A 230,686-nucleotide genomic window follows, 5' to 3' on the forward strand; every position below is an offset into this window, starting at 1 on the left:
GTTTTGAGCTACATCTAATACTCAAGTAAGCATGATGTTGTAGTTACTCTTCTGCCAGCCCAAAACAGACAACCCGCATCCCCCGGCAGGTTAAGGAAGAATTATAATAAGGTGCTAAAATAATGCTAAAAACGCAGGGAATATTGAGCTGAGTTCCATATCTTGTTGTTTAGCAGTAAAACCAAATATTCGATGTTATGAATTTGAACAAACTAATGAAATTATCAGTTGATCTCATTTGTACTGTTGATGACAGAGATCGGTTTGTAGAGGTAAGCGCGGCATCTTATACTATCCTGGGCTATCTGCCTTCTGAAATGTGCGGGAGACCTTATCAGGATTTTGTGTACCCCGAGGATCTTGGGATGGCTAAACAAGCCGTAACTACACTGATCAGCATGCGTCCCGAGACACAAATTCAGGTACGCTATATGCACAAGAATGGCGGTGTAGTACCATTACTGTGGTGTGTACAGTGGGATAAGGAGGATCAGCTGATGTACTGCATAGCAAGATCGGGAAACATTACAGAACAGACAGAATCAATGAGATCTTCTCTGGAGGAATCCAACCGGCGCTATCAGTACGTAACAAAAGCTACTTCAGATGCGATATGGGACTGGAACCTCGTTGAAGGAACTTTCTACTGGGGGGAAGGTTTTGAAACAATATTTGGATACAACCGCAAAGAGCTTTCTGGTAATATCTCATCCTGGACAAACCACATAGATCCCGAAGATCATGAATACATTATACGGTCTAAAATGGATATCTGCCTTGGTACACAGACCAACTGGAAGGAAGAATACCGCTACAGAAAAGCTGATGGAAGTACAGCTGATGTTGTGGACAGGGGTTTTGTAATACGGGATGAAGCAGGTATGGCAGTTAGAATGGTGGGCGCCATGCATGATATTACAGAGCGCAAAAAAAATTTATACGAGATGCAGCAGGTAACTTCAAACTTATTTGCACAAAACCGGGAACTACATGAGTTTGGATATATTGTTTCCCATAACCTTCGCGCTCCTGTGGCGAATATCAAAGGTATTGCTGTGTTGATGAAAACGGAGCTGAGCACTTCTGAAGAGCCTGGCCCTTATCTGACCAACCTCCTTGCTTCAATCTCCAAACTTGATGAAGTGATCATCGATTTAAGCAAAATCTTGAGTTCCAAGAACAGAGTAGTTGATCTAAAACATGAACCGGTTGACCTGCGGGAAGTTATCTATAACATCGAAACTGATCTTGCTGACAACATTGCACACAGTAAAGCCCAAATCAGCATCACAGGCGAATCTCTGATTATCAGTTCATATAAAGCATATCTCAACAGTATTTTTTTTAATCTCATTTCCAACTCGATCAGGTATAAACTTGAAACCCCGCCATTAATAGATATCCACGTGGTACAAAACGCAAAAGAGGTAACAATCACTTATAGCGACAATAGTAGTGGAATTGACCTGACAAAATATAAGGACGATATTTTTAAACCCTATAAAGCATTCCATTCAACGATCAGAGGTAAAGGCCTGGGCCTTTTTCTTGTTAAAAGCTATGTGGAAGCATTGAGCGGAAGTATAGATGTTAAAAGTGAGCCTGATCTGGGAATTGTGTATACGATATATTTGCCTAATCCGGAAGCACAGGTTGTAAGCAATCCTAACCGCTAGCGGGTTCTCCTCTGCGGCCATCAGCTATCCTCGATTTTTGTTCAGCATACACCAAAAGCGCAATATAATCACAGCCGGGTATTTCATTCCCGTTAGGCGTGGTAAAGGCGCTGACAAAACTCTTAAACTGCATAATGGCTGTGTGTTCTTGGAGCATTTCAAGATTTCCTCCATTGTCGCTACATTCAGTTCACAATCTATGCTTCGAGAGCAGAATGTAATCGTTGGCGGTCAGGTACTGCTCGTAATATGGGAATTCATTATGACAGTCCACTATTTGTGCCGGATATGGTTCTTTTAGCCAGGTACCTTGAATCCCTCTAACCTGTGAATCAAATGAACTTTGATTAGAAAGTGCTCTTGGCAAGTCACACATGCTTAATGGAGTTCCAATAGACTTAGGGATGAATGCACAGATTTTAATTTTCATAACTGTTCTGAAATTGAGATCCTATTTGGTTGAATACAATTCTTCTTCGTGTTCTGCGATATATTTTTCCCTGTAAGCCCTATCCATAAACTTAGATTTTATATCTCTTGTCAAGAAAAATATCAGGTTGCCTTTTTGATTATGTCCGCTTGACATCAAACCAACCTGATAATACTGATTTTTTTTTGTGATCCGGACGGTATCTCCAATTGAAGAAAGGTAGATCACTTCCAATTCTGTTCGACGTTTGGTTTTATCGTTATAGCTGTAAAACTTTTCATCCATCGGGTCTAAACTTCTGGAAGGCACTTTTGTCTTTAATATACCAGATTTCGGGATAGTATACACTTCATAATCATCCTCCATTACCTTTTCAGCACCATTTTCTTCATCCCAGGCGATGATAACGATGCCTTCATAATTTTCCGGGAACAGGAATTTCAAATTTACCTTATGCCAGTAGGTGCAACCACAAGAAATCAAGGTGAATATCAAAAGTAATTTGTATTTCCTAAAGTTTGTGGTCTTCAATTGCATATAACAAGTAAATTAGTTAACGATAATTAACTACAAATATCATGCTATTTAAGCTATTTTTTATAGCAAAAAGAAATAATGCCTTTTCTTATAAAATTTTGAGAGTAACATTCTTCAAATTGTTTAACGTAGCATAAGAGTAATCAGCTTTGGCTATGGATTTCATCATAACTGTTCAGCCACCCCACTCTCCATTATAAATAACCACAAAATGGTATTACAATCGAAAGTGAAGGTGGCGACCAGTAAACACACCAATGTGAGAGCATTGATTACACAAAGATCTTTTTTCAGAATATGAGGTTAAAAAGGATATCCAAAATGGTGCTGATGAACTTCTATAGAATCATCTGTCGCTACAGAATAAATTACCCAGCCAAGAACAATGATGATAATTATTACAAACGCCCTGAAGAGTTTAGAAGTTTTCATGAATGCTTAATTACATAAGTGCTGTCACTCTGTTTAAAATTACAAGCTGACATGGCACAGATATGAACACGTATTACAGCCGTTGGCTGTGTCATAGGTCTGTTTAGCCGCAAATACTGCTCCTACACAGGAGTAAAATTCACCAAGGTAAGTCCTGTTCTCTGCATTAGGTAGATGTACACAATCCTTGTGGTGAACTTCGTAATCGCGGTTAGCCTGGGGTTTCTTGTTCACATAGTATTTCTCCATTGTCATACATACTGCTTATTGAAAGGACAAAAGTATCATTGAGAAAATTACATTTTTACGGTTAACCGTAATAGAACTAAATAATCCTGTTGTCTTTGCAATAAGCAACAAGCTGCTCATTACTGGATATATTTAAAGAGGTTTTAATAGCATTGAGCCGCTTTTCTACACTGCTCAAGCCTGAAGGTTTGAGATTTTTTTCCTGCAGATATAAAGGGATATTCTTTTGAGGCGTACCATTGCAGAGCAATGTGATGATCTCAATATCATAGGCCTTGAAATCATAGGAGTTCTCGGATTCTCTTGTGTGCATCAGGTCAGCCGACCGGTATTTCTTATTATTTGATAAAGCATCTATGGCGCGTTTGAGATCCTCTCCATCGTAACGTGCTTTACGTACATACGCATCAATGTCCAGGTCGTTAAACAGGCCATCCACTACGCCTATATTATTTTCAAGTGAGAAAACAAGGATCTTTATGCCAGGTTGCACGGCCCTCACTGCTTTGATCAGCTCCCTGCCCCCGGCGATCTGCTGAACGTTTTTGTCTTCCTCAAAAGAAAGGTCTGTAATGAGTAAATCAAAAGGCTGTTCTTTTTGCACTGAAGCCTGAAATATGTTAAAAGCATCATCACAATAAAATCTGAATTCTCTCTGTGGTATACCAAGATCATCTAAGGTTTTACGAACAGAAATATTAGCGTGTTCGTGGTCTTCTGCTATGAGTACTTTTGTGAACATTGTGATCTATCTTTTAAGCAATGGGGAATGAAATAGTAATATCGAGTCCTTTTTCTAATATACTCTCAAAAGTAATCGTACCATGAATACCATTAATACGGTTTTCCGTATTTTTCAAACCATTGTTACGGCCAGCATCAGCCATCCCGATCCCATTATCAGTGTACAGAACAGTAATGCAGTAATCATCCCGCAGAAATTTAATGACAACCATCTGAGCTTGACTGTGCCTTTTCATATTGGTCATCAGCTCCTGCATTACTATGAAAAGTTCGTCCTTTGCCGTGTCATTGATACCGATCCACACTTCTTCGTCATTGCCCACGATGAGGACTTCTGTGGATGCCGACGAATAGGATTGTAGCATCCCGGAAAGTTGCGCCGCATAATTGCCTTCACTTGTTGGCTCCTTGTTTTCGTAAGAAATGTCCCTTGAGGTATTGTACAGTGCCTCAAGCTTATCCAATAAAAGATCTCTTTTGAGATTGGGGATATTTTCTACTTCAGACATCAGATGGTATACTTTGTTGGCTACCCTGTCGTGAATCTTCTTTACATACTTCAGCTCTGTGTTTTTCACCTCCAGCTCCTTTTCCTGCCTCAGGAGCCTGTTTCGTTTTCTAAACCAGAGATATACAGATAATAAGCTTAAAACTAAAGCAACAACAATGAAGTACCCGATTAAAATTCTATTTTTCTTCTCGGCATTTTCTGCCTGGGATTTCTGGAAATCAGCCTTGTGCTTTTCCGTTTCAAAGCGAATAAGGGCAAACTGGTTTTTGGCTTTCCAGCGTGCTACTTGCAAGCTATCGTCGAGTATACGATATCGCTCAAAGTAGCTTTTGGTTTCGCTCGCTGGGCTGAGTGTAACTAATTCTTGTAAGGCGCTCAACTGGTCATCCGGACTATTGAGTATTTTTGCAACTTGCAAATGCTTCCGTGCAAACATCATAGCAGAGTCAGGGTCTTTCTTTGCGAAATATTGTGCAAGATGCGAGTAGCTGGAATTTTGCCCGAAAAGATCATTATCTGCTATTCTGATCTTTAAAGCTTTAAGGTAATCAGGTCTGGCATCATAGGAGAAATTCTGAAGCCATTTTGTATAGGAAATATTGGTTAATACCCTTGCATACTCTCTATTATTATTGCGGGTAGTCTTTAAGATCGAGCTGTATAGCACTATAGCCTCTTTGTAAGACTTCATTGCGTTTAAGACATTTGCTTTATTGTTTTGATTAATCAAAATAGTTGAAGAATCCCTCGAGAATTCAATTGCCAGCTCATAGAATTTAATAGCTCTTTTATAATCCAGTAAATTTTGAGTAGCCCTGCCCAGGTTATTATAATTAGAACATATGTAAATGAATTGATCAGCATCCTTTTGATCAAAATAACGGAGGGCATTGAGAGACATTTCCTGAGAGCCAAAATTGTCTCCTCTATCAGTTGCAATGATTGCCATATTCAGCAAGCATTTTGCGGTGCCGAGGTTATCATGATGCTGCAGAAAAATGTCTTTGGCTTTATTAAAATAAAAGAAGGCACTATCAGGCATACCATTATCACGATGTTGAAATGCCATTTCGTATGCGACATTATCTCCATTTTTATTCTTGACTGTCCGGTGTTTACAAGACATCAATAACAGGATGATACACAAGAACAGATTGAGAGATTTCAAAAGCTAATTTTTCACCAAATTAAAGAATAATTTGACGTCTCTGTCAATTATTTGGTGCGTACAGTAATAATAAACACTTATTAATAGAAAATAGCTAGTCGGCAAATACAATTATATAAGCTGACTAGCTATTAAGCTCCTTTATACGATGTTATTCATCGGGATTCTTGTGATTAAAATAGTTGACCTATTGTGCTTATAGAAACTATCTTGGGGGTATAACCGGTCCTGTGTCTCCTCCTGTAATAGGCGGAGCATCGTCCTGTGTAGTTACTGTACCGTTTGATGGTGAACCAAATGCCAATAAAGCAGCGATCATTAAATGAAAAAAATACATATTCAAAAATTTTAGAATTGAAATACTGTGTAGTTCCCCGCGACCATTCGCGGGGGCTGCTACGATTGTAAATCAGAAGGCCTTCTGAAATTTTTGGGAAGTAATTGAGAGTTGGGCGCGGGAGCTGATAACTGCTTCCCAAACCGGTTACGAACTACCGCGCCTTTCTCTCTTATGAAATCTGTTTTGTACATTTAAACTCTGATAGCGAATCAAAGCCTGCGCTGATTTCTAATGCAAACATATGGACAGGTAAATGATTATCTATCAATGGATTCCGAAGATTCCGATCATTCCGTTGGAATTCCGAAGATTCCTTAAGTATTCCGGAAATTCCGTTTATTAATAGCTCTCGATGGATTACAAAAGGTTTGATGATTACAAGAATGCCGTGATTCAGGCTTACGAAAAGAAAAGTACCGAAGGCACTTTGCCTCAGAATTTAGTTCATCACACAGATGCAAATCTGAAAAAAGAATGTGTGGAGGAGTTTCTCAGCAGGTATTTGGAAAAGGACAGTGAGACCTTCAAGAACTTCTTTGGCCGGGCGGGCAATAGAGCTGAATACTTCAAAAAAGTGAATGACTCAAAAGCGTCTTTGTTTAGGCCAATTAATACTTTTCTTAGAAATCAAAGAAAAAGCGGTACGAACAATAGAAATATAGAGATGCTCGCGTGGCTGATAAACTTTGAACCGCGCCCTTTTATGCCAGGGGATCCTTATGATCTGACGGAACCAGGAAACCAGCCTGAAAGGGAACAGGCCCCAGACTTCCCGGGAGATAAGACAGTGACTGAAGAAACTCCAATCCAAAATTTTATGTCAGAGGGTATCACGGAAAGTTCCAGGATCACCCGGTTAAAAAACCAATTCTTAAAACTTTACAAACCTGTACGGACCAGGCCCAGATCTTTTCTGGCAGGACTGGTGATTTCGGCTTCCATAGTGATCTTGTATTTTGTGACTAAACCATACAGCATGTACTGGAATGGCAATGAATATAAAACGGTCGCATTTTATCAGAATGTTGAGGGCGCTTTCATTGTTCCACTGGATACATTCCAGCTGGCACACCAGAAAAAGATAAGTAATTGGTCACAGATCACCCGCAACAGTATTGGAATAGTTCATTATTCTAAAATTGATAATCAATTGCAGTTTTATACTACGGGAGGTACAAATCCGGAAGACACATCACGAAGGTTGCTGCCATTGACAGAGTATATGTATGAGAAATATATAGTTAATAAAGCCGGGAGGAATCGACCTTAATTTGAAGTATGATATAATTTGAAGAAAGAGTATCTTTATTGATAAATTATACTCATCAATTGATGAAACATCTCATCGTAATCTTATCAGTTTTCATCTCCACATCGTATGGATTCAGTACAGCTCCTGTAAACAGGATTTCCTCCGATATTGTATTGATTTGCCAGAGTAAAAATGCGAAAGTTTATCATAGCCACGAATGTGGTGGCTTGGCCAACTGCACGCATCAGGTAATTAAAATTAGTAAATCGGAAGCGATTAAGATGGGCCGGAGAGCATGCAGGAAGTGCTACCGGTAAGTTAGGATTTCTGGGCTTCTCAGCCTTTTGCCATTTATCAATCCATACCAGCCCTCATTGAAGTTTATATATTTATCCCTATAGCAACATCATTACCAAAAATCTTACATTTGGCTATCCCCCGGGAAAGAATTTACCAAATGATAATGATTAGAAACTATATACTGCTTGCAGCTTTTATCGGTATCACCGGCACAGAGGGCTTTAGCCAGACATACAAAGACCAGAGAGCACCGGTAACGGCAAGGGTTAAAGACCTGATGGCCCGGATGACAATGGAAGAAAAAGTTGGGCAGATGAACATGTCTTCACTCGAAGGATCTCTGAAAAGCAAAGTAGGTTTTGGTGTTGTGGAAAGCCCTTTCATCATTGCAGGGGATATCGCCGCACAATCTGCTGAAGCCAAAAAACATGCTTTTGAAAACACCCGTCTGGGCATCCCTCCTATTCAGATTGGCGAAGGCCTGCATGGCGTTCTGGCAGCGGGATCAACGATTTTTCCGCAGACAATTGGTCAGGGATCTACCTGGAACCCGCAGCTGATTTACGAGATGGGTTGTGTGATTGCAGCAGAAGCAACAGCTATGGGCATAGACCAGGCCTTGTCGCCCCTGTTTGACCTGATCCGCGATCCGCGCTACGGCAGGGTTGAAGAATGCTTTGCCGAAGATCCTTATCTCGTAGGTAAACTGGGCTATGCATTTGTTACCGGGCTGCAGGGAATGCCGGAGCAATCCAAACTTGGCATTGGTACCAACAAAATTATGGCAACAGCAAAACATTTTGCGGGCTACAGTTACAGCCTTGGCGGTGTGAATCTGGCGCCTACCCCGATCGGGGAAAGGGAATTACGAACAATGTTCCTCGCGCCGTTTGAAGAGATCGTCCGGAAAGGAAATATATATTCGCTGATGCCATCTTACAATGAAATTGACGGGATACCTGCACATAGCAGTACCTTCCTGCTCGATCAGGTGTTGCGCAGGGAATGGAAATTTAAGGGATACGTAATCTCAGACTACGGCGGGCTAGGCCAGCTGTATAATTTCCACCAGGTGGCAAAAGGCCCGCATGAAGCAGCGGTGCTGGGATTACAGGCGGGAGTTGACGTGGAGGCATCGCGGCCAGACGTTTACAAAGACCTTGCAAAGATGGTGCATGAGGGGACGATCAATGTGAAACAAATAGATTCTGCGGTATCAAGGATCCTGACAGCCAAATTTAAAGCCGGCCTATTTGAAAAGAAGCTTCCTGATTCTGCAGGTATCAAAACTAAGCTCCATACTGCCAGCAGCGTGGCCCTGTCCCGAAGCATTGCAGAAGAATCTATAGTGCTGCTAAAAAATCAGGACCATTTGCTGCCCCTTGATGCTAAAAAGATTAAATCGATTGCAGTGATCGGCCCCAATGCCAACAAAGTGCAATACGGAGATTACAGCTACACCCGTGACAACCGTTCGGGAACAACGGTTTTGCAGGGTATCAGGCAGTCTGTTGGTTCCGGTATAATGGTGAATTATGCACAGGGATGCGAGCTCTCGGGTCACGACCGCTCCGGCATTGCGAAAGCGGTAGCGGAAGCGCAAAAAAGTGATGTTGCTGTAGTAGTATTAGGCACAACGAGTGTCGTATTTCAGGGCATAGGCTGGAACGGCAAAGCAGGAAAAGATGAGCCAACGGATCCTTTTACCTGTGGTGAAGGATATGATGTGACTGATATTGATCCGCAGGGCGTACAGCGGGAACTGCTGCAGGCGATCTATAAAACAGGAAAGCCAGTGATCCTGGTGCTGATCCAGGGAAGGCCATGGAGCATTGCCTGGGAAAAGGAAAACATTCCTGCGATCATTGAAGGCTGGTACCCCGGAGAAAAAGGTGGAGATGCCCTGGCGGACGTGATCTTTGGAAAGGTGAACCCTTCGGGACGGTTGAACATGAGTATCCCGCAATCATCGGGGCACATCCCTGTTTTTTACAACTATGTGAACTCCTCTAAAGGGAATAACAGGGAGCCGGGGACGCCCGACAAACCGGGCCGCGATTATGTATACTCGTCCACCGCCCCCCTTTTTCCATTTGGCTATGGATTAACGTATACCGATTTTGCTTACTCTGACCTGATGTTATCCGCAAAACGTTTTGGAAAAGGGGGGCAGCTTGAAGTATCCTGCAAAATAAAGAATACAGGGAATATGAAAGGGAAAGAAGTGGTGCAGCTGTACCTTGGCGGAAAAGTAAACTCTGTAAGTACGCCCGTAAAATCGCTCCGTGATTTTAATAAGGTTGAACTGGCAGCAGGAGAAGAGAAAACCCTGAAATTCAGGCTCACTGAAGAAGACATCCGGATCTGGAACAGGCAGATGAAACGTGTAACAGAACCGGGAAGTTTTAAAGTGATGATTGGCAAATCTGCTGACGATATTATACTGACGGAGACGGTAGAGTATGACTAAAACATGATCACAGTCTTACCGATAGCTTTACCGCTTTCCAACAACTGGTGTGCTTCCTTTAAGTTAGCCACACTAAAGCCCTGCAATGTATTGTTCAGCGTGCTTTTTAAGCTCTGCTGATCAAATAATTCAGCCGCACTATTCAAAATATTAGATTGCGAAACCATATCTTCTGTCTGGAAGGAAGACCGCGTAAACATCAGTTCCCAGTGGAAGCTTACGCTTTTAGATTTCAGCTGAACCAGGTTTACGGGTTGTTTGGGATCACTGATGGAACCAATTTTGCCCTGGGGTTTGATGAGCTCTGCAAATGCGTCCCAATAAAAGTTGAGGTTAACACAATCCATAATAAAGTCCACATACTGGAATCCCGCATTGCGCACTTCATTGATCAGATCTTTATGATTTACTACATGGTCTGCGCCCTGTGATCTGCACCAGTCGGCAGTTTCTGGACGTGATGCTGTACTGATTACAACTAAGCCTGCCACATTTTTTGCCAGCTGTGTGGCAATGGAGCCAACACCGCCTGCCCCGCCAATGATCAGGATAGATTTGCCCTTATCCTTACCGGTTATTGCAAAACGTTCAAATAGCATTTCCCAGGCCGTCAGCGTTGTCAGAGGCATGGCTGCAGCTGCTTCATACGATAATGAAGATGGTTTTTTACCAACTATTCTTTCATCTACGAGCTGATATTCAGCATTGCAGCCGCTTCTTTTAAGGTCGCCGGCGTAGTAAACTTCGTCGCCGATTTTGAAAGCAGATACTTCTTCCCCCACCGCTTCCACTGTTCCGGCGGCATCCCAGCCAATGATTTTGGGCTGATCGAGTGTTACATCTTTTGCACTGCCTTGCCTGATTTTATAATCTACGGGGTTCACACTTATGGCCTTTACTTTAACTAATATATCCCTTCCCGAAGGCTGGGGAACATCGGTTTCAAATGATACAAAGCTATCCTGTTCCGTGATGTTCAATGACTGTTTAAATCCTATTGCTTTCATATATGTTATCAATCGTTAATCCGCACTGAATTCCATTTTTATGGTAATCGATCCGGTCTTGTATTTATTGGAAGTGTTAAATGCACCGCCATAACTGTAGTCTTCATTGCTGTTTTTACCTGTGATCTGAAAAATACCCATTGTAGCCTTTTTCAGTTCACCTAATGAGCTGCCTGCATTCTTTGCAATCGTTTCGGCGCGCGAACGTGCATCGGCACTTGCCTTGCCCAGCAGTTCCATTTTTACCTGGCTCAGTTTTGTGTTGTAAAACATTGGTGCAGAAGAGTTGAATTCGATCCCGCTTTGTATGAGCTCAGCAGCTTCACGGGAGATTTTATCAACTTTCTCTACTTCATTGGATTCTATTTTCACCGATTGTGTTAAATTGTAACCTGTGAATTGCTGAGACAGGTACTGTCCGTTTGCATTTGTTTGCTGACTGAACTCTTTATTGATCACTACCGACGAAAACACCATATTACCGGCGTTAAGTCCTTTTTTAAGCAGGTAACTGCGGATCGCGTTTTCATCGGCTTTCAATGTGCTGTAAGCTTCTTTGAGATCGAAGGATTTACGGGAGTATGAGCCATTCCATACAATCAGGTCGCTATTAAAATCTTTCTCTGCAAGCCCGGTAACTACAATTGTTTCCATTGTTTTAGAACGGTACTTATAGGCGTTGCCAATCAGGGCAAAAGCGATAATTGCAGAAAGGCCAATGATAACAGCGGTAATAATTGTTGATCTCATATAAACAAGTTTACTTTCCAAGATACAAACTTTTGAGTTATTCAAATAAAAACTTTTAATAACTAAAATTCAAATCCTTCATTACCCCGGATTATCGGCGAACTGAAATATTGCTATTATATTATAATTTGCCAGTATGATTTGATAACTTCACTAGGGAAAAAATATTTGGTTATAAATTATATTGTGCTTCCTGTTGTAAGAATAATTCAGCTGTCAGTATTGCTCTTCTTTTTGCAGCTTACTGCACTCTGCCAACCGGCACGCCGTGACAGTATCATCAGGGCGGCCCGGAATGATGCAAAAAAATTCCGGCTGGATGATGCCGTATGGAAAAAATACAGGCGTGCGTTACCGGCTACTTCCAACTATTTTAACCCGGTGGGACAAAATCAGAAAAACCAAACACTTTTGAATGATTCTCTTTATGTGAAGACATACCGGAAAGCAGCATATAAACACAATAGAGGCCGTCGCACACCTTTGCATTATGTAATAGTTGGAACCGGCATACTCGCTGCTGCGGCTGTAGCTGGAGCAATAGTTTTACTCATTGCTCTCGGACCGAATATGAATTAGCCCGCCTGGGCTGGTAGTTTCTTAGTTCAGTAGATATGTGGTTACGGCATGATCTTTTTTAGTAGTAATCTTCATCACTTATCAGGTGAAAGAGGTATTTAAAAATCTTAATAAAGGGAGCATATTTCAATTAAATAACCTACTCAGAGTTCAAAAAATAGCCATAATCCTGATAGCATACACAATTGGAAATTTTCTCTATTCGTACATCATCAACGAATTCTTATACTCTCATTATCATATAAGGTCGCTTGAGCTGAAATACCAGCTGAATATGGTTACATTTACATGTGGTATCGTGCTCCTGCTGACGGCCCAAACTTTTAAAGTGGGTATTTTGTTGGAGGAGGAGAATAAATTGACAATATAATATGCCTATAGTAATTAATCTTAACATCATTATGGTGAAACGTGGCATGTCCCTCAATAGCTTATCACAAAATACCGGAATAACATTGTCCAATCTATCGATTCTAAAACAGGGAAAAGGTAAAGCGATCAGGTTCAGCACACTTGAAGCAATCTGTAAAGCACTTGACTGTCAGCCTGCTGATATCATGGAATACAGTCCCGAAGAGTTTATCCCTCAACCTTAAAAACTATTTACAATTCTGTTTAATCTGGCCTTCAAATTCGTGTACATTATATGAGAACTTTTCTTTCGGTTATTTTTTTAGCTGCCTTTTCCCTTTTTTCTTTTGCACAACAACCTTATGCACCTGCTGCAGCTTTGCCTGCTAAAAACCTCGCAATGTTCGGCAGGGGGTTATATCCCGGCAATGATACTACATATCATTTGCTGAAACGCAGCGGCTTTAATACAATCCTGTTATCCAGCTTTTATATCCATGCTGACGGCGATCTGTACTCCGGTGATTCGCATCAGCCTATCATACATCAGGGCAAATGGGTTGGAGATGCCGGTTATGTAAAAAGAGTAAAAGACCTGAAGACAAAATCTTCGATCAGCCGTATCGAGATCCTGCTGGAAGGCCGCTGGTATGGTCAGCCACCAAACACTTTCGATTTTATCCGCGACTGGTATGACCCTGCAAAGGCAGTACCTGGTATCGTAACCGGTACCGGCAAAGAGAGCACTTTGTACAATATCATAAAAGTATTGAAAGAGGTGCTGGGCGCCGATGCCATTTGCATCGACGATGAGTCTGTATACCACAGTCCTTCGATCATTGCGATGGGCAAAATTGCGGCGGATCTGAATATGCACATGACGCTGTGCCCCTTTAAAAGAAATAATTACTGGACTGAAATCCTTGAGGCCTCAGATAATAACCTAGTGGATGCGCTGTATTTGCAATGTTATGATGGTGGCGTACGCAACGAGATCAAAGACTGGGTACAGGGGCTAAAACCAGCACAACCGATCTATCCGATATTTATGGTGCGTGGATCTTTCAGTACCTGTGATACCCATAAAGGAAGTAAATCTGTAGCCGAAATCAGCAAACAACTGCGGGGCTTTAAGAAAGACTATCCCGGCATGAGCGGCGCAGCGATCTGGCAGATGGAAGACCTTAACAGCTTCGTTAAACTTGGATGCGCCATTAAGCAGCCCTCATCAGGAACTGCTAAAAGCGTAGCTGAATTTTTGAGCCAGCTGAAGAAAGCGCTGAAAAAAGAATTATAAGCCAGGCAACGCTTATTACTGACGTTTGCCCCTGGATGATTTAATCTCCTCATTGATCTGATTAAGCAGGGAGTGCCTGCCCTGCGCATCGCCTCCCAGTTGCCAGATCATTATGCCGCCGGTTTCCTTCAGCGCCAGTTTAGTTTTGGCCCTGATCGTTTTAATTCCGTTGTAATACATTGTTCCTCCGTCAGCCATCAGTGTTTCGTCTTTTGACTCACTTCCGGGATATTTGTCAACGATTTCTTTGAACGTCATATCAGGGACCCCGGATGGACCAAAACCATATCCATAGAAGGGCACGCCTATATTAATCTTTTGTTTGGGAAGGCCGCGCTCCCCCTTCCAGTACTTTATTTGTTGAACCGCCATCGAATAAGGGGAATGTTGTCCCGGATCATCGGGTTTCCATGGTGCTTTGAGGTCGTAGGCCATCAGGTTAACAAAATCGTAAGCCTTTAGAGAGGTTTCTGTAATTTTATCCCGGGTGGTGTAAGAAAGCGCAGTGCTGATGAGCTTAGCTTTCTGATGAAGTTGTTCTGCCAGCAGGATTACAAAAGGCTCATAATTGGTATTGATGTCATCATTTTCAATATCTACATCGACACCGTCCAGCTGATATTTTTCAACGAAGGCTATGAAGTTCTGTACCACCATTACCCGGTGCGCAGCATCCAGCAGCGTATCCAGGGAAACATGTCTGCTGCCACCACCACATGCCAACATTACTTTGACCCCGTGCTGATGCGCAAGTTGCACCACGGTATCCAGTTGTGGCTGGGCAGTAAACGTACCGTCTGTCTCAGGATTGATAAAAGCGATATTGAGATGTGTAATCTGACCGAGGTTGATTTGCCTGGTGTTTTTGACCATGTCATTGCCCGTTCTTAAATAGCCCACTACCCTGAACTGGGAGTTGCCTGTAAAGGGGACAACGCTGAGCAGCGCAAATACTGACAGGAATGAAAGTTTTGACAGGGAGATGTTTTTCATAAGTATTTTGATTTCCTGGCTACTAAAATATCATTAGATATTTGAAAATCATAATCTTATATGCAGTACCTGATCTGGATATATTGTAATACCAAACAGTAAAAAATCAATGACATATTATTCGATAACAAAACGATGAAAAATTAGAAAATAAAGTAGCTGTTATTACAGGAGCCTCGAGCGGAATGGCTCTGGAAACAGCAAATTATTTGTTGCTGAAGGTGCTTATGTATTTAAAAACGGGGCGTCGTCAATCCGAACTGGACAAAAGCCGTGGAAGAAATTGGATACAATGTTACTAGAGTGCAGGCAGATTCAGGAAAACTGGAAGATACAGCTGTATTTGATGTTGTATCACAGGAAGTATAGATCAGATCACAACTACAATTCCACTTGGTCGTTTTGGTAAACCAGAAAAAATGGCTAAAGCAGCTTTATTCCTGGCATCTGATGATTCTTCTTATGTAGCAGGTTGACATGTTCATCGATGGTGGTGCATCCCAATATTAAGCTGCAAGTTGTTTTATCAATTCAGAAATGATGGGACGATGAGTAATCAAAGTTACTGTTGGGATAGGTAGCGGTGGTTTTATATGAAAAGAGAGTTGCATGAAAATGCAACTCTCTTTTCATATAACTTGAGTTAATTGGCTCTCTTCCGCTCCTCTTCACTCGCGGTAGTCCGTTTACGAGCCGCAGCTACGCTGCTGCCCAGTTTATAGGAAAAGCTTACGGTAAATGTGCGCGTATCATTCTTTTGATAAATACCATTGTTCTGCCCGTTATTATTGATCAGAATACGGTAAGGATTACCATTGAGAATATCACTGGCGCTAAATCTTAGTGTTGCCTGTTTGTTCAGTAAGGGTTTACTGACACCCGTGCTCAGATCGTAAGTTCTGTTAACCTTGAGTGTTCCCTGCTGTACCGCACTGGTGTACCAGGCGCCCAGCTCTGCTTTCCATCCGCTGTTTTTATCGATGGTAAAAGCATGATCAGTTCTCAGATAACAATAGTATTGCTTGTAGTTATAGGTATTCCCCGGCTGATCTGAACTTTGTGTCCTTCGATAACCCTGTGCAATGTTATTGATTTCCCACCAGGAGGCCGGATGATGCACAGAAGAAAGTTCAATGCCTGCATCTTTGATGCTGCCTATATTCTGCTGGGTATCAAAAAATGTTTTATTGATATTATCCTGAACGGTTACATTGCTGGCCAGATCATTTATCTGGGTATATACTGCTGCAAAAGTATAATTCTGGTGCAGGGTATAGGTTAAACGCAGGTCATTGATAATTGAAGGTTTTAAGAAGGGATTACCGCTTTGATAGTTATATGGGCTTGAATAACTTTTTGCGGGATTGAGCTGCCTGTAGTCAGGACGCTCTACCCTTTTTGAATAGGCAAACCCAAATTCGTTGTTTTCTGAAGCTTTATAGCTTACAAATACTGTAGGAAACACACGTAAATACTTGTTTGTATTGATGGAATCAAGAGAAGCTGAAATCCCTTTGGTTGTGGTGTACTCGGCACGTAATCCCCCCTTGTAGGTCCATTCATTGATTGAACCTGAGATACTCGTATAACCAGCCGCAGTATTTTCTGTGTAGTGAAACCTGTCGCTTCGTAAGAGATCCAGAACGGGAGTGCCAGCCGCTGTGTTATAAAAATCGAATAAGTTTTCACTCACTGTGCTGCTGTACTTTGCACCGGATTCCATTGACCATGTTTTGCCTAAACGGTATTCATAATCTACTTTGCCTGACCAGATATTGATCTTCTGTGTTGATGGATAGGAAACCTGATAGAGCGCAGAAGATATACTTCCATCCGGCAGGTAGGTCAGGTTGTTCAGGTTTTGGGTATTGTTTTTTGTAAAGGGGGCATAATCCACATCTATGTTCAGGCTTTTTCCATTGGTGTCCAATTTTACCTTATAATTCAGGTTGAAACTATACTGGCTGCCATCGCCTTTACTGTTAGCTGTGGTGCGCAGCACTGAATCAGGGCTTGAAGCGTAGTTATTATAAATATTGGTCCTGCCATTGCTATAACCGCTGGTTGCCGAGTTATTGCCGGTAACGAGAACACCAATCACCTGATTGTCTGTAAGGTTATAGTCTGCCCCTGCTGTATAATTGCTCACTTTGCTTTTGCTGACACTGGCCCTGCTACCATCCCAATAGGCATATGAACCAGGGCTTTGGAAAATGGTATAAGTATCCAGGTGACGTTTAATATCCCTGTCGCTATAGCCGTAACTCCCAAAAACGTTGAGCTTATTCTTGCGGTAGTTAAAAGTCCCGTTTCCGGTATACCTGTTCAATTCTCCCCGCGTATAGCCACCACTTAAACTGGCATTAAATCCGTCTGCCTTACTTTTTTTTGATACGATATTGATAACCGCACCACCCTGAGCTTCATATTTGGAAGATGGGTTTGGCATCACTTCTATTTTAGAAATATTGTCGGAGGGGATACTTTGCAGGTATGCCGAGAGGTCATCACCCGACAAGCGAACAGGTTTTCCATCCATATACACTGTGGCGCCTTTATTGTTCGTTTTGATCACCCCGTCGTTTGAAGTTTGTACACCCGGAGCCTTGGTTAAAGCTTCCCAGGCCGAACCTCCGCTGGCCATAATGCTGTTCTCTACATTGAATACAATGCGGTCTATCTTGCGTTCGATCGTGGGTTTCTTAAAGGTAATCGCCACCTCCTTCAACTCTTTGCTATCGCTGAGCAGTATTAGCTTTAAGCTATCTTTTGGTAAATTGAAACTACGCAGCAAGGGTTTGTAGCCAATAAGGGATACCGAAAGCTGATAAGTGGATTGATTTAAATTGCTGAATGTGAATTTGCCCATATCGGCCAGCTGGCTGTTCACTACCTGTCCATTTTGTGACAGTGTTACGGTAGCTGCATCCAGCGGCTTACCTTTTTCGTCATTGACAATTCCGTTTAACTTTTGTTGTGCTGATAGCTGGAATGGAAGTAGCAGTATTAAAAAATAAAATAGCGTTTTCATCTGGTTATTTATTTGATGTCGATTGTTAAATAAATCATAACACAAACCTCCACTTTTGCTTCCTTAACGGGAGTTAAGTTGAGTTAAATAGAGTTAAATCGTATCTTGACAGGATTGTAGCAGAGAAAATTATGAGGAACTTCACACTATGAAATGGTTCAAAGCAAAATATACCTATGTACTGATCATACTCTCGCTGCTGTTGAGCACCGGTCTGCAGGTAGTGTGGCTGCAGCAACTATTTTTTGCACAGCAAAAGCAATTGAAACAGGATATAGAGCACCTGGTAAGCATGACCGCCCAAACGAACATCTATAACAGCATTAACTCCTTTAAAACTCCGGGCAACCGCAGGCAAATTAAGCAGCTCTTTTTATCTCCTCAGTGGGAACAGCTACGCTACGCTTTTGAAAATATGAAGATTGCCGGGATCAGCGCAAGCTACAGTATTACCATTGAAGATGACAGTACCGTTGTGGGCATGAAATTGAGTTTGCAAAATACTCCGGTAAGGAGAAAAATACGAAGGCCAATTAACACCAATACGGGGCTCACTGAAGCACAGCTGGTTGCAAATGACAGCCTGTCGAGAATTGATATGAAAAATAAAGTAGCAGCTGGCCTCAGAGCGATGGGCTATTCCTCAGAAATATATTACAACATTTATGCTTATACCGACTCCATAAAGGTTTTTGAAACCAATAAGCCTAAGAATTTCAAACCCAAATATACAACCAGTAAATACCAGTATAATATACAGAGCCTCTACCGGTACCAGCTGACCATGCCGGAAATCAATGACGTGGTATGGTACCGCATGCGCTATTACCTGGCTTCTTCGATCTTAATGGTACTGCTTACCTGCACTGCATTTTATTTTATATTAAGACTGCTGCGAAACCAGCAATTATATGCTGATGCAAAGGCAGACTTTACCAGTAACATGACCCATGAATTTAAAACGCCGATAGCAACGGTGTCGGTAGCGCTGGAATCTATCAAAAAATATAACCTGATCAACAATCCTGAGACTTTGCTGAACTACCTCGATATTAGTCAGCATGAACTCCGCAGACTAGACCTGATGGTAGAAAAGGTGTTGAATATCAGCAATGGGGACGAAGTACAGCAACCGCTTAAACTGGAACTGTACGACCTGCAATCGGGGCTGCAGCAAGTTATTGCATCCATGCAGCTGCAATTGTTAAACAGCCATGCCAGCATCAGGTTTAACACTTCAGATGAACCATGTTTTGTATATGGCGACCCGGTACATTTAACGAATGTATTTTATAACCTGATAGACAATGCAATTAAGTACTCAGGTACAAACCTGATACTGGAAATTAACTGCAAAGAAGATGCCGGTCATATAACGCTGAATTTTAAAGATAACGGGCCGGGCATTGATAAGATATATCAAAAAAACATCTTTGAAAGATTTTACAGGATCCCGGTGAAGGGAAGCACACACGACATCAAAGGATCAGGACTGGGCCTGCACTATGTGAAACAGACCATAGAAAAACACGACGGGACAATCAGGATTAAAAGTGAGCCCGGCCATGGAACCAACTTTATCATTACTTTACCCGCAGCATCATGAGTTTAAAAGTATTATATGTAGAAGACGAGCCCTTTTTGTCGCACATTGTGAGCGACGGCCTGAAGAGCAGTGGTTATACGGTACAGGTTGTTGCAGACGGGAACCTGGTGATGGATGCGTACCGTTCTTTTATACCGGATATCTGCATCCTGGACATCATGCTGCCCTCCAAAGATGGCTACACCCTGGCGAAGGAACTCAAAGAAGTTCAGGCAGACCTGCCCATCATCTTTTTAAGTGCAAAAGTGCTCACCGAAGATGTGGTGAAGGGCTTTAAATCCGGTGGTAACGATTACCTAAAAAAGCCCTTTAGCATGGAAGAACTGCTGGTACGAATGGAAGCGCTGCTGCACCGTTTTGGCAGGGAAACTATCAGTTCTGCAACGGAAAGCAGTAAAATCTACGACTTCGGGAATTGTCAGCTTGATACCGTCCAGCAGATTTTAACCACCTCCACCGGTGACCATTCCCTTTCCTTTAAAGAATCGGCCCTGCTGGAGATGATGATCCTTCGAAAAAACGACGTACTTGAACGGCAGGAAGCGCTGATCAAGATCTGGGGAGATGACAACTACTACAATACCAGAAGCATGGATGTGTTTATGACGCATTTGAGAAAACTGCTGAAAGACGAACCGGGTATTCAGATCATGAATCTGAGAAGTATAGGTTATAAGCTCATCTGTTGAACCAGTATTATGTGCCCAACAGCTTTTCGGTTTTATGCAGCTTCCGTTCATGAGCAGTAATCCCCTAAAGTTAATGTAATACAACGGCAAACCCTGGTCAAAAGGGTTTGCCATTCTTATTGAATAATAATCAGTTATTTCGCTGTGAGTAATCCGGGATACAGCACTCCATCTGCACCGTTCAGCTGTAGGTTCAGCAGTTTGGCAATCAGCGGGGCAATATCTTCCTGACCGATCAACGGTAAAACAACACCTTTTTTGATGCCTCTGCCAAAGGTTACAAACCCGGTTTGGATCTCTTTAAAATCGGTAGGCAGATAGCCATGGGTACCACCCTTTGCAGCAGTTAACAGCGCTCCTTTTGCTGTTGCACCAAAGCTGATGCCCTGGTAAGCGGCCAGTGCCAACGCAGCATTTGGATCGCCCTGTGCAGCAGCAATCTGTTGTTTATCTAAAACATGGTACAGTTTTTTTACCCCTTGCGGCAGCTGATCCAGCGCTTTGGTTATCTTTTGAAGCGTTTCGCTGTCACTGGGCTCTCGCAGGTGCAAAAAGGCCGACCCGCCGCTGGCCTGAAAATAGGCTTTCCAGCTGGCTTTGTCGGCATCTTTGTAAAGGCCCAGATCAGATAACAACACGTTAGGGTTAAATTGTGTATGGATATCTACAAAGCCGTGGTCACCCGTAATAATAAAAGTTGTGCTGTCCTTAAGGCCGGCCTTGTCCACCGCATCAAAAAGGGTTTTCAGGGCTACATCCACACCTGTGACTGCCCAGCGTACTTTGAATCCCTCGCGGCCTTCCTCATGCTGGTTATGGTCGGTAAGCCCGATATGTATCGCTAAAAATCCTGGTTTGTACTTTTGCAGGATATAGGCAGCCATCCTTGTTTTGTTCTGGTCGTTCGTATTGTCGTCCAGTGCAGCGCCATATTCGCCAAGTTTACCAATGGCATTGTCCTGCACTTCCTGGAACAGCGACTTGGGATTGGATTCCTGATATAGCGCTTTGATCTCATCTTTCTTCTCTTCCTTGTTTTTTGGCAGGATCACATATTCCGGCAGGTTATAATCAATGGGCGCGCCCACCGTTACAGGCCAGCTTACACCTGCGGTACTGAGCCCGGCATCCTTTGCCGCTGTCCACAAAGTTGGGACTTTGATATCCTTATAGTACCAGAACCATTTGCCCGTGATACCGAGAGGCTCTACCGGGACATTGTAATAAATACCATGTTTGGCCGGTAATACACCGCTGATGATGGTGGTATGCGAAGGATAGGTAACTGTAGGAAAGCTGCCCCGGACACCCTCTGCATAGGCCCCGGATTTCATCGCCTCGCGCAGATTTACCATTCCCCATGACGGGTCGAGATAAAACTCAGGGCGCAAGCCGTCTATACTGATCAATACCACATGTTTTTTCTGAGCATGTGCATTTGCTGTGAAGAGCAGGCATAAGCAGATGCCTGTAAATAATTTTCTCATGTAATTGATATTAAGCTTATTGATTAGCTGACTGTGCATTGTCAAACAAGGGAACTGTAAACTGGCTGTCTGCATCGGTTTCCTTTAGTTTGGCATAGGGCGAAAATGTCTGTACACTGAGCTGGTTCTTTTTAACGGAAAATTTATACAGGCGCATTAATCCGTTGCCGCCATTAGGCCTGCTCTGGTAGTCGTTCAGAAAGGTTTGAACGGTGTGACCGTTATAAACGTCGCTTCGGTAGCCTTCGCCATTTGCACCCACGTGGCCGCAAAGCATCATAAAGAGGTTTGCATTTGCTTTCAGCGCTTCATAAATCGCTTTGCCTTCGGCATTGAACGGAGCCTGCGGCGTATTGCTTCCCTTTACAGGATTATAAAAGAGAATGGAATGACTGATTACGATCGCTTTGCGCAGGGCATTCTCTTTCAATATCCGGTTTGCCCAGGTGAAAACATTGGCCTGATCTTCATTATGTGCATCAAACTCAAGGAACAATGTGATAAAATCGATACCGCCCGCAGTGAATTTGTCATAGTGACTGTCATTATTTTCGCCATAATGCCCGCCATAATATGGCCTACCCTCAAAGTGTTTTACACCGAAATATTTGTTAAATCCGATAGTAGTTCCTGTAACCGGATATTGCGAAGGAAACTGGTCGTGATTACCTACGGTAAGACCATATGGAATGCTTACCGGCGATTCAAGTCCGTAGAGGGCAGTTTTTGCAAGGTACCATTCCGCAGCCTGCGTTACGGGGTTATCACCGTGTTCTGTGATATCGCCCATATGGGCTACATAGGCAATATTTTCTTTAACCTGGTTTTTCCTGATCCATTCGATTTGTGCTTTGAACATATCGAAGGTACCGCCCAGCTGGGCCTGGGCAAGGTAATATTGCGTGTCAGGTATAACCGCGATAGAAAATTCTCCCTCTTTAACTACCGCCGGCCGGCCTGTTGCGGGGGTATCAATAACGAGACAGGGCATGTTCAGGTTGTGGGATGCAGCACCAGAATTGAGCGCCCCCAAACATAAGCTGCAGCTCAATGCAGCTGACCATAGTTTTGTTGTATTTTTCATAATGATTATAGTGGGTTTTGGATCATACCGCCGGGGTTAAGCTCTACCTCGTATTGCGGTATCGGGAATAACAATTTGTTTTGGGTAAGCATGTAAGCATCCGATGAAAGATAATTTACCTGCGTTTTTAACTTTGCGCCAAAAGCATTCACGGTTTCTATCGCTTTGCCGCTGCGTACCAGATCATTCCAGCGGTGGTTTTCAAAGGCCAGTTCAACCCGTCGTTCATGGGCAATGATATCCCTGAGCGCGACTGCACTGTTAGCGGGAGCAGGTGCCAAACCTGCCCTGCTGCGCACGGTATTCAATGCGGTAAGGGGCGATTTTCCCTGTTCATTCTGTACTTCGGCCAGTAGCAGCAGGGCATCTGCATAGCGGTAGATCGGGAAATTATCTCCGGAACCGGTGGTGACGATCAGCGGTGCGTGTACATACTTTTTGATGTAGGGCACCCCGGTTTTTCCTGCCGCAGGGGTATAATTGAGAATGCTTTTATTGGCAGAATAGACAAACAGGTCACTGGCATTATAGGCGCCTTCTACAATACCGATCGAGGCATCAAGACGCTTGTCGTTTGGTTCATAGCTGCTGATCAGGTCGGCACTCGGGGTATTCCAGCCGCCAGTAGAGCTGTTATTAATGTTTATGCCCAGAACGATAGAAGTATTGGAGCTGCGGGGCAGGAAATGAAAGGTTAAAGGATTGGGTGTAGTTCCCAGTTCATTGCCCGGCAGGTATTGCACTTCAAATATCGACTCCTTACTGTTTTTATTGGTCGGGGAAAAGGCATCGGCATAATTGGCGTTCAATGCATAACCCATTGCAGGTAGAGTATTCAGTAATACTTCGGCTTCTGCCCATTTCTTCTGGGTAGCGTACACTTCTGCCAGCAGCATTGTTGCAGCACCTTTTGTGCCCGCTCCGGACTGCGGGAATTTGGCCGGTGCGCTGAGTTTGCTGATCGCATCTTTTGCGTCGGCAATGATCTGCGTATACACTTCATCGGTGCCAGACCGGTTTTTGAAAGCATCACCGGTAGTCTTCACTTCCTTCAGAAATAAGGGCAGTCCGCCATACAATCTAACCAGTTTAAAATAATACCAGGCCCTCAGGAATTTCGCTTCTCCGTCTATCGGTGCTTTTACCACATCGCTGAGATCAGCAGCAGCCAGGCGTTCTATCACAATGTTTGTACGGGATATTCCCGTGTAACAATGCTGCCAGACTGCATTTGCATAATCATTGGTGGGCGTGTTGGTAAAGTCTGAGATCTGCTCCCTGTACAGGTAGGCCGTACCGCGGTTACTGGGGTAAGGTTGGTAAATGGTATTGTCAGAATGCATTTCCGAAGTGAAATAATCATTCAGCAGTACATCCCTCAGGGGCGCATATGCTGCCACTACAGCCTGTTTAAACTGATCTTCTGTTTTAAAAAAGGTTTCACCTGTATAAGAATCCTCGGGCTTCAGATCAATGAAATCCTTTTTGCATGATGACGCTGTCACAATCAGCACCAGCAGTATACTATATATTTTGTTCATGTTGAGCTTGTTCATATCCACTATTTAAAAGTTGCTGAAAGTCCGAAAGAGAATGTTCTTGGAACAGGATAGGCATTCTCATCTACGCCGATACCCAGTGTTGGGTCCTGTCCGGCAAAGTTGATCTCCGGGTTCAGTCCGGAATATCCGGTAATCACGAACGCCTGCTGTACAGATCCGAAAACCCTGAGGCTTTTAACCAGTGGGTTCTTAAGGTTGATCCTGTATCCCAGAGACACATTCTTGAGCGTGAGGTACGAGCCGTTTTCTATCCATTGCGAGTTCACCTGCCTGCCCATGGCAGTGGTACCGGTTTTGGTACGCGGGTAGATTCCCGAGCCGGGGTTCTCCGGCGATCTCCACCTGTCTGCCGCTGCTGCCAGCATCAGCCTTGATCCGTCGAGGTTGGTTTGATAGGCCCATTTGGCAGCGTTAAGTATTTCTCCGCCTACCGAGTAGGACATGTGGATGTTCAGATCCCAGTTGCCATAGGTAAAATTGTTGGTCAGTCCCCCGGTAAAGGTTGGTGTAGGATCGCCGATAAACGTACGGTCGTTCCCATCATCGATCACACCATCGCCATTGATATCTTTCACCTTGATGGTCCCTACGTCTGATGCAGTTCCATATTTTGCGGAGCTGGCCAGGTCGGCCGCATCCTTGTATAATCCCTGGAACACAAAGCCGTAGAACTCACCCAGGTGGTGCCCTTCCTGCTGACGGAAATAATCAGAGCTGACAGTATTGTTCCTGCGGATATAGCCGGGATCAACCAGTTCCTTGATGATATTGCGGTCGAAAGAGATATTAAAGTTGGTTGTCCATCCCAGTTTACCGGTAAGGTTGGTACTGTTAACGGAGAACTCATGTCCCCATAGTTCAATAACGCCTACATTATCCACGATACTGAGAAAACCCGAAGCCCTTGGTACAGGACGCTGCATGATCAGTCCGTCAGATACCTTCCGGTAATAGTCATAGGTGAAGTTCAAACGGTTCTTTAACAAGGATAAATCAAGGCCGATATCAAACTGTTTATTGCGTTCCCAGCGCAGGTTGGCATTTTCCAGTCTGTTGATGCTTTGTCCGGATATGGAAGTACCGTTGCCGGCATAATAATACTTACCGAGAGTGGCCTGAGCCTCGTAATTACCGAAAAAGTTATTTCCGGTAATCCCGTAACTTGCTCTGATCTTGAAGAGATCCACAGACTTTATGTTTTTCATAAAGCTTTCATCGCTGACTACCCATCCGGCAGAAACCGATGGGAATGTTCCGTATTTCTGGTTATCACCAAAACGGGATGAACCATCGCGGCGGACGGCCCCCTGCAACAGGTACCTGCCTTTGAAATTGTAGTTTACACGTGCAATGCTGGATAACAAAGAGTATGCAGAATAGGTGCTGTTTCCGGCCGAAAGGCTGGTGGCGGCAGAGAGGTAAGGTATATTGTCATCAGGGAAACCCAGACCGGTTAAGGTGGTGTTATATCCGCTGTATTTCTGCACGGAATATCCGCCCAGTACTTCGATGTTGTGATCTGTTGCAATGGTCTTGCTGTAAACCAGGTTGGCTTCGCCGGTATAGGAACCGTTATCGAAGGTAGCGGCGGTGCCAGTTGCCTGGCCTACTGTTGAAGTAACCACGCCCGACTGGTAATACTTTCTGCTCTCGTTGCCTTTATCGACAGCGAAATTCGTTTTTAAGCTCAAACCTTTTACAAATTCATAGTTCAGGTAGGCGTTACCCAGGATACGTGTGGTTTTATAATCGTCCTGCGTGAGGTTGAACTGGGCAAGGGGATTGATATAGGCCACCATACCGGCAGAGTACGTATCGCGGTTATATGATCCGTCAGGATTGTAAGGGCTTTTGAGCGGGCTGGCTTCAAAGATGCGTTCAAACAGACCACCTACGCCATCAGTCGTCAGGCGGTTGTTGTGATCCAGACGGTAACTCGGAGCGATGTTAAAACCAATTTTCAGACGGTTATTCAGCAGGCTGAGGTCCTGGTTGATCCTGAGGGTATATAACTTTGTCCCTGTGTTGATCAGCACGCCCTCCTGTTCCTGGTAACCAACGATTACTGTAGAACTTGAATTTTCTCGGGCAGACTGTACGGTAAGATCATAATTTTGGAATGGTGCTGCGCGGGTGAGCAAATCATACCAGTTGGTGCCTTCTCCGTATTGTTCAGGATTGAGGTATTCTGCGGGCGTTGCCGTTGTGTAGCCCGGCTCATACTTCCGCGCGTCCTCAAATTTCTCTTTCATATACTGTGCAAATCCCCTGGCATCCATCATTTTTGGAACGCGCTCCTGCGGGATCTTCTGCACACCATAACCGGCATTGAACACAATTTTGGAATCTCCGGGTTTTGCATGTTTGGTGGTGATGAGGATCACACCATTAGCTGCCCTGGAACCATAAAGCGCCGTTGCCGAAGCATCTTTTAAAACACTGTAGCTTTCAATTTCATTGGGATTGATATTATTGATACTTCCGGTAACAGGTATCCCATCCACAATGATCAGGGGCTGGTTGCTGGCATAAAATGAGGCTGCCCCCCGGATCCTGAACTCTACACCGCGACCGGGCTGCCCGCTGCTTTGTGCAATCTGCACACCGGCAACTTTACCCTGCAGCTGCTGCGCAAATTGTCCCACAGGCATATCTTCAAGTTGCTTTGCGTCCAGTTGAACGATGGAACCTGTAACCTCTTTGGCTCTCTGCTTGCCATAGCTGACATTGATTTCCTGCAGTGTGGAACCGCTCTGCAGCGTGATGTTGGAAACTGTGCTACGGTTGCCGATGATCTGGACGCTTACATTTACCGGTGCATACCCCACAAAGGATACCATCAGTGTCTGGCTTCCCTCCGGAAGGGAAATCCTGTAAGCACCATTGGCATCTGCCGATACGCCAATGCTGGTACCCTTAACACGTACAATCGCACCGGGCAAGGGTTCACCGGTTTCATCGGTAACGCGGCCGTTTACTGTTCCGTTGGCCTGTTTGAAAAGGATGATATTACTTCCCTGTTCCTTAAAGCCAATACCCTGATCAGGCATCAGTGCCGAGAGGATGGCCTCCAGGGTCTGCCCCTCATAAGTACCGGGGCCCACATATTTATCGGCCAGCCTGAGATAAGCTTCATCAAAGGCAAAAGTGACGGCGGCTTTATCCTCCAGTTTTTTGACAACCGATGAAAGCGTTTCATGTTTAAAAGAGATCGTAACACGGGTACGCATACCCTGTGCATTTAAATCAGTTGCCCGAACAGATAACAGACAGGTGATTAATATTGAGAAAAAAAGAAATGTGACGCGCATGATTTGCCTCCATAACTGTGTATAAAAATTCATATTTTTGAATGGCTTTGTAAGTGTTAAATTTTGCTAAGCTTTGCAAACTCTGTGTCGAAACTATGTTTGCTACAATTTAACCGGTTACCGTTGCTGCGGGAACCGGTTTCTTTTAATATAGAATAACCAGCTTGCCCTCCTTTCTGTATTTTGTGTTTCTGATGGTACTGATCACTTTTAATGTGTCGTCAACAGGTATTCCGCGTTTGATGCGCAGCGTAAATCGGTAACCGCTTACTGCCGGACTTGCTGCTTTGAGGTCGATACCGTAAATATTTTTCATGACTACCACCAGCTCATTAAAACTGGCCTGGCGGAGGTAAGTATCACCATCTGTCCAGCTGTGGCTCTCGCTGATATTGATGGTAGCCTGTACGTAGGTTTTGGCACTGTCATCAAACATGAGCTGGCGACCGGGTGTCAGCAGTGCGAGTTGTTTGTGATTGTCACTTACCGTAACCTTGCCTGTGGCTACAGCAACGCTGGTATGTTTGAGTGTTTTGTAAGCGCTGACATTAAAGGAAGTGCCGAGTACCTGTACAGTCAGTGCGGAAGTGTTGACGATAAAAGGCTTTTTTTCGTTGTGCTTTACTTCAAAAAAAGCTTCGCCCTCATCGAGGAAAACCTTACGGACATCTCCGTTAAATGAAGATGGGACGCGTACGCTGGTCAAGGCGTTGATCCACATGACCGAGCTGTCCTGCAATGTGATTTGTTTAACCTGACCGGCCTTTGTTTGTACGGTCTGGTAGTGATCTGCGGCATGATGCTGCTGAAGCCGGTGGAAAACAAATGCAACAGCCGACAGGAGCACCAGGCTTGCGGCGATCTGGTAAGATTTTAAGCGGTAAAATTTTGTTTTGGTACGGGTAACCGCTCTTATTTTCTGGCTGATCGCAGATTTTATCCCTGCTTTTTCCTTTTCATTTAGCGTTAGGCCTTCATCAGCCTGGTATGATTTATACCAGGCTTCGATGACCGCGCTTTCAGTTTCATTAGTGGTACCTTTTAAATACCGCTCCAGCTTTTTTCTAAATTTTGTAATATCCATTTTGGGGCTTCTCTACAGTATGTCGCAGAAAAGGTCTCCGGGTACTTTGATTTAGAATAAACTTTATGTTAAGTTTTGATGAAGAGGGCAGAGATAATGGCCAGGTAGGTGACCTGTTTTTCGGGATGTTTATCCACAATGGCGATGCGGAGGCGCCGCAATACTTCTGAAATATAATTTTTTACAGTTTGTTCGGCAACGCCGAGTTCTGTGGCGATTTCCTTAACGCCCATATCTTCGCTGCGCAGCTGATATACTTTTTGCAGCATGCCGGGCATTTTGCTCAATGCCTCTTCAAGTGTTTTCTCCAGCTCAAAATAACCTTCATTCTCATTGATGGAGGATTCCAGTAAGTTGACGCGCTGCAGGGCGTCATCGAGCCGTACCTCATTTACATTCCTGGACCTGAAGTGGCTGATGACACTGAACCTGACCGCTGTGAGCAGGTAATTTTCAAGCGTCAGCCTGATCTCCATGCTGTGCCTGCGCTCCCACAATTTGATAAAAAGCTCCTGAACAATGTCCTGGGCCACATGGTCGTCGGCCACACGGGCAAAGGCCACTTTGTACAAACGCTCCCAATATCGGTCAAACAATAAATCGAAAGATGAATGGTCATCTTTTTTTATTCTGAGCAATAATTCGTTATCTGACAGTTGGTGCATAAGCATGGTTGCTACAAAAGTAAGCTTGCTATGTTAATTTAGTTTTAACAATACATCATGCAGTGTCGCGATATTATTCCTGACCTGTCCCCCCTGCCTGTGCCCCCGCATCAGCATATACCGCTCTGGAGTAATCAGTGTATCCTTTTTCGCCCCCGGCGTAGTAGGTGTCCCTGTCGCTTTCAGACAGCGGCAGGTGATGTTCAAACCGCTCTGCGAGATCTGGATTGGCAATAAATGCTGCGCCGAACGATACGAGGTCTGCCGTGCCTTCTTTTAGAATGGCATTGCCGCTTTCCTGCGTAAAACCGAGGTTAGCCATCAGCCTGCCGCTGTAATTCCTGCGGAAATGACTGAAGTAATTATCCTGAAGTGCCTCTACCGCTGTACCGGTTAAATCTTCTGCAGGCCCGGCAATATGAAGAAAAGCCAGATTGTAACCACTTAGTTTTTTGAGGATGTACTGAAATGTCGGTATCGTTTCTTCATCTGGTGTCATGATGCCTACACTGCTGAGGGCTACCGGCATAAATTTGATGGCTACACGGCTGCTGTCCCATACCTCTGTGATGGCATCCAGTATGTCAAATACAATGCGGGCACGCTTTTCTATACTGCCGCCGTATTCGTCTGTGCGCTGATTGGTAGCCGCACTCAGGAATTGCGGGATGAGCATACCGGCTATTGCATGTACCTCAACACCGTCAAATCCCGCATCTTTGGCATTCTGAGCAGCCTGCCTGTAATCCTCTATGGTTCTTTTGATATCAGCAATGCTTAGCTCACGCGGGGTTAATGAATCTTTAAATCCTTCCGGTGTAAATGACCTGGTTTGCGGATTGATGGCTGATGGCCCCACAGGCAGTTCGCCGTTAAAGAAATCCGGATGTGAGGCAGAGCCGATATGCCCTAACTGGGAGAAGATCAACCCCGCCTTGTCGTGAACGGCTTTTGTAACCAGCTTCCATCCTTCCACCTGTTCTTTGGTATAGATACCGGGAACATTGGTAAAACCGATAGACTGCGCGTTCATCCAGGTGCCTTCGCTCAATATTAGTCCTGCTGATGCGCGCTGCGCATAGTATTCTGCCATTAAGGGGGTAGGCACCAGTCCTGCATTGGTGGCGCGCCCGCGGGTAAGTGACGCCATCACCACGCGGTTTTTTAATTTCAGATCGCCAATCTGGTATTCCTCTAACAGGGGTTGTGCTGTATTTTTCATTGCTTTTTTTTAGCAAAACTCCGGCATCTGCAGCAGCGGCACAATAAGGGATAAACTAATGGCATAGGGATAAATTTATCCCTACGTTGAAATACAGTACAATGCGTATCTTTGATCAGGGAGAACCTGTTATGTACGAAAAGAAAATTCCACTCACAATAGATTGCGGCCTGCACCTCACCAAAGAGGTGCTGAACGGCAAATGGAAACCGGCCTTGCTCAATGCGATTTCGATGGATATCAAGCGCCCAAGCGAAATCTCCAGGCTGCTGCCGGAAGCAACCCGCAGGGTGCTCAACGTGCAGTTGAAGGAACTGGAAGAACATGGTATGGTGGAAAAAAAAATTTATCCGCAGCTGCCGCCGAAAGTGGAGTATTCACTGACCGAAATCGGCTGGTCGCTGATGCCCCTTATAGATGCGATGAACCGCTGGGGCGATGCCAACCGCACCTTTTTAGAAACTGTTATTGCACAGGACCCAAAGAACGGCAAAATTTCAAAATCTCCCTGCCCGGCTTACCGGCGCATGCGTGCAATATAGTTGTGATACTTCTCTGTTAAATTCACAGGATTCATTTTAAGGTGTTCCCTGCAGCCATGTATGAACCGTTAACACTGCGTCTGCAGATGCCTGCGGCGTCGCATTAAGATCATCTGAACGGGATGTCATGAAATGCCGTAGCTTCAGCTCCTTTATTAATTTCTATTAAAAAAGGTACAATAGTGATGCAACTTCATCTCATTAACAAATGGCTGATTTACTTATGGCGACTGCATGATTATTTAATGTAATCATAACCTCAGCCGCTAAACTTTCTATCGCAAGCAGTGTTCTATACCTGCCCCTAAATTCAGAAATATGTCGTTTAAACACATTACTTTTATCATCAACCCAGGTGCAGCGAAACAAGAACCTGTATTATCCCTGATCAACCAGGCGATGAACGCCTTTGGCGGGGAATGGGATATTATGATTACCAAAAAGAACCGCGGGCCTGGAGTGATTGCAGCTGAACTTATCGGGAATACCGATCTGGTGGTTGTTTATGGCGGGGACGGATGTGTTACAGAGGTTGCTGCTGTGCTGAAAGGCAGCGCGCTTCCTATGGCGATTTTACCGGGTGGTACGGCAAATGTGATGGCAAAAGAATTAGGGATTCCACAGGATACTGCACAGGCACTGGAAATCCTGAAAAACGAGAGCTATCAGATCATCTCTGTAGATATGGGCATGATGAACGACGAGCCTTTTTTGCTGAGGGTGAATATTGGCATTATGGCCGATATGGTGATCACGGCTGACAGGAAACTGAAAGACAGTATAGGCCAGCTTGCCTATGGCTTCACTGCTTTAAAAACCGTCAGTGCTGCTGAGCCCGTTACCTACCGCCTGGAAATTGATGGCGAAGAAATAGTTGAACAGGGCGTATCGCTTACAATTACCAACTCGGGGCATATTGGAATCGGAGAGTTTTCCCTGCAACCGGGAATCAGCATCAGCGATGGCTTTCTGGATGTGATTTTAATGAAAGACAGCAATTTCATTTCGATACTTAAAATAGCAGGGAATACTTTGCTGCAAAGTACTACTGATGCACTGCTACACTGGAAATGCAAAACGGCTGTGGTCAATATGGACAGTCCGGTAAACTTTATTTGTGATGACAGAGAAGTGCAGGCCGGGCAAATCAAAATAAACGTTGTACCTGCTGCCATTCAGCTTCTTGTTCCAATGATACACTAATTATGATGTCGAAAATTAAAAGTTTGTATATGGTGGTTGTGATATTCGGCCAGAAAATATACGACAATATTTACAGGGCGTTCAAGGGAATGCCGACCTTAAAAAGAAGCCAGATTACTGCAGATTTGTTTTTGGGCAGCCAGTATTCACTGATAGGGCTGCGCAAGATGAAAGCTTTAGGCATCACTGCAATCATTAACATGCGCGAACATTCTATCTACAGCGAGGCCCAGTATGAAGGGTTCAGTTACCTGCATTTGCCTACAGTTGATAATACACCGCCGACACTGGAAATATTGATTAAGGGAGCAGAATTTGCTGATCAGGAGATCAAATCAGGTGGAAAAGTTTATATCCATTGCCGCCAGGGACTTGGCAGGGGGCCTACCATGACTATTGCATATCTCCTGAAAACCGGGCTTACTTATGAGGATGCCTTTGCCCTGGTGCGCAAGGTACGTACCTTCATCAACCCCCGCCCCTCTCAAATCGGCAGGCTAAATGAACTGGAGCAATATTATAAAACACTTAGTGAGGCTCAGATAAAGTGATACTAGTGTTTTAAGGATCATTTTCATCTAACTCATTACCTTTCTGCCGCAATACTCATCTTTGCCGGAATTTTAAGTGTCCTGACAGAAAATACGGTATGAATTAAAATGTAAAAACCCCTTACAAATCTAACTCTGCAAGGGGTTTATACTTAAGTTTTGACCTGAGAAAACTACCTGTCGATCGAACCCATTACTTTTTGTCCGAAAGCATTAAGTGCATCTTTTTCAACAGCTCCGTCACTGACCATCTGGTGTACTTCGAGCGCACCGCAAATATTGGTGATCATTTCGCCTGCAACGTCAATTTCGTGATCGCTAACGCCTCTGAATTCAGTGAAAGCTTCCAAAACCTCTAAAGTTGCCTCCAATTGGGCTGGGGTAGTATTTTGGAATAATTGTCTGATAACCGGAATCTTCATCTACTTTATTTTGTTAAAAAGTTCAATTAAACTTTCCGCTTTGTTGCTTTGTACCTGATCAACCAGGGCACCACCTTCAAAAGCTGCGAAGGTTGGTAAATTATCAACGTTTGCAAATTTGCGTGAGTTTGGAAGTTTCTCGGCGTCAACAATCAGGAAAGCCACATCTTCATTTTCAGCAGCAAGCTTTTTAAACTTCGGCTTCATAATTCTGCAGTTACCGCACCATGATGCAGCATACTGAACCATAACTTTAGGGTTATCGGTTAAATATTGTTGAAGATTATCTTCTGTTAATTCTAAAAACATAATGTTTTATTTAATTAGTTGGCAGCTAAATATTCAGCAACACCAGTTCTGTTAGCATTCATTGCTTCTTTTCCTTCTTCCCAGTTTGCAGGACAAACTTCGCCATGTTTTTGAACGTGGGTATAAGCATCAATTAAGCGCAGATATTCTTTAACATTTCTGCCTAATGGCATATCGTTAACACTTTCGTGGAAAACCTTACCGGTTTCATCAATTAAATAGGTAGCCCTGAAAGAAACATTAGAACCAGAGAATGATTCATTTCCTTCTTCATCGTAGTTAACTTCCTGATCCAAGATATCCAGAATTCCAGATAACTGTCTGTGCGTATCAGCTAAGATCGGGTAAGTAACTCCTTCAATACCACCGTTATCTTTCGGTGTATTCAACCATGCGAAGTGAACTTCGTTGGTATCGCAGGATGCACCAATAACCATTGTATTTCTTTCTTCAAACTCCGGTAAGGCAGCCTGGAAAGCGTGCAATTCTGTTGGGCAAACGAAAGTAAAATCTTTTGGATACCAGAACAATAAAACCTTACTGTTTTTATTTACAGCCTCTTCAAATACATTGATTTTCAAGTCATCACCCATGTCTGACATTGCATCAATACTAACACTCGGGAATTTTTTACCTACTATTGCCATGTTGTTTTGTCTTTAATATTATGCCGCGAAGATACGGTGAAATCATTTCTCACGCAACCCTGATTCAGTATTGGAACATTGTATTTATTGATGAGGATATAGTCAAAAACTATAAGTCGGCACAATAAAATTGTTTCGCTCTCTGCAGTATTTCAAAAGGGTTAATGGTGGATGGCGGTTCAGAAGTTTATGGGTCTGGACAATCAGATGACGTTCACGATATATATGATCATATTTGCAGCGGAAGTACTTAGAGAGAAGATATGTTCGGCTAAATTGATCTTACCTGCACCGCTTCATCAATTTCCAGACCGGTGTCTATGGCCTTTTCCAATACGTCGAGTAAATTCACCCCCTCACTTGTGATAAAATAATCTGACAAATTTAATATGTCTTCACTGATCTGATCTCCCCAGGGCGGCCGGGCAGTAAGATCTTCGAAATTCCACACGATATCACCAGGTTTTAGTGCTTGCAGACCTTTTTTAATCAAGTATAGTTCTGACTTCGCGTTCAGGCCGTCTCTACTCTCCAGTACTCCGTGATACAAATGGTTCATGATGAGCGGATATTGACTGCCCCAACTTGAATTCTCTAACTTTATATAAATCGTAGAAAAAAAAGAGTTCAGAAAATCACCAGTTCCAACCTTATAAAAAACCGGATCTACATAGAAACCTACAGCCATAAAAATTACTGTTTATATATTCGTTATTCAACTTCTGCAGGAAACTCAGTCAGATTTATTCCATCAGGATCGATATCATTTTCTATAATACTTAAAAAATGATTTTCTTTCGGTTTTAGAATGTAAAAAAGCACAGTTTCAAACGGGGAAAGCTCAAGGTCGGGAGATTCTGTATAACCTGATAAGACAGGTTTACCGTAGTACATTGAATTACCTTCCATATCCAGGCTACATTTCCAGCTGCCACCAAAATTTTTTCTTACTACCTCTCCGAAATAAGCAGCTGCATCATTAACATCGTCGCTATCTTTATCCACATTATTTTTGCTTAAGTATGCCTCCAGGTCAGTCAGACTTTTCAATGAATAATTCAGGTTAAACCCCTGCTTAGATGCCTTATCTACCAGATGTTCTATATATTCATCCAGGTTGAAGATAAAGTTTTCGAACTTTTCTTCCAGTTCTTTTTCCGTAAGCCCTTTTGTTCCTCTAATTTTCATCTTATCGATCTGTTTGATATTCCTATCATTTTAGAGTAGTAAAGACTGTTCAGGCATTATTTTTCGGTTGGATATTCGTCCAGATTAAAAGTATCAGGCTCGATATCTGATAAAATCGCCTTAAGCAGTAATCCCTTTTTGTATTCACGGGTATAATTTTTCAAGATATTGACAGGAGAAAAAAGAGCTCCGTGGCTCGAATAGCCAATCACAACAGGTTTTTTAAAATACAACGAATCAGGATCTTCTATATCAAGAGTCCATTTACCGTTGAAATTTTTTACTACGACTTCACCAAGATAACGGGCACAGGTAATGAATAAATCATGGTCAAAATTTATTTTTTCGCTTTCTACGAACTCCTCAAAAACTTCCAGACTATCCAGAGAATAATCAAGGGGGTATCCTTGTTTTTCTGCATACTCCAACAAGGGTTCCAGTCGGTCGTCCATTTCAAAAAGCCATAATTCAAATTTTTCCAGCTCTTCTTCTTTATTAAACTTCATAGCATTCTGTATGTAAAAATGAATTGTGACACACCATCTATCTTAACCCGGCACCTCTCTAGATCGGCAGTCATAATAGCTGCAGTGCCACGGGTAAAAAAAATAAACAAGAACAGTGCTCCTAATCTTAATATAAAAGGTTGCGGCCCGAACGACGTTTTCACAGGGCATGCAGAAGTTTTAAGATATGTCGTTAAATTGATTTGATCTGCACTGCCTCAACAATTTCCAGACTGGTATCAATGGCCTTTTCTAAAACGTCCAGTAAATTTTCCCCGTCACTTGTTATAAAATAATGTGCCAAATCTTTGATGTCATCACTGATCTCATCTCCCCAGGGCGGGCGGCTAGTGAGGTCTTCGAAATCCCAAATGATATCAGCCGGAGATAATGCCTCCAGGTTTTTTTTAATGCTGGAAAGTTCTGCCTTGGCATTTAGCGCTTCTTCACTTTCCAGTAGTCCGCTATATAAATGGTTCATGATGAGCGGATATTTGCTACCCCAACTGGAATTCTCCAACCTTATGAAGATTGTAGAAAAAAAAGAATTTAGAAAATCTCCAGTCCCAACTTTATAAAAGACTGGATCTACAAAAAAGCCTACCGCCATAATAATAATCTTAAGAGTCAAATTTAATAAACTAATTGGACATAAATATAATCTCCAAATCCTTTGCCTCAATTTGGATATTATTTTTCAAGTCTTTCAATACTTTTGGGGAAACACTTTGTCCCCGTACATCAATGATAGCACTCTGTCTCGTGCCAGCAGGCAAGTTGTTGACCCGATCCTCATATTGGCGAACAAGTTCTTTTTTCAGTCTACTTTGCCCGGCAATACTTTCAACATTATAATTTTTAACTTCAATGCTGTGCCCATCAGTGTATAGGTCTGGTCGGGTGCTACCCTTCGTACCATATGGCACCTCCTTTTCGCCTTTAAAGCTTTTTTGTGAACTGTAGCCCGGATAATCTTTACCTGCATCTATTTCTGATTGTCTCCAGGTTGGTCTTTTGGGGACAGCTTTTTTTGCTTCTTTAGAAACAACCTCTCCAAGTGTTCTTGTCTCAGCCGCCTTATCTGCAACATTTGCTCCTTCTGCTGCCTTCTGCGTGACGTTCGCAGCTTCTGCTGTTTTTCCGGCTACGTTGGCTCCTTCAGCAACTTTCGAAGCAACATTTGCACCTTCGCCAACTTTCGCCGCTACGTTGGCAGCTTCGGCACCACTCACTACGGCTTTGGCTTCCCCTACTCCCGTTACCATTAATCCGCCCTCAAAAACACCGCGCCCGGTATATTTGCCCCAGTCGCGCGCACTCTGCTGACTGGCCCAGTCCCTGGCCGCACTGACTTGATCGCCAACATTGCTTAGCGTAGTACTTACAGCATTCTGTACATTTCCAGGAGTAGTAACCCAATTATAGGCTTTTGCTTCCGCTTCTCCAACTGAGGCAGCGGCATTTTTCAGATTATCGGTATTGCTTACCCAGGACACGGCGCTTGAAGCCACATTCTTTGTCGCGACAGCAGCGGATTTCACTCTCCCGGCAGTTTCTACGGGATGTGTAATGGCATGCACACCGGCATCAACTGCCTGGTCCCGCATTTTTTTGATGAAAAGGAGCCCTTCTCCAATACCTTTGACCCCCCCATATACCCCTTCCACCATACCCAGACTAAAGTTCCGGGCTGTTGCATCAGGCAATAAATTATTTGCTTTTTCCTGTTGGTCAAATTTGTGTTTAAACCAGTCGTCAATCCTGGCGCCGAGACCTTGTGCTTTTTTTCCTGCTTCCTCGCCAACATTATGCCTGATGGCCATCAAAGCCGAAGGCACATTGAAGTAGATACTGATTTGTCCGCCGATGGCGCATCCAAGTTTTGAATCCTCAAGCAATTTGCGATAGGGCCCGATGGTTACCCCCTGCTGGGCGCCAGACCATCTGGTAGGAACGGGTTTGCAGGCCGACCTGGTTATGGAACAAATTCCCAGCGAGGGAATATTCAGATTAGTAACTTTATCTCCTTCTGTGGCAGATTTATCCCCATAAATACTTACATTTTTATGATTGGTAACTTTTAACCTGCCAAATCCTAAGCCTTTATTGCAGACCAGGCATGCGCCATCGGGAACATATTTCTTTGCCATACGATTAGTTGTTGAGGAGTTTAAGCGTACATAAATTCCGGAACATCAAACTGCCTTCAATCGCATATTGTGTCAGCTGTGCAGATTCCTTGATCCAATGAAAACGGTCAAAGGAATAATCTTCCATATGAAATCCCTGTACTTCTGTCTTCAGGTTATAAATATCCGTAAGGCCCCGAAGCAAAGCTGATATGTTGTCTTTGTCCAGCGCATCCTGATCTATCTGACCGCTTATTTTCAGCTGGCATTCTTCAGTGAACGGATCGTACTGCTGGAGTTTGATCTGCGTATTAAAGGGTAAGGAAGCGGTTCCGATCGCATTTGGCACCACACGGGAACCCTTCAGAGTGAAGTCATGCTGCCGGTCAAATTTCTGATGGTACAGCCCTGGCAATACAGCATGATAAAGATAAGAACTTTGCAAAACTTTTTCCAGTTCTCCGGGAGCATAAAGCAAAGCCACACTGGCATTGATCACCGTTTTACTTTCCTCATCGCCGGCGTACTTTTCGGCAACTGCCGGCCGCAGCTCCTGCCATAAATCCTTGACCTCTGCTATATTTAATACCTGACGCATGGTACCTGAAAGATCAGTTTCTATCTGAAGATTTTTCCGCAACGGAGCCATATCTTTATCCCAGCGGTCGAGTCCATCGGTTTTAAGCTGCCACTGTTTCAACATTCCGATTTCAAACACATGCCCTGTTTCTGTTTTACTGACCAGCGTAAGGGAAATATCAGTTTCAATCTCGTTATGATATTGGAAATCTTCCAGCGTATAACTGATTTCCTGGCTGATGCGGTATTGCCGCGTGTTGTGCAAATCTTCCCTGATCGTGATCAGGTAGTCCTTTTCTGTCAGCATAGCACTATCCTTTATTGATTTCTACCTTACCACCGTTTATTGACGTTGTTGTTTTTGCGCTGAGGTTCAGGTTTTTCTGCCCGTCAATCACCAGATCATTTTCTGTCGCGGTTACGTTTACAGCTTTGGCTTTTTCATCAAGGAGATCTTTGGCTTCTATGGTGATGGTTTCCGCTTTGATATCAATCGTTTTTGTAGCGGCCGCCTGCTGTTCCGGCGTAGCGCCCTCTTCTGGAGCAAGGTTGCCCATCGTAATTTTGGGCGACTGGATATCGATGCTCTCGCTCATGTTTACGCTCAATGTTTTTCCTGTGATGGAAATACTGCCGTCCTTATTCAGGATAATGGTGCTTTGACCGGTATGGATCACAATCTTTTGATTTGCCTGAGCAGTGATATGACCTTCCCCGTTCCTGATGTTAAAAAAATTACCGGCACTGGTGCCCAGCGACAGCGCATGCTCCAGGTCGTCAAAGCTAAGTGCACTTCCCTTGCGGGAAGTTAAACCTTTGGTATTACTGTTGGTAAAACTTTTACTCTCCCCATTCTTACCATGGTATACGCTGCCCAGTACTACCGGCCGTGCTATATTTCCTTCTTCAAATGCGATCATGACCTGATCACCTACTTCCGGAATCACATGAAATCCCCTGTTTGCCCCTGTATCTCCGCTTCCGGCGTTAGGGCTCATCACACGCAGCCACTCGGTTGGATCGTTGGTCTGGCATTCCCATTTGAGTTTTACCTTGATCCTGCCCTGCCCTTCGGGGTCGTTGTTATCCAGCACATCGGCAAGCTGGAGATCAGGGCTGGGACGTTCATAATTTTTGACAGCTATACGCTCTGTAGTGGAAACTACACCTTCAAATGTATTATAATAATGGCCCCTTTCATCAATGGTGTGGGTAACTGAAGTGATCAGGAATTTACCGAGGCTCTCCGTGGCAAAGGACAACTCCTTTTTTAAGCTCATGGTTACATCAACAATAGTTCCCAGGCCCACTTCGGGATTGTCTCCATTGGCATGGATCTTCAGCAATCCGCTGATATTTGCTTTCTCTTCGTTAACCACCATGTTCTGGATGTCGCTGCTGTTATCTACCCGGATCAATGAAGGCTGATTAAAGGTTTTACTGTACATGGTGTTGGATGCATTGATTGCATGTACCAGATCAGGTCTTCCATCAGCGGCACCTGTACTTTCACTCTGCAGCATTTCATCCTGCCTGGGATTATAAGCAAAGCGTTTATTCTTAATAGGAGCAACTTGCATTGCATACTGGAGGCTCTGCACATCCCGTCCGTAAAACAATTCTACCTCTTTCTGCTGATCTGGTTTACCAAACCGAAGATTTTCGCCATCATAGAAAAACCATTCGTGATACTCTGCACTTAAGCGGTTAAGGAAGTCGAAATCACTTTCCCGGTACTGGATCACGTAATCAATGACATTCTTGCGCGAGGCGTTGCTAACTATCCTAAGATCATTTACAGGTGTATCTTTGGTTGCCAGGTTAACGATCTCATCGAGGCTTTTACCAAGGTAAGAACCCAGATCCGGCCCCCTGTCTATTAATATTGATGGACTGTGTCCACTAACGATCAGGATACCGTGATAGCCATTCGTTTGTGTGAGTTCCACTTTGGTAACTACACCGGCAAAATTCTGAAACTGCCTGCCGGCATAGCCGAAAGACGCTGTGAATATTTTTCCTGCAAAGTCACGGCTATCATCTAAAGTGATTAACCCTGGCGCGCCCAGCTGATCATGATTGAACCTGAGTTCAAAATAATGATGTGCATTAAACTGCTGCTGTAAGGTGAACGAAGAGAAGTGCTCAATCTGCTTATCACCGATACTTATTTCTTTTAAGAGGTTGATTTCCATAGGTATCTGATGATACCATAAATGATACCACTGGTTATCAAAAAGAAAGAATACCGTAAAATTTGCTAATTGGAATGGTGAACAATTTATTTCAAATAAAAATATTTGTTAATTTTCTATAAAAAGATGTTGTTTTCAAGCAGTAGCCCTTGTCGTGAACTATTACCTGAAACTACATGTTGATGCCCGGCAGGGAAAATAACTTGCATCTCAAAAATAGACGGCACAACTTATATTTGTACAGTTTTACACCCATCTGTCCTAAAAAAGATGCTCTTTAATGTGAGTCAAACCATTCATTATCAGTCTGATTAATATGATATCTGCCTGAATTAAATGAATAGGATACCAAATTATTTTTTCCCAGAAATAATTTGTGTTCAGCACTTCAGATTTTCTTGCGTATTCTGCTGAGATGTTCAGGTGAAAGTCCCAGATACGAAGCGATATAATATTGTGGCACATGTTGCACCACTTGCGGATAAGCAGATGCAAAATTATGGTACTGTTCTTCAAGGCTTGTAGCAATGATCTTCTTACGCTTGGCTTCCATATCACAAAACACCTGCTCAATGATCAGTCTGCCAAATCGCTCCCAAATCTTATATTTGTCGTACAGTGCATTCAATCCATTCTTTTTGAAGATCAGCAACTCGACGTCTGTCAATGCCTCCAGGTACTGAGTAGATTTTACGCCCCTGATGAAACTTTGAAAGTCGACAACAAACTGATTTTCCGTCACAAAATCAAGGGTGGATTCTTTCCCTTTTTCGAAAGCATATTCACGGATCACCCCTGAATTTAGAAAACCGATAAAGTTACAGACCTGGCCTGCCTCCAGTAGCATATCTTTCTTTCTGAGCTTTTTCTCCTGGAGTATATCTGTGAAAGCTTTCCATTCTTCTTCATCAGGCTGAATGAATTGCCTGATGAAGAGTTCTATTTTCTCGAGTGATTTAGGGTCGGCCATGGCAATGATCAATTATTCTAATATACGCGTAGAATTTTGATAAAGCTAAAGCGTTTTTAATCCGGGCGCAACAACAGTGGTTCTGATCGTGCCAAGGTAGCTAACCGAAGTTTCGACATGATCCCCTGGCTTGAGGAACCCTGGATTTTTAAACTGCTTTTTATAGTATTGCTGTACAATGTATGGGTGCATTTTAGCAGTAAAAAAGCCACCTGTAAAAATCCATTTTGTGACCATTCTGAAAATGTAACTTTTAGAGGGGGCTTTGAACACGACACCTGCGGGGGTTCCGGTAAGGATGATACTGTTTGCAGGGATACAGTTGCCTTCAAACAATTTAACCATCTTACCCTGATAATAGCTGTCATTTTTCCCTTTTACCGACAGTGACCGTTCAACGATCTTTTCTATGTCCCAGACCATATCTTTTGCGTCACCATCCTGACGGATAGTCCCGTTGACGCTCAGCCGGAGATGCAGTTCTTTAACAAATACACGCCAGTCTTTTGGAATCACAAGGTAAGGCCCGGTTGGCAAAAATCCCATCTTACTTTTGGAATCAGGAAAGCCTTTACCCCCTGTAATATTCTGGCTGTCCATTTTACGCATCAGGGTAGCACGGTCGGTAAAGTCGTTCACAACCAAAAACCCGATCATCATTTCGTTGAAATCCGCCGCTGAACAGACAGCAGAAGGAAATACGATACCGAGCTCCACCTCATGGTCCAAAAACCAGCCTTTAGTATAATTGAGCTGATGTATTGCCGCATCAGTTTCTACGTATTTCGGAAACATAAATGGTTTGACCTGACCGGTTTCCTTACCATGATCAGCATAGTTGATACCGATGGCCAGGTGTTCCCTGCCTGCAACGCTGGGCAGCAAATCAGAATACCTGATCGTCGTCCGTTTTGTGCTGCCGCCGATCAGCTTTACGATATTTTCATAGGTCAGACCTTTTATCACGTCAAATGAGTTGATATCATACCGGCCAAGTTCCTCGCTGATATCTACGCCTGTTAACATTTGCCCGTCATCCTGCTGTACGGCAAAGGTATGAACCTGTTCGTTTTTACTAAACCTGCTTAACGTGATGGCCTCTGCGGTAGACTTAACAAATGGAATTCCTTTTCTGCAACCTACTGCCTCTGCCACGGTATCCATTAGTAAAACTGCTGTTTCCTGCTGATCAGTCATCTTCCATTCAGGAACAAAACTGGCTGTAGCCGGAAACATATTTGATAAACTGAGCAAACCCCCAAGGGCAAACCCTGTAAGTAATCTGAGCATATTGATTTGATTAAATTATGAATTATTTCTTCCCCGGAACAATCCGGTAGCTTAACCCTATTTTAAAAGAAAGTCCCTTTAATACCTCAGGGTTGATCGGCTCATTGCGGTCGCCGAACTCTGCAAAATCAATAAAGCCTTTTGCTTTATCGGTTTTGTTATAGATTTCCATATTTCTGATCAGCGTGTAGGCCGCAGTGGCTCTTACAGCCCATTTGGGAAAAATATAACGTTCTGCAAAAAGGCCGGGATTAACCGTATTGTACTCGAAGTACCTGTCCAGATTGTTCAGCCGATAGGTTGAGTTCTGAACAGAAAGGTTGAAACCTGTATTGGTTTTATCATTTATCGCATAACTGGCGGTCAGGTTGTGCGGCACATCGCCGAAGATCTGCCACTTATTGTTCAGTTTCCAGTCCATACCTACCAGAAGCACGTATTGAGGACCATAAAACTGCCTTCTGTAGCCCAGTATGGCTCTCCAGGTAAGGTTTTCATTTGCTTTCCAGCTTCCCCTCAGGATAGCGCCGAACTTGATGTCCGAGCTTTTAACGTTTTTGTAATCACTATTTATTATGGGCGTGAGTAAGGCTGTGAGGTTGAAAGTTGGACTCATCATGGTGCTGTAGCCTATCGTAGGTGAAATACTGTAGACTCTTTTGACTTCAAAAGCCGGATGGGTTCCGGAAAAGTTGAATGCTTCGAGGTTTCCGCCTACGAGCAGGTATCGGGATTTATTGGGATTCAGGAAAATGGGAACCGAAGTTCCGATCTTCAGGTTGTTTCCGGTAAACTTCTGGTCGCCCCCAGGTGTCTCAACCTTCATGGGCATATGATCATAAGTGATACTAAAGCCTTCAACATAACCTTGCCCAAAGCTAATCGCAGGTGTAAGGGCCAGCAAAAGGTATATTGCAATAATAGTACAGGGGAGCCGGGAGGGCATAAGGGATACTGATCCGTGTTGTTTAAATTTCTGATAACTTTTCATAATTGCGTTTTAAAATGTCTTTCTGAATGAGACAAATTTATTTACGCCCGTCCCGGGACTCATTGATGTTTATCAATATCTGATGAGGGGACCTGAAAAAAATCGAACCTGTTTAAGAATGAAGTATTTGCTGCTGAATCTCTGCCTGATCAATTACTGACCAAACCTGGGCAATTTTACCGTCCCTAAACCTGTAAAAGACATTTTCATGAAATTCGATTTGTTGCCCGTTGATCTGCAGGCCCCTGAATTCTGCCTGAGGGCGGCAGTTAAAGTAAAGCCTGGAAGCTACGGTTAATGAATCTGCGACTAAAAGTTCCACCACAAAACTGAGGTCAGGGATGTCTGCATAATTGCCTTCAAGCATCCGGCGGTAACCTTGTAATCCAACTGCAGATCCGTTGTAAACGACGTCTTCGCAAACAAAATCTGCGAGTTGATCCAGGTCACCTGAGTTGAGGCATTTAATGTATTTGTGATACTTCTCTGATAAATTCATATGTACATTTTAATCTTTGCCCTCCAGCCAGGAATGAACGGTAAGTACGGCATCAGCAAATGCCTGCGGTGCCTCTTGTGGCAAATTATGTCCTGAGCGCAAAGTCCGGTGTTCGTGCTTTGCTGAAAATAAAAATGCATGCTCAGCTGTGCCGCCTGGTTTTAGCGGATCTGCAGAACCATCAAGGGTTACAGCAGGCACAGCGATCTTTGGCTTTTGAGCTAAAATATCCTCGAACCGTTGCAGGGATGGATCTCCGGATTCACAACCGAGCATATGACGGTAGCTATGAATGACCACATCAACAAAATCAGGGTTTTCGAAAGCTGCAGCAGATCTTTCATAGGTTGATTCATCGAATTCCCAGCCGGGCGACCATTCGTTCCACAGGATCCGGCACAACTCGTTGCGGCTCTGGCTTAGGCATTCCCGCCCGCGCTCAGCCTGGAACAGATGTTGGTACCAGCAGATGCGCTCAAGTGAGGGCGGGAATGCATGTGTCTGCTCTTCGATGTCAATGATATCATAGCTGGCATAAGAGACCAGCCCTGCAATCTGTTCCGGCCATAGTGCCGCTGCTACACAAGAGGCATTTGCGCCCCAGTCAAAGCCTCCGAGAATTGGACTGTCCAGTTTCAAAGCGTCCAGAAACTGTATAATGTCTAAACCCCGTGCTGCCTGCTGTCCGCTGCGCATCACTTTGTCCGACGAAAAACGTGTGGGTCCAAAGCCCCGCGTATAAGGGGTGATAACTTTTGCGCCGGACTGCAACAGAATAGCTGCCACATCATCGAAGGCATGGATATCGTAAGGAAATCCATGGGAGAGCACAACAGGCCATCCGCTTGCAGGGCCGCGTTCGATGTACCCTATCCGAAGCATATCAGTGTTAACATACTTAACCTGATGTTGAGCATTGAGTTCCTGATTTGTTGAATGCATAAGTTATAATAATCTGATCTGCTATAAACATTTACCGGCTTTTTTAGTTTTCTGTTCGTGATTGAACTCTGGCATAAAAAATATTGAGCCTAAGCTCAAACAATAATTATAGTTATTTATTAAGATGATATGCCACAACATACAGATATCTCTGCAAGCATTTTATTAACTGCTACCCAGCGTGGCCCCGAAAAAAGCACCTGCCCATCCGAAATTGCCCGGAAGCTATTTCCCGGCGACTGGCGCGGTCATATGACAGAGGTAGTGGATGCTGCAATTGATCTTCATCATCAGGGCAAGGTGATGATCACACAAAAGGGCGCAGCTGTTGACGTCAACCACATTAAAGGACCCATCCGTATTAAGATCATCTGAATAATTTGCCTGTCCGGGGTGTTCATGCTATTTATGCTCTTCCACTTTCTGAGGGGTCTTGATGCCAAGATCTGCCATAGCACGTTTGTACCCTTCCTCAAATCCTTTTGTCATTAACTGGCAATCGGCATCGCTATGATTAAGCCGCATTACATTGAAGTAGTAGGAGCTGATCTCGTACACATTTACCGCAGTAACTTTTCTTAAAATCAAATGCCATTTGCCTAATTTCATATCTATTATCTGTCTTTACGTTTTTGAGAACACTATTTACCAGTAGCTTTAAACGTAAAGGTTGATCTTTAATTTTAATTTGCATGTCAAGATACAGTTACAATCCATACTACGACGCACAATTATTACTATAGTCATATATAATAACAATAGGGCTGCCAGGGGGCATCTTATTAGCAGGTCCTGATGCAGGATTGAATAGGCGCTATAAAAGCTGCCAAGGTTTTCGCTAATAATTGTGACAGGTTATATGATTAACTGATTATATTGACCCGGAATAAATGTCCCGGAAACAATTCTGCCTGCAACCATCGGGATGGAATGTAATGACCAAAGCAATCGAGACCATGATAAAGAACCTGCTTGACACGATAACAAACGTAATTGCCTTAAGCCCCGGAGAGAGGGACATAGTGACCTCATTATTTAAAGAAAAAAGCTATAAAAAGGGAGATTTCTTTTTAGTCGAAGGACAAATTTGTAAACAGGTTGGATTTGTTTCCAGGGGGCTATTGCGATACTATATCAATCATGATGGGGAAGATAAAACCTACGCTTTTACGCAGGAAAACAATTTTGTCTGCAACTATGAAAGTTTTATACCCCGGACACCTTCAACAAAAAATATCCAGGCATTGGAGGACTGTGAAGTTTTGCAAATCTCATATGACGACCTTCAGCTATTCTATCAATCGATCAGGCAGGCCGAAAGATTTGGCAGGATTGTGATTGAACAGGTTTTTATAGAGACACTACAAGACTTAAGTTCTTTCTATACCGACACACCTGAACTTCGCTATGAGAAAATACTAAAAAGACATCCCGATTTACTGCAAAGAATGTCTCAGTACCATATTGCGTCCTATGTAGGTGTGAAGCCGCAATCCCTTAGCCGTATCCGCAAAAGAATTTTTACTGAAAAATAATTTATGCACACAGGTGCATGAACGCCGGGCTGAAAGTATGGAATTTTGAGTCATTATTTAAAGAGAAAATATTATGACACAAAAAATTGCTATTACAATCGCCTTCCTGACAGGGTTGGGAATGATATTCATCGGGGCCAGGTTCCTGCTGTCGCCTGAAATTGCAGAAGCCGGTTACGGCATTCACTTCAATGAGCACGGAGATTATTCCTTTCATTACATTAAAGGCATACGGGATGTGTTTACAGGTTTACTGATTTGCATACTCATTATAACCAGGCAAAGAAAAGCATTAGGTACCCTGCTGGCCGTGGGAACGATCATCCCTGTTGTTGATATGATTATTGTCCTGAGCAAGGATTATAATGGTATCACACAAGCTATTCCTCATATCTCAGCGATTATCGTTTGTGCAGTATCCGGAACAATTTTATTAATGCGCAAAACTTCAGTTTAAATTTCCAACGGAAAGACACTCTGGCATGATCATACCTCAGATATACGGCAAGGCCAGGATTGAATTCATTTCAACTTTAATGAACCAAAGTGCCGCAGCTTTGTACTGTTTGAAACTAATCATACTACTATGAAAGATCCAAAAGAAGAAGAGGTGAACAAACAAGCCGGTAACGCCGAGGATGCAAACCCACAGGAAAAAGCCAATCAGGACCCAAACTATGATGAGCACAAGCAGGTAGATGAGGAAGGTACTGAACTTGATCCCGGGGACATTAAATAAGAATAACTATGCAAAAGATATTAATGGTCCTTACCTCGCACAGCGAGATGGAAAATACCGATGGCAAGACGGGAGTCTGGCTGGGAGAATTTACTGATCCCTACTACGAATTTATTGACGCCGGTTATGCTGTAACGCTTACAAGCCCAAAAGGCGGCAGGCCACCAGTTGACCCGATGAGCGAACTTACCGAAAACATCACCGGCTCTAACCGCAGGTTTCAGGACGACCAGGCCGCAAAAACTGCGTTCTCCCAAACTACTGTATTAAACCAGATCAATGCTGCAGAATATGATGCGGTATTTTATCCCGGCGGACACGGCCCGATATGGGATCTGGCAAAAGATAACAACAGCGGGATCCTGATCCATGATTTTCTGGATTCAGGAAAGCCTGTAGCACTGGTATGCCATAGTCCCGCCGCTTTGATCAGCGCTGAGCTCCAAAGACCAGGATTTTTACAGGGGAAGGTAGTTTCGGCCTTTAGCAACACTGAAGAAACAATGGTTGGCCGTAGCGGCAATGTGCCATATCTATTGCAAAGCAAACTGGAAGAGCTCGGTGCAGAGGTTAAAACTGCCCTTGTTCCTTTCCTTTCTCACGTAGAAACTGACGGTCTGCTGATTACAGGACAAAATCCACTGTCGGCAGGACCGGCAGCAAAAGCATTGATTGAATTGCTGCAGCAAAGGCCGGAAGAAACATTACCCAAAGGCGAAGATGAAAATTCTTCATCCGCACAATTTGCTGAATAATAGGAATACAAGGAGAGAACAGTATATTACTTTCTCTCCTCTTCTATCTCCGACCGCAATCTTTGGTTAACGTCTATCCTGGCCTGCTCAAAAACAAAAATTGTTGTTCCACATTCCCTGGCCATAGGATTTTTCACGGAATCAGCCACTGCTGAACGCCTGAAAAATCCACCTGTTTCCTTTAGTTCATTCTGGCTGCTGCTGTATTCTTTAACCCGGATCACATTGTTAGTCTTCCTTCGCAGATTAAACCAGTTGATATAGTCGGCATTAAATGATACTGCCTTAATGCTTTTGTCTTTCACATAGTAATTGATTGCCCCGGCCTGCCCGTAATTGTCGCAAAGGACGATCGTTTGTGATCCCTTAGGCATCAAATGATAAGCTCTTTCTGCTTTTCGAGCCAGTTCCTTCCAGCCCAGCATATCCGCAAAGTCCTGCGGCAGCTGATGGTTCCGCCCGTCTTCCCATCTTAATAAACCCAGTGACCGGTACTTGTTCTTGTTTTTGATGATTATTTCCGGATCTTCAATGGAATAATAGACATGGAACAATAGCGCATACAATACCAAGGGAAGCGCCAGCGGCAGGGGTTTCAAATATTCAAAATATCTCCTGTTTAGGATATTGCCGAGATAAACCGAACCAAAGGCAATATAGACCGGATACAGTCCTATCGCATAATAACCTTTGGCACGTAAAAAGATAAATATGGCGGGCGTAAATATGAAGGTCCAGAAGAAAAACCTGTACTTCCTGAATGGTGGGTAAATCAGTAAGCCATATAATGCCGCGATGATGGCAGGCAATGACCCTGCGAAATAGAATATCTGCTCCTTTATAAAGTCCCATCGGTTTACATGAATCAACTGGGTAGCGATCAGTTCTCTCATGTGCTGAAAAACTGGAAAATGGTGATTGTATTGCCAGTATAAATTGGGGGAAATCAGGGCCAGAGTGAGCAGTACTGAAAGGTAAAAGTTTCGTTCGCTGAATATCCTGCGCTGATTTGTGACGGCCAGGGCTGGCAGCAGGCCGAGAAGCAGAAATACGATATTATATTTATTTAGAAAACCAATGGCAAATACAACTGATGCAAGAAACAGCCATGTTGCATCTTCCCTGTTGAAATACCGGATGATGCAAAAACACATCGCTGCCCAGCATAAGACATCCAGTGAATTGGGCTGGTACAGAAAGTTAAGCCTGAGCAAAACCGACAATAGTAAACAGGTTGCCCCTAAAATGAGCGCATAAAGATTTCCCTTGAGTTCTTCTATAGTTTTCCAGACAACAAGGATAGTTAGGGCGCCAAAAAGCGCAGGAAAGAATTTCACCCAGAATATGGAACTACCCAGCAACTGGATAAGGTAAGAGATCCAGGAAGTAACAGGCGGCACCGACAAATATCCCCATGCGGGATGGTTTGCCTGATCGAGATGTAAAAATTCATCACGGTGCAAATCGTAGCTGGGGTTGACCAGAAAGTACTGCAGGAGAAATTTGACCAGGATAAAGCCTGTTAAGATCGTTGTTCTTTTCGTCATCTGTTTAGCTGGATAATATAAGACCAGCATTTAGATGGCATCATCAGTCAATAGTTACAGATCATTTGTGGATAGCAGGGCTTAGGTTTTTAGTTCTGTTGGCTCAATGCCTGGTTTGGCATAAGCCAAACGGCCGACAAGCTTTGGAAGAAAATAGGTATCAAGTCCTGTTACCGTCATTGTTTCTGCTGTAACATGATCAACGGTACCATCTTCTGAAATCATAGAATCATCCGTTAATATTTGAACAATTTCTCCGATGATAATGGTAGTTCCATTGATAGCTACATCAATCACCTCCCGCAGTTGCAGACCAATACGAATGGTGGATTGTCCTACAAAGGGTGCTTTGAAACCCTCAGTGTATAATGGCTCCAGTCCGCAGGTTTCAAATTCTGAGACACCCGAAGGATAGCTGGCGCTGGTCTGGTGTGCCTGCATATACCATTGAGGCAGTACATTATTCAAAGTGTATTGACCGGTAGATTTGATATTGGTAAGCGTGTCGTTGTGCGCTCTCTCAGGACGGATTACCATACCCAACAATGGCGGGTTGGCACCAAGATGGAAAGCAGAACTAATTATACACAAATTGGTGTTGCCTCCCGGACTGACAGTGCCCAAAAGATTCAAGGCTTTATATCCTACCAGGCTATTAATTAGCCTGATCCTGTATTGTTTTTCCAGCTCATTGATCTGATCGTTCTGAATGCTTTTCATATTAACTTTATTTATGTTGACCAGCCTACAGCTATTTTCCATTCCTCAGTTTCCTTTTTCCTGGATTTCAAATCTGAAGGTGCAGATTGATTTTCTAGTTTCGCCTGTTGTCTGATGATCGCTGTTTGTTCTTCCAGCGTATTTAGTCCGATTGATTTCCTTCTTTCATTTACCCTGTATGCATTGTCAAATTCATTTGGGCTGAGCTCACCATTCTTATCCCAATCAAACTGTGTTCCATACAACTGAGGCCGGTTCTCAAACACCGCTATTCTATCAGCCAGGCAGGCAAGGTTTGTTGCATCTGCCTCCTGCCTTTCTACCGCATCTTCCATGAGCCGGGCACACTTTTTCATAAAAGCTGGCTGGCCAATTGAATGCTGGATCACTAACCAGGCTGCTTCACTGCCTTCCTTGCCAACCTTGCCAATTGTTGGATACCCAATGGAATCAATGATCTGATCCAACACCCCGGCATTGTGGTTATGGAGGGCCTCCATGTCCGGATGATATCCCTTACCAAGTTTGCTACTCAGGATCAATTTATCCCTCAGGGCAAGGTCAGCATCTTTTACCGCGATTATCGTTTCTGCGATAGCGGTAAAGTCTTTACTGTTCATATTACTGTCCCCAGTTTACCTGAATATCATTTTCTGCTGCATAAGTCTTTCCTTTTTGCATCAGTGCATCGTAACTTTTTTCGAAACGGGCGCGGTACTTCAGATCAATTTCATTTACAAGCGCGTCTTTTGCACCCTGGTTTCCCTGGGCATCGCAGAGCTTTGCATAGGCCATATATTCGTTTTTGAAAACAGGGATAACCATTTCGTACAGCGCGATTGAAAGATCTTTGATCTCTTTCTGCTCATCTCCTGACGCATCAAGCTTCTTTATTTTCTCCAGCGACTGTTCAATATACAGGATCTTGTTTTTAATTGTGTTTGCAGCTTCATCTCCCTTTTTTTTACTGGATGGGATATCGGGAAATTCTTTTGTTTCATCATTGATATGACGGGCCAGATCAGGGCTGGCGAAATCATTGAAAGCGTTGGTATTAAGGACGGTGATATCGAAAAATTCAGCTGGCGGCGCAGAACATGATGTTAAAAAGAGTACGCTCAGGATTAAGATGCAGATGGAAGTTTTGTCAAAGATGATTTTGCTCATGATTGGATAAAGAGTTTATAAAATTCCACAGAAATATCAAAAATTAGGCCGGGGACGGTTATTATTGACACAATTCTAAAACTTTGGGGCAATAAACTCCCACTCATGGATCTGCGCCTGACGGTGTTCCTTTTGTACTATCCCATCAAACTTGTTTAGCAGCTCCGGGTATCCGGCAGCTACATCTTTCTTTTCTGAAGGATCGTTCAGCAGGTTATAGAGTTCCCATTTTGCAGCCGTATCCGTTTTCATATTGGATTTTACACCCTTCCAGTTGCCATATCTGATGGCTACCTGCCCGCCTTTTTCCGGAAACTCAAAGTAGATATACTCATGTTGTTTCTGCCCGGCTTTTCCGGTTAAGGTTGGCAGGAGTGATAAACCATCATTTGCAGGTGCCTTTACCCCTGCGAGATCTGCAAATGTAGACATCATATCAAACTGCACCGAAACGAGATCGCTGACCTTGCCGGCAGGGACTTTCCCCGGCCAGCGCACAATAAAGGGTTCCCTGATCCCGCCTTCATACAAGTCCTGCTTTTTTCCACGCAAACCCGCAACACTGTTAAAGAACTGCGTATCGGCACCACCGGTATCAAAGGTTGCCCCATTATCGCTCGAGAACATGACAATGGTATTTTCATCGAGCCCAAGCTCCTTCAGCAATTTAAATATCTTCCCGATCTGCTGATCCATGTAGGTAATCATCCCGGCATAGGTGGCACGGGGATACCTGGATGCTGCATATCCCTTTTCACCGAGATAAGGTTTGTCGCCAAACTGATCTTTATAGGGTTTGACTACCGCTTCCGGTGCCTGCAATGACAGGTGCGGAATGGTAAAAGGAAGATACAGAAAAAAAGGCTTGTCCCTGTTTTGCTGTATAAAGTTCAGCGCTTTGGCCGACAGCCGGTCTATGGAATAGTCCTTACCGATGTAATAGCCGAAAGGATCAGGATCCTTTGGATCTGGCTTGCGGTGTACAAAGATACCTGCATTTCCAAGCGTATCCCATTTACCATTTTCCCAGAGGTGTGTAGGAAAATGATTATGGGCCTGCTTCTGGTCCAGATAGCCGTAGAAATAATCAAATCCCTGGGCGTTTGGGTTTCCAGTATTGGAGCTCATGCCCAGTCCCCACTTGCCAATCGCAGCAGTGGTATAGCCTGCATTTTTTAATAGGTGACCGATGGTAAATGTACCTTCAGGAAGCGGCATCTGACCTCCTTCGGTCGCGTCAGTAAAACCACCGAACTCATAGTTGCCGCGGATATAGGAATGCCCGCCGTGGCGGCCGGTAAGCAGCATGCAGCGCGCGGGCGCACAAACAGGTGTGCTGGTATAGTGCTGGGTGAAGCAGATCCCCTCTTTTGCCATCTGGTCGAGATAAGGCGTTTTGATTTTTTTCTGTCCGTACGAACCAAGTTCTCCATAGCCGAGATCATCTGCATAGATATAAATTATATTGGGGCGGGCCTGTGCATTGCTGCGGAAGCTTGAAAGGGTCAGCAGCAAGCCGAAGATCAAAGCAATCAGGGGTTTGTATTGAAAAAAAATAGCGGTTGATTTCATGATATCCGTTTCCAGTTATGATTTTTAATTTTCGGCTTTACCGGGAAATTTATCAAACAGTGTTTTGAGTTCTTTACGGAGTTCAGGATGCTCCTCAATTACATTGGTGCGCTCGCTTGGGTCAAGTGCGAGGTTGAAAAGCTCTACCTTATCGCCTTGCGTATCTTTTACAATACCCGTATTGGTATTGGCAGCTGTGATTTCGCGGTACTTCCAGTTGCCCTTGCGCACTGCTTCGCAGACGCCATTGTTATAATAGTAGATTTCGCGGTGCCGAGGCTTAGGATCTTTGCCCAGGAGCAGTGACGAAACAGACTGCCCGTCGAGCGTTCTCCCCTTTGGCAGCGGCGTGTTTGTCCATTCCGCCAGCGTAGGCAAAACATCGAGGTTGCTGACCATACCGGTTAATACAGCGCCGCCCGCAGGGGTATGGTTTTTCCAGTATACAATGAAGGGCACCCTGGTTCCGCCTTCATAGGACAGCCCTTTGCTTCCCCTGAAAACTCCGGCCGTACCGGCATCCCAGGGGCGGGTAACTCCGTCGCCTTCCATCCTTGCGGGATGTTCTATCCATGGACCATTATCACTTGAAAAGATAAAAATGGTATTATCTGCGAGTCCCTGTTTTTCCACTTCTTTCCAGAGTTCGGCCAGGCTGGCATCCAACTGTTCTACCACATCACCAAGATGTCCGCCCTCGGATTTGCCTTTGTATTTTTTTGAAGAAGCCAGCGCAACTGGCAGGTGAGGCATGTTATGCGCAAGGTAAAGGAAGAAAGGGCTTCCCTTTTTCTGCGTTTTGATATATTTGACAGCTTCATTGGTGTACAGATCTACCAGGGAAGAATCTGCCGGTTTGATTACTTCGGGCGTACGGTTGCGGAAGATCTTAATGGTGGTATCAGTTACCACATATGGCGCACGGTAATCATGGCTGTACAACAATCCGTAATACGATTCGAAGCCCTGTGCCAGAGGATGCTGGTAGGCAAAATGATCCCCAAGGTGCCATTTGCCGATCATCGCCGTGTGGTATCCCGCGTCCTTCAGCATTTCTGCGATGGTCACTTCCTGATCAGGCAAACCTAAATCAGAGCCTGGGGAAAGGGGCCTTGGCACGTTCATCCGTGAAGCGTACCTGCCTGTTAACAATGAGGCACGGGATGGACTGCAGGTGGGGCTTGAAACCACATAATTGGTCTCCTTTACTCCTTTTGCTGCCATCTGGTCCAGAAAAGGAGTTTTGATAACAGGATTGCCGTAGCAGCTGATGTCTGAGTATCCCATATCATCGGTAAGCACAAAGATGATATTAGGCCGCTGGCCGGAAGGTTTTTGCTGAGCCTGCGCCGGATATGCGAATGCCAAATAGGCTGCGAGCGGAAGCATATTCCGCAGTACAGTCCTGATTGTATGCTGAGTTTTTATAGTCATCACCAGTTGGGGTTTTGTTTGAGGTTACTGTTCTGATCGGTCTCTTTCTGAGGGACGGGCCACAGGTAATCACGTGATTTATTAAATACGCGGTTGAATGAAACTACCTGCACTGTTACCAGTTTATTGCTGGCATCAGGATAAGTGATACCATATACTGGCCCTGTCATCACAGTTTCTGCAGTCTTCCAGCGCCTGATGTCAAACAGGTGCAGGCCTTCAAACGCAAGTTCTACGGTACGCTCATGCCTTACAATCTGCCTGAGCTGATCCTGGCTCAGCCCCGCAGGTATGGACGGAAGCTTAACATCGGCTCTGCTGTTCCTGACCGTATTGATGGCGGTGTAGACTTCTGCATCCAGCTGGTTCAGTTCAATTTTGGCTTCGGCTTTGGTTAACAGTACTTCGGCGTAGCGCAGCAGGATAATATTGATCCCGCTGTTTGCCGGATTGGCATAATCTTCTGTATTGATATATTTTTTGATATTATATCCTGTGGTAGAGGCAATATAGGTGCTGCCGACGGCATCGGCACTGCCGCTGGTTGGTGCAGGTTTAAAAACGGTACCGCTTGGCAGCACATCGCCGTCTACAAATACCGAGAAACGCAGCCGGGGGTCGCGGTTATCATAAGGATGATAAGGATCAAAGCCGCTGGCAGCATCGCTGATTGATTTCCCCGCAGCAGTCTCATAGGCATCAACCAAAGGTTTGGCAGGCACATAATAACTCTGGGAGTTCTTCTGGCTGTAGGGTGCGAGCAGCGCAAAAATGCCGTTGCGGTAGGTATCCTTCAGGAATTCCTTGTTGAGGATTACCTCTGGGTTGTTTTCTGCTACATACTTGAACAGGTTCTGATAGGACGTGTAGAGCGTATAACCCGTTACCTTACTGGCCGCATCAACAGCAAGCTGATAACGCCCGGCCCACAGATCGGCCCTTGACTTTAATGCCCAGGCGGCCCCTGAGGTGATACGTCCTTTATCGGCAGCGCCGTAGGTAGCCGGAAGCAATGCACTGGCATCGCTTAGTTCCTTATCCACAAAATCCCATATTTCTCCTACAGGGGTACGTGTGATCAGTTTCGCTTCTGCTATCGACAGGGTTTTGGTGACCAGTGGCACATCACCGAAAAATCCGGCAAGCTTGATGTACTGATAGGCGCGCAGGACTTTAGCCTCTCCTTTGAAACGATTGATCAGCGCAGTATTTGCGGTATTTACTTTATCTATATTCTCGAGGAAGTAATTGGCAGCCCTGATCCCTTTGTAGGCTCCGGACCATTCATTATAGATTTTCGCATTGGAGATATCGTAAGAGCCCAGTTCTATGAATGCCTGTGTATCAAAATTCTGATTGGTATGCGCAATGTCGGTGAGTGCATCCCATGTGAAAACATTGACAGAATCCAGGTCTGTATACAACGCATTGGTGGCGAGAAGCGCATCGTTTTCGGTATTCCAGAAGATATTTTCTGATACCCGGTCGCTGGGCTGTGGATCCAGCAGTCCCTTACGGCATGCGGAAAAGCCGGTTAAGATCAGCAGTCCCAGTAAAGATATATTGTATATAAGTTTCATTATTCAATTGTTAAGATTAAAACTGGACATTGATACCGGCTGTATACAGCGAGGTCTGCGGATAATAGGTAGCCCTGCCGGATTCTACTTCGGGATCGAGCTTCCATTCGTTCAGTTTTGAGAATGTAAGCACATTGGTTGCTGACACGTATACGCGGATACGGCTGAAGCGGAGTTTAGAAATCAGCTCCTTAGGCAAGGTATATCCCAGCTGAACGTTTTTAAGCCTCAGGTATGATCCGTCGATCACCAGCCTGTCTGAAGTAGCCACATTTCTTAAGTCGAACTTAAGCGGACGTGCAAAGCGTGCCCCTGTATTCGTAGGCGTCCAATAGTTGTTGGTATAGATGGCCGAGGTAAAACCTTCCTGGTTTCCCATCTCTGCAAGTGCACCTGCCAGTCGCGTATCCACATTTGCGGCACCCTGGAACAGGAAGTTCAGATCAAAGCCCTTGTATGAAAAATCACTGCTAAGCCCGAAGGTATACTTGGGGAAAGGATTGCCGATCACCGTCATATCGTTTGCATCGATCTTACCATCATTGTTGCGGTCTACATATTTCACATCGCCCGGTTTGGAGTTGGCAGCATAGGTAGGGTAACTATCCACTTCGGCCTGGGTCTGGAAAAGGCCGGCGGTCTGATAACCCCAAAGCGTATTTACCGGCAGTCCGGCTTTAATAATATACCGCGGATCGATATCCGAACCGGTGATATATGGGCCGGTGCCTTTCAGGTCGAGCACTTTGTTGTTATTAATAGACAGGTTACCGCTGATATTATATTTGAAATCTGAGTCGCCGCCACGGTAGCCCACATTGAACTCGAAGCCCTTATTCTCTACTGATCCTGCATTCTGCGGAGGTGCGGCAAGGCCTACTGTAGCAGGGATACCCAGGTTGAGCAGGATATCATTGGTGACCTTGCGGTAGTAGTCGGCCGTAAAGCTCAGGCGGTTCTTCAGGAAAGCCGCATCCAGCCCTATGTCAAGCTGTGTGGTAGATTCCCATCCCAGATCTGTATTGGCGAGGGTAGACTGGCGGTATCCCGGCACGGCAGCGCCGCCAAAGGTATAGGTGGTTAGTGCCAGCGCGGAGTAATAGCTGTACAGATCAACCGACTGGTTTCCTGTTTTACCCCATGAGCCCCTTATTTTAAGTTCATTGACGGTGTTGCTGAGGCTTTTCCAGAAATCTTCCTGCGAAACGCGCCATCCTGCGGAGAATGAGGGGAAGAAACCATAGCGTTTATCGCCGGTAAATTTGGAAGAACCATCATATCGTCCGTTAGCTTCGAGCAGGTATTTGTTGTCGTAGCTGTAATTTACCCTTCCGAAGAATGAGCGCAGCCCGAATTTGGCATCGTAGCCCGAGTTGCTTTTTGTGCCGTCATTGGCGCCCTGACCGATAGAAGTAACATCGTTATTGTAAAAACGTTCACGATAGGCAGTGAGGTAATTCTGGGTATTCGAAATTTCGGAATGTCCGATCAGTCCGCGGAAGGAGCTTTTACCTGCGGTTTTATCATAGGTGATCAGGTTGTTCCAGGTGTACTCCCTGAGATTATTTCTTACTTCTGTTAAGCTGTTGTTGGCTACCGTTTTATTGATATTGGTGATTTTATCGGTATTGGAGTAAGCGTTGGTAAAGATCTTCTGCTGAATGTTCTGTATCCTGGCGCCATATTGCGTGGATATCTTTAATCCAGGAAGGATTTCCAGTTCTGCTTTGAGATTGGCCACCAGGTTATCATCAAACTTGGTCGATATGCCACCGATTTCGGCAAACATCAGTGGGTTATTGCCCTGTGTACTTAAGCCGTAGGTGCCGTCGGCATATTTAGGCACTGCCCAGAGCGATCCGTGAAACAGGTTATTGAAGGGGTCAACTGTAGGATTGGTAGCGTGGTTTGCCCGGTAGTTGAGGTCGCCCGTAAACTTCAGTATCCCGGAAGCCGTGTAATCAGTGTTTAGCTTCACTTCCTTCAGTTCGTCCTTGAAGTTTGGTGCGATACCATCCTGATTGAGATAGCGGGCACTTAAACGGGTTTTCACTTTCTCATCGCCACCGGCAATAGAAAGGCTGTGGTTTTGCATAGGTGCTGATTTCAATACCCTATCAAACCATACATTGGGCAGCGGGTACTTTTCGCGGTCTGTGGCACTGATCCAGGTTTGGACAGACTCTTCTGTAAACCTGGCAGGCAAAGCGGCGCCCGCATTGGTATATGCGGCCTGCTGCATACGCATGTAGGCTTCCAGGCCCATCATCTCTGGTTTGTTAATAGCATTCTGTGTGGCGTAATAATAGTTGTAATTGATAGTCAGCCTGTTTTCCTTTGCGCGTTTGGTGGTAATCAGGATGACTCCATTGGTAGCTCTTGAACCATAAATGGCAGTTGAAGCAGCATCTTTCAGCACCGATACATTATCGATATCATCAGGATTGATGTCTGCAAGTTTCTGCTCGATCCCGTCGACAATCACCAATGCATCGTTTTTGTCAAGGTTGTATCCGCCGGTAGAGCTGCTGTTGATATTAAAGGTTGTAATCCCGCGCACGCGGATGGTTGCGCTGGACTGGCCGGGAGCTCCTCCCCTGTCCAGTACAGTGACGCCGGGCGCAAGGCCCTGCAGCGATTGCTGTACATTTGACACTGGCCGCTGTACCAGCGTATTGCCGCTGATTGTGCTTATGGCACTGGTAAGACTGGTTTTCTTTTGGGTTCCGTAACCAACAACCACTACGTCATTGAGCTGGTTGGAGCTTTCATTGAGGCTGATCGTAACCGGGCTTTCATTGACTATCACCGTGGCTTTCTGATAACCAATAAAGCTTACGGTTACTGTATAAGGAAATTTTTGTCCGGTAACGAAGTTGAACTTGCCATTTTTATCTGTAGAAACCTGATGGGTGGTACCTTCGATATGGACAACTGCGCCGATGAGGGTTTCTTTGGTTTTTGCGTCGATGACGGTTCCTGAGAGTGAGGAATTAACCAGGGGCGATGTTTGCTGTGCAGCTGCAAAAAAGGGCAGGCTGAGCAGGAGGATGATGAGAGGAAAGATATGCTGTCGCGCTTTCTTTGGTGCAGCATGTCCATACGGCCCGGATACCCGGCCGGCATTGTAAAATTGGTTCATATTTTTTTGTTTTAATTCGTGAGCTGGAACAGATGCCAACGCCAATTGTGATCTGTTTGCCCGGGGGATAAATATATCAATTAATGATATATACTACAAATTTAGTAGTATTAAAACTATTAAATTAGCTATTCCTGCCTGTTTACCTGAGGAATTGCGTGAAAAAGCAAAGAGGCCGCTGATGATTGAAGTCAATCACCAGGCAGCCTCTTATCAGATTAAGACCTTTACAATCTAACCTGCACACCTGTTATTTTGCAAGTCCGCTGCGCTCAGCGTTAAACTTACTGTTGATCAGCGAGATCATGTCCTGCAAATGCTGTTTATTGATCTGGTTCAGACCTGGTTTTGCCAGTGCTGATTTAAACAGCGCCTCCTGTTTCCTCAGTTCTGTCCTGATCAGGCCATTCAGGTCTGTAACGGTGAACCGGTAAGTAGTAGGAGGAACAATCATTGACATATCCATATTATAAAATCCCTGCATCAGCAATCTCCAGACATATAACTTTTGCATATTCCTGCGGTACACATCAACATTTTGTCCGCTGAATACTTCTTTGAAAATACCTTTATCGAGGTCGGCAAAAAGGTCGTTCACAGTGTAAACACCCGGCTTTCCGCTCATTTCGCTGGTCAGCAGGCTGCTTAGATGGGCCCTAGTGATTACCGCATAAATACTTTTTTCCTGCAGTGCATTCAGTTCTCCGGCAAAGTTTACGTTCAATTTAGAAGTAATGCTGGAGTTATTTAACCATAGCGGAGTAGCATACACATTCGCGTTCAGCCACTTAACAGCATCCCTTTGTTTCCATGCGGGAGTTGGTTCTGCGACCAATCCGCCCTCGCCATTTACTTTTGGCGTGTGGTATTCGCCGCCGATATTTTTCGTTACATGGCCGATATACAATTCAAACTGGTCCCAGATCCCTTCATAGGCACCGAACAATTTTGCCTGATCGTCACCGGGAACGCTCACCCAGTTTTCGATCTGCGGCATAATGCGCTTCAGGTTTTTGACACCATAGCTGCTGGCCAGCATCGCATTGTCGCCCAGGTCTTCGTTCTGCGACCGTGGGTCATTCTGCTCGCCCTCCCATCCAAAAAACAAACGGTGATTTGCTTTAAGAGAGTCGCTTACCACATTCACCAGCGCTTTATGCTCTTCTTCGGCAGAGCTGAATTCCGGATGCCATGTATAAGCCCATTTCACTGCCCATTTATCATAATCACCGATTCTTGGGAAAAGCCCTTTTTCACTGATATGGTCTTCTGGCTGTGCTACGTAATTGAACCTTGCATAATCCATGATCGATGGCGTATGCCCATGTGCTTCAACCCAGTCTTTATCCCTCAGCTTTTCTACCGGAACTGTTGAGCTTGAGCCGAAATTATGTAACAACCCTAGGGTATGCCCTACCTCGTGCGAAGAAACAAAACGGATCAGGTTGCCCATCAGCTCATCATCAAACTCTGCTTTTCTTGCTCTTGGGTCAACCGCGCTGGCTTGTGTCCTGTACCATTTTTGCAGGAGCGACATCACGTTGTGGTACCAGAAAATGTGGCTCTCGATAATTTCGCCGCTGCGGGGATCGGATATGCTTGGCCCCATCGCATTTGCTACGGATGAGGGGCGGTAAATGATTGCCGAATGGTTGGCATCATCAATGCTCCAGGTGCTATCCTGCGCCTGAGTAGGTGCTTCTTTAGCTACAACAGCATTTTTAAAGCCTGCCGCCTCGAACGCTTTCTGCCAGTCGTTTACGCCGGCCATCAGATACGGGACCCACTTCTTTGGGGTTACGGGATCGATATAAAAAACGATCTGTTTTGCCGGCTCAACCAGCTCGCCGCGTTTGTATTTCTCTACATCTTCCGGCTTTGGTTCCAGTTTCCATCTTTTGATATAGGTGGTAGTTTTTACGCCCTGCGGATCTGCATCAAAGTCTTTGAAGGAAGTAGAAAAGTACCCTACTCTCTGATCCTCCAGCCTGGGCCGCATTGGTACCTCATCCAATAAGACCATCGAGGAGTTTAAGCTTACCGTGTAGCTGGAACCTGTAGGGTTTAATCCCGCAGCGTAAGTTTTAACCGCGCCAATCTCTATGTTTTTAGAGAAGGTATGGATGTAATCAATATAGCTTTTGTCATTCTGCTGTGCGCCCATACCTGCTTTGTCTTTGAAAACCTTTTTCTGAAAGTACAGGATATCATTATCGGCATTCAGGAAATCCGTCACATCTACCACTGATGCAGAAGAATCTTTTGGCATAGCGATTACCGGAAATGAAGCAACAATAGCGCTGATATTGTTCTTTTGCAGACTCGCGAACATTGTTGTAGTGCTGTCTTTGGCAAATTCTGCAAAGGAGATCCTCCTCAGGAAAAGCTTTTTGTGCGGGCCTTTTTCAAAGCGGTAAACCGTTTCACCGATCTGGTCTCCGGCGTAACCGTAGTTACCGTTCCTCATATCGGCAGAGGCTTTGGACACACGGTTCACGATCAAAATATCCCTGTTTAAGATCTTGTTTGGCACTTCGAAATAGTACTTCTCATCTTTCTGGTGGACCGTAAAAAAGCCCACTTTGGATTTTGTGCCTTTGGAAATCACTTCTGTATAAGGCTTTAGGCCTGAGGCTTTTTTCAGGCTGTCGGCTGTTTTCTTTGCCGGATCCACTGCAGCTACTTTTGCAGGTGCAGGCTTTTCCTGCCGGAATACGGCACAGCCTGATATCACTGCCGAGATACTGATGGCAGTGGATAGTAAAATTGATTTTTGATTGAACATTTTGATTTATCTTGGATTTTGTATGATTTCTGGATTAAGCGCAATGTATTTATCGCCAATGGCATAGGTATACCTGTTACTGTTTGGCTCTAATGTGTAAGTCGCGCCTTTGAAAGTGCGTGTAATGGTGCCGATGAATCCCTCGTCCTGTCTCAGCCTGCGCTGATCGAACCATCTGAAGCCACGGGCAACCAGCTCACGCTTGCGTTCATCGATCACCAGATGAAGCGCTTCGTTTGCCGTTGCAGCGGTCAGGTTTACATAAACGAAAGCATTGTTATAACGTTTTTTGCGGAAGTCATTCAGCGTAAGGAGCGTGCCTGAAATATTGCCCGCACGGGCCTGGCATTCTGCTTTGATCAGGATTATTTCCGGAACACTGGGTCCGATATAACCTCCGTCGTTAGTGAGTTTGGATTTGTTATACCCCCTGCTTACTGTAAAGGTTGTACCCGCCAGGCTTGCTCCGGGAGCGGTTAGCAATGTATACCTGATGTCGGCAGTTTTGTTGTACATGTTCTCAGCATCTGTGCTCAGCGGGAAAGCCCCCGGGTATGAGCCCGTCCTTTTGATCAGCAGCTCTTCGGAATTGTTTACCTGGGTAGGAAATGGCGTTGTCCCGCTTTTATAAACATTGAGGTCAAGCACCGTATTCCTGATGGACAGGGCCAGATCGGCATATTTCTCTGCCTGTACAAAATCCCTTTTATGCAGGTATACGCGGGCCAGTATCGCATAAGCAGATACTTTTGATGGATTTGAGGGGTAATCCGGCACATCGTTAAGTGCAGGGATCGCAGCGTTTAGATCCGCGATCACCTGATCGTATACTGCAGAGACACTGGCCCTGGTAAGGTCGGTCAGGAACTTTGGATGCAGTACCAGCGGCACTCCGGGATCAGTGGCCGCAGTTGCAGCGGTGTATTGCCTGCCGTACATACTGACCAGTGAGAAGTATTCAAAAGCACGGTGCACCAGCGCATAAGCCATGCCTGTTTGTTTTTCCTGTTCTGGACCTGTGCTTGCACCGATTCCATCCACTACAGTATTCAGGGTCCAGATCTTCTGATAGGCTTTCTGCCAGTCTGTATCTTCTTCGATCGCACCGAAGTTCCTGTCGGCCCAGATATAGGCATTGCCTGCAGGCAGCGTCAGGCCAGTTTGCCACCTTGTTTCGTCACTCCCGGCATCGTCACCGGAAAATACCGGCAGGGAATATCCCGGCTCTATCCCGGTTGTGTAGTACAATAGCTGTGTATAATCTGTGGCCGTGGTCAGTGTTTTTGCCTGTTCAGGTGGGATCTCAACATATTTTCTGCAGGCAGAAAAGCTCAGCAGCCCCAGGGCAAATAGGATATATATTCTTTTTTTCATTGTTGTTAAAGCGATAGGTTTAAATTAAAAACATAGCTGCGGGTTGGCGGGAGGTTCACATATGTGCCCGTCATCTGATAATCAGGGTCTACCCCTTCTTTGTTGGCCACCCACAGCAGCCCGAGATTACTGACCGTGAAGCCCAGGTTGATCCCCTTGATATAGGGCATTTTCCTGAGCAGCAGCTGCGGGACTTTGTAATTGAGCGATACCTGCTGGAAGCGGATGTTCCCTGCATCCCTGACATTGATATCGCTATATCTGTACCTGCTGATACTGTTAAAGTTATTACCGCTGAGGCCTGGAACACTGGTTGTATTTTCATCCCCGGGGTTTCTCCAGCGGTTTACCAAAGCTTCACTGGTTGCCAGTAAACCTGAGGAGCTGTTGCCCGTAGGATAGTTGGATTCGTTAATATTCTGGATCAGGAATTTGTGGCCCAGATTATAGGTGATACGGGCGAGCAGCTCAAAGTTTTTATAGCTTACCGTATTGATATAACCACCGAAATACGGAGCCGTAGTTCTTCCTTTATACACTCTGTCTTCTGCTTTGATGACGGTGTTGCTGGTAGACTTCACTATGGTTCCGTCTGCAGTGTAGATTTGCGACTGACCGGTATTGTCCAGTCCCGCCCACCTGTATGCGAACAGATTGTCAAGCGGATAACCTGTTGTTACTGTAGCAAGTCCCACGGTTGCAGCAGTGGGCGGGAAACGGCTGTCTGTTACCTTGTTGGTATTATAGGAGAAGTTTAAAGTGCTGCCCCAGTTCCAGTTCCTGCTCCTGATGATATCGCCCGAGAGCCCCAGGTCTGTACCATGGCCGGAGAGGTTTCCTGCATTCATTTGAAGGGTGGTAAACCCATAGGTAGAATTGAGCGGCAGGTTCATCAGGATATCATAGGTTTTTTTACTGTACATATCCAGGCTGAAGCGTACCCTGTTTTGCAGGAACCCGGCATCAAGGCCAGCGTTGTACATTTTTGTGGTTTCCCAGCCAATGTTCTGGTTGGCAGGCGCACTGGTGGTTGCGTAGGGAAGCTGCGTGTAAGTATCTACGGCTCCTGTACTGATCAGCGTATAATTGTTGGAGGTTAGAGGGGGATTTCCGCCGGTACCTACTGTACCGCGCAGGCTTAGTGTACTGATCCAGTTTTCTTTTTCAAGAATACGTTCTTTTTTGGCATCCCATCTTAAACCGGCAGACCATAGTGGCTTTGCACGGTCTCTCCGGTCCAGTCCGATGATATTGATATCATCAAAACGCACACTTCCGCTGATATAATAACGCTCTTTATAATTGTACCCTGCATTGCTGTAATAGGATAGGTACCTTGTGCGGTTTTTAAAAACCGTCCCCGGTGTGGAGAGCCTGCTGGTAGATCCCAGCAAGGTATTGTAGTTTACGTTGGTACTTACGGCTACAGAGCTGGAACGCTCTTCATCATATCCATACAAGGTTTGTTCAGATGCCTGGTATTTGGCCTGTCTGATCTCGGTTCCGCCAATCATATTAAAATGGTGGTCTGTGGCCAAATCCTTTTTTACGTCAAACTGGGCACGCAGACTGTAATCATCAGAAGTTCCCCTGCTGGTTTTATATACCCCGCCCTTTGGCACTGCATTGACACGGAGAAAATTCAGGTTGGTGAGGTTGGCTGCGCTGGTTGAATTATTGATCAGCTCGCGGGTATCCAGACTGTTCAGATTCTGGTTATTTACCTGGTCGGCAATAGTCTTCTGGATTTGTCCGGATACAGATACGTTAAGCCATGAAGTAACTACACCTGTTAAGCTGGCATTTACACGAATCGCATTTTTAGTATTGATGGTGGTGTTATAGTTGAGTTCGTCTATAGGATTATACGTCCATGGCAGCAGGTTTTTCGTCCTGGTAAGACTGTCGGACACACTTTTTGTGAAAGTAACTCCCCGGTAAATCCTGTTTCCCTGTGCATCAACCAGGTTATCATATGGTGCCAAGCCCAGCCGGCCTACACCCAATGCCTGCACTGCAGCGGTATTGATTTTTGCCGATGAATAATTATAGGCCAGGCCCGTGTTGAGGTTTATGCGTTTATTAAGAAAGCTGTTGGTGAAGTTTGAATTGACATTATAACTTTCGCCTGAATTGCTTTTGTAAATCGGCTGGTCTTTGGTGTAGTTGCCGGAAAGATAGTAGGAGCTGTTATCTGTTCCGCCGGAGAACGCAAGATTGTATTGCCTGGTGATGGAATTCTGCAGCAGGTAATCCCTGATCTGGTCCTGGTTAGACCTGTTTCTCAGGACATTTAAAGCCGAGTCGCGCTGTGCGGCATATGCCGGATTACGTTTTGCCTTAAACATCCATTCCTCTGCCTCAGAAACCGGTGCGCTTCTGAATCCATTTGTTGGAGAAGCGATCAGCTGGGCAACCGGATCAGTGATAAATCCCTTGTTTACGAGTTCCTGCTCCAGATCAATGTACTGTGAGCTGTTCATGGAGGTAAGCTTGCTGAAATCTGCTGGTGCTGCGGTACTGAGCGTCATGCCATAATTAATGGTATTGGCTCCGCGTTTTCCGCGTTTGGTGGTGATCACGATCACTCCATTGGCCGCCCGGGCACCCCAGATGGCAGATGCTGCCGCATCCTTAAGGAAGGTGATACTTTCGATGTCCTCCGGGTTAAACTGGCTTAAAATTGCATTTCCGGCATTCGGAGCCACAGTAGGGCTTCCGGGATTTCCATTGATGCCAGCCACTGTCACGGTAGTTAAGTTCTGATTGATTGCTGGAAAACCATCGATGACCACCAAAGGCTGGTAGCTGTTATTGTAGGAGTTGATGCCCCTCATCGTGATCTTATTATTTCTGAGATCTACCTGAACGCCGGGAACTGTTCCGTCAATCGCATCCAGGATATTAATTTTTGGACGGCGCGCAATGTCCTTTGCGCTGAGCACGCCAAATGATCCGGTAGCGGTTTCCTTTTTAAGTGTCTGATAACCGGTAGAAACAACAACTTCATTTAGATTTTGCAGCGCCATGACCATTCTTACAGTCATGTTATTACTGGCCTTTACCTCCTGGGTAACATAGCCTACAAAGGAAAAAACGAGTACTGCGTCATCAGGAAGGCTGTTGAAACGGAATGTTCCGTGATCGTTGGCCAGGACAGTCCTTGCAGATCCTTTAAGGGTTACTGATACTTTTGGGATCTCCATCCCGGTTTCGGCATCAAGGATTTTTCCGTCGATATTGACAGATGCGAACAGGCCGGCAACTTTTTCAAAAAAAGCCTTTTCCGTTTTTTTGATCACGATGGTCTGGTTAACGAGCGTATAGCTGAGCGAGTTTGGCGACAGCACCTTGTCCAGCACTTTGTTCAAAGGCTGGTGATCAAATACAGCATCAACTTTTAAGGCATCGTTTACTTTGCCTTCCTGCCAGAGCACATTGTACCCTGTCTGTTTCCTGATCTCGGTAAACAAGCGCTTTAGTGTGACGTTCTTTTGGTTCAGTGTTACATTCTGCGCAAAGCTGTTCGCGTGTACCTGCAACAAAAATGTAGTCATGATGAGTATCGTTATTTTCATTGCACGAACTATAGAGTTATTTATCCAGGCGGAGCACCCGGATCGGATTAGATCCTGAAATTTCATTACATTTGTAGTTTAGTGATTGATTGTCTTGTTTGATACGTTACAGTAATGCACTAAAATTTTAGCCGGGAATGTTCGTAGCATTCTCGGTTTTTTTGTTCAGTACATTTTTGGGGAAGTAGCTGTTAATCCATAACCGTGATCCTCCTTCCCTCAACTTTAAAATGAACGGACCCTGTTGATTCCAGTACTTCGAGTAACTGGGAAATATTTTTAAAGCGCGACACAGCTCCGTTGAATGAAGCTTTCCTGAGTTCATCATTGGCAAAAACTACGTCTACATCATACCAGCGTTCTACTTCTTTCATGATGACATCAAGATTTTGGTTATTGAACATGAACAGCCCGTTTTTCCATGCCATAGTTTCTTCGATATCGCCCGTGCTTACATTTATACCTGATGCACCGGCGATCCCCTGCTGGCCCGGAGACAGGTAGGAAACCTGCGCTTTGAGGTTGGAAGCAGCCGCAGCTAAGATTAACCGCACAGCGCCTTCGAGCAATGTGGTCTTGCTTGTGCTTTCATAGGCATTTACATTGAAATGGGTACCGAGCACCTCAACACGCAATTTGGGTGTGGAAACATAAAAAGGGAGTTTTCCGCCTGTGCGGAGGCTTTTCTTAGCCACTTCAAAATAGGCCTCCCCGCTAAGCTGAACGCTGCGTTCATTATTACTGAACCGCAAAGGAAACTTCAGTGTGGAAGCTGCATTGAGCCAGACCTTGCTGCCGTCCGGAAGGACTACCTGATACTGTCCCCCTTTTGGCGTGACTATCGTATTTTCAAGCGGGGTCCCTGCTTTGCCTGTGCTTTCTTTAACAGTATAGCGGATCTGTCCGTCTGCGGTTTTGGAAACGGCTATTCCCGACTCGCTGAGCAGTTGTCCGTTTGCAGCAGCGCCAAGATTGATTTTTTTGCCATTGGACAGGATGAGCATCGCTTTGTTTCCACCGGGCAGGATGTCATTGGCGGCAAATCGGGAGGCTGCATCCTGGTGCTGCCGGATAAAATAGAAATACAGACCTGCAGACAGGATAAATACTGCAACTGCCGCCGCCATAAAGCGATAGAAAGGGCGAAGCTGAATTAGCCTTGATTTTTTCCTGAACTGTCCCGAGCCTATAAGTTTCTGGTAAAATGCTTCCTCTTCCTGTGGTGTGTAGAAGGATTCCGGTTTTGCATCTGCCCAGATGGTATCCATAGACTTTAAAAATGAAGTATCATTATCAGATGCCTTCAGTTCTCCAATCAATTCAACATACTCCGGATGGGTAATTGAACCGTCATAGTATTTTCTTAATAAACTTTCTATCCGAGCTGAATTAACCATATCATTACATACCCTTTATACAGGGTTTATAATAGCATTACACACGAGAGGGAGTTTAGGACTAGTGCTGAGGAAAATATTTTCTATCTTTTGATAAAATATGATGAAAGCAGCAAAAAACAACTCATATCAGACATATTAAAATGCAATCTCAGCGTTTTCAATGCCGCGATCAGGTGATTCTTAACCGTATTTCTGGAGATATTTAATTTTGCTGCAATTTCATCGTAGTTTAGCCCCTCATATCTGCTCATTTTAAAGACCAGCTGTTGTTGCCTTGGCAAAATATTGAGTGCGGTATCAGTAAACTTTTGTAAGTCGGTAAGCAGAATGGCTTCTTCCGTACTATTGCTTACGGTTTCCATATCGCGCCAGAGCTGGTCGATCATTCTCTGCGATGTGGCCACCTGTCGCAGCGCATTAAGAGTTAGCCTTCTGGTGATCGTGTACAAATAGGGTGTGATGGGGAGATCTTCATTTAGCCTGCTTCTGTTGACCCAAACATTTAACAGTGCATCGTGCACTACCTCCTCGGCCTGTTCTTTGCTTTTTAACATGCGGTAGCTGAATGCAAAAAGCCTTCTGAAATTAGTATCAAATACAATTCTGAATGCAGCGTCCTCTCCTGCTTTTAAGGCTTGAATAACTTCTTTATCATTTTGCACGTATCAGGGATCTAAATCAAAAATGCTTTTTATACACGAATAGCCCTCAATGATTGAGAACAAGCCGTAGATTCAAGGTTATTGGTTTTCCTGGTAGAAATTGAAGCTAACAAGTGTTGAAACCTATTAACCTTGTCCCAAAAATAGTATAAATCGCTGAACATTAAACCAAAAAATGACCTGAGCCCTGTAAATTTTCATTTATATCTCATGACGACAGCAAAAAGATAAACTGGAACAGAGATTGTGCCGGCAAATAACAATGATTGGACTTACCGCAACTTTTATAAACAGCTTATGAAACTGAGCAATAAAGAAATATTAGAAAAAGCAAATGCAGCTGTCACTGCAGGCGATAATGAAGGTTTTTTATCATTTTGCACGGACGATACCATATGGACGTTTGTGGGCGATGAAACCCTGAGGGGAAAGGAAGCAGTGCGGCAATATATGGACAAGGCCTATATTGAGCCGCCAAAGTTCATGGTAGAAAACCTGATTGCCGAGGGCGACTTTGTTGCCGCAACCGGCAAGATCAGTATGAAGAATGAAGAGGGTGAACCGGTTGACTATTCTTACTGTGATCTCTGGCGGTTTAAAGATGGAAAAATGGCGGAGCTAAAGGCTTTTGTGATTGAAACACAAGGTTTCTAAAAATAATTTACATCCGGCACAATAAGCCGGGGATTTTAACGCTTATGTATATGAGAGCGTTAATTTAGATGAAGCGGAAATGGTCGTCATGATCGTTTCCGCTTTTCTTTTGTCCCCCCAAAATGCTTTTGTCAGGCTATCATGAGAATGTTAATAGTAACTTAATATAAGAATTACTTATAAATTGGTAATTTTGTAATACTGTTAACTATCATATCAACCTATTCATTCGTCCAGCCAATTTGCATACACAAATCAGCCGCAGCGAATACCAGCACCAGAACACATGACAATCAGCAATATTTTTCTTTCCTGCGGGTTCGCAGCCATACTATCAATTTCGGCCTGCTCGAAAAAGACAGCAATCAATACTGAAACTCCGGTTACTGCAGAGACACCTGCAGCATATTCAATTACAGAAGGTTTTGAATCGGGGACCAAAGGTGGATATGCCATCGACAGCCTGCAGCTTACCACAGGTAAATGGACGCTAAGCGATGCACTGATTGGTAATCTTGCTGCCGATGTGAAGAACGGTGCAAAATCAATCCGCCTGCGCACAGGATATATTGGCATGAACTTCGATATTTCTGGTCTTTCTACGCTTTATATCAAGCATGCTAAATATGGTACGGATGCCAACTCTGTATGGCAGCTGCTGATCTCTACCGATGGTGGAAAAACGTATACTCAGCTGGGAACCGACATTAATGAAACCAATACTACCCTAGTAACAGATTCATTTAAGGTTACTGCAACAGCAAAGGTCCGTTTCCAGATCAAAAAAGTGGGAACTACAAGGATAAATATCGATGACATTACTTTTAAGGGAACTGGTGATCCGGGAATTATTGTAGGCGAACCCGATACGAGCCCGGCCGATACTACAAATACCAACACTCCAACTGCAGGCCGCGGTACTCCGGTTGCCGGAACTGACGCGCCGCCTGCTGCGGGCGACAATTCAAACCTGCTGCTGGGCAATCCCTCAAATGCACTGGCCTCTGTCACCGTTGCAGAAAACTACCTGATCGATATGCACTATTACACAGAAAGCTATAGCATGACCAAGGGACGTCCCAACTGGGTAAGCTGGCATCTTGATGCAACAAACTTTACCGGAGCGGTAAAGCGTAAAGATGACTTTGCTTCTTACTCTGATCTTCCTACCGGCTGGTACCAGGCGCAGAGCAACAGCTACTCGGGCTCGGGATTCGACCGCGGGCACAACTGCCCCAGCGGAGACCGCACCAGTTCATCCGATGCCAACTCAGCTACCTTCCTGATGACCAACATGATCCCGCAGGCACCAAACAACAACCAGAAAACCTGGGAATCCTTTGAAAGCTATATCCGTACGCAGGTGCTGAGCGGCAACGAAGCTTATATCATCATGGGCAGTTACGGCACTGGAGGTATAGGATCTGCCAGTACCTCTGTTGTTACTTCTCTCAATAATGGAAAAATCAATGTCCCTGCCAATGTCTGGAAGGTTGTTGTAATTATGCCCGCTGGTGATAGCGATATCAGCCGCGTGAGCGCATCAACACGTGTAATCGCTATCAATACACCAAACGTGAACTCAGTGAATGCCGACTGGAAGCAGTACCTCGTAACGGTAAGGGACATTGAAGCGCAAACAGGTTATAATCTTTTGTCCAGCTTACCACAATCGGTGCAGGATGCAGTAGAAAAGGTAAAAAGTACAGTGCAATAGGATTGCTGCTGATAAAGAAAGGAAAATTATATCAGCGTATTTCAGGATTGTTAAAATGGCTTAATATTTGATTAACGAAACAATGTTAACATTTGTTATCCATATATAGTCACAAACCGAAATATGATTAACGCTATTCTCCTCTCTGTTACGCCTGCCGGTTATATATTCTTTACAGTTGTTGCGCTTTTGGTCCTGTCAGTCAGATGGTGGTTCCGTAGCAAAAAAAGGGCAAAGAAAAGTATTTCCATATTTCTGTACCTCTTTATCGGTACCGGCGGATTAATGTTGCTGGGGATGATGGCAGGGATGGCCTATTTTGTTTATCAGCGTATGTTTACGCATGAAAAGGACGATGCGCCGATATGGGCGGTACTAATGTGTATCTTTTTCCTTGCAGTTTTGCTGCTGGTTATCCTGGGAAACTTGTTTAAGGGCAGACAAGCGCATAAAGACGGAAAAACAGATTTCGATAATCTGGACGAGGCCTTGTTAACGCCTGAAGCAGTACTGAGCCTGAGCCTGCGCGGCATGGGCTTGTCTGCGGTTCCGAATGACGTATTGAAACTGGTTAATCTGAACCAGCTGGACCTGAGCAACAATCAACTGAGCACTATACCGCTGCAAATTGCAGATCTGAAACAACTGGCATCGGTTAAGTTATCCAATAACCCTGTTACCGACCAGGAAAGGGCGAGGTTACGGAGGACTTTACCGCCTGAGCTGGAACTGATTTTTAAACCATCATAATACTTACGCCAGACCTATGAAGGAAATCCTTTATTTTTTCAGCAGCCAGGAGGTGAGTATTCCCCTGCTTGTTTTTATGATGATGTTCAGCGAAGGAACTGCACTCTTTCATACCCTCATTTTTGATGGGCTTTACGGCATCACGGTAAGGCCAAAATATTTATTTTTTGTCATCAATCCAATGATTGTGCTGCTGGCCTGGTTTGTCAGGCCCGGTGCTTCGCTCCTGGCTTTGACGCTGTTATTTGCATCTGTTTTTTTGCTGGGTATGACAGGTATGATTTTTTCGGGCTTTCTCAAAGGTAAAAAGGACAGGGCCGAAAGAAAGGAATTTGAAGCCAAATACCAGACTCCTGAAAAAGAGAAGATCAGGAACATCTTTTTCCTGGTTGGTATCTGTGCACTGATTGGCCTGGGTTTCTGGCTGAATTCACAAGGCAGGTTGTCACTGATGCTGCTGATTGTGCCCTCACTGATTGTGCTGGATGCAATTTTCCTGCCCGCTGCAAAAACTAAATTTTACAAATTACAGGCGGTCCTGCCCACTTCAAAGATGAATGCTGTAGCGATGGGGCTGGTGGAAGTAACGGGCGACCTGATACAAATCGAGCCTGTGATCTCGCCGCACTTTAATACGCCTTGTATTGGTTACGCGATCCGTATCGAGGAACGTTCAAAGGATAAAGACGGCAAAATCACCTGGAGCCGCATACACTCTTCTTCAAAAACAGGCACTTTTAGGATAAAGGATGAGACGGGCAAGGTAACAGTGAATGGTGAAGGCCTGGAATATTACATAGACCGTGTTGACAAAGAAATTGAAAGTGGCGATAAACGTTACTTTGAAACCTATCTACAGGAAGACGATTACCTGCTGCTGATCGGTAAAGCGAGCAGCCTTAACGGAGAGACCCTGATAGAAAAAGATGTGCACCAGGGAGTTTTTGGTGCTGCTTTTCCGCACGAAGTAGCCATTAAAAACAAGTTTGCACCGCTGCTGAAATCATTTTTAGCTACCTTATTTTTTATCACCCTGATCATTATTTATATACTTATCGCTTAAACGTTATGACCGGACAAACCATCGCCCTCATTGTGGGCATTCTTTTGATAATTATCGCATTGGGATTTATCATAGGCATCTATAACAAACTGGTGATGCTGAAAAACAACATTGAAAAAGCCTTCAAAAATATTGATGTGATCCTGATGCAGCGCGCAGAGGAGATCCCGGAGCTGGTGAAGATCACTTCGAAATATGTAGCACATGAGACGATGATGCTTACCAGGCTTACAGAGCTGAGAACTGCAGTTCTTAATTCCGGGACGATAGACGAAAAGATCGCTGCCTCGGGCCAGCTGGGCAGGGCGACAAAGGAATTATTTGCCGTATCAGAAAATTACCCTGCCCTGTTATCCAACAATAACTTTTTGGAACTGCAGAAAAGGGTGTCGGTGATGGAGGATAAAATTGCCGATCGCAGGGAGTATTACAATGATAGTGTGAACCTGTATAATATCGGGATCGAAGAGTTTCCGAATGTCATACTGGCCGGTCTGCTGGGCTACAAACAACGCAATCTGTTTACCGTTTTACCTGAAGAAAAGGAATATCATGGCGTTCAGCTTTAATCAGTTTTTTGGCTGCGAGCAGCAGATCAATGCGCACAAGGACCTGGTAGTGATGTACGGCTTCGCCGCGATCTTTTTAGGGCTGATCGCCCTGGCTTTTCTGAGCTTTATTCTTGGCAGGCTGAACCTGACGGTGATCATTGACCATTTCATTGGCCCAATGGTATGTTCGCTGATCTTGTGCCTGGGGATAGCGATTCTGCCTACCATTATACTCTACGTGGTGGCAAGCGATGTCAGCGGGGTAAAACTGCTGTACTGCTGGATCACGATCTTTGCAGGGGTTACCTTCTTTTGTTTCAGCAATAATGCGATGATCAGAAAATTTACCAAAATCAGCAAAAGATAAGCCTGCGCGCTTCTCGAATACATTAAAAGCAACTGAGCCAGCTTAACAAGCATGTTATTCGGCCGCTACAAACCGGAATCTTCAATAAAGATGCCCAGCTGTTTCGCCAGTAAATTGAGTATCGGATTGCTCCCCTTCCAGTCGATATAAAAGGAATCATTGAGGATCGGATAGATATAACCCAATTCCTGGCCCTGCCATATCACCAGGTATTCTTCTTCTTCCTGGATGGGGGCAATGATGATAATGTCTTCCTGACTATCGGGCATTGAATAATGGTAAACTTGCATACGCATGGCCTTTCTTTATGCTGCTGTCAGCATGTAGTCTTTAAATGTTGCTCCGTGGATCAGGAAGCAAAAAGTAAACTCATATTCTCTTATTCCAAACTGAATGAGAAACTGGGCCAGATAGGGTTCCAGTACAGAAAGGAACATCTGGCAATAGTTACCGGGCTCAGTTACGATATGCTTAAAGCGGTAAGCATCGCTCAGCAGGTTTAAGTTGACGGTTATATCACTGTTTACATCAACACTGAAGAATGGCTGACCAGGTAACGATCCACCGATAGACTGACTGTTCTGAACCCACTGATTCAGGTGGATATTGAGCTGTTTGTTGAATTCCTTTTGCATAACATCAGCAAAAATATACTAATATATTTAGTATTTAAAATAAATGATGATATTTATTTTAGTTATACATCAGGTTGGGGAACAAGGCCCGGGCCGGGCTGCAATGCCTGGATAATGCAACAGGTTATTGGAATAAGCAATACTTACTGGATCACAAAGTTGATTTTATCCACCCCGGTATTTCCGGTCTTTGCATCATATGCGTAAACCACCAGCTCGTAATTGCCTTTAGCTTCAGTTTTTAATGTGCCTTCAAAAATATTGGCAGCAGCTGTGATATGAAGTGGCAGCTCATTGATCCGGACACCTTCTTTTTTGACTATTGCTTTTACTTCGATACCGTTTGCATCCCAGACACCCCCTTTGGTAATGGTACAGCCGCACATCATGGTGAGGCTCACCTTAAATCTGAGGTTGCCTTTCAACTCTTCGAGTTTGATAAACTCATGTGTAGTGGGCGACAAAACATCCAGGATGAATCCCGGAAATTCAAGCAGGACGCCTTCTCCGAGAATGTCTTTGCCGGGGATCAGCCAAACCTGGGTCGTAGATTTAACCGCGGCATTTCTCCTGGTAAAAGGAGCTACAGCTTCGATATCCACAAAGGTAGGTTCTGAAATTGCGATGGAAGCCTCAAACCTGGCTGTGGCAGTATCAATAACAGGCAGGCCCCTTCTTACCTGCCCTTTCATCATCAGGTCGGTATTCCCGGATGTGCCGGCAGTTAATCCTTTCGCCAGGATCTCGCCGGTAAGGTTGTTTCTTACAGTAACATAAGCGCCTCCAATACCGGTACCTATAAATTTAGCATCTTTTGCCTGCGCCCTGACGATCAGCCGGGTGTTTTGAGCCTGGCTGTAAATAAAACAAATTAATGGAAGGATGGTAAGGGCAAGTTTCTTTAACATAATGATGCTGATTGAGAGTATATCTTTTGATACGCGCTCTAAGGCTGTATCGTCACGTAAGATAGCTTTTCCCGATTTAGCATCAAAGGAACAAATGATGTAAGCAGGCATACATTAAATAATGCCTGCTGTACAGGGTATCAATAAACTTTGTATCTCTCCATTAACATGCAACCAGTGTGGCACCCGCCCCGCAGGTACAGCTGGGTGTACAGGTTACACATTCGCTGCAGAAATTTGTTCCGGTTATACAGCATTTAAAAGGCCCTATGTTACCTCCGCTTGGGGTACCGGGAGGGCCAACTGATCCCCCTCCTTTAATTTTCCGCAGTTCTTTCCTGTTAAGAATAGTCCCTAGAGTAATCTCAAACGCTTCCATAAAACAACATTAAAATAAACAATCTGTCAATTTATGCACGACAGACTATGCATGATATTGAAATACCATAACATAAAACTATAAAATATTTATAGCGGATTTGATGACAACTTACCCATAAATACAGATCAGGACATAGCAGAATGAGTTCAGGGCTCAGCAGAAAAGGTAAGAATAATGCCCCTGTGGGCATCGCCGGTACCCGGGTTTTGCCAATGGCTCAGGAACGCAGGCCTGCAAAATTTCAAAATGCCCATTGCGGGATCTGCAATGTAATAAATATCATTTTTCACTTTGAAAAGAACAACAAAATGCTGCAGGTCCCAGTGCAAAATGGCAGGCAGCACCGCCGCCTCAAGCTGTGCGATGCCAAGTTCCATTCCGGCAGACCTGAGCCCCAGTTTTTCGGCAGCATTCATCAGGTCTAACATGGATGAACCTCTGCGGCTGATCCTCGACATATGTTTCATGCCTTCCGGATCAAAGCTGATACCATAGAAGGATGCGATCATCCTGAGGCATGTTGGCCCGCAATCCATCGGATAAGACTGCCGAAAAAAAGGAAAGGATTTCAATTTGAACAAATTAACTGATCAGATATTTAAGGTCTTCTACCTGGTATGGCTCCGGCAGCACGTGCCCGTTCACCAGTATGGCCGGAGTATGACCGATGTCTGCATCTGCACACCATTGCTGCTGTTTGCGAAAGGCAGCTTTGATCTGCTCCGTAATCAGTGCAGGATATTTCTTCTGCCAGCGTTCATATACTTTTGGCTGCCCGCCATACCAGTCGTTCAAAGCCTGGGCAACCAGTTTTTTATCTTTTAATAATCCCAGTGCGATCATATGTTCTGCTACTCTTACCTGGGCCTGATCGCCGCTGGCCAGCAGGATGATCCTGAGCTGGAGGTCATCCCTCTCCCGCAGCCACTGGTCAAAAAAATGGTGTACTTCTGTACAAGGCCCACAGAAAGGATTGCTCACCAGGGTAATCACAATATCTGCATGGGGATTGCCCAATACAATAGGCTTGATCTGGCTGTCTGCCTCATAGTGCTTCTGGTTCATTAGTCCGAGCGCAAACAGCTCGCCATTGTACTTAAACTGTTTTAATTGCCAGCCCATGGCTTTCAGTGCGGCGTTTTCTGCCAGAAGGGGCTTGACCAGCCCCCATGTAACGACAGGAATAAGATAGCAAAGAACCAAAAGCAGGATGCCCGGGTATCCAAAGATCTCAAAACTGAACCTGCCGGGAATGAAACTGAAGGCTACATACTCCAGGATCAGTAATCCCTGTATGGCACAGCAGAGTATGCACCATTTTCTTAACTTATACTGGTAAACCAGAGAGTAAACCGTATAAGGCAGGGCAAAAACGTTGGCCCAGAAAAGCAAAGGGGCAAGGAAAGGGAAAATAAGAACTGCAAGGAAGGAGCCGGAGAAATAAAATAAACCTGCCTCGGCCCAGCTAAACCATTTGGTGAGCTGTGCTGCCCTGGACTGGAGTATGGCGTTGCAATCGCTTTTCCCGGCCGGTCCGCAGATTTTCCTGACCCAGGGATGATGGCCGTTAAGCCGGTGCGCAGCAAGCAGTATACTGATTGCCGAACCTGTAAACTTGATCAGGCATAAAGCCAGGATGGCCCAGTTAAAGGGATGCAGGCCGAAGAGCAGGACAATCACGCTGCCAAGAACTGTTAAGAAAGCGGGAACCGCAATTTTATGCAGCAGGGACTGAATATAGTGTTCTAAATAATGGGCTTCCCCGCTGCCTGCATTTGCTTTGGCATATAAAATCAGTCCCTCCCATGTGGCAAAAAATTCTTCCCTGCTGACGAGCCTGTTTTTGATCTTCTCATCGGATATCCTCAGCTGCCCCTTACTGATGTCCTGCACCAGGAAAAAAGCACCTCCATTTTTAGAGGTATGGGTAATGAATGGAAAAGGAAGATCCAGATCGTTGTAATCTTCCTTTTCAATCCGGTACACATGGTTATCTACATTGAAGATCTTCAGGCAGTCGCAGATCGTGAGCAAGCCGGGATACTCCGGGTGGGACTCCATATTTTTAGAGAGCGTGCTCAGGTTTACTTTCACTTTTATTTCGCGAAGCAGTTGATAGGTGACAGACAGAATATTGCTTTTTTTTGTATTGAGAAGATTCATTTTTTTGATTTAAGAATTACCATAAATAATGTCCTGCACGGGGCAAATGGCGGGATCTCCAATGAATTTACAAATTATTAAAACTGGTTGAGGTGACAGATTACCCAATCATCAGCCCTCCCGGTTTTGGGACGGATGACTTCGTATAAGCTGCCTATAGTAAGTAAATTGATCACCTGGTATAAACCTCAAATCATCGTAAATGAAGAAGAAAGTTGATGAGCTAAAGCACCTGATACAGGACCTGGACGGCAGCGCAAGCATTGTTTTGCCTGTGGGCACAGCAGAAAGGACCTTTGAACTATCCTTTGATCAGGATTTACTCGCAGGTTTATCAGGATGGCTTGGCGCATTCACGGTAAGGGCAATGCTCAGCCGGCTGAAAATTGATGAGCATCAGATATTTAAATGGAGACCAGAAAACAAATATATTCAATACCTGATCTTCAGTCACTATGCGCCCGGCTGCGTACCCAAAACAATAGGGCTTAACAGATTATTAAAACGTGGCGACTGGGTATCCCGGATCAGGAGCCTGATCGGATCTGGTTTTTTTATCAAGGCTACACTGGGCTTTGGCTCTGGAAGGGCCAGGAATTTTGACAGGACTTCGGAAATAGAGCAGATCCTGGACGAGCACAATTTTGAAAAATGGATGATTCAGAAAAAGCTGAAACTGAAGAAGGAGTTCAGGATCCACACCTTTGGCAGCGATGTGCTTTATGGCATGACTTTCAGGATCAGCGGAGCGGCAGAGCCTCCGGATTACGATGCCCCCCAGCAATTTACCCGCCAGGTCCTTGAAAAGCTGCCTCCTTCTTTGCGTGAAAGCACTTTGATCGGCTGGGACATCGGCCTTACCAGCAAGGGAAAATACTATGTGATCGAAGCTAACTTTACCGGCTTCCATCCCGAATATCACCCGGGCTTTCAAACCAGCGGGTATTTCGAAGAAGCATTTTGCGGCCCCATCATCTGTGCCTGGCTCAACGCTTATTTCAGGTATAAGTATGGCGTATCGATCAGGGGCGTAAACGATGATCTGATTGCAAAAGCGCCTTTTATGGAAGAACTGGATTACTATCTGAGCCTGTTTACCACTGAACATATCCGGACAATGCAGCAGGCCAGAGGAAGGCTTGCCGCGGTTTACATCTACCTTGGCGAAAAAACTGATTTTCTGATAATTAAGCTGACAAGTTATTTGCAGATAGGAAATTTTGCAGTTAAATATTATTTGATATCACCTGAACAATTACAGGCGGAGGCTAAGGCAATGTTTAAGGGAGCGCAGATCATACACCTTGTCGAAAATTCACTTTTTACAGCGGACCAATATCAGGAGGTACAGGAACTGGAGGAAGAAAGCAGGCGGCAGCGCTGCCTTGACCGGGCAGTTATGCTGATCAGAGAAGAACCATACCTAACGCTCTGATGATTAAGGCCTGGCGGTCCCAAAAAATAAAAAATTTGATGATCTGTACATGAGAGCAATTGATGATTACACCCATTATCATTTTATCGTTTGGAAGAAGAACGGACAGGTAATGCGCTATGAAATGATGTATTTGAGTTTTGAGTTTCTTGCACAGGATTTTGATTATATGCTGTGCCTGAAATTTGACCCTCCGCTGGATGTATTTTATCCCGACATGAAAGACCTGAGGAAGTCGCTCGAAGCTATTTACGATTTTAACCCGGATACATTCGTGATGCTGACACAGCGAAAGAAACCACCAGTACACCAGGTAAGCATGGATGAATATATCTACTCTTTCAGCTGTAGTTTTCATCATTTCAGAAAGATGATCAGCAGACAGTCCAGGAAAGCGCTGCTGGAAGGAAATCTCTTGTTTGAACTGCTGGACGATATTGGTGATTCTGGTATCAGCAGTGTTCTGGTACGTCAGCTGCCCATAGGTTTGGTTGAAGCCGCTGTACCAACTCATAGTGATGTTGTGATCCCCCACCGGGGCGCCAAGTCTTATTTACGTACGCTGTTACAATTTCTAAAGCCAATTGATAATATCAATGTATATGTAGGGGCCGATCAGCATATCGCGCGGGAGCTATCCGCGCTGCGCAGCGCATATCCACATTTTTCATACTATGTATTTAGCCCCAACCCTGTAGGGCCTTATGTAGTACGCAACTGGCTCGCAGATCTGGGGGCTGCAGACCTGATCTTTTTCCAGGATTCTGATGATATTCCCTGCGGGGACAGATTTCAACGGCTCTCTGCCTACATGAGGAGCCACCGTATCCCGCTTTGCGGCTCGCACGAAATCAAAATGGACTATTTTAACAGGACCGTACAGGCGGTAAGGTATCCGAAAGATGTGATTGCGGCGCTGAAACAGGGTCCTGCACATGCCCTGCTGCATCCTTCATCGGCAGTTGCCAGAGGTGTTTTTTATGCCTGCAACAAACTATCTGAAGACAGGATTTTTGCCAATGACACCAAGTTTCTGTATTACTGTTACTTTAAACTGGAAACAATAGAAAATATCGACGAGTTTCTATATATCAGAAGGTCGCACCCCGGTTCACTCACAACATCTGCAGGTACCAGCATAGGCTCTGCCATTAGAACAGAGTTGATCAACCGCTGGGTAACTGACTTTACACTCATAAAGCGCGGCCTGCTGAAACCCGAAAATTCCTGTTTAAATTATGCCGGCCCCAGGCGGAAATTTAAAGTAAAGAAAATAACGCGGTAAAGCCGGCTTTAAAAATCTTATCTTACAACATATGGGAGACAGTGCAAGTATGATGCTGCAGTTAATGGCAGATCAGTCAGATGTGGTAAACTTTGTTTTTGATTTATCTAAAGGCCAGTTCCAGTATGTAAATGCCGCTTTTGAAATGATTACTGACAGAAAAAATACCGAACTGCTGAAAGATCCCAAAGCATTTTTTAAGATCATTCATAAAGAAGACCTGAAGGAATTAAAGGATAAACTGAAATTCCTGCCGAAAAAAAAAACAAAAAGCATATTGAATTTCAGAATCATCCGTCCTGATAAATCAGAAAGATGGATTGTTGTTAAAGTATTTCCACTGATCAAAGGGAATAAGGTACAGCAGATCGCAGGTACTGCCGAGGACGATACGAAGCGGAAAACGGGTATGCTGAGCATGGAGAAAATTACGGCCTGGAAAGATGCTACGCTGGAGGTGATGACACATGACTTACGCGGGCCTATCGGGATTGTGCAAATGCTGGCCACAGTGATTTCGAAAAAAATGCCTGCAAATACGGAAATACAGGAACTGACTACGATGATAAAGGAGATTTCCAGGCGGAACCTGGACCTGATCCAGGCGCTGCTGAGCAGGGAAATGCTTGACACCGCTAAAATAGCGATCAGCAAAGAACGCTCAGATGTGGTGCATGAGATACGCCAGGCGATGGACATTTACATCAAATCACAGAAAAATCTGGAAAAACACATCAGTTACACTCATTCCCATGATCAGATACATGCAGAGATAGACAGCCTGAAATTTATGCAGATTATCAATAACCTGGTTTCCAATGCGCTGAAATTTACGCCTCAAAACGGAAAAATCCTCGTCGACCTTAAAAAACAGGATAAAACATTTTTGATTACGGTAACTGATGATGGAATCGGGATACCTAAAAAGCTCCATCCTGTTCTTTTTAAAAAACATACTAAAGCCGGAAGGCAGGGACTTGATGGCGAAAAATCTGTTGGGCTTGGTATGTGGATCGTAAAATCCCTGACCGAAGGGCACGGCGGTAAAGTCTGGTTTGAAAGCAAAGTCAAAAAAGGAACGGTGTTCTATGTAGAAATTCCCCTTGAAAACCGGGAGACCTGAGCTGACAAATTCCTCTCCGGTTAAAGCAGCCGGAGAGGAATAAATAATTTAAAAGTGTACCGGCTAGGCTACCAGGGTAGCTTCGATGGTTTTTTCTATGGCACGGGCGATTGCGTCTTTGTACGCCAGGAAGTTATTCTGACGGTCTTCAATCGCATCCTCTTCTTTCACCGCCTTTTTACCATCTTTTACCTGCTGCAGTTCGTTCTGATACAGATCACTGAATATTTCCGGCTCCTTATTTTTAAGTATCCTTACTGTATGTGAGAATTTCTCATGGCTGTCATGAAGAACAGCTAAGCTTTTCTCATTGTAAATATTAATACCAACAAGCCTTGTTAATAGCTTTTCAAGCTTTCCTCTTTCTTTTGCGTAACCCATAATTGAGGCAAATATACCAGTTCTTTGTAAGAATCTTACTAGGTTTTGTCTGAAGAATTTACCTTGAGCAGCGAGCGCTGATAGGTTTTGGCCAGAATGCCAACGATCAGTTTTTTAGGCAAAAACTTCATAAAAACATTTCCTACCCTGTTTAATGCACCGGGAACATAGTTAAATTTCCTGTATTTTAAAGCATATATCCCCTCTTTTGCAGCCTGGCTTACCGGCATCAGCCAGCCCTGGAGATCGTTGAATTTTTCTGTGGCTGTCATTTCTGTAACCACACCTCCGGGGGCAAAGATGCTGAGTGAAAGCGCGCGGCTTTTAATTTCATGTGCCAGTGCATTGGCAAAGCCAATTAAAAATGATTTTGTCCCTGAGTATGCCGCCTGGTAGGGAACGGGAAAGATGCCGGCCATACTGGAAACGATCATGATCCCCCCTGTGGCGCCTGACTGTTCAAAGTGTTTGACAAGTTCTCCTGTTAAGCGCACCACGCTAATCACATTGGTTTGTACCATGCGCTGAAACTGATCCTGCGAAAGCTCGGCATGAGGCCCGAAATGTGTGATGCCCGCATTGAGAATTGCGGCATAAAGCTCCTGTCCTGCCAGGCTCTCTGCAATTAGCCGCTCCACATCCTCTGGCAGGGAAAGGTCGGCCACAACAACTTTAACCTGAACATTGGCGTCACGCTCCAGATCAGTTTTAAGCTGATTAAGCTTATCTCCGCGCCTGGCGGCGATGATCAGGTTTGCGTGGTGATAGCGGGCCAACTGCGAGGCCATTTCGTAGCCCAGGCCGGAAGAAGCCCCGGTTATCAAAACCCATTTGTTATTAAAATCGAGTGCTCTCACAGAATCAAGGCTAAATTAATTTTAAATGTTATTTTCCTATCCCTTTTTTAACACGATGTGCTTCACATTTTTTCTGTCGTAGGTATAGGTAATATGTACCAGGCCATCGCTGGTCTGAATGATTGCGGGATAACTGTATTCTTCTTTGGTGCCGTTTTCAAGGATCACAACGTCTTCCCATTTTTTTCCATCTTTAGAAGTGGCCACTCTTAGTTTGCTCCTGCCATTGAACCAGTCTTTACCAGGAACATCAGGGTTATAAACAATCAGCTGTGTGCCATCTTTTAGGGTCACAGCATCAGTTCCGGAGTTGGGGTTTAAAAGCGATGTTTTGCTGAACATGCCCCAGGTATTGCCGCCATTGGATGACCATGCCTGCATTACACTCCCCTGTTTACTGCGGCACAGCACCTGAAGTTTGTTTTTACCATAAAAAAGGATGCTGGGCTGGATGACATCAAATTTCGACTCCGGATCAACAGGAACCAGTGTCCAGGTTTTACCTTCATCGGCCGACTTCTCGATATGGGCAGTCCAGCGGTTTTCATTCACCTCTACGCTTGAAGGTGACAGGATCGTTCCGTCAGCCAGCTGTACAGGTTTGTTCTTGATCGGCCCAAGGATACCGTCGGGCAATCTTTTTGAGGACGACCAGCTTTGACCGTTATCATCAGATGTCTTGACCATCCCCCACCATTCTCTTGGATTTGGGCCGACTTTATAAAAAAGAAAAAGCTTTCCATTCCGGGTTTTAAACAGTACCGGATTCCATGCCGGAAAACGTAAGGTATCACTCACGATACCGTTTGCTACATCCTGGGGCTCTGAAATTCCATGCTGATCAATTGATGAAAGCCAGATATCTACGTCTTTCTTACCTTCGGCAGATCCGCCAAAACATGCCAGAAGAATTTTTCCGGGAGAAACTTCAACCATGGTAGAAGCATGACATTGCTTAAATGGGGCCTGACTGAACACAAGTTCCTCCTTTAATTTGACCCAGGTTGACTGGGCATGAGCTACGGAGAAAAGGCTGAGCGCATAAACAATGGCAAGGGAAAAAAACTTATTCATAAAATATCATTTCAGGATCAGGCGCTAAAAATACAAGATAACTTTGATTTGGAGAGGCAGTTGAGCTTTTATTTAGCGCTGTACCATTGAAATCCGTATCCTTTTAACTGAATTTTCTGGTCCTTGCTGATCTGTATTTCCTTACTTCCTCCAATTAATTGTTTAAACGCAGTGCCATCTGCATCGCTTAGGCTGAGCGAAAATTGCTGCGGAGCCTTACTAAAATTATGTACGGCAATCAATTGCCTGCCTTTTAGGAGGTACTGTATCGCCATGATATTGGAATTTCCGGCATCCAGGATTTTCCATTTTCCGCCGCCAATTTCAGGATGTAATTTTCTTAAAGCTGCCAGCTCTTTGATAAAGGTCAGCAAAGAATTTTTATCAGCTGATTCATCTGCTACATTCACTTTACGGTAAGTGTAATTCCCATAACTGATGACAGGCCGTACAGTTATTCTGTTGGTACTGAAGCCGCTGTTGGGAGAATGGTCCCACTGCATTGGCGTCCTTACAGACAGCCTTTCCTGCAAAGTAAGATCGTCACCCATACCGATCTCTTCTCCATATCTGATCACAGGGGCCCCCGGGAAGGAAAACAGCAGACTGTAGCTCATCCTGATGAGGACAGGGTCTGCGAGCATGGGAGCCAGCCTCCGCCGTATTCCTCTGTCATATATCTGCATGTTACTTTCGGGCCCGAATTTTTCAAAGACAAGCGACCGCTGGCTCTTTGATAAACGGGCAAGATCCACCTCATCATGGTTTCTTAAAAAAAAGGCCCATTGCGCTGTGGCAGGTTTTTGCCTGAACTCCTCGAGCGCTTTTTTCAAGGATTCTGGATCCTCTTTGGCAAGACTGTAAAACAAATACTGGTTCACATAGAAGTTAAACATCATTTGAATACGGCTGCCATCCTGGCCAAAAAAATCCTTATTTTCTTCTGCCGTCACGTTGGCCTCGCCTAAAAGAACAGCATCAGGCTTTACCGCCTGTACAGTTTTGCGCAGACTGGTTAATATATTGAACAGATGCTTGGGGTTTGCACTTCCTGTTTTTGGTAAATCAATAATAAAAGGTACTGCATCCAGCCTGAACCCATCCACTCCTTTTTTCAGCCAGAACCGGAGCACGTCAGCTGCCATATCGCGTACCTGTTGGTTCTCATAATTTAAATCAGGTTCAAAATCATAAAAGCGGTGGAAATAATACTTCCTGGTTGCTTCATCATACGTCCATGTCTCGGTTTGTACACCCGGGAAGACCATGCCTTTGTTTGCATCGCCAGGCTTTTTATCTGACCACACGTACCAGGAATGATATTTTGATGCCGTATCTGCCCTGGCTATTTTAAACCATTCGTGGGCACTCGACGTATGATTGAGCACCAGATCCATGATCACCCTGATGCCCTTCTTTTTGGCGGCAGCCATAAAGTCCTGAAAATCTTTATCAGTGCCCAGTTTCTTATCTATACCATAGTAATCTGTCTCATCATAGCCATCATCCCCGTTGGGTGTTGGCTGGAAGGGTGCCAGCCAGATCACGTCTACACCAAGTGTATCCAGGTAGCCAAGCTTTTGAGTCAGGCCATTGAAATCTCCCGTACCATCGCCGTTACTGTCCTTGAAAGTTTCGACATCAAGATTATAGATAAAGGCATTGGTATACCATTCTGGCACAGCATCAGGAGATGCGGCCTGGTCTTTTGACTGCTTACAGCCGCAGATGAATAAAATAAAAATAACTGCGATGTATCCTTTAAGCTTGAGCCCCATATTGATGTCTTTTTAAGGTTTATTCCCCTAACAGTCGCATCTCAAAAAAGTTCAGTTTGTTTACATATTTTCAAAGAGGTACCCGCTCAATGCCAGCCCCTTGGCCACACTTGTAAAGTTATCTCCCGAGTTTACAGTTACATCAGGAAATTTTGTGCTGAATAAGTTTTGAACCGCAGCAACCAGTGAGGTTCCTCCGGTAAGGAAAAGACTGTCGATATCGCCTTCCCCGATATTGTTTTTGAGCATAAACTCATCCAGGTATGCGCTGATCTTACTGATGTCTTTTTGAATAATCGCTTCATACTGTGTGATAGAAATATCCTCATCAATCTCGATTTCCATGTTTGAATACATAAACCGTGAGCTCTTCAGCGCAGAGAGATCGATCTTGGTTTTCTCTATCGCCTGAAATACCGAGTAGCCCAGGTTATGATCAATCAGCGTAAGCAAATTCTTAAACTTCTTATCTTTTTTGGAGTAATGATAGTAATCCTCCATATCACGCTTGATCCGCAGACTGTTAAAAAAATTCATCTGGTCCCAGGTACAGATATTTGCAAAAAGAGAAACCGGAACCGTAAGCACCTTACCTGGCGTAGCCTCATATAAGGTATTCTTACCGAAATAAGGTGTTCCCCTGTCCCACATAAAAGCAGAATCAAAGCTGTCGCCCCCGATATAGATCCCTCCGCTGGCGATCATATCATTTTTCCTATCCTTTTCTCCTGATTTTGCAGGGTCCAGTACCAGGTACGTAAAATCTGTTGTTCCACCACCAAGGTCGGCCACCAGGACTTTTTCTTTTTTACTGATTGTTCTTTCATACGCGAAAGCTGCACCTATAGGCTCAAACTGAAACCGTACCTCGGTAAATCCTGCAATTTCAGCCGCTTTGCTCAACCTTGTCTGCGCCAGTGTATCTTTAGCAGTACTATCATCGTCAAAGAATACCGGTCTTCCGATAATTGCCTTGGAACAATCCTGACCCGTAATTTTATCTGCTTTCGACTTCAGGTCCTTTAAGATCAGGGCCACAAGATCAGAAGCATTATACCTTTTATTATGGATCCTCGTTTCAATGAAGCTGCTTCGCGACAGGATCTGTTTGATAGATTTGATGAACCGGCCCTTCATACCGTCCTTCAGATAGGAAGCAACTGCACTTTCACCGATCACGTAATTCAGGGATTCTGAGGAACTTTGTTCCTGCGGGAAATAGATCAGTGACGGAACGGTGATGGTGGTAATGATCTCTTTTTTATCCTCGTCGTAAATGGATAATGCAGAGTTGGTGGTACCAAAGTCAATTCCATAAAGAAAGTTATTCATTTAAAAAAGGATATTAATTAATACATTCACACACCGGGTATTTCCCGGGGCGCGAATGTATTAAAAAAAATATACAATTAAGGTGTAACTGTACTTGCGGTGCCATCTTTTGTGTCGCTGTCTGTATCTTTTTCAGAACTCCCGGTATATCCATCATCTTTCAGCGAATCATATCCCTGCGTACCCGTATTATCAAGTCCGTCCCGCGGTCCTTTTGGCTGAAAAGGGTCATTATCAACTTTAACCGGTTTTTTTATCTTTAGGTCATTCTTTTCCTGTTCTTCCATGATCTTCTTTTTCTCAATAACAACACACAGTTGCACTGGTTTTAAATAAAGCTTTACTTTACGTAAACGGTCTTGATGTTGACAAACTCATGGTTACCAAACATACCAAGTTCACGGCCATATCCCGACTGGCCTATTCCGCCAAACGGTAGTGCCGGATCAGATTTCACGCCCTCGTTTACAAAACATGAGCCGGCATGAAGCCGGTTCCTGGCAATATCTTCTGCAAGTGAAAGATCCTTTGAGAATACCGCAGCCCCGAGACCGAAACCAGTATCATTTGCGATTCTGATGGCATCGTTAGTATCTTCTGCACTGATAATTGCAGCTACGGGTCCAAAAATCTCTTCATCATACGCCAGCATGCCCTTTTTCACGCCGCTTAAAATAGTAGGCTGATAAAAAGCATGCTCACCATCAGCAAAGGGGATTTTCCCGCCAAGGATACAGGTTGCGCCCTGCCCGATGCACTTCAATACCTGCTGATGCAGCTCATCCCTGAGATCGGCTCTCGCCATCGGTCCCAGATCAGTATCATTTTTGAGCGGATCACCGGTCTGTTTGTGCTCTATGTGATATTTGAACAATCTGGTAAATTCTTCTTCGACCTCTTTAACTACAATAAAGCGCTTGGCGGCGATGCAGCTTTGCCCGTTGTTGATTAACCTTGCTTCTGCACAAACTTTCGCCGCGGCAGGCACATCCGCATCGGCAAGAATGAGATACGGATCACTTCCTCCGAGCTCAAGCACGGTTTTCTTTAAAGCCTTTCCTGCCTGACCCGCTATTGTCTTTCCGGCATTGGTGCTGCCCGTAAGCGTAACGGCCTTAACCAGCGGATTTTCAATTACTGCCGCAATGGCTTTGCTGTTACAGATCAATACTTTGAATACATCCTGTTGAAAACCGGCATCCCTGATGATATCTTCTATGGCCAATGCGCATCCGGTTACTCCTGAAGAATGCTTTAAGATCCCCGCGTTACCTGCCATCAAAGCTGGTGCGAGGAACCTGAACACCTGCCATAAAGGAAAATTCCATGGCATAATGGCCAATACTATTCCTATTGGCCTGAAACTTACGTAACTTTTGGATGCGGCTGTTTCAATGAACTGATCAGCAAGAAAGCCAGCGCCGTTTTCAGCATAATATTTACAAACAGCAGCGCATTTCAAAACTTCGGCAATACCCTGCTTTAATGGTTTGCCCATTTCCAGCGCCATCAGATTTGCCAGCTGGTCTTTTCTTTCCTCAAGCAAATCTGCAGCTTTCAACAACAAAGCGGCCCTTGCAGTGTCATCGGTTTCACGGTAGACCATCCATGCCTGTTGAACACTTTCTATTTTCTCAGCAATCGCTTCATCGGTATCTTCCTTATACTCTTTTATCAGTTCTCCATTAAATGGATTGATCGATTGAATGCTCATCATCTTATTTTTTCAGTACTAACCCCTATTGCCTACTCTCTTTATGCGTAACAAGTGTAGCAGAGATTTGTGTGGCAAAAACAGATTGAAATGCAAGATGGGGCTGAAGATAGTTTGAACATCAATTATTCAGTTTGTTCAATCGCGTTGTTAATCAAACATTTAATATAAAACGGATATTGTCTTGTAATTATTAACCTGTAAATACCTAAGCTATGAATACGATAGATTTAAATGCCCTGGCTAACAAGATTGCGCTCATTTGTCCTGTACTGGTAGAATCTGTTTCTGAACAGACCATCACATTAAAAGGCAGGATCATGCCCTACAGGTTATACATGAAGTTCAGGGATAATGTCCCTATCCTGCAGATAGACCTGTATAACCACGATCTGAAAACGGAAATAGAAAATGAGGTAAATCATATACTTAGCGTATTTTACCTGTATATGATCGAGAATGTTCATGTGAACTATCTGAATCTGACGTACTGATCAGTGCACATTGGTGGATTAAGAAAAGATGGAGGGCGATATGATTGATAAATTGAGCATCAGGGAGACCTATATTTAAATGCTCCCGCAGAAGAAAGGCGAACAGGCTAATGATATTACAGCCTGTTCGCCTTTCTTCTGCCGCATGCCTGATTTTTTGATCTCAGCGCAGAAATGCGGATAATGATCAGAGACACTAGTTCATCTGTAATTTCTTTTGGATATCATTTACATATCCTTTGAACTTTTTATCTGTGCCCATCAGGTCATCTACCGTCTGGCAGGCATAGATCACTGTAGAGTGATCGCGGCCTCCATGATATGCACCTATGCTCTTCAGCGAGGATTTGGTCATGCTTTTAGAAAGGTACATGGAGATTTGTCTTGCCTGCACTACTTCACGTTTACGTGTAGGAGAGTTCACCAGGTTGACAGGCACTTCAAAATATTCGCAAACCAGCTTCTGGATAAAATCCATTGAGACTTCCTTAGAGGTATTCTTGATAAAATTTTTCAGCATCGACTTCGCCAGCGGAAGATCGATATCTTTTTTGTTCAGCGTAGACTGGGCAAGCAGGGAAACCATGGCTCCTTCAAGTTCACGCACATTGTTATCAATATTATGGGCTACATATTCTACCACTTCTGAGGGAAGGTCAATACCATCGGCATACATTTTCTTTTTAAGGATTGCGATCCTGGTTTCCAGGTCAGGGATCTGAAGATCTGCAGATAAGCCCCATTTAAAACGGCTCAGCAATCTTTCTTCCAGGCCCGATAAATCTTTCGGTGCCTTATCAGAGGTGATGATGATCTGTTTGCCCGACTGGTGCAGGTGGTTAAAAATATGGAAGAAGATATCCTGTGTTTTTTCTTTTCCTGCAAAATTGTGGACATCATCCATGATGATCACATCCATTGCCTGGTAAAAGTTCACGAAATCATTGATGGTATTGTTTTTCAGTGACTCTACAAACTGCTGGCAGAACTTTTCGCAGGATACGAAGATCACCAGTTTCTCGGGATGGGTACGCTTGATTTCGTTGCCGATTGCCTGGGCCAAATGCGTTTTGCCCAATCCAACTGCTCCATAAATCATCAGCGGGTTGAAGGATGTAGCTCCCGGTTTTGCAGCCACAGCAAAACCTGCAGAGCGCGCCAGACGGTTACAGTCGCCTTCAACATAGTTCTCTAATGTATAATTAGAGTTCAGCTGAGGATCAACATTCATTCTCTTTGCGCCGGGAATAACAAAAGGGTTCCTGATGTCTTTGCCTGCAGCTGCCGATGGTACAGCGGGCGATTGCGGATTTGGTGCCGCAGCGTTGCCGGCCGAAGGCATTTTCGTAGTATATGGCGAGCCGCTGTTTGATGATTTGTCCACAACAATGTTATATTCCAGACGTCCGTCCTCTCCCAGCTGCTGTTTTACGGTTTTGCGCAGTAGGCCTACATAGTGCTCTTCCAGCCATTCGTAGAAAAACAAACTTGGTACCTGAACAGTTAAAACATTCCCTTCCAACTTTAAGGCCGAGATCGGTTCAAACCAGGTTCTGTAGCTCTGATTCGGGATGTTCGCTTTAATAGTTTGGAGTGAGTTATTCCACACTGTGGTACAAGTATTCTGCATAGTTATATTGATGATATTCGTCTAAAAAAAGTTGATGTCCCTTTTGGGGATTGCGAAGATCAAGAAAATAGTAAACAAAAAAACAGAAACTTATACTTAGGGTTAACCAGCTAAAAAGCAATCATATATAGAATTATTTTTGATTTTAATGTGGATAAGTATGGGTTATCAACACATGTTGTTAACTATTGCCGGGGCCTCTTGTCAATAACGTGGATGGGTGTTAAATAACTAAAAACAACTCACTGAACACTATGGTACTTGGCTAAATTTTACGGTCAGAAAAACCGGGAAGTTAAGCCGGATCTTTTGGGGAAAACCTAAAAACCGGCCTCGGGTTTTGCCCGGGTTGTTCACAATTTCTTACCTTTATCGCATAGCTCCAGACATTATATTATGATCAGATTAAATACGGATACCCCGACAAACGTTTTAGACGATGTGAAAGAAGGCAGCATGGTTACAGACACCTTTAGCAAGACAGGCCTGGTAGAAAGTATTGAAACTACTGATGACGGATATTATAAGATATATACCTTCCACCTGGTTACCGGCAGGACAATTATTGTCAAAAAGTAAATCTGCAGGACATTTTTTTGAAACAGAATTAAGGCTGTGATGTTTATTTTGAAAAAACGACATTATGGAAGATCAAAATTCAGATAAACTGCACAATCAGGAAGATGTAAATCCAACATCACAGCTGGACAAACTGGCAAAAGATAACGATGCGGCCGATCTGCCGGAAACAAACGGTACCGGCAGTAACCGTCCTGTTCCTACTTCGGGCTCCGTAATTGTAGAGAAAGAGGATGACGAAGATCAGGACAGCAATGACATAGAACAGTTGGGGCATTCGTAATTTTAACTTACCTTTGCGCCATAAAATAAAACCATGATTTATTTCTTCTCCAACGAGCGCAATACTGTTTTTGCTGTACAAATAGAACGAACCCTCACCTCGTCTGATATTTCAAAATTAAGCTGGCTTTTTGGCGGTGCCCAATTGAAAAAAGAAACTGTGATTACAGACTTTTTTACGGGCCCCCGTGCTGCAATGATTACTCCCTGGAGTACCAATGCAGTGGAGATCACTCAGAATATGGATATTCATGGCATTGTTAGAATTGAAGAGTTTACGAGGGTAAGCGCAGATTTCAAGGATTTTGATCCAATGCTGTTCCAAAAATATACGGAACTGAACGAGGATCTGTACACGATCAGTATTCAGCCTGAACACATCATGGAAGTTGCCGATATTGCGGCATACAATCAGCAGGAAGGCCTTTCGCTGAGCGAGGTAGAAGTAGATTATTTAAATAACCTTTCAGAAAAACTGGGCAGAAAGCTAACAGATTCGGAAGTATTTGGATTCTCACAGGTAAACTCAGAACACTGCCGTCACAAGATCTTTAACGGAACTTTTGTGATTGATGGCGAAGAGCAGCCGGTATCATTATTTAAGATGATCCGTAAAACCTCCGAGGCCAACCCTAACGGGATTATTTCTGCATATAAGGATAACGTAGCTTTTGTAAAAGGCCCAAGGGTACAGCAGTTTGCACCAAAACGGGCTGATGTACCAGAATATTATGAGATAAAAGACTTTGATTCTGTGATCTCGCTGAAAGCAGAAACACATAATTTCCCAACAACGGTAGAGCCTTTTAATGGCGCTGCAACAGGTTCGGGAGGTGAGATCAGGGACAGGCTGGCTGGCGGTCAGGGTTCATTGCCCCTGGCGGGAACGGCGGTTTACATGACTTCCTTTTCACGACTGGAAGAAAACCGTCCATGGGAAAAAGGAATGGCCGAAAGGAACTGGTTGTACCAGACACCGATGGATATCCTGATCAAAGCTTCTAACGGGGCATCAGATTTTGGAAATAAATTTGGGCAACCGCTGATCACAGGCTCCCTGCTCACTTTTGAACACGAAGAAGCTGCCAGGAAACTGGGCTTTGATAAGGTGATCATGCAGGCCGGTGGTATCGGTTATGGAAAAGCGGACCAGGCGAAAAAAGAAAAACCGGCAGTAAACGATAAAATCGTTGTACTCGGCGGAGAAAACTATAGAATAGGGATGGGCGGTGCTGCAGTTTCTTCTGCAGATACCGGAGCAATGGGCTCCGGCATTGAACTGAACGCGATCCAGCGCTCCAATCCTGAAATGCAGAAACGTGTTGCCAATGCAGTGCGCGGAATGGTTGAAAGCGATCACAATACAATCGTGTCTATTCATGACCATGGTGCGGGCGGCCACCTGAACTGTTTATCAGAACTTGTGGAAGAAACAGGCGGCAAGATCGACCTGGATAAACTTCCGGTAGGTGACCCTACCCTGTCTGCCAAAGAGATCATCGGAAACGAATCTCAGGAGCGTATGGGACTGGTGATCGGACAGGAGCATCTGGAAACACTGCAAAAGATTGCCGACCGTGAGCGCGCACCAATGTATACTGTAGGTGAGGTGACGGGAGATCATCGTTTTACGTTTGAATCTGCTACCACAGGGGCTAAACCTATGGACCTTAAAATGGATGACATGTTTGGCAGCTCGCCAAAGGTAATCATGCAGGATAAAACAATAGAAAGAAAATATACGCCGGTTACTTATGACGCGGCAAAAATTGATACTTATCTGGAGCAGTTGCTGCAGCTGGAAGCAGTAGGCAGTAAAGACTGGTTAACGAACAAAGTTGACCGTTGTGTGGGCGGACGTGTAGCCAAACAGCAATGTGCCGGGCCGCTTCAGCTGCCACTAAACAACTGTGGTGTGATGGCACTGGATTTCCAGGGAAAAGATGGTATTGCCACTTCTATCGGCCATGCCCCTCTTTCAGCATTGATAGACCCTGCCGCAGGCAGCCGCAATGCGATCGCAGAATCCTTATCCAACCTGGTGTGGGCACCGTTAAAAGACGGACTGGAAAGTGTATCGCTATCTGCCAACTGGATGTGGGCCTGCAAAAACGAAGGTGAAGATGCTCGTTTATATGCTGCCGTTAAGGCCTGCTCTGAATTTGCGATCAGCCTGGGCATCAATATCCCTACAGGTAAGGATTCACTGTCAATGAAGCAGAAATACAAAAACGAAGAGGTAATTTCTCCGGGAACTGTGATCATTTCTGCTGCCGGCCATTGTGACGACATTACTGGCGTGATAGAACCAGTACTAAAAAAATCAGGCGGTTCCATTTATTATATCAACTTATCAGGTGATACTTATAAATTGGGAGGATCATCGTTTGCACAGATCCTGAACAAAATCGGAGATGAAACCCCAGATGTAATTGATGCTGCTCAATTCAAAAACACTTTTAATACGTTACAGGAACTGATTAAAGGCAATAAAATACACGCGGGACATGATATCGGCAGCGGAGGCTTAATCACTACCCTGCTTGAGCTGTGTTTTGCCGACCGTAACCTGGGTGCTTCCATAGACCTTAGCGCATTGGGAGATCAGGACAGTATCAGCAAGCTGTTTGCAGAGAATATCGGTATCGTTTTTCAGGCAGATGAATCAGCAGAAGCGTTATTAGCTGCCAATCAGGTTGAGTACCATAAGCTGGGAACTGTTACCTCTGCAGCTAGGCTGGAAATCAAAGATCTTTCAGGAAGCATGAGCTTTGACATTGATCATCTGCGTGATGTATGGTCTAAAACTTCATACCTGCTGGATGAGAAACAAAGCGGAGCTGTCAAAGCGAAGGAACGTTACGACAATTATAAAAACCATGTATTAAACTATACATTCCCATTATCTTTTGACGGAAAGAAACCGGTGATAAATCCTTCAAAACCAAGGCCTAAAGCAGCTGTTATCCGCGAAAAAGGAAGTAACTCTGAAAGGGAACTGGCGAATGCGATGTACCTTGCGGGTTTTGACGTGAAGGATGTTCACATGACAGATCTGATTTCGGGCAGGGAAACGCTGGAAGATATCCAGTTTATCGGTGCTGTTGGCGGTTTCTCCAACTCAGATGTGCTGGGTTCTGCCAAAGGCTGGGCAGGTGCTTTCCTTTACAATGAGAAAGCCAGGCTGGCACTTGAGAATTTCTTTAAACGCGAAGACACCTTATCTGTAGGTATCTGTAACGGATGCCAGTTATTTGTAGAACTTGGGCTGATCAACAAAGATCACGAAGAGAAACCTAAGATGCTGCACAATGACAGCCATAAACATGAAAGTGGCTTCACCTCCGTATCTATTCAGGAGAACAATTCAGTAATGCTTTCAGGCCTTGCAGGAACTACATTGGGTGTTTGGATCTCACATGGTGAAGGAAAGTTCCAGTTACCATATGCCGAAGATCAGTATCAGATTGTAGCCAAGTATGGTTACGAAAGTTACCCGGCTAACCCGAATGGTTCTGATTATAACACTGCAATGATGTGCGACAATACCGGAAGGCACCTGGTGATCATGCCGCATATCGAACGCTCAATATTTCAGTGGAACTGGGCAAATTATCCGGAAGGACGAAATGACGAAGTAACACCCTGGATCGCGGCATTTGTAAATGCCAGAAAATGGCTGGAAGCTTAAAATCCTGTCAATTTTAAATCAATTCATCAGCACTGCTGTTATTCATAAAAATCGAAATAATTATGAAAGCAGTTACAATCCATAACTACGGCAGCGCTGATGAATTGATCTATGAAGATGCTGAAAACCCCACAATTCAGCCTGATGATGTGCTGATCAAAGTCTATTCAGCCAGTATCAATCCTGTAGACTGGAAAGTCAGAAGCGGAAATTATCCCGGTGCCGATCAAAGAAAATTTCCTGTAATTTTGGGATGGGATCTGTCAGGCGTAATTGAACAGCTTGGAGATGAGGTGACAGGTTTTGCCATAGGTGATGAAGTTTATGCAAGACCAAATACCAAAAGACAAGGCACATATGCAGAATATGTGGCTGTCAATTTTAAGGAGATTAGCCCGAAACCAAAATCAATAGATCATATCCATTCAGCAGCAGTCCCACTTGCGGGAATGACGGCATGGCAGGGCCTGTTTACCCACGGTAAGCTGCAGGCGGGTCAGAAGGTATTGATTCATGCTGCAGCAGGCGGTGTAGGAACCTACGCCGTACAGCTGGCAAAATGGAAAGGTGCCTATGTGATTGGAACAGCATCAGAGAGTAACATAGATTTTCTGAAGGATCTTGGTGCCGATGAAATCATCGATTACAAGAATGAAGATTTTACTGAAAGACTGGGGAATATAGATCTTGTACTTGATCTCATTGGAGGAGACGTGCAGCTGCAGTCACTCGAAGTATTAAAGCCCGGAGGAATATTTATCAGTACACTGGCTATTAAAGATGAAGCAGCAATTGCAGCCAAAGGATTGACAGGAGGCAGGTTTATGACCCAGTCTGTTCCCGAAGACCTGGCCAGTTTAGCCGCGCTGATTGATGAAGGCAAGCTCAAACCTGTCATTTATGACATCATGGATCTGAAGGATACTGCCGAAGCGCAACGCAAAGTTGAAGAAGGACATGTAAGGGGAAAGATCGTGATAAAAGTAGTTGATGAGATTTAAAATTTTGTGTACACTGCAAGCTGAACAACATTATTTACTGTATTGTTGTTCAGCCCCTTTACAGCCTGGTTCAGATAGCCTGCTTCAATGTCAAGCTTCTTGCTGAAGCGGTATCCTGCTGCTGCATATGCCCTATTCTGATCAAAAAATTTATGATTCAGTTCATCCTTGTGCTGGATATTGAAGAAAAGTTCATTCTGTAAAGCTACAAAAGCACCTTTCTCAAAACTCTGCACACCTTTTTCCAGGGGGATGATAAACCTGGCGAAATACCTGAAACGCTGTGCAAACAATTCTTCCTTACCCGCCCTTTCTATAAAACGATGTTCCAACCTGAAACGGTGTGCGGCAATCACTGTACGGGCTGCTTTATGTTTATACACGTACTGCTCCCAGATCCTGTGTTCGGATAGCACACGATCAAGCGGGCCATCAGTATGGGTGTAGGTCTGGTTCAGCAAATATCCTAAGGTCAGTTCGTTTTTTCCATTGGCATAGTAAGTTATCCCGGGCCTGAACAGAAAGTTCCTTACGTTGTCCCATTTATCCGCAGAACGCAGCTGCATGTCCAAATATGTGCCCCATTTTTTACTGATCTTCGTGTTGTTCAGCAGGAATAACCAACCAGTACTTTGGTGCTGGGTTTGGGCCAGCAGCCTGCCCCCCGTAAGGAATACGACGACAAAAAAGAAAACAGATAAACGCATGGGGTAATAATACTACATTTAGGGCATAAGCCAAAATGAAAATGCCATTCTTTGGGAATGGCATTTATGGAAATTAATTCATAAAAGGTTTTAGCATTTGGCCATAGCTACGTCTGAAGGTTCAAAATATTGCGGCAGCAAATCATCCAGTATGGCATTTGTAGCCGGGGTTTCTTCATCTGCCTTTAGCACTACAGGATTACCTGCGGATATTGCAGCGATGACCGGGTTGAGCAATAAGATTAAAGAACTTCCGGTTCCTTCGCTCAGGAATAATTCACAGGGTTCGGCATAAGTGTCGCCTTTCAGGCTTGGAGGCGCCACCCATTCCCTGAGCTGCGACCTGGTAAATTCTATAATGGCAATCGGGGCACCTATTTCACACATCGGTTCTGACGTAGGCACTTTAAAATCTTTTCTTATTGCATCACAGAAAGCGTTCTTGTTCTCTATTAACATACGTTCAAGATGGTCAAGCTGCATAATACGCCAATGATAGGATTTCCTGATACTTGTTTTAAGGTTAACTTTCTGTCTGCCAAAAAAATCAAGGAATTGAAGCATAGTTTTATTTTTTTTAAGTGATTCAAAAATCCCTCAGCCGGGGAGTGAAAACATTGATTCCAGTCTGTATTTTTTTAGATTACAATTTTGATTTAACTAATTTACTTTTTCATTAAGTTATATTTTTGTCTGGTTCAAATCTCCGTAATTGTAACAGCAAAAGCAATAACATTTGGTAATAAATTCTATCTATAGATTTTTCATACATTATATCTACGGCAGATAGTTACTTCTGATCCTGCTTAACGACTGCGGTGTAATACCCAGATAAGATGCGATATACTGATTGGAAAACATTTGCAGCAAATGCGGCTCCTCTTCGATCAGCTTATGATATCTTTCGGTGGCAGACATAGTGAGTAACGTAAATGCACGGTCATACGCTACAATAAAAGATTTATCGCTTACCTTTCTCATTGCGCGCTCAAAAATCAGGGAATGCTGCAAAGCATAGTCAAGATCAGATTTACTAATCTGAATCGCTTTGATGCTGGTAAGTGTTTCACTGGTGAGCGAGGCTGGCTTGCCATTCAGAAAACTCTTATAATCTACAATGAGGAGGTTTTTGACATTGCTTACCGGCTGATTAAAATGAAATATCCAGGTGGTAGTTTTGCCGGAGAAATTAGTATAGAACGATCTGGCTTCACCTGAAATCAGAAAGTATGCGTAGCGGCATACAGTTCCGGCCGAGGAAATAATATGGCCTTTTGGAAAATAAACCTCTTTTGCCCGTTCCCGGATAATTGTAATGCACTGAGCATCAAGATTAACTATTGATCTTAAATAATCGGAAAATGAATACTGCATAGATTGAGCCACACTATTATTGTGTAACAATAACGTTAACATTAATCATATTGGTATAAATTGTTAACATTAAAAATACGCTCATCCTCCAACCTGAGCGGAAATGCGAAAAATACGTTCGTTAGGATTGAAAAGGGAGGAAAAAGAGGCAACACCTGTTTGAGGGTCAGCCTAACTGACCCTCAATACTAGCGATCTCAATCAAAAAATGATTTACAAATTGATGCCACGTTTTTAACAGGGCCAGACATCATAAAAAATATTGAGTATACTGGTAATGCTGATTATTTCTTATCAGGCATTAAGTTACGGATAATTTTATCCGTTAAAAAGGGGCATATGCGCCATTATTTTTGCATCACCATCACCCCGTTCATGACAAAAGTACTTCCTCCGTCAGCTACGATATTATATACCTTTTGTGTGCCCCCAGCACGTTCATCTTTTTTCCAGACGGTATACACATCATATGTACCGCTAAGCTCGTTAAGGCACAAAACTTCCTGGCCTTCTTTTATTTCGCCCATTTTACGGTTCCCGCCCCTGGTCATCATCGGATGATTAGGCGTTGCCTGCAACAGTTTTACGCTCAGCTGGATTTCAGTTCCAGAGGATGTCTCTTTAAGATCGGACATCACCAGCATTAAGGTGGTAAGGGCGTAGTTTTTGGCTTCATGCGCAGTCAGTTCCTTTACATTAACTATGGATGCAGCTTTAGTTTGCGGATCAACGGTGATCACCTGATCGCCCGCCTTTACATCCTTCAGCATTTTCTTTAATCCATTGGCCATAGCCACCTGCTCATCCCCTGGAAAACAAATGTCACTACCATAGGTAGCCTCTTCTTCTGATGGTGCTTTACCATTGTTCAGAACCTTGTACTGCTGAAAACTGAGTTCTCTGGACAGGATATAGGAAAGTTTGAGCACAAAGTTTTTTTCTTCCTTATTGATATTGTCTATGTCCTGAAAGTATTTGTCCCACACCTTGCCCTCAGCAGTATAATCCGGCACCAGGGCTTTGTATACCTTACCTTTTTCAGTGGTATAGAAAACCATCAGGCCGATCTCCTGCATCCCCTCTTTGGCAAGCAGCCTGTACAGGTCGACACGTTTTTTCAGTCCGTCATCCCCGGTAATAAAAAAGGGTTTACGGGCCTGATAGCGATCCAGGATGTACATATTATCGAACTTTATATAGGTTTCCTTATCAAGATCCGAAACATTATAGTTTTTAGCTATATCATATTCAGCTAATGTCAGCGGACGGGGATTCACCGGTTTTTGCTGCGCATTCGACTGATGAAAAGCTACAGCCAGCAATAGAAAAAATATTATTTTTTTATACATATAACGTAATGGTGGATGTTAAGATATTTGTTTAAAAGCATCAGCGAAAATCTGCATTTCGTCCATTCGTCCAATGCTTACACGGCACCAGTCTTTATCATTAAATTTCCAGAAACGTACACCTACCCCCCTGTTGGACATCTCTGTTGCAAAACGTGATCCTTCCATTTTAATCGGGAACATCACAAAGTTGGCAGACGAAGGGATATAATCATATCCTTCCTTTGTCAATACCGAATACAGGAATTCTTTTGAAGCGAGTGTTTTCTTTAAAGCATCTTTGAGGAAGTCCTTTTCCTGATAGCCCGCAATGGCGGCAGCCAGCGTTGGGGCAGAAATGCTCATGTTACCTACCGAATACTTCATCAGATCTTTAACGGCAGCTGGCTGAGCGATTACGTATCCGCAGCGGAGGCCGGCAAAACCATATAACTTGGAGAAGGTACGCGCAACAATAATGTTATGGCCTGCCTTTACCAGACTGATCATGCTTGAAGCCTGTGGGTCTGGCAGATAATCGATGTAGGCTTCATCCACAAACACAGGAACTTTTTTGCTTACACGCTCACAAAAAGCTTTGAGTTTTGCGGTATCCAGGATGGTGCCTGTAGGATTATTGGGATTGCAGATATACACCAGTCCGGTGTTGCTGGTGATCTTTGCTTCCATGGCATCAAGGTCAAGCTTAAAATCTGTTGTTAAAGGCACTTTAATCCATTTGGCTCCCAGTACTTCTGCATCTGATGGCAAACTGCTGTAAGATGGGTCGGCAGTAATAATCTCTGCACCGTTCTTTCCATAGAACATGGCAGAAGCCAGTAATAATGGTGATGAGCCGGCATCCATCAGGATGTTTTCTTCTTTAACTCCTTCATAAGCGGAGATCTTGCCGGTTAGTTCTTTCATGTGCATAAAAGGATACTGATAGCTGGAATCCAGGGCTTCCTGGATCGCCTTCTTTACTGCTGCTGAAGGGCCAAAAGGATTCTCGTTGGCCAACAACCTGGCTTTCATCACTGGCGGCGATTGCAAAACGGCAGCCTGGTCCGCAAGCCTGTCGTTCAGTACCGTTTGCTGCAACCTTTTAGGCATTGCAGCCAGTGCAGTAATTGCGCCTGAGAAAAAGGCCGTGCCTCCGGCCAGTAGTGCTGTAGATTTGATCCAGCTGCGGCGGTTAATTGAATTTGCCATGATTTGAGAGTTTAATGTAAATTATCCTTTTGTTGATTGTGTTGGGTATGCTATTCGTGCTTCAGTTACGCGGCTGTGTATATTGGCGACAACACTTCTTGCGGATTCAAATGCACCGGCCATCCAGGCATTCAGATAGGTAAGGTGTTCGCCGGCAAAATATACATTGCCATCTGGTTTTAACAGAGCGGGGTATGCATTACTGCGGGTGTCGCTCGTATACACAGCCCAGCCGCCCATATTGTATTTTGTTTTGTGCCAGCTTACGGAAAATGATCGCTCAAACTCCTTGTCGTACTGCGGATGGATCAGCCTACCCTTTTGCAAAGCCAGCTTTTCGCGGTCGGCATAACTCAGTTCGCCCAGCTGCTGCGCTTTTTCATTAAAATTGTAGTATCCGATCAGTATACCCTTTTTATCCAGGTAATCATATGATGGATAGAATATTTGTGTGAGTTCATTATTGGTGTGTGTGATGCCGCCATAAATATGTTCGTCCTCTTCCCAGAAACGGCGTTTAAACTGCAGGCCGATCTTACCGGTTTGATTGTAGCTGATATAATCGATGGCGCGGCTCACGTCAGAGGAGAAATTGGTACTGATGTTACTTAATACAGGCAGTGGAATTGTACATACACAAAGGTCGGCCTGCAGCTCATGAATCCCTGCAGCATCCTTATAAGTTACCTTTACCCCATCTGTTACATTATGAATGGAGGTAACTTCGGCGCCCATTCTGATCATCGGAGCGATCTTTTTTTCAAGTGCCCTGGCGATGCTGTCCATCCCTCCCACAGCCTGGAACATGGTCATCTGCAGTTCATAGGTATATTCTGCAACATTATAAAAATCAGGGTCCATCAAACCGGAGCGCAGTATGTCTGCAAGTGTATAGGGATCTGCAATTCTGCCCGGTTTATTACCCGCGCCCGGAGACTCGATGTATCCCCTGCGTGCCGATGCCTTATAAAGCTTATCGGCATCCAGCCCTCCTTCAGCCATCAGGTATTCGATGATCTTTTGTCCGTCCTCCTTTGTTAAAGGATTGTCCAGATTGCCATGATCCATACTTTTAGCAAGCATTTCCATCATATAACCTCGCACATCATTATGGATCTCGCGGTTGCGGACCTTCTTATTGGATAAAGGCCCCTTTCCTTCGGCAAAGAAGTAAGCACTTTCGTTTACATTGTTATACACCTGGATAGGAACTCCAAGTTCTTTACAGTAATGCAGGGTAAGTTCATGGTTATGCGGGATGCGTGAAGGCCCGGCATTAAAGTATAAACCCTCATCAAATTTTGCTGTTACCTGCGGCTGATCTTTTTCGGTATGTGTAGTATTGTTTCTGACACTCCAGCATCTTCCCCCTGTTCTGTCCCTGGCTTCGAGCACTGTACATTGATAACCTAATCTATTTAATTCATAAGCGGCAGTCATTCCGGCCAGACCGGCACCTAAAATGATTACTTTTTTCCCATTCGCGTTCTTTTCCAGTTCAAAAGCATAGGCAGGTACGGGTTTCATTAAGCCTAAAGCCATCATTGCAGGGTATGCACTGCCTGCCAACAGGGTGCTTTTACTGAGAAAGTCGCGTCTGGTTATAGATTTCAAAATATTTGAGAGTTTATTTTATAAATTTAGATAAAAATAAGTTTACAGCCTCAATTATTTGAAAATAAGGTATTATTTTACAGCTTAAATTAGATCATTAATAATAATTCATATGAATAAACATTTATAAATCACATTTAAACATAGAAACGACACAGAAAACCCAAAATATCTAAACATACCGAGTTTTACTCTTAACAAAACAATAATAAAATATATTTTAATACAATTGGAATCAGTATATTGAGGATACAATATTTATTTATACATGGAAGCATTTCTTTTGACTTAAAATCATCAATTGCTTATCTTGGCTGTGTACAGACTGGCTGTACATTGATAAAAAGTATTGTGACTAATCCAAAAAATATGAGCGATCAAAACTTGTGTACACATCTAACCTCAATTACTAACGTACAAATCGGCGACGAGGGAGTCTGCGAAGAATGTATCAAAACAGGCGGGCTATGGGTTCATCTGCGCACCTGCCAAACCTGCGGAATAACCCTATGCTGTGATCAGTCGCCACAAACGCACATGACTAAACATTTCAGGCACACAAACCATCCCGTTGTGGCCTCTGCAGAAAAGGGCGAAAGATGGCTATACTGCTACCCGGATGAGGAAATGGTGGAGTATTGATCAAATCCATTGACGCTGTACAACGAAGCGTCTTTGATAATTAACCTGACCCAGATGATATGAGAGATGTGCCGCCAGATGAACAAGAACGTATTCTATCGTTTGATCTGGATGAATGGATAAGATTTCTCTGGGATAGATGGCATCCATAGCTTCATTGGGAATTTTTGATAATGAGAGCGACACTATTCCGATGAGTTCCTCCAGCTGATCAATAAATTCATCACGTGTAAAGAGCCTGGCAGCAAATTCTGCGTCCCTGTCCCTGACATATCCGATATTCCCGAATGGATTGCCGATGTAGGTTTTCAGGTTTCCGATCAGGTGCTGGACCAGGTTCCCTGCAGCATTAGTGGTGCCGGGCAAAACTTCCCAGATCGCTTCTTCATCCGGATAACTTTTCAGTTCATCTATCAGCCTGTTGAGATCACGGGTATATAAAATGATATAATAATTGATGTTCATTTGAATATATCTATTTGCTTCAGCATACAAACATTATTTACTTCAATTGGTTTTAAGATACAATGAAAGGTGTTAAAAAACAGGATCTTCCTACTAAAATATGCCCGGTATGCACACGTCCTTTTACCTGGCGAAAAAAATGGGATAAGAACTGGGACGACGTAAAATATTGCAGCGATAAATGCAGAAGGACAAAAGTTTAATTTGAACTGCTCCCACCGGCAGCACTAATATCATTTAATACTTCTGTTTCTCAGTAAAACGTTTAATTTTATTCATTGTTACGCTTTGGCGAACATCTAAAGAAATTTAAAATTATGAAATATAAGTCCTTTATTTCTATAGCAGCAACATTGATACTGCTGCTCGCTGCAACTACTTTTTCTATCAAAGTATATGCACAAAAACCGCCCGCAAAACAGTTTTATGAACTCGTGATTTACCACATCAAAGATAAATCACAGGAACAGCGGGTTGATCAGTATTTATCGGATGCTTTTGTACCCGCAGTTCACCGTTTCGGGATCAAAACTGTAGGTGTTTTTAAGCTTGCGGGCATTGATACTGCTGCTGATAAAAAGATCTACGTATTGCTTACCTATAAATCACTGACAGACTTTCATCAGCTTAGCAACAAATTAACTACCGACAAAGAGCTGGCACTTAAGGGCAAAGACTATGTGGATGCAGGCTTTGACCAGATGCCTTATCTCAGGAAGGAATCCATTCTTATGGAATCATTTTCAGGAATGCCAATGCTGAGAACGCCAAAGTTTAGTAACGCTAAACCGGAACGTGTGTACGAACTGCGCAGCTATGAAAGTGCCACAGAAAAATTATACCGGAACAAGCTGAGCATGTTCAATGATGGCAACGAGATGGCGATCTTTGACCGGATCGGGAGCCAGGCCGTATTTTATGGGGAAGTACTGGCTGGAAGCCATATGCCAAACCTGATGTATATGACCACCTATGCCGATATGAAATCCAGGGATGAGCACTGGAAAGCCTTTGGCAGTGATCCCGACTGGAAAAAATTATCTGCAATGCCAGAATACCAGCACAATGTTTCCAAATCGGCTATCGAATTTCTTGTGCCAACGGAATATTCAGATTTTTAAGCAGTTCGGTAATCAGATTTGCTCCCTGTTTTCCAGCAGCTGAGCATTGTCAGTTCTCAGCCGCAAAAAAAACAATGAATGCAAGATCATAATGCCCGGCCAAAGCTCTTTCTGAAAGCTTTAGCCGGGCATTATTTTACAGCAGCTTCGGCGCTATGTTCCCTTTACCGAAACGGAAGCCGATGGAAACTTCATGAGAACCATTGCTTATTCTACCGATATTGCTGTTGCCAATTCCTGTCTGGTAGCTGTAACCTATCTTAATGTTATTATTAAGGGTTACAGATAAAATACCGGCAATCTCATCAGTAGTCCTGTAGTTTACGCCAAAGCCAAACCTGTCTTGCAGATACACTGTTACAGAAAAATCTGCCTGCGTATCAAAAGCCCTGCTGTAGGAAACCATTGTTGCAGGTTTGAGTTTTACGTCCTCATTCAGGGTAAAGAGATAAGCTCCACTAAAATAATAGGTATTGCTGTAATTACGTTTGTCATCTTCCGAGGCACTGCCCAGGCTGCGGATGCTTAGGCGTGGAATTGAAGCTCCGACATAGTATTTCTCAGGGCTGTATAACATCAGGCCCAAACCAACCGTCCCTACAGTTTCGCGAATATCATCCTTAAAGCTCGGGTCATTGCCATCCACTTCTGAGTACGTAGCCTTGTAATTCCTGAAACCCGCATTGAAGGAAGCGGCAAAAAAATTGCTTTCAGAAAGCTGTACTGCCTTGGCAAAAAAAGCAGAAACTTCTGTCAGCTTTTCAATATTGAATTTATCGTAGGTGACCGACAAACCTGCAGCACCATTGATACGTTCGATAGGTAAACTACCGTTTAGCTGGAAAGTGTACGGAGATCCTTCAATGCCTGTCCATTGTTTCCTGCTGTTCAGGTTTACAGAACCGGCCTTATCCAGCAATGAATAGGTGGAATTAAAAGGAACCTGGTTATCTGAGTATTGTGTAAAAGAAGTAGCCTGCTGTGCGCGGCATACCGTTATGATCATCATCAAAGTTCCGGTAAGCAGTGCCAATTTAAATAGTTTCATTTGAATATATTTTTTGATAAAGCCGGGGGCTATCCCCCGGCTAATTAGCATTTAGTATTTTAGGATAAAATATCCTGTTTTGCGTTTCACCTTGCTGTCTACATTGTATTCTACCAGGGCGAAATAAGTTCCCTGTGGCAGCAGTGTCCCGGATTTGGATTTCCCTGTAAATACGTTCTGATCATTATCATAACCTTCCACATCAAATACTTTGATACCGGTACGGTTAATGATCGTTACCTTGTTCAGCGGATAATCCTTGATACCATCAATGGTTAGGAATTCATTTATACCGTCGCCATTGATGGATAATGCAGGATGAACTTTAATCCCTTCGCCATCGGCATCGGTAATCAAGACATTTTCTACAACAATTTTAGCAGCTGCATATTGGTTATTACCAGCCTGACTGGCAGAAACCTGGACGACACCAATCCGTAATGCTTTGACCTCCCCGTTATTTAAAGAAAGATGTGAAGGATCAGAAACTGTAAATGTTATAGGTAAGCCAGAGCTCGCAGTTGCTTTCAGCATATACGTGCCATTGGTTTTTAATGCAGGCACACGCTCAAAAGTGATCACCTGATTTACCTTATTCACTACCAGCAGCTGACTTGCGGAAGGTTTACTTGAATAGCTGACGTTATCAGGTGCAGTTGCCGTTATTGTTACATTACCGGCACCAACGATATGAATTTTATTATCTGCAATAGTTGCAATTGTTACGTCGGAACTGGTAAAAACGGGAGTTTCTCCGCTGCTCAACACTGCTTCAGGAACAAAATCTGCGTCTCCAACTGATTTCACCGGAAGTGCAGCCATTGTGAGCGTCCTGGTGGTAGAGGTAATATTTAATACCCCGCTTACATAATTAAAGGTATAGTTCTCATCCGCTGCGCCTGAGAGTGTAATCGGATAGGTTCCAGCCGGAGAGTTTGTCACAGCTGCAGTGGTAGCCAATGGAGGGATCTGAATAACAGATTCATTTTCAGCATTTACAAAACCAGCATATCTAAACGTAAATGCAGGGTTGTCCAGGCCGAAAGCCCTCGACTTATTTTCGGCAGTAACCGTAAGCGTAGCCTTATTTACCGTTAATACCCCTTCCTCATATACAATCGCATAATTTTGTGCAGAAGCCGCACTGCCATTAATGGAATAGGTGCCTGCAGGAGATAAAGGCGTAGCTGCGGTAGTGAGAATAGCAGGTGCAGAAACTGCAGTAGCGACTGTTTCACCGTTTACAAATCCCTCATAAGAGGCCGTCAACGGAGGGTTAGCTTGTCCGTATGATTTAGCCTTGCTGTCTGCCCTTACGATCAGTGTCCTTTTAGCAACAACCAGAGGTTTGCTGACAGTAACTGCAACAAAATCGTTCGTTGGAGGGAAAGCGGCACTGATATTAGCTGTACCCGCAGCGATGATTTTGACCCTGCCATTTTCGATGACAGCAACATTTAAATTATCCGAAGTAAAGACCGGCAATAAGCCTGTTTCTGACGTAGCAGCAGGGGTAAATGGCGCATCACCATAAGAAACGGCAGGCAGATCATTATAAACAATAACCTGTATACCTTTCACAAACAACTGCCCATCAGTATAATTAATCGCATAGTTTGGCGATGCCGCACCGGTTACCGTAATCGGATATGTTCCCTTTGGCGAGGTTTGAACAGCTGTGGTGCTGCCAATTGGTGCTGAAGTCAGTCCGGCTGCCAGGTCTCCGTTTACAAAGCCCGTATAGGTAAAAGTAAATACCGGGTTTGGCTGTCCCTGTGCGCGCTCCAGATCATTGGCCTTGATGTTCAAGGGAGCAGGTGTAACTGAAAGCGTTCCTCCGGTGTACGATACCGTATAGTTTGCTGTACCTGCCAAGCCAGTAACACTAATCGGGTAAGTATCTACCGGCGAGGCTGCCGTAGCTGTAGTAGCTACTACTGTCTGCAGACTTAACGAAGCAGGATCATCCTGTGCTGCAAGTCCCCCATAACTCAATGTTAAAGCCGGATTGGCCTGCCCGTATAACTTTGACTGATCCACAGCTTTAACCATTAAAGCGGCCGGAGTTATAGTCAATACACCCGGAAGATAATTAAAGTTATAATTTTTTGCGGTTGCGCCTGAAGCATTGATCGCATATTTTGCTACCGGCGAAGATGCTGTTGCGGTAGTGGTGACCGTGGGTTTGTTGGTAAAAACAAAGTCTGTCTCAGCATTTACCAGTCCGCCATAACTTACTGTAAATTCAGGGTTAAGCTGTGCATACACTTTGGTTTTAGCATCAGGAGTTACCGTAACCATTTTTTTATCTACTGTAAGTGTTGCCGTTGCCGTTTCACCGGGGCCAAAATTAGCGGTGATGGTGGTAGAACCTGCGCCAAGGATATGGATCACGCCAGCACTCTGAACCGCCACCGCCGGATCAGTTACCTTATAGGTTGGCGTAATTCCTGATATACTTCTGGCACCGGGAGAGAAATCCGCGTCACCATAAATTTTGTGCATATCAGCGAAAGCGGTAGTACCTTCAGTCAGCTTACCGCTGATATAGGTAATTGCATAATTAGCAGAGCTTAATCCGGAAGGAACAATCATGAAATTTGAGCCATCTGCCTGTTTGGCAAAGACAAGATTGCCCGTCAGGCTGCCCGGCCCCTCGTTGTTTACAAATCCTTCGTAACGCGCCGTAAATACAGGGTCCGGCTCAGCTGTCAGCTTGGCTTTATCATCTGCAATCACATTTAATGCTGCTTTGGCAACACTGATATGCTGCACGGCACTTCCTGCGGCATAATTAGCATCTTCAGCCTGAGATGCTGTAATATCAGCTTCTCCTGCCCCTTTAATCGTCACTGCCCATTCCCCTATTTCATTTTTCTCTACCGCAGCCACATTGGCATTACTGGTGGTAAAGGTTATTGCATTGGGCGAATTACTGCTGATCTGGAAAGGCAGTGGCTGAGCCCCATAAGTTGCGGATGCAGGAAAGTTGGCAAAAGTAATGATCTGATCAATTTTGGCAATGATAGTCAGGCTTCCTTTAACAGGATTAAAGCTGTACTTTTCTGAGGTCATCCCAAAAACATCGACAGCAATATCTACTACCCCCGGACGGGTAGTTTCATCAGCCATGATCGTTAATACCGGAGTACCGGTAACTGAACTCGCATCGTCATTATTTTTGAAGGGCCCAAAAACATAGGTAGCAACCGGGTTTGCGGCGCCCTGTGTTTTACTTTTATTTTCGGCAATGACATCCAGTACTGCCTTTGCAATGGTTAGCGTGGCAGTAACTTCCGGTGCAGGAGAATAGACAGCACCACCGGCCTGATTGGCTCTGATGACCACTGTGCCTGCTTTTTTGAAGATCACCTGGTTGCCAGTGCTGATTTCGGCAATTGCCGGATTATCTGAGGTATAAATAACAGGATTACCGCTTGCGCCTCCTGTGGCTGATAAGACCAAATTTGCATCACCGTAGGTTGCGGAATATGCTGGCTGGAGACCTGTAATTGCTTGCGGTGTACCGTCAACGGTAATTGCTTTAGTTGCCGTTCCCGGACTTGTTGTGGCATTTCCCGGTTCGGTAACGGTGATTGTTACTGGCCCAGCCCCCACAATTTTCGCCGTATTACCGGTAATTTCAAGCACCCCTGCCGGTGCAGCGGTATATTGAAAGGCAGTTAAGCCAGACGTACTGCTTGCGGATAAAGTAAAATCGGGATCACCTACCTTGAAAGTTGCAGGAAAAGTATTGGTGAAGGTTACTGTTTGAGGAGCTTTCACCGGAGCAAGGGTAACCTTCGAGCCGTCAATTACAATCGCCGAATTTCCATCAGTCCCGTAACCAAGTTTGGCAGAAACTGTTGACACCGTTCCGCCAGGATTTGCTCCATCAGGCCAGGTACCGTCAGCGGAGGTGTTATAACCTGCAATAGAACCATCAGTTATGTTTCGCTGCTCAATTCTTCTAATACCATTGGCATCCGTATTCAGGATCATTGATCCCCAGGCACCTTCAGTACCGTTCACATTATTGTAATAGAATGGCGCATATCCACTAAATGTACTGGGCGATCCCATTGTACCGGTAACACCATCATTCTCCAGGAATGTCCCTGCAACAGGGCGGCCATCTCCATTCACATTATCATATAAAAAGACAAAGTTCTTTCCAGTCCCAGCAGTAGGAGTACTTCTGATGGCCGTACCATTTCGTGGAACATTAACAGCATTGTCAGTGGTCGTTATCGTAACCACGGTCAATGGTTGATCAGCAGGTGAATGTAACGTATAGGCTATCTTACTTTCATCGTAGGGTATAGAAGGATCATTAGGATTTGGATTTACAGGCTCATTAAGACTAATCCTGATGAAAACTTTTGAACCTATCGTCCTCCCTCTGACTGTCTCCTGAATAAACCATCCCTCGTACGCCCCATTGGCGTCAGCAGTGAATACTCCATAATCAACACTCAGCGAACCTATTGAACCATTTGTAGGCCCATTGCTTGGAGTAGGTTCCGGTCTGTAGAAATCTACTCCGTTGTAACCAGGTGTACCCGGAATTACATTTTTAGGTGGAAGTATGTAAAAATAAGCCGGAGCATTAGGATTAGCGGTTGTTGCGATAACAATTTTATTCTGGTACCTGTAAGTCTGCCCGGCTTTAAGACCGGTTATTCTGGCCCTGAATACATAGGGAATACCACCCATACGCGAAAACAGGTCGTTGGTTCCTTCAATATATTTTGGAAATATCAGCATTTCCATTGCAGGCCCCTGTGCAAAGGTTTGGATGGAAAATAATGTAAATAAAAATAGTAAAAGCTTTTTCATTTATAATGATTTTAAAATAAGTCTGGTTTTAGGAGCTATTTGCTCATGAGAATAGTTACTGCGCCACCGGAATCCACATAGAACAGAAAAACGGTGTTAATCAAATGGTTATCCAGGTCCTTTGGCAAGGCAACAGGAAGACTTGCAAGTACAGTCTGATTTATCGGATCAGTAATTATAAAAGTAAATTGACTTACCAATCCATTATCACTGGTGATTCCAAGCTTTATATTTTGAAAATCAGAAAATGAAGTGGAAACATTTAAAAACTGTGCCACCTGGATGGGTTTATCTGTATTGGGTGTATAAGTAGCTGTATTAATATAAATATTAACTTTATTTGGTAACGTACTAGAAAAATTAGCGAGGCTAAATTTTACTATTCCGGGATCAGGTAAAGTTTCATGATCCAGTCCTTTGAAATCACTGCCAAAAATTTTCAGATCAGTATTATTTCCGGATTTAAACATTACAAATGTATTTTTAACGTAAGGTTGAACAGAGAGGGATGTATCCAGCAGCAGATCATCTGCCTGATAAAATCTAAAACGGTTCTTTCCGGATAGAATATTTGAGAATGTATTACCGTCAGTACTGGTAGGGAATTTATTGTTTTCACCCTCAACCACACGCACTGCTCCCGCTGTTAAATCTTTAATCGATAATCTTCCAAATTCCGGATCCTGATTGGCTTCCCCTTTAGAACACGAGAAAAAAGTAGCGCCCATCAGTACAAATAAAGTTAAGTATAGAATTATTCTCATATAATGTTACAATAATGAAAAAGCAGCCCCATAAAATGGGACGCTGCTTTTTCTTTAATTAATAAGATTTACGATTCAACAATTAATCCAGTGAAGTTTGCGGTGTGAAATTAACCCAACCTGAATTCCATTCTCCAATATTTCCAGAGTTAACGGCACCTCTGTCAGTTGAGGTACTAGGGAACAGATTAAGAAATGAATAAGTTCCTGAATTAGCTGTAGTGTAAAATGGGTTTGCAGAGGTTGAACCCAATGCGATAAATACTGCAGGGTTAGCAATGTCGCCTGAAGCAGTTGCGATGCTGTTTACACTTCCTGTTAATGACACAGCAGTTGTTGGATTAAGTGCAGGAGTATTGAATGCATGAACTGTGTTATCAGTAAATCCACCTGGAGTTGCACTTGTTTCAGTGCCAGTTTGGAATTCAGCAGCTACATTATAACCAGCAATGATAGATTTAGTGATCGAAAGATCAGTATTTCTTCTCCAGCGGTTTCCTGCACGCAAAGTGCTGTTACCAGCAGCTGAATAACCTAACAATGTAAAGTGGGTATAAACCGGTTTTGTTTTAGGCGTAAGCGATGAAGCATCAGCATCATTATCTGACTCAATACCGTTAGAATCAGATACTGCAGGAGTACCACTGGTACTGTGAGTTGAGCTTGGATCTTTTAAGCCGATTGCATATTCGATATGTCCGGTGTACCCAAAATCAGTATCAAAATCATCATCATCGTTAGCTACTGCCAATAAATATCTCGCGTTAACAGTACCTCCAAAGAATTCGAAAGCATCATCAGCACCGAAAGAAACCTGAACGTGATCGATTGTAGTACCTGATCCTACACCACCCAGGGTTAAACCATTGATTTCATTATCCGGCGCAAGTTTGAAACCTGCATATTCAATACGTACATACTGAATTGTTCCTGAACTGCCAGCTGGAGCAGCTCCTCCACCGTAAGAGATATCAATTCCAAGTGAGTTTCCGTTTGCATCAAATTTAGGCAAACCTTCGATTTCCTGAGTAGCAGGTTTGTTTGTAGTTGACTGACCTAAAACGATTACTCCTCCAAAATCACCAGCCCTGCGGTTGATTGTGCTACCTGTATTTGGTGCATTTGGCGTAGTAAATACAATTGGCTGATCAGGTGTACCCAAAGCGTCAATTGTACCTGTTTTAGTGATTACCAACACTCCGGCAATTTGATTTACCGCTGCGGTAGGGCTTACCCTGTAACCTACTGCCGCACCTGTAGTGATCACAGTACCTGGTTGAATAGTTAGTTTTGCTCCGCCAGTTACAAAAACAATTCCATTCAATTTGTAAACTTTCCCTGGGCTCAGGGTTCTGCTTTCAGTAATGTTTCCGGAAATTACAGAATCTGCTCCTGTGAATGGCCCGCCAGCCTCATTCGCACGATTGAAACTTCCATCACTTCCTTTTTTACAGCCTGCGACTGCAAAAGCGGCAATTGCTACAATTGCCAATGCTTGTTTTGTGAATCTTTTCATTGTTTTTTATTGGGTTTATGGTTTTAATTATATCATAAAGTTATTAGAACAATATTTAATTATATACTTATTTATGTTAATTTTATATTAATAACCATATGAATAACAGGTGTTTATATAAAAGAAATTAAAACCGATAAGTAAATGCCGCGCTTACATTCGTTCCAGTCTTGACCTTATATGTTATGAAATCGCCCTCTTCTTTTTTGTATCCATCAGACTTTCCTTCTTTTTTTGTGAAGCCCTTATCCGCCTGACCATCGTACCCGTCCCAGTTCTTGTAGAAGAAAGTTTGGGCATTTAAAAGATTGGAAACATTGAGTTTAAACTCGCCCTTTTGCTTAAATAACCGGGTAAATATCTGCAGATCGACCAAATCGCGTCCCATTTCGTATTCAACTTGTGCGGGATCATAATTAATTGTATTGGTACGGTATCCGGATCTGTTATAAACTACGTTTAATCCATACTGATGTTTTGTATACGCAATTCCGGCATTCACGATCCAGGGAGACTGGCCAAAAAGTGCACGTTTGACTGATAACTCTCTTATGTCTTTGCCTTCAGCTCCGGTATACTCTAAAGCCCGCACCTTTGATCGGATCAGGGTTCCGTTACCAAACAAAGACAAATTCCGCAGCCATGCACGATCAGCAATAAATCTTAAGGATTTCCTGAATTCCATTTCCAGACCGTAGTTCTCTGCGGATTTCTGGTTCTGAAAACCATAACGGTCTACAGCAGCATCCTGAAGAAAGACCAGTTCGATGGGCTTATCAAACTTCTTATAAAATCCAGACAAGGAGATAATTTCTCCCGGTGTGGGATACCATTCAAATCTGATGTCAGAATTATTAATTATCGTACTTTTGACATTCGATCCTTCAATTCTTGCATCAAGTATTGGATCATATAAACCAAAGATCGAAGTCTCTCTGAAATCTGGCCGGACAACTGTCTTAGCATATGAAGCCCTGAAGTTTAAACTTTCGGTAAAGCTGTAGGTAAGATTGGCAGAAGGCAGGTAATTTTTATTATCATCCTTGTTTACATCCTGGTCCCTGCTTTTAAATTGCGTATTGGAAAGTTTATAGTTTTCATACCTTATACCGTAAACCAATCTTAACTTTTTAAAGAACTTTTGATCGAGCATAGCATAACCACTATTGGAGCTTGCTTTACCACTAAATTGTTCACCTGAAGATGCAGGAACGTTATAAAATACTTGTCCAGGCCCTGTACCTAACAGTTCAGGACTAAGACTGTAATCATAAGGTCCAACGATCAGGTTATCATGAGAATTGTTAAAGATTTCAATAGTAGAATTAGATAAATTCCTCTTTTTATTAAAGCCGCTGTATCCAATTTTTATTAAAGTGTTATCATACAGGAAGTCAAAAGATCTGGATAGATTAATGCCCCAATTATAGTCTTTCTCCCTGGTATCTGTATATAAACGGTAATCAGGGTTACCGTCATTCAAATAAGGATTGGCAACAGAATAAATCTGGTAATATGCCTTACCATTCACAATTCCGGAACCGCTAGCCTGGAATTTTCTCCTATCATCAATAGTTTGGTTTACATTAGTATAGGAACCGTTCCAAGTTAATTTTACACCTGATTCACCTAAAGTATGTTCACTTTCAAGTTTATGTTGAAGTACTATGGTATTTTCCGGGCTTTGAAGATTGAATTTATTTTTAAATTCTATTGATTGGAGGGTTTCATCATTACGATTTCCCCTTTCATCAATATAATAATCGTTTTTGTATACATGAGAATACATATTCCTCAAACTCATCTTAAACCCCTTTCCTTGAATTCCCAGATTGAGCAGCCCACTTAATGAAGAATTAAATTTATAAATCGTTCCATTTTGTCGTACATCTATACTATCGATCATTTTAGGGGTAAAACCAGCTCTGGTACTGATATAATCATGGATTTCCTGGTTATTGCGTAAAGTGAATCCCCCTACAAATCCAAAATTAACATCATGCTTTAATTGATACGTGCGCCCTAACGTAAAACGGTAGTTCTGATTGGGTTGAAAACCATACCTGTAAATCCTGAATCCTTCGGGATCAAAGGCCCTGCTTTGTGCAGTTACATAACCAGGAACAACAGGTGTATTTCCAATGACAAAGCTTCTTAAGCCAGGAGGCAGTTTATGCCTGTCATTCATGAAACCAATTACCTCAGCCCCCCCTCTTTTTCCCGCCTGCAGAAAATCTTTTCCGATTGTATTTGAATTATAACCGCTTCCAATCTGGAACTGTGTAAAATCCTGCACCGGAATATCCAATGTATTTACACTCACCTGCCCCCCGGCAAACTCAGAGGAAATATCCGGCGTAGCCGTTTTGTTCACTACCACACTGCTCACCATCTCTGCCGGGATCGCATCAAAAGCAAAATTCCGCTGGTTCATCTCGGTACTCGGCTGGGTTACCCCATCAATCTGCGCCTGGTTATAGCGGTCGCTCAATCCCCGCACTACGACGTACCTGTTATCCACTACGTTTAGCCCACTCACCCTTTTCAATACTGCACCAACGTTATTATCCGGAGTCCTGGCTATTTGTGCTGCTGAAATACCGTCGGTAATACCTGCCGCCGTTTTCTGCCTTGCATATAATCCAGCTGCCGAAGCACGCTGAAAACCCGACGTAACCACTACTTCCTTCAGCGCATTGGCCGCAGGTCTCATGGAAACATCAAGTTTAGTTACCGCCCCCGGTTTGATTTGCACACCTGTAATTCGCTGGGTTTGGTAGGAGACATAGCTAATTTCAATCGTATAGGTTCCCGGAGGCAGCGGCAGTATATACGTGCCGTCAACTGAACTCTGCATACCTGTACCCAACTCCGCCACGCGGATACCTGCGCTTGGGAACGTTTCTCCCTTTTCATCCAAAATTTTGCCGGTAAGTTTGCCCGGCTCAGGCTTTTTTACAGGAACCTTTGTGACCAGACTTACTGAAATATTGGAATTAAGAATAGAAAAACTAAGGTTTGCTCTTTTCTCCAGATCTTCGAGCACTGTTTTGATCGGTACATTTTTATAACTGATACTCTGGAGCTGCAGCCCGTTCATTTGGCCTGGGTCAAAAAAGAAAGTATAGGGAGACTGCCTGTCCAGCTCTTTTAGCAGCTGCTGGGCAGTACAATTTTTATAGTTAACCGTTACTGTACCAGATTGCGCCTGGCTTCTCGAAATCTTGTTTATTGATAAGAAAACTATTAAAAATGTGATGAGTTTTAGATGTTTATTGGGGTATACTGCATATTTTTTTTTGGACAGTAAAGATATAATCATACTTTTGGAATGGTTTATTGCGCCTGTGAATCGTAATTTATCATTGTTTTTTTTCGGCATTGCCGATAGTTAAGAGGAGTACTGCCGCCAGCAGTACTCCTTCTTTTTTCAGGTCTCTCCTGATTTATTGCTGCCTTACTTCATCTGTTTTATAGATTTGTTTTTAATTTTAAGATGGAGCCTTTGATGATTAAAGTAATCATGGCTCTTTGTGCTTAATGATTATTTTAATCATGTCGGGTTCATAATCCTGTACCCTTCCGGGATTTTCTTAAATTTTAAATGGTGAGTAAATAATAGTGTATGCAGCACATCTTCGATCGGTTCATTGCTGAACTTTCCGCTGATTGCGTAGGATGACAGCCTGTGCTGGTCAAATTGCAGATCGATATTATAATAGGAAGCCACCCGCATCAATGCTTCAGAAAGTGCCGTGCCATCAAACTGCAGTGCGCCATCTTCTGTATGCGGCTGTACGTCGCCGGCACTGGCAAAGATGGATCTGATACCAGAAAGGCCATTGTGCATATATTGCTGCCCGGGGCGGAGCAGCACCGGCGAGAAGCCTTTCTCCCTGCTGCCAATTTCTACCCTTCCTGTAAAAAGGCGGATCTTTTCCACTCCGTAATTCCGGTAATTTTCCACTGTGAAGGAAGTGCCCAGAACTGTTGTAGAGAGTTTTGCAGAGAATACAGTGAAAGGTTTGGTCTTATCTTTAGCGATCTGGAAAAACGCTTTTCCCTTTACCAGGAACACTCTGCGGTGATGATCGGCAAATGCAGCCGGATATTTAAATACAGAACCAGAAGTAAGGGTAATTACCGAATGGTCTGTCAGGGTGATGATCTTCATCGAACCCACAGGAACCTCTACAATTGTAAATATAGATTGTTGTTTGATACTTTCAGCCCTGCGGTACGACCAGTAGCCTAATCCTGCGATCATCAGCAGGGATGCAGCAACAGCGATCTTGCTGAGCAATTTGAATACAGGTCGTTTCGCAGCAGGTCTTACGATTACCCTTTCCTCATCCAAATCCGGCATTACCTCAAGGTAATCTATATCAAATTCACCATTCTCCACCAGCTGAAAAAACTGATCCAGCTCTGCGTCATTTAACTCACCATCTAAAAATCTGTTATAAAGATTCTTTTTTTCACTCAACTTCATACTTCTATATACTATTGAGCAGGAAGATGAGGGGGGATGAGATTAAAAAATAAAATTTAATGATGTAAGAACAGGGATCAGCAGGTAGAGATAGTCTGCGGCATCTGCCAGCCTGCTCATATCTTTCCTGGCAAGGCTCATATGTTCTTTGACGGTTTCTTTACTGATAGAAAGTACATTTGCAGCTTCAGAATATGACAAACCTTCGATTTTGCACAATTCAAATACTTCTCTCCTTCTGACCGGCATATGCTGCCCCATAGCCTTTCGCAGGCGCCCAAGATCCATCGCGGCAGTCATTACCACATCCTGATTGGCACCATCCTGATCTGAAAGATAACGCCCGCGGAAATCAGTTTTCATCTTCTGGTCGGTCAGCATGCGCTTGAGCCAGGTAAAAGTTACATTTTTGGTAATGGTAAGCAGATATGGCCGGATTTCCCTTTCAGGATCGAACTGTGCCCGTGCTTCCCAAAACTTGAGGAACACATCACTTACCAGTTCTTCGGCTGTTTCGTATGACCGCGTATGTTTAAAACAGTACGCCTTTATATCCTGATAGTACAGGCTATAAATTTGGGCAAAAGCATTCTCATCGCCCGCAATGAAATCCAGAATAATACTTTTAGCTAACACAGTCATACGTTGCAAATTTAAGTTTGAAATTGAAGCAATACATAAACTAAAGATTAATTAAATGTTAACTTAAATGAACACATATTATCAGTTCCCGGGCACACTTATATTTTGCGTGCCTGTATCTACCCTGTTCCTTGAATCAAACAATAATTTTGGTGCCTGCAGGGCGGGCGCTGCTCTGATATTTGCCACTGCGGCGCCTCCAGAGACTGCAAGGCATCGCCTCAGCAGCGGATCTGTCAGATCACCAAAGGGTTTTAACGGCAGGGCCGATAATTCATCAGCCTCCTGATCAGGTGAAAGCCCCCCGCTGTAATCGCCTTTGCCCGCTGAATTGTATAATTTAAATACCAGCGGATAGATCTCCCATTTGGGAACCAGCTGCGGGCTGCGGTAATCTTTGATTACGAAACTGGCCATATCTTTTCCCAGTGATTTTGCGCCCAGCTGGATCACAGGGAGGTAGGGTTTTAAGGCATTGATTGTGAGCTCGGCCGCAGAAGCGGTATGGCTGCCGCTCAGGATATACACCCTGCTAAGCCCCAGCCGGTAAGCGGCAAACTGGCTGAAGCTTCGTTTTATACCCGAAGGGAGCCGCCCCAGTTCCTGCGCGAAGCTGCTTTTCCTTGTTCCGGCCCTGACATTGCCCCGGTACTCTACGAAGGTATCTGCTTCAGCGGCACCAGGTGCGATCATCGCTGCCAGCGCAGCCGCGACCGGCACACTGCCACCCGGATTATAACGAAGGTCCAGCACAAGTTCCTGTACCTGCTGCTGTTTAAAATAGCTGAAAGCCTGCATCAGCTGATCCACAGCAGGATCTTCAAAGGAATTTAAAAAGAGATAACCATATGTTTTCCCGCCGGACTGAAATACCTTATACGTATACACCGGTGTTTCAGTAACGCTGAGCCGGCCTACCGTTATACTGCCATTTCGCCTTTCGATTTCAAGCACAACTGTTTGTCTGGCAATTGCAGTTTCTGTCAGCGATGTGATATTCGCCGCTGCGGGCTCAACCCCATCAATAGTTTTTATGATATCTCCGCGGAGCAACCCTCTTGCCGCTGCAGCCGATCCGGGTACAACTAAAGTTATCATGGTTTGCCCTTTGCCGTCACTACTTTCAAAGGTGATCAGGTCAAACCCCAGCGTGTGTACCAGCGAAGGTGGATAAGTTTGCGGCATATCCGGATTAACCAGCGCAGAAAACCGGTCGGATGGATTTTTAAGAATATTAAAGAAGTCAGAAGGATCTCTGGTGAAATTGATATAATCGGGCACAGAAAAATTCCAGTAGTAATATACCTGCATACTATCCAAAACCCATGAATTTATTCTTTCCTGACTGTCCGGAGCATATTCCGGCCGTTCACTGAGTTTACGGCAGCCCATACTACAGAGAATGACGATGCCCATCAACAGTAATCCGGGCAACTGAGAACCTGTCTTCATAAAGTTAATAGTTGGTACCCAAAGATACCAGACCCATATAAAGTTTTTATTAAGATAAAAACATTTAATATGCAGAAATAATTCCGACCTTTATATCACCATTCAGTATTTATTTGCCATATCACATAAAAACGAACAAAGCCCTGCTCTATCCTGTAGCTGTTCGTGTTTTGGTATAGTAGAAACTCAACTTAAGCTATGGACGAACTATAGTTCAGCTCTACCATGTCTACCCCATGTCGACCTTTACTTTACTACATCTCTACATTACGTCTACTATTTAGGTAGAGTTGTGGTAGACTTAGAGTCAACATGGGGTAGACATGGTATAGGTCAAATATAGTTCATACATAGCTGGACTATACTTTGTACAATACCAGTATACGAAGGAACTAAGAGCTGTCCCTGTGTAACAACATCAAAAAGAAATTTTAGTATATTAGTATTGAAGATAGCACAGCTTTTATGGGAACAACTCCACGTATCCATTCTCTAGATATTCTGCGGGGACTCGTCATGGTCATTATGGCATTGGACCATACCCGGGACTACTTTCATATTACCGCCACTACAGCTAATCCGCTGGACCCGGCGAGCACAAATACTGCTTTGTTCTTTACCCGCTGGATCACACACTTCTGCGCTCCTGTTTTTGTATTCCTCTCCGGGATGTCCGTGTACCTGTCCGCGCAAAATAAAACAATCGCAGAGGCTGGTGCTTTCGCGATCAAAAGAGGCTTATGGCTGATCTTTGCGGATATTGTGATCATGACCTTCGGACTTACGTTTAACCCGGCATACTCCTTTATATTTCTGCTGGTATTTTGGGCAATCGGCTGTAGCATGATTCTGCTCGGGATCTTCAGTCAGGTCTCCAGAACACTTGTTTTGGCGACAGGCATTCTGATTGTATTTGGTCATGACCTCCTGAACTTTGCGGATCTTCCGCAAACAGGCACGGTTTCAGTACTGATTAAAATTCTCATTACTGGCGCAGCTACTATCGTTCCCATCAATTCGACACATCTGATTGGTTTTTTCTATGCAGTGCTACCCTGGACAGGCATCATGTTTCTTGGTTACGCTGCCGGAACATGGTATAAAAAGGATTTTCCTGCAGTCACCAGAAAGCAATACCTGGTCCTGACGGGCATTGCTCTTTGTGTATTGTTCATCATCCTCAGAACGGTCAATATTTATGGAGACCCATCGCTGCGCAAGGTATATCCCTCATTTTTACAAAATGTGTTTTCTTTCCTGAATGCAAGTAAATATCCCCCTTCACTGCAATTTTTCTGCATGACCATCGGTCCAGCGCTGCTGATGCTGTCAGCCCTGGAACAGGTATCCGGCAAAATATCAACGGTCATTTCTACTTATGGCAGCGTCCCTTTCTTTTACTTTGTCCTGCATTTTTATTTCCTTCATATCATGCTCGTGGCGGCTTTTTTCCTGAGCGGATACCAGACAAAAGACATTATACAGTCACCTTTGTTTTTCAGACCCCCAACTTTGGGATTTAGTTTACCAGCGGTTTACGCCATTTGGTTATTTGTTGTAGCTTCGCTATATCTACCCTGTTTGTGGTTCAAAAGATATAAAACAAACCATAATCGATGGTGGTTAAAGTATATATAAACAGTAAAAAAAGCACCATGGATATTACACATCAAAACAACCCATATTACTCCAGAACAGATGATACCGTCCTGCATATCGAGAATGCGGAATGGAAAAAAATTCTTCCTTCAGATCTTTATCATGTATCAAGGGAGCAGGGTACAGAACGTGCCTTTACCGGCAAATACTGGGATAGCGACGAACTTGGCGACTACTACTGTGCTGTCTGCGGGAATCACCTGTTTAAATCAGATGCCAAATTTGCCAGCAGCTGCGGATGGCCAAGCTTTTTTGAGGCGATAAAGCCCAACAGCGTAATTTACAAGGAAGATAATGCCTACGGAATGCGCAGAATTGAAGTCACCTGCGGCCGCTGTGATTCGCACCTCGGGCACATTTTTAATGACGGGCCTGCACCAACTTATAAAAGGTTCTGCATGAACTCTGTATCACTGGAGTTTGAACCAGGCTAAGAAATTGCGCCTAGTGCGCAATCTTTGCCCTTAGGGCTTTCAGCCCTGATACGCCCTGCAGATCCTCTACTTCAAAGAGTTCCACATCAGCTTCCAGAATGCCCTCAGACTGCAGCGTCCTGATGTAGCGTATATATTCATCCTCCTCGTTATCGCCGGCATACACAAGGGTAATCTTTCCAGGCTCCGTAATCCGTTCATCTGAATCTTTTACATGAGCTTTATCAATCCGTTTTTTTACAATTTCAAAACGTGCATTGTAACTGCCATCCACATCAAAACGCTTTTCATCCATTCTGAAACGGATATCAATTTCCGTATTATAAATCAGTATCAGCGTAGTTACCTCCAGAGGATAGGGCAGCTTGTTCTTTAAGTGATCATGCGCCTTTTCCATCTCACATAATACCCTGAGCTGCCATAACCGCAGCTGGTGCAGCAACTGAATATCAAACTGCCGGCGTGGCGCTATAGAAGCGCCCAGATACAGATTATGTTCAACGCCGTCGGTCTTAAACCTTTCATAATAATGCGGGAAAATGGCCTGGGCTTCTACCTGCCTGCTGTCAATGATGGCAGCCATTTTCTCATTGATGGTGGCGATGGTGGTTTCGTATTTTCTGCGGTAGATATGAAAACTGCCGGTATCTTTTTCGTCTTCTGCAAAATAGCCCTCAATCACGGGCTTTAACTTTTCATCCCTCAGCTGCTGTAAATACCGATGAACTTTGTTCACTACATAATTGTGTATCAGCTGTTCGGTATTGGCTTTCAGCGGGAGCAGTAAATCACTGAGGAAAGCATTCAGCTGCAGTTCTTCTTCCAAAAAAGATTCCACATCAGAAATGGCGCTGATCTCTTTCAGAACTGCAAGCAGCGTTTTAAGCTGGTACTGAAGATCATTTTGCACACTGGAATTTCTTGCCTCGGATGAAGCTTTGATGTCCACCTGCCCGTACAGGGGATAAACATCCGGAAATACAATTTCCTCCGGTTCGGTATCCGGGCTGCTACCAGGTTTAGACAGCAGATGCTCAGCTTCCTCCTTAAACTTCCAGTAGACGCTGCTGTGTATCGTGGTATATTTTTCCTGGATAAAAGCCTGCACCTGGTTTTCCACTTCTCCGATCAGCCTGTCTATAGAATCAGTTAGAAAAGGCATCACTACTTCCAGCTTATTGGCATTGATACTGTTCAGCTCTTTTTTTCTTGGCGAAACCAGCTCCAGTATACCCAGCAACACATTATTTTTAATCACCGGGGCCAGGATAAAACTATCGATATTCTGAGAAATCAACATTGTGGCCAGGTGGCTGCCGGGATTGGATGCCTTAAATTCTTCAGCATCAGAGATCGCAAAAAAAGACTTCTCCCTGATGAGGCTGCGGAATGAGTTAATGCAAAGCACATCTTCGCTGCAGCTTTCTTCTTCATCCATCAGGAGAAAGCTCTTCATCCTATGGCCAAAATTAGCCGCCTTAAATATGCCCCGGTGCTGGTTAAAGACCGTAAAGCCGACACCAATATCAGGAATCCTGTAGATCGATCTGAAAATAGACTCTACGCTCTGATGAAAATTTTCAGCATTGAGTACCAGCAGCTTTTCTTTGAAGATAGAAACCGCATTTTCTACAGTCACATCTACCAGCGTCATCAGTGAGAAGCCTCTCAGCAGCCAGCTTTCCTTTGGAAACTTAGCCCTCCACATCTCCAGGTCGTCATAATTATCCAGAAGCAGGTCGATCTCCTCCTGACTGATCGGGAGTGCCCGTTCTGTAGGTACGATATCCATATAGTCTGCGTTGTAAAGGATCCTGTAGTGTCTGATGATCCCGTCAGCCATCGGGATATCACAAAAAAGCGGTTTAAAAAAGTCCAGATGGGTACCATAATACTCGTTTAATATGATACAGCAGCTTAGTATATATGACTGGTGTGTGTCAAGGTCCCTGATATTGAGTTCAAAGCCTGGCCCTGCAGCTGCTAATATACTTTTAGACCTGTCGGTATGGTTAAATATTACTTTTCTGTAGGGAAGACTGATCGCTTTGATCTCATTATTACGGAGTACCTCCGGAAAATAATCACGCATCAGCCTTTTGATCAGGCCCGAATTTTCTGCAACCTGCTGTTCGTTGGTCAGCCCGTCCTTTAGTTCGGGATGCAGGGCAACCTCTTCCAGCAATTCCAGGGCTCCAGCGGCACGCTCGCCCATGTGATTTGCAGCCACCTTTTCCCATTCACTGATCACCTGATCAAACGAAAGTTGCACTAAAAAAGGAGTATCAAAATAATTCATAATCAAAGGAAAATTAGGCTGTTAATCAAGAGAAGGAGCGCTTATTAACAGCTTAGCTAATTTACGGCTTTTAAAGACAGCGAAAGTAATATTGTTGTAATTAACACTATTTCACCCTGATATGTCCGGATGCTTCAGCGTTGATCTCCATGATAATATCGTCCAGCTCTACCGCGCAGCGGAACAATAACTCCAGTAATTCTGATTTCTCCTCCTCATTTTCTGCAGATTTCATCAGCTGTGCAAGTGCAAGGATTGAGGCAACAGGTTTACGGATCTCATGAGAATTTAACCATGATACCGCTTTTAGCTTTTCATTCTGAATACCGATCACTGCTTCTCTCTCTTTGTGCTCTGTAATGTCGTTTTGTACAGAGATATAACACTCAAATCTACCCTGTGCATCAAATATGGGATACAAGTTGAGCGACACCCAGTACTCCCGGTTATATTTATCGTAATTGAGGAGTTCGGCGCTGAAAGATTCTTTGGCAGCCACCGCCCTGAGCAGTTGCTGTGCGATGATCTTGTTGGTTTTAAGATTGTACAGCAGCCCGGCATGGTCTCTGCCCATTACTTCATGTTCCATATAACCCGTTACTGCCGAAAATGCGGGGTTAACCCAGATCACGATACCTTCGGCATTGGAAATGATTACCGGGTTATTGATCTTATTGAGGATCTCACCTGTTCTTTTCAGTTGCTCGGTACTTCTTTTGAGCAGATCAATATCTTTGATCGCACCGATCAGGCGTACGGGCTTGTCATCTTCATCAAAGATCAGATAACCATGATCGGAGATGTGCTTGTAGTCGATTCCATTGGTCATGATCCGGTATTCTGCCAGCCAGTATTTATCGCGGGCAGCAATACGTCTCTCCTGATTCGCGCTGAAGACCGCGATATCTTCAGGGTGGATGACCGATCTCCACCAGCCAAGCGTATCAGTGCCATCTGTACCGGAGATATCAAGAAGCACGCCGATCTGGGTATTAAAAGCAAGCGTATGGTTCACCAGGTCGAGATCATAAATCACATCACCTGTTGCCTGTGAGGCCAGGTCATACCGTTCCAAAGCCAGTTTAAGCTGAATATCCTTTTCTTTTACAGCAGTGATATCACTAAAATATATCGCAATTCCTTCATCAGTTGGAAACACAGAGGAACGCAGCCATTTGTTTAATATCGGTGAATAGTCTTCAATGTTGCCGGCAATATTGTCGTTCATTGCTTTCTCTGCCAGCTGGCGAAATGCACTTTTTGAAGAATCCGGAAAAACGTCGTCTATACTTTTACCTGCAACATCCTCTGTCAATCCTGTAACTGTATAAAAATTGAGATTTGCCTTGGTGATAATCCAGCTCCTGTTGATCGTAACAAAACTGTCTGTAATACTGTTCAGCGTATTTTCAAGGCGAAGATAATTCCTGTCCACCTCTGCTTTCTGAGCAGTCAGTTCCTGGTTAATTTCCTGGAGCCGCTGTTCGTAAAGATACTTGTCGGTAGTATCATTAGCCATTACCATCACGGTTTCTTTATTGTTCTGGATGGTTTTATGCGAAGTGATATGTACGTAGAAGAGGGATCCATCTTTCTTAAGGTGCCGCCACACACCGGATTCATGGAAATCCTCTGACATCTTTAAATAAGAATCCTTCACTTTTTCAGAATCTTCAGCAGGGCGGATATCCATGATTGTCATCGACAGGAACTCTGCGCGGGTATAGCCATAATAGGCCACTGCTGCATCATTTACAGAAGTAAACCTGAAAGTTATGGGATCATAGAACCAGATCGGATTAGGATTGTCCTCATAGAACTTACGGTATTGCCTGTTGTTATTGTCCAGCTTTTTCCGTTCATTATCTATCAGCAGAAAAAGTACAACAGCGGTACACAGCACTAGGAAAACTCCTTTGCCAAAAATCAAAAACCTCAGTAGACGATGATCAATGTGCTGCGAAATCCACAAAATAGCAGAATCGCTCAGAGCAATCCAGAGTATACCTATAGCAATATAGATCAGGGGTACTTTAAATCTTCCACTTTTCATCCCAGGGCCTGATTAAATCGTGGATAAGGTAACTATTTTTTACACTTTATGGATAATTTCATTATAGAGAAAAAATGAATTACACATATTAGTTACAAAACTGATCGTTTTTCATATCATATTTTGCAGCGGGCCAATCATTAGAAACCCCGGCCTGCATAGATATTACTGATCTCAATATTCATTTTCAATATTTCCTGTATCAGATCATATACCACGGCCACGTTATTATCCGATGTATCCATAAACTCAAACTCCTCCCATCCCGTGCCATAAAAGCCATCGTCCATAGACAACTCCGCATCAATTTCGTGATGGATGATCAGCCTGCAGAGAAAGAAAAATGCATTGGCTGCAGTAAATGGCAGTTCCATCACTGCTGTTGAAATGCTGTCATCAACCAGCCCGTCTGCATAATAATAAAGATCAGCATAGATCTGGTTGGCCATTTCATGGATACGGTCGTCTGTATACAACTCTTCGAGATCAATGGCAAACATGATACGAAAAGTATCTATGGTTGCGTCAATCAGTGCAATACACTTGTTGATGGCTACTGATATATCATCATCCGAAGCCAAAAGCACCTGAAAATACATGGAAACATCTACATCGTCCTCATCCAGTGCCAGCAGTTCAGGCATATCCTTTTCCAATACCGACTTATATCCATATTCTGCAAATTTCACAGTTGAAAAACTCAGGATGTGGATGACAATAGGGATGATATCTTCCTTAGCAAATTTCGTTACAGCCATAATGAAAATTATATTTAAATATAACTATTATCAGAGCAATCTTAATGAAGACAATACCCTGCCAATGCTGATTACTTTAATACCTTAACCAGACCTTCCTGGTTAATGCTGACTGTACTTTCGCCGCTTGCTTTCACGCTGAGGTAAAACTGGTGATCTGTAGCCTCCATGTCCAGTGTATTGCTTTTGCCGTCAAGCATAAAATCATGTGCAATACCAAGCTCTTTTAATGATCCGGCATATTTGCCATTTTTCTCCAGATATTCCTGCTGCCTGTAATAGGCCATCCAGAGGTAATTGCGTTGTTTTTCTCCATAAGGCATCACAAAGTCGGTTTGTGAACCACCATCTGCGGCCGGGCTGAAAGTGAGGTATCCCCAGCGTTCAGGATAGTGCATAGCGATCAGTCCCTGTGCAGACCATACCCAGTTATGTTCTGGAAGATTTTTCCCTGCAGCATCTTTATTTTTGATGTATTTGCCTTTGCTAACGGTGGTGCCCCACTGCACTCTTGAAAAGTTGATCCTCCAGAAATCTCCTTCTGCCGGGCTTTTCTTTAAATTGAGCTTATCGTATGGAATAGCCAGCTCCACTGTCCAGCCCTGGTCTTTATCTGATGGCCTGTTCAGGGTACCCTGAACTTTTACCGCAGACCGGACGCCAGACTCCCAGCTGGTCAGCCCCGCACCATTATTACGATAAGCCTTTGGCATGAATAAGTCCCAGATCGTATTGATTGCATTCACTTCCAGTTCATAATACTGATGTGTAGTATTCAGCGGGTCAATAAAGATTTCAAAATCATCATCCTGAAAAACTACTTCATCGTGGTTTTTCACGTAAGCCCACACATCGGGGTCTTTGATCACCGCCGCAACATAGAGATAATCTTTGTCCCACACCATTTTACACCTGGTTTTATAATAAGGTTCAGGCTGTTTATCGCCCTCAATATCAGTAAAATCGTTTGTCCATGGTACATTAGACCAAACTGCATCATTCAATTCTCCGTCTATTAACGGCGCATCCTTTGCAAAGCCGGCCGAGTAGTGTTTTGGAACGGTAAACAAATGCTCAAGCCCCTTAAAGGAGTCCTGCGCATCAACAGTACCTGCAAAAAGTAGCGGAAGACAGGCAAAAGATAAAAAAGCAGTTTTCTTTATCGCCGCAGATTTCTTTTTTAAGACGTTTTTATACATTTAAAAGGATTTAGCATTCAATTAGTTTCCGGATGTCATCCTGGATAATCACGGGAAATTATGAATTTAACCAATAATCCCATAATTATCTCCGAAATAATACGTGAAAGCGCACAGATTTTAACGGTTTTTGATGTGACCAGTATATAATTTGATAATATCGTACTGTATTGCAATACATTGCTCAATGTTCTCTTAAACTAAAATCTATATACTGTTTAAACTCGTATCTTTAGGTTATAACACTCATTAAATACACACTTAATTATTTGCCGCCGCTCACATGAAAAAATGGCTTGCTATTGCCTGGTTAACAACGTTACTGGCAATCATTTTGAGTTTTTTCTGGTATAATCAGCTGGTATACAGCCTGCCGACCCCAATTCCTGCGCATTATAAAACAGTTCATAACGGTGAAAAAATCCGGTTGGGAAAAGGCTTACATTTTGATAACCACAAACCTGTTTTCCTGCATTTCTTTAATCCCGACTGCCCGTGTTCGCGCTTTAATGTTGCCCAGTTTAAAACTCTGGTAAAAACCTATCATAACCAGGTGAATTTTGCAGTGGTGCTGATGACGGCGAAGCCCTATACCCCTGCAGAAATCCGGGACAGGTTCGGAATAGACGTGCCTATCGTAACAGACAGTACTATAGCTTCAGCCTGCGGCGTGTATTCTACTCCACAGGCTGTAGTGCTTAACGCCGAAAATGAATTGTATTACAGAGGGAATTATAATAAAAACAGATATTGTACCGATGAAAAATCCAGCTATGCCAAGATTGCGGTTATGGGCATTCTGCATAAAAAAACAGCACTCAGGTTAGATCAGTTTGCGCTCAAAGCATATGGTTGTACATTACCTAACTGCAATAACTAATGCGTAATTTATCCCTCAGCGATCCTTTCGACAATATCTCCCATTTCGGAGACGCCTATCTTTTTAACGTTAAAAAGAGATCAGACAAGCTGATCAATTATTTCCTGATTGCTTTCTTTATCACAGGATTATTTCTTGCCGGATTTTATGATACCTGGAATATTGCCATTGGTGTAGGCGGACTCACTTTGCTGGCGTATTACTCTGTTAAATGGGCATTTCCAGAATCAAACCTCTATCAATATGTATTGAGTGTATGTTTCGGGATCTTTATGGCACAGTTCATTTATCAGATGCACGGCATGTTTGAAATGCACTTTTTTGCCTATATCGGAAGTGCAATCCTGATCACCTACCAGAACTGGAGGCTGCAGATCCCTATGATGATCTTTGTGGTACTGCACCACATGGGCCTTAATTATCTCCAAAGCGTAGGTTATGGCGGTGTCTACTTCACAACGTTCGACTATCTGGAAACACAAACCATTATCTTCCATATTTTACTCACTGCCGTTATTTTCTTTATCTGTGGACTGTGGGGCCATCATTTACGCAAATACAATGGTACCCAGCTGGCCATGCTCAGTTATATTGAAGAAAAGAAACAGCATCAGGAAGTGCTTGAGGCCTTAAACAATGAGTTAAAAATCTCGAACCAGGTTGCTGTTGATGCCAGACAGGAAGCCGAACGCGCTGCACAGGCAAAAAGCATTTTCCTGGCTACCATGAGCCATGAAATCCGCACACCGATGAATGGGGTGATCGGCATGACATCTTTGCTTTCCGAAACTTCTTTAAATGATGAGCAGCGCGATTATGTAAATGTGATCAGTACCAGTGGCGAGGCCTTATTGAATGTGATCAATGATATCCTGGATTATTCCAAAATCGAATCCGGCCACCTCGATCTGGAGGAACAGAACTTTGAACTGCATAAGTGTATTGAAGATGTAATTGATCTTTTCACCAAACGTGCAGCTGTGCAGAAACTCGATCTGTTGTACGAAATTGATCATAACCTGCCTGAAACACTGATTGGAGACGGTTTCAGGCTGCGCCAGATTCTGATCAACCTGATCAGCAATGCGATGAAGTTTACTCAGAAAGGCGAAGTGCACCTTTGCGTAGAGCAGGTAGCAGTGGATGAAAATGTAGTAAGTATTTTGTTTGAAATCAGAGATACAGGAATCGGCATCCCCGAAGAAAAGTTGTCCAAGCTTTTTAAACCCTTCTCACAGGTAGATTCTTCCAATACCCGCAAATTTGGTGGTACGGGACTTGGGCTGGTGATCAGTGAAAAGCTTGTGAACCTGATGCATGGCGCCATCAGCGTACGGAGCAAGCTTGATGAAGGAACCGTTTTCGCTTTCACGATCAAGGCTATTGCCGGTACAGAAGCACCGCAGGCCACGGTCTTCCATGATCCTGCCCAAAATATAGGAAAGAAAGTACTGGTTGTTGATGATAACCATACCAATCTCAGAATCCTGAAAGGCCAACTGGAGTTATGGAACTTCTTACCAACCATATGCAGCAATCCCGGCGAAGCACTGGAAATGCTGCTATCCGCTGCAAACTATGATCTTGTGATCACAGACATGCAAATGCCCGACATGGACGGTGTAGAGCTGGCACAAAAAATAAAGGAAAATAAGATCAGCACCCCAGTTATCCTGCTCAGTTCAGTTGGTGACGAGAGCAAGCATAAGTATCCTGATCTCTTCTCTGCCGTGCTGAACAAACCTGCAAAAACCAAACAGCTAAGGGGCGTAATCCATCAGACCCTGCATCTGCAGGCGACAGCAAACCAGCCCCAGGAAAATCATCCGGCCATACTCAAAGCCGATTTTGCTATTAGCTATCCTCTGCAGATTCTTATCGCCGAAGACCACCCCATTAACCTGAAACTGGCGATGAAAATATTGCATAAATTGGGTTACGATCCTGATTTTGCCAATAATGGCCATCAGGCTGTGGAGATGTACACCGGGAAAAACTACGACCTGATCCTGATGGATGTGCTCATGCCTGAAATGGATGGCCTTGAAGCAACAAAGATCATCAGAAACTCCAGCGGCGTACAGCCAAAGATCATTGCGATGACGGCTAATGTGATGTCTGAAGATAAGAATGCATGTTTTGTGGCGGGCATGGACGACTATCTGTCCAAACCTCTTCATATCGGTTCGCTGCTGCAACTGCTGAGCGGAACATCTATTGAACGCATCCAGAATAAATCGTTCGACGGGCTCCTGGATGATCAGGAAAACGCAGTATAAAGGCTAACTTACCCTTTTACCACTCATCAGCTTATCCACGGCTTCTTTGAATGATCCTGCAAGGCTCACTTCCCCTGAATTGATGAAATAGATCTCATCGGCATTCTCAATCGTATTTAACCTGTGGGCTATCACCACAAGCGTAGTTTCCTTTGGCAGGTTATCCAGGATTTGTCCCAGCAGCTTTTCTGTTACAGTATCAATATTTGCGGTGGCTTCATCAAGGATCAGCAGTTCCGGTTTGCGGAGCACGGCACGCATAAAGGCGATCAGTTGTTTCTGCCCGATGCTGAGGCTGTCTCCTCCGGACAGCACCGCGGTTTCCAGCCCCTGATCAAAAGTTGCGAGCAGCCCCTCCAGTTTTGAATCCAGTAATACCTTGAGAAACTGTTCATTCGTAAATTTATGATATCTGGAATTGCTGTAAAGTATATTTTCGCGAACCGTTCCTGTAAACAAAAAGGGTTCCTGCAGGATAAAGCCAATCTTCTCCGCACGTTCTTCGTCAGTATAACTGCGGATGTCCCTTCCCCTGAGCAAAACTGTCCCTTCAAGGGGATCGTATAAGCGTGCCATGATCGAAGCTGTAGTGGTTTTACCGCCACCTGTAGGCCCTACAAGCGCGTAAGTCTTGCCCTGTTCCATTGAGAAACTGATGTTGTGCAGGATCTCAAATCCTCCCTGGTATCCAAAATGAACATTTCTGAATTCCAGTAATGCAGCACTCTTTTCTTCCGTTGAATGATCAAAAACTGTCACCAGGTTACTGCTCAGGGACAGGATTTGTGAAATCCTGTCCCAGCCCGCCAATGCTACCTGAAAACTTGTCCACAGTGATGCCAGCTGGCGCAATGGGTTATAAAAATTGGTGGCGTAAGAAAGATAACTCACCAGCAAGCCGATACTGAAATGTCCCTGGATAATGAGATAAATACCAAATGACAGGACGGTTAACTGCGCGATGGATGAAAAAAGGCCAAAGACCGGCATGAACATATTATTTGCCAGCCCTGCTGCTATAGCCGTACGATAATTTTCGCGGTTTGCGGTATCAAATCTTTTCTTGAAATAGTCGCGGCGGTTAAAAGCAATAATGACCTTAAAATTATTGAGGCTTTCCTGTATTTCGGCGCTCATGCCGCCCGTACTTTTTAAGTTGAGGGCATTCTTGTGTTTCACCCAGGGCGAAATCCCTCTGGTGAAAATTAAGATCAGCAGCGCCGGTACCAGCGTGGCCAAACCCAGCTCAAAATTAATGACCAGCAAAAATATACCCGCGCCGATCATGGTAACGATACTGCCAATGAACTGCATGAGCGACTGCGAAAAGAACTGACTGAGTTTATCCGTATCGTTATTTACTCTCGAAATCAGGTCACCTGCTTTATTTTCATTAAAAAACGCAACCGGCAGTTGCTGGATCTTGTTAAAGATGCTGTTCCGCAGCTCGAAAATGATCCGCTGGCCTACCCCGCCCATCAGGTTGGTTTGGAAATAACTGCTTACAAAAGCCACGATGTACATGGTAAAGAGGATGCCGGCAAATACCAGTACCCCATGGTATTGTCTGGTCTGGATGTATTTATCGATGGTATGCCCAATGAGGTATGGCCCGAGCAAGTTGAGAGACGAATTCAGTAAAATTGCACAAACGGCCAGCACAATCTTTTTCTTTTCCTGTTCTACCAGCTTTAAAAGGCTCTTTAATCCAACCCATGTAGAATTTTTCAGGTCACTTGCAGGCAGGCTGTTTAAATTATAGTTCATCATTATTGCCGGTCATTTATAATTCGTAATTGCTTGTACTCTGCTGAGAGTTAAAAATCTGTACATATTCAGGGCTGCTGCCCATTAGCTCTGCATGCGTGCCCGCGGCCAGCATTTCGCCGTGCATCAGCAGGATAATCTGCTCATAGTGCTCTACGGCAGCGATCTTTTGCGTTACCGAGATCAGTGTTAAACCAGGATAGTTACTGGTAATATTTCCCAGTATCCTGGATTCTGTCTGCGGGTCTACCCTTGCCGTAAAATCATCCAGCAGCAGGATTTTTGGGTCTACGGCAAGCGCACGCGCCAGCATGATCCGCTGTTTTTGTCCGCCTGAAAGGCTGAGCCCCCTCTCTGATATTTTTGTGTTTAAACCTTGCGGAAGTGAATCAACAAAATCTTTGAGCTCTGCCGTTGCAATCGCCTTTTGGAGCGACTGGTCTGTTACGGTATCGCTGAATGCTATATTCTCCCTTATGCTCATGTTAAACATAATACTGTCCTGGAACACAAAACCTACCTGGCTGTGGAAGGTTTCGGACTGATAGGCTGAGATAGGTTGCCCATCGTACAAAATCTCACCTGAAGTAGCCGGAATAAGTCCGGTAAGCAGGTACAGTAACTGCGTCTTGCCCGCAGCCGTAGGCCCGATCACAGCGATTTTAGCCCCCGGCTCTACACGAAAAGAAAGATCTTTTAATAAGATTTTTTCCCCATAGCTGATATTGATATTCCTGACTTCAACCTCACCACTGAGCCTACCGGTTAGGATACCCGTTTCCGGCAGCTCTGCAGCATCCAGCACCTGGCTGATCCTTGCAAAGGAAGCTGTGGCCTGCGCAATCACATTGCTCATGAAACCGATCACCAGTATCGGGAAAATCAGTAAAGCCAGATAGCTGTTAAAGGCCGCAAAATCGCCGATAGTCATTCTGCCATTGATTACATAATGCCCGCCCAGTACGAGTATTGTTAATCCGGCCATATTCGCGGTAAAAACAATGATGGGGATGAGCCATGCAAAAAGCCTTAAAATATTCAATCCGATATCTTTAGCCCGGTTGCTGGCATCAAAAAACTTATCATATTCCAGCTGCTGGGAATTGATCACACGGATCAGTGCAGAGCCCAGGATACTTTCGTTGATCACCTTGTTGAGCCAGTCGATCACTTCCCTGCTTTTTTTAAACAGCGATTTCACCCTGCGCAGCACGATATAAAATGCACCTCCAATGATCGGGATAATTGCGATAGTAGTTAAGCCCAGCTTCCAGTTGATACCCAGGAGCAGGATACTGGCTCCGATGATGATAAATATTGAAGAAACGATAGATGCAATTGCCTGGGCCACAAAAAGCTTGATGGAATCTACATCCGAAGTAAGGTTAGTGAGTAGTTTGGAGGGACTGGTCTTTTCAATGAAAGCAAAACTCTGGCCCGAGATTTTCAGCGCAATGCGCGTCCTCATGTCCCTGGCCACTCTTTCTGAGGTATAGGTTTGCACAATGCCCTGCAGGTAGCTGAATATAAAGATCACAAAAGAAACTCCGGTAAATTTAATCAGCAGTGGCTTGTAGGCAAAATTGCCGGTATTGAAGGCATCAATCCCCTGCCCGATAAGTTTAGGCAGCCACAAATTTAGTCCGTTGCTGATTAAAGCGAAAAGGACGAGCAGCATGACCATCAATGAATACGGCTTTAGCAGGCTAAAGACGCGCGGAATTTTTTTATTTGGAACGCTAACTTGTGGCTTCATTTTATAATTTTTACCCCTCAATCATTAAAGACGTCCGGGCCGCCAAATTATTTTAAATTAAATTGGCTGATATCATCATCAACATATAAATATTGGGTGTACAGCTAAGCTGATGAAGTTATAAAATTTTTTTCTGATTTAAGCGCCCTGATAATTATCAATCGCCTGGCCGATCAACTGTGCATGATCTCCCTGCAGGATAATGCGCACATCATCAATAGAACCATCATATTCATACATGGGCATCTCCAGATCAGGATCAAGATCTTTTACAGATACGGCTCTCCAGGAGCCCTTACCAGTTCTGATAATTTCACCTACTAGTCCTCCGTGATAAAGTATTTTAAATACTTCTGATTCCTGTGGATGTATATTGAGATCAAATTTCTGGCTGTCGAGATTAACAATGATATTAAATGGATCCATTTGTTTTTTTTAGATTAAACAAAGGATTAATCATATTGTTCGGGCATAAAGAATTATTGATCAGCTGACCCTCTTAAGGGATGAGAAGGGTACACCTGACCGCTGTTTAAAGTTTATTTATAAGTTTCCTGTTCGTCTGTGTAATAGGTTTTTCTGGCACCGGTTTTTTTCATCAAAATAGGAACACCTGAAGGGCTATGTGTTTTTTTAGGGTGATGGATCTTTAGGAAGTCGCGCATTTCTCCACTGATGAGGCCGGGCCTGCTGCTACTAATCTGCTTCACCGCATTGTCAAGCACATGGCGTACGGCTTTGGCAAGCGATTTTAATTTTGGAACAGGAATTTTATTTGCAGCTGAGAATGGCGAAATACCTGCTTCCCAGAGGATCTCATCTGCATAGGCGTTACCGATACCACGGATAACATGCTGGTCCAGCAGTATATTTTTTATGGCCCCCTTTTTACTTGCCAGCGTAGTTTCAAAAAAATGGGCATCCACAATTCGGGAAAGTGCGTCGGGCGTGTCATCTGCTTCGGGATTCAGCGTTGCATGGGCAAGCCCTCTGAAATCTGTCAGCGTCAGTATATTCCCTCCTTTAAATATCAGTCTGAGTATTGCATACTTTGGTGTTTCTTCGTCTTTAGAGAGATGAAGCTCACCATTCAGCATCATATGCATACTCAGTACCGTTTTATTCTCAAATTCAAAGTATAGTTCTTTACCGTCACGGTAAATTTTCACAATCTTTTGTCCCACAATAGCTTTCTGCAATTCTTCAGCAGAAACGTTGAGTTTTTTGGTGCTGCCAACCAAAACTTCTTTTACCTGTTTGTTTTTCAGCTTTGTACTTAGGTTACGACTAAAAACTTCCAGATCTGGTAATTCGGGCATATCGAATATCAATTAATACAATGTTAACCTAAAATACACATTTAAGTTTTGAAGACTCCTCATGAAGTGTATATTTTATCTTCAGCTTACATTACATAATTTCAACAGCAACACTTACCAACAGTAATCCACAGTGTTATCCACATGAAATGTTAATAACATTAGCCAGCGATCCCGTGGCCATGAGCTAAAGATAGAACCAATAGACATCAATCGTGGTTGCATTTTAAATGCATACCATTGTTAAAGATTGTTAAATACTTTATCAATGGAGTCCAACTCTTTAACTTGGGGTCAATTAACGATCATTATTACCTGGTAACCAGCGATATGCAAAAGCAATTTATTTATTTAACCTCTTTCATTCTCATTCCAGTTTTCAGTATCTCCAATACCTACGGACAAAAAAAACATCCAGTCGCCTCTATAAGAGGAATTGTAACAAATGAACACAAGGTTGCGGCTGCATACGCCACTGTCAGCCTTTACAATTCTTCAGACTCTGTACTGTTGAAAAGTACCCCGGCTACGGCGAGTGGAGAGTTCATTTTTGAAGAGCTGATTTCAGGGATTTATATCATCTCTGCAGAATGGATTGGCTACAAAAAATCATTTTCTGGCCCCTTTGTTCTTCAAAATGATCAGCATTTGATTGTAAAGGATAGTATCCGGCTTTTTCCAGATAGTAAACAGTTAAATACGGTGAATATTACCAGCAAAAAACCTTTGGTAGAAACTAAAAATGGCATGGTGGTACTTAATGTTGCCAACAGCATCCTGGCAGCCGGCAATTCCGCAATGGAAATACTGGCGAAGGCACCGGGGGTTAGCATAGACCATGATGGGAGGATCAGTCTAAGAGGGAAAATTGGCCTGAGCATCATGATTAATGGAAAGCTTAGTAACCTGTCGGAAGAACAGCTGGCCACCATGCTCAGATCTACCAATGGTAATAGTATAGAACGCATAGAAATGATGAGCCAGCCTGGTTCAAAATACGATGCAGCAGGAAGTGGCGGAGTTATCAATATCATCCTCAAAAAAAACAGTAGTTATGGAACAAATGGTAATGTGACCGCGGGTTTCGGATATGGCCGTTTTCACAAGAGCAGCAGTGGTATCAGTTTAAACCACCGCAGCGGCCACTTGAATATCTTCGGAAATTACGATTACGTAAACAATAAGGACTATCAGGATTTGAAAGTCGCCCGCAGCAACATTTCTTCCCAAGAGCGTACCTATTTCGATCAGCAGGCAAGGGAAGAAACCACCCGGAAAAACAACAGCTACAAAGCGGGAATCGATTATTTCATCAATGGTCACAATACCCTTGGGATCATGTTCAATGGTTATGCAAATCAACATACTGGCTCAACGGGTAACAGAACCGTCATCGGCAGTCAGCCAACAATTAACGATTCTACGGTTCTTGCACTCAATCCCAGTCAAAGTCGCTTTAACAACCAATCTTATAACCTTAATTACAAATATGTTCCAGATACATCTGGCCGCGAACTCAGCGCTGATCTTGACTATTCACTTTTCCGCACAAATAATAAAACTGTTTACAACAACTACTTCTACAACGATGCAGGATATCCTTTAAAAGATCCCCTGATTTTCCGGAACGCAACACCTTCCAGAGTAAAAATATGGACAGGAAAAATTGATTATCTATATCCGTTTAGTAACAGAACAAAAATAGAAACAGGCCTCAAAAGCAGCAGCGTAAGTACTGATAATGATTTTCAGTTTGAAAAACTACAGGATACTAATTGGGTCAATGATGCTTCACGCAGTAATAAGTTTATATACAACGAAAAAATCAATGCCGCTTACGCCAATATCATTACAGATTTTGAATCTATCACTATTCAGCTGGGATTACGCGCTGAACTTACCCATTCAGAAAGCAATTCACCTACAACAATGACAAACGTAACCAGGAATTATTTTAACCTCTTCCCAAATATTTCGTTGGGCCGGGAGTTATCGGAACGGCACGATATTGGGTTTTCTTACAGCAAAAGAATTGACCGTCCCGATTATCAGTCACTCAATCCATTTCTCTATTTTTCTGACCTTTATACCTATAATCAGGGAAATCCACAGCTCGGCCCACAATATACAAATGCATTTGAGTTTACTTACGCTTATCAGAAAACACTGAATCTCACATTGGGGTACAGCCATACAGCTAATGTGATCACAACCACATTGATTACCGATACAGTTGCAAAAACACTGATCATCAAAGACCAGAATCTAGCGGATCAAAAAACCTACAATCTCAATGTAAGTATGCCATTTGCGATCAGAAAATGGTGGAATACTACAAACAACGCTACGATTTACTATACGAGTTTCAATTCTCCTGAATTGCTGGGAGCCCCATTTCACAGCGGGAAAACGACCTACCTCCTCAATACCATACATAATTTTGCCGTCTCACCGCTGATCGGGGCAGAGCTTTCAGGCAGCTATCAATCCGCCCAGGTTTATGGAACATACGATGTGAAGCCTATCTACAGTATCGATCTTGGCATCAGCAAATCATTTGCACAACAGCGGGCTCATATAAAAATCTCTGCGAGTGATGTATTTAACACTGCAAAAGCACGCGTAAGCAGCGCCATCCCCAGCCAGGATTACCAGCTTTATCAGAAACAGGAAAGCAGAATATTTAGGTTATCCTTCAGTTATAACTTTGGAAGTAACCTTATTAAAGCCGTCAGGATTCGTACTACCGGAGCAGATACAGAACAAAAAAGGATAAAATCCAACAATTGAAAGCAATGAAAAATCAGATCTTAAATAAATTTTTAAATAATTGGCTCTTGATACAATATAATGTGATTTTGAACGCTTATGTATATGAGAGCGTTAATTAGATGACGGGGATTATTCAAATTTGAATGATCCCCGTTTCTTATTTAAACATGTTCTCTTTGCAAAAAAAAGATCACTACACTTTGTTTATCGGCAAGTTATGAATCTAGTTATAAACTTGTGGAGCAATCGATAAAATTCCAGCTTTGGCTTTGCTGTTTATTATTTGATGCAAGAGGGCTACAAGACCTGAATAAGCCTACTGCTTCACAATTTTATACTATACATTGAAATGAATACATTCGCAATGCGCATGATATTTTTCATCTTCTTTAGTTTCCTTCCTCTATACTATCTTTTATCGAATCATCCCGCCAGATTACTGAAGGTATGTGGAAGTTGCCATATTTATGCCTGTTTTTGGCTTACTTCCTGTGTATCCATGTAATAGAAGTGTAGTCGTTCAGTACTCCTGCACGCTGTCAGCACGTTTGCTGCACCCTTGCTGCACCCCAGGGGTGGACTAAGGGTGCAGCAAGGGTGCAGCAAACGTGCCGGAGTGATGGTCCAGGACATAACCAATACATATAAAGGACTGCGTAAAGCATAATGCAGGATATACTCTGGGGATAATTAAGGAGGGTATTATCTCCAATAGTTTAAAATCAATACGCCTGCCAATCCTAGAACCGAGATCAGGCTTTCCATGACCGTCCAGGTTTTAAAGGTTTCTTTAAGGCTCAGATTAAAGTATTCCTTAAACATCCAGAATCCCGTATCGTTTACATGGGATAACATCAGGCTTCCTGCTCCTACTGCCAAAACCATAAGTTCTGCCGGGGCCCCTACTCCAATCAGGGGAATTACCATTCCCGATGCCGTTAGTGCGGCCACAGTTGCTGAACCCAGCGTGATCCGCAGCAGAGCGGCAATCAGCCATCCGAGCAACAAAGGCGAGACCGGCAAATTTGCCGTTAAAACCTTTACCTGTTCCCCGATACCACTGTCAACCAGAATCTGTTTAAATGCACCTCCGGCAGCAATGATCAGGATAATCATCGCAATACTTTTTACGCCCTCTGCACAGGAATCCATAGCTTTTTGCATCGGGATCTGCTGTATTAGCAGTGTAATTACAATGGCAAAAAGCAGGGCTACAGTGGGATCGGCAAGAAATGCAAAGATATTTTTAGCCATAGGCTGAGTACTTACAGCACCTCCAATGGTACCCAGCGCAATAAAAAATATCGGGGAAAGTGCCGTCACCAAACTTTTGAATGCCGAAGGCAATGCGGCGTCTTCTTTAAGTGTATCAGGCTTTATCACAGGGCCGTCAGATGGTAAAGGCAGCTTAATAATTGACCGCGGAAAGAATATTCCTGCGATCACTGCTATCGGCAGGCTAAGTTCAAGTCCGTAAATTAACGTTTTACCAATATCTGCATGAAAGATACTGGCCAGTGCCACAGGCCCCGGATGCGGCGGCAAAAACCCGTGTGTAACAGACAGGGCGGCAGCCATAGGAATCCCTACATACAGCTTTGGGAGCCGGGCTGCTGATGCAATGCTAAAGACCAGCGGGATCAGCACTACAAAGCCTGCATTATAAAACAAAGGAATACCCACCAAAATGCCCGTCAGCAACACCGCCCATTGTATATTACCTATTCCAAATACCCTGATCAGTACGTATACAATTTTCCTTGCGGCGCCGCTGTCTTCGGCCAGCTTACCTACCATTGCGCCCAGCGCAAGTACCATGACCATTCCGCCCAGTGTACTGCCTATACCATTGGTGATGGATGTCATTACTTTTTGCACAGGGAGCCCCAGCATCAGTCCCGTTATTACTGATACGATCAGCAGGGACAGCATGGGATTTACTTTTTTGAGAATAAGAATGAGCAGAATGACAATACCGGCAAGTACGAACAGTAAATCCATTGAATCAATATTTGGTTATTTCTTTTCAAGATATGATAAAATCTTTAAAATAAAAAAAAGAGTATCCTGTCTCGATGCGTTCTGGCGCTTTAGCGGCAGACAGCATTGAAACAGGATACTCTTTTTTATTGGAGCGGAAAAAACTTCAGAGCCTGCCAACAGGCCGTCCGGACGCTTTAGCCAGCAACAGCCCTGAACATCAGCGCACCAACCGTAAGGTTAGTCCTGCTGTCAATCAGTATTGCCGATCCGTTTGCTTTGTTCTCTGAATACAGATCATAAGCCAGTTCATCGGCTGTTTTAATGATCACGCGGCCAATATCATTCAGCTTAAACTCATGTGCATCTTCCTTTTCCAGGGTGTTGATATTCACCTTGTATAAAATCTCACGTACCTTACATTTTGTCAGCTTGCTGTTATGCTGTAAAAAATAAGTAATGGAATCATCCATCGGCTTGTTGTCCATCCAGCAAAGGTCAGCTTCTATCAGCTGAGAACTCTGCGGCAGGGAAGCCGAATTTACCAGGACATCGCCCCTGCTGATATCGATATTATCCTTCAGGTGCAAAGTGACCGACATACCCGCGGTTACTTCTTCAGGTGCCTTATCAAAGACCTCAATTTTATCAATTACAGAACTGCTGCCTGAGGGCAAAACAGTTACTTTATCATTTATCTTAAACGTTCCGCTCAGGATCCTTCCTGCATAACCTCTGTAATCATGCAGTTCTTCAGTTTGCGGGCGGATCACCCATTGTACCGGCATCCTGGCATAGTCTGAGGTCTGGTTGCCCGTTACTTCAACGGTTTCAAGAAAATCCAGCAGGCTGGTACCTTTATACCAAGGCATGTTCTCAGAAAGGTTCACAATGTTATCACCTTTTAAAGCACTTACCGGAATGAAAGTTACATCATTCAGTTTGAGGTTAGAAGCAAGTAGATTTTTGTAGGTTTCTGTGATATTGTTGTATACCTCTTCACTATAACCTTCCATATCCATTTTATTGATACAGATCACCACATGGCTGACGCCCAGGAGCGATACCAGGTAAGAGTGGCGGATAGTTTGCTCTACCACACCATTTCTTGCGTCAATCAGGATGATCGCCAGATTTGCCGTAGAGGCGCCGGTAACCATATTCCGGGTGTATTGAATATGCCCCGGGGTATCAGCAATGATAAACTTGCGCTTGTCCGTCTGGAAATATTTATAGGCAACGTCAATCGTAATCCCCTGCTCCCTCTCGGCACGCAGCCCGTCGGTTAAAATGGCAAGGTCGATAGACCCATCGTCATTTTTGCGGTTAGAGGTTTGTAAAGCTTCCAGCTGGTCGGCAAGGATAGAACCCGTATCGTATAATAAGCGCCCGATAAGGGTGCTTTTTCCGTCGTCAACACTTCCTGCAGTAAAAAATTTCAGTATGTTCATTAAAAGTATCCTCCTTTTTTGCGGTCTTCCATAGCTGCTTCCGATACTTTATCGTCAAGGCGGGCACCACGTTCACTTATTTTTGAAGCGCTGATCTCTTCGATAATATCGTCAATCTGATCAGCTTCAGATTCAACAGCTGCAGTACAGGTCATGTCGCCCACCGTGCGGAACCTTACCGTACGGTTAGTTACCACATCAGCTTCGTCCATATTCAGGAAGGGAGATGCAGCCATCAGCTGTCCGTTTCTGGTAATGGTATCCCTTTTATGGGCAAAATAGATTGAAGGAAGATCCATTTTCTCCCTGCGGATATAGTTCCATACATCGAGCTCAGTCCAGTTACTAATCGGAAAAACCCTCACGTTTTCACCTTTGTGGATCTTGCCATTATAGATATTCCAAAGCTCAGGCCGCTGGCGTTTAGGGTCCCACTGTCCAAACTCATCCCTTACAGAGAAAATCCGTTCTTTGGCCCTTGCTTTTTCTTCATCTCTTCTGGCACCGCCGATACAGGCGTCAAAGCCGTGTTTTGCAATGGTATCCAGCAATGTAACGGTTTGCAGGGAGTTCCGGCTTGCATTTTTTCCTTTCTGCTCGATGACCTTGCCCTCGTCGATCGACTCCTGTACATACCCTACGATCAGTTTCTCGCCAAGGCGTTCAACCATCTGGTCCCTGTAAGTAATCGTTTCTTCAAAGTTGTGACCGGTATCGATATGTACCAGCGGGAAAGGGAACTTGCCGGGGCGGAATGCTTTTTCGGCAAGCCTCACCAGGGTAATGGAATCCTTACCGCCAGAAAACAACAGCGCCGGCTTCTCAAACTGCCCGGCTACCTCACGCAGAATATGAATTGCTTCTGCTTCTAATTCGTCTAAATAATCTAAGTTATATTTACTCATGTGCTTTACATTATTGTGTGGCATGCAAACCACATTCTTTCTTCGACTGATCTTCCCACCACCATCTGCCTGCCCTGAAATCCTCGCCCGGCTGTACCGCCCTGGTACATGGCGCACATCCTATGCTTGGAAATCCACGATCATGAAGCGTATTATATACAATATTATTCTTTTTTATATAGGCTTTAACATCCTCCAGCGTCCATTCAAATATCGGATGGAATTTAACCAGCTGGTTGCCTTCGTCCCATTCCAGGTTAGACATATCGTGCCGGTTTAGCGACTGATCTGCGCGAATCCCTGTAACCCATAACTTATTACCGCTGAGCGCCCTTTTTAAAGGAACAATCTTACGGATATGACAGCACTCCTTCCTGTTCTCTACCGATTCATAAAAACTGCTTGGCCCTTTTTTGGACACCATTGCTTCCAGTGCTTCCACATCCGGGTAATACGCATGGATAGGCTTGTTGTAGTTTTCCAGCGTCCTGTTCCAAACATAGTAAGTTTCAGGAAATAAGCGGCCTGTTTCCAGCGTAAAAACTTTTACGGAAAGGTCGTTGGCAAATATCATATCAGTGATCACCTGGTCTTCCCAGCCAAAGCTTGTAGAAAAAGTGATTTGTCCGGGAAATTTCTGCGCAAGGAAACCTATGGCCTCAACAGGGCCCATATCCTTGATCTGCACAGCGATTTCGTCCAGGTATTCCTTCATTATATAACTTTTAAAATAAATAAAACAATGCTTCTGAGGCTCACAAGGATCACGATAATCCCTACAGATACCATAATACTCTTTGCAGAGATGCGGTTAGAAACCTTAGCTGCAATGGGTGCCGCCAGTGCACTGCCGATCACCAGTCCGGCAACTGCTTCCCAGTGTGCCGATTTTAACATCGTAACAAAAGTCAGTGAGCTCAGAAGGGCGATAAAAAAGCGTGTAAGTTTCACTGTACCCAGTGAGAACCTCGCATTTCTTCCACCGGCGATCAGGCTCGACAATACGATTGAACCCCATCCGCCGCCACCTACAGCATCGATAAAACCACCGCCAAGTCCTAACAATCCAATCTTTTTAATCTTTCCGTCCTTGTGCAGCGGTACTGTGCTGAACGCTTTCTTCAGGATCACCCAACCCAGGATCAGCGTGTAAAGCGAAACAAAAGGTTTGGTATAAGAGCTGTAATGTTCCAGTGAGGATAAAAGATAAGCACCCGAAACGGCACCGATAATTCCCGGAATGATCAGCAGTTTAAAAAGCTTCCAGTTGATGTTTCCCATGCGGTAATGCATCCAGCCGGCGATACCGCAGCTCAGCACTTCCGAAAGATGGACGCCCATACTTGCAGAAGCCGGCGGTATGCCCATTGACAAAGAAAATGCCGTAGAGGTTACACCATAAGACATGCCTATGGCGCCATCGATCATTGCAAATACAAATCCTCCGAACAGGAACCAGTAGAATATCGGGTTGATCTCAGCAACATAAGCCTGAAACTGAGGCTCCCTGTTCCAAAAAACGGCAATCAGAATGGCCAGTGAAACCACGATAGTCAGCCAGATCAGCAACCTGAACTTAGGGTACGAGGGCTTGCTGATTTTGGTTATGGCTTTTGGCGCGGCAGACTGATCTGATTCTACCAGTACAGCGCTTACCTCATTAAGTTTTTTAACCTTCGCACTAAAATCTCCTTCTAAAGTATTGCGGAATTGACTCATTTGCTGCAGTGTAATATCCAATTCTGCCGGCAGTGCATCATTGAACAGTTCTTTTAATCTTTTAGCAATCGTTGGTGATTTACCGTTGGTAGAGATTGCAATCTTAAGGTCGCCCTTCTTTACCACTGATCCCAGGTAAAAGTCGCACAGCTCGGGCTTGTCGGCCACGTTTACCAGCAACTTTAAAGCATGGGCGTCACGTTTGATATCTTCATTTAATATATTATTATTTGTAGCAGCGATCACCAGGTCGGCATGGACAAGGTCTGCGGCTTCATAACTCTTTTTATTCAGGGTAATGTGGTTCAAGCGTGCTGCCAGTTCGGTCACCCCGTCACATACGACTTCGGCAATGATCGTGATCCTTGCCTGCTCGCTCTGGGCCAGAACAGCGGTCAGCTTTTCAAGCCCTACCGGGCCGGCACCAATAATTACCGTGTGTAACTGGTTCAGCTTTAAAAAAACAGGAAATAACTGGTTGCCTTCTGATTCCACGTTCCTAAGCTATAACTCTTCTTTAATTGCTGCAAAAAAATCCCTGATGGGCTGAAACTGCGGATGAAGTGAAACTACTTCACCAAATACAAGTACTGCAGGAGCAGTGATTTTTTTCTCTTCTACCACTTCAACAATGGTATCTACAATACCTATTGCCAGCTGCTCATGATCTGTAGACCCGCTTTGTATCACAGCGACCGGAAGGTTATTTTTATGTTCTGTCTGGTACAGTTTTACAATTTCCTTCAGCTTGCCCAGCCCCATCAGTACTACTACTGTTGCTTTTGTACGCACAGCTTCATAAAGATCGTTGGAGATTGCCCCGGAGGTGGTAGTACCTGTCACTACCCAGAAGCTTTCACTCAGTCCGCGATGCGTTACCGGGATCTGCTGTAAGCCCGGTACGGAGATCGAACTTGATAATCCTGGGATTACCTGCGCGGGAATACTGTAGCTGGCCGCAAAATTCAGCTCCTCATATCCACGCCCGAACACAAAAGGGTCGCCCCCTTTTAAACGGACCACATGCCCATAGTGAAGGGCATAATCTACCATCAGCTTATTGATTTCTTCCTGCGTTGAAGAATGCGCACCGGAACGTTTCCCTACAAATACTTTAATAGATTCCGGAGAAGCATACTCAAGTACCTTTTCGTTGACAAGCGCGTCGTATAAAACCACATCAGCATCTTTCAGTGCGTTGGCACCTTTCATCGTAATGAGTTCAGGATCACCCGGACCAGCGCCAACGAGCGTGATCCTGGGTTCTCTTGTCTTTATTTTTGATGGCTGTATCATGAGTTTACCTCAGCGCCCCTTTTCGCTGCCATTGCTTTATAGAATTCAGTTGCCTGGTTCAGATAAGTGATTGCAAAATCCTGCGTTGGTTCGTTTTTATTGATTTTCAGTACAAATTCATTAAAGGTTTCCGGCAATACTACCTCGCCTGTTTCTACAAAATGGGCATCGAATTCTCTGATGATACCGATCTGGGTACTGCTGTTCACACCTTTGTCCAGTAATAAAGCTTTCGCAGTATTTACCATGACACTGTAAGAATGGTAGATTGCATCAGACCATGCACCTCTTTCGAAAGCTTCTCCCGCCCATTGCAGTTTCTCCTCACCTTCAAGTAAAAGGGTAGCCACAAGGTCGATCACTACACCGGCACATTCACCAACACCGATCGCAGTTTCAAAAGTTTCCTCATGTCCCCAGTCAACGTATTCAAAATCCTGTAAGGTCGTAAGGTCTGCAATAGGTTTCAGCATCTGGTAGAAATAATCTTTTCCTTTCTCATCATAATAATGGTGGAAGCTTTCTTCTTCTGCAGAGTTCGTATTGAAATCGTCAAGGATTGTACGTAAAACAGCGGGCGCGCGTTTTGTAGGTGTTTTAATCACACGCTCTGCTACCCTGCCTTCGCCATTACCAACTGTTCCGCCACCCAGCATTACCTGCACAGCAGGAACAACCTTGCCATTCGCTTTCACAGAACTTCCGTGGAAACCGATATGGGCCAATCCATGCTGGCCGCATGAGTTCATACATCCGCTGATCTTGATTTTGATATCCTTATCATAAATCAGGTCAGGATATTCATCATAAATTACATTTTCGAGCACTACGGCAAGCGACATACTGTTGGAAATACCCAGGTTACAGGTATCTGTTCCAGGGCAGGTGGTGACATCTGCAATACTGTCAAATCCGGGCACCGCGTAGTTCAGTTCATTCAAATTTGTATACAGCGGAAGCAATGCTTCCTTACGTACAAACTTTAATAACAATCCCTGGTTTTGCGTAATACGGATCTCATCAGCTACATACGGGCGGATCGCTTCTACCAGTACCCTGGCGTGATCAGTTCTGATATCGCCTTTCGGGATTTTGATGTAGACACCATAAAAACCACTTTGTTTTTGTTCAAAAACATTGGTATCCAGCCATTGCTGATAGTGGTTTGCATCTGCAGGCTGGTTATCGGTAGCAGCAACAGGAGCCGGGAATTCCGGCAAAGGCACTGTACCTGTATCAATTTTAAACACTTTTGATTTATTGGCAATAACTTCCTCTGCAATCAGTGTTTTTACTTCTTCCAGTCCCAGTTTTTGTACCAGGTATTTCATTCTCGCCTTATTCCTGTTGGTTCTCTCGCCATGGCGGTCGAACACACGGAGTACGGACTCTGTATATGGAATAATCAGGTCTTCGTGAAGAAACTCGTGGGCAACACTGGCCAGGAAAGGCTGTGCACCCAGACCTCCGGCAAACATCACCTTAAAGCCACGTTCACCCGCTTCGTTGATCTTTGGAATAAAACCAAGATCGTGGATATAGCTGAATGCAGTATCTCTGTCAGTTGAAGAAAAGGAGATCTTGATCTTCCTCCCCATCTCCTGGCAGATCGGGTTACGCAGGAAATATTTGAATACAGCCTGTGCATATGCCGAGACATCAAAAGGTTCGTCAGGGTTGATTCCCGAGTCAGGTGATGAGGTTACATTCCTAACGGTATTTCCGCAGGCTTCGCGAAGCGTGATATCGTCACGTTCAAGTTCTGCCCAGAGTTGCGGTGTGCGGTCTAAACTCACGTAGTGAATCTGGATATCCTGTCTGGTGGTTAAATGCAGGTTTCCACTACCGTATTCGTCAGATACATCTGCAATACGCAGCAACTGCTGAAAAGTAACTTTTCCAAAGGGCAGTTTAATACGCACCATCTGTACTCCGGGCTGACGCTGGCCATAAACGCCACGCGCAAGCCTTAGGCTACGGAACTTTTCATCGTGTATTTTTCCCTCACGAAAGGCACGGATCTTTTGCTCAAGATCTATAATATCTTTTTCTACTATCGGATTTTCAAACTCCGTTCTAAAACTCTGCATTTCAATAAATCTTGGTTAGGAAATGTTTTGCTTAGAGATGTTGTGACGTCTCTATAGTCCAAATATATACATTCTATATAGAAATGGTAGTTATTAGACGTAAAAAATGACAAATTTGTTAGATGAAATGTGACAATTGGGTATGTAAAAGGGGCGGTTTTGATAGTGTAGAGGCATTAATTTAGAATTAATCTTGCTAAGACCACCTGGAAGATGGCTGGAGGATCAACGCAAAAAACCCGGACATCCATCCGGGTTTTTTATATCAACTAAACCTTAACAAGGAAATACTAACCAAATATTTACTTGTCACAAAAGTAGATCTGCCATGTTAAGGACAAATTACCACGGTATTATTAAAAATTAAATTTTTGCAGTGACCAGTGAGTCCTTTACATGCAGGACACTATCCGTATTTACCAGCGCAATATTAGCTGCCAGATGTGCATCAAGATATTTCGACGCATACTTCTGATCATTTCCATTGATAAAAATCACCGTCTTGCCTTCGATGGTATTGATCACCAGATCTGCAAGCTCCTGGGCAACGGCAGGACAACCCTGGCTGCGGCCCAGTCTTCCCAGCTGGTTGATTGTACCCTGGCTCACATACGGCGCACCATGAACAACGATGGATCTTTTACGTGCATTGGCATTGTAGCCTTCGTCCATACCGTCGAGACGTAAGGAACGGCCATGTTTGCCCCTGTAAACTTCGGCAGTAACATAAAAGCCAAGACTGCTTTCATTAGAATCGTTTACATCAGAAAAACGCGTAGCAAGATCATCGCCACTATGTGATCCGTGGGCTACCCAGGTATTGAGCAATAACGAGTCACTATTCAGATCAATAATCCAAAGACGTTTCTTTGTACTGTTCTGATCCATGTCTGCAATCGTAAGAATCGATTTATCAGCAGAGATCTTTCCACTGTTCTTCAGATTATAAAACCCTGTTAAAGCTTTTTCAAAAACTTCAGGTCTCAGCCCCGCCTGTTCAAGGTGTGCGCCAGTGTATATCCTGCTTACGTGCATGGTGTACAATGAATCTTCGGTAACGATTTTAGCTGGTGCAATAGTATGGTCAGATGGAACCCAGCTAATGATGGTCAGTGCAAGTGTGCTAAGAATGATCCCTGCTCCGCCTAAAAGGTATTTTCTCATAGAATTTGGTTTAAGTGCTATGTTTTGATACGATTAATTAGGTAGTTTTTTACTTCAGATAAGGTAGTGTTTTGGTCAGGGTTTTTAGATTTTTGTTAAACAAATATACAATAATGTTACAAACAAAAAAAATGTAATCAATATAATTACGCGAAGATGACGCTGATAAATCCTGTAAATTCAGCTTGAAAAAAGGATTTTGCTTAATTTTGTTGCCCAATTAGATCAATTCTGATTCTGTATAAAAATTATGTGTCGTTCAGCTTTTGTTTACTCTTTATTTATAAGTATAGCGTTTTCTCTTTCATATATCCCTGCTGCTTTAGCTCAGGACAACTGGACATTGTCTGCACAGCATGAGGGAATTAATGTGTATACCAGACCGGCTTCCAATCCTAAATTGAAGGCGATAAAAGTAGTGAGCAATATGCCGGCTACAAACTCTCAGCTCCTGGCTGCGATCATGGATATAGAAACCTGCAGCGAATGGGTATACCATAGCAGGAAAAACGTCATGATTAAGCAGATATCAGCTCTGGATCTTATCTACTATTCTGAATTGGATGTACCCTGGCCCTGTGAGAACAGGGATTTTGTAGTTCATATTCAGGTTTCGCAGAACCCACAGAGCAGGGTGATCACGGTGAATTCTCCCTGTATCCCGGGCTATGTACCGCAAAAGGACAAAATCGTAAGAATCCCTCATTCTGTTGGCAACTGGACCATCACACCAATAGGCAAAAATCAGGTGCGGGCAGAATATGTACTGGAAGTAGATCCGATGGGCACAATCCCTGCCTGGCTCATCAATCTGTTTGCCACAAAAGGGCCGCTGGAAACATTTAAAGAGTTAAAAACCCATGTACAGCAGGACAAATATAGAAACACGCACTACCCCCAAATCCTGGATTAGCTTTACAACTGGTTGGCATTTTGCCGGTATCAGCCCTGCATCAAAAGATCTACAGTAGCATTGGCATCTGTAATAATGGAGTCGGGATAATCGTTGATTTCCAGGATTTTGATTGCATTCCGCGTTTTTAAAGGGCCCTTTTTTATCGTATGATCAAAAATCAGTTCCTGTTCGGCAACGGCCTCAGTAAAGTGGTAAAGATCATATTCTGTTTGCAGAAGTTCATTCAGTTCTGTATCGTGTGTTGAAACGAATACCAGATTATTGTTTTTTGCAAGGTACGAAAGGATCGCCTTGCCTGCCGAAACCCTTTCAATGGTATTGGTACCTTTAAAAATCTCGTCGAGGATAAAAAAGCAGGGTGAGCCCTTGCCCGATTCCTGTATAAACTCTTTGATGATCCTCATCTCTTCAAAATAATAACTCTTCTCCTCCAGCAAACTGTCAGATATGGTGATCGATGAGAATATCTTTGAATAGGGCATCACAAATTTATCTGCCAGGCAGGTAAGCAGTGTCTGGCCCAAAATCATATTGATACCTACAGAACGTATAAAGGTGGTTTTGCCCGACATATTGGAGCCGGTCAGTAACAGGTTTTTTTGTTCCAGCTGAAGATCATTGGGCACACAGTTTTCAATCAGAGGATGTTTTACTCCTTCTACTTCCAAGCCGCTGGTACTGCTAAAAACTGGCTTGCAGTAAGTATCAAGTGAGGATCTGAATGCAGCAATGGATATAGCAGTGTCTACAGTACCAATAAATATAAACAGCTCCTTCAGTTTTTCTCTTTTTTCCCTCAACGAATCAATTATAGAATAAAAGGAGATAATCTCGATATTAAAAGCGATTTTTAACAGTTCAAAAACCAGGAAGCCTACCACCGCGGCATCGCCTTCGGCCATGTTGTCGAGTTTTACGCCGATCATTTTTCGCTTCAGTGGAGTAAGTTCTCTGATCAGTTCTGCCGTATCAGGAAAATTTGATCTGATCCTGTCATCAGCATCCAGTTTTTTCGCCGTGTCAAATGCTTTCAGAAATTCACCGAGCGACGACGTATGTACACTTACATTGTTTTTATTCCAGTAATGAATACCGGAATTAATAATGAATATCCCTCCAAATACCAGAAAGGCTGCCGGATAAAAGAAACCCGCAAAAAGACAGCCCAGGTTGAGCAGTGTTAGCAGGTAGATCAGGGGCATAAATTCCGGCCTGTCGATCTTCTTTGCATATACCAGGTCCTGGAAATAATAAGAATCGTTTTTCTCCAGTTTTTGCAGTGTTACCTGCGTATCCAGCCTGAGCCCCTCATCCCCTGCAATCAGTTCAGCAAATGAATCCTGGATGTGCAGCGCCTCCGGATTTTTGTCCAGGGTGCGCAGCCTCGCATACAAAAACTGCTGTCCTACGCGGGATACTGTCCGGTCTACCAGCTTAAACACGTCGTTCAGATAAAGATCAGCAGCTACCTTGTCAGAGATCAGCTGAAGTTTCTCGTGCGACTCCGAAATTGTATTCAGGAAATAATTCTCTACGGAATCCAGATCAATATACCTGCTGTTTTTGGGTTGGCCCCAATCCTGCCTGAGGCGTTCGCGGTTCGTTTTTTCGGAGAGCTTTTTGAAAAAATAAACAAGCACATAAATCAGCACTAAGGCAAGAACGATATAAAATACAATCAGCATGATAACAGGATAATATGAAAAGATGCGAAATTTAAAGAAAAAATAGCTAACGGCTATCAATAAAAAACGTGAATATCATCGGATATTCACGTTTTTTACCGCATTACGTGCACGCTTATATTCTGTCAAAGCTGTGCACATCAATTAACATTGCTTTACAGGAAAAGACCCCATACTGCTCGGATGTATCTTATTGACAGTTAAAGCTCCATTTTTCTAAAGACCTCCGCTTCAGCAGGGCAAAATATCCCAGGGATTTTGCCTTTGGACAAATTGTTGACGAAAAACTACTCTGAGAGGTGCGATCTGTATATTCTACTGCAACTACAGGCTTGTTAAGACTAATGTAAGACTTCAGATCATCCTGGAACTTATCTGCAAAAGCATCTTCTGTTAATACCCAGTCGAACTGCTTGCTGTAAGTATCTGCCAGTTCCGGCACATTCTTCTGCCCTATTCCAAGTCCGTTTTGATGAGCAAGCGCTATCAGATAGTCGCAATATCTTTTTGTATCATCAAGAGAAATATCAAATCCGCTATCGTTGTCGTAACTATCTATATTATCGGGTTCAACAGCATCAAAGCCTTTTGAAAGGATCATATTGATCCTGGACTTTAGCCAGGGCTGTAATTTTTCGGGCTTTCTGATATCCAGCCATTTTTCATGGGGCCATTCATCATATATCTTACCAATTACTTCAGCAGGCAATAAATTAGCATCCGGCCTGTCGTCTTCTATCGTTCCCACAGAAAGATAAGCGATCACTTTTTTGCCTTGTTTATGCAGTGCAGCAACCTGTGCTGCTGTAGTGGTAAATGCATCCACATCAACAACCTCGGCAGTAAATGTATCACTGGCTTTCAAATCATCCAGGCACCAGTCAAAAGTGACGCCCGCTTTGGGCTGCCACCAGCTCAGCAGAGGAGCATTTACCTGGTTTTCATCTGTTGGATCAGCAGAGACATTTTCATTTTCTTTCCTGCAACCCCATAACAGGGATGCCGCAAACAGCAGCAGAATTACATTTTTCATAGTGGTAGGATTTATATTCCAAAATTTGTTTTCTCAAATTTGTCGATAATATAAATCCAGTTACATCCCCTAATGTGGGGAGATATTACAATACTAACAGGCCAAAATCTCTCAATGTATAAACCGGCTGAGAATACCAGAACAGTTCAAAATATTCCATTGAATTTTCATAATCGGCTTTAAGATCCTGATAAGTATAAACTTGTGTGCCAGAAACCGACACTTTCTGTAAAATTGAAGAAAGCCACTCCCCCTCCTTTTTGCTGGTCTGGATCGTAAAGCTTTCCTTCTTGTCATGAAAGGTGAGGATCAGCATCTCCAGGGAATTTCCTTTTTTATATTTGACAAAGCTTTCTGCTTCGGGCTTCCCTCCAAGCCAAACTACCTTGGCAGTGGGTTTAGTATCAAACTTCCCCTCTTCCCTTAAAGCCTTGTCAATAAAATCCGGAGGGATGGTCACTTTCGGGATCTTAAAGTCAAACCAGTCCTGCAGTTTATAATCCAGGCAAATGCCATGCATAAAGTTGAAAAGCGACTTTTTGAGGCCAAAACTAAATTTACCATGGTCTATTCCGGTCTGATCGATGTAGTTGATATCATTGTTGGCAAACGTTCCGATAGCTTCTGTTTCCTTTACTACCCCAAATCTTTCCGGGTACAGGCCTACCGGGCTGTGTGCAGTCATTGCAAACTGATGCCAGAATCCCGATTGCAGCACACCCGCATCAAACAATTGCCTCACCATCTCAAGGCTGTCTATGGTTTCCTGGATGGTTTGTGTAGGGTAACCATACATCAGGTAAGCATGAACCAGCACTCCTGCTTCTGTAAAATTGCGCGTAACCTGAGCTACCTGTTCAACCGATACGCCTTTGTCAATGAGTTTTAACAATCTGTCGGACGCTACCTCCAGTCCACCGGATACGGCAATGCAGCCCGAGGCCTTTAATAAAATACATAAATCCCTGGTAAAGCTTTTTTCAAAGCGGATATTGGTCCACCAGCTTACAGAAAGCTTTCTGCGTAGGATTTCCAGTGCCACCTCGCGCATCAGTGCCGGTGGCGCGGCCTCGTCCACAAAATGAAAGCCGCTCTGACCAGTTTTTTCGGTCAGTTCTTCAATCCGGTCTACAATCAGTTTAGCGGCAACAGGTTCATATATCTTAATATAATCCAAAGAGATATCGCAAAACGTACATTTTCCCCAGTAACAACCATGTGCCATGGTTAGTTTGTTCCAGCGGCCATCACTCCACATCCGGTGCATAGGGTTTACGATCTCGATGACAGATATATACTGGTCCAGCTGCAGGTCGCTGTAATCAGGTGTACCGACATCAGCCTGTTTATAATCGCTGCGCAAAGCATCATTTTTATAAACTACCTCCCCATTCTCCAGCAAAAAAGTTCTTTTGTACAAATTCAGTGGCAGATTGCCCATGATCGCGCTGCAGATCAGTTCAACAGGCAGCTCTCCGTCATCCAGTGAGATAAAATCAAAAAATTCAAATACCCGTTTATCAGAAACAGAGCGCAGTTCTGTATTGGCAAAACCGCCTCCCATAGATATTTTAATGTCGGGATAATTGCGTTTCACATATTGTGCACAGCGGAAAGCTGCGTATAAATTCCCTGGAAAGGGAACAGAAATCAGGAACAGCTTAGGTTTTATCGAAGCAAGTTTTTCTTCCAAAATCTGAATCAGGATTTTATCCATGTAGGTATACTCCTGATTGAGGGTTTCATACAGCTCATCAAAGGAGTTTGCGCTCCTGCCCAGCCTTTCGGCATAACGGCTGAAACCAAAATTCCGATCCACACATTCGATGATAAAATCCGAAATATCCTCAAGGTACAGCGTAGCCAGATGTTTGCCTTTATCCTGTGTTCCCATGGTACCAAATGCCCAGTCGAGCTCTTCCAGCTGCGCAAATCGGGATGCTTCGGGCAGAAAATCTTCCTGACAGATCTGTAAAGCAAGGGTTGGGTTTTTACCCTGCAAAAATGAAATAACAGCGCCGATCGTTTTAATATACTCATCTTTCAGCGACAGGATACGCTTTGCATTCGCAGTTTTTGGCTGATGATGGAAGTCCTCTGCATACATAAAAAGCTGTTCCAGGCCCTTACGGGAAAACAAAGCCAGAATCACTTCGATACCCAGATCGGCCTGTGTTGATGATATATTTTTAGTGTTCAAAAAACCTTTAATATATGCAGTTGCAGGATACGGGGTATTCAGCTGAGTGAAGGGCGGTGTGACAAGGAAAAGATCTGTTTTCAAATTGCAATAGTATTTCGCTGCAAAAATATCCATAATTATTTTAGTATCCGGTCATATCAAACGATAAAGATTTCAGAAGAATGGTACACCTCAGTGTGTGAAAGTTGCCCTCCGGGATATATAATGTATTTTTAAGTTGTATAACTGCAAAATAAGTTATAGGTTAGCCGAATGGAAGAGTTAACAAAATCAGAGGAGCGTATCATGCAGATTATCTGGAAATTAGAAACCTGTTTTGTGAAAGATATCATTGAGGAAATGCCTGATGAGCCCAAGCCTCCCTACAATACCATCTCATCCATCGTAAGGATCCTCGCAAAGAAAGGTTACCTGGCCTACAAAGCGTATGGAAAGACCTATGAGTATTTTCCGGCGATCAGCAAGGAAGACTATACCAAAACTACATTTTCGAAAATTCTAAGCGGCTACTTTGATAATTCAGCCATCAGCCTGCTGTCTTTTATGGTAAAAGAACAAAAACTGAGTGATAAAGACATTGACGAATTGAATATCTTAATCAATAAAAAATGGGGCAAATAGATTTTTTGATTTATCTGGCCGGGGTGAGCCTCAGTTCATTCGCATTTTTCATTTTATACGTCCTGATTTTAAAGCACCTTACCTTTTTTAAGATCAACAGAATATACCTGCTCTCGGCCCTGCTGTTCAGCTTCGCAATTCCATGCATCAAAATTGACACAGATCACAGGGTCATTGATGTGCACAATGATCCTGAAATTTATCATCAGATAGAACATCTCAGCACCCTGTCCTCACAACCGTTCATTGGCAATGACCAGACATCCCTTAGCCTGGCCGGCATTATCATATATATCTACATTTTCATTACCGCAGCTCTCTTTTGTAAAGGCGTTCATGGTCTGTTTCAAATCGTAAAACACACCAAAAAGAAGGCAGTAGAAGTGAGAGGGCTAAAAGTTATTTATAAACACAGCGGATTTGTGAACTGCTCATTCTTTAATTACGTGTTTATTAACCCGGCAAGCTTCAACGTGGAGGAAATAAAAATGCTGCTGCAGCATGAGCATGTCCACGCAAAACAGTGGCACTCCGCAGATAAGATCTTCCTGCTGTTCTGTAAAACAATATTATGGTTTAACCCCCTGATTTACTGGTATGATACCGCGCTGGAACAGGCGCACGAATTCGAGGCAGATGCGATCACTTCAAAAACAGAAGATCCTGAAAGCTATGCCAGGCTGTTGATCAGAATGGGCAGCGATAAAAAATCCCATATATTGACCCATCATTTTGGGAAACATCCTGTTAAAGCACGCATTTTGATGCTCTTCGCAGCCAGGTCAAAAGCTGTGTCAGCTACGGTCTATCTGTTGGCAATTCCTGTTTTTATTGGCCTGATCTTAGTTTTTTCGGTAAAACTTGCGGCTGCCTACCCATCTTCGGGCCCTGTATTTACGCTGATCCTTGATGCCGGACATGGCGGCAGCGATGAAGGTGCCGCTGCAGGAGATATTACCGAGAAAGAGCTGAGCCTCGGGTTAGTTAAACAAATTCAGTCCCTTGCGGAGGCCAAAGGCATCAGCGTCATCAGTACCAGAAATGATGATTCAAACCTAAGCCTCAAAAACCGCGGGCTTGCCAGAGGAGATATCATGCTCTCGGTACATTATAATACTTCAGATAACCGGAATAAAAGTGGAATTGAAATCCTGTCCGGTATTTCAGCGAATTCATCAAGGCGCTCTGTCATCAAAAACCTGAGCCTTGCGCTTTATCAGCAGCTGAGCCTGCTTGATGGTATAGCTACAGAGAACCTTTCCAGGGAAGTTACAGGCAGCTACCTGCTTGACAAAAGTGTTAGTCCGGCTATTATGCTGGAACTCGGGTACCTGAGCAATACAAATGATCGGCAATTCATCACCAGTCCTGCACACCAGAATGAACTGTCAGAAGCTATTGTAAACTCGGTTTTAGCTTACAGGGAGGCACAAATACAGCACAAATAATGATGTGCCCGAAATCAATGCTTCTATTTATTTTGATTTCCCCGCTGGCGGCAGATGGCCAGATCAGTATTCCCGCCACTGTTCAGGACACGCTGAATAAATCTCTTTCAGGCCGCACAGCCCGGGAGTTAAAAGAAATCCGGATTACTTCAAAAAAACAGCTTATAGAAAAACAGATCGACAGAACTGTTTTTACTATTGAAAATACCATTGCAGGAACCGGCAGTGATGCCCTGGAAGTGCTCGGAAAGATTCCGGGGCTTAGGGCCGATGATCACTCGGTATCCCTCGCAGGTAAAGGAAGCCTCAGCGTGATGATCAACGACCGGCTGATCAATTTATCAGCAGAGGATCTTTCAAATTATCTCAAATCGATATCTTCAGATAACATTTCAAAAGTAGAAGTAATCACTAGCCCACCGGCAAAGTATGACGCCCAGGGCAATAACGGGCTGATCAATATCATCTTAAAAAAACAGAAGGACGAAGGTTTACAGGGCAGCATTACCGGAAGTTACAGTAAAGCCAGCTATTTCGCAGTTACAGGCAGCGGCGATATCAGCTACAGGAACAGAAAGTTCAGTGTTTCTTCGGGTTTTAGTATCCGAGACGGCTCTGTATACCCACAGGAAAGCAGCAGTATTTTCTATCCTAAACAAACCTGGGATATACTCAACAGGTTCCGCAATTTCAGGAAGATCACAAGCGGCCAGCTGGCGATCGATTACCAGCTTTCAAAAAAACTTTTAATAGGGGCGCTGTACAATGGCAGCCATACGGATTTTCATTCAGATGAAGAAGTCCGCTCCCGTATCTATAATCCCGCAGGAAATCAGGATTCATTGCTCCTATCGCAGGCAAATGCAAAAATCAGTTCCGGCTTTAGCTCTGCAGGTCTTTTTTTTAAACAAAAGATAGACACCAGCGGTACGCAGCTGCTGATCAATGCGGATTGGTTTGGCAATAGAAACGACAGCCAGCGGCAGTTTGACAATCATACCTATATCAATGGGAATCAACTGCGCGAAGGCTCATTTGCCCAGTATTTATCTTCAAGTGCACAGCTCGTAGATGTGTATACGCTAAAAGCTGATATGGATATCCCCTTCCAGTTTTATCAATTATCTTTTGGCAGCAAGCTCAGTTTCATCCGCAATGCGAGCGATATTGCATTCTACCAAAAATTCAATGATCAGTATATGATTGATCAGGCACAGTCCAACATCTTTAATTACACTGAAAACACGCAGGCACTCTATCTTAACCTGAACAGGAAATATAATAAATGGAGTTTGCAAACCGGTTTGCGCGGAGAGTACACACAGACAAGAGGTATCTCCATCATAAGCAGTCAGACAACTGTCAACCGCTATCTGCGGCTGTTCCCCACGGCATTCCTGCATTATCGCCCGGATCTTTTTCATACGTTATCCTTCAGTTATAGCAAAAGGATCAACCGTCCGCCCTACAGGTATTTAAATCCTTTCAGATGGTACAGTAATCAGTACGTTTATGCCGAAGGCAACCCCTTTTTGAAGCCATCGTACAATAATAATTTTGAGTTATCACATTTGTATAGAAACTTAATTACAACTACCTTGTCGTATAGTCATACGAATAATGGATACAGTAATGTTAATTTTACAGATACACTTTCAAACCAGCAGGTATCAAAACCGGTTAATTTTATGACAGGTAACAACTATCAGCTCAGTAATTCATTATCAGTTACCCAAATCAGCTGGCTCCAGAGCAACAATGAAATTGATATCAGCTACAACAGATCTGCATCCACTATCCGGGGAACCGCTCCAGGATTGGCCCGGTTGAGTTATTATCTCTCTACAAGCAATCAGTTTTACTTTGTAAAGGATAAAACATTTTCAGGCGAACTCACTTTTTGGTACCAGTTTAAAAATATTGATGCATTACAAGTCAGGGAGGCGCAGTATAACTTAAATGCCGGGGCAAAAATGCTGGTGTTAAAAAAGCATGTGATGCTGACGGCTAGCATAACCGATTTGCTTAAATCCAATATCTACCGGTATAGCACAGTCGTGAACGGCATTGAGCAAAGGTATGACAATTATTACGATACCAGGCAATTGAGGCTAAGCCTGAGATACACTTTTGGAAATGAAAAGCTGAGGCAACAAAACCGGCAGCCGGGAAATACAGACGAAACGAAAAGAAATTAATTACACTAAGAACAGCTTATGATCAACCCCACATTCAAGCAACCTTATTTATTCATTATCCTGCTCACCTGCTTTTTCTCCAGGGGATTTTCGCAAAGTAAACCCGCCATCACAATCAAGGGGATCATTAAAAATTCGAATAATGAAGCCATTGACGGTGCAACTGTATTTTTAAAAGATGGCACCAGCGGTCAGGTTCTTAATCAGAGATTAAGCGGCGGGGACGGAACTTTTTCTTTTACTGCCGCTGCTGGAACTTACGTTCTTTCTATCAGTTATTTAGGCACACTGGCGTACCAGAGCGACCTGCTCAAATCTGGCAGTGCAGATCTGGGAACAATCAAAATCGTGACTGCAGCCCGCAGTTTAAAGGAGGTGGTGATACAAAGCTCGGCCACCAGGCCACTGATTAAAATCGAAGGGCGCAAAATGATTTATGATGTTGCGAAAAGTATAACTGCCCAGGGCAGCACAGCATTGGAAGCCTTAAAGAAAACACCCGGGGTGATCGTTAACCAGGATAACACCGTCACCTTAAACGGAGCCAGCGGTGCTTTGATCATGATCAACGGCAGGCAAACCTATTTACAGGCCGAAGAGCTGGCAACGTTACTAAAGTCCCTGCCCGCTTCTGATTTAAAATCGATTGAAATCATCAAAAACCCATCTGCAGAATATGATGCCGCAGGAACCGGCGGGATCATTAACCTGGTGCTGCAAAAAGCATTGGCCGAAGGTTTTAACGGCAGTATTAATAACGGCATTACCTATGGTAAAACCATTAAGCAGAACACCAATCTGAACCTCAATTACCGCCAGGGAAAAGTAAACCTTTTTGGAACATACAACCACAGGTATGGACATTACGCTATGGATTACGACAATGACCGGACAACAAACGGCAAGGTGTATTTAAATGCAAATCATGATATCGACAAACAGCACAATACGGGATCAACCCTGGGAGCAGATTATGCAATAGATACCACAAAAACGATTGGAATTGTGATGAATGGTAATGTATCAAGCGGCGGCGGCGTGATTACACCTTTTACGAGTATCTTTGATCAGTCGTCCGGACAGCTTTTACAGACGCTGAGAAGTGAAAGCACCTATCCCGAACAGATCGCTAAGCGTTATAACGCCAACCTCAATTACAGGTACAAAGGCAGCAATCAGACTACGCTGGATATTGACGCGGACTATGGGATTTTTGATGCTTCTACAGATAACCTGAGCACCAATACGTACTACTCGCCTGCCGGGCAATTCCTGTCGTCCAACAACTTCCTCGTATCCAATAGCAGGAATATTAAGCTTTATGCCCTTAAAGCAGATTATGGTTTTCCACTTGGAAAAGGAAAAATGACAACTGGTGCAAAGTACTCTGATGTAAACGCGAAAAATGTTTTTAACCAGTATGATGTTAACGGAGACACTAAAATTCTTGATATCGACCTTTCAAATACCTTCAGCTATCAGGAACAGATCAGCGCGGGGTATATAAAATATGAAAGTCCCCTGGGGGAAAAACTGAGCATGGATGTTGGGATCAGGATGGAAAATACCCACTCGAACGGTGATTTGCAGCCGCGGGAAGGCAGCAGCCAGCAGGCTACATCGGTAGTGAGGAATTATCTGAACTTCTTCCCCACTACGGCAATCACCTATAAAACCAGTGAATCCGGCACTTACAACTTGAGCTTTGCCCGCCGCATCGACAGGCCTGCGTATAACAACCTGAACCCCTTTTCATATCCCGCTGACGAACTTTCCTACTGGAAAGGAAATCCGTTTTTACAGCCGCAGTACGCCAATACGCTGGCACTGCAGTACAGCTACAAAAGTACCACCATCGCCACCAGTTATACCCATACCACTGACCTGAGCCGCCCGATAACGGAAGTAGCAGAAGGAGACCTGATCTATTCTGTTCCCAGGAACATCGGGACCCAGAATAACCTTAACCTGACGGTAACGCAACAGCTGAGGGCTGCGAAATGGTGGAATATAAGCCTTACAGGCATAGGTTACCGGCTGGAGAACAATGTGGGAACGGCGGACTTTGGATATTACAACCGAAGCCGTTTTGCAGGTACGATCAATGTTCAGCAAACATTTAATTTACCGGGGAAGATCACGGCTGAAGCCGCAGGAGTGGTTAATTCCAAAAACATCAGCGGGATCAATACCTATGTAAAAGGTAATTCGCAAGTCGATCTCGGGCTCCAAAAGAACTTAATCAAAGATAAAGCTACATTAAGGCTCGCTGTTACAGATCTGTTCAGAGAAAACAGGATCAACACAGATACACAGCTGAATAATCTGCTGCAGCACACTACATACAGGGGCGAGACACGGCAGGTAAGGATAAATTTCACTTACCGCTTTGGTAACAATAAGATCAGGAGCAAGGACAGCCGTGAGACCGGCCTGCAAAATGAATCTGAGCGATTATAATCATCGGGAGCTGCAGGCTTTAAGCAAGCCGCAGCTCCCGAAGAACTGTTTGCGCTATAATAAATTTATTTGATATCGTCCAGCATGACCGCTTTTTCAGTGCTGTTATCTATCACTACCACATGTTTATAATTCTCCGCTGAGGCAGCATTGATCTTACTGACCAGTCCTGTAGACTGTCCCATGTATTTCCCCATGGCATCTGTGGTAAAACTGTTGATGATGTAGTCAGCAGCTATACGAAACAGGCAGCTTTTATAAAATGCTTATAGATTATCATTTTGTTTTTATTTTAAATAACAGTTGAGATCTCGTGTTTATAAATGACGTAAACTATCGCAAATAGCCCAATTCGGCAATTAGGGGGCTGAGCCTGACAATCTGAAGGATGAACCAACGGGGCGTGATGATTATAAAGCCGATTTAGTGTCCCAATGATTGTTAGCAGGATTGATATCCAGATCAAAAGCACCTCCGAGATCAATGCGGGCAATTGATTTTGACTGTTTTAAGAAGATAATAACTTCTTTATTTCCCTTTTTCCAGCAGCTCACATTTTTAGATACAGTTGCACTGCTTCCGTCAGCATAATATACTGACAGATGAATCGGAACGGCCAGTGTTCCGGGGCTCGAAATCGTAATCACATAACCTGCACCGCTATGTACCACTTTTGATATTGCCAGATCAGGAACATTTTTTTCAAAATACCAGTTTTTCCAGAACCACTGCAGACCGGCCCCGGTACTGCTTTCCATACTATTAAAGAAATCATAAGGCGTAGGATGTTTGCCTGCCCAGGTCCGGATATAATGTTGTACAGCTTTTACAAATAGCTCGTGCCCCAGCAACTCTCTTAAGTAAAGATTTGCCAGGGCGGGTTTCAAATCCTTATCAGCGTAACGGGCTTTACCATAAAGCTGGGGAGTTGGAGTAATTAATGGCATATCCTCGGCGGTACCTGCGCTATTATTTGCGTCACTTATACTATATTCCAGCGGTACTGCAGGATCAATCATTGGAGAAAGATAAAATTCTGAAAATGTAGCCCATCCTTCGTCCATAAAGGAATACTTCGTTTCGTTTGTGCCCACATAAAAGGGGAATATACTATGGAACACTTCATGCGTGGTGAGTTCCAGCAGTTCGTTCTGATCTTTAAAAGGCAGGTTATTGACCATCATGGGATATTCCATTGCATCAAGCCCATCAAAGATTGTCTGATGCGGATAAGGAAAAGGAATTTTTGGAAAGTGGTTACTGATCAGTGCAACAGTTTTTGCAGCATAACCAGCCACTTTATAATAAGAAGAATGGGAAGGATTAAATACCGCATCAATTCTGCTGCGTCTTCTGGTTAGGGTATCTGTCAACACGCTGCCCGCCTGCCATACATAATGATCACTGAGGCCGAAGGCAAAATCTGTAACGTTGAGGGCCTCAAATTTCCAGGTATTGAATTTGTTTTTTTGATTGACATTCCCATTTTTGTGATCAGCGGGTGTGATGATATCTATAATTCCGTCTCCTTTTTCAGCCTGGCTGATCCTGTCCCTGATAACCGGCTGGAATACACTTTCAGGGTTTTTAAGGTCGCCTGTGGCCCACACCTGGTAATTTCCCGGAACAGTAAGGGATACCTGAAAGTTACCGTAGTCGTTGTAAAATTCTTCCTTGCCCATATACGGATATTCATTCCATCCATCGATATCATCGTACACGGTAATCCTTGGAAAAAAATAGGCGATAAAAAAGCTACCGGAATCTACCTGCCCGGTTCTAACAAAAGAACCCTTGTTGATCCGATAGCCATAGTCAATATCAACCTTCACCTGCTTTCCGGGCAACACTGTTACTCCCGGAAGATACATGTTGGTGCCCCGGATTTTACGCCTGGTTCCATCATACTGCTTCCCGTCAATCATAATTGTGCGGACAGCCACTCCTTCTCCCAGATCATCCGGGGATACGGGCATATTACGCATCGCATCACTTTTATAGAAATTAGGATATAACTTAAATACCAGTGACTTTAGTGTATCAGGACTGTTATTGGTATATAAAATATGGACTTTGCCTTGCAGGTTCCCCGTAGAAGGATCAAAATCCACCGCAATGGCATAATCAGCACAATTTTGCCAGTAATTTATACCTGGTGTACCGGTTTTATTGCGCGTATGGTTTTGATTGGCTTTTGCAACAGTACGTATTACCGGAATTTCCTGGCCATATAATATGGGCAATGTTAAGTTTACAAATACCAAAAAAGAAAATGTGAATTTCAGGTTATGAATTTTTTTCATACACAAATAGAGAAATATCTTTCGGTTTTTTTTCTCATTTTAGACTAAGGGTATATTTCCATCCTTCAACGGTACACTCATACTATAACCGTTAATATCGCATACGGCTCCTGCCGCCGGAGGATCATAAACCGTCATTCGTCGAAAAATTGTTGGAAATCTTCGTTATTCTTCATCTTTGCAGGATGAGAGAAAGTGAAAGCGTCAGTGTTACCGGAAAACATCTGATTTTCTGGTTACTCTATATCTCGTACATCATTGTAACAGAAGGCTGGACTGAGAGCGATAACTGGACATTTCGCATTGCCCCACAGGCGATTGTCAATTTACTGACAGGCATCATATTGGTATATGTTAACCTTAACCTGCTGATGCCTGCATTTTACACAAGAGGCCGTTATCTGAGCTATGCTGCTTCTTTGTTTACCCTGCTGCTAGCCGGGGGCCTGTTTATCCGCTTTATCTCATACTCCCTGTTTATTCCTATGGAGCATTCACGTAATCCGCTTAGCTGGCAGCCAACCAATTTCTGGATCACTGCACGGATTTTCAAAGACGTGCTTGAAGTTATTCCTGTAGTCACTATTACCATGGTGCTCAAACTGATGAGGGACAGCCATCAAAGAGAGATCAGGCTCAGGGCAACTGAGAATGAAAAATATAACGCGGAAATTAACATGTTAAAGGGACAGATGAATCCTCATTTCTTTTTCAATACCCTGAACAGCCTGTACTCATTGAGCCTTAACGCGTCTCCAGACTCACCAAAAATGATCATGAACTTATCCAACCTGATGAGATACATACTTTACGAGGCCGCAAATGATAAAGTCCCTTTGATTAAGGATCTTAATCATATCAGCAACTATCTTGAAATAGAAAACATGCGCTTTGGCGACCGTCTTGAATTGTCCGCACAATCTTCAGGAGATATAGGGGGACAATGGATTGCCCCCCTGCTTTTACTTCCTTTTATTGAAAACGCATTTAAACATGGTATCGAAGATGGAAGCGGATGGATCACCATTGACGTAAAAGTTGCCGGAAAGCGCCTGTATTTAAGGGTTGAAAACAGCTTCCCTCAAATTCTGCATACAAAACAATCGGGGATCGGGTTAAAAAATGTAAGAAGGCGGCTTGATCTGCTCTACCCGCTCCGTCATACACTCCTCGTCTCACAGCAAAAAGATTCTTACAAAGTAGACTTGAAAATTGATTTATGAAAGAAATAAGATGTCTGATTGCAGATGATGAACTGCTGGCAAGAAACGTGATTAAAAGTCATATTGAACTGATTGGAAACCTGCAGGTAGTAGCGGAATGTAAAACCGGTACAGAGGTTTATCATACGATTTCTGACCATCAGACAGATCTTGTTTTTCTTGATATCAAAATGCCGGGTATTAGTGGGATAGAACTTTTGCGAACATTAAAAAATCCTCCCGGCGTCATTATTACTACAGCTTACAGTGAGTTTGCAGTTGAAGGTTATGAATTAAATGTTATCGATTATTTATTAAAGCCGATATCATTTGAGCGTTTCCTGAAAGCCGTTAATAAATTTCGGCTTTTGACAAATACACTGGTACTGCAGCAGGAAAAAAATCTACTCTCTGGAACTTTGAATGAATTACAGCCATTTATATACGTAAAAACAGAAAGGAAAATGGTGAAAATTTTATTCAGTGATATTTTATATATAGAAGGACTTAAAGACTATGTGAAAATTGAAACAACTGACCAGCAACACATTACCTATAGTACTTTAACTTATTTCCAGGATCGTTTACCCGATAACCGCTTTATCAGGATACACAGGTCTTTTATCGTAAACCTGGCCTGTATAAGTTCATTTTCCGGCGGAGTGGTCATGATCAATACCGTACCAATCTCAATTGGCAGAACGTACCTGAAAAAGGTTAAAACGATCCTGAGTAAACTCTGATTTAAAGATGACCATCCTCCTGATTCCTGCGTAACAAGGGTAAGATCAGCAAGCTGACGATCAGATGAGCCACCACTGAAAGTGCCACCGTAAACACCAGGATCATCGCCTTTTTAGTTGCAGTGTCAAAATAATCAAGAAAAGAAGAGCGGCCCGAACCGCTGTACAGGACCGCGAGCGAAAAAACCAGGATACCCGTGATCCATAATGTTAAATGCGAATAGAAATAACGGGCACGGGCGAGTTTTGACTGAGGAAAAGCCGCGAGCAATAAGGCCACATGTGCAATAAAAAAGATAAATGTGGCAAAAATCAAAATGTAGAACATAACAGTAATCTTTTAAATACAGAGATATTTACTCCTTTTAGCGCTAATGTAAATAGGTTAAAGATCAAATCCAAGTAAATGTTTTTGCTGCTGCAGTGATCAAAACCAATTTAATCTACTCATAATAAACATAAAACAATTTAGCCGGCACAAAACCCGTCCCGCAGAACGGACACTCCATTTGGAAAAAAAATGAAAGCATCGATACAAAATCCGTCCCGCAGAATGGACACTCCGTTTGGAAAAAAAATGAAAGCATCGATACAAAATCCGTCCCGCAGAACGGACACTCCGTTTGGAAAAAAAATGAAAGCATCGATACAAAATCCGTCCCGCAGAACGGACACTCCGTTTGGAAAAAAATGAGAGCATGGATACAAATCTGATTTTTGTAAATTTACGGGGTACAGAAATCCGGCAGATGAGAAAAGAAGCATTATACCTTAAAATTTCAAGAATTATTGAAGAGCAGATCCTCAGCGAAACTTTAAAAATTGGCGATAAACTTCAGTCGATACGCAGTGTACAAAAGATCTATAACGTTAGCCTTAATACCGTTAAACAAGCTTTTTTAGAGCTTGAAAGCAAATCATTGATAGAGTCGCGGCCAAAATCAGGCTATTATGTCAGCAAGATCTCACAACGCAGGTTTTCTTTGCCCTCTTTCTCTACACTGAAATCCTCAGATAAGGAAAATCACCCCGAAGACCTGATCAGCAAAGTATTTAATACACTGACAGATAAAAACATCACTCAGTTTTCACTGGGAGTGCCCCACCAAAACCTGTTGCCCATTGCAAAACTCAACAAGAGCCTGGTAAAAACATTGAGTACCCTCAGTGATGGCGGTACCAGCTACGAACCTGTAGCGGGCAACATCAATTTACGGCGAAGCATTGCCAAGTGGTCAACGGTCTGGGAAGGAAAGCTTAACGAAGATGATATTGTGACTACCTCTGGTACAATGAATGCAATTTTCAATTGTTTGATGGCAGTGACCCAACCAGGGGATACTGTTGCCATTGAGAGCCCCGTTTATTTTGGGATTATCCAGATCATAAAATCCCTGGGACTGAAGGCAATTGAAATCCCTACCCATCCCGTTACAGGAATAGACCTGGATTCTTTGAAAACGGAATTACCCAATATTAATGCCTGCTGCATCATCAGTAATTTCAGTAACCCACTGGGCTGTCTGATGCCTGATGAAAATAAAAAAGAACTGGTGAGGATGCTCAGCGAATACGATATTCCCCTGATTGAAGACGATCTCTATGGAAATCTTTATTTTGGCAGCAGCAGTCCTAAACCCTGTAAAGCATATGACGAAGCCGGCATTGTCATGTGGTGCAGCTCTGTGTCTAAAACACTGGCACCTGGATACCGGGTAGGCTGGGTGGCGCCGGGAAAGTATAAAGAAAAGTTAATCAGGCAAAAATTCCTGCAGACGATTTCTACTCCCACTTTGTACCAGGAGGTTGTGGCCGATTTTATGGAACACGGCCGGTATGATCACCATCTGCGCAATTTCAGGAAAAGCCTGTATGCAAACTGCCTGCAGTATCAGCGTGCAATCGAAGACTATTTCCCTGACAATACCAGCATCTCCCAGCCGCAGGGCGGTTTTATGCTGTGGCTGGAACTGGATAAAAGAGTGGATACAGCCAAATTGTTTGATACCGCCCTCCGTCAGAATATAAGTTTTGCACCTGGAAGGATGTTTACACAACATAACCAGTATGATAATTGCATGCGCCTGAATTTTGCACTGGAATGGAATGACAAACTGGATAAAGACCTGCAGCGCCTGGGGGCTATGGTAAAGAATTACAAATAATCTGTACCCATTCAAAAACACCTAACTGTATCTGTAACCATTGTTCTCAATTCCCTAATTTTACAGAAAAGCACCCTGTAAAATTTTATTTATGATAGCAACAGAAAGCAGCACAGCAACCAAACCCACAACTACCTTCGGAACCCAGTTATCACCGCACATGTTTATAGGCCGCTATAGCGGCGGACAATGGCAAACACCCGAAATTATGCCTTATCAAAATATAAACATTGCACCTACCAACCTGGCATTGCATTATGGACAAAGCGTTTTTGAAGGGATGAAGGCGTTTCGCATGAAAGATGGAAATGTATCTGTGTTCCGCATGAAGAAACACCATGAAAGGTTTAACCGTACTATGGAAAGAATGTGTATTCCACCGCTTTCCTACGACTATTTTGCAAATGGAATCAAAGAACTGGTAGCACTTGATGAATCAAGCGTCCCCGCTGAAAACGGATCTTCTTTATACATCAGGCCTTTTGTGTTTGCTACGGATGAATCTTTTGGGGTTAAGGTATCAGATACCTACGCTTTTATTATTTTCACCGGCCCCGTGGCCGCACTTTACGGCAAACCGGTAAAAGTAAAGGTCGAGACCGAATATACCCGTGCAGCTGAGGGTGGTACAGGGGCTGTAAAATGTGCAGGTAATTACGCTGCAGCCTTGTACCCCACCTTTCTTGCAAAACAAGATGGGTATGACCAGCTACTGTGGACAGACAGTAAAAATCATGAGTTTATAGAAGAATCCGGAACCATGAATGTCATGTTTGTGATCAATGATACCCTGGTAACTCCTGCCCTGTCAGGAACAATACTGGATGGGGTAACCCGCAGTTCATTGATTCAAGTAGCGCAGGATTTAGGGTATCGCGTTCAGCAGCGAAAAATCAGCTTTCATGAACTGATTGCCGCGTCAGCAGACGGGAGCCTGACAGAAGCATTTGGCGCAGGTACCGCCGCTGTGATCAGCAGCATTTCTGTAATCAATATACTGGGAAAGGATTATACACTGCCTGCTACAGATGAAAACAGCCTGAGCATAAAGTTAAGGGATCAATTGGAAGCCATTCGCAGGGGCGATATTGCGGATCAGCACAACTGGAATACCATTGTTCCAGCCAACCGTTAACAAACTGCCGTCCTTGACATCAGATACCGGAAGGCTTACAGGAAAGCTGAGCGTTAACTTCTCCCTGTAATTTCCTTTCGGTGTTCTAAACCCCAGTCCGTCAGATTATGAATGATGGTCTGCAGGGTCCTGCCATGTTTCGTAAGCTCATAATGAACGGTCACGGGATGTGTATCCAACACTGTGCGCTCAATTAGTTTGTTGATTTCCAGCTCTTTTAATTCTTTGCTCAACATTTTGTTGGATATACCTGGTACATCATTCAGAATATCGGAGAATCTCCTTCTGTTGTAATGGCACACGGATGAAATAATATAAATTTTCCATTTCCCGTTCAGTACGTCCATCGCGTCGTGGACCGCCATCATTTCTTTTTTGCGGTCTATTTCAAAATTCGGTTTGCACTCCATATGTTACTTCGTTACTTCAAGGTTACTGTTACTTTTCGAAACAAAGTTACTAAAATATCTTTTTGTATCTAACTTTACTGCCCATACAAAGACAATAAAAAGATGGCACAAAATAATTATGAAGGAGCGTTGCAGCAACCAATTGGTTCGGGGTTCAGCGCAGCATCTACCACAAGTGATGTAATCAAAGGAATTGACCTTACCGGAAAGATAGCGATCGTTACCGGTGGCAGCACAGGCATCGGGCAAGAAACTGTAAAAACACTATCTCAGGCAGGAGCCACAGTTATCGTACCTGCACGGGATACAGATAAAGCCAGGAAAAACCTGAAAGATATCGCCCGCGTTGAAATAGAGGAACTGGACCTGATCGATCCCCTTTCAATTGACAGCTTTGCAGAAAAATTTTTGGCGTCGGGGCGGCCATTACATCTGCTGATTGACAATGCAGGAATTATGTTCGTGCCATTACGCCGTGATGCGAGAGGGAACGAATCGCAACTTGCAACCAATTATCTGGCAGTGTTCAGGCTTACAGCCAGATTATGGGAACCCTTAAAAAAAGCGAATGGCGCAAGAGTGGTCAATGTTTCTTCCATGGGGCACCACTTCGCGCCTTTCAATTTTGAGGATCCAAATTTCACAAATCATGAGTATCAAACATTAGCAGCATATGGGCAATCAAAAACAGCTTTGAATTTGTTTTCTCTTGAACTGGACAACCGTGCTAAAGCCTTCGGCGTACGGGCATTTTCATTACATCCGGGAAATATCTGGGGAACAGAGCTCACCAGGGAGGCACCCCTGGAAATATTACAGCGCTTTGGCTTTTATGATGAAAAGGGAGACTTGGTCCAGGATGTGATTGATTCACTTAAGACTATTCCGCAGGGTGCAGCTACAACAATCTGGGCGGCTACAAGTGCTGCATTAAATGATTTGGGCGGCGTTTATCTTGAAGATGTGGATATCGCTAAATTAGCGGAAGATGAATCAGCATCCGATGGCGTCAACCCCTATGCCCTGAAAGAAGCCAGCGCAAAGAAATTGTGGCAGCTGACCGAAGAGCTAACAGGAATTACCTTTAATATAGCGTAATATCTGCAGACCATATGTAAACAGGGGCCAGCTCTATCGAGTACAGGCCCCTGTTTTAAACGTAATCTACAAAGCGGATGATATCACCGCGTGATCAGTTCAGCTTAAAAATCAGTGGAACAGGAGATTTCTTTCCAGGCATCCATCTCCCCCTGTAATTGCCCGATTTTAGTTTCTCCACGTTCAAATGCATCACTGCCCATAAACAGGTTAACAGCAGGGTTTGCGCTCTCCACTAATTTCAGGAATACATCTGCAATCTTGTCCGGATCACCCAGTTGTGCACCGTCCATATTATTCATCTTTTGATGAGATTCCCTTAAATAGGCATAGTCCTCTATTTGATTCTGGTTATACGCGATAGAATCTGCTTTGGCGAAACTGGTCCTGAACCATCCCGGTATCACGTTGGTGACAGATATGCCCAATGGTTTAAGATCATTGGCCAGTGCTTCGCTCAGACCGCTCAGTGCAAATTTTGCCGCGCAGTACATTGGCCATCCCATACCGGGCGCAAAACCAGCGATCGAAGAAATATTGATGATATGCCCTGAACGTGCCGGTCTCATATAGGGTAAAGCCTGCTGGATCACCCGTACGGCTGAGAAGAAGTTAACCTGAAAATTTTCATCAATTTCCGCTGTGGTCAATTCTTCCAATGCCCCGCCCAATCCATAACCTGCATTATTGACAACAACGTCGAGACGTCCGAATTTCTCTATTGTTTTTTGGATAGATGCAGCAACAGACTGCTCGCTTTTCAGATCTACTTCCAATGGCAGGAACCTGTCGCTAATCGCTTTAAACTCTTCAAAGGCATTTACAGATCTCGACGTTGCTGCAACACTGTGGCCCTTTGCCAGCAGTTGTTTTACAAGTGACAAGCCCATCCCTTTGGATGCACCTGTGATATACCAAATTTTTGTATTGCTCATAACTTTATCTTTGAAACAAAATTACGGTAAAGGCACACGCTATTTTTGTTGCATACAAACCATTATTTGCAAAATTCAAACCTATCTGAATACTGAAGGGCTCATGCTGGTTTGCTTCTTAAAAAAGTTATTGAAATGCGCCTGATCGTCGAAGCCCAGGGCATAGCTGATTTCTGCGATGTTCCAGTCTGTATGCTTTAACAATGCCTTTGCTTCTGAAGTCAGCCGCTCAAAAATCAAATCAGTGGTAGTACGTCCGGTAGTTTTCTTTATTGCACGGTTAAGGTAATTGACATGGATGGAGAGCTTGTCTGCCATAACTTTGGGAGAACGCATCTCAAAACGCTGCGAGGCCGATTCTATCGGGAACTGACGTTCAAGTAATTCTGTAAAAACAGAAGTGATCCTTAAGGCCGCATCCGGATGTTTATATGTACTGCTGACAGGCTGGATTTTCAGGGCCAGATAAATCATTTCGCTGATGTAATTCCTGATCAGCTCATACTTATAGATGTAATCTGTATTAAATTCCCGGATGACTTTTTCAAAGAGGCTCCGCACTTCCAGCGTATTGGTTTCATCCAGCCCAAATACAGGCTGCGAGCCCGCCGCAAACAAGGGAAGGTCATATAGGTTTAAACGCAGGTTTTCTTTAAAAAACTCATCCTTGAACACACAGAAATAACCTGTGGTACCAGCAGTCAGCGGATCGTAGGTATATGGCACCTGCGGATTAAAGAACAGCAGTGTATTGCCATTTACAGGGATACTTTTGTCGCCGTAATGGAATACATTTTCTCCCTGAAAAAGCATGATCTTAAAGAAATCCCTGCGAATAAAGGTTGCTGAAGTGCTGCCTGTACGAATACGGTCTTCAATCCTGAAAACATTAAATTGTCCGGTGCCATTTTGCAAATCTTCTGATGAGCTGCCATATTTCTCCCTGTAAAACTGTTCCAGTGATTCTGTTGTCTTTGCCATAGCGCGATGTGATTTGCAAAATTGAAACTTTTTGCTCAAACATCCAACGATTTTCTCAGCAATTCTATCTGAGCAGTGCCAGCCTACCTGTTAAGCCAGTGCTTAAACTGATTGGCCCGGTTTTTACTCACGATCACACCTCCCGGAACATCCGGCTCCACATATACCTTCAGCTTGCCGTTAAAGTAATTATGAACCGATCTTACAGCCGAAAAAGATGTAATATACTGCCGGTTTAAACGGAAGAACACTTCAGGATCAAGCATTTTATCCAGTTCGTCCAGGGTATAATCCAGCATATAGCGCTTGTTGGCAAAGGAATTCAGGAAGGAAAGTTTATCCTCAAAACTGAAATGGGCAGCATCTGCGACAGATACGGGGATGAATTTATCACCCTGGCGGATCAGGAACCGGTTTCGGTATTGCGGCTTTACTACCGGGCCCCTGCCTGAAATCAGCAGTGATTCCATAATTGCCCTGAAGTTATCGGGTGCAGGCGCCATGGACTGAAATTTCCGCAGTGCCCCCTCCAGCAGTTGCGGTTCAACAGGTTTGAGCAGGTAATCAATGCTGTTCACTTTAAAAGCCTGTATGGCAAATTCGTCAAATGCAGTCGTAAATATCACCGGTGCCCTGAGTTCTACGTGTTCAAATATTTCGAAAGACTGGCCATCTGCCAGCATGATATCCATAAAAATCAGGTCGGGCGCAGTATTTTCCTTAAACCAGAAAACCGCATCCTCCACGCTGTCAATCGTATCCAGGATAGTCATTGCCGGATCGTAATCCAGCAGCAAATTTGTAAGTCTTTTAGCAGCAAGCGCTTCGTCTTCGATGATCAGTATTTTCATTTTATTCCTGGCTGATAATTAGGGGAAGTGAAACAGTAAATTCAGTTGATGTGGCCAGTATATTCACAATTTTATTGGTGAGCAGTTCGTATCTGGTGACGATATTCCTGAGCCCTGTGTTGGTAGATTCTACCCCTGAGGTTTTCCGCTGCAGGTTGTTGCTTACAATAATAAAATTTTTGGTTACCCTGATATCGATGGCCAGGGGCTTTCTTTTAGAGATGATGTTATGCTTGATTGCATTTTCTACCAGCATCTGCAGGGTAAAGGGAATCACCTGCAGATGGTCCAGTTTTTCGGGCAGATGATAACTGATCATCAGGTTTTCGCCAAAGCGCATCTGATGAAGGAAAATATAATCATCCAAGAAATTTTTCTCGGTTTCAAGGCTGATCACGTTCTTCCCATTGTAGTTTAGCACATGCCGGTAAACATTGGAAAGCCGCTGGATAAACAAAACGGAAAGCTGAGGGTCTTCCGGAACAAGAGTAATCAGTGCATTGAGACTGTTGAACAGGAAATGCGGACTGATCTGATTTCTAAGCAGCTCCAGTTGTGAAATGAGCGATTCTTTTTTTAACCGTTCAGATTCATACAGGCTTTGTTCGTATAAACCAAAGTAATAGGCACATTCATAGATAACCGTCACCAGCCCCAGAATCAGTACACTTCTCAGCACCATATCTTTATATTCAGAAAGAAAGGGATCACGGTTGGTTTGAGGAAGATTGACATTGATAACTGTGATCAGGAAACCCGCAACAAGTACGAAGACCACAAAAACCACGATGTGCATAGCGATACGTTTGCTGGTATCTTTCAGATCGGGATACTTGCTGCGCATGTAAAGAACGATCATCCTGTTGCTTTCCCAGTAACAAAACACATAAAAGATATTTCTGAAAATTTTATATATCAGCATTTTGGGCGAAATGACCACGGGTATGATATCGCTCGACATGAGGAGCAGGATGGCAACAAGGGGGATGCCAATCCTCCTTACCCATTTATCATTCAATCCTTTGTTGTTCGCCTTCAAAACTGTTGCCATACCTCTAAATTTACAGGGAATCCTTTACCCTAACAAGCGATAAAACTATATCCTGCCTGTCTAGTGTAAACATCGTCAATAATTAACGTCAAAATCAGGATTAAACGATAAGACCGCCTTCACATATGATGAAGCGTCTAAACCTGGGGTTAAAGCAACCTCTGCTGTAAAAATAATGCTTCCCGGCTCTTAAAGCCGCCCTTCTCCGGGCAATCCGTTCATCACAACATTCAGTTGTTTCAACCAGATATTCAGTGCTTTCATGTGCATATCCATTTCTGCGGAGATCAGGCGCGGCTAAGTTTGCACCATGATGATCAAGTCCTATTTTATCAAATTCACCCTGCTGCTTGTTCTTTCAGTAAGTACCATTCCCGGACGTGCGCAGCAGATCCTGAACAGCTATGCCGAACAGGGGTTAAAAAGCAATGCCAATATCGACAAACTAAATTTCGACTACCAGGCTTCAGTGTGGGCGCTCAAAGAAAGTAAAAAAATGTTTGGCCCGTCGGTAGATATAACCGGGGGCTATACCCGTAATTTCAGACAGCCCATAGACCTGGGAAGCGGCTCGGGCAATACATCCAGCCTGCTGGAACAACTGTTAATGAGCAGCTCCAAAAATGGAAAACTCTACTATCCTGGTATCAATCATTTTAGCTCGGCGCTCCAGATCACTCAAAATATTTATAACAGGCAACTGGTTTACAGCAGGGATATTAAAGAGGAAAACAGCAGGTCGTCGGCAAGCCAGCTGGCAGACTTCAGGATTGAACTGGAAGCCGAGATCAGAACTGCCTATTTCCAGTATCTCCAGGCGGTTTCGCTAAAAGAAGCGGTAGAACGGGGCGTAAAAAATGCCCGGCAAAACCTGGCCGGCATACAAAGCCTGCTTAACCAGCAAAGGCTCACTAAAGAATCATTGTATAAGTCGAGAGCAAACCTGAGCAGCGTGGAAGCGCAGCTCAGTGATATGGAAAACAGCCGTATTAAAGCTCAGTTTTACTTTAACTTCCTGATCAACAAGCTGCCCGGGGATACAATACTGACAGACCAGTTTTATCTGTTTGATCCTGCCAGGACCTACAGGATCGCAACAGACAGGGATACCGCCATCAGCGGGTATCATCTTACTGCTATTGAAAGCGCAGCAAAATCTGCCACACTACAGAAAAAACAGGTCAATGCCCAAAGCTTACCTGTACTGCAGTTTACCGGCACCGGCGGCATCAGTGGAAACAGTATCGATTTCAGCAACCGGAGACTTCCTTATGGCGCCCTGGAGGTATCATTTAAATGGAACATTTTTAATTCCGGAGCTTCACAGGCACGGTCCCGGCAGGCACTGTTCCAGGAACGAAGCCTTAACGCCCAGTATCAGAATACCAGGAACCAGCTGCGCACCGATGAGCTTTCTGCATTTCATGATGTAGCTGCCCAGCTTGCCAATTACGGCGCTGTCAGCAGCGGATACAAAAATGCTTCCGTGTATTACGAAGCGGTACGCAGCAAATTTATGGCCGGTTTAGCTACCCTGCTGGAACTGCTCGACGCGGAATATAGCCTGCAGCAGGCAGACATGGACCGCCTCAAATGGTATTACACCCTGCAAATCAAGATCAGCACTTATCAAAAACAAACCGGAAAAACTCTTAAACTGATTCCCTAATGAAGATGATCACCATCATAGCACTGCTCGCCGCGCTGGCTGAGCTCAGCTCCTGTAAACGCAAAAATAATGATTCCAATATCCAGGCGATACCTCTGGTACGCATCGTACATCCCACGGTAAGCAAACTGAACGACACCCTTGCTGCCAGTGGTATGATCACTACCGTAGATCAGTCAGAACTGTCATTCCAAACCGGAGGAACGGTAGAACAGGTTTATGTTTCTGAAGGCGATTTTGTGCGGAAGGGACAATTATTAGCGCGGCTGAATACGGCTGAGCTCACTGCCCAGCTGCAGCAGTCAGACCTTAAGATTGCCCAGTATAAACGTGATATCGGCAGGTTTAAGGCATTGATCAGCGACAGCCTGGTCACCCAGGAACAACTACAAAATACACAAACTGCCTTGGCTACATCGCAGGCACAGCGCAATGCAATTGCCTACAGCCTCAGTCAGGCCTCTATATATACCAGTTCTTCGGGCATCATCCTTAAAAAAATGGTGAGCCCCGGAGAGTATAAATCGTCGGGTGCGGTAGTATTCACACTGGGATCAAATGACGAAGGCCAGCACTGGGTCTTTAAAATTAATGTAACGGATAAAGACCGCATCAAACTAAAGCTGAAGCAGCAAACCGAAATAGGGCTGGATGCCCTGCCGGGCAGGACTTTCAAAGGAACGGTTTATCGTATGGCAGATGTGCCGGATCTTACTACCCTCACCTACGATTGCTTTATTTCCTTTGATCCCGGAAATGAACCTGTAGTATATGGTTTGTCAGGCAAAGTTGTCCTCCCCCAGACAAGTGCTGCAAGTTATACTACGCTGCCGCTGGAAGCCCTCTCCGGGATCAGGGCAGGTTCGGGGACAATATACCTGGTGTCCGGCAGGTCTACAGTAAGAAAACAGCGGATAGGTTTCTCACAAATCAACCAGGACAAGGTGGTACTGAACACTGCTTTACCCGCAGGCAGTTCTGTAATCATCGCGGGGAAGAACAAAGTTGAACCCGGTCAGAAAGTTAATATTTATAACCCAGCATTGTAATGAACATTCCACAGTTTTTTATCCGGAACAAGCAATTTACCATCTGTATTTTTCTGCTGATCGCGTTCTGGGGAGTACAGTCTTTTCAGCAAATGCCCAAAACGGAAGATCCTATTTTTCCCCTGCCACAGTATACCATCACCTGCATCTATCCTGGCGCAACACCTTCGGATATTGAACAACTGGTGGTAAACCCGCTGGAATTACAGCTGGGCACACTGGAGGATATAGAATATATCAGGACGCAGATCAATGATGGCTCGGCTGCGATCAGGGTAAAGTTCCTGCAAAAAGTTGATGTCGACAAAAAGTTTGATGAAGTGCAGCGGGAAGTAAACAAAGTAAAGCCAGACCTTCCTGCAGGAATTAAAAGTATAGAAGTTGAGCAGGGCTCTACCAGCACTGTAAATATATTGCAGTATGCAATTGTCAGCAACGATAAACCTTATGCCGAAATGCAGCTGATGGCAGAAAATATGCAGATCGCCATTCAGAAAGTAAAAGGCATACGGGATGTGGTGATCGACGCCTACCCTCAGCAGCAGATTACAGTTGATATCGACCTGCCTAAAATGGCCGTGAACAATATTACACTGCCGGATATCAACAATGCGATCAAGAGTGAATCGATCAACCTGCCCGGAGGGTATATCGACGTTGCGGCCAACCGCTATAACATCAGGCTGGGAGGCGATTACAAAAACGTAGAACAGGTAAAAAACACGATTATCAAAGCAACAAATGGTAAAATTGTGTTTTTGAAGAATATAGCTGTTGTGACTTCGGGCTATGAACAAAACAACTACTTTGCCCGATATAATGGAGACAGGGCAATATTCGTATCGGCTACGCAGCAGGACGACTCCAATATATTTACCACCACTGAACGGGTAGAGCAGGAACTCAAACCATTTTATCAGCACAAGTCTATCCGGGTAGAGAAAATTTTTGATCAGAGTTTAAGTGTATCACACCGCCTCAATAATTTATACCGTGATTTTATCATCGCCATCCTGCTGGTACTCATTACGCTGCTTCCACTAGGATTAAGAGCTTCTTACGTAGTGATGTTTACTATTCCCACATCGATATTTATAGGGATCGGGCTTTTATATGTGACTGGATATTCATTAAACCAATTCTCGATTGTGGGACTGGTGATTGCCTTGGGATTATTGGTAGACGATTCTATTATTGTGGTGGAGAACATTGTAACGAGGCTGCGCAAGGGAGAAAGCAGTGAGGCAGCTGCTGTAAACGGGACCAATCAGCTCATCAGGGCAATCATTACCGTCACCGTGTGCATTCTGCTGTCTTTTATGCCACTGGTAACGTTGCAGGGTTCTACAGGGGATTTTATCCGCAGTATGCCGCTGGCAGTAATTTACACCATGGCAGGATCGCTGCTGGTTTCGGTAACGCTTACTCCGCTGTTGTCAAAATGGTTGCTGCAGGAAAAAATCGGTGATAACGTCTTCTACCGTTCCATCATGAAGTTTAACGAGGGACCTTTCATGCGCATGCTTACTTTCTGTATGAAATGGCCGAAATCTACACTCGCAGTAGCTTTCGCTATGGTAGCAGCCGGCTTTTTACTGATCAGGGTTGTTGGTGTAAGCTTTTTTCCAGGTTCTGAGAAGCCGCAGTTCCTGATCGATATAGCGATGCCGGTAGAAAGCAATATCGGCCAAACCAATAAGGTTTGCCTGTGGATTGAGGAGAAGCTGAAGAAAAAGGATTTTATCAGGTCTTACGCTACCAATGTTGGAAAAGGAAATCCAAGGGTCTATTATAATGTTTCACAGTCGGGACAGAAGGCCAATACTGCAGAGATCCTCTGCTTTACCAGGGGCGAATATGATAAAGACCGTATGCCTGCCTTTCTGGACAGCCTGCGGACAGAGTTTAGCCGGTATCCGGGGGCAGATATACAGGTCCATGAGTTTATGCAGGGCCCCGGAGTGGGCACGCCCATAGAGATTAGGCTTTTTGGGGACGATATTCCCAAACTAAAATCCATCGCTTCAACTGTTGAAAATATGCTGAAGCATACCCCGGGAACCATAGATATCAATAATCCACTGAGCCAGGAAAAGGCAGAAATCAAAATCAGTATCAATCATGAAAAAGCGCTGTCGCTGGGGGTATCTATAGCAGAAGTTACCAAAACAATCCGGACAACTTTTGCAGGCATCTCTGCATCGGAGTTCACAGATGATCTTGGTAACAATTTCAGTATTGTATTAACGATCAGCAATGAAGCCAAAAACAATTTTAATGTTTTTAAACAGATCTATGTGAGCTCCGCCGCAGGCAGGCTGATACCCCTGCTGCAGGTGGCGAATTTCGAGCTGCAGAATGCGCCTTCATCACTGCAGCATTACGATAAACGGCGCAGTGTCACGATTACAGGATATATCAAAACCGGCTTTTTAACCAGCAAGGTAACTGCCATGGCTGTAGATCAGGTAAATAAAATCAGTTTCCCGCCCGGGTTCAGCTATCAGGCAGGAGGCGAGGCAGAGAAAAGAAATGAATCCTTTGGGGGCTTAAGCTCGGCGCTTACGGTAGCCATATTCGGCATCATTGCGGTGCTCATCCTTGCATTTAAGGGCCTGCGGGGCACGCTGATTGTAGCATCTGCCATCCCCCTGGGCGTACTGGGAGCCATCATTGCGTTGTATTTGGGCGGTTATTCCTTTTCGTTTACCGCTTTTGTGGGTATCATCACACTGATCGGACTGGAGGTAAAAAACACAATCATTATTGTTGATTTCACCAATCAGATGCGGGCAGCCGGACATGATAAGGACGAGGCGATCAGACTGGCAACGGAAGAGCGGTTTACTCCGATTTTCTTAACAACGATGACGGCAGTATTTGCCCTTGTCCCGCTGGTGATCGAACGGTCGGACTTTTTCTCTCCGCTGGCATTGGTGATGATCGGCGGCCTGCTCAGCTCGCTTTTGCTTACCCGCTTCGTTGAACCTGTACTCTACAAACTAATCATGAAATAATTCACATCATTAAATCAATAATATGAAAATCCCAACCCTGGCCCTGCCCTTTCTAATACTGCTGCCTGCCCTTTCGATTGCACAGTCTCACAAATCAATTGGAGATATACATTACGATTATATTCCCGTAAAACTGGGCGATACTTCGGCAAGCGCAAAAATTTTTAATGCAGACATCTCATTTCCTATTTTCAAAAAGCAAACGTCGAGCCTCTCAGGAAAAGCAGAAATTGGCAGCATCAAATTCAGCAATTTCCCCGGAGATGCCAATTCTTCGCTGTACAGCATTTCCTTTCAGGCAGCCTATACCCACAAGCTCGACAGCTCAAAATCCTTAAGCATTTTTGGTAAACTGGGCGTATATTCTGATTTTGAAGATATCAGTATTGAAGATTTTCGGGGAACAGTTGGCTTCCAGTACAGGATCCGGAAAAATGCAAGGTACCTGTACGGACTTGGGGTAGCTTACTCCAACCAGTTCTTTGGCCACCAGATCAATCCTTATATCACGATAGATTATCATCCATCAAAAAACTGGTATCTATACGGCCAGATACCCAGCGATTTCAGGATTGAGTATTCTCTTTCCGACAAAGATTTCCTGGCCTTTGGCATCAAAGGGCAAACCAACAGCTACAGGCTTTCAGACAAAACCGGACTTGGCCGTTACAACAACAGCAGCTTTATACAAACCTCCCAGTGGAGCGGCAAATTGTATTATGAAAGATTTATCTTCAAAAACTGGTCGGTAAATGTGAGTGCAGGTTATGCCTTTTCGCAAAACTTCAGGCAGTATAACAATATTGGCGGCTCCATGCTGGATTCCTGGACAATCCTGACCATCCCGGTAGGAAAGAAACGGCCTGATCCGGCAGTAGAGATCAAAAAACCCGGAGTGCTGTATTCAGCTGGGATCAGGTACAGCATCTTCAGTAAAAAATAAATCAGTTAAGACCATGTGGTATTATTACCGGACTTTAAAAAACAGGATAGACCAGCTCTATGCGCTAAGTTCCGCACCGCGATGTTCCCTGATGACGGGACTGCTTTGCTATGAAATTTCCTGCGAACTGAAGAAAAATGAAATTTGGTTCGAACAGCAGCCTGGGCTTTGGAAAAGCAGTGTTTACGGGCGCAATTGCGCCCGTAAACTATATAAGGCAAGGCGCGCAGTGACAGCGGTGGAGTGCCAGTTATTATGGCGCATGCTATTTTTCTAATGATAATGGCGCATGCTATTTCTCCAGACTGCCCATTGTATCGCAAAGACGATCTTATATCGCTCCTGTTTTTTGCAGATAGGTAAACAAAACGATATCCAGTCCGTATACATCTTTTCGCATTTGCACACTGCCCGATGGATCAACCCATGAAGTAACATAAGTAAGGTACACGGGCACCTTTGCCGGCAACGAGATATTTGTGGCTACAGCCACCGTATCAGACATCTGTTTTTTGATCTGCTCAAACTTGGCGCCGTCACCAAACAAGGCATGTGCAAAGTCGAGCGGCTTCTCTAAACGCACACAGCCGTGGCTAACCGCGCGCATAGATTGGTTGAAGGCAGCCTTTGCAGGGGTATCATGCAGATATACTGCACTTTGGTTATTAAACAGGAATTTGATCTTTCCCAAAGAATTGTCTTCGCCCGGGCGTTGTTTAAACTGGTATTTTTTACCCACATCCGCGGCCGACCAGTCGATTGTTTCAGGGTCTTCTACAATCTTTCCTTTTTCAAAAACATCAATATTATGGTTGGAAAGATAGAATTTATCCTCTGATGCTGATTTGGAAATCTCCTTGGTGGCAATGCTTTCCGGGATGTTCCATACTGGGTTTACCTGCACACTGTGGATCATACTGTTGAGCTGGGGTGTTTCCCTTGAAAAAGGCCTGTCTTTTTTAAGGTCGTTTTCATCATATTCCTGTATGTTATCGCTAAAGTCTTTATTTCTGCCCTCTCCTACGCAAACTTTCATATTTAATACAGATTTCCCTTTCTCCATTACATCCAGCCTGTAATCTGCAATGTTTACGATCACATATTTATCGTCTTCCGGCTTATTCTTCCACCTTAATCTTTCCAGGTTTACTTTCAGGATTTTCTGTGTTTCAGCAGCACTCATTCCAGGTGCTGCAGTGCCTTCTTTCAGGACTTTCTGCAGGGCCACATATTGTTCGGTTTTCGGCTGGATGCTGTCCAGGTAAACTTTCAGGTCTTTGATTGCGAACACGCGGTTTACAGCAATGCTGTCCGGTCTTTTGGTATCGGTATAATAATTCGCATAAATACGCTTCGGGCTTACTACACCGTATTGCAGTGCATTGCTGTACCTGATCAGTGAATTGGCCGCCAGCAATTCAAGCCGGGCTATTTCCTGGTAGGCTTCATCGGTAGTTTTAACTTTCGTTTTATCGTACAGCTGATCGGTCAGCTCTTTATATTCCTTGGCTTTGAAAAGCTCTGGTGTTAAACCATGATCGGCAGCTTTATCAAAATAGCTGAGCAGCACCTGCAGCTCTTTGCCTTTTACATGCTGAAGAATAAGGGCGGGCTCGTAACCGTTTTTTTCATAAAACGCATTGATCAGTTTCGGATAGGCAAAACCGGACTGCTGTTCTTTGAGTGTCTTTTTAAAAACTTCGGCAAATGCATCGTTTTCTACGTTTTTGAACACTTTGTTCCCTGTTTCAGTGTACAGGATTGTGCCAAGATCTGAACGGCTTTTCTTGCAGGATTGCAGGATACATGTAAGGGTGAAAGCGAGTATGAGAGCAACTGTTACCCTTGGCTTTCGGCTTAGGATTTGTTTAAACATATGCCCTATCAACATCATTTGAGCATAATTGTTTAACTATTTGTCCCCTTCGTTTTATACAGAAAGAGAAATTGAGTATTTGATTTTAATGTTGAAACATTAAATTGGTTTATTTGTAGGATAGCTACTATTACACTAAATAATTGAATGATGACATCAGCAAAATCCTATGCTGCACAAAGTGCAGAATCACCATTGGCACCGTATGCCCTCGACCGTCGCGAGCCGGGAGCAGAAGATGTAGAAATTAAAATCCTGTATTGTGGCGTATGCCACTCTGATATCCATACTGCACGCAATGAGTGGGGCGCAACGATGTACCCTGTTGTTCCGGGACATGAGATTGTGGGAAAGGTTACCCGCGTAGGCGAAAATGTAAGTAAGTTTAAGATAGGCGATACTGTAGGTGTAGGTTGTTTCGTGGACTCCTGCGGACACTGTGAAAGCTGTAAAGATGACCAGGAGCAATATTGCGAAAATGGACATACCCAAACTTATAATGCGTTAGAACAGGATAAAAAAACCATTACTTATGGTGGCTACTCAAGCTCCATCGTGGTTACACAGGATTTCGTCCTTTCGGTATCTGATAAATTACCGCTGGAAAAGGTAGCACCGCTGCTGTGCGCAGGAATTACTACTTATTCTCCGTTGCGCCATTGGGGCGTAAAAGAGGGCCATAAACTGGCGGTTGTTGGTTTAGGCGGACTTGGGCACATGGCAGTTAAACTGGCCTCTTCTATGGGCGCAGAAGTAACGATGTTAAGCCGCTCTCCAAAGAAAGAAAAGGATGCACAGGAATTGGGAGCCCACCACTTTAAGCTGACTACTGAAAAAGAGACAATGAAAGAGCTTGCCAATACTTTCGATTTTATTATAGATACAGTTTCTGCTGAACATGACTATGATGAGTACCTGAGACTGTTAAAAACAAACGGAGTAATGGTATTATTGGGCGTTCCGCCGGTACCGGCTTCGGTAAGTCCGGGTGGTTTGATCTTTGGCCGACGCAGCCTGGTTGGCTCGCTGGTAGGTGGGATTAAGGAAACACAGGAGATGCTGGATTACTGTGCTGAGCACAATATCACTTCTGATGTGGAGATGATCAATATCAATCAGATCAATGAAGCGTATGAAAGGACGCTTGCAGGTGATGTACATTACAGGTTTGTAATAGATATGTCTACGTTGTAAGAGGGTCTAAAGGTTAAAAAAGTAATGGTTAAAATTGAGGCTGCCTGCTGCTGAAACGCAGCAGAAGGCCTCAATTTTAACCATTACTTTTTTAATTCATTAGTTTATCCTGAACCACTCACTGCTTAAAAACCCACCGCTTAAAAACCCAATGCTTAAAAAAACCCAGTGCTAAAAAAAACCACTGCTAAATACCCCACTGCTTAAAAAACCCACCGCTAAAAAAAACCAGTGCTAAAAAACCCAGCGTTTAAAAACCCACTGTTTTAAAAAAAACACCGGTTAAAAAACCCAGTGCTTAATAAAAACCACTGCTTAAAAAACCAAGGCTTAAAAAAAAACTACCGCTTACACGATCTTTTGTCCGTAACTGAACAGTGAGATCTTGCTGGTGCCGCCGGGTTCTTTGCTGAGCTGGATCTGTGTGCCAATCCTTTCCTTGAGGGCTTCTACGTGGGAGATGATGCCGATGGTTTTGCCACTGGCCTGAAGGTTCTCCAGTGCGGTGATGGCTACATCCAGGGTATCTGCATCCAGTGTACCAAAACCCTCATCAATGAACAGGGAGTTGATCTGGACCTTACGGCTGGCCAGGTCTGATAATCCCAGGGCGAGTGCAAGGCTCACCAGAAAGCTCTCACCGCCGGAGAGCGTAGACATCGGGCGCACTACATCTGCCTGATAACCATCGATAATCTGAAGGTCGAGATCTTTTTCAGGGCTTTTCAGGATGCTATATCTATCGCTCAGCCGCAGTAAATGGCGGTTGGCGAGTTCTGTTAATCTCGCGAGGGTGAGGCCCTGCGCAAAACGGCTGAATTTTTTTCCGTCGGCTGATCCGATCAGGGCTGATATTTTCTGGAAACGGTCAGATTCCTGCCGCTGCTTTTCAATCTGCTGTGCTACTTCTGTATGTTTGAGCTTTAAAAGATCATCATCAGAAATGATCTGGTTAAGCCTGCCTTTTTTCTGCTGCAACAGGGATAATATCTGGCCCTGCTCCTCCAGCAAGGGTACCAGGTTTTCCTTTGGTTCTTCCGTCAGGGCTCGCTGCATTTCTGCTGCAAGTTCTTTTTCCGTGGCCTTAAGCAGGCTCTTTGCCGAGGCAATGCGCTGGGCAGACTCCTGCTGTAATGCAGCCGCCTCGGTGGCCTCATCATCTGGCAGGAAAAGGTTTTTAAGTTCCTCCACTGAAGTCATACCCTCAGCGCTGAGCTTTTCCCTCAGCTTTTCAAGCTGTGCATTGAACAGTTTCTTCGTAGAAAGAAATGAGGCGTTCAGGTTCATCTGGCGGTCTTCAACAATTTTAAGGCGCTCCTGTTTTTGCTGCAGTTGCTGCTGTAGTCCTTCAGTAAGCCTCCGGTATTTGCTGAACTCATTGCCCAGTTCAGTACGTTCTTCCAGAGGGTCTTTCGTACCAAAAAGCTCCAGCCTTTCCTGCTGTAATCGCTGTAGCGTGCTCTGGCTGTCCTGCAGCTGAACGTTGAGGAGCTCAAGGGCATCGTTTTTCTCGATGATCGTTTTTTCGAGATTTTTCAGTTCAGTCTCCTGTTGCCTGAGATCAAGCTCCAGGCGTTTTAATTCCTGCTCCGAAGCCTGGTACTGCTGGTACCGCTGATTCATTTCAGGGATCACCTCTTCAGACTGCCCGGCACTGAAAGTAATCCCGAAGGGCTCCAGTACTGCGGCCGATTGCCCCTCCAGTATTTTGATCTCATCTCTAACAGCGGCCAGCTGCTGTGCATTCAGCTTCAGTTGCTGTTCTGCGAAGTTAATTTCCAGTCCGGCCTGTTCTGCCTTACTGTTCTGCTGTGCCATCAGTTCCTTCTGCTCAACAATCCTGCTCTCCAGCTGGACTACCTGCTTCTGGATCAGTTTAACCTGGTCCATTTGTTGTTTTAGCGAAGCCTGCTGCAGCTTTTTCCTGCTGATCACGGCCGCAATGATTTCAGGTTTGGCAATATCCAGCGGCTTAGGCAATTGCTCATTGTTCAATTCAAAATCAGATGACATCTGAGCCAGGGAAGCGGCCGAAAGCTGTATGTTTTGATCCCCCGTTTCTAACTGATAAGTAAGCGTATTGATCACAATCAGCTGTGCATCAAGCTGTGTTTTTAGCAGCTGCAATTTCACCTGCTGCTGATTCCGGCGTTCGGCTGCTTCATTGGTTCTGGAAACGTACTTCCCCTCCACAAAGGGATGGTGGATGGCGCCACAGAGCGGGCAAGGCTGCTCTTCCTGCAGCTCCAGCCTCGCAGCATCATATTTCTGAACTTTTACTTCTAGCTCCCAGATCTCCTGTAAATGCGCCAGAATTTCGGTCTCCCTTAAATTTTCCTGTTTAAGCTTCTCCAGTACGGTTTGGGCATCCTTTTCCTCGATCCGCAGTTGCGTTAACTTCTCCCGCTGCAGGGCCTGTTCCTTTACCAGTTCTCCATACGAGGAAGCCAGTTTAAGCTGCTGCTCAGCAGTGTGTATCAATACCGGAAATTCACTCAGTTCCTGTTCCAGTTCTTCCGTATTTTTACCTGCCAGTAACGATAACAGGGTTTGCTGCTGTTGCTGTATATTTTCGCGGGTTTCGGCTAAAGACCGTTCTGTCAGTGCAAGGTGCCGGGTAGTCTCAGTTAAAAGTGCCTGCCCCTGCTCCCGACGTCTGATATACCCGGATTGTTCTTCGGTGATGCCGCTGTCTTTCACTTTCAGGGCAGAAAGCTGCAGCAGCAATTGCTGCAGCACAAGCGCCTGCTTTTCCAGGGCTGCATCAGCTGCATGTTCAAGCATCCAGTGTGAAAGCGCAGCAATCCTCTCCCGGATTTTTTTTAGTGTTTCATCTTTGCTGAGCTGTAGATCCTGCGTCTGCTGAAGGCTGAGTGCTGCCGATTCAAAAGTCGCAACATTGCCTGCCAGCTGATTTGCAGCCTGGCCAATCAGTATATCTTTTTTACTCACAGCATCAAATACCGGCCCCATCTCAGTGAGGTCCTTTTCTTTCAGTTCGGCCTGCTGTTTAGCTGCAATCAGTTCAGCTCTGGTGCCCTGTTCCTCTTTGAGGACTTCCGGATGCTGTGATTCTGCCAGCCGCAGGTCGGTTTCGATCTGCTGATGCTGCACACCAATAGTATCAAGTGCGGCCAGTGCCGGGCGGTGTACCAGTGCCCGCAGGTGATTTTGCAGCTTTAAAAATCTTGGCTCATAGCCTGCATGCAGCAGTTCGGCCTCAGCCAATGACTGCATCAGGTCCTGTTTTTTCAGGCTGAGCTTTTCCAGCTGCAGCAGCCAGTCCAGTTTAATTCTTAATGCAGCTTCATCCTGTTTTGATAACTTTTCCTGTGCAGAGAGCTCTTCAAGTTCTGTTAAATGAGCTGTTCTTTCCTCCGCGCTCAGCAAGATTACATTTTCAAGCCTGCTGCGCAGCTGTTCCAGTTTAAGCCTTTCTTCGCGGGCCTTTTCATAGGCCGCAACAGAAATCTCGGAATAAATTCCGGTGTCTGTGATCTGCTCCAGCAACTCGCTGCGTTCATTTTCAGGAGCTTTAAGAAAACGCGTAAAATCACCCTGGGACAAGATGACCGAACGCAGAAATTGATTATAATCCAGGCCGCAAATTCTCACAATCTTTTCCCTTACTTCATTCAGGGGATGTGAGATCAGAATTTTCCCGGTAAGGCTTTCTGCCAGTTCCATCTTCTGCTGCTGCAGCTGCCCGTCGGCCTTGCCATGGCTGCGCCGGACAGACCATTTGGCGCGGTAGGATTTCTCACCCACTTCAAATTCTACTTCTGCAAAGGATTCGGCAGTATGCCGGGTCATGATTTCGAAGACATCCCTACTGTGCCTGTGCACACGCCCGTAGAGCGCCGCAGTGATCGCATCCAGCAAAGTTGTTTTCCCGGCACCCGTAGGCCCGGTGATCGCAAAAATACCGCTTTCATCAAAGGGTGGCTGATCAAAACGGATTTCATGCTGCCCCTTTAAAGAATTGAGGTTTAAAAACTTTATCCCTGTGATTTTCATGCTCCCTCCTCCTTTTGCGCCATATATTCCAGCACCTGGTTAAAAGTGAGCAAAAGATCGGTCTGATCTTCCTCAGGATATTCAGCCGCACATTTTTTAAGGAAAACAGCACGCGGGTCAAGGTCGGACAGCGCCATCACCTCTCGGCTCTGTTCATCCAGGTTTCTGGCAGCACGGGTTCTCCGCTGCCTTGGAAAAAGGCGTTCTATATATGGTTTATCTGCAATCAGCGTATTTAACTGCTCTTCCAGGTCAAAGATAAAGGTTTCAGTTTCTACCTGTACCTCTACCCAGGCAGGGTATATGGTCTGCGGATCTTCCAGCAGTACAAGTTTTGTTTTTACCTTCTCAAAATCTCCTTTAATCCTGATCAGCCTGCGGTAACAGGGTACTTCAAGCTCTTTGAGACTGATCATTGTGCCCTCCATAAATTCCAGCACAATCACCTGCTTTTTATCATCAGTTTCAGAGAAGCTTAAAGGAATGGGTGATCCGGAATAGCGGATATGGTTCATTTTATTGATCAGCTGCGGACGGTGGATATGCCCCAGTGCCACATAGTCAAATGCAGAAGGAAACTGGTCGCCGCCAATCTGCCCAAGGTTGCCCACATGGATCTCCTTTTCACTGTCGGACGTCGCCGCACCTGCCGCAAAAAGATGCCCGGTAGCAATTACCGGGATCTGGTTTAATTTATAATCAGCGATATGTGTCAGGAAGCCCTGATAGTGATCAGAGATCCCCTTCTTTAGACGGCTTTCACGTTCTTCCATGGTTTCCCCGGCAATGGAAAGCCTGATATCGCGGTCGCGCAAAAAAGGCACCGCGCATACCACCAGTTCCAGCCGTCCTTCCCGATCTTTGATCTCGATGATCTGATCGGTAAACTCTGCCGGGACGCCGCCTACAATATGTACATTAAAATACTTTAAGAGCGATTGGGGGGCGTTCAGCGTACTGATGGAATCGTGGTTGCCACCGATGATCACCACCTCCCTGCAGCAGGTATTTTTCACCTGGCGCAGGAAATCGTAGTATTGCTCAAAAGCAGCATTGGAGGGGCTTCCCGTATCGAAAATATCCCCGGCCACAATTAAAACATCAATTTGTTCGGTCTGTAAAGTCTGTATCAGCCAGTGCAGAAAAGCCTGGTGCTCATCCGTACGCTCACTTTGCTCAAGTCGTTTACCAAGGTGCCAGTCGGCCGTGTGAAGGATTCTCATTGTCGGATGCTAAATTAAGCAATTGCACAGACAATTGTAACCCGCTTACTGATTCAGCAGTTTCACAGCAGGCGTACTGCTTACTACACTGTCCACTACAAAAACACTAAAGCCTCTCCATGGCAGCGGGTGCAGGTATTCCCTGTAATGCAGTTCCACCAGTGAACCTGCGCTCTTATTGAGCTTGTCGGCCACTTTATCATCCTGTACAGAAAAGATAAATTCATTGGACGCTACATTTCCGGGCGCCTGTGAGCGTATGCCTGTCTGGATCAGCCGGCCTTCATTGGTTTTGAACAAATAGCCCTTTTTAACAAAATAGTTTAGCTGACCGGCTTTTACACCTTCGCCAAAGACAAAGTAATACCTGTAATAGAGAAATCCTGCGAGAATCAATACCACAACCAGGCCGATGATTAAACCTATTTTACTTCCTGATTTAGCGGGTGATGAAGTGGTACCACTGTTATAATTTGCCATTTGCTTTTATTTTAACAACTATTAATATATAACAATTGTTCCAAAAAACGGCAAACAAATTTTGAGGAGAGCTTATGCCGTTCAGGACATCAGTTCACAGTGTTCAGCCTGATCTTCAAAAATGCTGATGATTTTACTTTCAGCGCTTTTTGGGCAAACAACACGCAATACGTGGTCTACATCTTCAAGGTCGATCGTCCAGTTTTTTTCGCCTACCAGGGCATTAAGCCTGGAGGTAACCATCAATTGCTCAGTGATACCTGCAATAGATGTACTGAAAACCAGTACAGTTTTCTTTTCTATTTGTTCTCTGAAGTCCCAGGGAGTTAGTTCTTCCGCTGGTTGTGCAGAGGCCCTTACATAATTGATCACTCCGGACCAGAATGTAGGATTGAGTGCGGTTTGATTTTTCATTTTTATAAGTTTGCTGATATTTTGCAGGAGCTGGCGCCGGGTAATTGTACCGGCATCAGCTCCCGCATTTATCATTATTTCCATCCGCCGCCCAGTGCTCTGTATAATTCTACAGAAGCATTCAGCTGATCGGTTTTAACAGTAGCCAGGTCGAGCTGGCTTTGCAGGGCATTTCCCTGCGCAGTAATTACCTCCAGGTAATTGGCCAGTCCGCTGGTAAACAGCAGATTTGCATTCTGCAATGAATTCTGTACTACCCTTACCCTGTTTTCGGCAATGGTATACTGCTGTTGCAGTTTCTCTATCTTAATCAACTGGTCAGACACTTCGCCAACAGCAGTCAATACAGATTGCCTGAATTGTAAAACGCTTTTTTCGCGGTTCACCATTGCAATATCATACTGCGTTCTCAGCTGTCTGCGCTGGAAGATCGGCTGTGCGATCCCGCCACCAACAATACCGAATAAAGAACCCGGAATTTTAAACCAGTTATCGGCTTTAAAACTATTGAGGCCACCGGATGCAGTAATTGATAAAGTAGGGTACAGACTTGCTTTGGTCACGCCTACATTGGCATTGGCCCTCAGCAGTTCAAGTTCCGCACTTTTCACATCTGGTCTGAGGCTCACCATCACCGATGGGATGCCTGTACCTACCTGGTCCTGAATTTTCATGTCTTTCAGTAAACCGGCACGGGCAATCGCTTTGGGGAAAGCACCGGTAAGGATGCTCAGGGCATTCTCTTCCAGGTTGATCCTTTGTTCCAGTTGCGGAACCAGACCTGCGGCTACCAGCTGCTGTGCTTCGGCCTGCTGAATCGCAAGGGAAGTTACCTGACCGGCATCAAACTGCATTTTGATAATCCTCAGTGTGCTGTCGTTCAGCGCGAGGTTTTTCTTTGCGATATCCAACTGTGTATCCAGCATGATCAGCCTGTAGAAGCTCTGTGCTACGTTTGATACCAGACGGGTCTGAATGGCTTTTCTTGCTTCTGCAGATTGCAGGTAAGCAGCACCGGCTGCTCTTCTCTGGTTGGCAATCTTGCGCCAGATATCTGCTTCCCAACCTAATCCTGCAGAGACAGTATAATCTTCTACATGTGAGGAATTGGCAAACTGCCCGAGCTGCAGGCCGTTCAGGCTGTTATCTGAAGGACGGTTCAGCTGTGAAGTAACATTCAGGTTCAGCGTAGGCACATTGCCCAGTTTAGACTGTCTGTATAATAGATTTGCAGCTTCGATGTTTTTCAAAGCAATCTGCATATCATAGTTATTTTTCACAGCCGTATCGATCAGGTCCCTGATCGCATCTTCCTTAAAAAACTCTTTATAGGGAAGGTTGGCGATACTTGAAGTATCAGCCGTAGCCACGCTGTTCCTGAATTGTTCAGGAGCAGCATTGGTTGGCGTGGGTATATCTTTAGATACTTTACAGGCACTTGCAACAAGTACGAGCAAAAGGGCGATATATATATTATTATGCAATTTCATTTTCGAATTGTAATTTGGTTTCTGGTGTAAGTTCCGGTTTTGGTGCTCCGGTTAATTTTTCCTGTAAAAACTGGAAGATCACAAACAGCACCGGGATAAGGAATAATCCCAGGATTACCCCTGTAAGCATACCACCCGCAGCTGCAATACTGATTGAATGGTTACCAAGCGCAGAAGGACCAACCGCTCTCATCATTGGCGCCATACCTACAATAAAGGCCAGGGAAGTCATGATGATCGGGCGCAGCCTTAACTGTGCAGCATGGATGGCAGCTTCTACCAGGCTCATCCCTGCCCTTCGGCGCTGTACGGCAAACTCGACGATCAGAATGGCATTCTTGGCGAGGAGACCGATCAGCATGACCAGCGCAACCTGTACGTAAATGTTGTTTGAAATACCGGTCAGGCCGATTGCAGCAAACACACCGAATACACCAGTTGGGATAGACAGGATAACGGCCATCGGCAGAATATAACTTTCATATTGTGCAGAGAGCAGGAAGTAAACGAATACCAGACACAGAGCGAAAACCACCACAGATTGTCCTCCGGATACGATTTCTTCTTTGGTCAGACCAGTGTACTCATGAGAGAATCCTGTTGGCAGTTGTGCTGCCGCCACTTCGTTTACAGCGTTGATCGCATCACCCGTACTGTATCCTGGTTTCGGGATCGCGTTGATCTCAATGGCGTTAAACAGGTTATAACGTGAAGCTGTTTCTGTACCATAAACACGTTTCAATTTGATCAGCGTACTCACCGGAACGTTTTCTCCGTTTCTGTTTTTCACATAGATCTGATCCATAGCCGCAGGAGTTGCACGGTCGGCAATATCTGCCTGTACCACTACCCTGTAGTATTTACCAAACCTGTTGAAATCAGAGGCCTGGGCACTACCAAAATAACCCTGCATCGTAGCCAGTAAGGCTTGAGTTGACACACCCAGCTGCTCTATTTTAGCCTCATCCAGTTCCATCTGTAACTGCGGATAATCAGCCTTGAATGAAGTAAATGCAAATGAAATCTCCGGACGTTTCATCAGTTCACCAATAAATTTGTTGGCAATTCCACTGAATTTCAGCAAGTCGCCGGAGCCTGTTCTGTCCTGAAGGAAAAAGTCAAGACCATCCACGTTATTGAAACCCGGTACCGTAGGGAAAGTAAAGACGAAGAAGTTTGCACCCTTAATTTCGCCCAGTTTTCCGCGGACAATATTCATGATTTCATTAATATCCTGAACCTCGCCCCTTTCTTTGGTAGGTTTCAGCAGGATAAACATCGCACCTGCCGAAGGACTGCTTGATGAAGTCAGCAAGTTAAATCCAGACAGGTAGTTGAATATTTTTGTAAATGGCAGCGGACTAAGTTTTTTGGAAACCTCATGTTCGATCTCTGTAGTTCTTTCCAGTGAAGCACCTGCCGGCAGCGATGTTGAAATCGCGATGAAGCCCTGATCCTCTGAAGGTATAAAACCTGTAGGGGTTTTTTTCACCATCCATACTGTGGCCAATACAACTACTACCAATCCTGCCATAGCAATCCATTTGGTACGGATCAGGAATTTCACACTACCCACATATCTATGGGTAAGGTTCTCAAAACCTCTGTTAAAGCCTTTAAAGAAACGTTGTTTGAAAGTTGATTTTGTCTCATTGCCTTCATGATCATGGCCATGGTCAAGTTCTTTCAGGAACAGCGCACATAGGGCAGGGCTCAGCGTTAACGCGTTCACCGCAGAAATAACAATTGCAATTGCCAGTGTAAAGGCAAACTGCCTGTAGAACATCCCTGTGGAACCGTCCATAAAACCAACCGGAAGGAACACCGCACTCATTACCAGGGTAATGGAAATAATCGCACCGGTAATCTCATGCATGGCTTCTGTTGTAGCCTCTTTGGGGCCGATCTTGTTGTGCTCCATCTTGGCATGCACGGCCTCGACGACCACAATCGCATCATCCACCACAATACCGATGGCGAGGACGAGCGCAAACAGTGTTAATAAGTTGATCGAGAAACCAAAAACCTTCATGAACAGGAACGTTCCGATAATCGCTACCGGTACTGCAATCGCAGGGATCAGTGTAGAGCGGAAATCCTGCAGGAAGATAAATACTACGATAAACACCAGGATAAAAGCTTCTACCAATGTATGAATTACCTGTTCGATAGACTGATCCAGAGAAACTTTGGTATTGTAAAGATTTACATAATGAAGACCCTTAGGGAAATCATTCTTTGCCTTTTCCATGAATTTTGTAATGGCAATCTGTATTTCATTGGCATTGGAACCGCTCAGCTGTTGTATCGCAATGTTCAGCGCCGGTTTACCAGACTCATCAACAAAACTATGGCTACCATAGGTATAAGAACCTAATTCCACTCTTGCCACATCTTTCAGTCTCAGGAATGAACCATCAGCATTTGCGCGGATAATGATATTGCTGTATTCTTCGGGCTTGGTCAGTTTACCTTTGTATTTCAGTACATACTCAAAGGGAGCATCACTGCTTTCTCCAAACATACCCGGAGCAGCCTCAAGGTTTTTATCCTTTATCGCTGCAGTAACTTCTGCCGGCGTTAAGCCGTAGGTTGCCATCTGTGCCGGGTTTAACCAAACACGCATTGAATAATCGCGGCTTCCGCCAAAAATAACCGCAGCTCCAACTCCCTGGATCCTTTTGATCTCCGGGATTAAATTGATCTGGGCATAGTTGGACATAAAGGTCTGATCATAATGTTTAGGATCATCCGATGACATCGTAAGTACCATGATCAAACTGTTCTGCTGTTTTGCCGTGGTAACTCCAGCCTGTATAACCTCTGCAGGAAGCTGACTGGTAGCTTGCGATACACGGTTCTGCACGTTTACTGCCGCAAGATCGGGATCTGTTCCCAGTTTAAAATAAACTGTAATTACCAGTGATCCGTCATTACTCGCAGTAGACTGCATGTAACTCATGTTCTCTACCCCATTGATCTGCTCTTCCAGTGAGGGCGCAACCGAACGCAAAACGGTTTCGGCATTTGCACCGGGATACAGTGCAGTAACCTGAACGGCCGGGGGCGCAATCTCAGGGAATTGTTGTAGGGGCAGCGTAGTTAGCCCCAGGATACCTAATATCACCAACAGAATCGAAATTACTGTTGCCAATACCGGCCTTTCTATAAATTGCTTTAACATGATTGCTGTATATTATCTTGATGCAGTTGTAATAGGTTCTTCTTTTAATTTTTCTGGTTTGATCGTATCACCGTCTTTCAATTTGTCGATACCATCAAATACAATTCTGTCGCCTGATTTCAGCCCCTCAGCAACGAGGTAATTGGTACCGCTTGCGCCGGAAACCGTGATTGGCGTTCTGGTAACTTTATTGGCAGCATCAACTTTAAAAACAAAGATCTTATCCTGTACTTCTACAGTTGACGACTGAGGGATTGCAATGGCATCGTTATGCTCAAGGCTGATCCTGATCTTGCCGGTATTGCCTGAGCGCAGCAGACCCTGCTGGTTAGGGAATGTAGCTCTCAGGGAAATCGAACCTGTTTGTTTATCAAACTGTCCGTCTACCATATCTACTTTTCCTTCTTTTCCGTAAATGCTGTTATCAGCAAGTACCAGGGAAACACCGCCCAGTTTTTTCAATCTTTCATTTACCGAATTGCCCGGATATTTTGCATTAAAAGCGGCAAAGTCGTCCTCGCCAAGCGCAAAGTACACATGTACTTCATGGGCATCTGACAACTGGGTCAAAGGCGTAGGATCCGTAGGGGAAACGATGCTCCCTTGTTTCTTAGGCAAACGGGCCACATAACCGGATACCGGTGCTTTGATCAGTGTATAACCAAGATTGATGTTTGCTGCAGCAACACCAGCTTTAGCCTGTTCTACATTGGCAAGTGCCGATTGATAGCTTGAATTGGCAGTTTTAAGCTGGAAGTCAGACACCACTTTGTTTTTTACAAGAGGCGCCAGTTTATCCACCTCAATCTGAGCATTGGTGACAGCGGCCTGTGCAGCATGTAACTGTGCTTTGGCATTGTTCAGTGCTTCCCTGAACGGGCGCTCATCGATTTTGAAAAGCGGCTGTCCTTTCTGTACTGCAGCGCCTTCAGCTACCAGGATCTTATCCAGGATGCCAGATACCTGCGGACGGATCTCTACATCAACCGTTCCCTGGATGGAGGCAGGATAATCTGTATAAGTAGTTTGTGAATTGCTCTGCAGCGACATTACCTGGAGCGCTTGTGGTGCAGGTGGCGGCATTGCAGGCTGACCGCCTCCGCAACCCGCAAATAATATAGCTAGGATAAAAATTGAAATTGTAGTTTTCATAACGTTCGTCAATTGTTTAACAGTGTTAAGTGATTGCATAAAAATATGTGGAGTTTGGAATTGTGCAGAAAATTGAGATTTGAAGGATTGATGTTTTAACATTTGTAACTTATCTAACACCGTTAGATGCCGTGACAAAAAAAAGCGAACTAACTTTGCTGCGCTCCTTCTTGAGTTGAACGTTACAACGTATAAATAATCTAACAGCGTTAAGTATTCCATAAAAAAATATATTTAATCGTTTATTGCTTTTATAATACCCTGTATAGCATCTCTTAAGATATGCTGATTCATATCAGGGGTATTGCCTCTGCCAACCAGATTAATGGAGATTAAGCCATGAATGATAGACCAGAAGGTATAGTACTTTCTGCAAACTATCTCTTCAGTGGGTTCAGACTCAGTCATGATCTTTGCTATGGTTTCAAAAAGCATTTTTCGTGCTGCCTCTGCCTCGGGTAAACTTTTTGTGATCTCGCAGCACATCATGTCTACGCCGTACATCAGCTGGTAAAGTTCCTTATGGCTGAATGCAAAATCCCAGTAAGCGATCCACATAGCTTCAAGCTGCTTTTCCGGGGTATCGTATTTTGATTGTGCAACTTTAAAGTCTTTCAGCAGCAGGCCATTTCCGAGCCGGGTTAGTTCAAGCAAGATGCCTTCCTTATTAGCAAAGTATTCGTAAATGATAGGGGCCGTATATTCGATCTTGTCGGCAATTTTACGCATGCTCAGCGATTGCCAGCCATCTTCTTTTACAATCTCCAGCGCAGCCTCGAGGATGTTTGCCCTCGTTTCTTCCTTAACTCTCTGAATTCTTTCTTTACTACCCATGGTAATCTTCCCCTGTATTAAATAATCTAACAGTGTTAAACAAATGTATAACTACTTCGCCAAAATCTGTATCAGCGTATTGTCAAATACGAGTTACGGATTCTAAACGACTTTAAACTAATGATTTATGACGCTAATTTTACTGAACTTCAAGCCCGTCAATGCTCACATCTTTAGCATCGACAGAAAATATACGCAATTTATATGTCCCTGCATTGATCATTGTGCCTGTATCTGTAGTGATATAACTCCATTTTCCCGGTTTGGTTTGCGCTAATTTGATGATTTGCGGTTTCTTCATCACTGTACCGTCCAAAGCGAAGACTTCAATGCGGGCATTCAACTCAGTAGCAGAGGGATTATGATATTTTAATGTCAGGGAATAGGTGTCGGCTACCCCTACAGCAATCTGAAACTCAATAAAGCTCCCTTGATCCTGCTCAAACTTTAGTCTTTCTTTTCCCATCAGGGATGCTTTGATCATGCCCCTGGAGGCAGAAAAAGCATTTACTGCCGGGTAACTGACAGCTTTTTTTAAATCAAATGCAGGGGCCAGACTGTTTACCGGGTTTACTGCGATGATCATGGGCACTGTAAGTCCTGATCCTGCAGTCAGTTCTACACGGCTGCCCTTCGGGTACCTTTTTTTAGTAACTTCAAACTGCCGGCCTTTATTATCAATGATAAGGGTTCCTGTAATTTCTTCAGCAGCTGAGGCCTGGTTTTTTTCAGATGGGCTTTGAAGTAAGGCTGTATATACCTCTGCATCACCTGTCATCTGAAATGAAACCATCCTGCCTTTATCAATTCTTACCCATTCTGCACCAAACAGATTTGCAGGCAGGCTGGAGAATTGACCGCCCGTGTCCATCCAGGAAAAAAACTGATGCTTACTTCCATCAATGAATAAGCTGTCTGCTATTGCAGCTGATGCTTGCGCGGGATTTATTAGATGGTTTTTACTTGCTATCGCAATTGCGGAAATCAGCGCCTCAGCAGCTTTCACATGTGGAAAGGAGATGCTGAGCTGCCCTCCTTTAACTTTTACGGTGATAGTTTTTTTTAATGCGCCGTCATGGCCTGCTTCTTTCCAGATGTCCAGATCTTTCAGCACTACCTTATCATTTACGGCAACATCAAATAACCTCCAGCCCGTACAGTCCATGCCCCCGCCTGTCCCCAGCCAGGGCTCTGTGAAATACAGTTCTACCAGGTACTCTCCGTCCGGTACAGGGAAATCAAACTTCAGCTGCTCCCTTCCATAGCGGAAATCCTGAAATAACTTCCAGTCACGCGTTCCCCTGATCGGGTCAAACGTTCTGCGCTGACTGGCGAAAAAGGCCGGTGTTCCCGGAAAGTCTGCAGTCCAGGAGCTCGAACCCCAATGTGAAGGAGCATCCTTCTGCCGGTCGGCCTGCCAGATATTCCCAAGCTGATCTGTATAATCCGGCCCTCCGGCATTTACCCTGTACAAATAATGATATCCCGGTTCGGGTTTAAGCGCCGTAGAATTTTTATAAAAATCGCTGAAATGCGGGGCAACAGGGAGCTGACTCAAAATGATCTCATCTTTGGCTACTGCCTTACCATCCACATAACCGATGGCGTATAAAACGTTATAACCGATCCTAACATTGTCCCATTGAAAGTGGGTGCCTTTGCCTCTGTTCTTTTTCCTGCCGAGGGAAAGGTGATTCACATCATTGAAAAGTTCCACCTCATCGCAGTTGGAATATACAGAAATGCTGTCCTTTATCCCCGGCTGCAGCCATCTGTCCGGCCAGGTATGTGATACGATATATACCATAGGCGATGTCTGCCGCGGCGCATAATTAGCGCGGTATAGATAATAAACGTCCAGCGGTTCTTCCCAGGGAGTAAGGAGTCCCTTATAGTTTACCGGGCCAACCCTGTCCAGTTCCCTGAGCCCCTCTCCCCCCTGTACCCTGCCGGGATTATCATGTGAGTTGAACAGCCAGAAGAAATGTCCTGCAGTTTTATCCTTGGCAGTTTCGGCAAGCCTGATCTTGGTTTCCATCAACTGCGACATGCGCTCTTCGCTAAACACTCCATTTTGCACAAATGGCCCTTCCGTATGCAGGTCTAAAGTTCTCCACGCACCATACTCACCAATCAGCACCTGCCTTTCCAGGTCTTTTGCATAATCTTTTGGATCCCCGCCATAGGTACCCGTCCAGTTCTGGGGCACATCCCAGTCCGTTCCCCTGCCCCCATTGCAGGTCGTTACTTTACGCTGGCGGGATGCAGTGGGGTCCATCTCCCTGATGATCGCCGTGCATTCCCTGGCAAAATCTTCAGGCAAGGTACTTTCATTCTCCAGCCCCCAAAGAACTACCGAAGGACTGTTCCTGCGTTCTTTTACCCATTCCCTGAGCAGGGTCTTAAAATTCTGCCTGAACTCCGGCGTATCATACCAGATATGCGCTGCCATTTGTGTCCAGCAAAGGATTCCCAGCTGGTCCCAGTATTTCAGGTAGCGCAGGTTATGGGGCTGGTGGGCATCCCTGAAAGCGTTAAAGCCTGCCGCTTTGATCTGCATCACCCTCGAATAGATCTGTTCTGCACTGAACGCATGGCTGTTGCCCATCAGGTGTTCATATTCTGCAATGCCATTGATAAAAAAGGGCTCGCCATTGATCAGAAAGCGCTTATTGTCAGGTGTATTGCCAACCGGCCAGCTGATCGTGCGGATGCCGTAGGTGGTTTGTTCTTCATCAGCTATTTTGCTGCCCCGGATGACCGTGCTTTTCAGTGTATAGAGATAAGGATTGGCGGGCGACCATCGTTCAGGCTGATGCAAAAGCATTTGCTGCGGAATGACAGCTGTTTCTCCCGGTTTCAGTAAAACCTTTATCTCTGCTGCAGCAACTGTTTCACCTGCTGCATTTATCAACCGGCTGTGCAGCCTGAGCTGCTGTACATACGATCCATAGTTTTTCAATTCAGTGGTCATCTGTATCTGAGCAGAACGTGCAGAAACAGCGGTATCATTCCATATATGTACGCCAAAAGGCTCAACCCTGATGTCGTTGGTTACCATCAGTTGTACCGGTCTGAATATTCCCATTGGCTGCGATCCTTCAGAAAATCCCCGCTCGGCGGAGCTTCCCCCATCTACCCATGGGAGATCCCGGATCCCCGCGGGATGGTCCGCACGAACGCTGAGCGTATTCAGCCGGTTATTCAGCAGGATTGCCTTTGTCACATCCAGCGTAAAGGTAGTTCTGCCCCCGGCGTGTTTGCCCACCAGTTTGCCGTTCAGAAAAACGGTGGCGTAAGATCCCACACCCTCAAAATACAGGAAAAACCTTTTGCCTTTTTTGTTTAAACCTGTTCTGAAGGTTTTGCGGTACCAGGCGTAACCATGGCGGTTTCCTGCCAGCAGCCTGCGGTACCCTTCATATTTGTCCCAGGTATGAGGTACGCTCACTTTCTTCCATTTGCCATCATCATAACCGGGCTGCTCAAAACCATCATAGGCATGGATGTTTTTGTCAGACACTATACTTTTCCAGTTTGCGTTCATTGGAATAATTATCCTTGGCGCATTCAGGGCATTGTCTGCAGGCTCTGCCTCAGCCCTCGCCTGTGCCCTAGAATTTATCTTTTCAAGCAGCCCGTTGAGCATATAACTTTTGCCGGCTGTGGTAGGCAGATGAAGGATTTTTCCATTGTACCGCAGCCAACATTCTTTTCCTGCTTTGGAGAAAATTTCAACGCGCTGCAAAACATGTCCTTTCCATTTCAGGTTCAGCACAAAACCACCTCTTGCACAAATACCTTTCACATTCCCGTAAGAGAAATCAGCAGGCAGGGCTGGCAGCAGGTCTTTGTATTTGGTATGGCTTTGGATCAGCATTTCGGCAATGCCGGCTGCTCCGCCAAAGTTTCCATCAATCTGAAATGGGGGATGTGCATCGAAAAGGTTAAGGTATGCCCCGCCGCCTTTTTCTACCGGACTGATCAGCATCTTCAGCATTTTCATTGCATGATCGCCTTCTTTAAAGCGCGCCCAGAAATTGATCTTCCAGGCCAGGCTCCAGCCCGTACCGGCATCTCCGCGGTAAATCAGTGATTGGCGTGCAGCTTTCATCAGCTCAGGGCTCTCGTCCCAGGTCATATCATTTCCAGGATGTACGCCCCATAAATGTGACACATGGCGGTGGTTGCTTTTGGGATCGTCCTTATCCTCCAGCCATTCCTGCAGCTGACCGTACTTACCGATCTGCCCGGGAGCGATCTGTTTATATTTTTCTTCAAGGATTTTACTGAAGGCTGTGTCCCTCTGCAAAATACCGGCAGCGGCGATACAGTTCCTGAACAGCGTCCTGATGATCTGGTGGTCCATGGACGGCCCCGCAACCAGCCCGCCATTCTCAGGCGAATTTGAAGGGGTGCTGATCAGCCATCCTGTTTTTGGATCTTTTACCAGAAAATCAACAAAGAACTCCGCAGCAGCTTTCATTTTTGGATAAGCCCGCTTTGAGAGAAAAGTTGTGTCCTGCGTAAACAGGAAATGTTCCCATAGATCCATAGTCAGCCAGGCCGCTCCGCTTACCCAGATTCCATGTGTGGCAGAATTAATCGGTGCTGCGCCTCTCCAGATATCCGTATTGTGATGTACCACCCAGCCTGCTGCATTATAATGTACTTTTGCAGTTGCTGTGCCGGTTGCAGAAAGCTCATCGATCATGCGGAACATGGGCTCGTGCATGGGCGACAGGTTCAATACCTCCGAAGGCCAGTAGTTCATTTCTGCATTGATGTTAGTGGTATATTTACTTCCCCATGGTGGCGCCAGCAGGTCGTTCCAGATCCCCTGCAGGTTTGCGGGCTGGGTGCCCGGTCTTGAACTGGAGATCAGCAGGTACCTGCCATACTGGAGAAACAGGGCGGCAAAGGCCGGATCTTTTGCCGTTTTAAACCGGGCTAACCTGATATCCGTAGGGAGCCGCTGGTTTTCATTTTTACCCAAATCAATAGAGAAGGTATTGTAGTATTTCTGATATTCGGCAAGATGCCGCTGCATTACATTTTCAAAAGTTTTTCCCCTTAGGTTGGCGATCACTTTTTTGCATTGTAATTCAGGATCACCTGAAACATCCGTATAATTAACGAAGTTGGTTCCTGCAGTAAGGTACAGCATAACTTCATCAGCATTGCTGACCGTCATCAGCGCACTGCCTTTGCTGTTACTGACCATTAGCTTCCCTTTTTTAAGAACTGCCTGCAGATAACTCTGCCCTTTTAGCGCTCCGTTTTTTACCTGCACAGCCATACCTATGGTGCTGCCGTCAATCCTGCGGAACAGATTTTGCTGATGGGGGCTGCTCAGGGATGCAGTGAAACTGATGCTGCTGGGTTTACTGGCTGTAAGATGAACTACAATCACATGATCAGGCTGGCTGACAAAGTATTTCCTCGTATAAATAATGCCCCCGGATGTATAAGTGGTGGTAGAAACCGCAGTGCTCAGATTGAGCTCCCTTCTGTATCCCTGTATTACCGGGGCACTACTACCAATTTTGCCATGCTGCAAAAAATCCAGTCTGAGGTCTCCAAATGGCTGATAGTCTGCCTGGAAATGCGGCACTTCGGGGGGATTCTGATCCTGAATTTTGTATTTCCATTTTTTGTCAAAATAGATCGCCCTGCCGCTTTTCCCGGCTGCCGGATGAATGGAGATGCGGTTACTGGTGTCTTTGTAACCGGCAATTCCTCCCTTGTCAGAGAAATTGAGTACCTGAACGGCAATTATATTTTTACCTGCCCGGAGGGTACCGGCGGGGATCAGGTATTTACGACTGACAGCATTCCCATCAGTAGCGCCTGCCAGTTTTCCATTGATGTAAGTAAAATCCTGGTCGCGGATCTTATTAAGATCCAGTACCAGGTCTTCAGCAGCAAGTTCTGTGGTCAGCATAAAAGTTGTTCTGAACCATACTGCCCCATCCAGCCCTTCGAGGCCCGCGGCTTCCCATCCCTCAAAAGAGGGCACCTGCAATGTTTTCCAGCTACTGTCATCATACGCTGGTAAAGCAGGATTTCCGTCCATCCCTTTTAAGGCCAGCATGTCCGCTGTCCATGCTTTTCTGTCACCGGCGGGACTTTGGAGGCCCATAAAGTTAGCATCGGCGAGTTTTTCTGCTTCTGCCTGTTTACTTTCTGCAAGGAGCTTACGTATCTGAGGCAAATATGCCGCTGCCCCGGGATGGGTGTAATCTCTTGGCCGTCCTGTCCATAAAGTTTCTTCGTTAAACTGTATCCTGTCTGTATCTGTGCCACCGAAAACCATCGCTCCCAAGCGTCCGTTACCTAAGGGCAGGGCATCTGTCCATTTGACCGCAGGCTGTTTATACCACAACCGGTTGTCGGCCGGAGCTGCAGTGCGCAACCGGTTGGTTTTTGCCCCACGACGATCCTGATGCTGCGCATTAACCTTGCTCAGGCATAGGCAAGTGAATACAACTGGAATCAGCAATAGAGATCTCATTTTCTTTTAATAGTCCTTAATCACGCCATCAATATTCAGTTTTTTCACGCTCTTTGCCTCGATGGCGGGCCCGCTTACCGTGTTGATATGTACCTCATGAAATGAAACCTGCTTAGCTTCTTTAATCACGAACCCCGTTTTTGCATCAATATTGATATTGCTGAAAGTGACATTCTCTATCGGCATTTCTGCCAGTCCGTTCAGATATCCGGCCGCGTTTGCCTGTGCCGTGATATTGCTCAGATGGATATTGCGGAATACCGGCGTGCGTTCTGACACTGGCTCCTCTTTAGTTTTGGCATACTGCATATCCAGTACGATGGCCTGCAGGCCAATATTTTTCATGATGATATTATCTACCCTGATATCTTCTACTACGCCACCCCTGCCCCTTGCCGTTTTGATCCTGATGCCCCGGTCTGTGCCGTCAAAAATGCAGTTGGAAATCGCGATCTTTTTTACGCCGCCAGACATCTCACTGCCAATCACTACGCCGCCATGACCGGAAAGCATCGTGCAGTTGGTAATCGTATAGTTTTCAGCAGGTATCGCCATTTTTCTGCCTGCCCTGTCTTTACCTGATTTGATCGTGATACAGTCGTCCCCCACGCTGATATGGCAATCCGAGATATGTACATATTTACAGGATTCGGGGTTAATCCCATCCGTATTGGGCGATATGGGGTTGTTAATCGTTACCCCTTTTACCGTTACATTCTCACAAAATTCCGGGTTTACTGTCCAGAATGGCGAATTACAGATTGTTATCCCTTCGATCAGCAGATTTTTGCAGTTCATGAACTGTATAAAAGGAGGCCTGAGAAAACCCAGCTCTATCCATCCGGGAAGGTCCGGTGCAATCACATCCTTATTCAGCCGTTTAAATTCATCCTGCCATTTTGATCCGGGTGATTTTTTTACTTCTTTTTCGGCATAGTCCCACCATTTTTTGCCATGTCCGTTGATTGTTCCTCGACCTGTAATGGTGATATTTTCAAGATACTCTCCGTAAAAAAGCGGCGAGAAATTCATTACATCTGTTCCCTCCCAGCGGCTGCGCACCATCGGCAGATAGTCGTCAAAATTATCACTGAAATGCAGTTCGGCCCCTGCATCAAGCAGGATCGTAATATTGCTCTTCAGGTGTATCGGGCCGGTGAGGTATTTGCCTGCCGGAAAATAAATCGTGCCTCCGCCAAGCCTGGCTGCTGCATCAATTGCCTTTGCAATCGCTGCCGTCGCCAGTTTGCTGCTGTCTCTTTTTGCACCATATTTCAGCACATTATAATAATCCTGGGCAGAAGCCATTGATGCTGAACAGATCAGCAGGCATACAGCAGCAATTTTTAAAAGTTTCATCCTGTAGCAACAATTCATCTTTTGTACATTATATTAATTTAACTTTTAGCTGTTTCAGTTTGGCAGCCTTTCCGATCATCCTGCCATCAGCGAAAATGATAAGGCCTTTGCCCTTCCCATATTTCTTGCCCTCCCTGTCCCACAGGATGGTCAGATGACGGCCATGGTAAAGCACATTATCCAGGCAAAACCAGTCCCAGGTCTGATCCGGAATCAGGGGATAAATCTCAACAATATTGTCTTCCCTGGGTTTTAGCCCAACGAGGTCACTGATCACTAAATCTGTAAATCCGGAGTGGTTATAAAAACGGCTGCGCGGGTTATCGCCCTTTAGCCATTCGCCTGTTTTCTCATCCTGATATTCCCCGATATACGTTTTTCCGTTCATCACATGGGAAAGAGCGTATTTATGGAATTCGTTATAAAATACAGCGGCAGACATGTTTGCCTTCGATTTATAGTTGGTTAGCAGATTAGACAGTGCTTTCAGGCTTTGGGTAGTAGCAAAAGGCCATATGGGCCCATCCCATTCGCAACCATGGCCTGATCCGTGTGTACGGAACAGGGGATGTCTCCGCTCTGCGGTAGTTAAGCCCCAGGGTGCGGAAAATCCTGCTGTATCTGTCAGCTGCTCCCATGCCCGGGCATATTCTGCACGGTCCGGAGGCAGGTTAAAATACCATGGGATCAGCCCGATGGCCTCCCTGGCATCAGAAAATCCGCCCTTTTCATTTTTCACTTTAAAAAATGAAGCATCCTTATCCCATAACTGCTCCACAACAATCTTTTTGAGTTCCTGTGCTTTTGCGCGGTATTTTTGTGACAGGCTGTCAACGCCAGTAAGTGCAGCCATTTTTGACAGGGCATCGGCATTACCATACATATAACTATTTATGGTGGGCCTTATATTCTTTTCCTTCCTGGAGCCGCTGATGGATTCTTCCATGGCATCTTTTACATCATACTGCCAGAAAGAATGGTCGGGAAGCCGGCGTTCGGTTTCCCATAACTGATAATCCAGGTTTAGCGCCGGAAGGCTCTTTTTAATAAATGACTGATCTGCATTTACCAGGTACAGTTTGTAAACCGCATCGTCTATCCAGCTGCTGAAATTGTGCAGATGGGGCTTCTGAGCTGCTTTGTCTTCCTCCAACCAGAACGTGATATATTTTTCTGCAAATTCCTTATTGTGCAGCCATCTTGATTCATAGATCTGGTGCCCAAGGGCACTGCTGATCGCGTTGTATTTACCGCCGTGTTTCATCGGTGTGATAAACTCATTGAACACATATCCGCCGGGTGTTTGCTTCAATTGCTTCCGCAGCGTCCACCACCGGTAATAATAAATCTTTTGGATAGCACTGTCCGGGCATTCAAATAGCGGGACCTGGGAGGATAACCATTGATAGGTATCAGCATTGCTGACATAGTTTTTTACATCTTCCGGATCCAGGGAGTTAAAGTAGGAAATATCCTGCTTCATGATTCCGGGATCAAGTATCAGAAAGCCTTTTTCTGTTGCCTGCTGTGCCTGCGCTGCGTAAGCGGTAACAACAAACAGGCAAACAGCTATATATTTAATTCGGTTGATGATCATATACTTTTATAAATTTTTTAAAAGCGTTATTGACGTCTTTATATTTTGATATCATGATTCAATAGATATCTTTATTCAAATAACCAGTCGATATCTTTGCTCTTCCCGTCGATGCCGGCATTATAGATATGTATGTTCTCCTGTTCGTCAATAAACCCCAGTATGGCGCAGGCACCCTTAGCTAAGGTAAGTGTTTGTGTTCCTGCAGGAAAAGAATACGTGTGGATATTTGCAAGCGGAAAACCGCCTATCATTAAGGCATTGGATAATTTAGCCTCTGCCTGCCCGTAATTATTGGCCGAAGCATCAGTTTCCAGTTCAGGGGCTGCAAGATAATCAGGCCTTTTCTGGTTAAAAAAAGCCACCAGAACCTTAACCGGCCTTGCCGTTTTAAACTGCAGTACCGTTCCCTTTTTGATCTGCTCTGCTTTATTCAGCATGATTCCTTTTAATCCGGACAATTCAGGAGCAAATGCTGTCACTGCAGCAGAAGTATCCGCAAACACAGGGCTTCCTTTTTGCATCAGATATGTGCCGGCCATGGGGCTCAGTATTGTTACCTCTGCATTTCTAAAAGGCTTAAGCGCTACCGCCTGCTGAGCAGCAGGGCTGCGCAGCGAATCAATATGTCTTTTAAAATTTGCCAGTTCCTTTTCATATACCGGCAGCATTTCCTTCCAGTGGATAAAAGTTTTATCTACTCCCCGCATCGGGATCTTACGCTGTTTGGTCTGCATGCTGTTTGCGTACAGATAAGTCTCATTGGTAAGTGCCGTAAGTTTGGCATAATGCCTGACGCTGCTTTCCAATAGTGGCAGCGCCAGGTCAAGATCGGCCAGCTGGCCAGAATATTTGTATCTCAGGATCATCAGTGCAGCTTTCACTTTCTCTGCATAAAAAGCGGCCATTTCCAGGTAGCAATACATATCATTCCGTACACGCCCAAATTCATCTTTGTTTCTGGTGTTAAACGGCGCTGCCAGCTCAATTGCTTTTACCGCTTTGTCGCCATGTGCTACGACTTCTGCAGCCACCTGCACCGGGGTCTCGCCAATATGTTTCTCCTTTTTCCAGTCTTTTTCTGCGTATTCAATAATCATTTCACCCTCCGGTGCTTCAGATTCATACAACAGCGTAAACAGTCCGTAACGGAAGGGATTGATCAGCTGCGTCATCAGCATGCCTAGAGTCAGTGTTTGCCTGTTGCCATCGGTAATCCCGTATCTTCTTAGTAGTTTGGGCGAGATCTCACCGGATTCTTCGTACGCTTTCAGGATCTCTTTTCCATGTTCGGGCTGCATACCAAATTTATCGCCCAACTGTGCGCCCCAGTAATTAATTTCTCCTTCCCTTTGACGGCCCGCCTTCCAGGCATAACGCGCCCATTCCTTGTACCAGAGCCAATCGCGCTCCATCTCCAGCAAACGGTCTTTGTTATTGTCGGCCGCATAAGGCCAGTCCCAGTACGAAGCCTGAGGGTACAGGTGCAGGCCATTGGCATGGTAGGTATGATGCATCGCCTGCACGGATTTCTGGATAAAATCAGCAGATCCGTAACGGAAAGGTTCAAGGTTAGCCAGGATATGAACGTTTTCAATATGTACCGTCCCAATTGCGCTGAGTGTGCGGTGCAGTTCGGCCCAGCTGCCACGGGGGGTATAGGTAGTGAGCGCTTCGCCATTAAATTTGGCTTCGGTATACAAGTTTTTGTACAGAGGCAAGGCACTTTTCATTACCCTTGGTGCATCAGTATCATGTGCCCGGAGTACTATCGGCGGCTCGTCAGTCCTCCCCAATGCTTTCAGGCCATCCTGCACCCCGGGAATGATGGTTTTGGTGAACCAGTCCACGTCATCCTGCCCCACTCCTTCCATGGCCTCGCCAAGGGCGACAAGCAGACCTACATTAGGGTATTTTTCTACAAAGGCCGCGATCGATTTCCGCGTATAATCAGCAATCAGCGGGATGATCGGCCTGTTCCTGTCCTGTGTTTTGAGATGATGTTTCTCTGCAAAGGGTTTGGGAATGATAATATTGTAAAACATCTGGATCACCCAGATGCCCCTTTTATCTGCCTCTGTGGTCAGAAACCTGTACATCTCCTCATTCTTTTTAAAGGTGGCATCATCTACCTCTACGGCGTAGGGATAATCTTTAAGCCTTACCAGTGAAGAAAAAGGATGTCCGTTCCAGAGGTACAATGAATTGTACCTGTTTTCTACCAGCATATCCAGGTATTTGATCCATAGGTTTTTATCATAAAACCAGGGGAATGTACTTTCTGTATAAGGATATTCATATACATCCCGCCCCGGCAGGTAATCTGATTTCTGAAGTCCGATCGCAGTACCTCTGAGTACCATTTCAGGCTGATCAGTTAAGTTTAGTTTTTCAGGTATTTTACCGGTGTGCCTGATTTGCTCAGCAAGTTCAAGACATCCGTAGAGCACCCCAGAATCGTCCATTCCGGAGATGATCAATTTATCTCCGGTTGTGGTAATCGAAAATCCTTCTTTATGCGTATTTGCCGGCGATTTGGTAGCCTGGATAACCGGGTCAGCAGACTTACCAATGAATATTGTACGGTACCCAGTTCCGGTTTTGCTTTGCACCGGTTCTGCTTTCAGCCTTTCGGCGGGCTGCAAAACTACTTTAATGTGATGAAGCTGCAATGTGGCCGCCAGCTGGTCAATTCCATATCTGATCCTGGGAGATGCCCCGGCAGCGTAAATAATTGTAATGTTTTTTGCAGGAGATGGACTTATTTTTTTCTCCGGATCCGTTGCCGCATGCGTTATACCGGATGTATATAAAATAAAAAATAGCAGTATTCTGTTCATACATTTATTTGGCAGATAGCGGTTAATTCAAATATCCTCTCATTATTTGCCATTCATTTATAGTATTTTCACAAAATCATATACAATGTTGTCAAAAACTTCAGATCCTATAACAGCTTTGTTAAATTCATAACATTATTGAACCAATTATAAATTTATTCATGAACACGATCAAAAGCCGTATGCTCCTGCTTTTACTTTTTTGTTTTGCCCTGCTGAATACTGCGGCAGCACAAACAAAGCTGGCCTCTATCTTTACCGACAATATGTTGTTGCAGCAAAAAGAAGCGGTAAATATCTGGGGCTGGGATCAACCCGGACACAAGGTTTTGGTCACTACTTCATGGAACCATAAAACCTACAGCGGAATCACCAGCGGCGAGGGAAAGTGGACGGTCAGGATCAATACCCCTGCCGCGGCAAAACAAGCCTATCAGATTACGGTAAGCAATGGCAAGCCGCTGATCCTTAAAAATATCCTGATTGGCGAAGTCTGGCTTTGCACTGGTCAGTCCAATATGGAGATGCCCCTGAAAGGGTTCAAAGGACAACCCATTATGGGTTCCAATGACCTGATCCTAAAATCAGCCAATCCATATATTCGTTTATATACCGTTCCCCGTTCTTCCATCACTACAGAACAGGAAAACAGCAAACCCTCAGCATGGAAAATTGCGGGGCCAGAGGCCGTATCAAATTTTAGTGCCACCGGTTATATCTTCGGAAAACTGTTACAGGAGATGCTGGACATACCCATCGGACTGGTCAATGTGAGTTACAGTGGTTCTTCTGCACAGGCCTGGATGTCGGCCGCAACGCTGAAAGCGTTCCCCTCGATAAAAATCCCCGCTAAAGAAGATACCATTAAACTTGCGAGCAGAACCCCAACCACGCTGTACAATGGCATGATCCATCCTGTTACCGGTTTTAATGTAAAGGGAGCGATATTTTACCAGGGAGAATCCAACTACGAAGACCCAGACCTGTATGAGAAACTTTTCCCGGCACTGGTTAAGGAATGGCGTACCGAGTGGAAGAACGATTTTCCTTTCTATTATGCACAGATTGCCCCTTACAATTACAAACAGCTGCCCCCAAACCTGGATGGCGGGAAGTATAATTCTGCCTACCTGCGCGAAGTACAGCGCAAGTCGGTTTCAGTAATCCCGGGTTCGGCGATGGCTGTACTGATGGACATTGGCGAAGAAAAGAGTATCCACCCGGTGAATAAGGAAGCGGGAGGAAAACGGTTGGCGCTGCTGGCCCTGGCAAATACCTACGGCTTAAAAGGATTTGGTGCAGAAAGCCCCGCATATCAATCGCTCGAGATCAGCGGGAACAGCATTTCCGTAAAATTTGCCCATGCAGGAAACGGCTTAACAGCCTTCGGAAAGGAGCTTACGCAGTTTGAGATTGCAGGGGCTGACAAGGTTTTTTATCCTGCCAAAGCGGTGATTAAGGGAGAAAACGTAGTCGTGTCTGCGCCTGAAGTAGCCAGCCCTGCAGCGGTACGATATGCCTTTAAGGATTTTGTGCTTGGACAGCTTTACAACACTGAAGGGCTGCCCGCCTCTTCTTTCCGTACTGATAACTGGTAGAAAATGAAGAATATACTCTTCAGCGTGATCGTATGTGCTGCATTGTGGACTTATAGCCTATCGGCTCAGGGCCAGCCCCTGCCGTCCAGTCTGGTCATCAGTGATTACAACCCGGTCTGGACTTCGCAAAGCAGCAGTTCTGCCGATTCGATGCCCTGCGGAGGCGGAGATATTGGCTTAAATGTTTGGGTAGAAAAAGGAGAACTGCTTTTTTACATTGCCCGGAGCGGGACGTTCGACGAGAATAACGCGCTGTTAAAGTTAGGCCGGGTAAGGATCACTTTAAGCCCTAACCCCTTCGAAGGAAAAACCTTCAGGCAGGAGCTTGTGCTTAAAGATGGCTATGTACAGATTAAGGGTGCAAACGGGGATTTATCGGCAGATATCAAAATTTGGACAGATGTATTTCAGCCTTTGGTAAAGGTGGAAATCAGCAGCAGCAAAGCGATCAGTGCTACCTTTGCCTATGAGAGCTGGAGAACGGAAGACCGGGCCATCACAGGCAAAGAGAACAACAGCAACTCCTGGAAATGGGCGCCGCAGGGAGATGTAAAAACATTCAGGGACGAGATCTCTTTTTCAGGAAACAGTATTCTCTTTTATCACCGCAACCAGAAAAATACCGTTTTTGATGCGGCTGTAAAACAACAGGGACTGGAAAGCATTAAAGATTCACTGCAAAATCCGCTGCAAAATCTCACGTTTGGGGGAATGATGCGGGGAACAGGCTTAAAACCCTCGGGCATATCTGATGGCAAATACTTAAATACCGGTTTTCGCGGCTGGAAATTAACATCAATCCGTCCCTCCAAAAAGCTGGAAATGCAATTAATACTGCATACTGCACAAACCTCAGGCTTAAAAGCCTGGCAGGAGCAGCTGGCCGCTGTGGTAGCCGCAGGCAAAAAATCAAACTCCCTGAAAACCATAAAATGGTGGAACGCGTACTGGAACAGAAGCTTTATATACATCAATGCCAAACCCGGCTCAGCAGAATGGCAAATCGCACGGAATTACCAGCTTTTCCGCTATATGTTGGGCTGCAATGCCTATGGCAAACTGCCCACCAAATTCAACGGCGGCCTGTTTACCTATGATCCGGTTCAGGTTGATTCAAGCTATCGTTTTACGCCCGATTTCCGGAATTGGGGAGGTGGTACGCATACTGCCCAGAACCAGCGCCTGGTCTACTGGCCGATGCTCAAAAGTGGTGACGCAGAATTGATGAAGCCCCAGTTTGATTTTTATCTGAATGCGTTAAATAATGCCCGGCGCCGTACGCGTTTTTACTGGAACCATGAAGGCGCTTCGTTTACAGAGCAGCTGGAAAATTTCGGGCTGCCTAATCCTGCAGAATACGGATGGAAACGCCCGGCAGGTTACGACCGGGGAATGGAATATAATGCCTGGCTGGAATATGAATGGGATACGGCACTGGAATTTTGCATGATGATCCTTGAAAGCCAGCGTTATGCAGCTCATGACATCAGGAAATACATGCCCCTGATAGAAAACTGTCTTGATTTCTTTGATGCACACTACCGCTACCTTGCCCTCCGGAGAGGAAGCAAATCACTGGATGCAGATGGGCACCTGGTTTTATACCCGGGTTCAGGTGCAGAAACTTATAAAATGGCTTACAATGCAAGTTCCACGATCGCAGGGCTTAAAACCCTCCTTGGCCGGCTGCTGGAACTGCCGGATGGACTGCTGAACCAGCAAAAGAAAAAACGGTGGTCGGCCATGCTCCGCAGCATACCTCCCATTAGCTTCCGCAATTTCGAGGGACATCCAACGATATCGCCTGCTGCGCATTGGGAAAGGATAAATAACACGGAAAGCCCTCAGCTATATCCTGTATTCCCCTGGGGGATTTTTGGTACAGGCAAGCCGGGACTGGATACAGCGCGCAATACGTATCTGTATGATAGCGATGCCCTGAAATTCAGAAGCCATGTGGGCTGGAAACAGGATCATATTTTTGCGGCCAGGCTTGGCCTCACAAAGGAAGCAGAAAGGCTGATCCTGTTGAAAATGAAAGATTCAGGGCGCAGGTTTCCTGCATTCTGGGGGCCAGGGTTCGACTGGGTGCCAGATCATAACTGGGGCGGATCGGGAATGACCGGTATGCAGGAGATGCTGATGCAGACCGATGGTAAAAAGATTATGCTTTTTCCGGCCTGGCCTAAACAATGGGATACGCATTTCAAACTGCATGCGCCGTATCAAACCACTGTTGAGGCAGTATTACGAAATGGCCGGGTGGAAGATCTGAAGGTAACCCCGGAAAGCCGGAGAAAAGATGTGGTCATCCTGCTGGATTAAAGAGCCTCCGGTATTCATTCCATAATGATCACCGGAGGCTATTTAAATTCAACTGACTTATCTCTCAGCCAAAGGAAAATCTGCACTGATCGTCAGATCTTTCAGGCTTTCAAAGTTTTCCCGCATCATGTCCACTTTCTCCAGAGCCATTTTATAAGCAGGTTCGCCCAGCAATAAACGCAGCTGATGATTTTCAGCTTCCACAGCTTTGATGATTGCTTCTGATCCCCTTACCGGATCTCCCTGTTGTTTACCGCTGCTGTTCTGACTGGCGGTCATTCTTGCACCAACGGTAGGTTCGTAATCTGCGATTTGTGTAGGTGTACGCGAGGTAGAACGCCCGGCCCAGTCGGTACGGAAGGGTCCCGGTTCAACCAGCAATACTTTGATCCCCAGCGGGCCAACTTCCTGCGACAATGATTCAGATAATCCTTCTACCGCAAACTTGGTAGCATGGTAATACCCGGTCGAAGTAAATGCCCTCAGGCCACCGATTGATGAAAAGTTAATGATGTGGCCATGTTTTTTATCGCGCATACCAGGCAATACTGCCTGGATCATATTCACCAATCCAAAAAAGTTTGTTTCAAACTGAGCCCTGATTTTCTCCTGTTCACCTTCTTCAATACTGCTGAAGTATCCGTAACCGGCATTGTTTACCAGTACGTCAATTTTGCCGAACTTTTCCTGAGCTGCTTTCACTGCCGATGCAATCTGGTCCTGATCTGTCACATCCAATGAAATCACCAGTGAAGTATCTTCATATCCTTCAGCAATATCATTGATCTGGTCTGTTTTTCTGGCCGTAATCACGGCGTTCCAGCCTCTGCCCAGTATCAATTTGGCAATCTCCCTGCCGAAACCTGTAGAACATCCGGTGATAAACCAAACGGGTGCATTTGTATTTCCCATAATGTTGTTATTTAGTAATTTTAGTTACCGTGAATAACAGCAATACTTTTAACGTGTTCTCAGAATTTTGTAAATTGTTTGTTTCTTTACCAGGATGGCGGCTGCTCTGTCAGCAACTTCACCGGCCCCAGCAATCCGGCTTCCTGTAAAGCCAGCCCATCCAAACGGTAAGGCGCCGTGGTTTGCGTGATACGTTGTGCCTGAGGCAGCCGATGATCTCCTATCAGGCGGTTTGCCCAGGTATTGGTAACTGCTATTTCAATATGGTTCTCGCCCTTTTTAAGCAGTCCGCTGATATCCAGTCTGAATGGCGCTGTCCAGAGCGTGCCTGCCTCTTTTCCGTTTACCTTTACTGTTGCAATGTTTGCTGTTCTGCCCAGGTCCAGCCATATTTTACCGGCAGGGATTTTATTCAGCTGAAGGGATTGCCTGTAGACCGCTGTACCAGAGTAATAGCGGATCAGCGAGTCTGTACTTTCTGACCAGTCTGCCAGTTCCTTAAACAGAACCGGCTGTTTGCGGCCGCCGTATGCGGGATCAAATGAGACCTGCCACACAGATGGCAGGGCCTGCAGGGTCTTAAAATCAGCAGCATAAATCTCAGCATGTACTTTGCTATCCTTAAAGATCACAAAAACCGCGGCATTGGCTTCAAGCCTCAGCGGAATAATGATTCTGTCAGCAGCCCTAGTCATTTTTTTAACGCCCAGTATACGGTCACTAACAGCATCGTATATATAAGGGAATTTATCCATTACCCTGAAAGATACACTTATGTTGCGTAGATGCTCCTCTTGATTGGAGATAAAATAAATATCTTCTTCATTGCTTCTGCGGTGATTCCACGCGATCCTTTTAGCCTCGGCACCTGTATCATCTTTCAGCAGCACGTCTGCTGCAATGCCCAGTTTTTCAAAGCTGCTTTCCTGATATGCACCTTCATCCGCGGTGAGGTAGATTTTAGCACCTGCTTTTTTCAACGTCTCTACTTTTGACTTCAGTACTGATGATAAACTGGTACCAGCCGGATCCATGGGATTACCAACTGGAAAAACAAGCAAGGCATAGTTTGCTCCCGAAGGGAACACTACCCTTCCATCTTTTACCGTGGCCCGCATCAGCACATCAGGATTGAAAGAATCATAGGCATAGCCATGCAGCGGATCTGTCCAGTCCTGAGGGTCGGTAATATTTGCCGAATGGCGCACTCCCGCAGGAGATTCGGTTAAAGGCTGTCCGATATTTGCCAGCCGCGCTTCCTCTCTTTTTACCGCTTCCTCACCAATAATTCCCGGAAGTGTTTTTACCAGCCGTTCCGGAAGCAAAGCCCGGCGGGGATATTCTTCGCCCGTAAATACGGCAATATCTGTAACAGGTTTGCCTTTCTGGAGCCAGAGCTGGGTCCTTGCAGCATAATCTACCCATGCTTTTCCAGGTTTCCACCAGGTCTGGTCGCGCTGAAAATAAAGTCCCACCCCATCCAGCGTCATACCCGGTTTGCGGTCTGCCCAGGGGTTATGCGCAAACACATGGTATACAAGCTTGTTGATTCCCAAAGCATAATTTCTATCCTGTAAAGTCTTCAACATCCCGGGATGTTCATTCCAGGCCATCCTTACCGTGGTAAAAGCCTCGGCCTGTACAATGTTTTTCCCGTAGATGTGCGCGCCTGATATCGCGTCGAGCATATCATTTGGCTTGTCATGTGTGGGGCTGTTGAGCCAGAATTCTCCCATGGGGATATCCACCTTTTGATAATGCAGCATGCCGTCGCTCATCATCGTCGGCGCTACACTTTCAGCCGTAAATACCACGCCTTTTTCTTTAGCCAGCTCGGCCAGGGTTTGATAAAATGTATCCGCTACCAGTTCGGCAATCGTTTTCCTGATATCGTACAGTACCAATTCCGACTTTTCTGCGCTTTGTACAGGAATGCCTGATATCACAGGCAACCAGGGCAATAAGTCGTACCCTCTTCTCTTTTTAAATTCCGCAGGAAATACGTCCGACCAGTTCTGGCTGCCACATTCCCAGCTGTCAACATGGAAAACCCGCAGCACCTCTTTTGCCAGTTCCGGCCCCGCCTGCCGGATGGCCTCTCCGTACCAGGAGCTGAACTGTAGTTTGATCGCTGCTGCGTTAAATTTATCAACTTCCAGCCCGGCACCTCCACCACCTGTAGCATTGGTATGCCCGGTTGAAGTATGTCCCATCCTTAAGATTGTCCATTTTCCCGGAGGCACTTTCCAGGTTAAGACACCATCCGCTGAAAGATTTTTACTCAGGCTGATGATCTGCGCAGCGGGAACACAGGATGATGCAGGCAACTGCTCTGCGGTACTGCGCTCGCTTACTCTCCAGATCTCTCCATTTTTACTTTCAAACTGATTGATTTTTGGTGCTGAGGATAATTCCAGTCCTGTGAGTTTGAGCGATGGCTTCCATTTCGCTGCATCGAGGTCTTCGGCTCCGGGTTCAGACCCTGCAGGATCATAGGTAAACCTGTAGAACTTTGCCGTTACGGGGATGATCGAATGGGTAACATCGGCATCCGTATCCTGCCAGCCATGGCGCGGAGGCTGGAGCCGCCCCAGCGGTTTGAAAGTTTTCCCGTCATCGCTCACTGCCAAAAACAGGCGATGTGCCTGATAATTATTTCCGCCTGTACGGATGGTGATGCTCCTGCAGGTAAAAGGCTGGTCAAATTCATATTGTATCCAGCAGGGCTGATCTGTTTTAAATGCAGGAACAGGCTTGGCATCAACACTGTAAGTTGAAGCACTCAGCGCCTCCGCTTCTTTGGTTTTAACCTTCAGGCTGGTCGTGACTTTAGGCTTTAAGTTTCCCGATGAGTTTTCACTGCCCTCCTGCGCCGGGAAAGCGTAGACCGCAATATCCCTGTAAAAATTCTCTTTGCTTTGTGGCTGAGGAAGCTTAATCTGCTGTGGATCTTGTTCTGATCTGCCTCTCTGTTTAGCTCCCCTTACAGTCAGCTGGCTGGACACCACTTTTTGCATAGAAAGTTCAGGTGTGATCCAGGGGCCACCGGCCAGTGCAAAACCATCACTTACGTGCATGCCGATCTGTAAATCTAATCTCGCAGCCTCCTGAAATGCGTAACGCATCATCTCCCACCATGCGGGGCTCAGTTGTTCTGTTGCCGGCGCAAATACCGGCGGTTTAGCTGCTCCCTGTATCGGCATCAAATACGCTCCGCCAATGCCCGCAGCTTTCATTGCTTCAAGGTCTGCGCGGATACCCGCTTTGGATACGCCCGCCTGTATCCAGTACCAGAATACCCAGGGTTTTGCAGATTGCCTGGCCTCTGCAGAGAACATGGGCGGCAATGGAGAATTCTCTATCTTCTGCCCATGCACAGGCATCCGGATCAAGGCGATGATCAACAAGATGATGCCAGTTACTGAACGCTGATGTCTTAACATTTTACTCATTGATCATGGTATATTAACGACTGCTGAGCCTAAAAACCGTTTCTCCCAGGTCCTGAGCCTTCGCTTTTATATAAATATATCCCGGCTCTTCGCCAGACCTGATGATGACCATACATCTTCCTTTAAAAGCTTTTATCTGTGGCGCTTTAAATGAAGAAATATTCGCCTGATAACCGTTGTCCACACCTGCAAGTGTTCCATTGCCTTCTACGGAGAAGGAGATCAGCTGTGCGGCATCAGGAACCACATTTCCCTGTTGATCAGTTACCTTCACCGTCAGGTATGAAAGGTCATCTCCATCGGCTATGAGCTGGGACCTGTCGGCCTCCAAAACAATCCTGGACGCTTCGCCTGCTGTATGTACCTCCGAAGAAAGCACCTCTTTTCCGTTTTTTCTGGAAACTGCTTTCAGCACGCCCGGTTCAAAATTCACTTTCCATGAGACATGCAGGTCGTTTTCCTTTTTTCTGGTACCTAAGGACCTGCCATTTAGAAAAAGCTCTACTTCATCGGCCTGGCTGTAATATGCCCATACATCCACGGTGCTGCCCGGCTTCCAGTTCCAGTGCGGGAATACATGGAGCACAGGTTTGTCCGTCCATTCGCTCTGGTACATGTAGTACACGTCTTTCGGGAAACCTGCCAGGTCTACAATCCCAAAATAAGAACTCCGTGCAGGATATGGATAGGGAACCGGTTCTCCGAGATAGTCAAAGCCTGTCCACACAAACAATCCCGACATAAAATCCCGTTTCTTCACTTCTTTCCAGGCCCGTTCATGACTGGTGCCCCAGTAGGCAGCGGTATTATCATAGGCAGAAGCTGTCCAGTCGGCATTTCCATTGACCACATACTTTTGTTTGCCACTTGCCGGCCAGAACCGCAGCGTATCCGAAGACTGATATACACCCCTTGTTTCCAAGGCAGAAGTTGTTTCAGAAGCAATAAACTTTTGTCCCGGAAAGTTCAGCGGCAGCTTGTCATAATCTTCAAACTTATAATTGAAGCCCAGTACATTCAGGGCTTTTGCTTTCGCGATGTAATTCCTGCTGCTGTCGGTTTCTGTCAGTGCAGAGATCACAGGACGGGTCGCATCAAGTGCTTTTACTATTCCTGCAAGTTCCCTGGTAATGCGGGTTCCTGTGGTATCAAACTGCTCCCTGATCTCGTTACCAATACTCCATAGGATTACCGAAGGATGGTTCCTGTCTCTTTTGATCATATCCTGCAGGTCGCGCTTGTGCCATTTTTCAAAATCCAGGGAATAATCATATTTGTTCTTCTTCTTTTTCCACATGTCAAACGCCTCGTCCATCACCAGAAAGCCCATTTGGTCACAGAGGTTCAGTAATTCTGCAGCCGGAGGATTGTGTGAAAAACGTATGGCATTGCATCCCATTTCCTTCAGGATTTCCAGTTGCCGCTGCATCGCCCGGCGGTTTACAGCTGCTCCGAGGGCACCCAGATCATGATGCATACACACGCCCAGGATTTTCATGGACTGCCCGTTCAGCGAGAAACCCTTTTTACTATCAAATGAGAAGTACCTGATACCAAGGGTGGTACGGTACTCATCCAGGAGTTCTCTGCCTGCTGAAATCCGCGTAACCAATGTGTACAAATATGGATCCGCGGGCGACCATAACCTGGGTTGATCAATAGTAAAACTCTGGTCTGCCTCTGTCAATGAATCTTTTAATACCTGCTGTTTTTTTACGGTGGTTACCCTTTTCCCGGCTCCGTCCAGCAATGTCAGCTCAATCTCTGCCTGCACAGGTTTTGCACTGGCCCCTGCTTGTTTTCCGCTTGTATTTCTCAATACCGTTAACTGCCTGATGGTTGCCTGCCCGGCAGTTACAGCTGGTGTGCTCACGGAGGTCCCCCAATGATCCACGGCGATATCAGCTGTAGTCACCAGTCTTACATTGCGGTAAATCCCGGAGCCTGAGTACCATCTGGAATTGGGCTGTTTAGCGTTATCAGCTTTTACGGTAATCAAATTTTCCCGCTGCCCAAAATGTACAAAAGGCGTAAGATCGTACCGGAAAGAGATATATCCATTTGGTCTAATACCCAAAAGATGGCCGTTGATCCAGACCTCACTGTTTCTGTAAATACCTCCAAAATCAATATAGATACGACGGTTTTTTAAGTCCTTGGCCAGATGGAAAGTCTTGCGGTACCAGCCGATTCCTCCCGGCAGGGCACCTCCGTCGTTTCCCGCAGGATGTGCGGCACTGAAGTTTCCCTCAATGCTCCAGTCATGCGGCAAGGCTAATTTTCTCCATTTCCTGTCGTCAAATTCAGGTGCATCAGCACCTTTGATATCTCCTGAAAAGAATTTCCAGTCCCTGTTAAAATCCAGTTCCAGCCTTTTAGAGTAATTAAGCCCTTTCTTTCCTTGCGCGAACTGTTTTTTGTCTAAAGCCTGTGCAGCAATTCCTGCAGCCCAACCCACCGTAAAAATCAAAAACCAGATCAGTTTAATCCTCATCATTTTTCCTTTCTGCAGCAACAAAATTCAGTGTGCTTTTACCCAAATCTTTTGATGTTGCTACCGCAATTCCGCGCTGCCCCGCTTTGTTCACAGCGCAGTAATAATGATAAACCACACCATTGTACTTCACTACAAATGATTTATGCGCAAACACCTCATCATAAGGCTGAGAGGATTCAATCAGGTTTGCCCCGTCCCAGTCTGTCCAGTTTACCAGGTCTCTGGAAGCAGCAAACCTGTTGAAACCTCCCTTGCGGTCTGTCCAGAATGCCCCAAAATAAAACATGACGTATATATCATCCATTTTTTGAATCACAGCATCGCCGGTAATCCCTGCGGGATGATGCATTACAGGTTCCTTTTTAAATCTTTTCCAGCTGAGCATATCATCTGATACGGCCATCCCTATTCTTTCATACCAGCGGGTTTTGATATTATTTTTCGCAGAATCTCCATTGGCATTGTAATACATCACAAATTCATGTCCTGTTAATTTCTTCGGATCACGTATCACTGTACTTTTAAATATTTTCCTGTTTTCCCACCACCGCACATCTTTATCTTTGGCCGTAAGCACAGGTTTGTCCTGCCTGTTCCATTCATGTGGAACCGAAGGATCTGTATTGGTGTGTGCGATTCCGATTGACAAGTCTCCTGCTTCATACCCTCTGGTATTTCCACCGAAATACGACATCCAGTATCTGCCCTTGTATTTTTTCCAGGTGTAGCTCCCGCCCCATTCAGAATCCTGCAGGGCGATATAACCGGCTTTCTGGCTGGCATCCCAGTGTGTACTGTCTGCAGAGAAGGACAGCAGTTTTCCTTTTGTATTCCAGTTCAGCAGGCTATCACTTTCTGCCAGCCATGTCTCGTATCCCCTGCCGTCAAAGATGATGTAAGTCATATACCATTTATTCCCTTTGCGAAACACGCTTGGGCAATCCAGTTTTTTATCATTGGATAACGGAACCACTGCAAGCCCGTATTTGTACGGGGTTTTTATTTCTTCGTACAGTTGCTGCATTTTTTCCTGGCTCAGCCCGGTTTCAACTGCAGCAGGCGACTGTGCGCTTACAGCCAGGCAAAAAAATGAGGCAAGGATCAATAAGGGTATGGCTTTACAATTTGGCATGGGCTGATGTTTATTGTACGGTAAAATGATATGTTCCTGATCCGGTTTTTACTACTGCAAAGTCCTTCCCGTTTTTAAGGGGGGCCGGAGAGAGGGCTTTTCCTCCTTCTCTGATCTGCCGGCCTTTGCTTACAGGAATATAAACCGAAGCAGTAGTATTTGCAGGGATCTCCACGGTAAGTGTTAAAGCTGTGGCTTCCTTTTTCCAGCTGGTACCGATACGGCCGTAGGGCGACAGGTAACTTGTTTCTGCATGGGTCACACCCTCAACCATCTCCGGATGGATTTTGATCTGTTTAAAGGCAAGGGAGTTTTCCTCCTGCCTGATCCCGCCCAGCCCGCTGTAAAACCACTCCATTAAATGCCCCAGCATCAGATGGTTGTTGGATGCTGAGGGCAGTGCCTGCCAGGATTCTGTCAGTGCAGTTGCTCCCTGTGCCAGTTGGTACCCGTAGCCGGGGACATCAGGGTTACTGTTCATTTCGTAAATCACATCAGAACGACCTTCCTGTTCCAGCACCCGCAGCAGATAGCGGTACCCTATATCGCCTGAGGTCAGGCTGTTTTTATGTTTTCTGATGTCAGCGACGATGTTATCCAGAACTGCTGCTTTACGCGCGGGCGGAACCAGTTTCATATAGATTGCCATCGCATTGGCTGTCTGGCTGCCTGTGGCGTAATTGTTTGTTGTGCTATCGAAAAATTTACGGTTAAAAGCATGCTTCACTTCAGCAGCAAGCTTTTTATAAACTTCTGCATCGGCTTTTTTGCCAAGCGTCAGGGCTGTTTGCTGCAGGATATCCAGGTCATAATAATAGATTGCCGTTGCGGTTACGCCCATTGTGGTTAGCTGTGAAACCCCGGGTGGCTGCGGCCCAAGGTCATACCAGTCGCCCAAACCCTGGCTCAGGATATTGTCTTTAGCCTTGGTTTTGAGGTATGCGGCATATTTCTTCATCATGGGATAGGCGGTGACCAAACCCTGTCGATCACCGTACCACTGATACATATACCAGGGCAGGATAATACTGCTGCTGCCCCATTCCGGCGAATCGCGGAACATATCTCCTCCCCAGGTAAAGACGGTATATTCGGGAGAGATTTCTGGTACCAGCCCTGTACCTGTTTGTGATAAGCGCATGTCTTCTATGGATTTGTTCAACAAGTTTTCTACCTGCCAGGTATAGCGGAGGGAGCTTCCCATTAGATGCAACTGCTCCAGCCAGCCCAGTTTCTCCCTGTGCGGGCAGTCGGTAAACACGCTCATCATATTGCTTTTTACGCCCCAGTCGATCAGTTTTGCGGTTTTGTTGAACAGGTTGCTTGAACTGTTAAATGTCCCGGCCTGTTCTGCGGCATTCCTTACCTGCAGTCCGGTTACTTCAGTGATTACGGGCAGCTGATCTGTTGCGCTGTTTTCTGTAACCGGAACTGCGCCATCAATTTGCAGGTACCTGAAACCATAATAACTGAACCGGGGCTGCCAGGTTTCTACACCCTCCCCTTTGAGGATGTAGGTGAAGTAATAAGGTTTTCCGGAAGCTTTCTGATTCGCTGTATGATCAGGATTGATCAGTTCTGCAGGCGTGATCCTTATGGTATCTCCTTTTTTTCCTTTAACAGAGATCCTCACTATTCCTGAAGCATTTTGCCCGAGATCATATGACCATCCTGCAGAGCTGATTTGAGTAATCTGCTGGGGTTTAAAGTTTTCAAATATTTTCACGGAGGCCGCTTTCTGGGAGTTTAACAATGGCGGGCCGGTCGTGATCACTGCGTTCTGCCATTGGGTATCATCAAATGCTGGCTGGTCCCAGTCTTTTTGTTCTTTAGCGGCGTCATAATCTTCACCACCATAAATACTTGAAAAGATAATGGGGCCTGCAGCGGATTTCCAGCTGCGGTCACTGACGATGTTTTCTGAGCTGCCATCGGTGTAATTGATCAGCAAGCGGCAGATCATTTTTGGGAATCCATATTGTACAAGTAGTTTCCTGTATCTTTTTTTCTGTTTAGGGATATAGTAAAACCCATTTCCCAGCATTACGCCAATCGCATTTTTGCCGTTTTTTAAGGATTCCGTAACATCGAAGGGCACATATAAAGCCTGCTTTTCATAGTTTGTCCAGCCCGGATCAAGAAAATGATCACCAATCTTTTTCCCGTTGATGCTTAAGTCAAAATGGCCGAGCCCGGAGATGAATATGGTTGCATTTTTTATTTTTTTGCTGATGCTGATTTCTTTCCTGATCAGGGGGAGCACATCATTGATCGTGCCTCCCGTTTTATCGCGCTTGCCTATAGCTGAAGGAAGTATCCTTGTAGAATCAGGCATCACTTCATGTGCAATCCAAATGGCATTTTTCCAGTCCGCTTTTGTGAGCAAGCCCATCTGCCATTGTTGTGTGTCACTCCATGCAGATGATTTTCCATGGTTGTCCCAAAGCATGATTTTCCAGTAATATGTTTTTGCAGCGGTTAAAGGTTTACCTTTGTAGCTAACTTGTATAGAGGCTGATGAGTTTACTTTTTTTGAATCCCAGATATTGCCGGTATTGCTTTTTAACAGCTTCGGATCATCTGAGACCAGGATGCGATAAGCCTTTTGCAGCGTATTCCGTTGTTTAGATTCTATCTCCCAGCTTAGCCGGGGAGAACTGGCATCTATGCCCATCGGATTTACCTGCTGTTCGCATCTGGGATTGACTGGCCGTGGTGATTGTGCATCAGCACGGACAATAGTTGCAAAGAACAAAAGAAACAGGGCAAACAACCTCATCGGCAGCGAAAGATATTTGGTTTATGGATGAAACATAGGTACAGGAAATGGAGGTATGTTTCATCTAGGATATTATCTAAGTTTTATGATAATTTAGCAAGGCTGAACTTTAATATCAACCCATTTGATTACCATATGTGTGCATATGCTGTGCGGTATCGGGAGGTAACGAATACATACCTCATATAGTTTTTGTCTGTATTTAGAAAACTATTGACCAGCTGTTAACGCCTTACTGGAAGGTGGTTGACGGGCTCAAACCCACAATTTGAGCCTGTCAACAGCCTGTCAATACCCTGTTAACAGCCTGTTAATACTGGATAAGAATACTACCAGAACTAAAGGAAGGATTAATTTGTACCCTACCTGTCATAGGTAGTGCTAGATTGATATAAGTATACAAAGATCTGAAATAACTCCAGAAATTTAAGTCATATCAATTTGTTAAAATATAAGGTACTGAGCTTTAAAGGCTGTGCCATTCTCTAGCACAGCCCTATTGCCCAGATTTTAAAGTTTCAGCAGATTTGTTCCTGAAAATACACCTTTAGCTTCGATAAGCCTGCTGCCCGCAGCCAGTGTACCAAGATCTACCGGGGCAAAACCAAGCCTTCCAATCAGTTCAACGATTTCTGCTTTGGCACCTTCGTCATCACCAGCAACAAACACTATGCGTCTTCCCTGTCCAATTAAGGGATCTGCAACGAGTATTGTAGCGTAAAGCGTATTAAATGCTTTGATGAGGCGCGCACCTGCCAGCTGTTCCAGGACGATGCCCGAAGCAGTTTTTTCTCCCAGATCAGCGATCTTGCCTCCTGGCAGGAATTCATTGGTAATATCGATTACGATTTTACCTTTCCATTCAGTTAACCCGCTAAGGTTTTTAACCTCCCACCAGGGCAGGGCAAGTATTACAATTTCAGCCGCAGCTGCCTGTTCAGTTGTTGCCGCTTTTGCACCCTTACCTAATTTTGAAATAACAGGCTCAAGGCTCTCTATGCCCCTGCTGTTACTGATCAGAACAGGTATGTTATTTTTTAGCAGATGCCCCGCAACTGCCTGTGCGATATGGCCTGCACCAATAATTCCGATTGTCTTCATGTTGTCCTTAATTTTTTTGTAATTTGTTTAAAAAGCGGATTTAATTACTCCGCCGTCGGCGCGCAGCGCAGCTCCGTTGGTGGCAGCTGAAAGCGGACTGGCTACATAAGTGACCAGACTGGCGATTTCTTCAGGCCTGATGAAGCGCTTGAGCAATGAAGTGCCGCGCATGCTGCTGAAAAATACGTCCTGCATTTCCGCATCGCTGATGCCTTGTTGTTCAGCCGTTGCTTTCATAAAATTGGTAATCGCCTCCGTGGAAGTCGGCCCCGGCAAAACCGTATTCACGGTAACTGCAGAACCTACGGTCATTTCGGCCAGGCCGCGGGATAGTCCGATCTGAGCAGTTTTGGAGACCCCGTACTGGATCATTTCAGCAGGTATCTGCACACCCGATTCACTGGAAATAAAGATGATGCGGCCCCAGTTTGCTTTCAGCATCTGGTCAATATAAGCACGCGAAAGACGCACCCCGCTCATCACATTCACCTGATATATATCCAGCCATTCCTGATCCTGAATATCTCTGAATGCTTTTGGCTGGGCAATCCCTGCGTTATTGACCAGGATATCGACCACCGGATATTGTTGAATGAGGGCGTTTACCTGATCAGGTTGTTCCAGGTTTGCTACCGCTCCATAAATGTTTTGGTTTCCAGTTTCCGATTTGATTTTTGCTACTGCTGCGTTCACACGTTCAGGAGTACGCCCGTTAACGATAACTATTGCCCCTTCCGCTGCCAGCGACCTGGCGATGGCGAAGCCGATCCCGCTGGTGGAACCAGTAACCAGGGCGGTTTTTTCTTTTAATTGCAGATCCATGATCTTGTTGTTAATACTGTTTATAATTTGTTTGCAATGGCTTCGGCGGCAACTTTCAGGCGTTCTACCCAATCCTGATGGTAAGAATAAAGGCCTCCGGGATGCTTGTGGCCAAGGATATCCAGGAACCATTCCCCCTGTTGTGTTTCTTCTGTGAGAACATGCACGCCTTCCGCGGTTGGTGTAATCACCCAGCCATGATAAGCAGTTGAACCGGTTTGGTCGCCGTCAACGGTAGTTTTCCAGGCCAGCCTGTGATAGGGTTCAAACTCCGTAACCCTAAGGCTCATCGGGAATCCAACAGTCACACGGCTCCATTTAGTGCCCATGGCCAATTCAGAGCCACCACTCAAAATTTTCACCTGGTCTTCAGACGGAAAATAGCTCTTCCAGTTTTCTGCATCAACCAACAGTTTCCAGACTACTTCTGCCGGTGCTTTAATATCGATATCATTTAATGCGTAGATTGCTGATATTTTTGGATCCTGATCTGCAGGCCAATTTGTTTTATGATACATCATATGTTGTTCCGTAATTTTTATCAAAGTTCCGGCAAGCCCCTCCAAACAACGAGGACATTTGAACGAATTTATACGTGATAAATATCACAGTCACCAGATGTTCAGCATGGCGACGATAGGATGTATTGGTACAGAAGTATTTCTTTCAGCGTTTGACTACACGCGATCAGAAGTGCCGGGATTGTGCGCTTTTGTAAACTGATTTCTGATCCTGCTTAACGTTTCGCGGGAAACGCCCAAAAATGAAGCGATCATATGAGGTCAAGGACATTTGAAAGAATATACCCGTGACATTTATCACGAAGGACTCAGAACAGGTAAATTAGCTTAGCGCTTTATGACACCTGGAATACCGACTTCAAATACCGCGTATTTGCGCCAAAATTCTCCTGTACGCTCTTTGGATTTTTTGCATCCCTGGACCGCTCAATCACCAGCCAGCCCTTCCAGCGCATCTCGTCAAGCGCTGATTTAACCTTATGCAGATCCAGCCTTGTATTATCCTGCAGCCATACGCCATCTTCATCCGTACAGTGGATCTGGCAGATATTCCGCCTGCCCAATATGCGCAGTTCAGCAATCAAATCCCTCCCCTGTTTTAGCGGATTGGAAAAGTTAAAATAGATCTGAACCGATCTCGAACCAACCTCATTCAGCAGCTTCAATTCTTCCGCAGCAGGCAAAGCGGTTTCAATACCGATCACCACTCCGGCTTTCCTTGCCATATCGCCCACAACCTTCAACCGCTCAACAATGGCCGGCCGCAGCTCCGGGTTTTTCACGAGGTCTCCGTTTACTCCTAAAGGCAGAAATGCAACTTTAACATTCATCGCTTTCATTGTAGCAATACAATCTCCTACCATCTGCTGATATGTAGGGCGGGTAGCAAAAGACTGCGCATAAAAACCCGTCATGGCCAGCGAGCAGAGCTCAATGTTCAGCTCCCTCGCTTTGTCCAGAAAGCCTGTCCTGACCGCAGGATCTGCCAGTTTATTATCAAACGTGTCCCGGTTGCCCAGTCCGCCCATATCCAGTTCAAGCCCATCAGCCCCTATTTCTTGAGTAAGGGCTATTGCAGACAGTTTTTGTCTTTTCAGGATCATCAGGTCTACCACTGCAATTTTATAGCGCTGCTGATGACCATGCAGCAATTCATTGCCGTATGGCAGCACATCCCCTTTTGCAGGTGCAAACAGGTCAGAAATCAACAAAGAGCCTGTCAGCAAAGCTGAATTTCTGATAAACCTGCGTCTGTTTAAAACATCCATAAAGAAATCATTTATTTTACTGTAAATACCTTTTCGAGCTCATCAAACCCTTTGATCGCATTGGCGGGCAGATGCTCTCCGTGTTCTCCAAAGACATATAATTGGGAAGCTTCTTCTACTTTGACCGGAGATTCATCATAGTTTCCTTTTACGTCTTTTACCTTTGCCCCATTCAGCGCAAACTGCTGTACCAGAAAATCGTACAATGCTTTGCGTTTAGAGAACCCAAAATCATGCCCCTCAGCGGGCAAATGTACATTCTGAACCTTAGCTGCTGCCCCGTAATATCCATAGATTTTTTTCAGGTAAGCAAAATCATGCTCCGGGAACTGTGCCGTCCAGTCCTTTCCATCAGAAACTACCAGTTGTGGCCTCGGAGCTGCCATTGCTGCCAGTTCTACAGGGTTGGTTCCCCTACCGCATGAATAAACAGGCATACCGCTTTCACAGGGGCAGCCACCGTAAAAATACGAAGAAAGCGATACCACTGGCGCCGTCAGCCGGATACGGTCATCCAGCGCAGTCATCAGTACAGTATGGCTTCCGCCGCCTGATCCTCCGCTGATACCAACCCGCGCAGGATCAGTTTCGGGCAGGGCTTCCAGATAATCCAGGATCCTGATGGCACCCAGCGCCTGTACCGTTTGCGCCAGGCTCTTCCGGTGATCCTCCTCTTTAAACTGTAACAGCGATTCTCCCCAGGCAAAAAGATCGTAGCTAAAAGCCATGCCGCCCATTCTGGCGATCATCGCACAGCGGATCTGGCAGTCGGCACGGTAGCGCTGCTGCTCCCAGTGCCCATCCGGACTTAGGATTACCGGTATTTTCCCTTTGATTTTTTGCGGGCGATATAAAGATCCATTGATATAAAGACCCGGCATAATTTCCAGTGCAATATTTTCTATGGTATATCCGTCCATCACCCGATGATTGCTGATGATCGGTTTGGATTTGGGCTTAGGCGGCAGGGGCGATAACTGCAATGCAGCGAATAACTGCGGCCGCAATAACTTACAACGATCTTCCCAGGAAGCTTTATCCGGCACAGCCGATGCAAGCCTGTCCAGCTTTGCCCATCCATCAGCCACATTCCATCGGAAATATTCATATGGTTTAAGCTTGTAGACCGATTCCTTTTCCTGGTTCACTTTCAGGTCCAGCGGCGTAAGCACACTCGTAAACGTTTCTGCGAGTGTTTCCCTGAACCTCCAGGAGGCATATTTTACATAACGGCCTTTTACCTGCTCTTCAGTAAATTTGATCTTCACTTTGAAACGGTCTTCGATCTGATGAAGCACACTGGCTAAAGGCTCTGCGTATTCGGTGTCAGAATTCTGCGCAAAAACAGCCGCAGGATTCAATAGCCA

At 44.6% G+C, this 230,686-nt stretch carries 181 protein-coding genes (1 of these 181 running past the window's edge); 58 read left to right on the top strand and 123 right to left on the bottom strand.

All coding sequences use genetic code 11. From position 1 onward, the window contains the following. Positions 1-215: 215 nt before the first annotated feature. On the top strand, positions 216-1,676 hold the full coding sequence (locus tag FN831_RS00520; protein ID WP_185960336.1) for a sensor histidine kinase: 1,461 nt from the start codon (positions 216-218) through the stop codon (positions 1,674-1,676). Between the two features lie 451 nt (positions 1,677-2,127). Here the strand turns inward: FN831_RS00520 and FN831_RS00525 are convergent, their stop codons facing one another. From FN831_RS00525 to FN831_RS28240, 5 genes are all read right to left on the bottom strand, one after another. Further along, entirely contained in the window at positions 2,128-2,550 is a 423-nt protein-coding gene (locus tag FN831_RS00525; RefSeq protein ID WP_142526249.1) for a DUF6843 domain-containing protein, read from the bottom strand. 564 nt (positions 2,551-3,114) lie between these two features. Beyond that, a complete protein-coding gene (locus FN831_RS00530) occupies positions 3,115-3,330 on the bottom strand; it encodes a hypothetical protein (protein WP_246101252.1) in 216 nt (71 codons plus the stop codon). 70 nt (positions 3,331-3,400) lie between these two features. After that, a complete protein-coding gene (locus FN831_RS00535; protein ID WP_142526250.1) occupies positions 3,401-4,066 on the bottom strand; it encodes a response regulator in 666 nt (221 codons plus the stop codon). Positions 4,067-4,079: 13 nt separating this feature from the next. Then, positions 4,080-5,648, bottom strand: coding sequence for a tetratricopeptide repeat-containing sensor histidine kinase (locus tag FN831_RS00540; RefSeq protein WP_185960337.1), 1,569 nt, complete (start codon positions 5,646-5,648; stop codon positions 4,080-4,082). Positions 5,649-5,952: 304 nt separating this feature from the next. Further along, positions 5,953-6,084, bottom strand: a complete 132-nt coding sequence (locus tag FN831_RS28240; protein WP_262711865.1) for a hypothetical protein — start codon at positions 6,082-6,084, stop codon at positions 5,953-5,955. Between the two features lie 355 nt (positions 6,085-6,439). Here FN831_RS28240 and FN831_RS00545 point away from each other — a divergent pair, with 355 nt between their 5' ends. Both FN831_RS00545 and FN831_RS00550 read left to right on the top strand, forming a co-directional pair. Continuing rightward, a complete protein-coding gene (locus tag FN831_RS00545; RefSeq protein WP_142526252.1) occupies positions 6,440-7,357 on the top strand; it encodes a hypothetical protein in 918 nt (305 codons plus the stop codon). 445 nt (positions 7,358-7,802) lie between these two features. Next, positions 7,803-10,109, top strand: a complete 2,307-nt coding sequence (locus FN831_RS00550) for a glycoside hydrolase family 3 N-terminal domain-containing protein (protein ID WP_185960338.1) — start codon at positions 7,803-7,805, stop codon at positions 10,107-10,109. Here FN831_RS00550 and FN831_RS00555 read toward each other — a convergent pair. Beyond that, positions 10,106-11,116 carry a zinc-binding alcohol dehydrogenase family protein gene (locus FN831_RS00555; protein WP_142526254.1) on the bottom strand — a complete coding sequence of 337 codons (1,011 nt, stop codon included), beginning with the start codon at positions 11,114-11,116 and terminating at the stop codon, positions 10,106-10,108. The genes FN831_RS00550 and FN831_RS00555 overlap by 4 nt on opposite strands. Positions 11,117-11,131: 15 nt before the next feature. Continuing rightward, positions 11,132-11,866 carry an SIMPL domain-containing protein gene (locus FN831_RS00560; RefSeq protein WP_142526255.1) on the bottom strand — a complete coding sequence of 245 codons (735 nt, stop codon included), beginning with the start codon at positions 11,864-11,866 and terminating at the stop codon, positions 11,132-11,134. Positions 11,867-12,034: 168 nt separating this feature from the next. On the opposite strand from FN831_RS00560, the gene FN831_RS00565 reads away from it, so the two are divergent. The 4 genes from FN831_RS00565 (at position 12,035) to FN831_RS00580 (ending at position 14,093) form a co-directional block, all read left to right on the top strand. After that, positions 12,035-12,445 (top strand): hypothetical protein, encoded by a 411-nt coding sequence (locus tag FN831_RS00565; protein WP_142526256.1) that lies wholly within the window; start codon positions 12,035-12,037, stop codon positions 12,443-12,445. 67 nt (positions 12,446-12,512) lie between these two features. Next, positions 12,513-12,815, top strand: a complete 303-nt coding sequence (locus tag FN831_RS28360) for a DUF2975 domain-containing protein (protein WP_142526676.1) — start codon at positions 12,513-12,515, stop codon at positions 12,813-12,815. 1 nt (position 12,816) lies between these two features. Beyond that, entirely contained in the window at positions 12,817-13,041 is a 225-nt protein-coding gene (locus FN831_RS00575) for a helix-turn-helix domain-containing protein (RefSeq protein WP_142526257.1), read from the top strand. A 50-nt stretch (positions 13,042-13,091) separates the two neighbouring features. After that, positions 13,092-14,093: a hypothetical protein gene (locus FN831_RS00580; protein ID WP_142526258.1), complete on the top strand. Its 1,002-nt coding sequence runs from the start codon at positions 13,092-13,094 to the stop codon at positions 14,091-14,093. A gap of 15 nt (positions 14,094-14,108) precedes the next feature. Here FN831_RS00580 and FN831_RS00585 read toward each other — a convergent pair whose 3' ends face one another. Then, positions 14,109-15,086, bottom strand: coding sequence for a glycosyl hydrolase family 18 protein (locus FN831_RS00585; RefSeq protein ID WP_142526259.1), 978 nt, complete (start codon positions 15,084-15,086; stop codon positions 14,109-14,111). 374 nt (positions 15,087-15,460) lie between these two features. Here FN831_RS00585 and FN831_RS28365 point away from each other — a divergent pair, with 374 nt between their 5' ends. Further along, positions 15,461-15,562, top strand: coding sequence for an SDR family oxidoreductase (locus FN831_RS28365; RefSeq protein WP_394348268.1), 102 nt, complete (start codon positions 15,461-15,463; stop codon positions 15,560-15,562). Positions 15,563-15,729: 167 nt separating this feature from the next. Here the strand turns inward: FN831_RS28365 and FN831_RS00595 are convergent, their stop codons facing one another. Next, positions 15,730-18,117 (bottom strand): outer membrane beta-barrel family protein, encoded by a 2,388-nt coding sequence (locus tag FN831_RS00595; protein WP_142526260.1) that lies wholly within the window; start codon positions 18,115-18,117, stop codon positions 15,730-15,732. A 148-nt stretch (positions 18,118-18,265) separates the two neighbouring features. Between FN831_RS00595 and FN831_RS00600 the strand changes: the two genes are divergently transcribed. Both FN831_RS00600 and FN831_RS00605 read left to right on the top strand, forming a co-directional pair. Continuing rightward, positions 18,266-19,723, top strand: a complete 1,458-nt coding sequence (locus FN831_RS00600) for a sensor histidine kinase (protein ID WP_142526261.1) — start codon at positions 18,266-18,268, stop codon at positions 19,721-19,723. Further along, positions 19,720-20,412, top strand: coding sequence for a response regulator transcription factor (locus FN831_RS00605; protein WP_142526262.1), 693 nt, complete (start codon positions 19,720-19,722; stop codon positions 20,410-20,412). Before FN831_RS00600 ends, FN831_RS00605 begins: the two co-directional genes overlap by 4 nt. A gap of 134 nt (positions 20,413-20,546) precedes the next feature. Here the strand turns inward: FN831_RS00605 and FN831_RS00610 are convergent, their stop codons facing one another. The 7 genes from FN831_RS00610 to FN831_RS00640 all read right to left on the bottom strand — a co-directional run bounded on the left by FN831_RS00610 (position 20,547) and on the right by FN831_RS00640 (position 30,827). Then, on the bottom strand, positions 20,547-21,899 hold the full coding sequence (locus tag FN831_RS00610; RefSeq protein ID WP_142526263.1) for an alkaline phosphatase family protein: 1,353 nt from the start codon (positions 21,897-21,899) through the stop codon (positions 20,547-20,549). 16 nt (positions 21,900-21,915) lie between these two features. Beyond that, positions 21,916-22,983 carry a metallophosphoesterase gene (locus tag FN831_RS00615; protein WP_142526264.1) on the bottom strand — a complete coding sequence of 356 codons (1,068 nt, stop codon included), beginning with the start codon at positions 22,981-22,983 and terminating at the stop codon, positions 21,916-21,918. Positions 22,984-22,988: 5 nt separating this feature from the next. After that, positions 22,989-24,539, bottom strand: coding sequence for a RagB/SusD family nutrient uptake outer membrane protein (locus FN831_RS00620; protein ID WP_246101254.1), 1,551 nt, complete (start codon positions 24,537-24,539; stop codon positions 22,989-22,991). 5 nt (positions 24,540-24,544) lie between these two features. Further along, positions 24,545-27,775 (bottom strand): SusC/RagA family TonB-linked outer membrane protein, encoded by a 3,231-nt coding sequence (locus FN831_RS00625; protein WP_246101256.1) that lies wholly within the window; start codon positions 27,773-27,775, stop codon positions 24,545-24,547. Positions 27,776-28,001: 226 nt separating this feature from the next. Continuing rightward, entirely contained in the window at positions 28,002-28,940 is a 939-nt protein-coding gene (locus FN831_RS00630; protein ID WP_142526265.1) for a FecR family protein, read from the bottom strand. Between the two features lie 68 nt (positions 28,941-29,008). Further along, positions 29,009-29,611, bottom strand: a complete 603-nt coding sequence (locus FN831_RS00635; RefSeq protein ID WP_142526266.1) for an RNA polymerase sigma factor — start codon at positions 29,609-29,611, stop codon at positions 29,009-29,011. 67 nt (positions 29,612-29,678) lie between these two features. Further along, positions 29,679-30,827 carry an alkene reductase gene (locus FN831_RS00640; protein ID WP_142526267.1) on the bottom strand — a complete coding sequence of 383 codons (1,149 nt, stop codon included), beginning with the start codon at positions 30,825-30,827 and terminating at the stop codon, positions 29,679-29,681. An 86-nt stretch (positions 30,828-30,913) separates the two neighbouring features. On the opposite strand from FN831_RS00640, the gene FN831_RS00645 reads away from it, so the two are divergent. The 3 genes from FN831_RS00645 (at position 30,914) to FN831_RS00655 (ending at position 33,123) form a co-directional block, all read left to right on the top strand. Further along, positions 30,914-31,369: a winged helix-turn-helix transcriptional regulator gene (locus FN831_RS00645; protein WP_246101258.1), complete on the top strand. Its 456-nt coding sequence runs from the start codon at positions 30,914-30,916 to the stop codon at positions 31,367-31,369. 318 nt (positions 31,370-31,687) lie between these two features. Beyond that, the gene (locus FN831_RS00650; RefSeq protein WP_142526268.1) at positions 31,688-32,572 is read left to right on the top strand and encodes a diacylglycerol/lipid kinase family protein; all 885 of its coding nucleotides are present in this window, start codon (positions 31,688-31,690) and stop codon (positions 32,570-32,572) included. Between the two features lie 2 nt (positions 32,573-32,574). Next, the gene (locus FN831_RS00655; RefSeq protein WP_142526269.1) at positions 32,575-33,123 is read left to right on the top strand and encodes a protein-tyrosine phosphatase family protein; all 549 of its coding nucleotides are present in this window, start codon (positions 32,575-32,577) and stop codon (positions 33,121-33,123) included. 173 nt (positions 33,124-33,296) lie between these two features. Here FN831_RS00655 and FN831_RS00660 read toward each other — a convergent pair whose 3' ends face one another. The 15 genes from FN831_RS00660 to FN831_RS00730 all read right to left on the bottom strand — a co-directional run bounded on the left by FN831_RS00660 (position 33,297) and on the right by FN831_RS00730 (position 45,790). Next, complete coding sequence (locus tag FN831_RS00660; protein WP_142526270.1) at positions 33,297-33,545, bottom strand: DUF6952 family protein; 249 nt, start codon at positions 33,543-33,545, stop codon at positions 33,297-33,299. Then, complete coding sequence (locus tag FN831_RS00665; RefSeq protein WP_142526271.1) at positions 33,546-33,854, bottom strand: thioredoxin family protein; 309 nt, start codon at positions 33,852-33,854, stop codon at positions 33,546-33,548. Positions 33,855-33,868: 14 nt separating this feature from the next. After that, on the bottom strand, positions 33,869-34,501 hold the full coding sequence (locus FN831_RS00670) for a peroxiredoxin (protein ID WP_142526272.1): 633 nt from the start codon (positions 34,499-34,501) through the stop codon (positions 33,869-33,871). A gap of 271 nt (positions 34,502-34,772) precedes the next feature. Further along, positions 34,773-35,189: an Imm70 family immunity protein gene (locus FN831_RS00675; protein WP_142526273.1), complete on the bottom strand. Its 417-nt coding sequence runs from the start codon at positions 35,187-35,189 to the stop codon at positions 34,773-34,775. Between the two features lie 23 nt (positions 35,190-35,212). Next, positions 35,213-35,689: a hypothetical protein gene (locus FN831_RS00680; RefSeq protein WP_142526274.1), complete on the bottom strand. Its 477-nt coding sequence runs from the start codon at positions 35,687-35,689 to the stop codon at positions 35,213-35,215. Positions 35,690-35,745: 56 nt separating this feature from the next. Then, entirely contained in the window at positions 35,746-36,195 is a 450-nt protein-coding gene (locus tag FN831_RS00685; protein ID WP_142526275.1) for a hypothetical protein, read from the bottom strand. A 193-nt stretch (positions 36,196-36,388) separates the two neighbouring features. Next, complete coding sequence (locus tag FN831_RS00690) at positions 36,389-36,805, bottom strand: Imm70 family immunity protein (RefSeq protein ID WP_142526276.1); 417 nt, start codon at positions 36,803-36,805, stop codon at positions 36,389-36,391. 31 nt (positions 36,806-36,836) lie between these two features. Then, the gene (locus tag FN831_RS00695) at positions 36,837-38,345 is read right to left on the bottom strand and encodes a DUF4280 domain-containing protein (protein ID WP_142526277.1); all 1,509 of its coding nucleotides are present in this window, start codon (positions 38,343-38,345) and stop codon (positions 36,837-36,839) included. 4 nt (positions 38,346-38,349) lie between these two features. Beyond that, on the bottom strand, positions 38,350-39,210 hold the full coding sequence (locus FN831_RS00700; RefSeq protein ID WP_142526278.1) for a hypothetical protein: 861 nt from the start codon (positions 39,208-39,210) through the stop codon (positions 38,350-38,352). 4 nt (positions 39,211-39,214) lie between these two features. Next, a complete protein-coding gene (locus FN831_RS00705) occupies positions 39,215-41,098 on the bottom strand; it encodes a type VI secretion system Vgr family protein (RefSeq protein WP_142526279.1) in 1,884 nt (627 codons plus the stop codon). A gap of 388 nt (positions 41,099-41,486) precedes the next feature. After that, complete coding sequence (locus FN831_RS00710; protein WP_142526280.1) at positions 41,487-42,068, bottom strand: Crp/Fnr family transcriptional regulator; 582 nt, start codon at positions 42,066-42,068, stop codon at positions 41,487-41,489. 45 nt (positions 42,069-42,113) lie between these two features. Next, the gene (locus FN831_RS00715) at positions 42,114-43,358 is read right to left on the bottom strand and encodes a fumarylacetoacetate hydrolase family protein (RefSeq protein WP_142526281.1); all 1,245 of its coding nucleotides are present in this window, start codon (positions 43,356-43,358) and stop codon (positions 42,114-42,116) included. Between the two features lie 22 nt (positions 43,359-43,380). After that, a complete protein-coding gene (locus tag FN831_RS00720; protein ID WP_142526282.1) occupies positions 43,381-44,349 on the bottom strand; it encodes a DUF6268 family outer membrane beta-barrel protein in 969 nt (322 codons plus the stop codon). A gap of 112 nt (positions 44,350-44,461) precedes the next feature. Next, entirely contained in the window at positions 44,462-44,848 is a 387-nt protein-coding gene (locus FN831_RS00725) for an ester cyclase (protein WP_142526283.1), read from the bottom strand. Positions 44,849-44,857: 9 nt separating this feature from the next. Then, entirely contained in the window at positions 44,858-45,790 is a 933-nt protein-coding gene (locus tag FN831_RS00730; protein ID WP_142526284.1) for an alpha/beta fold hydrolase, read from the bottom strand. 129 nt (positions 45,791-45,919) lie between these two features. Here FN831_RS00730 and FN831_RS00735 point away from each other — a divergent pair, with 129 nt between their 5' ends. Next, positions 45,920-46,165, top strand: a complete 246-nt coding sequence (locus FN831_RS00735) for a DUF3253 domain-containing protein (RefSeq protein ID WP_142526285.1) — start codon at positions 45,920-45,922, stop codon at positions 46,163-46,165. 27 nt (positions 46,166-46,192) lie between these two features. Here the strand turns inward: FN831_RS00735 and FN831_RS00740 are convergent, their stop codons facing one another. After that, positions 46,193-46,399, bottom strand: a complete 207-nt coding sequence (locus tag FN831_RS00740; RefSeq protein WP_142526286.1) for a hypothetical protein — start codon at positions 46,397-46,399, stop codon at positions 46,193-46,195. 281 nt (positions 46,400-46,680) lie between these two features. On the opposite strand from FN831_RS00740, the gene FN831_RS00745 reads away from it, so the two are divergent. From FN831_RS00745 to FN831_RS00755, 4 genes are all read left to right on the top strand, one after another. Next, complete coding sequence (locus tag FN831_RS00745; protein ID WP_246101260.1) at positions 46,681-47,325, top strand: Crp/Fnr family transcriptional regulator; 645 nt, start codon at positions 46,681-46,683, stop codon at positions 47,323-47,325. Positions 47,326-47,398: 73 nt separating this feature from the next. Continuing rightward, positions 47,399-47,782, top strand: a complete 384-nt coding sequence (locus FN831_RS00750; protein ID WP_142526287.1) for a DUF4267 domain-containing protein — start codon at positions 47,399-47,401, stop codon at positions 47,780-47,782. Between the two features lie 129 nt (positions 47,783-47,911). Then, positions 47,912-48,064, top strand: a complete 153-nt coding sequence (locus tag FN831_RS27565) for a hypothetical protein (RefSeq protein WP_185960341.1) — start codon at positions 47,912-47,914, stop codon at positions 48,062-48,064. 8 nt (positions 48,065-48,072) lie between these two features. Next, positions 48,073-48,819 (top strand): type 1 glutamine amidotransferase domain-containing protein, encoded by a 747-nt coding sequence (locus FN831_RS00755; protein WP_142526288.1) that lies wholly within the window; start codon positions 48,073-48,075, stop codon positions 48,817-48,819. A gap of 26 nt (positions 48,820-48,845) precedes the next feature. Here the strand turns inward: FN831_RS00755 and FN831_RS00760 are convergent, their stop codons facing one another. The 13 genes from FN831_RS00760 to FN831_RS00820 form a co-directional block, all read right to left on the bottom strand. Continuing rightward, positions 48,846-50,366 carry a glycosyltransferase family 39 protein gene (locus FN831_RS00760; RefSeq protein ID WP_142526289.1) on the bottom strand — a complete coding sequence of 507 codons (1,521 nt, stop codon included), beginning with the start codon at positions 50,364-50,366 and terminating at the stop codon, positions 48,846-48,848. Between the two features lie 81 nt (positions 50,367-50,447). Next, positions 50,448-51,086, bottom strand: coding sequence for a flavin reductase family protein (locus tag FN831_RS00765; protein WP_142526290.1), 639 nt, complete (start codon positions 51,084-51,086; stop codon positions 50,448-50,450). An 11-nt stretch (positions 51,087-51,097) separates the two neighbouring features. Beyond that, positions 51,098-51,706, bottom strand: a complete 609-nt coding sequence (locus FN831_RS00770) for a DUF6624 domain-containing protein (protein ID WP_142526291.1) — start codon at positions 51,704-51,706, stop codon at positions 51,098-51,100. 1 nt (position 51,707) lies between these two features. Continuing rightward, the gene (locus tag FN831_RS00775; RefSeq protein ID WP_142526292.1) at positions 51,708-52,253 is read right to left on the bottom strand and encodes a hypothetical protein; all 546 of its coding nucleotides are present in this window, start codon (positions 52,251-52,253) and stop codon (positions 51,708-51,710) included. 75 nt (positions 52,254-52,328) lie between these two features. Then, the gene (locus FN831_RS00780; protein ID WP_142526293.1) at positions 52,329-53,825 is read right to left on the bottom strand and encodes an arylsulfatase; all 1,497 of its coding nucleotides are present in this window, start codon (positions 53,823-53,825) and stop codon (positions 52,329-52,331) included. A gap of 24 nt (positions 53,826-53,849) precedes the next feature. Then, positions 53,850-55,259, bottom strand: a complete 1,410-nt coding sequence (locus tag FN831_RS00785; protein WP_246101262.1) for a sulfatase family protein — start codon at positions 55,257-55,259, stop codon at positions 53,850-53,852. After that, positions 55,259-56,839: a RagB/SusD family nutrient uptake outer membrane protein gene (locus FN831_RS00790; protein WP_142526294.1), complete on the bottom strand. Its 1,581-nt coding sequence runs from the start codon at positions 56,837-56,839 to the stop codon at positions 55,259-55,261. The genes FN831_RS00785 and FN831_RS00790 overlap by 1 nt, the downstream gene beginning before the upstream one ends. Positions 56,840-56,855: 16 nt before the next feature. Next, positions 56,856-59,981, bottom strand: a complete 3,126-nt coding sequence (locus tag FN831_RS00795) for a SusC/RagA family TonB-linked outer membrane protein (protein ID WP_142526295.1) — start codon at positions 59,979-59,981, stop codon at positions 56,856-56,858. Positions 59,982-60,231: 250 nt separating this feature from the next. After that, entirely contained in the window at positions 60,232-62,766 is a 2,535-nt protein-coding gene (locus FN831_RS00800) for a zinc-dependent metalloprotease (RefSeq protein ID WP_142526296.1), read from the bottom strand. Between the two features lie 6 nt (positions 62,767-62,772). Next, a complete protein-coding gene (locus FN831_RS00805; protein WP_142526297.1) occupies positions 62,773-64,140 on the bottom strand; it encodes a RagB/SusD family nutrient uptake outer membrane protein in 1,368 nt (455 codons plus the stop codon). Positions 64,141-64,145: 5 nt separating this feature from the next. After that, a complete protein-coding gene (locus FN831_RS00810) occupies positions 64,146-67,718 on the bottom strand; it encodes a SusC/RagA family TonB-linked outer membrane protein (protein WP_246101264.1) in 3,573 nt (1,190 codons plus the stop codon). 191 nt (positions 67,719-67,909) lie between these two features. Beyond that, positions 67,910-69,115, bottom strand: a complete 1,206-nt coding sequence (locus tag FN831_RS00815) for a FecR family protein (RefSeq protein WP_142526299.1) — start codon at positions 69,113-69,115, stop codon at positions 67,910-67,912. An 83-nt stretch (positions 69,116-69,198) separates the two neighbouring features. Continuing rightward, positions 69,199-69,780: an RNA polymerase sigma factor gene (locus tag FN831_RS00820; RefSeq protein WP_142526300.1), complete on the bottom strand. Its 582-nt coding sequence runs from the start codon at positions 69,778-69,780 to the stop codon at positions 69,199-69,201. Between the two features lie 297 nt (positions 69,781-70,077). Between FN831_RS00820 and FN831_RS00825 the strand changes: the two genes are divergently transcribed. The 6 genes from FN831_RS00825 (at position 70,078) to FN831_RS00850 (ending at position 74,882) form a co-directional block, all read left to right on the top strand. Then, complete coding sequence (locus FN831_RS00825) at positions 70,078-70,434, top strand: nuclear transport factor 2 family protein (protein WP_142526301.1); 357 nt, start codon at positions 70,078-70,080, stop codon at positions 70,432-70,434. Between the two features lie 286 nt (positions 70,435-70,720). Beyond that, positions 70,721-72,151: a DNA/RNA non-specific endonuclease gene (locus FN831_RS00830; RefSeq protein ID WP_185960342.1), complete on the top strand. Its 1,431-nt coding sequence runs from the start codon at positions 70,721-70,723 to the stop codon at positions 72,149-72,151. A gap of 123 nt (positions 72,152-72,274) precedes the next feature. After that, positions 72,275-72,901 (top strand): leucine-rich repeat domain-containing protein, encoded by a 627-nt coding sequence (locus tag FN831_RS00835; protein ID WP_142526302.1) that lies wholly within the window; start codon positions 72,275-72,277, stop codon positions 72,899-72,901. Positions 72,902-72,917: 16 nt separating this feature from the next. Then, positions 72,918-73,964 carry a hypothetical protein gene (locus tag FN831_RS00840; protein ID WP_142526303.1) on the top strand — a complete coding sequence of 349 codons (1,047 nt, stop codon included), beginning with the start codon at positions 72,918-72,920 and terminating at the stop codon, positions 73,962-73,964. A gap of 5 nt (positions 73,965-73,969) precedes the next feature. After that, positions 73,970-74,533: a LemA family protein gene (locus FN831_RS00845; RefSeq protein WP_142526304.1), complete on the top strand. Its 564-nt coding sequence runs from the start codon at positions 73,970-73,972 to the stop codon at positions 74,531-74,533. Continuing rightward, on the top strand, positions 74,517-74,882 hold the full coding sequence (locus FN831_RS00850; RefSeq protein ID WP_142526305.1) for a hypothetical protein: 366 nt from the start codon (positions 74,517-74,519) through the stop codon (positions 74,880-74,882). Before FN831_RS00845 ends, FN831_RS00850 begins: the two co-directional genes overlap by 17 nt. A gap of 65 nt (positions 74,883-74,947) precedes the next feature. Here the strand turns inward: FN831_RS00850 and FN831_RS00855 are convergent, their stop codons facing one another. The 5 genes from FN831_RS00855 to FN831_RS00875 all read right to left on the bottom strand — a co-directional run bounded on the left by FN831_RS00855 (position 74,948) and on the right by FN831_RS00875 (position 78,970). Beyond that, the gene (locus FN831_RS00855; RefSeq protein WP_142526306.1) at positions 74,948-75,178 is read right to left on the bottom strand and encodes a hypothetical protein; all 231 of its coding nucleotides are present in this window, start codon (positions 75,176-75,178) and stop codon (positions 74,948-74,950) included. Between the two features lie 9 nt (positions 75,179-75,187). After that, positions 75,188-75,517 carry a hypothetical protein gene (locus tag FN831_RS00860; protein WP_142526307.1) on the bottom strand — a complete coding sequence of 110 codons (330 nt, stop codon included), beginning with the start codon at positions 75,515-75,517 and terminating at the stop codon, positions 75,188-75,190. Positions 75,518-75,660: 143 nt separating this feature from the next. Next, positions 75,661-76,425: a hypothetical protein gene (locus tag FN831_RS00865; RefSeq protein ID WP_142526308.1), complete on the bottom strand. Its 765-nt coding sequence runs from the start codon at positions 76,423-76,425 to the stop codon at positions 75,661-75,663. Between the two features lie 528 nt (positions 76,426-76,953). Beyond that, positions 76,954-77,388 (bottom strand): cysteine peptidase family C39 domain-containing protein, encoded by a 435-nt coding sequence (locus FN831_RS00870; protein WP_317132069.1) that lies wholly within the window; start codon positions 77,386-77,388, stop codon positions 76,954-76,956. A 1-nt stretch (position 77,389) separates the two neighbouring features. Further along, positions 77,390-78,970 carry a cysteine peptidase family C39 domain-containing protein gene (locus FN831_RS00875; protein ID WP_142526310.1) on the bottom strand — a complete coding sequence of 527 codons (1,581 nt, stop codon included), beginning with the start codon at positions 78,968-78,970 and terminating at the stop codon, positions 77,390-77,392. A gap of 202 nt (positions 78,971-79,172) precedes the next feature. Between FN831_RS00875 and FN831_RS00880 the strand changes: the two genes are divergently transcribed. The 3 genes from FN831_RS00880 to FN831_RS00890 are packed head-to-tail and all read left to right on the top strand — an operon-like array spanning position 79,173 to position 82,813. Continuing rightward, a complete protein-coding gene (locus FN831_RS00880; RefSeq protein ID WP_142526311.1) occupies positions 79,173-80,405 on the top strand; it encodes a hypothetical protein in 1,233 nt (410 codons plus the stop codon). A 49-nt stretch (positions 80,406-80,454) separates the two neighbouring features. Then, positions 80,455-81,690, top strand: coding sequence for a glycosyltransferase family A protein (locus FN831_RS00885; RefSeq protein ID WP_142526312.1), 1,236 nt, complete (start codon positions 80,455-80,457; stop codon positions 81,688-81,690). 31 nt (positions 81,691-81,721) lie between these two features. Beyond that, entirely contained in the window at positions 81,722-82,813 is a 1,092-nt protein-coding gene (locus FN831_RS00890) for a PAS domain-containing sensor histidine kinase (RefSeq protein WP_142526313.1), read from the top strand. 63 nt (positions 82,814-82,876) lie between these two features. On the opposite strand, the gene FN831_RS00895 is transcribed toward FN831_RS00890, so the two are convergent. The 7 genes from FN831_RS00895 to FN831_RS00925 form a co-directional block, all read right to left on the bottom strand. Further along, positions 82,877-83,194, bottom strand: a complete 318-nt coding sequence (locus FN831_RS00895) for a hypothetical protein (protein WP_142526314.1) — start codon at positions 83,192-83,194, stop codon at positions 82,877-82,879. Between the two features lie 38 nt (positions 83,195-83,232). Continuing rightward, positions 83,233-84,051, bottom strand: coding sequence for an SDR family NAD(P)-dependent oxidoreductase (locus tag FN831_RS00900; protein ID WP_142526315.1), 819 nt, complete (start codon positions 84,049-84,051; stop codon positions 83,233-83,235). Between the two features lie 36 nt (positions 84,052-84,087). Beyond that, positions 84,088-85,125: a sialidase family protein gene (locus FN831_RS00905; RefSeq protein ID WP_142526316.1), complete on the bottom strand. Its 1,038-nt coding sequence runs from the start codon at positions 85,123-85,125 to the stop codon at positions 84,088-84,090. Positions 85,126-85,193: 68 nt separating this feature from the next. Then, positions 85,194-86,903 (bottom strand): alpha-amylase family protein, encoded by a 1,710-nt coding sequence (locus FN831_RS00910; RefSeq protein WP_142526317.1) that lies wholly within the window; start codon positions 86,901-86,903, stop codon positions 85,194-85,196. A 60-nt stretch (positions 86,904-86,963) separates the two neighbouring features. Then, positions 86,964-88,235 carry an Hsp70 family protein gene (locus FN831_RS00915; RefSeq protein WP_142526318.1) on the bottom strand — a complete coding sequence of 424 codons (1,272 nt, stop codon included), beginning with the start codon at positions 88,233-88,235 and terminating at the stop codon, positions 86,964-86,966. Between the two features lie 77 nt (positions 88,236-88,312). Continuing rightward, complete coding sequence (locus tag FN831_RS00920) at positions 88,313-88,522, bottom strand: hypothetical protein (protein WP_142526319.1); 210 nt, start codon at positions 88,520-88,522, stop codon at positions 88,313-88,315. 53 nt (positions 88,523-88,575) lie between these two features. Continuing rightward, positions 88,576-89,952, bottom strand: a complete 1,377-nt coding sequence (locus FN831_RS00925) for an NAD-dependent succinate-semialdehyde dehydrogenase (protein WP_317132070.1) — start codon at positions 89,950-89,952, stop codon at positions 88,576-88,578. Between the two features lie 212 nt (positions 89,953-90,164). Between FN831_RS00925 and FN831_RS00930 the strand changes: the two genes are divergently transcribed. Beyond that, the gene (locus FN831_RS00930; RefSeq protein WP_142526320.1) at positions 90,165-90,443 is read left to right on the top strand and encodes a hypothetical protein; all 279 of its coding nucleotides are present in this window, start codon (positions 90,165-90,167) and stop codon (positions 90,441-90,443) included. Positions 90,444-90,639: 196 nt separating this feature from the next. Here the strand turns inward: FN831_RS00930 and dnaA are convergent, their stop codons facing one another. Further along, on the bottom strand, positions 90,640-92,073 hold the full coding sequence (gene dnaA, locus FN831_RS00935; RefSeq protein ID WP_142526321.1) for a chromosomal replication initiator protein DnaA: 1,434 nt from the start codon (positions 92,071-92,073) through the stop codon (positions 90,640-90,642). Between the two features lie 396 nt (positions 92,074-92,469). Between dnaA and FN831_RS00940 the strand changes: the two genes are divergently transcribed. The 4 genes from FN831_RS00940 (at position 92,470) to FN831_RS00955 (ending at position 97,626) form a co-directional block, all read left to right on the top strand. Beyond that, positions 92,470-92,652 (top strand): hypothetical protein, encoded by a 183-nt coding sequence (locus FN831_RS00940; protein ID WP_142526322.1) that lies wholly within the window; start codon positions 92,470-92,472, stop codon positions 92,650-92,652. 64 nt (positions 92,653-92,716) lie between these two features. Continuing rightward, on the top strand, positions 92,717-92,935 hold the full coding sequence (locus tag FN831_RS00945) for a hypothetical protein (protein WP_142526323.1): 219 nt from the start codon (positions 92,717-92,719) through the stop codon (positions 92,933-92,935). Between the two features lie 33 nt (positions 92,936-92,968). Then, positions 92,969-96,625 carry a phosphoribosylformylglycinamidine synthase gene (gene purL / locus FN831_RS00950; RefSeq protein ID WP_142526324.1) on the top strand — a complete coding sequence of 1,219 codons (3,657 nt, stop codon included), beginning with the start codon at positions 92,969-92,971 and terminating at the stop codon, positions 96,623-96,625. A 62-nt stretch (positions 96,626-96,687) separates the two neighbouring features. Further along, the gene (locus FN831_RS00955) at positions 96,688-97,626 is read left to right on the top strand and encodes an NADP-dependent oxidoreductase (RefSeq protein ID WP_142526325.1); all 939 of its coding nucleotides are present in this window, start codon (positions 96,688-96,690) and stop codon (positions 97,624-97,626) included. Here FN831_RS00955 and FN831_RS00960 read toward each other — a convergent pair. The 6 genes from FN831_RS00960 to FN831_RS00985 all read right to left on the bottom strand — a co-directional run bounded on the left by FN831_RS00960 (position 97,623) and on the right by FN831_RS00985 (position 103,861). Then, positions 97,623-98,333 (bottom strand): DUF2490 domain-containing protein, encoded by a 711-nt coding sequence (locus FN831_RS00960; protein ID WP_142526326.1) that lies wholly within the window; start codon positions 98,331-98,333, stop codon positions 97,623-97,625. The two genes, FN831_RS00955 and FN831_RS00960, sit on opposite strands and share 4 nt — an antisense overlap. A gap of 90 nt (positions 98,334-98,423) precedes the next feature. After that, a complete protein-coding gene (locus FN831_RS00965) occupies positions 98,424-98,897 on the bottom strand; it encodes an aldehyde dehydrogenase family protein (protein WP_142526327.1) in 474 nt (157 codons plus the stop codon). Between the two features lie 213 nt (positions 98,898-99,110). Then, a complete protein-coding gene (locus tag FN831_RS00970) occupies positions 99,111-99,707 on the bottom strand; it encodes a Crp/Fnr family transcriptional regulator (RefSeq protein WP_142526328.1) in 597 nt (198 codons plus the stop codon). 347 nt (positions 99,708-100,054) lie between these two features. After that, on the bottom strand, positions 100,055-101,056 hold the full coding sequence (locus FN831_RS00975; protein ID WP_142526329.1) for a Hint domain-containing protein: 1,002 nt from the start codon (positions 101,054-101,056) through the stop codon (positions 100,055-100,057). A gap of 18 nt (positions 101,057-101,074) precedes the next feature. After that, positions 101,075-102,247, bottom strand: coding sequence for a pyridoxal phosphate-dependent aminotransferase (locus FN831_RS00980; RefSeq protein ID WP_142526330.1), 1,173 nt, complete (start codon positions 102,245-102,247; stop codon positions 101,075-101,077). A gap of 21 nt (positions 102,248-102,268) precedes the next feature. Next, complete coding sequence (locus tag FN831_RS00985; RefSeq protein WP_221931227.1) at positions 102,269-103,861, bottom strand: flavin monoamine oxidase family protein; 1,593 nt, start codon at positions 103,859-103,861, stop codon at positions 102,269-102,271. Positions 103,862-104,230: 369 nt separating this feature from the next. Between FN831_RS00985 and FN831_RS00990 the strand changes: the two genes are divergently transcribed. Then, the gene (locus FN831_RS00990; RefSeq protein WP_142526331.1) at positions 104,231-104,503 is read left to right on the top strand and encodes a UBP-type zinc finger domain-containing protein; all 273 of its coding nucleotides are present in this window, start codon (positions 104,231-104,233) and stop codon (positions 104,501-104,503) included. Here the strand turns inward: FN831_RS00990 and FN831_RS00995 are convergent, their stop codons facing one another. Further along, positions 104,504-104,968 (bottom strand): DUF1572 family protein, encoded by a 465-nt coding sequence (locus FN831_RS00995; RefSeq protein WP_142526332.1) that lies wholly within the window; start codon positions 104,966-104,968, stop codon positions 104,504-104,506. Positions 104,969-105,030: 62 nt separating this feature from the next. Between FN831_RS00995 and FN831_RS01000 the strand changes: the two genes are divergently transcribed. Both FN831_RS01000 and FN831_RS01005 read left to right on the top strand, forming a co-directional pair. Then, on the top strand, positions 105,031-105,171 hold the full coding sequence (locus FN831_RS01000) for a DUF2256 domain-containing protein (RefSeq protein WP_142526333.1): 141 nt from the start codon (positions 105,031-105,033) through the stop codon (positions 105,169-105,171). Positions 105,172-105,285: 114 nt separating this feature from the next. Continuing rightward, positions 105,286-106,089: an NIPSNAP family protein gene (locus tag FN831_RS01005; protein WP_142526334.1), complete on the top strand. Its 804-nt coding sequence runs from the start codon at positions 105,286-105,288 to the stop codon at positions 106,087-106,089. Positions 106,090-106,225: 136 nt separating this feature from the next. On the opposite strand, the gene FN831_RS01010 is transcribed toward FN831_RS01005, so the two are convergent. The 8 genes from FN831_RS01010 to FN831_RS01045 form a co-directional block, all read right to left on the bottom strand. Further along, entirely contained in the window at positions 106,226-107,137 is a 912-nt protein-coding gene (locus tag FN831_RS01010) for a PorP/SprF family type IX secretion system membrane protein (RefSeq protein WP_185960343.1), read from the bottom strand. A gap of 51 nt (positions 107,138-107,188) precedes the next feature. After that, positions 107,189-111,976, bottom strand: coding sequence for an MBG domain-containing protein (locus tag FN831_RS01015; protein ID WP_142526336.1), 4,788 nt, complete (start codon positions 111,974-111,976; stop codon positions 107,189-107,191). Positions 111,977-112,011: 35 nt separating this feature from the next. Then, the gene (locus FN831_RS01020) at positions 112,012-112,740 is read right to left on the bottom strand and encodes a hypothetical protein (protein ID WP_142526337.1); all 729 of its coding nucleotides are present in this window, start codon (positions 112,738-112,740) and stop codon (positions 112,012-112,014) included. Between the two features lie 82 nt (positions 112,741-112,822). Then, positions 112,823-114,256 carry a UDP-N-acetyl glucosamine 2-epimerase gene (locus FN831_RS01025; RefSeq protein WP_142526338.1) on the bottom strand — a complete coding sequence of 478 codons (1,434 nt, stop codon included), beginning with the start codon at positions 114,254-114,256 and terminating at the stop codon, positions 112,823-112,825. 127 nt (positions 114,257-114,383) lie between these two features. Then, the gene (locus FN831_RS01030) at positions 114,384-117,578 is read right to left on the bottom strand and encodes a TonB-dependent receptor (protein WP_185960344.1); all 3,195 of its coding nucleotides are present in this window, start codon (positions 117,576-117,578) and stop codon (positions 114,384-114,386) included. A gap of 231 nt (positions 117,579-117,809) precedes the next feature. Then, the gene (locus tag FN831_RS01035) at positions 117,810-118,748 is read right to left on the bottom strand and encodes a FecR family protein (protein ID WP_142526340.1); all 939 of its coding nucleotides are present in this window, start codon (positions 118,746-118,748) and stop codon (positions 117,810-117,812) included. 42 nt (positions 118,749-118,790) lie between these two features. After that, the gene (locus FN831_RS01040) at positions 118,791-119,390 is read right to left on the bottom strand and encodes an RNA polymerase sigma factor (RefSeq protein ID WP_142526341.1); all 600 of its coding nucleotides are present in this window, start codon (positions 119,388-119,390) and stop codon (positions 118,791-118,793) included. Between the two features lie 81 nt (positions 119,391-119,471). Then, positions 119,472-120,842 carry a S41 family peptidase gene (locus tag FN831_RS01045; RefSeq protein ID WP_142526342.1) on the bottom strand — a complete coding sequence of 457 codons (1,371 nt, stop codon included), beginning with the start codon at positions 120,840-120,842 and terminating at the stop codon, positions 119,472-119,474. 465 nt (positions 120,843-121,307) lie between these two features. Between FN831_RS01045 and FN831_RS01050 the strand changes: the two genes are divergently transcribed. After that, positions 121,308-122,480 (top strand): DUF1624 domain-containing protein, encoded by a 1,173-nt coding sequence (locus FN831_RS01050; RefSeq protein ID WP_142526343.1) that lies wholly within the window; start codon positions 121,308-121,310, stop codon positions 122,478-122,480. Positions 122,481-122,497: 17 nt separating this feature from the next. Beyond that, positions 122,498-122,935, top strand: coding sequence for a peptide-methionine (R)-S-oxide reductase MsrB (gene msrB / locus FN831_RS01055; RefSeq protein ID WP_246101268.1), 438 nt, complete (start codon positions 122,498-122,500; stop codon positions 122,933-122,935). A 10-nt stretch (positions 122,936-122,945) separates the two neighbouring features. Here msrB and FN831_RS01060 read toward each other — a convergent pair whose 3' ends face one another. The 4 genes from FN831_RS01060 to FN831_RS01075 all read right to left on the bottom strand — a co-directional run bounded on the left by FN831_RS01060 (position 122,946) and on the right by FN831_RS01075 (position 129,244). Further along, positions 122,946-125,234, bottom strand: coding sequence for a GAF domain-containing protein (locus FN831_RS01060; protein ID WP_142526345.1), 2,289 nt, complete (start codon positions 125,232-125,234; stop codon positions 122,946-122,948). 106 nt (positions 125,235-125,340) lie between these two features. Then, complete coding sequence (locus FN831_RS01065; protein ID WP_142526346.1) at positions 125,341-127,287, bottom strand: PAS domain-containing protein; 1,947 nt, start codon at positions 127,285-127,287, stop codon at positions 125,341-125,343. A gap of 140 nt (positions 127,288-127,427) precedes the next feature. Next, positions 127,428-128,045 carry a hypothetical protein gene (locus FN831_RS01070; RefSeq protein ID WP_142526347.1) on the bottom strand — a complete coding sequence of 206 codons (618 nt, stop codon included), beginning with the start codon at positions 128,043-128,045 and terminating at the stop codon, positions 127,428-127,430. A 71-nt stretch (positions 128,046-128,116) separates the two neighbouring features. Then, complete coding sequence (locus FN831_RS01075) at positions 128,117-129,244, bottom strand: carbohydrate-binding family 9-like protein (RefSeq protein ID WP_142526348.1); 1,128 nt, start codon at positions 129,242-129,244, stop codon at positions 128,117-128,119. A gap of 283 nt (positions 129,245-129,527) precedes the next feature. On the opposite strand from FN831_RS01075, the gene FN831_RS01080 reads away from it, so the two are divergent. Together FN831_RS01080 and FN831_RS01085 are read left to right on the top strand one after the other, a co-directional pair. Continuing rightward, positions 129,528-130,124 (top strand): TlpA family protein disulfide reductase, encoded by a 597-nt coding sequence (locus FN831_RS01080; protein WP_142526349.1) that lies wholly within the window; start codon positions 129,528-129,530, stop codon positions 130,122-130,124. Beyond that, positions 130,124-132,403 carry a response regulator gene (locus FN831_RS01085; RefSeq protein WP_142526350.1) on the top strand — a complete coding sequence of 760 codons (2,280 nt, stop codon included), beginning with the start codon at positions 130,124-130,126 and terminating at the stop codon, positions 132,401-132,403. Before FN831_RS01080 ends, FN831_RS01085 begins: the two co-directional genes overlap by 1 nt. Positions 132,404-132,406: 3 nt before the next feature. Here FN831_RS01085 and FN831_RS01090 read toward each other — a convergent pair whose 3' ends face one another. From FN831_RS01090 to FN831_RS01105, 4 genes are all read right to left on the bottom strand, one after another. After that, on the bottom strand, positions 132,407-134,173 hold the full coding sequence (locus tag FN831_RS01090) for an ABC transporter ATP-binding protein (protein WP_246101270.1): 1,767 nt from the start codon (positions 134,171-134,173) through the stop codon (positions 132,407-132,409). A 13-nt stretch (positions 134,174-134,186) separates the two neighbouring features. Further along, the gene (locus FN831_RS01095; protein ID WP_142526351.1) at positions 134,187-135,926 is read right to left on the bottom strand and encodes an ABC transporter ATP-binding protein; all 1,740 of its coding nucleotides are present in this window, start codon (positions 135,924-135,926) and stop codon (positions 134,187-134,189) included. Positions 135,927-136,064: 138 nt separating this feature from the next. Then, positions 136,065-136,352: a hypothetical protein gene (locus tag FN831_RS01100; RefSeq protein WP_142526352.1), complete on the bottom strand. Its 288-nt coding sequence runs from the start codon at positions 136,350-136,352 to the stop codon at positions 136,065-136,067. Between the two features lie 113 nt (positions 136,353-136,465). Further along, complete coding sequence (locus tag FN831_RS01105; protein ID WP_142526353.1) at positions 136,466-137,245, bottom strand: Fpg/Nei family DNA glycosylase; 780 nt, start codon at positions 137,243-137,245, stop codon at positions 136,466-136,468. A 330-nt stretch (positions 137,246-137,575) separates the two neighbouring features. Here FN831_RS01105 and FN831_RS01110 point away from each other — a divergent pair, with 330 nt between their 5' ends. Continuing rightward, the gene (locus FN831_RS01110) at positions 137,576-140,035 is read left to right on the top strand and encodes an outer membrane beta-barrel family protein (RefSeq protein ID WP_142526354.1); all 2,460 of its coding nucleotides are present in this window, start codon (positions 137,576-137,578) and stop codon (positions 140,033-140,035) included. A 684-nt stretch (positions 140,036-140,719) separates the two neighbouring features. On the opposite strand, the gene FN831_RS01115 is transcribed toward FN831_RS01110, so the two are convergent. The 8 genes from FN831_RS01115 to FN831_RS01150 all read right to left on the bottom strand — a co-directional run bounded on the left by FN831_RS01115 (position 140,720) and on the right by FN831_RS01150 (position 150,622). Beyond that, positions 140,720-142,018 (bottom strand): GntT/GntP/DsdX family permease, encoded by a 1,299-nt coding sequence (locus FN831_RS01115; RefSeq protein ID WP_142526355.1) that lies wholly within the window; start codon positions 142,016-142,018, stop codon positions 140,720-140,722. A gap of 176 nt (positions 142,019-142,194) precedes the next feature. Continuing rightward, positions 142,195-143,448 (bottom strand): sulfate adenylyltransferase subunit 1, encoded by a 1,254-nt coding sequence (locus tag FN831_RS01120; protein ID WP_142526356.1) that lies wholly within the window; start codon positions 143,446-143,448, stop codon positions 142,195-142,197. Next, positions 143,448-144,353: a sulfate adenylyltransferase subunit CysD gene (gene cysD, locus FN831_RS01125; protein WP_142526357.1), complete on the bottom strand. Its 906-nt coding sequence runs from the start codon at positions 144,351-144,353 to the stop codon at positions 143,448-143,450. The genes FN831_RS01120 and cysD overlap by 1 nt, the downstream gene beginning before the upstream one ends. A gap of 10 nt (positions 144,354-144,363) precedes the next feature. After that, positions 144,364-145,068 (bottom strand): phosphoadenylyl-sulfate reductase, encoded by a 705-nt coding sequence (locus tag FN831_RS01130; protein WP_142526358.1) that lies wholly within the window; start codon positions 145,066-145,068, stop codon positions 144,364-144,366. Further along, positions 145,068-146,567: a TSUP family transporter gene (locus tag FN831_RS01135; protein ID WP_142526359.1), complete on the bottom strand. Its 1,500-nt coding sequence runs from the start codon at positions 146,565-146,567 to the stop codon at positions 145,068-145,070. Before FN831_RS01135 ends, FN831_RS01130 begins: the two co-directional genes overlap by 1 nt. A gap of 9 nt (positions 146,568-146,576) precedes the next feature. Further along, positions 146,577-147,368, bottom strand: a complete 792-nt coding sequence (gene cobA / locus FN831_RS01140; RefSeq protein ID WP_142526360.1) for a uroporphyrinogen-III C-methyltransferase — start codon at positions 147,366-147,368, stop codon at positions 146,577-146,579. Next, entirely contained in the window at positions 147,365-149,458 is a 2,094-nt protein-coding gene (locus FN831_RS01145; RefSeq protein ID WP_142526361.1) for a HEPN domain-containing protein, read from the bottom strand. The genes cobA and FN831_RS01145 overlap by 4 nt, the downstream gene beginning before the upstream one ends. Before the next feature lie 363 nt (positions 149,459-149,821). After that, positions 149,822-150,622: a murein L,D-transpeptidase catalytic domain family protein gene (locus tag FN831_RS01150; protein ID WP_142526362.1), complete on the bottom strand. Its 801-nt coding sequence runs from the start codon at positions 150,620-150,622 to the stop codon at positions 149,822-149,824. A gap of 250 nt (positions 150,623-150,872) precedes the next feature. On the opposite strand from FN831_RS01150, the gene FN831_RS01155 reads away from it, so the two are divergent. After that, positions 150,873-151,535: an START domain-containing protein gene (locus FN831_RS01155; RefSeq protein WP_142526363.1), complete on the top strand. Its 663-nt coding sequence runs from the start codon at positions 150,873-150,875 to the stop codon at positions 151,533-151,535. Positions 151,536-151,564: 29 nt separating this feature from the next. Here FN831_RS01155 and FN831_RS01160 read toward each other — a convergent pair whose 3' ends face one another. From FN831_RS01160 to FN831_RS01170, 3 genes are all read right to left on the bottom strand, one after another. Beyond that, positions 151,565-153,223: a MutS-related protein gene (locus FN831_RS01160; protein WP_142526364.1), complete on the bottom strand. Its 1,659-nt coding sequence runs from the start codon at positions 153,221-153,223 to the stop codon at positions 151,565-151,567. 190 nt (positions 153,224-153,413) lie between these two features. Next, entirely contained in the window at positions 153,414-154,256 is an 843-nt protein-coding gene (locus FN831_RS01165) for an endo alpha-1,4 polygalactosaminidase (RefSeq protein WP_142526365.1), read from the bottom strand. A gap of 85 nt (positions 154,257-154,341) precedes the next feature. After that, complete coding sequence (locus tag FN831_RS01170; protein ID WP_142526366.1) at positions 154,342-156,540, bottom strand: B12-binding domain-containing radical SAM protein; 2,199 nt, start codon at positions 156,538-156,540, stop codon at positions 154,342-154,344. A gap of 171 nt (positions 156,541-156,711) precedes the next feature. On the opposite strand from FN831_RS01170, the gene FN831_RS01175 reads away from it, so the two are divergent. The 4 genes from FN831_RS01175 to FN831_RS01190 are packed head-to-tail and all read left to right on the top strand — an operon-like array spanning position 156,712 to position 163,186. Continuing rightward, a complete protein-coding gene (locus FN831_RS01175) occupies positions 156,712-157,080 on the top strand; it encodes a BlaI/MecI/CopY family transcriptional regulator (RefSeq protein ID WP_142526367.1) in 369 nt (122 codons plus the stop codon). Then, positions 157,068-158,528, top strand: a complete 1,461-nt coding sequence (locus FN831_RS01180; protein WP_142526368.1) for an N-acetylmuramoyl-L-alanine amidase — start codon at positions 157,068-157,070, stop codon at positions 158,526-158,528. Before FN831_RS01175 ends, FN831_RS01180 begins: the two co-directional genes overlap by 13 nt. 17 nt (positions 158,529-158,545) lie before the next feature. After that, entirely contained in the window at positions 158,546-160,726 is a 2,181-nt protein-coding gene (locus tag FN831_RS01185; protein ID WP_185960345.1) for an outer membrane beta-barrel family protein, read from the top strand. An 18-nt stretch (positions 160,727-160,744) separates the two neighbouring features. Beyond that, a complete protein-coding gene (locus FN831_RS01190) occupies positions 160,745-163,186 on the top strand; it encodes an outer membrane beta-barrel protein (protein WP_142526370.1) in 2,442 nt (813 codons plus the stop codon). A 65-nt stretch (positions 163,187-163,251) separates the two neighbouring features. Here FN831_RS01190 and FN831_RS28245 read toward each other — a convergent pair whose 3' ends face one another. Continuing rightward, a complete protein-coding gene (locus FN831_RS28245; RefSeq protein ID WP_262711866.1) occupies positions 163,252-163,383 on the bottom strand; it encodes a hypothetical protein in 132 nt (43 codons plus the stop codon). A 213-nt stretch (positions 163,384-163,596) separates the two neighbouring features. Then, a complete protein-coding gene (locus FN831_RS01195) occupies positions 163,597-165,489 on the bottom strand; it encodes a M1 family metallopeptidase (protein WP_142526371.1) in 1,893 nt (630 codons plus the stop codon). A 185-nt stretch (positions 165,490-165,674) separates the two neighbouring features. Here FN831_RS01195 and FN831_RS01200 point away from each other — a divergent pair, with 185 nt between their 5' ends. Both FN831_RS01200 and FN831_RS01205 read left to right on the top strand, forming a co-directional pair. Then, positions 165,675-166,712: a sensor histidine kinase gene (locus FN831_RS01200; protein ID WP_142526372.1), complete on the top strand. Its 1,038-nt coding sequence runs from the start codon at positions 165,675-165,677 to the stop codon at positions 166,710-166,712. Then, entirely contained in the window at positions 166,709-167,434 is a 726-nt protein-coding gene (locus FN831_RS01205) for a LytR/AlgR family response regulator transcription factor (RefSeq protein WP_142526373.1), read from the top strand. The genes FN831_RS01200 and FN831_RS01205 overlap by 4 nt, the downstream gene beginning before the upstream one ends. 1 nt (position 167,435) lies before the next feature. On the opposite strand, the gene FN831_RS01210 is transcribed toward FN831_RS01205, so the two are convergent. Then, positions 167,436-167,762: a hypothetical protein gene (locus FN831_RS01210; protein ID WP_142526374.1), complete on the bottom strand. Its 327-nt coding sequence runs from the start codon at positions 167,760-167,762 to the stop codon at positions 167,436-167,438. Between the two features lie 370 nt (positions 167,763-168,132). Between FN831_RS01210 and FN831_RS01215 the strand changes: the two genes are divergently transcribed. Together FN831_RS01215 and FN831_RS01220 are read left to right on the top strand one after the other, a co-directional pair. Then, complete coding sequence (locus tag FN831_RS01215) at positions 168,133-169,599, top strand: aminotransferase-like domain-containing protein (RefSeq protein WP_246101272.1); 1,467 nt, start codon at positions 168,133-168,135, stop codon at positions 169,597-169,599. Between the two features lie 91 nt (positions 169,600-169,690). Next, positions 169,691-170,734 (top strand): branched-chain amino acid aminotransferase, encoded by a 1,044-nt coding sequence (locus tag FN831_RS01220; RefSeq protein WP_142526375.1) that lies wholly within the window; start codon positions 169,691-169,693, stop codon positions 170,732-170,734. A 53-nt stretch (positions 170,735-170,787) separates the two neighbouring features. Here the strand turns inward: FN831_RS01220 and FN831_RS01225 are convergent, their stop codons facing one another. Next, the gene (locus FN831_RS01225) at positions 170,788-171,144 is read right to left on the bottom strand and encodes a winged helix-turn-helix transcriptional regulator (protein WP_142526376.1); all 357 of its coding nucleotides are present in this window, start codon (positions 171,142-171,144) and stop codon (positions 170,788-170,790) included. A gap of 102 nt (positions 171,145-171,246) precedes the next feature. Between FN831_RS01225 and FN831_RS01230 the strand changes: the two genes are divergently transcribed. Further along, positions 171,247-172,242: an SDR family NAD(P)-dependent oxidoreductase gene (locus tag FN831_RS01230; protein WP_142526377.1), complete on the top strand. Its 996-nt coding sequence runs from the start codon at positions 171,247-171,249 to the stop codon at positions 172,240-172,242. Positions 172,243-172,346: 104 nt separating this feature from the next. Here the strand turns inward: FN831_RS01230 and FN831_RS01235 are convergent, their stop codons facing one another. The 4 genes from FN831_RS01235 to FN831_RS01250 all read right to left on the bottom strand — a co-directional run bounded on the left by FN831_RS01235 (position 172,347) and on the right by FN831_RS01250 (position 176,060). Continuing rightward, positions 172,347-173,177: an SDR family NAD(P)-dependent oxidoreductase gene (locus tag FN831_RS01235; RefSeq protein WP_142526378.1), complete on the bottom strand. Its 831-nt coding sequence runs from the start codon at positions 173,175-173,177 to the stop codon at positions 172,347-172,349. 81 nt (positions 173,178-173,258) lie between these two features. Next, a complete protein-coding gene (locus FN831_RS01240) occupies positions 173,259-174,158 on the bottom strand; it encodes a helix-turn-helix domain-containing protein (RefSeq protein ID WP_142526379.1) in 900 nt (299 codons plus the stop codon). Between the two features lie 83 nt (positions 174,159-174,241). Further along, positions 174,242-175,009 (bottom strand): LytR/AlgR family response regulator transcription factor, encoded by a 768-nt coding sequence (locus FN831_RS01245; protein ID WP_142526380.1) that lies wholly within the window; start codon positions 175,007-175,009, stop codon positions 174,242-174,244. Position 175,010: 1 nt separating this feature from the next. Continuing rightward, positions 175,011-176,060: a sensor histidine kinase gene (locus FN831_RS01250; RefSeq protein ID WP_142526381.1), complete on the bottom strand. Its 1,050-nt coding sequence runs from the start codon at positions 176,058-176,060 to the stop codon at positions 175,011-175,013. Positions 176,061-176,370: 310 nt separating this feature from the next. On the opposite strand from FN831_RS01250, the gene FN831_RS01255 reads away from it, so the two are divergent. From FN831_RS01255 to FN831_RS01270, 4 genes are read left to right on the top strand one after another with little or no spacing between them, the layout of a single operon-like run. Beyond that, complete coding sequence (locus tag FN831_RS01255; protein WP_142526382.1) at positions 176,371-177,729, top strand: TolC family protein; 1,359 nt, start codon at positions 176,371-176,373, stop codon at positions 177,727-177,729. Then, positions 177,729-178,778, top strand: a complete 1,050-nt coding sequence (locus tag FN831_RS01260) for an efflux RND transporter periplasmic adaptor subunit (protein ID WP_142526383.1) — start codon at positions 177,729-177,731, stop codon at positions 178,776-178,778. The genes FN831_RS01255 and FN831_RS01260 overlap by 1 nt, the downstream gene beginning before the upstream one ends. Then, positions 178,778-181,795, top strand: a complete 3,018-nt coding sequence (locus FN831_RS01265) for an efflux RND transporter permease subunit (protein ID WP_142526384.1) — start codon at positions 178,778-178,780, stop codon at positions 181,793-181,795. The genes FN831_RS01260 and FN831_RS01265 overlap by 1 nt, the downstream gene beginning before the upstream one ends. Before the next feature lie 22 nt (positions 181,796-181,817). Then, the gene (locus tag FN831_RS01270; protein ID WP_142526385.1) at positions 181,818-182,738 is read left to right on the top strand and encodes a DUF6268 family outer membrane beta-barrel protein; all 921 of its coding nucleotides are present in this window, start codon (positions 181,818-181,820) and stop codon (positions 182,736-182,738) included. Between the two features lie 331 nt (positions 182,739-183,069). Here the strand turns inward: FN831_RS01270 and FN831_RS01275 are convergent, their stop codons facing one another. Further along, complete coding sequence (locus FN831_RS01275; RefSeq protein WP_142526386.1) at positions 183,070-184,614, bottom strand: L,D-transpeptidase scaffold domain-containing protein; 1,545 nt, start codon at positions 184,612-184,614, stop codon at positions 183,070-183,072. A gap of 150 nt (positions 184,615-184,764) precedes the next feature. Between FN831_RS01275 and FN831_RS01280 the strand changes: the two genes are divergently transcribed. Next, on the top strand, positions 184,765-185,808 hold the full coding sequence (locus FN831_RS01280) for an NAD(P)-dependent alcohol dehydrogenase (RefSeq protein WP_142526687.1): 1,044 nt from the start codon (positions 184,765-184,767) through the stop codon (positions 185,806-185,808). Between the two features lie 348 nt (positions 185,809-186,156). On the opposite strand, the gene FN831_RS01285 is transcribed toward FN831_RS01280, so the two are convergent. The 12 genes from FN831_RS01285 to FN831_RS01340 all read right to left on the bottom strand — a co-directional run bounded on the left by FN831_RS01285 (position 186,157) and on the right by FN831_RS01340 (position 210,912). Continuing rightward, a complete protein-coding gene (locus FN831_RS01285; RefSeq protein ID WP_142526387.1) occupies positions 186,157-189,825 on the bottom strand; it encodes an AAA family ATPase in 3,669 nt (1,222 codons plus the stop codon). Beyond that, positions 189,822-191,048 (bottom strand): exonuclease SbcCD subunit D C-terminal domain-containing protein, encoded by a 1,227-nt coding sequence (locus FN831_RS01290; RefSeq protein ID WP_142526388.1) that lies wholly within the window; start codon positions 191,046-191,048, stop codon positions 189,822-189,824. The genes FN831_RS01285 and FN831_RS01290 overlap by 4 nt, the downstream gene beginning before the upstream one ends. Positions 191,049-191,093: 45 nt before the next feature. Beyond that, on the bottom strand, positions 191,094-191,528 hold the full coding sequence (locus FN831_RS01295) for a hypothetical protein (RefSeq protein ID WP_221931229.1): 435 nt from the start codon (positions 191,526-191,528) through the stop codon (positions 191,094-191,096). A gap of 81 nt (positions 191,529-191,609) precedes the next feature. Then, on the bottom strand, positions 191,610-191,942 hold the full coding sequence (locus tag FN831_RS01300) for a hypothetical protein (RefSeq protein ID WP_142526389.1): 333 nt from the start codon (positions 191,940-191,942) through the stop codon (positions 191,610-191,612). 74 nt (positions 191,943-192,016) lie between these two features. Next, positions 192,017-193,432, bottom strand: a complete 1,416-nt coding sequence (locus FN831_RS01305; RefSeq protein WP_142526390.1) for a TolC family protein — start codon at positions 193,430-193,432, stop codon at positions 192,017-192,019. Further along, entirely contained in the window at positions 193,419-196,616 is a 3,198-nt protein-coding gene (locus FN831_RS01310; RefSeq protein WP_142526391.1) for an efflux RND transporter permease subunit, read from the bottom strand. Before FN831_RS01310 ends, FN831_RS01305 begins: the two co-directional genes overlap by 14 nt. A 12-nt stretch (positions 196,617-196,628) precedes the next feature. Further along, the gene (locus tag FN831_RS01315) at positions 196,629-197,768 is read right to left on the bottom strand and encodes an efflux RND transporter periplasmic adaptor subunit (RefSeq protein WP_142526392.1); all 1,140 of its coding nucleotides are present in this window, start codon (positions 197,766-197,768) and stop codon (positions 196,629-196,631) included. A gap of 234 nt (positions 197,769-198,002) precedes the next feature. Next, positions 198,003-198,602: a TetR/AcrR family transcriptional regulator gene (locus FN831_RS01320; protein ID WP_142526393.1), complete on the bottom strand. Its 600-nt coding sequence runs from the start codon at positions 198,600-198,602 to the stop codon at positions 198,003-198,005. A 139-nt stretch (positions 198,603-198,741) separates the two neighbouring features. Next, entirely contained in the window at positions 198,742-205,116 is a 6,375-nt protein-coding gene (locus FN831_RS28040; RefSeq protein ID WP_246101274.1) for a glycosyl hydrolase family 95 catalytic domain-containing protein, read from the bottom strand. 6 nt (positions 205,117-205,122) lie between these two features. After that, positions 205,123-206,475 (bottom strand): glycoside hydrolase family 28 protein, encoded by a 1,353-nt coding sequence (locus FN831_RS01330; protein ID WP_142526394.1) that lies wholly within the window; start codon positions 206,473-206,475, stop codon positions 205,123-205,125. Positions 206,476-206,503: 28 nt separating this feature from the next. Further along, complete coding sequence (locus FN831_RS01335; RefSeq protein ID WP_142526395.1) at positions 206,504-208,072, bottom strand: MGH1-like glycoside hydrolase domain-containing protein; 1,569 nt, start codon at positions 208,070-208,072, stop codon at positions 206,504-206,506. A gap of 71 nt (positions 208,073-208,143) precedes the next feature. Next, positions 208,144-210,912 carry an alpha-d-galacturonidase gene (locus FN831_RS01340; protein ID WP_142526396.1) on the bottom strand — a complete coding sequence of 923 codons (2,769 nt, stop codon included), beginning with the start codon at positions 210,910-210,912 and terminating at the stop codon, positions 208,144-208,146. 161 nt (positions 210,913-211,073) lie between these two features. Here FN831_RS01340 and FN831_RS01345 point away from each other — a divergent pair, with 161 nt between their 5' ends. Continuing rightward, positions 211,074-212,510, top strand: a complete 1,437-nt coding sequence (locus tag FN831_RS01345; protein ID WP_221931230.1) for a sialate O-acetylesterase — start codon at positions 211,074-211,076, stop codon at positions 212,508-212,510. Between the two features lie 3 nt (positions 212,511-212,513). Continuing rightward, the gene (locus FN831_RS01350; RefSeq protein WP_142526397.1) at positions 212,514-214,835 is read left to right on the top strand and encodes a DUF5703 domain-containing protein; all 2,322 of its coding nucleotides are present in this window, start codon (positions 212,514-212,516) and stop codon (positions 214,833-214,835) included. Positions 214,836-214,892: 57 nt separating this feature from the next. On the opposite strand, the gene FN831_RS01355 is transcribed toward FN831_RS01350, so the two are convergent. The 8 genes from FN831_RS01355 to FN831_RS01390 all read right to left on the bottom strand — a co-directional run bounded on the left by FN831_RS01355 (position 214,893) and on the right by FN831_RS01390 (position 228,051). Then, positions 214,893-215,747, bottom strand: coding sequence for an oxidoreductase (locus FN831_RS01355; protein WP_142526398.1), 855 nt, complete (start codon positions 215,745-215,747; stop codon positions 214,893-214,895). 86 nt (positions 215,748-215,833) lie between these two features. Next, positions 215,834-219,199, bottom strand: a complete 3,366-nt coding sequence (locus FN831_RS01360) for a glycosyl hydrolase (protein WP_246101276.1) — start codon at positions 219,197-219,199, stop codon at positions 215,834-215,836. A gap of 13 nt (positions 219,200-219,212) precedes the next feature. After that, positions 219,213-221,696: a glycoside hydrolase family 2 TIM barrel-domain containing protein gene (locus FN831_RS01365; RefSeq protein ID WP_142526399.1), complete on the bottom strand. Its 2,484-nt coding sequence runs from the start codon at positions 221,694-221,696 to the stop codon at positions 219,213-219,215. Then, positions 221,683-222,828 carry a glycoside hydrolase family protein gene (locus tag FN831_RS01370; protein ID WP_142526400.1) on the bottom strand — a complete coding sequence of 382 codons (1,146 nt, stop codon included), beginning with the start codon at positions 222,826-222,828 and terminating at the stop codon, positions 221,683-221,685. The genes FN831_RS01365 and FN831_RS01370 overlap by 14 nt, the downstream gene beginning before the upstream one ends. A gap of 10 nt (positions 222,829-222,838) precedes the next feature. Next, the gene (locus tag FN831_RS01375; RefSeq protein WP_142526401.1) at positions 222,839-225,607 is read right to left on the bottom strand and encodes a family 78 glycoside hydrolase catalytic domain; all 2,769 of its coding nucleotides are present in this window, start codon (positions 225,605-225,607) and stop codon (positions 222,839-222,841) included. A 510-nt stretch (positions 225,608-226,117) separates the two neighbouring features. Beyond that, on the bottom strand, positions 226,118-226,708 hold the full coding sequence (locus tag FN831_RS01380) for an NADPH-dependent F420 reductase (protein WP_142526402.1): 591 nt from the start codon (positions 226,706-226,708) through the stop codon (positions 226,118-226,120). A gap of 27 nt (positions 226,709-226,735) precedes the next feature. Beyond that, on the bottom strand, positions 226,736-227,530 hold the full coding sequence (locus FN831_RS01385) for an SDR family NAD(P)-dependent oxidoreductase (RefSeq protein WP_142526403.1): 795 nt from the start codon (positions 227,528-227,530) through the stop codon (positions 226,736-226,738). A 20-nt stretch (positions 227,531-227,550) separates the two neighbouring features. Next, positions 227,551-228,051, bottom strand: a complete 501-nt coding sequence (locus FN831_RS01390; protein ID WP_221931231.1) for an SRPBCC domain-containing protein — start codon at positions 228,049-228,051, stop codon at positions 227,551-227,553. A gap of 58 nt (positions 228,052-228,109) precedes the next feature. Here FN831_RS01390 and FN831_RS27870 point away from each other — a divergent pair, with 58 nt between their 5' ends. Beyond that, a complete protein-coding gene (locus FN831_RS27870; RefSeq protein WP_221931232.1) occupies positions 228,110-228,253 on the top strand; it encodes a hypothetical protein in 144 nt (47 codons plus the stop codon). A 133-nt stretch (positions 228,254-228,386) separates the two neighbouring features. On the opposite strand, the gene FN831_RS01395 is transcribed toward FN831_RS27870, so the two are convergent. Beyond that, the gene (locus FN831_RS01395) at positions 228,387-229,319 is read right to left on the bottom strand and encodes a sugar phosphate isomerase/epimerase family protein (RefSeq protein WP_142526404.1); all 933 of its coding nucleotides are present in this window, start codon (positions 229,317-229,319) and stop codon (positions 228,387-228,389) included. An 11-nt stretch (positions 229,320-229,330) separates the two neighbouring features. Continuing rightward, positions 229,331-230,686, bottom strand: partial view of a glucuronyl esterase domain-containing protein gene (locus FN831_RS01400; RefSeq protein WP_246101278.1) — the 3' portion only. 51 nt of this gene lie beyond the right edge of the window; the window shows 1,356 of its 1,407 coding nt (coding positions 52-1,407); the start codon falls outside the window, past its right edge; its stop codon occupies positions 229,331-229,333.

This window comes from Pedobacter westerhofensis, from assembly GCF_900182595.1.
Lineage (GTDB): Bacteria > Bacteroidota > Bacteroidia > Sphingobacteriales > Sphingobacteriaceae > Pedobacter > Pedobacter westerhofensis.

What these genes read in the sequence shown, in the direction of transcription:
- FN831_RS00520 (WP_185960336.1), top strand. Translation starts at nt 216, where the DNA reads ATGAAATTATCAGTTGATCTCATTTGTACTGTTGATGACAGAGATCGG.
- FN831_RS00530 (WP_246101252.1), bottom strand. Translation starts at nt 3,330, where the DNA reads ATGACAATGGAGAAATACTATGTGAACAAGAAACCCCAGGCTAACCGC.
- FN831_RS00535 (WP_142526250.1), bottom strand. Translation starts at nt 4,066, where the DNA reads ATGTTCACAAAAGTACTCATAGCAGAAGACCACGAACACGCTAATATT.
- FN831_RS00540 (WP_185960337.1), bottom strand. Translation starts at nt 5,648, where the DNA reads ATGGCATTTCAACATCGTGATAATGGTATGCCTGATAGTGCCTTCTTT.
- FN831_RS28240 (WP_262711865.1), bottom strand. Translation starts at nt 6,084, where the DNA reads ATGTATTTTTTTCATTTAATGATCGCTGCTTTATTGGCATTTGGTTCA.
- FN831_RS00545 (WP_142526252.1), top strand. Translation starts at nt 6,440, where the DNA reads ATGGATTACAAAAGGTTTGATGATTACAAGAATGCCGTGATTCAGGCT.
- FN831_RS00550 (WP_185960338.1), top strand. Translation starts at nt 7,803, where the DNA reads ATGATTAGAAACTATATACTGCTTGCAGCTTTTATCGGTATCACCGGC.
- FN831_RS00555 (WP_142526254.1), bottom strand. Translation starts at nt 11,116, where the DNA reads ATGAAAGCAATAGGATTTAAACAGTCATTGAACATCACGGAACAGGAT.
- FN831_RS00560 (WP_142526255.1), bottom strand. Translation starts at nt 11,866, where the DNA reads ATGAGATCAACAATTATTACCGCTGTTATCATTGGCCTTTCTGCAATT.
- FN831_RS00575 (WP_142526257.1), top strand. Translation starts at nt 12,817, where the DNA reads ATGCCTATAGTAATTAATCTTAACATCATTATGGTGAAACGTGGCATG.
- FN831_RS00580 (WP_142526258.1), top strand. Translation starts at nt 13,092, where the DNA reads ATGAGAACTTTTCTTTCGGTTATTTTTTTAGCTGCCTTTTCCCTTTTT.
- FN831_RS00585 (WP_142526259.1), bottom strand. Translation starts at nt 15,086, where the DNA reads ATGAAAAACATCTCCCTGTCAAAACTTTCATTCCTGTCAGTATTTGCG.
- FN831_RS00595 (WP_142526260.1), bottom strand. Translation starts at nt 18,117, where the DNA reads ATGAAAACGCTATTTTATTTTTTAATACTGCTACTTCCATTCCAGCTA.
- FN831_RS00600 (WP_142526261.1), top strand. Translation starts at nt 18,266, where the DNA reads ATGAAATGGTTCAAAGCAAAATATACCTATGTACTGATCATACTCTCG.
- FN831_RS00605 (WP_142526262.1), top strand. Translation starts at nt 19,720, where the DNA reads ATGAGTTTAAAAGTATTATATGTAGAAGACGAGCCCTTTTTGTCGCAC.
- FN831_RS00610 (WP_142526263.1), bottom strand. Translation starts at nt 21,899, where the DNA reads ATGAGAAAATTATTTACAGGCATCTGCTTATGCCTGCTCTTCACAGCA.
- FN831_RS00615 (WP_142526264.1), bottom strand. Translation starts at nt 22,983, where the DNA reads ATGAAAAATACAACAAAACTATGGTCAGCTGCATTGAGCTGCAGCTTA.
- FN831_RS00620 (WP_246101254.1), bottom strand. Translation starts at nt 24,539, where the DNA reads ATGAACAAGCTCAACATGAACAAAATATATAGTATACTGCTGGTGCTG.
- FN831_RS00625 (WP_246101256.1), bottom strand. Translation starts at nt 27,775, where the DNA reads ATGCGTACCCGTGTTACGATCTCTTTTAAACATGAAACGCTTTCATCG.
- FN831_RS00630 (WP_142526265.1), bottom strand. Translation starts at nt 28,940, where the DNA reads ATGGATATTACAAAATTTAGAAAAAAGCTGGAGCGGTATTTAAAAGGT.
- FN831_RS00635 (WP_142526266.1), bottom strand. Translation starts at nt 29,611, where the DNA reads ATGCTTATGCACCAACTGTCAGATAACGAATTATTGCTCAGAATAAAA.
- FN831_RS00640 (WP_142526267.1), bottom strand. Translation starts at nt 30,827, where the DNA reads ATGAAAAATACAGCACAACCCCTGTTAGAGGAATACCAGATTGGCGAT.
- FN831_RS00650 (WP_142526268.1), top strand. Translation starts at nt 31,688, where the DNA reads ATGTCGTTTAAACACATTACTTTTATCATCAACCCAGGTGCAGCGAAA.
- FN831_RS00655 (WP_142526269.1), top strand. Translation starts at nt 32,575, where the DNA reads ATGATGTCGAAAATTAAAAGTTTGTATATGGTGGTTGTGATATTCGGC.
- FN831_RS00660 (WP_142526270.1), bottom strand. Translation starts at nt 33,545, where the DNA reads ATGAAGATTCCGGTTATCAGACAATTATTCCAAAATACTACCCCAGCC.
- FN831_RS00665 (WP_142526271.1), bottom strand. Translation starts at nt 33,854, where the DNA reads ATGTTTTTAGAATTAACAGAAGATAATCTTCAACAATATTTAACCGAT.
- FN831_RS00670 (WP_142526272.1), bottom strand. Translation starts at nt 34,501, where the DNA reads ATGGCAATAGTAGGTAAAAAATTCCCGAGTGTTAGTATTGATGCAATG.
- FN831_RS00675 (WP_142526273.1), bottom strand. Translation starts at nt 35,189, where the DNA reads ATGGCTGTAGGTTTCTATGTAGATCCGGTTTTTTATAAGGTTGGAACT.
- FN831_RS00680 (WP_142526274.1), bottom strand. Translation starts at nt 35,689, where the DNA reads ATGAAAATTAGAGGAACAAAAGGGCTTACGGAAAAAGAACTGGAAGAA.
- FN831_RS00685 (WP_142526275.1), bottom strand. Translation starts at nt 36,195, where the DNA reads ATGAAGTTTAATAAAGAAGAAGAGCTGGAAAAATTTGAATTATGGCTT.
- FN831_RS00690 (WP_142526276.1), bottom strand. Translation starts at nt 36,805, where the DNA reads ATGGCGGTAGGCTTTTTTGTAGATCCAGTCTTTTATAAAGTTGGGACT.
- FN831_RS00695 (WP_142526277.1), bottom strand. Translation starts at nt 38,345, where the DNA reads ATGGCAAAGAAATATGTTCCCGATGGCGCATGCCTGGTCTGCAATAAA.
- FN831_RS00700 (WP_142526278.1), bottom strand. Translation starts at nt 39,210, where the DNA reads ATGCTGACAGAAAAGGACTACCTGATCACGATCAGGGAAGATTTGCAC.
- FN831_RS00705 (WP_142526279.1), bottom strand. Translation starts at nt 41,098, where the DNA reads ATGGAAATCAACCTCTTAAAAGAAATAAGTATCGGTGATAAGCAGATT.
- FN831_RS00710 (WP_142526280.1), bottom strand. Translation starts at nt 42,068, where the DNA reads ATGGCCGACCCTAAATCACTCGAGAAAATAGAACTCTTCATCAGGCAA.
- FN831_RS00715 (WP_142526281.1), bottom strand. Translation starts at nt 43,358, where the DNA reads ATGCTCAGATTACTTACAGGGTTTGCCCTTGGGGGTTTGCTCAGTTTA.
- FN831_RS00720 (WP_142526282.1), bottom strand. Translation starts at nt 44,349, where the DNA reads ATGAAAAGTTATCAGAAATTTAAACAACACGGATCAGTATCCCTTATG.
- FN831_RS00725 (WP_142526283.1), bottom strand. Translation starts at nt 44,848, where the DNA reads ATGAATTTATCAGAGAAGTATCACAAATACATTAAATGCCTCAACTCA.
- FN831_RS00730 (WP_142526284.1), bottom strand. Translation starts at nt 45,790, where the DNA reads ATGCATTCAACAAATCAGGAACTCAATGCTCAACATCAGGTTAAGTAT.
- FN831_RS00735 (WP_142526285.1), top strand. Translation starts at nt 45,920, where the DNA reads ATGCCACAACATACAGATATCTCTGCAAGCATTTTATTAACTGCTACC.
- FN831_RS00740 (WP_142526286.1), bottom strand. Translation starts at nt 46,399, where the DNA reads ATGAAATTAGGCAAATGGCATTTGATTTTAAGAAAAGTTACTGCGGTA.
- FN831_RS00745 (WP_246101260.1), top strand. Translation starts at nt 46,681, where the DNA reads ATGTCCCGGAAACAATTCTGCCTGCAACCATCGGGATGGAATGTAATG.
- FN831_RS00750 (WP_142526287.1), top strand. Translation starts at nt 47,399, where the DNA reads ATGACACAAAAAATTGCTATTACAATCGCCTTCCTGACAGGGTTGGGA.
- FN831_RS27565 (WP_185960341.1), top strand. Translation starts at nt 47,912, where the DNA reads ATGAAAGATCCAAAAGAAGAAGAGGTGAACAAACAAGCCGGTAACGCC.
- FN831_RS00755 (WP_142526288.1), top strand. Translation starts at nt 48,073, where the DNA reads ATGCAAAAGATATTAATGGTCCTTACCTCGCACAGCGAGATGGAAAAT.
- FN831_RS00760 (WP_142526289.1), bottom strand. Translation starts at nt 50,366, where the DNA reads ATGACGAAAAGAACAACGATCTTAACAGGCTTTATCCTGGTCAAATTT.
- FN831_RS00765 (WP_142526290.1), bottom strand. Translation starts at nt 51,086, where the DNA reads ATGAAAAGCATTCAGAACGATCAGATCAATGAGCTGGAAAAACAATAC.
- FN831_RS00770 (WP_142526291.1), bottom strand. Translation starts at nt 51,706, where the DNA reads ATGAACAGTAAAGACTTTACCGCTATCGCAGAAACGATAATCGCGGTA.
- FN831_RS00775 (WP_142526292.1), bottom strand. Translation starts at nt 52,253, where the DNA reads ATGAGCAAAATCATCTTTGACAAAACTTCCATCTGCATCTTAATCCTG.
- FN831_RS00780 (WP_142526293.1), bottom strand. Translation starts at nt 53,825, where the DNA reads ATGAAATCAACCGCTATTTTTTTTCAATACAAACCCCTGATTGCTTTG.
- FN831_RS00785 (WP_246101262.1), bottom strand. Translation starts at nt 55,259, where the DNA reads ATGACTATAAAAACTCAGCATACAATCAGGACTGTACTGCGGAATATG.
- FN831_RS00790 (WP_142526294.1), bottom strand. Translation starts at nt 56,839, where the DNA reads ATGAAACTTATATACAATATATCTTTACTGGGACTGCTGATCTTAACC.
- FN831_RS00795 (WP_142526295.1), bottom strand. Translation starts at nt 59,981, where the DNA reads ATGAACCAATTTTACAATGCCGGCCGGGTATCCGGGCCGTATGGACAT.
- FN831_RS00800 (WP_142526296.1), bottom strand. Translation starts at nt 62,766, where the DNA reads ATGTTCAATCAAAAATCAATTTTACTATCCACTGCCATCAGTATCTCG.
- FN831_RS00805 (WP_142526297.1), bottom strand. Translation starts at nt 64,140, where the DNA reads ATGAAAAAAAGAATATATATCCTATTTGCCCTGGGGCTGCTGAGCTTT.
- FN831_RS00810 (WP_246101264.1), bottom strand. Translation starts at nt 67,718, where the DNA reads ATGAAAATAACGATACTCATCATGACTACATTTTTGTTGCAGGTACAC.
- FN831_RS00815 (WP_142526299.1), bottom strand. Translation starts at nt 69,115, where the DNA reads ATGGTTAATTCAGCTCGGATAGAAAGTTTATTAAGAAAATACTATGAC.
- FN831_RS00825 (WP_142526301.1), top strand. Translation starts at nt 70,078, where the DNA reads ATGAAACTGAGCAATAAAGAAATATTAGAAAAAGCAAATGCAGCTGTC.
- FN831_RS00830 (WP_185960342.1), top strand. Translation starts at nt 70,721, where the DNA reads ATGACAATCAGCAATATTTTTCTTTCCTGCGGGTTCGCAGCCATACTA.
- FN831_RS00835 (WP_142526302.1), top strand. Translation starts at nt 72,275, where the DNA reads ATGATTAACGCTATTCTCCTCTCTGTTACGCCTGCCGGTTATATATTC.
- FN831_RS00840 (WP_142526303.1), top strand. Translation starts at nt 72,918, where the DNA reads ATGAAGGAAATCCTTTATTTTTTCAGCAGCCAGGAGGTGAGTATTCCC.
- FN831_RS00845 (WP_142526304.1), top strand. Translation starts at nt 73,970, where the DNA reads ATGACCGGACAAACCATCGCCCTCATTGTGGGCATTCTTTTGATAATT.
- FN831_RS00850 (WP_142526305.1), top strand. Translation starts at nt 74,517, where the DNA reads ATGGCGTTCAGCTTTAATCAGTTTTTTGGCTGCGAGCAGCAGATCAAT.
- FN831_RS00855 (WP_142526306.1), bottom strand. Translation starts at nt 75,178, where the DNA reads ATGCGTATGCAAGTTTACCATTATTCAATGCCCGATAGTCAGGAAGAC.
- FN831_RS00860 (WP_142526307.1), bottom strand. Translation starts at nt 75,517, where the DNA reads ATGCAAAAGGAATTCAACAAACAGCTCAATATCCACCTGAATCAGTGG.
- FN831_RS00865 (WP_142526308.1), bottom strand. Translation starts at nt 76,425, where the DNA reads ATGTTAAAGAAACTTGCCCTTACCATCCTTCCATTAATTTGTTTTATT.
- FN831_RS00875 (WP_142526310.1), bottom strand. Translation starts at nt 78,970, where the DNA reads ATGAATCTTCTCAATACAAAAAAAAGCAATATTCTGTCTGTCACCTAT.
- FN831_RS00880 (WP_142526311.1), top strand. Translation starts at nt 79,173, where the DNA reads ATGAAGAAGAAAGTTGATGAGCTAAAGCACCTGATACAGGACCTGGAC.
- FN831_RS00885 (WP_142526312.1), top strand. Translation starts at nt 80,455, where the DNA reads ATGAGAGCAATTGATGATTACACCCATTATCATTTTATCGTTTGGAAG.
- FN831_RS00890 (WP_142526313.1), top strand. Translation starts at nt 81,722, where the DNA reads ATGGGAGACAGTGCAAGTATGATGCTGCAGTTAATGGCAGATCAGTCA.
- FN831_RS00895 (WP_142526314.1), bottom strand. Translation starts at nt 83,194, where the DNA reads ATGGGTTACGCAAAAGAAAGAGGAAAGCTTGAAAAGCTATTAACAAGG.
- FN831_RS00905 (WP_142526316.1), bottom strand. Translation starts at nt 85,125, where the DNA reads ATGAATAAGTTTTTTTCCCTTGCCATTGTTTATGCGCTCAGCCTTTTC.
- FN831_RS00910 (WP_142526317.1), bottom strand. Translation starts at nt 86,903, where the DNA reads ATGGGGCTCAAGCTTAAAGGATACATCGCAGTTATTTTTATTTTATTC.
- FN831_RS00915 (WP_142526318.1), bottom strand. Translation starts at nt 88,235, where the DNA reads ATGAATAACTTTCTTTATGGAATTGACTTTGGTACCACCAACTCTGCA.
- FN831_RS00920 (WP_142526319.1), bottom strand. Translation starts at nt 88,522, where the DNA reads ATGGAAGAACAGGAAAAGAATGACCTAAAGATAAAAAAACCGGTTAAA.
- FN831_RS00925 (WP_317132070.1), bottom strand. Translation starts at nt 89,952, where the DNA reads ATGATGAGCATTCAATCGATCAATCCATTTAATGGAGAACTGATAAAA.
- FN831_RS00930 (WP_142526320.1), top strand. Translation starts at nt 90,165, where the DNA reads ATGAATACGATAGATTTAAATGCCCTGGCTAACAAGATTGCGCTCATT.
- dnaA (WP_142526321.1), bottom strand. Translation starts at nt 92,073, where the DNA reads ATGCAGAATACTTGTACCACAGTGTGGAATAACTCACTCCAAACTATT.
- FN831_RS00940 (WP_142526322.1), top strand. Translation starts at nt 92,470, where the DNA reads ATGATCAGATTAAATACGGATACCCCGACAAACGTTTTAGACGATGTG.
- FN831_RS00945 (WP_142526323.1), top strand. Translation starts at nt 92,717, where the DNA reads ATGGAAGATCAAAATTCAGATAAACTGCACAATCAGGAAGATGTAAAT.
- purL (WP_142526324.1), top strand. Translation starts at nt 92,969, where the DNA reads ATGATTTATTTCTTCTCCAACGAGCGCAATACTGTTTTTGCTGTACAA.
- FN831_RS00955 (WP_142526325.1), top strand. Translation starts at nt 96,688, where the DNA reads ATGAAAGCAGTTACAATCCATAACTACGGCAGCGCTGATGAATTGATC.
- FN831_RS00960 (WP_142526326.1), bottom strand. Translation starts at nt 98,333, where the DNA reads ATGCGTTTATCTGTTTTCTTTTTTGTCGTCGTATTCCTTACGGGGGGC.
- FN831_RS00965 (WP_142526327.1), bottom strand. Translation starts at nt 98,897, where the DNA reads ATGCTTCAATTCCTTGATTTTTTTGGCAGACAGAAAGTTAACCTTAAA.
- FN831_RS00970 (WP_142526328.1), bottom strand. Translation starts at nt 99,707, where the DNA reads ATGCAGTATTCATTTTCCGATTATTTAAGATCAATAGTTAATCTTGAT.
- FN831_RS00975 (WP_142526329.1), bottom strand. Translation starts at nt 101,056, where the DNA reads ATGTATAAAAAAATAATATTTTTTCTATTGCTGGCTGTAGCTTTTCAT.
- FN831_RS00980 (WP_142526330.1), bottom strand. Translation starts at nt 102,247, where the DNA reads ATGGCAAATTCAATTAACCGCCGCAGCTGGATCAAATCTACAGCACTA.
- FN831_RS00990 (WP_142526331.1), top strand. Translation starts at nt 104,231, where the DNA reads ATGAGCGATCAAAACTTGTGTACACATCTAACCTCAATTACTAACGTA.
- FN831_RS00995 (WP_142526332.1), bottom strand. Translation starts at nt 104,968, where the DNA reads ATGAACATCAATTATTATATCATTTTATATACCCGTGATCTCAACAGG.
- FN831_RS01000 (WP_142526333.1), top strand. Translation starts at nt 105,031, where the DNA reads ATGAAAGGTGTTAAAAAACAGGATCTTCCTACTAAAATATGCCCGGTA.
- FN831_RS01005 (WP_142526334.1), top strand. Translation starts at nt 105,286, where the DNA reads ATGAAATATAAGTCCTTTATTTCTATAGCAGCAACATTGATACTGCTG.
- FN831_RS01010 (WP_185960343.1), bottom strand. Translation starts at nt 107,137, where the DNA reads ATGAAACTATTTAAATTGGCACTGCTTACCGGAACTTTGATGATGATC.
- FN831_RS01015 (WP_142526336.1), bottom strand. Translation starts at nt 111,976, where the DNA reads ATGAAAAAGCTTTTACTATTTTTATTTACATTATTTTCCATCCAAACC.
- FN831_RS01020 (WP_142526337.1), bottom strand. Translation starts at nt 112,740, where the DNA reads ATGAGAATAATTCTATACTTAACTTTATTTGTACTGATGGGCGCTACT.
- FN831_RS01025 (WP_142526338.1), bottom strand. Translation starts at nt 114,256, where the DNA reads ATGAAAAGATTCACAAAACAAGCATTGGCAATTGTAGCAATTGCCGCT.
- FN831_RS01030 (WP_185960344.1), bottom strand. Translation starts at nt 117,578, where the DNA reads ATGATTATATCTTTACTGTCCAAAAAAAAATATGCAGTATACCCCAAT.
- FN831_RS01035 (WP_142526340.1), bottom strand. Translation starts at nt 118,748, where the DNA reads ATGAAGTTGAGTGAAAAAAAGAATCTTTATAACAGATTTTTAGATGGT.
- FN831_RS01040 (WP_142526341.1), bottom strand. Translation starts at nt 119,390, where the DNA reads ATGACTGTGTTAGCTAAAAGTATTATTCTGGATTTCATTGCGGGCGAT.
- FN831_RS01045 (WP_142526342.1), bottom strand. Translation starts at nt 120,842, where the DNA reads ATGAAGACAGGTTCTCAGTTGCCCGGATTACTGTTGATGGGCATCGTC.
- FN831_RS01050 (WP_142526343.1), top strand. Translation starts at nt 121,308, where the DNA reads ATGGGAACAACTCCACGTATCCATTCTCTAGATATTCTGCGGGGACTC.
- msrB (WP_246101268.1), top strand. Translation starts at nt 122,498, where the DNA reads ATGGATATTACACATCAAAACAACCCATATTACTCCAGAACAGATGAT.
- FN831_RS01060 (WP_142526345.1), bottom strand. Translation starts at nt 125,234, where the DNA reads ATGAATTATTTTGATACTCCTTTTTTAGTGCAACTTTCGTTTGATCAG.
- FN831_RS01065 (WP_142526346.1), bottom strand. Translation starts at nt 127,287, where the DNA reads ATGAAAAGTGGAAGATTTAAAGTACCCCTGATCTATATTGCTATAGGT.
- FN831_RS01070 (WP_142526347.1), bottom strand. Translation starts at nt 128,045, where the DNA reads ATGGCTGTAACGAAATTTGCTAAGGAAGATATCATCCCTATTGTCATC.
- FN831_RS01075 (WP_142526348.1), bottom strand. Translation starts at nt 129,244, where the DNA reads ATGTATAAAAACGTCTTAAAAAAGAAATCTGCGGCGATAAAGAAAACT.
- FN831_RS01080 (WP_142526349.1), top strand. Translation starts at nt 129,528, where the DNA reads ATGAAAAAATGGCTTGCTATTGCCTGGTTAACAACGTTACTGGCAATC.
- FN831_RS01085 (WP_142526350.1), top strand. Translation starts at nt 130,124, where the DNA reads ATGCGTAATTTATCCCTCAGCGATCCTTTCGACAATATCTCCCATTTC.
- FN831_RS01090 (WP_246101270.1), bottom strand. Translation starts at nt 134,173, where the DNA reads ATGATGAACTATAATTTAAACAGCCTGCCTGCAAGTGACCTGAAAAAT.
- FN831_RS01095 (WP_142526351.1), bottom strand. Translation starts at nt 135,926, where the DNA reads ATGAAGCCACAAGTTAGCGTTCCAAATAAAAAAATTCCGCGCGTCTTT.
- FN831_RS01100 (WP_142526352.1), bottom strand. Translation starts at nt 136,352, where the DNA reads ATGGATCCATTTAATATCATTGTTAATCTCGACAGCCAGAAATTTGAT.
- FN831_RS01105 (WP_142526353.1), bottom strand. Translation starts at nt 137,245, where the DNA reads ATGCCCGAATTACCAGATCTGGAAGTTTTTAGTCGTAACCTAAGTACA.
- FN831_RS01110 (WP_142526354.1), top strand. Translation starts at nt 137,576, where the DNA reads ATGCAAAAGCAATTTATTTATTTAACCTCTTTCATTCTCATTCCAGTT.
- FN831_RS01115 (WP_142526355.1), bottom strand. Translation starts at nt 142,018, where the DNA reads ATGGATTTACTGTTCGTACTTGCCGGTATTGTCATTCTGCTCATTCTT.
- FN831_RS01120 (WP_142526356.1), bottom strand. Translation starts at nt 143,448, where the DNA reads ATGAACATACTGAAATTTTTTACTGCAGGAAGTGTTGACGACGGAAAA.
- cysD (WP_142526357.1), bottom strand. Translation starts at nt 144,353, where the DNA reads ATGAGTAAATATAACTTAGATTATTTAGACGAATTAGAAGCAGAAGCA.
- FN831_RS01130 (WP_142526358.1), bottom strand. Translation starts at nt 145,068, where the DNA reads ATGAAGGAATACCTGGACGAAATCGCTGTGCAGATCAAGGATATGGGC.
- cobA (WP_142526360.1), bottom strand. Translation starts at nt 147,368, where the DNA reads ATGATACAGCCATCAAAAATAAAGACAAGAGAACCCAGGATCACGCTC.
- FN831_RS01145 (WP_142526361.1), bottom strand. Translation starts at nt 149,458, where the DNA reads ATGCAGAGTTTTAGAACGGAGTTTGAAAATCCGATAGTAGAAAAAGAT.
- FN831_RS01150 (WP_142526362.1), bottom strand. Translation starts at nt 150,622, where the DNA reads ATGAGAAAATACCTTTTAGGCGGAGCAGGGATCATTCTTAGCACACTT.
- FN831_RS01155 (WP_142526363.1), top strand. Translation starts at nt 150,873, where the DNA reads ATGTGTCGTTCAGCTTTTGTTTACTCTTTATTTATAAGTATAGCGTTT.
- FN831_RS01160 (WP_142526364.1), bottom strand. Translation starts at nt 153,223, where the DNA reads ATGCTGATTGTATTTTATATCGTTCTTGCCTTAGTGCTGATTTATGTG.
- FN831_RS01165 (WP_142526365.1), bottom strand. Translation starts at nt 154,256, where the DNA reads ATGAAAAATGTAATTCTGCTGCTGTTTGCGGCATCCCTGTTATGGGGT.
- FN831_RS01175 (WP_142526367.1), top strand. Translation starts at nt 156,712, where the DNA reads ATGGAAGAGTTAACAAAATCAGAGGAGCGTATCATGCAGATTATCTGG.
- FN831_RS01180 (WP_142526368.1), top strand. Translation starts at nt 157,068, where the DNA reads ATGGGGCAAATAGATTTTTTGATTTATCTGGCCGGGGTGAGCCTCAGT.
- FN831_RS01185 (WP_185960345.1), top strand. Translation starts at nt 158,546, where the DNA reads ATGCTTCTATTTATTTTGATTTCCCCGCTGGCGGCAGATGGCCAGATC.
- FN831_RS01190 (WP_142526370.1), top strand. Translation starts at nt 160,745, where the DNA reads ATGATCAACCCCACATTCAAGCAACCTTATTTATTCATTATCCTGCTC.
- FN831_RS28245 (WP_262711866.1), bottom strand. Translation starts at nt 163,383, where the DNA reads ATGGGGAAATACATGGGACAGTCTACAGGACTGGTCAGTAAGATCAAT.
- FN831_RS01195 (WP_142526371.1), bottom strand. Translation starts at nt 165,489, where the DNA reads ATGAAAAAAATTCATAACCTGAAATTCACATTTTCTTTTTTGGTATTT.
- FN831_RS01200 (WP_142526372.1), top strand. Translation starts at nt 165,675, where the DNA reads ATGAGAGAAAGTGAAAGCGTCAGTGTTACCGGAAAACATCTGATTTTC.
- FN831_RS01205 (WP_142526373.1), top strand. Translation starts at nt 166,709, where the DNA reads ATGAAAGAAATAAGATGTCTGATTGCAGATGATGAACTGCTGGCAAGA.
- FN831_RS01210 (WP_142526374.1), bottom strand. Translation starts at nt 167,762, where the DNA reads ATGTTCTACATTTTGATTTTTGCCACATTTATCTTTTTTATTGCACAT.
- FN831_RS01215 (WP_246101272.1), top strand. Translation starts at nt 168,133, where the DNA reads ATGGATACAAATCTGATTTTTGTAAATTTACGGGGTACAGAAATCCGG.
- FN831_RS01220 (WP_142526375.1), top strand. Translation starts at nt 169,691, where the DNA reads ATGATAGCAACAGAAAGCAGCACAGCAACCAAACCCACAACTACCTTC.
- FN831_RS01225 (WP_142526376.1), bottom strand. Translation starts at nt 171,144, where the DNA reads ATGGAGTGCAAACCGAATTTTGAAATAGACCGCAAAAAAGAAATGATG.
- FN831_RS01230 (WP_142526377.1), top strand. Translation starts at nt 171,247, where the DNA reads ATGGCACAAAATAATTATGAAGGAGCGTTGCAGCAACCAATTGGTTCG.
- FN831_RS01235 (WP_142526378.1), bottom strand. Translation starts at nt 173,177, where the DNA reads ATGAGCAATACAAAAATTTGGTATATCACAGGTGCATCCAAAGGGATG.
- FN831_RS01240 (WP_142526379.1), bottom strand. Translation starts at nt 174,158, where the DNA reads ATGGCAAAGACAACAGAATCACTGGAACAGTTTTACAGGGAGAAATAT.
- FN831_RS01245 (WP_142526380.1), bottom strand. Translation starts at nt 175,009, where the DNA reads ATGAAAATACTGATCATCGAAGACGAAGCGCTTGCTGCTAAAAGACTT.
- FN831_RS01250 (WP_142526381.1), bottom strand. Translation starts at nt 176,060, where the DNA reads ATGGCAACAGTTTTGAAGGCGAACAACAAAGGATTGAATGATAAATGG.
- FN831_RS01255 (WP_142526382.1), top strand. Translation starts at nt 176,371, where the DNA reads ATGATGATCAAGTCCTATTTTATCAAATTCACCCTGCTGCTTGTTCTT.
- FN831_RS01260 (WP_142526383.1), top strand. Translation starts at nt 177,729, where the DNA reads ATGAAGATGATCACCATCATAGCACTGCTCGCCGCGCTGGCTGAGCTC.
- FN831_RS01265 (WP_142526384.1), top strand. Translation starts at nt 178,778, where the DNA reads ATGAACATTCCACAGTTTTTTATCCGGAACAAGCAATTTACCATCTGT.
- FN831_RS01270 (WP_142526385.1), top strand. Translation starts at nt 181,818, where the DNA reads ATGAAAATCCCAACCCTGGCCCTGCCCTTTCTAATACTGCTGCCTGCC.
- FN831_RS01275 (WP_142526386.1), bottom strand. Translation starts at nt 184,614, where the DNA reads ATGTTTAAACAAATCCTAAGCCGAAAGCCAAGGGTAACAGTTGCTCTC.
- FN831_RS01280 (WP_142526687.1), top strand. Translation starts at nt 184,765, where the DNA reads ATGACATCAGCAAAATCCTATGCTGCACAAAGTGCAGAATCACCATTG.
- FN831_RS01285 (WP_142526387.1), bottom strand. Translation starts at nt 189,825, where the DNA reads ATGAAAATCACAGGGATAAAGTTTTTAAACCTCAATTCTTTAAAGGGG.
- FN831_RS01290 (WP_142526388.1), bottom strand. Translation starts at nt 191,048, where the DNA reads ATGAGAATCCTTCACACGGCCGACTGGCACCTTGGTAAACGACTTGAG.
- FN831_RS01295 (WP_221931229.1), bottom strand. Translation starts at nt 191,528, where the DNA reads ATGGCAAATTATAACAGTGGTACCACTTCATCACCCGCTAAATCAGGA.
- FN831_RS01300 (WP_142526389.1), bottom strand. Translation starts at nt 191,942, where the DNA reads ATGAAAAATCAAACCGCACTCAATCCTACATTCTGGTCCGGAGTGATC.
- FN831_RS01305 (WP_142526390.1), bottom strand. Translation starts at nt 193,432, where the DNA reads ATGAAATTGCATAATAATATATATATCGCCCTTTTGCTCGTACTTGTT.
- FN831_RS01310 (WP_142526391.1), bottom strand. Translation starts at nt 196,616, where the DNA reads ATGTTAAAGCAATTTATAGAAAGGCCGGTATTGGCAACAGTAATTTCG.
- FN831_RS01315 (WP_142526392.1), bottom strand. Translation starts at nt 197,768, where the DNA reads ATGAAAACTACAATTTCAATTTTTATCCTAGCTATATTATTTGCGGGT.
- FN831_RS01320 (WP_142526393.1), bottom strand. Translation starts at nt 198,602, where the DNA reads ATGGGTAGTAAAGAAAGAATTCAGAGAGTTAAGGAAGAAACGAGGGCA.
- FN831_RS28040 (WP_246101274.1), bottom strand. Translation starts at nt 205,116, where the DNA reads ATGAGATCTCTATTGCTGATTCCAGTTGTATTCACTTGCCTATGCCTG.
- FN831_RS01330 (WP_142526394.1), bottom strand. Translation starts at nt 206,475, where the DNA reads ATGAAACTTTTAAAAATTGCTGCTGTATGCCTGCTGATCTGTTCAGCA.
- FN831_RS01335 (WP_142526395.1), bottom strand. Translation starts at nt 208,072, where the DNA reads ATGATCATCAACCGAATTAAATATATAGCTGTTTGCCTGTTTGTTGTT.
- FN831_RS01340 (WP_142526396.1), bottom strand. Translation starts at nt 210,912, where the DNA reads ATGAACAGAATACTGCTATTTTTTATTTTATATACATCCGGTATAACG.
- FN831_RS01345 (WP_221931230.1), top strand. Translation starts at nt 211,074, where the DNA reads ATGAACACGATCAAAAGCCGTATGCTCCTGCTTTTACTTTTTTGTTTT.
- FN831_RS01350 (WP_142526397.1), top strand. Translation starts at nt 212,514, where the DNA reads ATGAAGAATATACTCTTCAGCGTGATCGTATGTGCTGCATTGTGGACT.
- FN831_RS01355 (WP_142526398.1), bottom strand. Translation starts at nt 215,747, where the DNA reads ATGGGAAATACAAATGCACCCGTTTGGTTTATCACCGGATGTTCTACA.
- FN831_RS01360 (WP_246101276.1), bottom strand. Translation starts at nt 219,199, where the DNA reads ATGAGTAAAATGTTAAGACATCAGCGTTCAGTAACTGGCATCATCTTG.
- FN831_RS01365 (WP_142526399.1), bottom strand. Translation starts at nt 221,696, where the DNA reads ATGATGAGGATTAAACTGATCTGGTTTTTGATTTTTACGGTGGGTTGG.
- FN831_RS01370 (WP_142526400.1), bottom strand. Translation starts at nt 222,828, where the DNA reads ATGCCAAATTGTAAAGCCATACCCTTATTGATCCTTGCCTCATTTTTT.
- FN831_RS01375 (WP_142526401.1), bottom strand. Translation starts at nt 225,607, where the DNA reads ATGAGGTTGTTTGCCCTGTTTCTTTTGTTCTTTGCAACTATTGTCCGT.
- FN831_RS01380 (WP_142526402.1), bottom strand. Translation starts at nt 226,708, where the DNA reads ATGAAGACAATCGGAATTATTGGTGCAGGCCATATCGCACAGGCAGTT.
- FN831_RS01385 (WP_142526403.1), bottom strand. Translation starts at nt 227,530, where the DNA reads ATGGATCTGCAATTAAAAGAAAAAACCGCCCTGGTTACTGGTTCCACC.
- FN831_RS01390 (WP_221931231.1), bottom strand. Translation starts at nt 228,051, where the DNA reads ATGATGTATCATAAAACAAATTGGCCTGCAGATCAGGATCCAAAAATA.
- FN831_RS01395 (WP_142526404.1), bottom strand. Translation starts at nt 229,319, where the DNA reads ATGGATGTTTTAAACAGACGCAGGTTTATCAGAAATTCAGCTTTGCTG.